The organism is Nitratireductor rhodophyticola (genome assembly GCF_019891355.1).
Lineage (GTDB): Bacteria > Pseudomonadota > Alphaproteobacteria > Rhizobiales > Rhizobiaceae > Nitratireductor > Nitratireductor rhodophyticola.
The window spans coordinates 447,171-624,366 of record NZ_JAHSSF010000004.1 but is presented as its reverse complement, the minus strand read 5'-3'; the positions used below and the strand labels follow the sequence as shown (position 1 = coordinate 624,366).

General features: G+C 61.5%; 160 protein-coding genes, 1 pseudogene and 1 riboswitch (1 of these 162 running past the window's edge). Of the genes and pseudogenes, 96 read left to right on the top strand and 65 right to left on the bottom strand.

Features of this window, described 5'->3' with window-relative positions:
• The first annotated feature begins 178 nt into the window (after positions 1-178).
• From KUG85_RS18385 to KUG85_RS18375, 3 genes are all read left to right on the top strand, one after another.
• The gene (locus KUG85_RS18385; protein ID WP_223006353.1) at positions 179-2,452 is read left to right on the top strand and encodes a hypothetical protein; all 2,274 of its coding nucleotides are present in this window, start codon (positions 179-181) and stop codon (positions 2,450-2,452) included.
• A 282-nt stretch (positions 2,453-2,734) separates the two neighbouring features.
• Positions 2,735-3,223, top strand: coding sequence for a TIR domain-containing protein (locus tag KUG85_RS18380; protein WP_223006352.1), 489 nt, complete (start codon positions 2,735-2,737; stop codon positions 3,221-3,223).
• Complete coding sequence (locus KUG85_RS18375; RefSeq protein WP_223006351.1) at positions 3,223-3,912, top strand: Nmad2 family putative nucleotide modification protein; 690 nt, start codon at positions 3,223-3,225, stop codon at positions 3,910-3,912. Before KUG85_RS18380 ends, KUG85_RS18375 begins: the two co-directional genes overlap by 1 nt.
• A gap of 110 nt (positions 3,913-4,022) precedes the next feature.
• Here KUG85_RS18375 and KUG85_RS18370 read toward each other — a convergent pair whose 3' ends face one another.
• The 6 genes from KUG85_RS18370 to KUG85_RS18345 form a co-directional block, all read right to left on the bottom strand.
• Positions 4,023-4,628, bottom strand: a complete 606-nt coding sequence (locus tag KUG85_RS18370; RefSeq protein ID WP_223006350.1) for an SLOG domain-containing protein — start codon at positions 4,626-4,628, stop codon at positions 4,023-4,025.
• Complete coding sequence (locus tag KUG85_RS18365) at positions 4,625-5,788, bottom strand: toll/interleukin-1 receptor domain-containing protein (protein WP_223006349.1); 1,164 nt, start codon at positions 5,786-5,788, stop codon at positions 4,625-4,627. The genes KUG85_RS18370 and KUG85_RS18365 overlap by 4 nt, the downstream gene beginning before the upstream one ends.
• A gap of 135 nt (positions 5,789-5,923) precedes the next feature.
• Positions 5,924-6,601, bottom strand: coding sequence for a uracil-DNA glycosylase (locus KUG85_RS18360; RefSeq protein ID WP_255606477.1), 678 nt, complete (start codon positions 6,599-6,601; stop codon positions 5,924-5,926).
• The gene (locus KUG85_RS18355) at positions 6,598-7,758 is read right to left on the bottom strand and encodes a nucleoside triphosphate pyrophosphohydrolase family protein (RefSeq protein WP_223006348.1); all 1,161 of its coding nucleotides are present in this window, start codon (positions 7,756-7,758) and stop codon (positions 6,598-6,600) included. The genes KUG85_RS18360 and KUG85_RS18355 overlap by 4 nt, the downstream gene beginning before the upstream one ends.
• 54 nt (positions 7,759-7,812) lie before the next feature.
• Complete coding sequence (locus KUG85_RS18350; protein WP_223006347.1) at positions 7,813-8,328, bottom strand: toll/interleukin-1 receptor domain-containing protein; 516 nt, start codon at positions 8,326-8,328, stop codon at positions 7,813-7,815.
• A 2-nt stretch (positions 8,329-8,330) separates the two neighbouring features.
• Positions 8,331-8,969, bottom strand: coding sequence for a TIR domain-containing protein (locus tag KUG85_RS18345; protein ID WP_223006346.1), 639 nt, complete (start codon positions 8,967-8,969; stop codon positions 8,331-8,333).
• 910 nt (positions 8,970-9,879) lie between these two features.
• Here KUG85_RS18345 and KUG85_RS18340 point away from each other — a divergent pair.
• Together KUG85_RS18340 and KUG85_RS18335 are read left to right on the top strand one after the other, a co-directional pair.
• Positions 9,880-10,701 (top strand): type IV toxin-antitoxin system AbiEi family antitoxin domain-containing protein, encoded by an 822-nt coding sequence (locus KUG85_RS18340; protein WP_223006345.1) that lies wholly within the window; start codon positions 9,880-9,882, stop codon positions 10,699-10,701.
• Complete coding sequence (locus KUG85_RS18335; protein WP_223006344.1) at positions 10,691-11,608, top strand: nucleotidyl transferase AbiEii/AbiGii toxin family protein; 918 nt, start codon at positions 10,691-10,693, stop codon at positions 11,606-11,608. Before KUG85_RS18340 ends, KUG85_RS18335 begins: the two co-directional genes overlap by 11 nt.
• A gap of 283 nt (positions 11,609-11,891) precedes the next feature.
• Here KUG85_RS18335 and KUG85_RS18330 read toward each other — a convergent pair whose 3' ends face one another.
• The gene (locus tag KUG85_RS18330; protein ID WP_065815963.1) at positions 11,892-12,851 is read right to left on the bottom strand and encodes a LysR family transcriptional regulator; all 960 of its coding nucleotides are present in this window, start codon (positions 12,849-12,851) and stop codon (positions 11,892-11,894) included.
• A gap of 156 nt (positions 12,852-13,007) precedes the next feature.
• On the opposite strand from KUG85_RS18330, the gene KUG85_RS18325 reads away from it, so the two are divergent.
• From KUG85_RS18325 to KUG85_RS18305, 5 genes are read left to right on the top strand one after another with little or no spacing between them, the layout of a single operon-like run.
• Entirely contained in the window at positions 13,008-13,787 is a 780-nt protein-coding gene (locus KUG85_RS18325) for a 5-oxoprolinase subunit PxpA (RefSeq protein WP_065815962.1), read from the top strand.
• A gap of 27 nt (positions 13,788-13,814) precedes the next feature.
• On the top strand, positions 13,815-14,057 hold the full coding sequence (locus tag KUG85_RS18320; protein WP_065816020.1) for an acetyl-CoA carboxylase: 243 nt from the start codon (positions 13,815-13,817) through the stop codon (positions 14,055-14,057).
• A gap of 4 nt (positions 14,058-14,061) precedes the next feature.
• On the top strand, positions 14,062-15,471 hold the full coding sequence (locus KUG85_RS18315) for an acetyl-CoA carboxylase biotin carboxylase subunit (RefSeq protein WP_223006343.1): 1,410 nt from the start codon (positions 14,062-14,064) through the stop codon (positions 15,469-15,471).
• Positions 15,471-16,346 (top strand): 5-oxoprolinase subunit B family protein, encoded by an 876-nt coding sequence (locus KUG85_RS18310; RefSeq protein ID WP_223006342.1) that lies wholly within the window; start codon positions 15,471-15,473, stop codon positions 16,344-16,346. Before KUG85_RS18315 ends, KUG85_RS18310 begins: the two co-directional genes overlap by 1 nt.
• A complete protein-coding gene (locus KUG85_RS18305) occupies positions 16,336-17,310 on the top strand; it encodes a 5-oxoprolinase subunit C family protein (protein ID WP_065815959.1) in 975 nt (324 codons plus the stop codon). Before KUG85_RS18310 ends, KUG85_RS18305 begins: the two co-directional genes overlap by 11 nt.
• A 98-nt stretch (positions 17,311-17,408) precedes the next feature.
• On the opposite strand, the gene KUG85_RS18300 is transcribed toward KUG85_RS18305, so the two are convergent.
• The gene (locus KUG85_RS18300) at positions 17,409-18,422 is read right to left on the bottom strand and encodes a GntR family transcriptional regulator (protein WP_255606476.1); all 1,014 of its coding nucleotides are present in this window, start codon (positions 18,420-18,422) and stop codon (positions 17,409-17,411) included.
• Positions 18,423-18,887: 465 nt separating this feature from the next.
• On the opposite strand from KUG85_RS18300, the gene KUG85_RS18295 reads away from it, so the two are divergent.
• The 12 genes from KUG85_RS18295 (at position 18,888) to KUG85_RS18240 (ending at position 30,371) form a co-directional block, all read left to right on the top strand.
• Positions 18,888-19,976: an ABC transporter ATP-binding protein gene (locus KUG85_RS18295; RefSeq protein ID WP_223006341.1), complete on the top strand. Its 1,089-nt coding sequence runs from the start codon at positions 18,888-18,890 to the stop codon at positions 19,974-19,976.
• Positions 19,976-20,908, top strand: a complete 933-nt coding sequence (locus KUG85_RS18290; protein WP_223006340.1) for an ABC transporter permease — start codon at positions 19,976-19,978, stop codon at positions 20,906-20,908. The genes KUG85_RS18295 and KUG85_RS18290 overlap by 1 nt, the downstream gene beginning before the upstream one ends.
• A 2-nt stretch (positions 20,909-20,910) precedes the next feature.
• A complete protein-coding gene (locus tag KUG85_RS18285; RefSeq protein ID WP_065815956.1) occupies positions 20,911-21,756 on the top strand; it encodes an ABC transporter permease in 846 nt (281 codons plus the stop codon).
• Positions 21,753-22,499 (top strand): SDR family NAD(P)-dependent oxidoreductase, encoded by a 747-nt coding sequence (locus KUG85_RS18280; RefSeq protein ID WP_223006339.1) that lies wholly within the window; start codon positions 21,753-21,755, stop codon positions 22,497-22,499. The genes KUG85_RS18285 and KUG85_RS18280 overlap by 4 nt, the downstream gene beginning before the upstream one ends.
• Positions 22,500-22,519: 20 nt before the next feature.
• Positions 22,520-23,293 carry an SDR family NAD(P)-dependent oxidoreductase gene (locus tag KUG85_RS18275; RefSeq protein ID WP_223006338.1) on the top strand — a complete coding sequence of 258 codons (774 nt, stop codon included), beginning with the start codon at positions 22,520-22,522 and terminating at the stop codon, positions 23,291-23,293.
• 48 nt (positions 23,294-23,341) lie between these two features.
• Positions 23,342-24,556 carry an ABC transporter substrate-binding protein gene (locus KUG85_RS18270; RefSeq protein WP_374730098.1) on the top strand — a complete coding sequence of 405 codons (1,215 nt, stop codon included), beginning with the start codon at positions 23,342-23,344 and terminating at the stop codon, positions 24,554-24,556.
• A gap of 77 nt (positions 24,557-24,633) precedes the next feature.
• Entirely contained in the window at positions 24,634-25,722 is a 1,089-nt protein-coding gene (locus KUG85_RS18265; protein WP_223006337.1) for an ABC transporter ATP-binding protein, read from the top strand.
• Between the two features lie 52 nt (positions 25,723-25,774).
• Positions 25,775-26,656: a polysaccharide deacetylase family protein gene (locus KUG85_RS18260; RefSeq protein ID WP_065815952.1), complete on the top strand. Its 882-nt coding sequence runs from the start codon at positions 25,775-25,777 to the stop codon at positions 26,654-26,656.
• Positions 26,657-26,702: 46 nt separating this feature from the next.
• Positions 26,703-27,041 carry a hypothetical protein gene (locus KUG85_RS18255; protein WP_025029273.1) on the top strand — a complete coding sequence of 113 codons (339 nt, stop codon included), beginning with the start codon at positions 26,703-26,705 and terminating at the stop codon, positions 27,039-27,041.
• Positions 27,038-28,123, top strand: coding sequence for a CobW family GTP-binding protein (locus tag KUG85_RS18250; RefSeq protein ID WP_223006336.1), 1,086 nt, complete (start codon positions 27,038-27,040; stop codon positions 28,121-28,123). Before KUG85_RS18255 ends, KUG85_RS18250 begins: the two co-directional genes overlap by 4 nt.
• A 9-nt stretch (positions 28,124-28,132) precedes the next feature.
• Positions 28,133-29,374: an ABC transporter substrate-binding protein gene (locus KUG85_RS18245; RefSeq protein ID WP_223006335.1), complete on the top strand. Its 1,242-nt coding sequence runs from the start codon at positions 28,133-28,135 to the stop codon at positions 29,372-29,374.
• Between the two features lies 1 nt (position 29,375).
• The gene (locus KUG85_RS18240; RefSeq protein WP_223006334.1) at positions 29,376-30,371 is read left to right on the top strand and encodes an asparaginase; all 996 of its coding nucleotides are present in this window, start codon (positions 29,376-29,378) and stop codon (positions 30,369-30,371) included.
• 261 nt (positions 30,372-30,632) lie between these two features.
• Here KUG85_RS18240 and capA read toward each other — a convergent pair whose 3' ends face one another.
• A complete protein-coding gene (gene capA / locus KUG85_RS18235) occupies positions 30,633-32,711 on the bottom strand; it encodes a caprolactamase subunit alpha (RefSeq protein WP_223006333.1) in 2,079 nt (692 codons plus the stop codon).
• Between the two features lie 27 nt (positions 32,712-32,738).
• Positions 32,739-34,523 (bottom strand): caprolactamase subunit beta, encoded by a 1,785-nt coding sequence (capB, locus tag KUG85_RS18230; RefSeq protein WP_255606475.1) that lies wholly within the window; start codon positions 34,521-34,523, stop codon positions 32,739-32,741.
• Positions 34,524-34,736: 213 nt separating this feature from the next.
• Here capB and KUG85_RS18225 point away from each other — a divergent pair, with 213 nt between their 5' ends.
• The 30 genes from KUG85_RS18225 (at position 34,737) to KUG85_RS18080 (ending at position 70,305) form a co-directional block, all read left to right on the top strand.
• Positions 34,737-35,690 (top strand): AraC-like ligand-binding domain-containing protein, encoded by a 954-nt coding sequence (locus KUG85_RS18225; protein WP_223006332.1) that lies wholly within the window; start codon positions 34,737-34,739, stop codon positions 35,688-35,690.
• Between the two features lie 407 nt (positions 35,691-36,097).
• Positions 36,098-37,186, top strand: a complete 1,089-nt coding sequence (locus tag KUG85_RS18220) for a substrate-binding domain-containing protein (protein WP_223006331.1) — start codon at positions 36,098-36,100, stop codon at positions 37,184-37,186.
• Positions 37,187-37,258: 72 nt separating this feature from the next.
• Positions 37,259-38,521, top strand: a complete 1,263-nt coding sequence (locus KUG85_RS18215) for a Gfo/Idh/MocA family protein (RefSeq protein ID WP_223006330.1) — start codon at positions 37,259-37,261, stop codon at positions 38,519-38,521.
• Positions 38,518-40,080, top strand: coding sequence for a hypothetical protein (locus KUG85_RS18210; protein ID WP_255606474.1), 1,563 nt, complete (start codon positions 38,518-38,520; stop codon positions 40,078-40,080). Before KUG85_RS18215 ends, KUG85_RS18210 begins: the two co-directional genes overlap by 4 nt.
• A 77-nt stretch (positions 40,081-40,157) precedes the next feature.
• On the top strand, positions 40,158-41,423 hold the full coding sequence (locus KUG85_RS18205) for an ABC transporter substrate-binding protein (protein ID WP_065815941.1): 1,266 nt from the start codon (positions 40,158-40,160) through the stop codon (positions 41,421-41,423).
• Between the two features lie 143 nt (positions 41,424-41,566).
• Positions 41,567-42,442 (top strand): carbohydrate ABC transporter permease, encoded by an 876-nt coding sequence (locus KUG85_RS18200; RefSeq protein ID WP_223006376.1) that lies wholly within the window; start codon positions 41,567-41,569, stop codon positions 42,440-42,442.
• Complete coding sequence (locus KUG85_RS18195; RefSeq protein ID WP_223006329.1) at positions 42,439-43,272, top strand: carbohydrate ABC transporter permease; 834 nt, start codon at positions 42,439-42,441, stop codon at positions 43,270-43,272. Before KUG85_RS18200 ends, KUG85_RS18195 begins: the two co-directional genes overlap by 4 nt.
• Positions 43,273-43,275: 3 nt before the next feature.
• A complete protein-coding gene (locus tag KUG85_RS18190) occupies positions 43,276-44,307 on the top strand; it encodes an ABC transporter ATP-binding protein (protein WP_223006328.1) in 1,032 nt (343 codons plus the stop codon).
• Positions 44,304-45,224: a carbohydrate kinase family protein gene (locus KUG85_RS18185; protein ID WP_223006327.1), complete on the top strand. Its 921-nt coding sequence runs from the start codon at positions 44,304-44,306 to the stop codon at positions 45,222-45,224. The genes KUG85_RS18190 and KUG85_RS18185 overlap by 4 nt, the downstream gene beginning before the upstream one ends.
• A 2-nt stretch (positions 45,225-45,226) precedes the next feature.
• Positions 45,227-46,678 (top strand): sulfatase family protein, encoded by a 1,452-nt coding sequence (locus KUG85_RS18180; protein WP_223006326.1) that lies wholly within the window; start codon positions 45,227-45,229, stop codon positions 46,676-46,678.
• A gap of 141 nt (positions 46,679-46,819) precedes the next feature.
• Positions 46,820-47,413, top strand: a complete 594-nt coding sequence (locus KUG85_RS18175) for an ANTAR domain-containing response regulator (RefSeq protein ID WP_223006325.1) — start codon at positions 46,820-46,822, stop codon at positions 47,411-47,413.
• A gap of 3 nt (positions 47,414-47,416) precedes the next feature.
• Positions 47,417-48,646 carry a CmpA/NrtA family ABC transporter substrate-binding protein gene (locus tag KUG85_RS18170; protein WP_223006324.1) on the top strand — a complete coding sequence of 410 codons (1,230 nt, stop codon included), beginning with the start codon at positions 47,417-47,419 and terminating at the stop codon, positions 48,644-48,646.
• Positions 48,647-49,028: 382 nt separating this feature from the next.
• Positions 49,029-50,306, top strand: coding sequence for an MFS transporter (locus tag KUG85_RS18165; RefSeq protein WP_223006323.1), 1,278 nt, complete (start codon positions 49,029-49,031; stop codon positions 50,304-50,306).
• A 31-nt stretch (positions 50,307-50,337) separates the two neighbouring features.
• On the top strand, positions 50,338-52,782 hold the full coding sequence (gene nirB / locus KUG85_RS18160) for a nitrite reductase large subunit NirB (RefSeq protein WP_223006322.1): 2,445 nt from the start codon (positions 50,338-50,340) through the stop codon (positions 52,780-52,782).
• Positions 52,779-53,147 carry a nitrite reductase small subunit NirD gene (nirD, locus tag KUG85_RS18155; protein ID WP_223006321.1) on the top strand — a complete coding sequence of 123 codons (369 nt, stop codon included), beginning with the start codon at positions 52,779-52,781 and terminating at the stop codon, positions 53,145-53,147. Before nirB ends, nirD begins: the two co-directional genes overlap by 4 nt.
• Complete coding sequence (locus KUG85_RS18150; protein ID WP_223006320.1) at positions 53,140-55,815, top strand: nitrate reductase; 2,676 nt, start codon at positions 53,140-53,142, stop codon at positions 55,813-55,815. Before nirD ends, KUG85_RS18150 begins: the two co-directional genes overlap by 8 nt.
• Complete coding sequence (gene cysG, locus KUG85_RS18145; RefSeq protein ID WP_223006319.1) at positions 55,787-57,238, top strand: siroheme synthase CysG; 1,452 nt, start codon at positions 55,787-55,789, stop codon at positions 57,236-57,238. The genes KUG85_RS18150 and cysG overlap by 29 nt, the downstream gene beginning before the upstream one ends.
• Positions 57,239-57,564: 326 nt before the next feature.
• The gene (locus KUG85_RS18140) at positions 57,565-58,314 is read left to right on the top strand and encodes an SDR family NAD(P)-dependent oxidoreductase (RefSeq protein ID WP_065815929.1); all 750 of its coding nucleotides are present in this window, start codon (positions 57,565-57,567) and stop codon (positions 58,312-58,314) included.
• A 13-nt stretch (positions 58,315-58,327) separates the two neighbouring features.
• Positions 58,328-59,563 (top strand): enolase C-terminal domain-like protein, encoded by a 1,236-nt coding sequence (locus KUG85_RS18135; protein ID WP_223006318.1) that lies wholly within the window; start codon positions 58,328-58,330, stop codon positions 59,561-59,563.
• A complete protein-coding gene (locus KUG85_RS18130) occupies positions 59,563-60,669 on the top strand; it encodes an ABC transporter ATP-binding protein (RefSeq protein ID WP_065815927.1) in 1,107 nt (368 codons plus the stop codon). Before KUG85_RS18135 ends, KUG85_RS18130 begins: the two co-directional genes overlap by 1 nt.
• Before the next feature lie 26 nt (positions 60,670-60,695).
• Positions 60,696-61,922: an ABC transporter substrate-binding protein gene (locus KUG85_RS18125; protein WP_223006317.1), complete on the top strand. Its 1,227-nt coding sequence runs from the start codon at positions 60,696-60,698 to the stop codon at positions 61,920-61,922.
• Positions 61,923-61,934: 12 nt separating this feature from the next.
• Complete coding sequence (locus KUG85_RS18120) at positions 61,935-62,885, top strand: carbohydrate ABC transporter permease (protein WP_065815925.1); 951 nt, start codon at positions 61,935-61,937, stop codon at positions 62,883-62,885.
• Complete coding sequence (locus tag KUG85_RS18115) at positions 62,885-63,766, top strand: carbohydrate ABC transporter permease (protein WP_083212906.1); 882 nt, start codon at positions 62,885-62,887, stop codon at positions 63,764-63,766. Before KUG85_RS18120 ends, KUG85_RS18115 begins: the two co-directional genes overlap by 1 nt.
• Positions 63,767-63,781: 15 nt before the next feature.
• Positions 63,782-64,504: a GntR family transcriptional regulator gene (locus KUG85_RS18110; protein WP_065815924.1), complete on the top strand. Its 723-nt coding sequence runs from the start codon at positions 63,782-63,784 to the stop codon at positions 64,502-64,504.
• Positions 64,501-65,367, top strand: a complete 867-nt coding sequence (locus tag KUG85_RS18105) for an SMP-30/gluconolactonase/LRE family protein (protein ID WP_223006316.1) — start codon at positions 64,501-64,503, stop codon at positions 65,365-65,367. Before KUG85_RS18110 ends, KUG85_RS18105 begins: the two co-directional genes overlap by 4 nt.
• 41 nt (positions 65,368-65,408) lie before the next feature.
• Positions 65,409-66,395 carry a phosphotransferase gene (locus KUG85_RS18100; protein ID WP_223006315.1) on the top strand — a complete coding sequence of 329 codons (987 nt, stop codon included), beginning with the start codon at positions 65,409-65,411 and terminating at the stop codon, positions 66,393-66,395.
• A complete protein-coding gene (gene eno, locus KUG85_RS18095) occupies positions 66,382-67,695 on the top strand; it encodes a phosphopyruvate hydratase (RefSeq protein WP_255606473.1) in 1,314 nt (437 codons plus the stop codon). The genes KUG85_RS18100 and eno overlap by 14 nt, the downstream gene beginning before the upstream one ends.
• Positions 67,692-68,552, top strand: coding sequence for a fumarylacetoacetate hydrolase family protein (locus KUG85_RS18090; protein WP_223006313.1), 861 nt, complete (start codon positions 67,692-67,694; stop codon positions 68,550-68,552). The genes eno and KUG85_RS18090 overlap by 4 nt, the downstream gene beginning before the upstream one ends.
• Positions 68,543-69,289 carry an SDR family oxidoreductase gene (locus KUG85_RS18085; RefSeq protein WP_065815919.1) on the top strand — a complete coding sequence of 249 codons (747 nt, stop codon included), beginning with the start codon at positions 68,543-68,545 and terminating at the stop codon, positions 69,287-69,289. Before KUG85_RS18090 ends, KUG85_RS18085 begins: the two co-directional genes overlap by 10 nt.
• The gene (locus KUG85_RS18080) at positions 69,286-70,305 is read left to right on the top strand and encodes a hypothetical protein (protein WP_223006312.1); all 1,020 of its coding nucleotides are present in this window, start codon (positions 69,286-69,288) and stop codon (positions 70,303-70,305) included. The genes KUG85_RS18085 and KUG85_RS18080 overlap by 4 nt, the downstream gene beginning before the upstream one ends.
• A 67-nt stretch (positions 70,306-70,372) precedes the next feature.
• Here KUG85_RS18080 and xylB read toward each other — a convergent pair whose 3' ends face one another.
• The 8 genes from xylB to KUG85_RS18040 all read right to left on the bottom strand — a co-directional run bounded on the left by xylB (position 70,373) and on the right by KUG85_RS18040 (position 80,137).
• Positions 70,373-71,815, bottom strand: a complete 1,443-nt coding sequence (gene xylB, locus KUG85_RS18075; protein WP_223006311.1) for a xylulokinase — start codon at positions 71,813-71,815, stop codon at positions 70,373-70,375.
• Between the two features lie 171 nt (positions 71,816-71,986).
• A complete protein-coding gene (locus KUG85_RS18070; RefSeq protein WP_065815916.1) occupies positions 71,987-72,940 on the bottom strand; it encodes an ABC transporter substrate-binding protein in 954 nt (317 codons plus the stop codon).
• A gap of 30 nt (positions 72,941-72,970) precedes the next feature.
• Positions 72,971-73,966 carry an ABC transporter permease gene (locus KUG85_RS18065; RefSeq protein ID WP_223006310.1) on the bottom strand — a complete coding sequence of 332 codons (996 nt, stop codon included), beginning with the start codon at positions 73,964-73,966 and terminating at the stop codon, positions 72,971-72,973.
• Between the two features lies 1 nt (position 73,967).
• Positions 73,968-75,494: a sugar ABC transporter ATP-binding protein gene (locus tag KUG85_RS18060; protein WP_065815914.1), complete on the bottom strand. Its 1,527-nt coding sequence runs from the start codon at positions 75,492-75,494 to the stop codon at positions 73,968-73,970.
• Entirely contained in the window at positions 75,494-76,630 is a 1,137-nt protein-coding gene (locus KUG85_RS18055; protein ID WP_255606472.1) for a Gfo/Idh/MocA family protein, read from the bottom strand. The genes KUG85_RS18060 and KUG85_RS18055 overlap by 1 nt, the downstream gene beginning before the upstream one ends.
• Positions 76,630-77,685, bottom strand: a complete 1,056-nt coding sequence (locus tag KUG85_RS18050) for a sugar phosphate isomerase/epimerase family protein (RefSeq protein ID WP_223006309.1) — start codon at positions 77,683-77,685, stop codon at positions 76,630-76,632. The genes KUG85_RS18055 and KUG85_RS18050 overlap by 1 nt, the downstream gene beginning before the upstream one ends.
• Before the next feature lie 23 nt (positions 77,686-77,708).
• A complete protein-coding gene (gene xylA / locus KUG85_RS18045) occupies positions 77,709-79,004 on the bottom strand; it encodes a xylose isomerase (protein WP_065815911.1) in 1,296 nt (431 codons plus the stop codon).
• A gap of 20 nt (positions 79,005-79,024) precedes the next feature.
• Positions 79,025-80,137, bottom strand: coding sequence for a LacI family DNA-binding transcriptional regulator (locus tag KUG85_RS18040; protein WP_223006308.1), 1,113 nt, complete (start codon positions 80,135-80,137; stop codon positions 79,025-79,027).
• 507 nt (positions 80,138-80,644) lie between these two features.
• On the opposite strand from KUG85_RS18040, the gene KUG85_RS18035 reads away from it, so the two are divergent.
• Positions 80,645-80,947: a hypothetical protein gene (locus tag KUG85_RS18035; protein WP_223006307.1), complete on the top strand. Its 303-nt coding sequence runs from the start codon at positions 80,645-80,647 to the stop codon at positions 80,945-80,947.
• 65 nt (positions 80,948-81,012) lie between these two features.
• On the opposite strand, the gene msrA is transcribed toward KUG85_RS18035, so the two are convergent.
• The 11 genes from msrA to KUG85_RS17980 all read right to left on the bottom strand — a co-directional run bounded on the left by msrA (position 81,013) and on the right by KUG85_RS17980 (position 90,673).
• Entirely contained in the window at positions 81,013-81,519 is a 507-nt protein-coding gene (msrA, locus tag KUG85_RS18030; protein ID WP_223006306.1) for a peptide-methionine (S)-S-oxide reductase MsrA, read from the bottom strand.
• Positions 81,516-81,962 carry a peptide-methionine (R)-S-oxide reductase MsrB gene (gene msrB, locus KUG85_RS18025; protein ID WP_065815908.1) on the bottom strand — a complete coding sequence of 149 codons (447 nt, stop codon included), beginning with the start codon at positions 81,960-81,962 and terminating at the stop codon, positions 81,516-81,518. The genes msrA and msrB overlap by 4 nt, the downstream gene beginning before the upstream one ends.
• 179 nt (positions 81,963-82,141) lie before the next feature.
• Entirely contained in the window at positions 82,142-83,164 is a 1,023-nt protein-coding gene (locus tag KUG85_RS18020) for a histone deacetylase family protein (protein WP_223006305.1), read from the bottom strand.
• Positions 83,165-83,166: 2 nt separating this feature from the next.
• Positions 83,167-83,685, bottom strand: coding sequence for a GNAT family N-acetyltransferase (locus KUG85_RS18015; RefSeq protein ID WP_223006304.1), 519 nt, complete (start codon positions 83,683-83,685; stop codon positions 83,167-83,169).
• A gap of 70 nt (positions 83,686-83,755) precedes the next feature.
• A complete protein-coding gene (locus tag KUG85_RS18010; protein WP_223006303.1) occupies positions 83,756-84,724 on the bottom strand; it encodes a BKACE family enzyme in 969 nt (322 codons plus the stop codon).
• An 8-nt stretch (positions 84,725-84,732) separates the two neighbouring features.
• Positions 84,733-86,097, bottom strand: a complete 1,365-nt coding sequence (locus KUG85_RS18005) for an aminotransferase family protein (RefSeq protein ID WP_223006302.1) — start codon at positions 86,095-86,097, stop codon at positions 84,733-84,735.
• A gap of 12 nt (positions 86,098-86,109) precedes the next feature.
• Positions 86,110-87,747: a N,N-dimethylformamidase beta subunit family domain-containing protein gene (locus tag KUG85_RS18000; protein WP_065816016.1), complete on the bottom strand. Its 1,638-nt coding sequence runs from the start codon at positions 87,745-87,747 to the stop codon at positions 86,110-86,112.
• Positions 87,748-87,751: 4 nt separating this feature from the next.
• Entirely contained in the window at positions 87,752-88,516 is a 765-nt protein-coding gene (locus tag KUG85_RS17995; RefSeq protein WP_272491837.1) for an amino acid ABC transporter ATP-binding protein, read from the bottom strand.
• On the bottom strand, positions 88,513-89,172 hold the full coding sequence (locus KUG85_RS17990; protein WP_065815904.1) for an amino acid ABC transporter permease: 660 nt from the start codon (positions 89,170-89,172) through the stop codon (positions 88,513-88,515). Before KUG85_RS17990 ends, KUG85_RS17995 begins: the two co-directional genes overlap by 4 nt.
• 11 nt (positions 89,173-89,183) lie before the next feature.
• Complete coding sequence (locus tag KUG85_RS17985) at positions 89,184-89,831, bottom strand: amino acid ABC transporter permease (protein WP_223006301.1); 648 nt, start codon at positions 89,829-89,831, stop codon at positions 89,184-89,186.
• 71 nt (positions 89,832-89,902) lie between these two features.
• Positions 89,903-90,673 (bottom strand): ABC transporter substrate-binding protein, encoded by a 771-nt coding sequence (locus KUG85_RS17980; protein ID WP_255606480.1) that lies wholly within the window; start codon positions 90,671-90,673, stop codon positions 89,903-89,905.
• A gap of 139 nt (positions 90,674-90,812) precedes the next feature.
• Here KUG85_RS17980 and KUG85_RS17975 point away from each other — a divergent pair, with 139 nt between their 5' ends.
• Positions 90,813-91,772, top strand: a complete 960-nt coding sequence (locus KUG85_RS17975; protein WP_223006299.1) for a LysR family transcriptional regulator — start codon at positions 90,813-90,815, stop codon at positions 91,770-91,772.
• A 4-nt stretch (positions 91,773-91,776) separates the two neighbouring features.
• Here KUG85_RS17975 and KUG85_RS17970 read toward each other — a convergent pair whose 3' ends face one another.
• On the bottom strand, positions 91,777-92,202 hold the full coding sequence (locus tag KUG85_RS17970) for an acyl-CoA thioesterase (RefSeq protein ID WP_255606471.1): 426 nt from the start codon (positions 92,200-92,202) through the stop codon (positions 91,777-91,779).
• A gap of 300 nt (positions 92,203-92,502) precedes the next feature.
• Between KUG85_RS17970 and KUG85_RS17965 the strand changes: the two genes are divergently transcribed.
• From KUG85_RS17965 to KUG85_RS17950, 4 genes are all read left to right on the top strand, one after another.
• Positions 92,503-93,348, top strand: coding sequence for a transporter substrate-binding domain-containing protein (locus tag KUG85_RS17965; RefSeq protein WP_007008951.1), 846 nt, complete (start codon positions 92,503-92,505; stop codon positions 93,346-93,348).
• A 75-nt stretch (positions 93,349-93,423) separates the two neighbouring features.
• Positions 93,424-94,086, top strand: coding sequence for an amino acid ABC transporter permease (locus KUG85_RS17960; RefSeq protein WP_025031477.1), 663 nt, complete (start codon positions 93,424-93,426; stop codon positions 94,084-94,086).
• Between the two features lie 4 nt (positions 94,087-94,090).
• Complete coding sequence (locus KUG85_RS17955; RefSeq protein WP_223006298.1) at positions 94,091-94,756, top strand: amino acid ABC transporter permease; 666 nt, start codon at positions 94,091-94,093, stop codon at positions 94,754-94,756.
• 11 nt (positions 94,757-94,767) lie between these two features.
• A complete protein-coding gene (locus KUG85_RS17950) occupies positions 94,768-95,538 on the top strand; it encodes an amino acid ABC transporter ATP-binding protein (protein WP_113153077.1) in 771 nt (256 codons plus the stop codon).
• Here the strand turns inward: KUG85_RS17950 and KUG85_RS17945 are convergent.
• Positions 95,516-96,460, bottom strand: a complete 945-nt coding sequence (locus KUG85_RS17945) for a DMT family transporter (RefSeq protein WP_223006297.1) — start codon at positions 96,458-96,460, stop codon at positions 95,516-95,518. The genes KUG85_RS17950 and KUG85_RS17945 overlap by 23 nt on opposite strands.
• A 106-nt stretch (positions 96,461-96,566) precedes the next feature.
• Between KUG85_RS17945 and KUG85_RS17940 the strand changes: the two genes are divergently transcribed.
• The 11 genes and pseudogenes from KUG85_RS17940 to KUG85_RS17890 all read left to right on the top strand — a co-directional run bounded on the left by KUG85_RS17940 (position 96,567) and on the right by KUG85_RS17890 (position 109,152).
• Positions 96,567-97,967, top strand: a complete 1,401-nt coding sequence (locus tag KUG85_RS17940; protein WP_223006296.1) for an aminotransferase-like domain-containing protein — start codon at positions 96,567-96,569, stop codon at positions 97,965-97,967.
• Positions 97,968-98,057: 90 nt separating this feature from the next.
• Positions 98,058-98,272: riboswitch (cobalamin riboswitch) on the top strand.
• 180 nt (positions 98,273-98,452) lie between these two features.
• A pseudogene (locus tag KUG85_RS17935) lies at positions 98,453-98,664 on the top strand (ribonucleotide-diphosphate reductase subunit beta); the annotation flags it as partial.
• A gap of 3 nt (positions 98,665-98,667) precedes the next feature.
• Positions 98,668-98,892 (top strand): hypothetical protein, encoded by a 225-nt coding sequence (locus KUG85_RS17930; RefSeq protein ID WP_223006295.1) that lies wholly within the window; start codon positions 98,668-98,670, stop codon positions 98,890-98,892.
• A 76-nt stretch (positions 98,893-98,968) separates the two neighbouring features.
• The gene (locus KUG85_RS17925; RefSeq protein WP_223006294.1) at positions 98,969-101,512 is read left to right on the top strand and encodes a heavy metal translocating P-type ATPase; all 2,544 of its coding nucleotides are present in this window, start codon (positions 98,969-98,971) and stop codon (positions 101,510-101,512) included.
• Between the two features lie 95 nt (positions 101,513-101,607).
• Positions 101,608-102,723: a LacI family DNA-binding transcriptional regulator gene (locus KUG85_RS17920; protein WP_065815895.1), complete on the top strand. Its 1,116-nt coding sequence runs from the start codon at positions 101,608-101,610 to the stop codon at positions 102,721-102,723.
• A gap of 2 nt (positions 102,724-102,725) precedes the next feature.
• Positions 102,726-103,748, top strand: coding sequence for a polyamine ABC transporter substrate-binding protein (locus KUG85_RS17915; RefSeq protein ID WP_065815894.1), 1,023 nt, complete (start codon positions 102,726-102,728; stop codon positions 103,746-103,748).
• A gap of 73 nt (positions 103,749-103,821) precedes the next feature.
• The gene (locus tag KUG85_RS17910) at positions 103,822-104,649 is read left to right on the top strand and encodes an ABC transporter permease (protein WP_090328023.1); all 828 of its coding nucleotides are present in this window, start codon (positions 103,822-103,824) and stop codon (positions 104,647-104,649) included.
• Positions 104,646-105,425, top strand: coding sequence for an ABC transporter permease (locus KUG85_RS17905; RefSeq protein WP_007008938.1), 780 nt, complete (start codon positions 104,646-104,648; stop codon positions 105,423-105,425). Before KUG85_RS17910 ends, KUG85_RS17905 begins: the two co-directional genes overlap by 4 nt.
• A complete protein-coding gene (locus tag KUG85_RS17900; RefSeq protein WP_223006293.1) occupies positions 105,418-106,443 on the top strand; it encodes an ABC transporter ATP-binding protein in 1,026 nt (341 codons plus the stop codon). The genes KUG85_RS17905 and KUG85_RS17900 overlap by 8 nt, the downstream gene beginning before the upstream one ends.
• Positions 106,444-106,459: 16 nt before the next feature.
• Positions 106,460-107,377, top strand: coding sequence for a nucleoside hydrolase (locus tag KUG85_RS17895; protein WP_223006292.1), 918 nt, complete (start codon positions 106,460-106,462; stop codon positions 107,375-107,377).
• Positions 107,374-109,152 carry an adenine deaminase gene (locus KUG85_RS17890; RefSeq protein ID WP_223006291.1) on the top strand — a complete coding sequence of 593 codons (1,779 nt, stop codon included), beginning with the start codon at positions 107,374-107,376 and terminating at the stop codon, positions 109,150-109,152. Before KUG85_RS17895 ends, KUG85_RS17890 begins: the two co-directional genes overlap by 4 nt.
• Positions 109,153-109,328: 176 nt before the next feature.
• On the opposite strand, the gene KUG85_RS17885 is transcribed toward KUG85_RS17890, so the two are convergent.
• Positions 109,329-110,498, bottom strand: a complete 1,170-nt coding sequence (locus KUG85_RS17885) for a M20 aminoacylase family protein (protein ID WP_223006290.1) — start codon at positions 110,496-110,498, stop codon at positions 109,329-109,331.
• A 146-nt stretch (positions 110,499-110,644) separates the two neighbouring features.
• Between KUG85_RS17885 and KUG85_RS17880 the strand changes: the two genes are divergently transcribed.
• The gene (locus KUG85_RS17880) at positions 110,645-111,355 is read left to right on the top strand and encodes a phosphoribosyltransferase (RefSeq protein WP_223006289.1); all 711 of its coding nucleotides are present in this window, start codon (positions 110,645-110,647) and stop codon (positions 111,353-111,355) included.
• A gap of 32 nt (positions 111,356-111,387) precedes the next feature.
• Here the strand turns inward: KUG85_RS17880 and KUG85_RS21135 are convergent, their stop codons facing one another.
• The gene (locus KUG85_RS21135) at positions 111,388-111,567 is read right to left on the bottom strand and encodes a hypothetical protein (protein ID WP_255606470.1); all 180 of its coding nucleotides are present in this window, start codon (positions 111,565-111,567) and stop codon (positions 111,388-111,390) included.
• 27 nt (positions 111,568-111,594) lie between these two features.
• Here KUG85_RS21135 and KUG85_RS17875 point away from each other — a divergent pair, with 27 nt between their 5' ends.
• From KUG85_RS17875 to KUG85_RS17850, 6 genes are all read left to right on the top strand, one after another.
• Positions 111,595-113,202: a sugar phosphorylase gene (locus tag KUG85_RS17875; protein ID WP_255606469.1), complete on the top strand. Its 1,608-nt coding sequence runs from the start codon at positions 111,595-111,597 to the stop codon at positions 113,200-113,202.
• Positions 113,199-113,993: an HAD-IIB family hydrolase gene (locus KUG85_RS17870; protein WP_223006287.1), complete on the top strand. Its 795-nt coding sequence runs from the start codon at positions 113,199-113,201 to the stop codon at positions 113,991-113,993. The genes KUG85_RS17875 and KUG85_RS17870 overlap by 4 nt, the downstream gene beginning before the upstream one ends.
• Before the next feature lie 14 nt (positions 113,994-114,007).
• Complete coding sequence (locus KUG85_RS17865; protein ID WP_223006286.1) at positions 114,008-115,231, top strand: glycosyltransferase family protein; 1,224 nt, start codon at positions 114,008-114,010, stop codon at positions 115,229-115,231.
• A gap of 174 nt (positions 115,232-115,405) precedes the next feature.
• Entirely contained in the window at positions 115,406-116,419 is a 1,014-nt protein-coding gene (gene ftsZ / locus KUG85_RS17860) for a cell division protein FtsZ (protein ID WP_065815887.1), read from the top strand.
• Positions 116,420-116,647: 228 nt separating this feature from the next.
• Positions 116,648-117,898: a glycoside hydrolase family 5 protein gene (locus tag KUG85_RS17855; RefSeq protein ID WP_223006285.1), complete on the top strand. Its 1,251-nt coding sequence runs from the start codon at positions 116,648-116,650 to the stop codon at positions 117,896-117,898.
• Positions 117,899-117,923: 25 nt separating this feature from the next.
• Entirely contained in the window at positions 117,924-119,087 is a 1,164-nt protein-coding gene (locus tag KUG85_RS17850) for a Gfo/Idh/MocA family protein (protein ID WP_223006284.1), read from the top strand.
• Between the two features lie 4 nt (positions 119,088-119,091).
• On the opposite strand, the gene KUG85_RS17845 is transcribed toward KUG85_RS17850, so the two are convergent.
• Both KUG85_RS17845 and KUG85_RS17840 read right to left on the bottom strand, forming a co-directional pair.
• The gene (locus tag KUG85_RS17845; RefSeq protein WP_223006283.1) at positions 119,092-120,162 is read right to left on the bottom strand and encodes a Gfo/Idh/MocA family protein; all 1,071 of its coding nucleotides are present in this window, start codon (positions 120,160-120,162) and stop codon (positions 119,092-119,094) included.
• A 77-nt stretch (positions 120,163-120,239) separates the two neighbouring features.
• Positions 120,240-120,677, bottom strand: coding sequence for an Lrp/AsnC family transcriptional regulator (locus KUG85_RS17840; RefSeq protein ID WP_223006282.1), 438 nt, complete (start codon positions 120,675-120,677; stop codon positions 120,240-120,242).
• Between the two features lie 130 nt (positions 120,678-120,807).
• On the opposite strand from KUG85_RS17840, the gene rocF reads away from it, so the two are divergent.
• Both rocF and KUG85_RS17830 read left to right on the top strand, forming a co-directional pair.
• Positions 120,808-121,728, top strand: coding sequence for an arginase (gene rocF, locus KUG85_RS17835; protein ID WP_223006281.1), 921 nt, complete (start codon positions 120,808-120,810; stop codon positions 121,726-121,728).
• 2 nt (positions 121,729-121,730) lie between these two features.
• Positions 121,731-122,816: an ornithine cyclodeaminase gene (locus tag KUG85_RS17830; RefSeq protein WP_223006280.1), complete on the top strand. Its 1,086-nt coding sequence runs from the start codon at positions 121,731-121,733 to the stop codon at positions 122,814-122,816.
• On the opposite strand, the gene nadE is transcribed toward KUG85_RS17830, so the two are convergent.
• The 5 genes from nadE to KUG85_RS17805 all read right to left on the bottom strand — a co-directional run bounded on the left by nadE (position 122,817) and on the right by KUG85_RS17805 (position 128,782).
• A complete protein-coding gene (nadE, locus tag KUG85_RS17825; RefSeq protein WP_223006279.1) occupies positions 122,817-123,809 on the bottom strand; it encodes an NAD(+) synthase in 993 nt (330 codons plus the stop codon).
• Positions 123,806-125,347, bottom strand: coding sequence for a class I adenylate-forming enzyme family protein (locus tag KUG85_RS17820; protein WP_223006278.1), 1,542 nt, complete (start codon positions 125,345-125,347; stop codon positions 123,806-123,808). The genes nadE and KUG85_RS17820 overlap by 4 nt, the downstream gene beginning before the upstream one ends.
• A gap of 10 nt (positions 125,348-125,357) precedes the next feature.
• Complete coding sequence (locus tag KUG85_RS17815; RefSeq protein WP_065815880.1) at positions 125,358-125,636, bottom strand: acyl carrier protein; 279 nt, start codon at positions 125,634-125,636, stop codon at positions 125,358-125,360.
• 17 nt (positions 125,637-125,653) lie between these two features.
• The gene (gene asnB, locus KUG85_RS17810) at positions 125,654-127,600 is read right to left on the bottom strand and encodes an asparagine synthase (glutamine-hydrolyzing) (RefSeq protein WP_223006277.1); all 1,947 of its coding nucleotides are present in this window, start codon (positions 127,598-127,600) and stop codon (positions 125,654-125,656) included.
• Between the two features lie 72 nt (positions 127,601-127,672).
• Entirely contained in the window at positions 127,673-128,782 is a 1,110-nt protein-coding gene (locus tag KUG85_RS17805; protein WP_255606468.1) for a hypothetical protein, read from the bottom strand.
• A gap of 182 nt (positions 128,783-128,964) precedes the next feature.
• Here KUG85_RS17805 and KUG85_RS17800 point away from each other — a divergent pair, with 182 nt between their 5' ends.
• A complete protein-coding gene (locus KUG85_RS17800) occupies positions 128,965-129,858 on the top strand; it encodes a LysR family transcriptional regulator (protein WP_065815878.1) in 894 nt (297 codons plus the stop codon).
• A gap of 15 nt (positions 129,859-129,873) precedes the next feature.
• On the opposite strand, the gene KUG85_RS17795 is transcribed toward KUG85_RS17800, so the two are convergent.
• From KUG85_RS17795 to KUG85_RS17760, 8 genes are all read right to left on the bottom strand, one after another.
• Entirely contained in the window at positions 129,874-131,322 is a 1,449-nt protein-coding gene (locus tag KUG85_RS17795) for an N-acyl-D-amino-acid deacylase family protein (protein ID WP_223006276.1), read from the bottom strand.
• A 27-nt stretch (positions 131,323-131,349) separates the two neighbouring features.
• The gene (locus KUG85_RS17790; RefSeq protein WP_223006275.1) at positions 131,350-132,750 is read right to left on the bottom strand and encodes an amidase; all 1,401 of its coding nucleotides are present in this window, start codon (positions 132,748-132,750) and stop codon (positions 131,350-131,352) included.
• Positions 132,751-132,819: 69 nt separating this feature from the next.
• Positions 132,820-134,037 carry an amino acid ABC transporter substrate-binding protein gene (locus tag KUG85_RS17785; RefSeq protein WP_255606467.1) on the bottom strand — a complete coding sequence of 406 codons (1,218 nt, stop codon included), beginning with the start codon at positions 134,035-134,037 and terminating at the stop codon, positions 132,820-132,822.
• Between the two features lie 47 nt (positions 134,038-134,084).
• Positions 134,085-134,828: an ABC transporter ATP-binding protein gene (locus KUG85_RS17780; RefSeq protein ID WP_223006273.1), complete on the bottom strand. Its 744-nt coding sequence runs from the start codon at positions 134,826-134,828 to the stop codon at positions 134,085-134,087.
• 2 nt (positions 134,829-134,830) lie between these two features.
• The gene (locus KUG85_RS17775) at positions 134,831-135,538 is read right to left on the bottom strand and encodes an ABC transporter ATP-binding protein (RefSeq protein WP_223006272.1); all 708 of its coding nucleotides are present in this window, start codon (positions 135,536-135,538) and stop codon (positions 134,831-134,833) included.
• Between the two features lie 4 nt (positions 135,539-135,542).
• Positions 135,543-136,424 carry a branched-chain amino acid ABC transporter permease gene (locus KUG85_RS17770; RefSeq protein WP_007008912.1) on the bottom strand — a complete coding sequence of 294 codons (882 nt, stop codon included), beginning with the start codon at positions 136,422-136,424 and terminating at the stop codon, positions 135,543-135,545.
• 22 nt (positions 136,425-136,446) lie between these two features.
• The gene (locus KUG85_RS17765) at positions 136,447-137,409 is read right to left on the bottom strand and encodes a branched-chain amino acid ABC transporter permease (protein WP_223006271.1); all 963 of its coding nucleotides are present in this window, start codon (positions 137,407-137,409) and stop codon (positions 136,447-136,449) included.
• Between the two features lie 245 nt (positions 137,410-137,654).
• Complete coding sequence (locus KUG85_RS17760) at positions 137,655-139,040, bottom strand: aspartate aminotransferase family protein (protein ID WP_223006371.1); 1,386 nt, start codon at positions 139,038-139,040, stop codon at positions 137,655-137,657.
• 240 nt (positions 139,041-139,280) lie between these two features.
• Here KUG85_RS17760 and KUG85_RS17755 point away from each other — a divergent pair, with 240 nt between their 5' ends.
• The 7 genes from KUG85_RS17755 to KUG85_RS17725 all read left to right on the top strand — a co-directional run bounded on the left by KUG85_RS17755 (position 139,281) and on the right by KUG85_RS17725 (position 147,798).
• Positions 139,281-139,892 (top strand): cupin domain-containing protein, encoded by a 612-nt coding sequence (locus KUG85_RS17755; protein WP_407673699.1) that lies wholly within the window; start codon positions 139,281-139,283, stop codon positions 139,890-139,892.
• Positions 139,893-139,997: 105 nt separating this feature from the next.
• A complete protein-coding gene (locus KUG85_RS17750) occupies positions 139,998-141,608 on the top strand; it encodes an ABC transporter substrate-binding protein (protein ID WP_223006270.1) in 1,611 nt (536 codons plus the stop codon).
• A 23-nt stretch (positions 141,609-141,631) separates the two neighbouring features.
• Positions 141,632-142,621: an ABC transporter permease gene (locus KUG85_RS17745; protein WP_223006269.1), complete on the top strand. Its 990-nt coding sequence runs from the start codon at positions 141,632-141,634 to the stop codon at positions 142,619-142,621.
• A complete protein-coding gene (locus KUG85_RS17740) occupies positions 142,618-143,451 on the top strand; it encodes an ABC transporter permease (protein ID WP_223006268.1) in 834 nt (277 codons plus the stop codon). Before KUG85_RS17745 ends, KUG85_RS17740 begins: the two co-directional genes overlap by 4 nt.
• On the top strand, positions 143,448-144,245 hold the full coding sequence (locus KUG85_RS17735; protein WP_223006267.1) for an ATP-binding cassette domain-containing protein: 798 nt from the start codon (positions 143,448-143,450) through the stop codon (positions 144,243-144,245). Before KUG85_RS17740 ends, KUG85_RS17735 begins: the two co-directional genes overlap by 4 nt.
• Positions 144,238-145,023 (top strand): ABC transporter ATP-binding protein, encoded by a 786-nt coding sequence (locus tag KUG85_RS17730; RefSeq protein WP_223006266.1) that lies wholly within the window; start codon positions 144,238-144,240, stop codon positions 145,021-145,023. The genes KUG85_RS17735 and KUG85_RS17730 overlap by 8 nt, the downstream gene beginning before the upstream one ends.
• A 99-nt stretch (positions 145,024-145,122) precedes the next feature.
• Positions 145,123-147,798: a bifunctional acetate--CoA ligase family protein/GNAT family N-acetyltransferase gene (locus KUG85_RS17725; RefSeq protein ID WP_223006265.1), complete on the top strand. Its 2,676-nt coding sequence runs from the start codon at positions 145,123-145,125 to the stop codon at positions 147,796-147,798.
• 460 nt (positions 147,799-148,258) lie between these two features.
• Here KUG85_RS17725 and KUG85_RS17720 read toward each other — a convergent pair whose 3' ends face one another.
• The 7 genes from KUG85_RS17720 to KUG85_RS17690 all read right to left on the bottom strand — a co-directional run bounded on the left by KUG85_RS17720 (position 148,259) and on the right by KUG85_RS17690 (position 156,068).
• Positions 148,259-149,404 carry an iron-containing alcohol dehydrogenase gene (locus KUG85_RS17720; RefSeq protein WP_223006264.1) on the bottom strand — a complete coding sequence of 382 codons (1,146 nt, stop codon included), beginning with the start codon at positions 149,402-149,404 and terminating at the stop codon, positions 148,259-148,261.
• Complete coding sequence (locus KUG85_RS17715) at positions 149,401-150,789, bottom strand: aldehyde dehydrogenase family protein (protein ID WP_223006263.1); 1,389 nt, start codon at positions 150,787-150,789, stop codon at positions 149,401-149,403. Before KUG85_RS17715 ends, KUG85_RS17720 begins: the two co-directional genes overlap by 4 nt.
• Before the next feature lies 1 nt (position 150,790).
• Entirely contained in the window at positions 150,791-152,158 is a 1,368-nt protein-coding gene (locus tag KUG85_RS17710) for a glutamine synthetase family protein (RefSeq protein WP_223006262.1), read from the bottom strand.
• Positions 152,159-152,229: 71 nt separating this feature from the next.
• Positions 152,230-153,282, bottom strand: coding sequence for a TRAP transporter substrate-binding protein (locus KUG85_RS17705; protein ID WP_223006261.1), 1,053 nt, complete (start codon positions 153,280-153,282; stop codon positions 152,230-152,232).
• Positions 153,283-153,373: 91 nt separating this feature from the next.
• Positions 153,374-154,696, bottom strand: coding sequence for a TRAP transporter large permease (locus KUG85_RS17700; protein ID WP_065815863.1), 1,323 nt, complete (start codon positions 154,694-154,696; stop codon positions 153,374-153,376).
• On the bottom strand, positions 154,693-155,202 hold the full coding sequence (locus KUG85_RS17695) for a TRAP transporter small permease subunit (RefSeq protein WP_223006260.1): 510 nt from the start codon (positions 155,200-155,202) through the stop codon (positions 154,693-154,695). Before KUG85_RS17695 ends, KUG85_RS17700 begins: the two co-directional genes overlap by 4 nt.
• 65 nt (positions 155,203-155,267) lie before the next feature.
• Positions 155,268-156,068, bottom strand: a complete 801-nt coding sequence (locus KUG85_RS17690; RefSeq protein WP_223006259.1) for an N-formylglutamate amidohydrolase — start codon at positions 156,066-156,068, stop codon at positions 155,268-155,270.
• Positions 156,069-156,220: 152 nt separating this feature from the next.
• Here KUG85_RS17690 and KUG85_RS17685 point away from each other — a divergent pair, with 152 nt between their 5' ends.
• Positions 156,221-157,072, top strand: coding sequence for a MurR/RpiR family transcriptional regulator (locus KUG85_RS17685; protein WP_223006258.1), 852 nt, complete (start codon positions 156,221-156,223; stop codon positions 157,070-157,072).
• 57 nt (positions 157,073-157,129) lie between these two features.
• Here the strand turns inward: KUG85_RS17685 and KUG85_RS17680 are convergent, their stop codons facing one another.
• From KUG85_RS17680 to KUG85_RS17650, 7 genes are all read right to left on the bottom strand, one after another.
• Positions 157,130-157,894, bottom strand: a complete 765-nt coding sequence (locus tag KUG85_RS17680) for an isocitrate lyase/PEP mutase family protein (protein WP_223006257.1) — start codon at positions 157,892-157,894, stop codon at positions 157,130-157,132.
• Between the two features lie 109 nt (positions 157,895-158,003).
• Positions 158,004-158,684: a GntR family transcriptional regulator gene (locus KUG85_RS17675; protein WP_223006256.1), complete on the bottom strand. Its 681-nt coding sequence runs from the start codon at positions 158,682-158,684 to the stop codon at positions 158,004-158,006.
• Between the two features lie 202 nt (positions 158,685-158,886).
• On the bottom strand, positions 158,887-159,897 hold the full coding sequence (locus KUG85_RS17670) for an ABC transporter ATP-binding protein (protein WP_223006255.1): 1,011 nt from the start codon (positions 159,895-159,897) through the stop codon (positions 158,887-158,889).
• Positions 159,898-159,906: 9 nt separating this feature from the next.
• Positions 159,907-160,971 (bottom strand): Gfo/Idh/MocA family protein, encoded by a 1,065-nt coding sequence (locus KUG85_RS17665; RefSeq protein ID WP_223006254.1) that lies wholly within the window; start codon positions 160,969-160,971, stop codon positions 159,907-159,909.
• Positions 160,968-161,807, bottom strand: a complete 840-nt coding sequence (locus tag KUG85_RS17660; RefSeq protein WP_065815855.1) for a carbohydrate ABC transporter permease — start codon at positions 161,805-161,807, stop codon at positions 160,968-160,970. Before KUG85_RS17660 ends, KUG85_RS17665 begins: the two co-directional genes overlap by 4 nt.
• Positions 161,808-161,823: 16 nt before the next feature.
• Entirely contained in the window at positions 161,824-162,747 is a 924-nt protein-coding gene (locus tag KUG85_RS17655; RefSeq protein ID WP_090329922.1) for a carbohydrate ABC transporter permease, read from the bottom strand.
• A gap of 68 nt (positions 162,748-162,815) precedes the next feature.
• A complete protein-coding gene (locus tag KUG85_RS17650) occupies positions 162,816-164,072 on the bottom strand; it encodes an ABC transporter substrate-binding protein (protein ID WP_223006253.1) in 1,257 nt (418 codons plus the stop codon).
• Positions 164,073-164,474: 402 nt separating this feature from the next.
• Between KUG85_RS17650 and KUG85_RS17645 the strand changes: the two genes are divergently transcribed.
• The 6 genes from KUG85_RS17645 to KUG85_RS17620 all read left to right on the top strand — a co-directional run bounded on the left by KUG85_RS17645 (position 164,475) and on the right by KUG85_RS17620 (position 171,511).
• Positions 164,475-165,368 (top strand): N-acetylglucosamine kinase, encoded by an 894-nt coding sequence (locus KUG85_RS17645; RefSeq protein WP_223006252.1) that lies wholly within the window; start codon positions 164,475-164,477, stop codon positions 165,366-165,368.
• Positions 165,365-166,123: a GntR family transcriptional regulator gene (locus KUG85_RS17640; RefSeq protein WP_025030448.1), complete on the top strand. Its 759-nt coding sequence runs from the start codon at positions 165,365-165,367 to the stop codon at positions 166,121-166,123. The genes KUG85_RS17645 and KUG85_RS17640 overlap by 4 nt, the downstream gene beginning before the upstream one ends.
• Before the next feature lie 26 nt (positions 166,124-166,149).
• The gene (gene nagA / locus KUG85_RS17635; RefSeq protein WP_223006251.1) at positions 166,150-167,310 is read left to right on the top strand and encodes an N-acetylglucosamine-6-phosphate deacetylase; all 1,161 of its coding nucleotides are present in this window, start codon (positions 166,150-166,152) and stop codon (positions 167,308-167,310) included.
• Between the two features lie 85 nt (positions 167,311-167,395).
• A complete protein-coding gene (locus tag KUG85_RS17630; RefSeq protein ID WP_223006250.1) occupies positions 167,396-169,642 on the top strand; it encodes a heavy metal translocating P-type ATPase in 2,247 nt (748 codons plus the stop codon).
• Between the two features lie 586 nt (positions 169,643-170,228).
• A complete protein-coding gene (locus KUG85_RS17625; protein WP_255606465.1) occupies positions 170,229-171,131 on the top strand; it encodes a LysR family transcriptional regulator in 903 nt (300 codons plus the stop codon).
• A 122-nt stretch (positions 171,132-171,253) separates the two neighbouring features.
• Positions 171,254-171,511 carry a hypothetical protein gene (locus KUG85_RS17620; protein WP_223006248.1) on the top strand — a complete coding sequence of 86 codons (258 nt, stop codon included), beginning with the start codon at positions 171,254-171,256 and terminating at the stop codon, positions 171,509-171,511.
• A gap of 50 nt (positions 171,512-171,561) precedes the next feature.
• Here KUG85_RS17620 and KUG85_RS17615 read toward each other — a convergent pair whose 3' ends face one another.
• Positions 171,562-172,368 (bottom strand): IclR family transcriptional regulator domain-containing protein, encoded by an 807-nt coding sequence (locus tag KUG85_RS17615; protein WP_223006247.1) that lies wholly within the window; start codon positions 172,366-172,368, stop codon positions 171,562-171,564.
• 56 nt (positions 172,369-172,424) lie between these two features.
• On the opposite strand from KUG85_RS17615, the gene KUG85_RS17610 reads away from it, so the two are divergent.
• From KUG85_RS17610 to pcaF, 3 genes are all read left to right on the top strand, one after another.
• On the top strand, positions 172,425-173,279 hold the full coding sequence (locus KUG85_RS17610) for a CoA transferase subunit A (RefSeq protein ID WP_223006246.1): 855 nt from the start codon (positions 172,425-172,427) through the stop codon (positions 173,277-173,279).
• Positions 173,279-174,055 (top strand): CoA-transferase subunit beta, encoded by a 777-nt coding sequence (locus KUG85_RS17605; RefSeq protein ID WP_223006245.1) that lies wholly within the window; start codon positions 173,279-173,281, stop codon positions 174,053-174,055. The genes KUG85_RS17610 and KUG85_RS17605 overlap by 1 nt, the downstream gene beginning before the upstream one ends.
• Positions 174,056-174,122: 67 nt before the next feature.
• Positions 174,123-175,328, top strand: a complete 1,206-nt coding sequence (pcaF, locus tag KUG85_RS17600) for a 3-oxoadipyl-CoA thiolase (protein WP_223006244.1) — start codon at positions 174,123-174,125, stop codon at positions 175,326-175,328.
• A gap of 798 nt (positions 175,329-176,126) precedes the next feature.
• Here the strand turns inward: pcaF and KUG85_RS17595 are convergent.
• Complete coding sequence (locus KUG85_RS17595) at positions 176,127-176,726, bottom strand: nucleoside deaminase (RefSeq protein WP_223006243.1); 600 nt, start codon at positions 176,724-176,726, stop codon at positions 176,127-176,129.
• Positions 176,723-177,196 carry the 3' portion of an ureidoglycolate lyase gene (locus tag KUG85_RS17590; protein WP_223006242.1) on the bottom strand. Its footprint extends 27 nt past the window's final position, so 474 of the gene's 501 nt are visible here — the last part of the coding sequence; its start codon lies off the right edge, out of view; the stop codon is at positions 176,723-176,725. Before KUG85_RS17590 ends, KUG85_RS17595 begins: the two co-directional genes overlap by 4 nt.

The following is a 177,196-nucleotide window of genomic DNA, read 5'->3' as shown; positions in this document are numbered from 1 at the left end:
TTCCAATGCACGCCAAACCCCTACAACCTACGATCTGCTACGACAAGCTACGCCGCTGAATGTGCAGGTTCAAATCGGCTTTCCTTGGCCGTGATCGGTCATGCGGACCCTGTAGGTCCTTTTGCACTTTGCTCTCTTCCGATAGTCCCGCCGTCCCGCGACTATTGGAAGACACATAATGAAATCAACACGTTCAGCTCTCACGCCGCGCAGGATTGCAGACTATTGCGACTTGAGGCTTGCCCCGCTGCTCACTCCGGGCGAAGTGCGCACATTGCAAGAATGCCTCGCGGACCTGCTCGAGCGAAACGAATATCCGCCCTACCGAGGCAGTGGTCTGGATCTCAAAATACTGGCGGAGCGGCTGGGGATGGATGCCTCGCGTCTGGCGCATGTCCGCTCCAGTCTTCAGCCCATCTTCGATGCTGTCGCCAGGGCGGTTGCCGAGTATCGGCTGCGCTCTGAGCCGAAATCAGCGGCGAAACGAGCGCCGGCAACGGGAACTGCGGGGGCACACAGAAAGGTGCCGGCTTCCCCGTCGCCATCGTCCTCCGTGCGAAAGGGTAAACGACCCGGACGACGGCCGAAGCCCATCGTCGAGTTCCCGGAGCCGCTGGAAAGCACAAGGGACGAGCCCGACAGTTTTGGCGTCGCCTTGCGTTTGCATGCCGCCCGTCATGGCGAAACCATCTATCATCTCTACAATGCTGTGGTGCGGCCCGAAGATGGCGTGCATCGCAGCACCTTGATGACATGGGGTAGGGGGGCGAAGGCGCCACGGGCCGCGATCAGCTTGGAAATCCTTCAATGGGTCGAACGGCGCTACCGGCTGCCGGAGGGATATTTCGCGGCGAAGATGGGAGGAGCTGAACGGGCTCCGGGGGACTTCAACCTGGACGAAATAGCCCCTGCCGAGCGGCGCCGGCTCGCCTGGCACTTGCCGGATGACTTCAACCGGAGGCCCAGAAGCGAACAGACGCAGATCCTCGACTGGGTCCGGAATGTCATCGTCAGCGGCTCGACTGACTATCGACGATATCAGGCAGCAATGATGCGCCAGCGGTATGCTGTCCGCTTCGCCTGCGCCTCGGGGCCGCGCCGCAAGTCTTCGATTGCCACGGTCGAAGGCGAATCCGGCATCATCAACGCTCCGAAGCGGCTGAACGACGAGATGGCGGAAATCCTCCGCTTCAAGACCTCGACCTTTGCGGCCTTCGGTTTGCAGCGAAACGGGGTCTGGGGTGAGGAAACGGCGTCCCAGAAAGTCGAGCACTTCGGACTCTGGTTCGGCGCCTTCGCCGCTCCACAGAAAAGCGAGGTTCAGGGCTTTGGTGCCCATCCCAGGCTACTGACATTCGCCATGATGATTTTTCCGCAGGTCTGGGACTGGTATCTCCAATGGCGCGAGCGGCGTCGCGGCTTCTATACCAAATGGGAGATCGATCTGCTGTCGATTGCCGCAGCGTTCTGCCGTGAGGAGACAGGATGGTTGCGCCAGACGCCACGCTTGGCTGGCAACCTGCGGGTGATCGACGGCCTGATCTCAGAACAGGATATTGCTACGGTCCGCGCCGACTGGGACGGAGCGTGTGACCGGATGTACAAGCAAGCCCGGCGCCGTATCAAGGAGATCGACCGCGTGGCGCGCATCCATCGTGATCCGTTCGAGCCGATCTTGCCGGTGCTAGAAGCCTCCAGCCCGGTTGGTGAATATCGCAAGATCACCGAGGAGATCCTGCGCCGCATGCCGAATGAGCGGCATCACCCGCGCTCGGCCGCCGAAGCGGTTCGGGCGTTCCTATTGCTACGCATTGGCCTGCATACAGGTCTGCGTCAAAAAAACCTGCGTGAACTCCTGCTTTGCAAACGGGGCGGCCTTCCGACCGCGGAGCGTCGGCTCGAGGATATGAAGCGCGGCGAGCTGCGCTGGAGCACGCGCGATCAAGGCTGGGAAATCCTGATCCCCTCGGTGGCGTTCAAGAACGCCAACTCCTCGTTCTTCGGGGCGAAGCCATTCCGGCTGATCCTGCCGGATCTCGGCAGGCTCTACGAGATAATCGAGTCGTGGATCGAGAGGCATCGGGCGTGCCTGATTGGGCCGGCGGCTGATCCTGGCACCTTCTTCGTCAAGACCGCGAAGATGACCAGCACCAACGCAGCTTATTGTCAGAACACCTTCTACGAGGCCTGGCGCACGGCGATCCAGCGCTACGGAATCTACAACCCCTGGACCGGGAAGGGGGCGATCAAAGGCCTTCTCCCTCACGGCCCCCACAATGTCCGTGATGTGCTGGCGACGCATATCCTCAAGCAGACAGGCTCCTACGAGCAGGCCAGTTACGCCATCCAGGACACGGCAGAGATGGTCGCCCAGCATTACGGTCGGTTCCTGCCGCAGGACAAGGCAGAGATCGCCGCAAGGATTCTCAACCAGGTCTGGGAGGCAGCGTAGAGCAGATTCTGAGTCGGGGGCTGCTGCTCCGGCGGATATGAGGATCTGCCGGCCAGCAGCGCCATACGACAGCTGCGGCAATCTCTTAAGAGCAACGTTCAAGCGGCCCACAGCGAGTGCTTTGGCAGGTGTCCGTGATGTTTGGCGGATGCGGAGAGTTGGCAGTGCGGTGGCCGACTGCCGACACCACAGGAGGAGAAAACAAATGTAGAACATTCTGTCTTGAAATGATCGGCCTTCTTCATCAAACTTCACGCAGCGATCCAATTGACGGAGGCTAAGGTGTCGACGCAGAAGAATGTCTTTATTAGCCACCACCACGGCGATGACAGCCATGTGGACAGCTTCCAGCGCATGCTCGGTCGTGGTGACTATCATGTGCGCAACTCTTCGGTACGCATGAAGCCGGCCAACGAGCGACGTGTGAAAGAAGGTCGCGTGAGTGACAATACGATCAAGCGGCTCCTACGCATGAAGATGCGTTGGGCCTCGACAGTGGTTGTTTTGATTGGTCCAAAGACTCACACTCGACCTTGGGTGAATTGGGAGATCGAGCAGGCTCACAAGCTCGGAAAACGCATCGTTGGTGTATATCTTCACGGTGGAACTGAAGCAAACGTGCCGAAAGCACTCGATGATTACGGTCAAGCCATTGTTAAATGGAGTACTAGAAGTATCGTAGGTGCAATCGAGGGGAAGAATACTCGTTTCGAGGACCCCTCAGGCGATCTGCGTCAATCAGTTCACGCGATGTCGACGTCACGGTGCTAATGAAAAAGAAGCTTGCTGAGAGTGTGTTTGTTTACGTCGTTGCACGTGACTTCGGATTCGCTCCGAACCCTTTTCACGGGTTTTGTACCCTTGCGTGCTGCAAACCCAGAATTCGAGCAGTAGCGCAGACCGGAGACTGGGTGATTGGAGTGGCGGGCAGTGCACTAGCGGAGCCTGGCCGCTGCATTTTTGGTATGCGCGTCACGGAAATAATGACTTTTGATGAATATTGGTTGGATTCTCGTTTCGAGGTGAAGAAACCACTTCGGAACGGTAGTCGTGTGATGATGCTCGGTGACAATATTTATCATCGAGATAATGACAATGCGGGGTGGCAGCAGGAGGACTCGCACCATAGTCACCCGGATGGGTCCCCGGATGCATCCAATATCAAGACCGATACCCAGGCAAATCGCGTTTTGATTTCTGACCAGTTCAACTATTTTGGTGCTTCGGCACCATTAATTCCTAGCAATGTTTTATCTTCGATCGGCTACAGCAATGGGAGGAACCATCGCAGGTTTTCGATGCAAGCCGCGGAGCCCTTGTTATCTTGGTTCCAGAAAGAAGCCCACCGTGCGGGCAGCATAATAGTCAATGACCCATTCCAGTTCCGGCTGAGTTCCGCGAGGTTTTCAAGCGGATCCAATAAGATCATTGATGAAGTGGTTGAGCCATTCATGCCGTAGAAGTGGAGCTGGCTGTCGTTAGTTCGTATGGGTGTAGAAATTGCAGCCTATCCGTACCTTCGCAGGGTACCGGCCAAAACCCGTTTCGGGCCACTGTCAATGCCGCCAATTCAAATGCCCGCCATTACGCGTGGCTCAGACGGGTCGATCTCGAGGAGCCGATAGAGCCAATAAGTGAAGTCGGTCCGTGTGCGCATCTCGCTCGGCAAGCTCTCCACACGCTCAAAGAGCTCGCGCGATACTCCTCCTGGAGCGGGCAGTGGAATTAACCGAGCCTTCGGCACAACTTCCCGAAAAGCTTCGAATTCCTCGACCACACCTTCCATCCCGCCAATGAAGACTGCTGCTTCGTAGGGATGGTCGCTAAACATGCGTGCTCGCATTCGTCTGAGGCTCGCATGCATGTCCCCTTCCACAGCAGCTACTTCTACCCAGTTGTCAAACCGTAGATTCGCCTCCGGATAGCGATCCTTAAAGAACGCGCTTTGATACAGCAGGACGCTGCGCTCATATGGAACGTCGAGCCGCCGCGCAGCTTCCCAGATGATCGGCGTGATTGCCGGCTGTCCGCCCCAGACAAGAAGCCGTCGACCGAGCACGACCTCCACGAAAGCGTGAATGGCCGAGCACACGAGTACTGGATCGAAGTTCTCGAACCCGCGCCGGTTTGGCTGAGGCACGCTCGCCGACAAAAAAATTGCACCGCGATCGCTCATGGTTCGAGTTCCTTGAGCATCGGTTCCGGATTGTCGGCGCGAATCCAACGGAACCGTTCGATGCCCCCCGCGAACCATTCAAGATGATCGATCCAGCTTTGAAGTAGGCTCTGGCCATCGTAGAGGAGAGCGCACTCGGAATCCGCGTCCTTGGCGATGCGCTCCACAGCGTCCGAGGTGGGAACGCCGACCGCGGGATAGACGGTCAGTTCGGCAATGCCGCCGAGCGTCGGACGCGGGAGGTTTATCGAGACTCGTTTGAGAGGCCCAGGGTTAGTGATCGTTCCACCGCGCTTTTCGACGGCGAGTCGGAGTGTTCCGAGCATGTTGTCGAGCCGCGCCGCCACGCTTCGGGCACGAAACCGTTCCAGCGCATCTCCGATGCGATCGATGGCATCGTCACTTAGACGTCCGTTTGATCCGAGGTCGACCTCGGAGAGCGCGACCGTCGTCGTGAGCGTTGTCGCGGGTGCTGGGCTCACGCCGGGGAAGCCTACACGAAGGATACCAAGGCGCATGTTCCCAGCCCGCCCGAATTCCTCCTCTGTCCAGCGACTTACAAAGTAGCCTTTCGTGTCGAGCATCAGTAGTACGTCGCAGTCGCTGAGCTGGTGCCAAAGGGCATCCTGGAAGCGGCCTCCATATCGGATCTCGTGTGTGTCAAGGAAAACGCTAAACTGGCGAGCACGTAGCGCGTCATGGAGCTGCAAGGCCACCTCACGTGCTTCAGCGCGACGATAGCTCAGAAAGATGCGCCGCTTGGTGGGCATTAGGCCCAAGGTCTCCAGAACGGCTGAGGCGAGCGCAGCCGCTTGCGGCTCCGAGCCGCCTGCGTATTGAAGTGCGTTGAACGCGGATACCTCTGGCGGCAACTCTGAACTGCAAGCGGATAGATCGGAGACAACCGGTATCAGCAAGTCAGTTGGGGCAATTAATGGCTTGACGGTCTCCCGCACGGTGGGGCTTCCGAAAAAAAGGACAACTTTCGCGTCGCCTGGAGCAATGGCCGCGAGTGACTTCGATGCAAAATGCAAGGCGACTTCGTCACCAAGCTTCAAGCCGAACGGCTCTAACGCGTCCACGATGGCTCGTCGCAGGACGGCATCGAATCGCGACGTCTCACCTTCAAGTACAAGCCTGTATGCGGGTGCACCGCTCATCAAGAATGCCTTTCCTATTCCAGCTTAGTCCCTTTTGCGCGCGCGCCAAGCCTCGGCCTCCTAAAGATTAGGATGCGTGTAATCCCGGTGTCGGGATTTGGCGTGATCGCGATCGATGGTGCGGTGATAATCTATTCATGAGACTCGCTGCGAAAATAAACTTGGCGCCTCTTCTGACGCCAATCCGTAGGCTGCTTCGATCTGCCGAATAAAGACATTCTGTCCGCCATAGCTTGGGTGGCGGGCCTGAATGCTGTTGACACCTAAGTTCGTAACTGCACGGTGCGCGTCACCACCGATTGCGATGATCTTTTCCGGCTGCAGAAGGTTAATCATAGCGTGAAAGAACTCGCCGCAGGTATTGCGTTCCCGGGCTGTATGGCACCGATTCGACATAGGTTCGTTTGGCTCATGAGGGTGCAGCGGAAATACGTTCCAAAGGAACACCGGCTCGTTGATCCGCGCTAGCAAACGCCAGACCGTACTCGCCGTACGTTCACCCATCGCTGGACCTTTCGTGGCCTTCTCTACCGGCAGACCTCGGAACAGGGCACTGTAGGAGCCTAGATGCATCTCGTCGGTTAGTGCCAAGCCAGTACGCCGCCCGCCGCGATATCCAAGATCGCGAGCGATCCACATCGTGCGGACGTTAAGCTCTAGCGCCCTCGAGAGACTTAGTTCGAGGTTTTGGCGGCGGCGGGCCGCAGAATCTGGTCGGTCGTGCAGTTCACAGAAGTCTGCGTAAGGGTTGAACACATTCTCAAGTTGAACGCTGCTAAGCGCTTCAGTGAATGCTTTTGCGCGCACATTCATGGTGCTTCGAACCAGATGCTTCGTTCCGCCAGATTAATGCCAACACGGCCACCACGATGCCTTTGAACCTGCCGGAATATCCTATAACCTGCCAAGATCGCCTCCTCCCACAACCATAAGGGGCATCGTTCAGCTTCATATCCCGCGACAAAACTGCGCACTGATTTCAGTAGCCCGTAGTCGAGTGCATCGATGCCATCAAACAGCGCAAGTTGCTGAGCATGATTGAATATCCAAGTCGCGATCCCCTCCTCAATCAAAACCGCGCGAGCGCCGTCTTGGACTTCGTCGGTTCTCGCATCGCTCTTTCTTTTGACGCGGAGAAGTCGACGTAGCGTCGGTGACCATCCTAGGTGCGCTGCATACGCCAAGTGAAAAACGTCATGGAATCGATAGTCATCGTCACCCTCGCGATTGTCAGTTAAAGGGTCGCCCATCGGACTACCATCTCGAGTCAATCGCGCCATGGTTCGTCCAGCAACCTCAACTTCTGCAATGTCGACAATAAGTTTCCGCGGCAACTGTTCGTTCACTGGAAACGTTGCGTCGAAGAGCGCCGGATAGTGCCGCTCGGTTGGCCACCTGTCGAATATCTTCTCCAGGTTAGCTCTTGCTGCCGCCTCAAGTGTTATCCCCGCTTCGTGGGCGGCGTCACGCAATGCACGTAGAATGGCAATCAATCTACCCTTTAGAGCAGATCGGTTTCGCTCCAAACGTCCGGCATAGTGATCGGTCATCAGGAGACCAACCTCACCTGCTAAGGCGAGGAGCCTGCGCTCGAAGGCTGGAGAGGGGGAAGCTGCAATGCCGGAAGTCTGAGTTTCGAGCATGTCAAACCCCAGATCTGATGACCCGGTCGATTGCCAGTCACTTAGACTTCGGTCGATGTTCACGGCCAGTTCGTCCAGCCCCAGGTTGGCCCGAGCCGAAACAGCGGCAAGATACCAGAGCACGTCGCCAAGCTCCTCAAGGACTGACGCCTCATAACCAAGATATGCAACTGAATCTCTTTGCTTTTTCTTGACCTCGCTCAGTAGACTGCCCGTCTCGCCGAATAATCCTAAAAGCGGAAACGTAATTCCAGGGTCGCTGAGGCGGCGCTGGTCGGTAATCTGAGCCTGACGCTGGTACGCCAATAGAGTAATTGTCGATTTCATTTTCGCTCTTCGGCTGTTTAAGCTTACCTGTAGATGTGTCGTCGCCTCTCTCAGTTAGAGCGCTACACTTTCGAGGAGTACGCCTCGCTTGTCCGTTGGGCGGAACAGCCCGACGCCACCTCCTTCGGCGGTACTAACGTGCCTGTACAAGTCAATATACTCATTGCCATGATTGTTACCTGCGCTGTCGCGCGTGGGCACCACCACAATCTTGTCAATTTGCTTCACGCCATCTGCGTAGCCGATCTCCCAAGGGCACCAGCGACTGGAGGTGGAGTTTGCGGTCGCAAGGAAGATGAACCAACCCAAGAGCTTGATCCGATCTTTGATTTTCTGCGCCGTTTCGCGATTTGGTTTGGGGGGCATCGACGTATCCTCCCAATCGATGTAGACTATCCAGCCTTGCGCCTGGAGATACCCTTGCAGACCCTTGGCGAGCTCCGCATCTTTGTGACTGTGAGAGAGGAACGCAGTCTGCTTTCCAGCTCGAAGCGCCTCGTTTACAACTTGGTCCGACTTGCGAATTCCGGCCCTGTCGGCGTATGCTCGGATTGATGACTGGTTGATCAAAGCTATCTCCCGACGTCTGAAGCGGACTGTCGCACCCAAGACGAAAAATTTTCTGATCCGTTCTGCGATTTGTAGCAGTAGCAGCCGGCATAAGTTGAAAGTTGAATCACATTGGTGTCGTGTGGCCTCCGCCAGGTGGTGGGAAGTTCCAAAGCTTGTGTGTAGTCGCCATACCGGACCCACATGCTGCCGTCGTGTTCTGCCAGCAAGATTCGATCGGCCGCGCGATAGACCCCCATATAGTCCAGAGGATTTGGGCCTTCCGAAGACACCTTACCTTGACTATCGCCCATGCGGTGAACTTTGACAGCAAGAAGACCGTTTCCTTTCACAACGGACCGGGCAATTTCGTAACGCACCCAGCGACGTTGATAGGTCTGAGACCCTACAAGAACGCAGGTCACGGATGTGTTTTTTACTCCCTCTCGGATCAGTGCCTTCAAGGAATCCGGCCCAGTCCGCTTCGAGCTCTCCCAAATACTTCCGTCGAAAAACCCTTCTGTTTCGCGCGTGTTCTCGTGGTTGTATCGCCATGACTGGCGAACTTGGTTCACCCGCCAGATGTCGTTCTGATAGTGGAAGGAGAAAAAAACACGGCGCTTTGCAACTTGCGCGCCCATTGCGCTGAACAAACCGGCCATCTAGTTACCCTTAAAAATTAGAGCAGCAACGATCCCGAGTGAGATAATTATCGCAGAATAGAACCAGCTAACCGACCAAGAGATGGCCAGCTTTAAAACTGGGGCGGTATCGGCCATAAATGGTTTCGCCTCAAGGCTATAATCGTCAATCTCTTCCCCTTTTCGTACGTGCTCATATAGCCTCCGATATGCGCGCTCATATCGGAGATACTGAGCGTCCATTAGCCAGAAGATAAGTATTGGTACAGTCGCGGCGAACGCATAGTAGGGCGAAGGTTTGTCAGATGATGCCATAATAGCCACCGCCGCGCTTCCGAATGTTGCAGATAGTGCCTTCAGTGCGAACGAATTTGACCCCATGCGCAAAATGACGCTTTGGAGCATGGTAAGGTGCGCAATGCGAATGCTCTCGCGATGATTTGTGTCTGAGCTCATCAGTGCCTTCCGTGCTCTACAATATACTTGGTTACAATAATGAACATGCTTTACTGTCCTGGTTTGTGCACTAACAGGGGGCTGTCTTCATGGCCGTTCCCCAATTTCTTCCCTCAGATCGGCGAGCATTGCTACCCTTCCATCTTACGCAGTGGTTGCTGTTACAATAGGCTGAAGGTCTGCATTCTGGAAGCTGTGATGTCGCGAGTTCACAAACACGGAACGGCAGCATGGGCGACGACTGTCACTGCATCGCCGCGCACAGCGTATCTTCGGCTTTGGTCATGCGGTCGACGTTGCGGTGAGATATGTCGATCTTTTCGACCCTGCTCGACATGTTCCAGCCTGCAGGGGCTGTCGTACGCTCAGTGCTTTCCTTGAAAAATCCCTGGTTGGAGTGCTTGAAGCGCTAGATCTGAGCATTTCTTAAAGAAACACATGGAGCGCCCTTTGAAAATATGCCATTATAAGCGTCATGATGGCCGAACGAGCGCAAAACCTGAAGAAGGTCCTTGATGCAGTGCCCTCCGGGTATCTGGTCGACGCGGCGTGGCTTACGGCGCATGGCATCGCCTACGAGACCTTTCGTGACTACGTCAAGCGCGGCTGGCTCGAGCGTCTGACCCGCGGCGTATTCCGTCGCCCGTCTCCGGGCGCTTCTGCGTCGGATACGATCGACTGGAGGATCTGCCTGCTCTCGGTCCAGCACATCATGCGCTACGATGTCCATGTCGGCGGCATGACGGCGCTCACCCAGCAGGGTCACGGCCACTATTTGCGTCTGGGCGGCAACGCCCCGGTCTGGGTCTATGGTGAAGCCATACCGAACTGGCTCTCCAGACTGCCGCTGAACGCGCCGATCGAGACACGCAACAGGTCTCTCTTTGAAGATCCGCAGCTTGGTCTTCCCGATGACGGCACGGATGCAGGGCAAACCCTTCCCGGGGACTGGCAGCTCAGAATGTCGTCTCCCGAACGGGCGATTCTGGAGGCCATGGATGAGTTGCCCGACCACGAGAGCTTTCACAACCTCGACATGGTGTTCGAAAGCCTGACGACGCTGCGGCCGAAGATGCTGTCGGCGCTGCTGCACGGTTGCAGGAAGATCAAGGTGAAGCGGCTGTTCTTCGTTTTTGCCGATCGCCACAATCATCCCTGGCGCAAACGTCTTGATCCCGGGGAATTCAACCTCGGCCGTGGCGACCGCGCTCTGGTCGCGGGTGGTAGGATACACCCGCGCTACCGTATCGTGGTGCCGGAGGAGTTTGTAGCGACCGGGGCTGGCGATGGCGCGTGAGGATTATGAAGCCCAGGTCGCGCTGCTCGTGCGCCTGCTCCCGCATGTTGCCAAGGAAAAGGTGTTCGCGCTCAAAGGTGGCACGGCAATCAACCTGTTCTACCGTGATCTGCCTCGTCTGTCGGTCGACATTGATCTGACCTATCTGCCGATCAGGGATCGCGGCGAAAGCCTCGCTGAGATCAACGAGGCGATGGATCGCATCGCAGCAGCCATCGAAGGCGGCATCATCGGCGCGAAGACGCAGCGCATCCAGGGTGGAGGAGGGGGTGCAACCCGCGTTCTCGCTCGTCTGGGCGGCGCCGAGATCAAGATCGAGACCTCGCCTGTCATGCGCGGCGTCGTGCACGATCCTGAGATGCGTCCTGTGTCAGATGCGGTGGAGGATGAATTCGGTTATGCGGAGATGCAGGTCGTTTCCTTCGAAGACCTGTTCGGCGGCAAGTTGCACGCGGCTGTGGACCGTCAGCATCCGCGTGACCTCTATGACATCAGGCTGCTCTATGAGAAGGAAGGTCTGACAGAGGATCTGTTCCGGACCTTCCTGATCTACATCGCCTGCTCGTCCCGTCCGGCGCATGAACTGCTGAGCCCGAACTTCATTGACCTCGACCAGCCCTATACGAAAGAGTTCGAGGGCATGACGAAGATGCGGGTCAGCCTCGACGATCTTCTCGAAACCCGCGACCGGCTGGTCGCGGACATCCGGTCTCGTCTCGATGGAAAAGCCAGGACGTTTCTCCTGAGCCTGCATGACGGCACGCCAGACTTCGACGCTATCGAGCGGCCGCGGGCGGCCGACCTTCCTGCGGTGCGTTGGAAGTTGATCAATCTGGAGAAGCTGAAGAGGGATAACCTGGCCAAGCATGCGGAGCATAGAGCAGCGCTGGAAGCGCTGTTCAGTTAGTTACCAGTACGGCTGTCGCTCCGTTCGGGGACTGACCGGTCTCTGCTGCTAAATGCGAGGCATGAATAGTTCGAAAGCCGGGTTTCCCAAACGGCGCCAATAAGTTACACTAAGCGGCGAGTTTGGGGATCTGGCGTTCGACCAATCGCAAGTATCGTTGGTTGCACGCCCCCGCAACCAAAAATACTAAAAAAATCAGCCGATTACACAAAGCCCCGCGCATCAATGCCGGGGTTTTTGTTTTTACCTCAACGCCACCTCAACATTTTGGCTGCAGGCGAGACTATCCCGCTCCATCCGTCTTTGCCGGATGCGGGTGCGCGGCAGGTGAGGTGTCTGTGCGCATTTGCGGAATGTGGAAGGCCTGCCGAAAGTAGGCGCGGAATGCCTCCATGGCTTTGTTGAAGCGGGCATGGCGGGCCCATGCCAACCCTACATTCATGGCTGGAATCGGCTCCTGAAGGACGATGGTTTCCAGTCTCTGTCCTTCCAGCGACCAGGGACGGTAGACCATGTCGGACAGGATGGCGACACCCTGTCCGCTTGCAACCATGGAACGCACCGCCTCGACGGAAGAGGTGCGTAGCTTGACGTTCGGACTGTAGTGGGATGTGCTCCAGTAGCTCAGCGAGGTGTTGGCCGCCTCGTCTACGGTGAGCATGATGTAGGGCTCGCTGGCCACATCGGCGAGGCCGACCCTGGCCTTCTTGAGAAAGGGGTGGCGTGAGGGGACCCACAGCCGCCGTGTTGAACTCATCATGGTCTCGCTGGCGATCTGCGGATCGCGCACATTCGAGGTCAAAACCACCGCGATGTCGTATCGCTCGTCGAGCAAACCTTCCTCGATCGCTTCCCGGTTTACTTCATGCAGCTGAATGTCGAGGCCGGGAAAAGCGCGTTGCAGTCGCTGCAGATGGTCGGGCAGAAAATATCCGATCACCGTATAGGTCGCGGCGACCACGAGCCTTCCCTCCACATTGCCCGAAGGAACCGTCAGATGCGTTGCCTCATGCACTTTCTGCAGGATTTCATAGGCATGGAAGAGGAATTCCCGTCCGGCCGGCGTAAGCTCCATGCCACTGCTCGAACGCTCGAAAAGTTGCAGATTCACCGTGCGCTCCAGCTCGCGGACCGCCGTGGTGACGGCCGATTGCGAAATGGAAAGCTCCACCGCAGCCTGCGATATCTGGCCGAGTTCGGCGGTTGCCACAAAGTAGCGGATTTGCCGTAGGCTTATGGGCATGCCGGTCCCTTCGCATCCAGGTCTTCTGTTTTTTTGATATTACAGCATCTGAAAATAGAAATTCCAATCTCTCGATTGTTTTCCTAGGCTGCCTGCGAGTGGAACATCAGTCCGCAGAGAACCGAAAAGGTCGCGGGCGAAAACGGGGAGCGTCGCATGGCCGTTGAGGCAATCGACATCAATTGCGATATGGGCGAAGGCTTCGGTGCGTGGCAACTGCGCGAGACCGATGACGAAGCCCTGATCAAGCTCATCAGTTCCGCAAATATCGCGACAGGCTTTCATGCCGGCGACCCAAGCCTCATGGACCGCACTGTGCGCATGGCTGCCGAGCATGGTGTCGGTGTCGGTGCGCATCCCGGCTATCGCGATTTGCAGGGGTTTGGCCGCCGCCGCATTGATGGCAGCACCGCCGAACTGGTCAACGATATCGTCTATCAGGTCGGTGCGATCCGCGAATTCGCCAAGCGTCATGGCGCGCATCTGCAGCATGTGAAGCCGCACGGTGCGCTTTACATGGAACTCGCCGGCAATGCGGAATTCTCCGACGCTTTCGTACGTTACATGCGTGCTGTCCAGCCAGAGACCGCCATATTCTGCATGAGCGTTTCGGCGACCTACGAAATCGCGAAGGCCGCCGGACAGCCGGTGATCCGCGAATTCTATGCCGATCGCGACTATGGCGATGACGGTGCTATCGTTTTCACCCGCCGTGTTGGCAGGCTCGATCCCGAAGCCGTTGCAGAAAAGGTGGTCAAGGCCTGTCTGGACGGCACGGTGACGACCGTTTCCGGCAAGGAAGTTGATGTCGAGTTCGAATCCATCTGCTTCCATTCCGATACGCTGGGTTCGAAGGAAATTGTCGAGGCGATGCGCCGCCGGTTGAAGGAAAACGGTGTCAGGGTCGTCCCGGTGTCGAAATTGCTCGGCCGATAGCGCCGGGAAAAAGAAAGGGGAATGCCGATGAGCAAGGTCGAAATCAGGGCGCCGATGCCCGGGGTCTTCTACCGCAAGCCCTCTCCGGATAGCCCGCCTTTCAAGGTCGATGGCGACGATGTCGCAGCCGGCGATGTCGTCGGCCTGATCGAGGTTATGAAAAGCTTCCATGAGGTTTCCGCGATGGAAGGTGGAAAGTCCGTCCGCTTTCTGCTCGAGGATGCCGATGCGGTGATGGCCGGTCAGGTCATTGCCGAGATCGAGGTCTAAGGGCATGGCGATAGGCTCCCTCCTCATTGCCAACCGGGGCGAGATTGCGGTGCGCATCATCCGTGCGGCCCGCTTGCTCGGCATTCGCACGGTACAGGCACACAGCGCGGCTGATGCGGACTCTCTGGCCGTGCGCATGGCCGATGAGGCGGTCCTGATCGGGCCGCCACCAGCCGCCAAATCCTATCTGGATATCGGAGCCGTCATGAAGGCGGCGCGTGAAGCCGGCGTCGATGCGGTCCATCCTGGCTACGGGTTCCTGGCAGAGAATCCGGATTTCGCCGACGCCGTCGTTTCAGCAGGCATGATTTTCGTTGGCCCCGACGTCTCGGCAATCCGTCTCCTGGGTGACAAGGTGGCCGCGCGCAGGGTGGCGCGCGAGGCGGGCGTGCCGACCGTTCCCGGTAGCGAAGGGCGTATCGCCGGCATTGAAGAGGCGCGCGCCCTGGTCGGAGAGATCGGCTTTCCGGTCATGATCAAGGCTGCGGCGGGCGGCGGCGGGCGGGGTATCCGCATCGTGCGCGATTTCGACGAGTTCGAAAAACAGTTCCCCCAGGCCGCGTCCGAGGCGCAGGCAGCCTTCGGCGATGGCGGTCTCTACATCGAGAAGGTGATTGAGAATGCCCGCCACATCGAGGTGCAGATATTGGGCGACGGTGAGAACGTCATCCACTGCTTCGAGCGGGAATGTTCGCTCCAGCGCCGCCGCCAGAAGGTGTGGGAGGAGGCGCCGGCTTTCGGCTTGTCGCCTGCCGTGCGTGAAGCGCTCACGGCGAGCGCCGTCGCGCTCGCCCGTTCCGTCAGCTATCGCGGCGCCGGCACGGTGGAATATCTCTATGACGCGGATTCTGGCGCTTTCTATTTCATCGAGGTCAACACCCGCATCCAGGTCGAGCATCCCGTGACGGAGATGATCACGGGAATCGATCTCGTTGCCGAGATGATCCGTATTGCCGGCGGTGAAAAACTGTCGATCCCGCAGGAGGCGGTGCGCATTTCGGGCCACGCCATCGAATGCCGTATCAACGCGGAGGATCCGACGCAGAATTTCATGCCCTCGCCGGGGCAGGTCACCGCCCTCGTGGAGCCGGAAGGCGAAGGCATTCGTTTCGACACCATGCTCTATGACGGCTACTGGGTGCCGCCATTCTACGATTCCCTGCTGGGCAAGATGATCGTGCACGGTGCCGACCGCAAGGATGCAATCGCTCGCATGGAGGCGGCGTTGAAGGCGCTCACCATCGGCGGCATCAGGACGACGGTTCCCCTGCATCTGGCGATAGCCGCGAATCCGGATGTGGCCGCCGGTGCCATCCACACGAAATATCTGGAAGGGTGGCTTGCCGATACCCCCTTGAGCGCCTCCCTGAGCACCTCCTTGAGTCCCGCCGCCAGCCAAACGGAGAACGCCTGATGAAGCCGCGCTACACATTCGGCGGTGACGAGCATCTGTTCGTCGAGGTCGAGGAGGAAATGTCGCTCGATGCCTTCTTTAAGAGCCTCTCGATGACACGCATCATCGCCGGGCGCGCTATCGAAGGGGTGACCGAAATCTGCCCGGCCAATGCCTCTTTTCAGGTGAAATTCGATCCCGATGTGATCAGCCCGGAAGCGCTTCTGGAAGAAGTCCGCTCCATCGAGGCCGAGGCGGGCAATACAGATCCCGTGCTGCAGACGCGTCTCATCGAGGTACCCGTCTTCTACCAGGACCCCTGGACCCATGAGACGCTGATGCGGTTCCGCGAGCGCCACCAGGATCCGCAGGGAACGGACCTCGAATATGCGGCGCGCATCAATGGCTATTCCAGTGTGGAGGCGTTCATCGCCGCTCATTCGGGCTCGCCATGGTTCGTGTCCATGGTCGGCTTCGTGGCCGGGTTGCCGTTCATGTATCAGATGGTCGAGCGCGAACGCCAAATCCAGGTGCCCAAATATCTGCGTCCTCGCACAGATACGCCAAAGCACACCGTCGGTTACGGCGGCTGTTTTTCCTGCATCTATTCGGTGCGTGGTGCCGGCGGGTACCAGATGTTCGGCATCACGCCGATGCCGATCTTCGATCCCGATCAGAAGACCAATTATCTGGAAGACTTCATGGTCTTCTTCCGGCCGGGCGATATCGTGAAGTTCAAACCCATCGACAGGGTCGAATATGACCGCACCGTCGAAGCTGTCGCGAAGAATGCCTTCAAGCCGAAAATCCGTGAAGTGGAGTTCGACCTGCGGGCCTTCAACGCGGACATCAAGGGATACAACGCGCGGCTGGAGGGCATGATCAATGGCGATTAAGGTTCTCAATTCGGGGCTGCTGACCAGCGTGCAGGATCTCGGCCGTCCCGGCTATTTCCATCTGGGCATTCCCGTGTCGGGGGCGATGGATCGCTATGCCATGCGGGCAGCCAATCTTCTCGTCGGCAATGAAGAAAGTGCTGCCGGGCTGGAGGCCGTGTTTGTCGGGCCACAACTGGCCTTCGAAGAGGATACGGTGATTGCCGTTACCGGCGCCGACATGCCCGTCAGGATCGACGGTGAGATTCAGCCGGGCTGGACAGCCCTGCCCGTGAAGGCCGGGCAGGTTCTGAGCTTCGACTTCCTGACCGCCGGCGCCCGCATCTATATCGCCGTTGCAGGCGGTATCGACGTGCCGGTGGCGCTGGGCAGCCGGTCGACCTATCCCATCGGCGCATTGGGCGGTTTCAAGGGACGCGCCATTGCCAGAGACGATGAACTGCCGGTCGGCCGCCCTACAGTCCGTGCAACCTCCGGCCGCAGCGTTCCCGATGACCTGCGCCGGGCAAATCCGGTTCCGGTCGAGCTTCGCATCCTCCCCGGCCTTTACGACCACCGCGTCACGAAGGCTTCGCTTGACCGCTTCTTCGAAGAGGAATGGAAGGTGGCGCCCGAGGCCGACCGCATGGGCTATCGTTTCCGTGGCGGCACGCCGCTCGAATTCAATGAGCGCGAACAGCCCTTCGGGGCCGGCTCCGACCCGTCGAACATTGTCGATAGCTGCTATCCCTATGGTTCGGTGCAGGTGCCTGGCGGTACGGAGCCGATCATCCTGCACCGGGATGCGGTGTCCGGCGGGGGGTATTTCATGATCGGCACGGTGATTTCGGCGGATATGGACCTTATAGGGCAGCTGCAGCCCAACACACCAGCCCGTTTTCGCCGGGTAACGATGGAACAGGCGCTTGAGGCCCGGCACGCATGTGCCGCAATGCTCGACCGTTTGAGGAAGGCCTTGCAATAGGCAGTCAGGGCCGGTGGGCTGCAAGCGCATCGGCTTCCTGAAGGAGCTTCAGGCTCCGCAGTGCCCGGCGGGATTTGGCGCGGGTCGCGAGCCGCGCCTCAGACAGCGATGAGATAGGGCGCAAGATGTCCCGGCTGGGGCAGGACGGCGACGATCTTCAATTGCGCGATCGTGCGGTCGCGCGACTTGGAGAGGTGATTCTCGAGAAGCTCGGCCGCGCTCTGCGTCGCTCCGACGATGAGCAGTTCGCCGATCATCCGGATTTCGCGGATCGACAGGGCATCGCCCGCAAGTCCGAGACTGAAGAGCGCTTTCTGCGAGGCCTGCAGTGTCTTGCGATTGTTGGCGATCAGCCGACGCAGATCGCGATTGGGAGTGGAAAGAATGGCCAGATCGATAAAGGCATTGACGAGCCTGAACCACTTGTCGGCTTTGATGAGACCACCTGCACGCTCGGTTTCCTCCATCTGCCGGCACAGGTTCTCGAGCGCGATCTTGTCGATAAACTGGGCTGCCGAGCGCAGCGCCGCGACTTCCAGAATGATGCGAAGCTCGAACTTGTCCTTGATGGATTGCGCCGTCAGCGGCCCGACAAGCCATCGCGAAGTCGAGCTTTTGGTGACGAGACCGCGCTCTTGCAAGCGCCCTAGAACGTCGCGGATCACTGTGCGGCTGACATCGAAATATGCCGCCAGGTCGTTTTCGACGATCCGGTACTGTCCGAAGACCAGACAGGAGGAAACATCGCTCTCCACCTGATCGTAAATGCGCTTCCAGTTTGGCCTGTTGAGGGATTCGTCGTGAGCTTCTTCTACCCAAAGATCGAGTGTCTTGATGTCCTTGCGTATCGGTGCGGCATCCGTATCGCAGGTTCCGACCAGATAGCCCCGGCCATCGAAGCGGCTGACTGCGCCTTCCTCTTCCAGAAGCGCCAGGGCCCGCTTCACCGAGCTGCGCGAAATTTTCAAAACCTCCGCAATCGGGCCTTCCAGAAGCACAAGTCCGGGCTCCAGGACGCCCGACCTGATGTTGGCGCGTATGGTTTCGGCCGCAGAAAGATAGAGCGGTGTTCGGCTGTTGGCGGGGGCAGGGATCATGTCGGTCTGGCTCATTGGGGGCTGCCCCGGTTGTGGCGCGTCTTGTCCCGCGCTTCAATCGTAAAAAAGCAGGCTGCAAACAATTCGAGCATACAAAGATCAATTTTTGTGCGGTCGCGTGGCGCATCTCCAGATGTGACGGGGCGAAAACGCGCAGTTTCACGGGGTTGCGCGCTGTACCGCAATGCGCTGGGTGACAACAATTTGCGCACTGTCGCACAAAGACAGGTGCCCCTTTTCCTCCCTAGTCTTGATGTTGGGAACATAGAGAAAACGCCGAAAAGGCCTGGAGGATGCCCGTATGAAGCGCGGCACAGCGTGCATGCTTGGGCTGAAAATCCCGGAAAACAAAGACGTGCAGTCGCGCGGCAGCGCCGCTCGAAAAGAAATTTCTTGAGCCCGCTTGCGCGCTCGAGAAAAAATGTGCTTGTATACATAATCATTTTTTGATGATGACACATCCTTAGTCTGGAGGGAAGCGTGCTTTCGCTGAGTTCTATCACCAAGCGCTACGGAGACGTCACCGCTCTCGACCGTCTGAGCGTCAACGTCCCCGATGATTCCTATGTCTCGCTGCTTGGTGCGAGCGGCAGCGGCAAAACCACTCTGCTGCGCGTGATCGCGGGCTTTGAGGAGCCGGATGGTGGAAAGGTCATCTATGACGGCCATCGCCTCGATGGCGTTGCGCCGCACCGGCGCGGCATCGGTTTCGTTTTCCAGAACTTCGCACTGTTCCCGCATTTGAGCGTGGCCGACAACGTGGCTTTCGGTCTGCGTTACCGCGAGGAGGGCCCTGTAACCGATCCGTCGGAACTGAAGGCGCGGGTCGCCGACGCCATCCGGCTGGTGGGGCTTGAAGGTCTTGAGGCGCGCAAGGTCACGGCGATTTCGGGCGGCCAGCGCCAGCGTGTGGCGCTGGCGCGCACGCTCGTCACCGAACCCCGCTTCGTGCTGCTCGACGAGCCGCTTGGCGCACTCGACGCCAATCTGCGCGAACGCATGTGCGATGAGCTGCGTGCGATCCGAGAGCGCCTGAAGGTGACTTTTCTACACGTTACCGGCAGCGAGACCGAGGCGCTTCTCATGGGCGACGTCGTGGCCGTTCTTTCCGCTGGTTCCATTGCCCAGGTCGGGCCGGCATCCTCCCTCTTTGCCTTGCCGAAAAGCGCCGACGTGGCGCGTCACCTGAACGCCTACAACGTGCTTTCCGGTCGCATGGTGAAAGGCGGCTTCGAAGGCGCGGGCGCGCGGTTTGCGCTGCCGGGCAACCAGGCCGCAGACGATGGTGCGCCGATCGAAGTGGCGCTGCGTTTCGATCGCATTTCCGTGCATCCGGCCGCTGCAACTGCCGCTCAAACCGCCGGAGAGGCGGCAATCCGCGCGCGCTTTATCGCAAGCGAGTTCACGGGTGCGTCGGTTCTTTCCTTCTTCCGGTTGGAGGACGGCACCCTGCTTCAGGTCGTCGCTCACCTGAGCGGTCCCACCCCGCAGGCTTTCACGAAGGATGAACTCTATGAGCTCTCCTTCAATCCGCAAGACGTCATCCCATTCATCGAGAGGGCCGCATAATGGAAATTGCCGGCGAGCAGATACGCGGCGCGGCTTCCGCCATGGGCGAGGAGAACGGCGTGTCGCCAGCCGAACGCCGTGGCCGCCAGGAACGCCGCACGGCGCTGATGCTTATCAGCCCGGGCGTTCTCTGGATGGCCCTGTTCATGGTTCTGCCCATGATCATGGTCGTCTACGTATCGTTCTGGACGCAGACCACCTTCACGGTCGAACCCAAGCTCACAACCGACAGCTGGGTGCGCTTCCTGACCAGTTCCACCTATCTGGCATCCACCTGGACCACGGTGCGCATCTGGGGGATCGTGCTCCTGTCGACTCTTCTGATCGGGTATCCGGTGGCACTGTTCATCGGCCTAATGGTGCGCAACCAGACGCTTCAGACGGCGCTTCTCGTCATCTGCGTCATTCCCTTCTGGACCTCGTTCCTGATCCGCGTCATCGCCTGGCGCCCGATGCTGGGTACCGAGGGCGCTATCAACATGATCCTCATGAAGCTCGGCATCATAGATACGCCGCTGACCTCGCTGCTCTTCTCCGAATTCGCAGTGCTCATCGGCATGACGCAGATTTACTGCGTCTTCATGGTGGGGCCGATCACCTTCATGCTGAGCCGCATCGAGCCGAGCATCATTGAGGCTGCGCGCGATCTGGGCGCCGGTTTTGGGCGCATCTTTTTCAAGATCATTCTGCCTCTGTCACTGCCCGGCGTGATCGTCGGCGCGATCTTCGTGTCCGTCATGGTGCTGGGCGAATTCGCCACCGCCGCCTCGCTGTCCGGCCGCAAGGTCAATCTCTTAGGCAACATCATCGTGTCGCAGGTCGGCTCGCTGAAATGGGCCTTCGCGTCGGTCGCCGGCGTCATCCTCACCGTCATCATCGCCGTGGTCATCACCGCGCTCTTGCGGGTCGTCAACCTCAGGAAGGAGATGTAGCCATGGAAGCGCGCGCTCTCAAACCCGTGCTCGGCGTCTATTGCGCCGTCTTCATCCTCTTCCTCTACGGGCCGATGATCATCCTGGCGATCCTGTCCTTTCAGGGACCGGGAGGCGGCCCGCAGTTCCCGATCATCGAATGGTCGACCTATTGGTACCAGCATCTGCTCGGCATGACGCCGCCCGGGCGCATCTCGCGTCTGCCCATCGGCGACAGCCTTCTGCGCTCGCTGACACTCGCGCTGATGACGACGGTCGTCTCCACCGTGCTCGGCGTCATGACCGCACAAGGCTTCCGCGCCCGCTTCAAGGCATCCGGCGTTGTGTTCTACCTCGTGATCCTGGGCATGATCGTACCGGGGGTGCTTGTCGGCCTCGGCATGGCGTTGCTCACCAACATGCTGGGCATCGACCGCAGTTGGTGGGGCACGGCCTTCGTCCTCCATGTTGTCTACACATTCCCCTTTGCCTTCCTGGTGATGCTTGCGATCTTCAATCGCTTCGACCGCAGCGTGGAGGAGGCCTCGCTTTCGCTCGGCGTTTCGCCAGTGCAGACCTTCCGGCGGGTCACGTTCCCGATGATCTTCCCGGGCGTTCTATCGGCGATGCTGTTCTCCTTCACGCTTTCCTATGATGAGTTCTCGCGCACGCTCTTCACCTCCGGCCGCGATCTGACCCTGCCGCTGACGATTTATGGAACCTTCTCGGTCGAGATCTATCCGAATATCTTCGCCTTCGGCGTTCTCACGACACTCTTCTCCTTCACGCTCCTGCTCATCTACGCGCTGCTGATGCTTAGAGCGGTTCGCTCTGCCCAGTCCTTCAAGGGACAGGAGGAGGCCGAATGAACACCGCCCCGAAAAAGGTCGCGCTGATCACCGGCGCAGGGTCGGGTATCGGAGCGGCCATCGCCGAACGTCTGGCGCGGGAAGGCTACCGCGTCGCGGTCAACGACCTGTCGGCCGAGGCAAGTGCCCGCACGGCCGATGCGATCAACGCCGCAGGCGGCGAGGCGGCTCCCTTCGCTGCGGATGTCTCGAGTGAGGACGCCGTCCGCGAGATGATCGGCGCTGTCGTGGCTCATTTCGGGCCTGTCGATCTGCTCGTCAACAATGCCGGCCACGGCCATCAGGCAGCGTTCACGGAAATTTCGCTCGCCGAGTTCGAGCGCATGTTCGCCGTTCATGTGCGTGGCAGTTTCCTGATGATGCGTGCGGTCCTGCCTTCCATGCTCGAGCGCGGGGAGGGCGTTGTCGTCAATGTCGCCTCGCAGCTCGGGCAGGTCGGCGGGGTCGAGCTCGTTCACTATGCGGGCGCCAAGGGCGCGATCATCGCCATGACGAAGTCGCTCGCCCGCGAGGTGAGCGCACGGGGCGTACGCGTCAATGCCATCGCGCCCGGCCCCATCAACACGCCGCTGGTCGAAGCGCTCTCATCCGACTGGAAAAAGGTCAAGGCCGCCGAACTGCCGCTCGGGCGTTTCGGCGAGCCGGCGGAAGTCGCTGGTGCCGTAGCATTTCTCGCCTCGCCGGACGGCGCGCTGTTCGTCGGTCAGACGCTGGGTCCGAATTCCGGCGACGTGATGCTTTGAAGACTGGAGAACACCACGCCATGGCCACAACGAAACCCAGAAAACGCGTTGTCCTCGTCACTGGAGGCGGCATCGGCATTGGTCGTGCCACCTGCGAGGCTTTTGCCCGTGCGGGCGACCATGTGGTGGTGACGGATGTCCTGGAAAAAGAGGGCAGGGTGCTTGCCGAAAAGATTGTCGGCGACGGCTGGTCGGCAGAGTTCGCACCGCTCGATGTCTGCTCGACGCAAGCTGCCGATGCGCTGGTCGCACGTCTCAACGAGGAGCATGGTCATATCGATGTGATCGTGGCGAATGCCGGCATTGCCCATCGAGTGCCGCTTGGCGAATTGAGCGACGAGAAGTGGGACCAGACCTTCGATATCGATCTGAAGGGCATGCTGCGCGTCATTCGCCCGGCTGTGCCCGCCATGCGCGAGGCGGGCGCGGGGGCGATTGTCTGCCTCTCCTCCATCATGGGCGTCGCCTATGGCTGGGATGAGCATGTGCATTACTCTGCCGCCAAATCCGGCGTGGTGGGGCTTGTGCGCGGTCTTGCGGTGGAACTCGCCGCGCAGGGCATCCGCGTCAATGGCGTTGCGCCGGGCTATATCCGTACCGCGCAGCTTCTCTCCGAAAAGCACTCACTTGGGCCTGAAGGCGCCGAAAAGGCGTCTGCCTTCATCCCCATGGGCCGGTTGGGCGAACCGGAAGACATCGCCGACGTCATCCATTTCTTGGCTTCGCCTGCGGCACGCTACCTCACGGGGCAGGTGCTGACGGTGGATGGCGGCCTGGTCGTGGGCCGTTACTGAAAATACTGGGCAAACAAAAATGGGAACTGAAAAATGAAAAGACACCCGATGCTGAACAGACGCACAATGTTAAAGGGAGGCGCTGGCGCCGCGGCTCTGGCGATGGGCGGCCTTTCACCGTTCCTGCGCTCGCAGGCCGCTTTTGCGCAATCGCTGGCCGACCAGCAGCTCCGCACGATAGGCCTGTCGGTTACCGTGCAGGACCGCATTCTCGATATGTTCAAATCCGAGAGCGGGGTTGGGTCCGTTTCCGGAACCGCCTCCACTTTCCCAGACAGTCAAACGCGCATTCTCTCGGGCGCCGGCGACTATGATTGCTGGGAAGTGATCGCCGAGCGTTTGCCGGCCATCATTGCCACGAACAATGTGGAACCGATCCCGACGGCTGAAATCCCGAACTGGAATTCCATCCGCGATACCTTCACCAAGGAGAGCGACAAGTGGGAACGCCGCGCACAGATCGTCGGTCAGATCTGGGCCGACGACGAGCAGACCAAGCTCTACATGGTGCCGGCGGTCTATAACTACGATTCCATCGGCTACAATCCGGACGTGGTCAGCGAAGAGGAAGCCAACAGCTGGACGGCGCTCTTCGACGACAAATGGCGCGGCCGTTCGGGCCTAAACGTCGATCCGCTGATCGCTATCGGCCAGGCCATCATCGCAATGAACACGCTTGGCGAACTTGAAGCCAAGAATCCGGGCAACCCGACGGTCGAGGAGATCGACGAGGCGACCGCCTTCCTGATTTCAAAGAAGAAGGCGGGTCAGTTCCGCGCCCTGTGGGGCGATTTCGGAGAACTGGTCAACCTGATGGCCTCGGGCGAAATGGTTGTCTCCGATGCCTGGCAGCCGGCGGTCATGGCGGTGAAGGCGCAGGGCCGTCCCGCCAAATATGCGACACCGAAGGAAGGCACGCGCGGCTGGACGATCGGCCCATCGCTCATTGCCGGTTCGCAGAACCGCGAGGCGGTGATCGCCTACGCCAATTTCTGGCTCTCCGGCCCGCCGGCCATCGCGGTCACGGAGCAGGGTTACTATTCGCCGAGCACCAACATCAAGAATGTGATGGACCCGGACAAATACGCCTTCTGGTACGAGGGCAAGCCCTGGGTCGGCGCGCCCGAACGCGGCATCAACGAAGGCGATCTGCGCGATGGCGGGTCGCTGGAGGAGCGTGCGGCCAACGTGGCTTACTGGCACCAGTGGCCGGACGAATACGACCACCTGATCCAGCGCTGGGACGAATTCCTGAACGCCTGACGTGAAACCGCCGCGCCGGAACGCCCCTGGCTGTTCCGGCGCGGCAAATCCCTCCGGCAAGAGCATCGGACTGAGGCATGAACGATCTTGAACTCATAGGCGTCGGCAAGACCTATCCGGACGGCACCGTTGCCGTGTCAGACTTCGACCTGGCGGTGCAGCCGGGCGAATTTGTCGCCTTTCTTGGCCCTTCGGGCTGCGGCAAGTCCACGACGCTGCGCATGATTGCCGGCTTCGAGGATATTTCGAACGGCGATATCCTCATCAAGGGAAAGAATGTTTCGGCCATACCGCCGGAAAAGCGTCCCACCTCGATGATCTTCCAGAATTATGCGCTCTTCCCGCATATGACAGTGCGCCAGAACATCGGTTTCGGGCTGGATGTGAAAGGGCTCTCTTCGGGAGAGAAGAAGGCCAAGGTCGACCGCATCATGGAGATGTTCGGCCTGAGCGACTTCGCCGACCGCAAGGCCGACAGGCTCTCGGGTGGCCAGCGCCAGCGGATCGCGCTTGCCCGCGGCCTCGTGGTCGAGCCGGACATCCTGCTGCTCGACGAACCGCTGGGTGCGCTGGATGCAAACCTGCGCCGTGTTATCCAGAACGAATTGAAGCTGCTGCAGCGCGAACTGGGCATCACATTCGTCTTCGTCACGCATGCGCAATCCGAAGCGCTCGGCCTGTCGGACCGCATCGTCGTCATGAACAGGGGACGCGTTGAGCAGATCGGCACGCCGCATGAGGTCTACGCTTCGCCCGCCACCGAATTCGTCGCGCGCTTCATCGGCTCCAACGCCATAATCGAAGGCTCGAATCTGTCGTTCGATGGGGATGCGGCCTTTGTCGATACCGTCTTCGGCCGCATGCATGGCCGCCGTTCGCAATCGCTTGCACCTGGCGCTGCCGCACTGGTGACGATCCCCGCCGAGGCGATGCGAATACAGCCGGCTAATTCTTCTGCCGCAGAGGGCGAAAACAGGCTGTATGGCACGGTCTCCATGAAGCACGCCGTCGGCAGTGTCGGCCATTTCAAGGTCGATCTCGATGGCCAGCAGAGTGTCGACGTCCAGACCGGTACCGACAATGAGGCCCTGATGCGGCTCGCCATAGGCGATGCCGTCATCGTCGATTGTCCCTCCGACCGCGTGACGCTGGTCGCCCGGGGCTAAAACAGAAGGGGTCGTCCGGCCCCGCAGAAACCGCAACAAGGGAGATTTGAAAATGGCAAAAGAGATTCTGGTCGGCTTCGGCATCGATGTCGACGCCGTCGCGGGCTGGCTCGGTTCCTACGGCGGCGAGGATTCTCCCGACGATATTTCGCGCGGAATGTTTGCCGGCGAAGTCGGTTCGCCGCGCCTGTTGAAACTATTCGACCGCCTGGGTCTGCGCACCACCTGGTTCATCCCCGGCCACTCCGTGGAAACCTTCCCCGAACAGATGAAGGCTGTGGCCGATGCGGGCCACGAGATCGGCATCCATGGCTATAGCCATGAAAATCCGATCGCCATGACACCGGAGCAGGAAGAAGAGGTGCTCGACAAGGCAATCGACCTCATCACCAGCCTCTCGGGCAAGCGCCCGACCGGCTACGTGGCGCCCTGGTGGGAGTTCTCGAACGTCACCAACGAACTGCTCTTGAAGAAGGGAATCAAATACGACCACTCGCTGATGCACAACGATTTCACGCCCTACTATGTGCGGGTTGGCGACAAGTGGACGAAAATCGACTATTCCGCCAGGCCCTCGGACTGGATGAAGCCGCTCGAACGTGGAGCGGAGACGGACCTGATCGAGATTCCGGCCAACTGGTATCTCGATGACCTTCCGCCCATGATGTTCATCAAGAAGTCGCCGAACAGCCACGGCTTCGTGAATCCTCGCCATCTGGAGGAGATGTGGCGCGATCAGTTCGACTGGGTTTACCGCGAAATGGACTATGCGGTCTTCCCCATCACCATCCATCCGGATGTTTCGGGCCGCCCGCAGGTGCTCCTGATGCTGGAACGCCTCTACGAGCACATGAAGTCGCATGAGGGTGTCCGTTTCGTGACGATGGACGAGATGGCGGATGATTTCGCCAAGCGCAATCCGCGTAAAAAATAGGCGGGCCGGGGCGGTTCGCCGCCCCGCTCCTTCCGGGAGGAAACCCATGTGTTCTCTTTGCGGCGTTCTTGGATGCGACGATCACTGGACCAGCGCCATCGCGCGACCCGGGATCTATACACGCAATACCGACCGGCTCGCTCGCCGGCGCGAGGCCGCCAACCGCATCAGGCTTGCCAATGCGCTGCTTGAGCCCAGTCGGCTGAAGATCGCTGAATGGCAAGGCGCGTCCTATGTGCTGTCGAGCCCGACGGGCCGGACCCAGGTTTTCGAGAGCCTCGCCCATCTGTGGCCAGAGGTCGAGGCCATGACGGCGCGCGCGCTCGATCCGCTCGACCCCGATTTTCTGGAACGGCTGAAACAGCGCATTGAGGCAGCGCCATGACCGCTGAACCGCGCTCGGCCAATCTGACACCCGTCAACTTTCTCACCGGCTTTCTGGGTTCGGGCAAGACGACGCTTCTCCAGCGCCTCCTTGCCGATCCAGCCATGGCGAATGCCGCCGTGCTGATCAACGAGTTCGGCGAGGTGGGCCTCGATCATCATCTGCTTGACCGCATCGATGACAATGTCGTTCTGCTCAAATCGGGTTGCCTGTGCTGCACGGTGCGCGGCGAAGTCGCCGATGCGCTGCAAAAGCTCGATTCCCAGCGCGGCCGGGGTGAAATTCCCTGGTTCGACCGCGTGGTCATTGAGACGACGGGACTGGCCGATCCGTTTCCCGCGCTCTCCACCATCCAGTCGCACCCGGTTCTGCGCAGTCATTTCGCGATCGCAAATGTCGTGGTCACGGTGGATGCGGTGAACGGTTCCCGCCAGATCGACGAACGGCTGGAGGCCGTGCGGCAGGTGGGAGCGGCGGATGTGATCGTCATCACCAAAACCGATATGGGCGAGGCGACCGATACCGACGCATTGCTGGAAAAACTGAACCGGCTCAATCCATCCGCGCGCCGGGTGATCGCGCAGGAGGCGAGTGCCGACGATTTTCTCGTCGATGCTTCAGCCGAACGCAGCGAGGAATGGCTGAGCGAGGCGCTTTCTCTCTCCGAAGAATTCGCAGCACCCGTTCATCATCACCATCATGAGGAAGAGGGGAATCATGGCCACGCGCATTCCTCCGTGCGCTCCTTTTCCATGGTGATCGAGGAACGGATCGACTGGACCGGCTTCGGCATGTGGCTGACCATGCTGCTCAATCGCCATGGCGACCGGGTCTTCCGCGTCAAGGGCATCCTTGATATCGAAGGGGAGGAGCGTCCGGTGGCGATTCACGGCGTGCAGCGTCTGGTCCACCCGCCGGTTCATATGTCCGCCTGGCCGGATCGTCGCCGCCAGTCACGCATCGTGTTCATCGTCGACGGGCTGGACCCGGCGCGCATCGAAGAGTCGTTTCATGTATTCAATCGCCTGTCGGAAAAGGTGCTTGCTCAGGGCGGCACACTCGCCCTTCGCAGGGCGAGTTAGGGGCCGCGCGTGACTAGGCCGGCTGCTCCTTCAGTGCATGTGCGCAAGCCCCAGCCGCTCCGCGTCCTGTGCACGGAGATCACCCCCTATCGCCAGCTTCAGGAGCGTGCCGAGAGCGACCTCGGGTTCGAACTGATCTTCGAGCAGCATGATTTCGTGACCGCGCAGCGCATTGCCGCGACCGAGCCTGAGCGCTACGACGTCTACGATCAGTGCTTCCACAACCTCGATATCGTCTGGCACTGGCGCGCGGTTCAGAAGATCGATCTCGAGCGTATCGAGCTCTGGAGCGAGGTCAACGATCTTACCAAGAAGGGCTGCATCAATGCGTCGGCGCCGCTCGGCTTAGGCGATGCGCCCGTCACGCGGCTTTATGTGCAACAGGACAATTCGCTCTCTTCCACCCCGTCGCCGCATATCTCCATGCTGCCGACGGTGCACAATTTCGATTCCTTCGGTGTGAACGAGACGGCTACCGGCGTCGATGTCGATTCGGAGGTGCGCTCCTGGGCCGAGCTTCTGCATCCGCGTTGGAAAGGCCATGTCGCCATCGTCGATGAGCCGGCAATCGGCATTTTCGATATCGCGCTTGCCGCGCGCGCGGCCAACCGGATGAGCTTCAAGGACCTGGGCAATATGAGCGTCGATGAGATCGATCAACTCATCGATCTTGCCCTGTCGCTGAAGCGCAAGGGACATTTCACCTCTTTCTGGCGCACCACGCAGGAAGCCACCTTGATGATGGAGCGGGGTGATGTCTGGATCGCAAGCATGTGGTCGCCAAGCGCGGTGCAGCTCAAGAGCCGGCATCTGCGCACCCGCCAGGCGGTGCCGGTCGAGGGCTATCGCGCCTGGCACGGCGGCCTTTGTCTCGCGCGCCATCTGGAAGGTCACCGGCTCGACCAGGGGTATGCCTATCTCAACTGGTTCATTTCCGGTTGGGCAGGCGCCGTGGTCGCCCGGCAGGGCTATTATATGCCCGTGCCCGAGCGGGTTCGCGAGCATCTGAAGCCCGAGGAGTGGGATTACTGGTATGACGGCAAGGAGGCGCGCAGCTCCCTGTGCGGTCCGGACGGCAACACGGCCATCCTGCCCGGCGCTTCCCGCTCCGGCGGCTCCTACTGGAACCGCGCTTCGCATATCGCGCTCTGGAACACCACGATGGACGAACACAATTATCTGGTTCGCCGCTGGGCCGAGCTGGTGAAAGAACCGACCGAAAGAAACGGATTTCTGCGGAACGCGTCCTGACATGAGCAACATCAGACTGATCACCACGGGGGGCACCATCGCCTCCAGCCGCAAGGAAGGCTCCGACCGGGTCGTCGCAAATGTCAGCGGCGCGGAACTGAAGTCGCGCCTGCACGATCCCCTCGAAGGTATCGGCATCAATGTCGACGATTTCTGCTCGGTCGGCAGTTTTGCGTTCGACCTGCCGCTGGCGTTTGCGCTGGCCAAGCACATCGACGAGGCGCTGGCTTCGGACGATTGCGATGGTGTTGTCGTCACCCACGGAACCGATACGATGGAGGAAAGCTGCTACATGGCCGACCTCATCGTCGGCAGTGACAAGCCGGTGGTCTTCACCGGTGCACAGCGCCATGCGGGCGATCCCGATACGGATGGGCCGCGCAACATTGCTGAAGCCGTGCGCGTTGCAGCCTCTCCTGCGGCGCGCGGGATCGGCGCCATGATCGTCTTCGAGCAGGACATTCATGCCGGCCGCGATGTGACCAAGGCGCACACGTCCAGGGTCGATACCTTCCGCTCCAGTTCCTATGGCAAGCTGGGCGAGGTGGATGGTGAGAATGTCTTCATCTACCGCCGCCCCGCGCAACGTTTCCACGCGAAGGTGGAACGCATTGTGCCGGAGGTGGAGCTGATGAAGCTCGCCATGGGTTCCTCGCCGGCCTTTCTGAATTTTGCCGTCGAACAGGGCGCGCGTGCCATCGTCGTGGAGGCGTTCGGGCGCGGCAATGCGCCGAACGGTTTTGCCGAGGCGATAGCCTCCATCGTCGAGAACGGCATCCCCGTCATCATCGCCTCGCGTTGTCACGAGGGGCGCACCCGGCCCATCTATGGCGGCGGCAGCGGCGGCAAGGACCTGGCCGATGCCGGCGTGATCTTCTCCGGCGATCTCAGCGGCCTGAAAGCCCGCATACTGGCGTCGGTCCTGTTGGGGCGCGGTGCGGGGCCCGAGGACTTCCGCCGCGAATTCAAGAAGGCGGCGGGTGTGCATTCGGGCTGAGCCACACCTTTTGCCCGAGCTGCCCGGCGCCCTTCGCACCCCACGGCACCGGAGAGCAACGCCCCTCATCCTCACCTTCTCCCCGCATGCGGGGAAAATGGGGCCTCGGCGTTTGCGCACCGCTCCACCCGCCTCACCAACTAGAAGCTCGGAATTGGCGACGGCTTCCTTCTCTCCCCATGCGGGGAGAAGGTCCCGGCAGGGGGATGAGGGGCGGGCGCCCCCTATCGCTTCATCCTTTCGCGGAAGCGCTGCTCCGCCCTATCGTTGCGCCGAGATCACGTAGGAGCCGCCTTCGTGCAGCACAGCCGTCCAGCCGGGTTCGACGACGATGGTGGTCGTGACCTCCTCAATGATGGCCGGCCCCTCGATACGGTCCCCGGCGCCGAGCTTGCGCCCGTCATAAACCGGGGTGCGGGTATGCTCCCCCTCGCGCGAGAAGATTGCCATGCGTGTGCCCTTGAGTGCGCCGTCCGCTCCGCCGCCTGAGGAAAGGCGGGCGTCGCTGGGCTTGTCGACGATGCCGTAGAGCGTGCTCTCGATGTTCACCACCTCGACCGTATTCTTCGGTTCGCTGTAGGTGTAGAGCTGCTCGTGCCGGCGATGGAAGGCGTCCTTCAACCGTTCGACGGTCTGCGCGTCGATGTCGAATGTTTCCACATCCACCGTGCATTCATGCACCTGTCCCACATAGCGCATTTCAAGGCTGCGCGTGATGCGGATGCGGTCATCGGCAAAACCGTCCTTGTGGAGGTGCTCGCGGCCTTCCTGTTCGATCTGGCGGAAAAGGGCATTCACCCGCTCATAGGCCTCCTCATTGTCGAGGCGCACGGGGCAGGTGGCCATGTGATTGTATTTCACGTCGGAGATAATCTGCCCGAAGGCACACAGGCCCGAGGCGAGCTTCGGCACGATGATGCGGTCGATACCCATCTCGCGTGCAATGGCCGTGATATGGGCACCGGTCGCCCCGCCGGCGCAAACCAGGACAAAGTCACGCGGATCGTAGCCGCGTTCGATGGAGACGCGGCGGATGCCGTTGACCATGTTGGCGTTGACGATGGTGAACATGCCATAGGCGGCCTTCTCCAGGCTGAGCCCGAGAGGCTCGGCGATCCTGCTGCGGATGGCGTTCTCTGCCTTGGTCTTGTCGAGCGGCAGCCGCCCGCCGACGAGCCCGTCCGGATTGAGATAGCCGAGCACCAGGTTCACATCCGTCGTGGTCGGCTCTACCCCGCCCCGCCCGTAGCAGGCGGGTCCCGGGTCGGAACCGGCACTCTGCGGCCCCATCTGCAGGAGACCCATATCGTCGATCCAGCCGATGGAGCCGCCGCCGGCTCCCAGCGTTTCCACCTGGATCATCGGAACCCCGATCCGGTAGCGCAGGAAATCGATATTCTTGTTGAGGTTGGTAACGCCTTCATAGGTCAGCGTGATGTCGAACGAAGTGCCCCCCATGTCGACGGTGATGACGTTCTTCTCGTCGAACGGCTCTGTCACATGCAGGCCGGCGCGCGGCGCGGAGGCTGGACCCGAATTGATGGCATAGACTGAACGGTCGGCCACCACATCGCCCGTGGCGAGCCCTCCATTGGACTGGAAATAGCGCACCGGCGCCCTGGCGCCGAGCGAACGGAAATAGGCGTCGACCGCAGTCACGTAGTTTTTCAGGATCGGCGCCAGATAGGCATTGGTGATGGCCGTGGAGGTGCGGGTGTATTCGCGCACCTGCGGATAGAGTTCCGAGCCGATGGTGACGAGCGCATCGGGCATCATCTCGCGTACGATCTCCGCTGCCCGCCTTTCATGATCCGGGTGGAGCACCGACCAGACGAAGGAGATCGCGACCGTCTCGATCCCTTCTTCGATGAAGTTCCGGCAGGCCGCCCGCACATCCTCCTCTTCCATGGGCGTGCGCACAGTGCCGTTCGACAGGACGCGTTCGCGCACGCCCTTGCGCAGATTGCGCGGCACCAGCATCACCGCCGGCGGATATTCCGCGTCATAGCGATATCCGTCTTCCTTGTGGCCGTTGCGGATTTCGATGGAATCCTCGTGTCCCGCTGTGCAGATCAGCCCGGTGCGCGCGCCCTTGTGCTGGATCAGCGCGTTGAGGCCGACCGTCGTGCCGTTGATGCACAGGTCGCAATTGGGGATGATCTCCTCCAGCGCTACACCCAGATCCTCGGCGATCAGCGCCAGCCCGTTGCGGATGGCAAGCGTCGGGTCTGCGGGCGTGGAAAGCGTCTTGTAGAGCCGGCTTCCGCCAGCCTGTTCCGCCAGAACGAAATCTGTGAAGGTGCCGCCGGCGTCGATGCCGAGCCTGTATTTGCTGTTCATGGTCTTGTCCTTGAAATGGGGAAGGGATCAGGCCGCGCGCAGCTTGCGCGTCGCTTCCAGATCGACCTTCAGTGACTTTTCGTCCTCGATAACGACACCGTAGTCGCGCCGGGCGCCCTCCAGCGAGACGAGCCCCAGCCTGATGTCGGCGACCACCTTCTCGACCGGCCGCTTCCTGGGGTCTCCATAGCCGCCGCCGCCCGGGTTCATATTGGTCACGGTCTCGCCCGGCTTGATGACGCCGATCGTGTTGTTTCGGATGGTCTCGACCTTGCCGTCGCGCTTGAGTTCGAGACGCCCGACCTTGGTTTCGGTCATTTCCGATTCCGCACCGGCTGCCCCAAGTGCCGGTATGCGGCGTCCTTCGCCGAACATGATGAAGGTCATGTCGCTATCGAGCGGCTCCACCTCCCAGGCCGTTCCGGACCCGCCGCGGTAGAGTCCCGCACCGCCGCTGTCGGTCATCAGCGAATAACGATGGATGACGATAGGATAGGAATGTTCGAGCAGTTCCACGTCGCCAGAGGTCAGTGCGCCGAAACAGCATTCGGGTCCGCAGGCGTGCCAGCCGTCCTGTTGCGGCGTCGCGCCGGCACCCGAAATGATGGTGGCGAGCACCATCGTCACATACTCTTCGTCGTGGCGCCTGTCCCAGCCGGCGATATTGAGGCCGTTGGCGTGCCCCCATGAGGCGGCGACCTTCGAGGGCATGGCCTTCTCGAAGGCAAGGCGCACCGCGTCGGTCAGGGTTTCCATGGGCGTTGTCGTGCAGTTCATGTGCGGCGCCGGTTCCTTGGCGTTGCACAGCGTGCCCTTCGGTCCCATGTTCACGCTCACGCAGCGATAAAGCCCTTCATTGTAGGGGGGCGGAAGCTGGGCGAACATCATCAGGCCGAGATAGACGCCCGAATAGGAATTGCCCTCGTAGGAATTGATGAAATAGGGCACCTGCGGCGGGCTCGAAATCTCGATATGGCAATTGTCTTCCTTGATGGTGACTTTCGCCGTGATGTCGAAATCGCCGAAGCCGTGCCCGGCATCCTCGAGAACGGCGGTTCCTTCATAAGTCCCGTCGGGCACGGAGCGGATCAGCGTGCGCATCTGCCGCTCCGCCATCACCAGAAGCTCCTCGATACAGGCGTCCACCTGCTCCTTGCCGTATTTGTCGAGCATGCGGATGAGATTGCGCTCGCCCACCTGGCAGGCGCCGATCAGCGCGTTGAAATCGCCTTCCTGGTCGCGGCGCGCGCGCATATTGGTCAGAAGCAGGTTGAGCACGTCGTTGCGCGGCTTGCCCCTGTCCCAGATCTTGACCGGTGGAATGCGCAGGCATTCGGCGTAGATTTCCTTGGCATCGGGATTGTAGCCGGCCGGGACCGGTCCGCCGATATCCGTCAAATGCCCTTTGCAGACCGTCCAGTAGACAAGCTCGCCCTTGTAGAAGACGGGCTTGTACATGCATGTGTCGATGGCGTGGCTACCGCCATAGGCGGGGTCGTTGTGCAGGATCAGATCGCCCTCATGGATGTCGTCGCCGAAATAGGCCGACACGACCTTCATCGCCGGAATGAGCGACCCCAGATGGATCGGAATGTCCTGCCCCTGCAGGATCATTTCGGGCGTCGCGTTGAAGAGCGCCGTCGAATAGTCATGCGCCAGGTTGAAGACGCTGGAGCGCGCCGTCTTCTCCAGCGAAAGCGTCATCTCGCGCTGTGTGGTTTCGAGAATTCCGCGCACCACGGAAAGCGTGATCGGATCCACGCCGCTTCCCGATGCCTGCTTTTGTTTCTTGACGATCTGTTCCATCCTCATGCCTTTCGCGGACGCATGGAATCCGCCGTGCGGGCACGAGCCTCCTCCATGTCGTTCCTGTTTGTTTTTTTGTTCCTCGGCAACAGTAGGAACGGGAAGCCGCGCATGTCTTTGCGCGTCAGTGCGGGATATATTGTCGCCCAGTGCACTGGGCCGGCACCGCGTTTGTGCGCCGGCTTTTTCTATCCTATCCTGCGATGAGGAGATTGCCGGATGAGGACGCTGATATCGACAAGCGGAGTTGATCCTGCAAATCGCAGTGTGCACTGGCACAGCGCGATAGCGCAGGCCTATTTCCCTCTCGACCTGCACTTCCTTGAGCCGGACCGGTTCGGCGGTCGGCTGGAGGAGTGGTCGCTGGGCGGCGTGTCGTTGTCACGCCTGCGCTCCGAAGCGCTTTCCTATCACCGCCATCCCCACCATCTCACCTGCGACGAGCAGGAGCACCTCCTCATCACCATTCCGATGAAAACGGAGGTCTTTTTCTCCCAGTCGGGGCGCGAGGTTTATTGCAAGCCGGGCGGCTATATCATCGAGCGCAGCCATGAACCCTATGAGTTCAGCTATGGCGAGCGCGCCGACCTTTGGGTGATGAAGGTCGAGGCTTCCGCGCTTGGCGGCCGCATCCGCTCGCCCGACCGCTTCTGCGGCATGCAATTCACGGCACGTGGCGGCATCTCCGGCCTGTTCGTGGATATGCTTCATCACATCCCCCAGCGCTTTGAGGCGATGAACGAGGAAACCCGTGCTGCGGTGGGATTGCAACTGGTCGATCTTCTGGCGCTGTCGATCCATGCGGACGAACGCACGCTCACCTCGGGCGGGTCGTCCGTGCGCGCGGCGCATCTGAGCCGCGTGGAACATTTCGTCCGCGCCAACCTTCACCGGCGAGAACTCGATCCCGATCTCATTGCGCGCTGCTGCGGCATCTCCGTCCGTTATCTGCATGAGCTCTTCCGCGATACCGAGCGCACACTCGGCCAATGGGTGCGCGACCTGCGTATCGAGGCGGTGAAGGCGGACCTGCGTGCGCGGGGAACGAAGATGTCCGTTGCTGAGATCTGCTTCAGACGTGGTTTCGGCGACGTCGCCCACTTCTCGCGCCTGTTCAAGCAGCAGGTCGGTTGCTCTCCCGGCGAATATCGCCGGAAGATGATGTTTTCCTGAAATCTGGACCGCGTGCCGCCCGATGCGGCGGCAAAACAAGGTGATGGAGAGGGTCAGCGTTTCCGCGGACCGGTGAGCCGGCCCAGGTGTTTGACCCCAGAGTTTGATGTTGCGGTCTTCTCAGTGACGCTGAAAACCCGCAGTCCATCTGGCAGAGGATGAACGTCCTTGATTTCGTCTATTTCAGCGGGAGAGCCTCAGCGGTGCCACGCCTGGGCGCGCTGCTTGGTTGAGGTTGCGCCGTGGCTCCTTGCCATCCGGTGCGGACCGGACGTATGAGATCTTGTAATGCGATCTGTGTGCAGCGGAGCGTATTCCCGGGTTTGCTTGCTTAGACCGGATGACAACACGCGGATTGCACGCATTTGCACATTGATTTGAGTTTATATTAAGTTCATACTCAAGCAATGCAGAAATCCACGGCCTCCAAGCTGAAATCCCTGTCCGAATGGCTCGACATCAGGATCGCCGAGTCCGATCCGGGGGATCACCTGCCGACCGTCCGTGAGATGATGCGCCGCTTCTCGACGGCGCAGCGCACGGTGGAACGCGCCTTGCAGCCTTATCTTGAGAAGGGGTGCATCCGAGCACGCCCCGGTGCCGGCATCATTGTCTGCGACCCCCGATCCGAGGACGATCGGGAAGCATGGGAAGGGGATCTGCTTGTCCTTTACCGCGTCTCGGACAGCAGGATTGCCCGCAATGTATTGCAGGAGGTCGAGCAGCGGCTGAAGCAGCGAAATATCAGCGTTCTGCAGATCGGCTACTCGACCGAGGAACAGGCCCTCTCGGTTCTTGGCAAGATTGGAAGCTTCAAGACCTGTCTTTTGCAGGTGCATTTCGAGGTGCTCTCGATCGAGTTTCTTGCCGCACTTCGCAAGCATGTGAGAAGCATTGTCATCGACGGTGTCTCGGCAACGGGCATCGACGCGGACGCCGTCGGGACGAATTGGCGCGAGGCGCTTTCGGTGGCGTTTCATGTGCTGCGTGACAATGGGCACGAGCGCATCGCCTTTCTCACTTCAGCCCACCAGGCGCGCCAGATTGCCATGGCTCGGCGCGAATACCTGCTTTTGTGCAGATCCTTGCCGTCACCGCGGTCAGAATGGCTGATCGAAATCGACAAGCTGCCCGGCGGATACAGTGTCGCAGACATCCAGAATGCCCTTGCCCAGCAGTGCCAGGAGGATGGCAGTCTGCCTTTCACGGCGCTGATCGTCTGGGGTGTCACGGAAGGGTTCATGCTCGAGCGGGCAATTCATGAGCTGGGGGCGCCCGTGCGCGACAATCTTAGCGTCGTCATGTTGGGAAGTACCGACTTCGCCTCCGAGCACCTCAATCGCTTTGACGTCGTCGGCAATGCCAATGCCGAGAAGTTCGACCTGTTCGAGACCCTGCTCGCCGACCGTGTCGCGTTTCGAGACCGGGAGCCTGAAACCCACTATCTCGAAATCAGCTACAAGCCGCATGGCAGCATCATTCCAATTGATTTCTGAGTACAAGATATATTGTACTGATTATTGTACTCAAATAAATTCCTCTCGCAATCTGGAGGAGCGAGAGAAAGCATGGATGTGGGGAGCCCGCACAGCACGGTAGGGGTGTCGATAATCGGAGCGGGTGAGCGCGGCGTTTACTTCGTCGGAACGCGCATGGCCGAAATCGCTGCAGAGACGGGCTTCCGGATCGTGGGTGTCCATGACGCGCTGCCTGATCGCGCGCGGTTCGCCGCCGAGCATCTCGATGCGATCTATGCGAGTTGCGGCATCGATCATCGGGTCCGGGTCTTCGATGATCTGGATGAGGCCGTCGGCACCGTTGCCGTGAACCTGGTTCTGGTGACCACGCACACCGATGCGCATCGCAGACCGGTGGAGGCGGCGATCGCGGCCGGAAAGCGTGTCTATCTCGACAAGCCCATTTCCGTGACGCTGGACGACGCGCTCGCCATCCGCGAGGCGGAAGAGCGCGCCGGTTCCTCGATCATGATGGGCTTCACCCGTCGTTATGAGCGACCGTGGATTGAAGCTGCCCGTCTTGCGCACACTGGCGCGATCGGCGATCCGCAGATGGTTCTTTTGCGCTCGGTGATACCTTATACGCGATATCTGCAGCTCTGGCATCGCGACAATGCGCGCTCTGGCGGTGCGCTCAACGACAAGGGCTCCCATCACTTCGATGTGCTGAACTGGATTGCGGGCGCACCGGCGGTTTCCGTTTCCGCCGTGGGCGGTCGCAGTTCGATATTCACGCCCGATCCGGATGCGCCGGCACGGTGCAGCGAGTGCGACCGCACATGCCCCTATCGTCGGCATGAGACGCTGGTGGATCGTTTCGAGGGTGTCGGGCGGGTGGCGAACCCCAGTTGGTCCCGCGCACGCAATATCGAACATCGCAATGACAATTGCGTCTATCTGCCGGGGTCCGACATAGACGATCACGCGGTGGTCAGCGTGCGCTACGCAAATGGAATGAGCGCGTGCCTGTTCTTCGCAATCTTCGGTCCCTGGGCGGAGGATCAGGAAACACTTGAAATCGTTGGCTCCACCGGGCGTCTGCGCATGGAGCGGCACTCGGGCGAAATCGACCTGGTGGCCGATCATGGCCATCGGCGCGAAACGATCTGCTTTCAGGACCCGGACCGCGGATCGACACATTTCGGCGCCGATCTCCAACTTGTCCGCACACTTCGTCGTTTCTACGGTGGCGAAAAGCCTCCGGTCGGCGTCGCCGAGGGCGTGGCGTCTCTACGCATGGTTCTGGCCGCGCAGAAGTCGCTCCGCGAAAACGGACAGCCCATCAATCCGCAAACCCTTGAGGCTGTGCAGTGAAAAACCTGCCCGACCATATGATGCCGCTGGCCGTCTCGCTCGGTGTCGTGCCGCTTTACGGCGACATTCACAATCACTGTGCGATGTCGTATGGGCACGGACGCCTCGAAGATGCACTGGCGCGTGCCCGGCTTCAACTCGATTTCGTGTCCGTTACGGGACACGCCGCCTGGCCCGACATGCCGGTTGATGTGCCGGAAGTCGCGCATATCGTCGATTTTCACGTCAAGGGGTTCGCCCGGCTGCGCGAAATATGGCCGGATCACTTCGCCACCCTGAAACGATTTGAGGAAAACGGGGTTTTCAGCGTTTTTCCCGGTTACGAGATACACTCCTGCGCCTATGGCGATCAGACCATCGTTTATGCGGATCTGGACGTCGCCGATCTGCAGCTTGCCGACAGCCCGGCGGAGCTTCGTGAAACCCTCCACCGGGCAAAGGCCGCCCGTGCGCTGGCGTTCCCGCATCACATCGGCTACCGGCGGGGTGCGCGCGGCATCGACTGGAACGCATTCGAACCGTCGCTTTCCCCATTTGTGGAAATGTACTCGATGCATGGCTGCGCCGAGACGTCCGAAACATCCCGTGGCTATCTCCATTCGATGGGGCCGGTCGACGGGCGCTCGACAATGGAAGCCGGGCTTGCCGCCGGGCATGTCTTCGGCATTGTCGGCAACACCGATCACCACAGCGGCTTCCCCGGATCCTATGGCCATGGTCGCATGGGGCTCTATGCGCAGGGCCGCGACCGCGAGTCGATCTGGGCGGGTATGCGGGCACGCCAGACCAATGCCCTGACCGGAGACAGCATCCATTTGCTCACGGCCATCGGCAATACCATCCAGGGCGGTATCGCGGCCCCTCAGGACGATGCGCAACTTGCCATCGAAGCGGTTGGCGGCGGCGCGGTGGACACCATAGATATCGTCCGCAATGGAAGGCTCTGGCAGCGCATTACACCGTCGCTTGCGCCGGCGCCGATCGTGCCCGAGCGCGATGGCGTCATGGAGACCATTCTGCACCTCGAATTGGGCTGGGGCGCCCGCGGGACATCGCATCGCTGGCTGGGCGAAGTAGCGCTCGAGGGCGGTGATATTCTCAGGGTGGAGCCCCGTTTTCGCGGACAGGAGATCGTTTCGCCTCTGGAAGGTGAAGACGCCGCGCACCCCCTGCCGCATATTTCGTTCGAAGGTGGTGTTGTTCGCTTTGAGGTTACTGCCGAGGCGAATCCCAACAATGTCACGCCGGCCACGCAAGGGGTCGCCCTGCATATTCGCTCCGCACCCGATGCAAATATCCGCGCCCGGTTGGCGGGACAGGATATCGCGGTTCGTGTCGAGCGCCTTCTTGAGGGTGCGCTCAGCGGCAACCTCGGCGCCATCGACAGCCCGGCTTATCGCTTTCACGCCCTACCGCGGCCTCATGAATGGCAATGGGGAGGCACGGTGGAGCTTGGAAAATTCACGGATGGCGAAAATGTCTATGTGCGATTGCGTCAGGCCAACGGGCAGATGGCCTGGGCGTCGCCCGTGTTTTGCCGAATGCGCGGCAGTGCATGAGGAGGCGTTTCGTCCGACCGGTGCAGACCAGCCGGAAAGCAAGAAGACAGGTGGGAACAAATCAAGGGAGAGATACCATGAAGTCATTGAAGACATTGGCGACGGCCATCATAGGCAGTTCGCTGCTGATGTATTCGGCCAGTGCCGCAGAGCTCAATATCGTCCACGGTGCCATCGGCAAGGACAATGAGGTTTTGCGCGCGGAACTCGACCGGTTCGAGGAGCAGACTGGCCACACGGTCAACATTGTTTCAATGCCCGAATCCACCACTGATCAATTTGGCCAATACAAGCTCTGGCTTGCCGCTCAGTCGAGCGACATCGACGTTTACCGCATTGACGTGATCGGTGCGCCGCAGATTGCGGAACATTTCATCGACCTGAAAGAGCACACCAAGGACATCATCGGGGATTTCGTTCCAGCCGCGGTGGAATCGCAGACCGTGGGTGACAAGCTGGTTGCATTGCCCATGTTCCTGGGCGCTCCCGCGCTTTACTATCGCAAAGACCTTTTGGAAAAGTACAACGAACCGGTGCCAAAAACCTGGCAGCAGATGACCGAAACCGCCAGGCGCATCATGAATGCCGAGCGCGAGGCCGGGAATTCCGACATCTGGGGTTTCGTGTTTCAGGGTGCCGCCTATGAGGGGCTGACCTGCAACGCGCAAGAGTGGATCGCCAGCTTTGGCGGGGGCCGGATTGTCGAAACGGATGGTTCCGTCGGGATCAACAACCCCAAAGCGGTCCAAGCACTCGAGCTTGCCAAATCGTGGATTGGCAGCATCGCGCCTGAGGGCGTGCTGAATTACAAGGAAGAAGATGCCCGCGGCCTGTTCCAATCCGGCAATGCCGTGTTCATGCGCAACTGGAACTATGCATATGCGCTGGCTGCCGGCGATGACTCACCCGTCAAGGACAAGTTCGCGGTAACCACGCTGCCGGTCGGCGCAGAAGGTGAGAAGTCGGCTGCCACCCTGGGTGGCTGGCATCTGGGGGTCTCCAAATATTCAAAATACCCCGAAGAAGCCATCGAACTGGTGCGCTTTCTGAACAATTACGACAATCAGAAAGAGCGTGCGATCATCACCTCGCGACCGCCAACGCTTAACGCGGTCTATGCCGATACAGAAGTGGGCGAAGCACAGGAGTTCATCCCGCTGTGGAAACCGGTCGTCGACAACGCTCTGCCGCGCCCGTCTGCTGCAACCAAGCGCAAATACAACGAAGTGTCTTCGGAGTTCTGGACGGCGGTTCACAACACGTTGTCCGGCGACGGATCGGCTGAGCAGAACCTGCGCAAGCTGGAAGCCCGGCTCAACCGCCTGCGCGGTTCCGCCTGGTAAGAAGCAATCCGCGCTGCGTCATCCCGCTTGGGCAGGCGTAGCGCGGTTTCCGAAATGGAGGATCGGAACACGTGGCGAGCAATGCCGGCATATCAACGCTTTCCAGGCAACGGATTCTTTCGGCCTGGCTGTTTCTCACGCCGATGCTGCTCGTACTGGCGTCCGTTGCGGCCTATCCGCTCATCCGCACGGTCTATTTCGGTTTCACCGATGCATCGATCGACCTTATCGGGCAGGCGCAATGGGTCGGGTTCCGCAACTATCTCGAGTATCTGGACTATGGTGACGGGGAAGGTGAGTATTTCGGTCTCCTGGTGGATGCCGACTGGTGGCGCGCCGTCTGGAATACACTGCGCTTCACCGTCATTTCCGTTTTCTTCGAAACCGTTTTCGGACTGGTGATCGCACTGGTTCTCAATCGCGAATTTCGCGGACGAAGCCTCGTCCGCGCTGCGGTTCTCATCCCCTGGGCAATTCCAACCATCGTTTCGGCGAAAATGTGGGCATGGATGATGCATGATCAGTTCGGCATCCTGAACGATATGCTGCTCCGCCTGCACATCATCGCCGAGCCGATTGCCTGGACGGCATCGCCCGATACGGCCATGCTCGCCGTTCTCATCGTGGATGTGTGGAAGACCACGCCCTTCATGGCGTTGCTCATTCTGGCCGGGTTGCAGATGGTGCCTGGCGACATCTATGAGGCTGCGCGCCTGGATGGCGTCGGTCCTGTAAGGCTGTTCCGCCGCGTTACCTGGCCGCTCATCATGCCCGCCGTCCTGGTCGCCATCGTTTTCCGCGCCCTCGACGCATTGCGCGTCTTCGACATCATCTATGTGCTGACGCCAAACAATGAGCGCACGCGCACCATGTCGGTCTTTGCGCGCGATAATCTGTTCGACTTTGACAAGTTCGCTTACGGGTCGGCCGCTTCGACGCTGCTTTTTCTCATCATTGCCCTTCTGACCATCAGCTTCATCTGGGCGACGCGCATGAATGTGGAGGCTGACGAGCGATGACCTGGTCCGGATGGATAAAGACAGGTGCATTCTATGTGCTGGTGGGCGTGATCGTCCTGCAGGCGGTGTTTCCCTTCTACTACGCGATCCTCACTTCGCTGGAATCGGGACAATCGATTTTTGAGGTCAACTATCTGCCAGAGGCGGCTTCGCTGGCGAACTACTGGAGCATGATTTCAGATGGCGTCTTCGGAAAGCAGATCCTGAACTCCGTTTTCGTCGCGACGGTGGTGGTGTTTATTTCCCTCTTTCTGGCTGTCACTGCCGCTTATGCGCTGAGCCGTATCCGCTTCCGCGGTCGCGGTCTGCTGCTTTTGACCATCCTCTCGGTTTCCATGTTTCCGCAAATCGCGGTTCTTTCGGGTTTGTTCGAGGTGATCCGGGCCCTTGGTCTGTTCAACTCGCTCTGGTCGCTCGTTTTCTCCTACATGATCTTCACGCTTCCGTTCACGGTCTGGGTGCTTACCACTTTCATGCGCAAGATGCCGGTGGAGATCGAGGAGGCGGCCATCGTCGACGGAGCGTCCTCATTCACGATCATCTGGCGCATTTTCCTGCCGCTCATGTGGCCTGCCATGGTCACCACCGGCCTGCTGGCCTTCATCCACGCGTGGAACGAGTTTTTGTTCGCGCTCACATTCCTGTCGACCGATTCCCAGCGCACCGTCCCGGTCGCCATCGCACTCATCTCCGGCCTCAGTGAATTCGAAATTCCCTGGGGCAACATCATGGCGGCATCGGTCATCGTCACCCTGCCGCTTGTGGTGCTCGTTCTCATTTTCCAGCGAAAGATCGTTTCCGGCCTCACCGCCGGGGCGGTCAAGGGGTAAACCATGGCTTCTGTCGAACTCAGATCGGTTGAAAAATCCTTCGGCAGTGTCGAAGTGCTACACGATATCAATCTGTCGCTGGAAAAAGGCGAATTCATCGTATTCGTTGGCCCCTCCGGCTGTGGCAAATCCACCCTTTTGCGCCTGATCGCCGGTCTGGAAGACATCACCAGGGGCGAGCTTTTCATCGATGGGACGTGTGTGAATTCCGTGGTGCCGGCCAAGCGCGGTATCTCTATGGTCTTCCAGTCCTATGCGCTCTATCCGCACATGAACGTTTACGACAACATGGCGTTCGGTCTGGAGCAGGCGCGGCTTTCCAAACCGGAGATCGACCGCCGTGTGCGGGAAGCGGCGAGCATGCTTCAGATCGAGCAATATCTTGACCGCAAGCCCAAGCAGCTATCCGGCGGGCAACGCCAGCGCGTTGCGATCGGTCGTGCCATCACCCGTCAGCCGAAAGTGTTTTTGTTTGACGAGCCATTGTCGAATCTCGACGCCGCTCTGCGGGTCGATACGCGCATTGAAATCGCCCGTCTGCACGAACGCCTTGCAGGCACGACGATGGTTTACGTCACCCATGACCAGATCGAGGCGATGACGCTGGCGGACCGCATTGTGGTTCTCAATGCCGGGCGGGTTGAACAGGTCGGCACGCCACTCGAGCTTTATGAAAAGCCCGCCAGCCGGTTCGTCGCTGGGTTCATAGGCTCGCCCAGAATGAATTTCATAGAAGGAGATGAACCGATTGCTGCCGGCGCCCACGCGATTGGCGTTCGTCCGGAGCATCTGGATGTCTCACGCACCGAGGGTCGCTGGAAGGGGACTGTCGTTCTGGTGGAGAAGCTCGGCAGCGACACCTTCATCCACGTCGCCACTGAAAAGTCGGGCATGATCAACGCCAGAGCGGTCGGCAATCACGGCTTCCAGGCTGGCGACACGGTCTTTCTCACGCCGCGGGCAGGCAGCATCCATCTCTTCAACGAAGACGGCAAGCCAATCGACCGGCAATTGGTGCAAGGGGAACTGGAATGAGCGTGCGTACGATATTTGTCATCGGCAACGCAAATCTCGATCTCGTCACAGGCTGCATCGATGAATGGCCGGAGCCGGGGACGGAAATCTTTTTGCCTCAATCGGATTTTCGAACCGGGGGATCGGCCGCCAACACCGCGCTGGCCCTTAAGCGATTGCAACACCCTTGTGGGTTTCTCTCCGCAATCGGCAGTGATCCTGCAGGTCAGATGATCGCACAGCAGTTCGATGGTCCGCTCGACAGCGTTAGGGCACTGCCTGCGCGCACCAGCATTTCCGTGGGCATCTTGCACGCCGGCGCGGAGCGCACCTTCTTCTCCACCAACGGCCATCTGGACCATCTCGACCTGCCGTTCTTTGAGCGGGTGACAGAGAATGTGGATGTATCAACCGGTCTGGCGCTGGTCAGTGGTGCCTTCACCATGCCCGCATTGTTGCCTGACCACGACGCATTGCTTCGGTCTCTAAAGGGCCGGGGGGCGGAAACCGCGATCGATCCCGGCTGGCCCGGGGAGGGGTGGACCCCAGAGGCGCGCAACCAGGCCAAGGAATGGCTCCAACATTCCGATCATATTCTTCTCAATGAGAAAGAAACCATCGGCCTCGCCGCCGCGGAGACGCTGGCGCAGGCATTGCCCTGGTTCACAGCGCGGTTGCGACCAGCAACCCGGCTCATCGTCAAGCGTGGGGCGGAAGGCGCGCTTTGTCTGTGCGATGGGGCGGTCACAGAATGTGGAGCGCGTGACCTTTCCGTCTTCGACACGGTCGGAGCAGGGGACGCATTCAATGCAGGTTATTTGCATGCCGTCGCGGGTGGCGCTTCCATTCGCTCAGCGCTTGCCTGCGGCATTGATGTGGCCGGCCGGGTCATTTCGGAGTTTCCCCGCTCTTCTTCTCCTCTGGCGCCTGCGGCATAACCATGGCGCGGAATGTCCTCCTCCTTATCGCCGACGACCTCGGTCGCATGCTCGGCTGCTATGGCGAGAAGGCGGTCACAACGCCGCACATTGATGCGCTGGCAGCCGCCGGGACACGGTTTGACATGGCTTTCACGTCGACGGCATCCTGCAGCGCCAGCCGTTCAGTGATCTATACGGGCCTTCACACCCATGAGAACGGTCAATACGGCCTGCATCATGACAATCATCACTTCATGACCTTCGATCATGTCGAAACGGCGCCGGCTCTCTTCAACCGGCTCGGCCATCTGACGGGCATCATTGGCAAAATCCACGTGGGGCCGCCAAGCGTTTATCCCTGGTCGGTGCGCGAAGAGAGCGCGACCCGAAACATCGGATGGGTGGCCCGCCGGGCGGAGACGTTTTTCCAGCGGGCCAAGCGCGAGGACCGGCCCTTTTTCCTGACAATTGGGTTTGTTGACCCGCACCGCGACATGACCCGCGGCGGTTTTGGCAATGAGGAGGAACTCGATCCGGACGTCGAGCGGCGGCAATACGCGCCGGAGAAGGTTACAGTGCCACCTTTCCTGCCGGATATCGAAGAGGTTCGCCGGGAATTATCGGCCTATTACAGCTCGGTGCACAGGCTCGATCAGGGGGTGGGACGCGTGCTTGCCGCCCTCCGGGCGGCGGGTCTTGCCGATGACACGCTCGTTTGTTTTCTGAGCGACAATGGTGCCCCGTTTCTGAATTCCAAAACGACCTTATACGACGCGGGCGTTCATCTGCCGCTGATCATGCGCGTTCCAGGTCGCCAGGGCGGGGTGGCCAATCCAAACCTTGTGTCCTTCGCCGATGTGCTGCCGACCTTTCTGGACTGGGCGGGCTGGCAGGGTGGGGAGGGTGCGCGCCGCGGCCGCTCGGTGCTGCCCATTCTGGAAGAAACAGCGCTCCTGCCGGACTGGCAGATCGTGTTCGGTTCGCACACATTCCATGAGATCACCAATTACTGGCCGACGCGCTTCCTGCGCACTCCCCGCTACAAATATCACCGCAATGTCGCCTGGAAACTGGACTTTCCCTTTTCGGGCGATCTGTATGGATCGCTGTCCTGGGAAGGCATGCGAAACCGGTCACCGGTTATGATCGGGCAGCGTTCACTGGAGAACTATATCCATCGCCCAGCGGAAGAGCTTTACGATCTGAAGGCCGATCCCGACGAGGTTCACAATCTCGCAGACGATCCCGATCACATGGAACGCCTCTCCGACCTGCGCACGCGCATGGAACGCTGGCAGCGGGAGACGGGCGACGCATGGCTCTTCCGCGACGGCGTTTCAGTTCGTGCGGTGTCGCACCATCTGCAACAGGGGCTCCTTCTTCCCGACCGGTTCGACTTCGATGTGACGCAACCTGGCGGAGGAGATCCGAAGCGCTCTACGAGCGCACCGGTGGGTGGCCTTAAGGATTAGTCCTGCTCTGAAATTCCTACTGTCCCTCCTGCCCCCGCCATCGATCTGCCGACGGCCTGGCAGGTCGGGGCCCGAAGGCGGGTCGTGATTTCCCTCGTATCTTGCATTGCACAATTCGAACGCATACGCGAAAAATGCAGCATGACGGCCAAGCAGCTATCGATCCTGGTCATTGACGAGAACACGATCCGCGCCTCGATCATTGAGGCGGGACTGCGTGAGGCCGGTCATGAGCAGGTGACCCTGGTTCATGATGTCCACGCCATCGCCCGCCGGGTCAGTGAAGTGCAGCCGGACGTCATCGTCATCGACCTGGAAAATCCCAATCGCGACATGCTCGAAAACATGTTCAACCTCTCGCGCGCCGTGAAGCGGCCGATTGCGATGTTCGTCGACCGGTCCGACCAGGCCGCCATCGAGGCGGCGGTCGATGCCGGCGTGTCGGCCTATGTGGTCGATGGGCTAAGGCAGGAAAGGGTGAAGCCAATCCTCGACATGGCAATCAGCCGGTTCAACGCGTTCTCGCGTATGGAGCGCGAGCTGGAGGATGCCCGCAACGAGCTCGAATCCCGCAAGATCGTCGAAAAAGCCAAGGGAATCCTCATGCGCTCCAAGGGGTTCTCGGAGGACGAGGCCTACCAGCGTCTGCGGCGCGCGGCGATGGACCAGAACCGCAAGATTTCGGAGATCGCGCAGAGCCTGATCACCGCATCCGAACTGCTTGGAGGAGGATAGGACGTGAGCGCCAGCGATTCCATAACTGCCGGCTTCCTCCCGCTCCTCGACAGCGCCATTCTCGTTGCCGCGCGCGAAAAGGGATTTACGGAGGAAGAGGACATTGCACTGACGCTGGTGCGCGAGACGTCCTGGGCGAACATCCGCGACCGTGTAGCCGTCGGGCATTTCGAGATGGCACATATGCTGGCGCCGATGCCCATCGCCGCCAATCTCGGCCTGACGCCCATGCGGCTCGATCTGCTTGCGCCGATGTCGCTCGGCCTCGGCGGCAATGCGGTCACCGTCAGCGCAAAGCTGTGGGCGGCGATGGCCGGGGAAGGGGCGACAGGGCCCGACGATCCGGCAGCGGCCGGCGCCGCCCTGCGCGCGGTGATCGAACGCCGGCGCAGAAAAGGCGAAGACACGCTTCGGTTCGGTGTGGTCCATCCCCATTCAGGGCACAATTTCGAACTTCGCTACTGGCTTGCTGCCTGCGGCATCGATCCCGAGCGGGATATGGAGATCCTCATCGTTCCGCCTCCTTTGACGGCGGATGCGATGGCTGCCGGCCGCATCGATGGCTTTTGTGTGGGTGAGCCGTGGAACAGCGTGGCTGTGTCCGCCGGCCTTGCGCACATCGCCACGACGAAGGCGGCGATCTGGCGGTCGAGCCCCGAAAAGGTTCTGGGTGTGCGCCAGGACTGGGCGAGGGAGCATGGTTCGGTGCTCGCGCGGCTTCTGCGGGCGTTGCACCGCGCGTCCATCTGGTGCGGCGCAGCCGACAACCATGAAGAGCTCGCCGATCTCCTGTCGGCCCCCGCCTATCTCAATCAGCCCGCCGCGCTGCTGCGCGGGGCGCTCGATGGAGAGCTGGAAACCGGTGGCGGGACGCGGCGGTTTCCCGATTTTTTCGTGCCCTCGCAGAAGGCGGCGATCTTCCCCTGGCAGAGCCACGCGCTCTGGTTCTACTCTCAGATGGTGCGCTGGGGGCAGGTGCCGCACAGCGCTGAAAACGCTGAGACGGCGCGGCGGTCGTTCCGCCCCGACATCTACCGTGCCGCGCTCAGGCCGCTCGGCGTGCCGCTGCCCTCCGCCAGCATGAAGGTGGAAGGCGCGCTGAGCGTGCCCACCCCCGTCGGCGTTTCGGCCGGACAGCTTGTTCTTGGCCCGGATGGCTTTTTCGATGGCGCGGTCTTCGATCCCACGCGTCTCGACGCCTATATCGCCAGCCAGCGACCTGCCTTTCGATAGCCTCTCAGAGGATGGATTATAATTTAGGCACATCCCTTGTTTGCCTATTTTGAGTGCATCGCGACGCTGAATTAGACAGGATTCTGCTGCACGTGCGAAGGGGTGCTCTCTTTCTGATTTTTCCTAACTATCTAGAAATAAAGAGAAAAGATCGTTTTTAGTGAAACTGGCATGGATGATGCATTGCGGTAAGCGGGTCCAGAGGGGACACCAAAGATAAGAATGCGTCCAACGACGGGCGCTTGAGGCAAGGCTGCCAGACGGTCGGTTCGCACCCGCTTAGCGGGGCGTGACGGACAGTCGGGCAGCCTTTTTCTTTTGTGTCTTCTCTATCGAAAGCCATGCCTCTCATGAGGCTCAAGCAGTTGGATTGGAAAAGCCGATGACCGCATTGCAGCCAGCCACGCCGACGCAAGAGACGACACCGCGCCGCGCGCTCACCATGTCCACCATAGCTTTCACGGTCTGCTTTGCCGTGTGGACGATCTTTTCCATCATCGGCATCCGCCTCAAGGAGGAACTGGGACTGAGCGAAACCCAGTTCGGCCTGCTCGTCGGTACGCCGATCCTGACCGGATCGCTCGTCCGCATGATCCTCGGGATCTGGACGGATCGCTACGGCGGTCGCCTCGTTTACATGGCAACCATGCTGACGGCGGCGGCCGCGACCGTTCTCCTGTCGTTCGCGCACACCTATACGATGGTTCTGCTTGCAGCGCTGGGCGTGGGCGTGGCGGGCGGCTCCTTCGCCGTGGGCGTGGCATATGTCTCGCGTTTTTTCCCGGCTGAAAAGCAGGGTACGGCGCTTGGCATCTTCGGCGTCGGAAATGTCGGCGCGGCGCTGACGAAATTCGTCGCGCCATTCGTGATGGTGGCCTGGGGCTGGGAGACCGTCGCGCAGTTGTGGGCAGCGGTCCTCGTGGTCATGGCGCTGGTGTTCTGGTTCACCACGAGCGACGATCCGGTGACCCGGGCTCAACGCTCGGGGCAGATCAAGCGCCGCAGCTTCGCCTCCGAATTCGAGCCGCTGAAGAACGTTCAGGTCTGGCGCTTCTCGCTCTACTACTTCTTTGTCTTCGGTGCATTCGTGGCGCTCGCCCTCTGGCTGCCGCGCTACGTGATCGGAGTCTATGGCTTTGATATCAAGACCGCCGGCCTCATCGGCGCTGCCTATTCGCTGCCCGCCTCGGTATTTCGTGCCTATGGCGGCGCTCTCTCCGACAGGGCCGGCGCGCGCACGGTGATGTACTGGACCTTCGCGGTCTCCGCAGCATGCACGCTCATCCTGTCTATACCGGCGGCCGATTATGTCGTGCAGGGCATCGAAGGTCCCAAAACCTTTCAATTCGCGGTCGGCCCGTGGGCCTTTATAGCGCTGGTCTTCGTCCTTGGTTTCTTCATGAGCCTCGGCAAGGCCGCCGTCTACAAGCACATCCCGGTCTATTACCCAGAGAATGTGGGCGCGGTCGGCGGCATGGTCGGCATGATCGGCGGTCTCGGTGGCTTCATCCTGCCGTTGCTGTTCGGCTACCTGAACGATGTCACCGGCCTCTGGACAAGCTGTTTCATGGCTCTCTTCGTCATCGTCGCCTTTTCCATCGGCTGGATGCACCTCGCCATCCGCAGGATGGAACGCCGGGCCGCCCTGCAGCCGGCATGAAAGCACATCCTGAGAAACCGGAAAGAACATCATGACTGAGAAACTTGTCGTGGTTGGCGCTGGAATGGCCTCGGGCCGCATGCTCGAGCATCTGTTCGAAGCTGAACCAAACGCCTTCGACGTGACCCTCTTCGGCGCCGAGCCGCGCGGAAACTACAATCGCATCATGCTCTCGCCTGTGCTGGCCGGAGAAAAGGCGTTCGAGCAGATCGTCACCCACGATACGGACTGGTACGCGGCAAACCGCGTGACCTGCCGCTTCGGCGAGACGGTCACCAGGATCGACCGCAAGCGCAAGGTGGTTCTGACCGCCGGCGGAGAAGCGCGCTATGACAAGCTGGTGGTCGCTACCGGCTCCGCGCCCTTCATCATTCCCGTAGCGGGCAGGGACCTGCCCGGTGTGATGGCCTTCCGCGACCTCGACGACGTCAACGCCATGATTGCAGCGGCGGAAAAGCCGAACGCCAGGGCAGTGGTCATTGGCGGCGGCCTTCTTGGCCTGGAAGCCGCCGCCGCCTTGCGCGGTCGCGGCATGGAGGTGGTGGTGCTGCACCTCATGGGGCACCTCATGGAGCGCCAGCTCGATCCCGCCGCAGGATATCTCCTCAAGAAGGAGCTCGAGGACCGCGGCATCAGGATCCACACCGAAGCGCAGACCAAGGCCATCCTCGGCGATGAGCGGGCGGAAGCGGTGCTTCTGGACGACGGCACAATCTACCCGGCCGATATCGTGGTCATGGCTGTCGGCATCCGCCCGGAAACGCGCATCGCAACCGATGCCGGCCTGCATGTGGAACGGGGGATTGTCGTTGACGATCGCATGATGTCCTCGGATCCGGACATTCTAGCCATTGGCGAATGCGTGGAGCATCAGGGCATCTGCTACGGCCTTGTCGCGCCGCTCTACGATATGGCGAAGGTCGCGGCCAGGACGCTGGTCGGAGAGGAAGCGGCCTTCCGGCCGGTGGAGACAGCCACCCAGCTCAAGGTGACCGGTGTCAGCCTCTATTCCGCAGGCGATTTCGCCGAGGCCGATGACCGGGAAGAGATCGTCCTGCGCGATGCCAGCGCGGGCGTCTACAAGCGCCTCGTCCTGAAGGACAACCGCATCATGGGCGCAGTGCTCTATGGTGAGACTTCGGATGGCGGCTGGTTCTTCGACATGCTCAGGAGGGGCACGGACGTTTCCGATATGCGTGAAACGCTGATCTTCGGGCAGGCCTATCAGGGAGGAGGCCAGCTGGACCCTATGGCGGCCGTTGCAGCCTTGCCGGATGATGCGGAAATCTGCGGCTGCAACGGCGTATGCAAGGGCAAGATCACCGGCGCAATCACCGGGAAGGGACTGGCTTCGCTGGACGATGTCCGCGCTCACACCAAGGCGTCCGCCTCATGTGGAACCTGCACGGGGCTTGTGGAACAGCTTCTCTCCCTCACGCTCGGCGACACCTACAATCCCGCTGCCGTGACGCCGGTGTGCGGTTGTACGGATCTCGGGCATGACGAGGTTCGCCGGCTTATCAGGGCGAAGAGGCTGAAGACCATACCCGCCGTCATGCAGGAACTGGAGTGGAAGACCTCGTGTGGCTGCGCCAAATGCCGCCCAGCACTCAATTACTATCTCGTCAGCGACTGGCCCGACGAATATGCCGACGACTACCAGTCGCGTTTCATCAATGAACGTGTGCATGCCAATATCCAGAAGGATGGCACCTATTCGGTGGTGCCGCGCATGTGGGGCGGGGTGACGTCGTCCGCCGAATTGCGGGCGATCGCCGATGTGGTCGACAGGTTCGATATTCCGGCGGTGAAGGTCACCGGAGGGCAAAGGATCGACATGCTGGGCATCCGCAAGCAGGACCTGCCTGCGGTCTGGGCCGAGCTGGGCAAGGCGGGCTTCGTGTCCGGACATGCCTATGCAAAGGGTCTGCGCACCGTGAAGACCTGTGTCGGCTCCGACTGGTGTCGCTTCGGCACGCAGGATTCGACGGGCCTCGGCATTCGCATCGAAAAATTCATGTGGGGATCCTGGACGCCGGCCAAGGTGAAGATGGCGGTCTCGGGATGCCCGCGCAACTGCGCTGAAGCCACCTGCAAGGATGTCGGTGTCATCTGCGTGGAGTCCGGCTTCGAGATCCACTTTGCCGGGGCGGCCGGTCTGGATATCAAAGGCACCGAGAAGCTCGGCCTCGTAAGGAGCGAGGACGAGGCTCTGGAGCACATCGTTGCGCTCGTCCAGATGTATCGCGAGCAGGGCCACTATCTGGAGCGCATCTACAAGTGGGCCAAGCGCATCGGTTACGACGAGGTGCGCCGCCAGATCATGGATGATGCGGACAGGCGCAAGGCCTATTTCGACCGCTTCGTTTTCTCCCAGAGATTCGCTCAGGTCGATCCCTGGTCGGAGCGCGTATCCGGCAAGGACAAGCACGAGTTCAGGCCGATGGCGACGCTTTCTCTGGAGGCGGCTGAATGATGAGGATGACCGGACAGGAATGGGTGTCGATCGGCACGCTGCACGACATTCCGCAGCGCGGCGCACGCTGCGTCAGGAACGGGGACATGACCATCGCGGTGTTCCGCACGGCCGACGACCGGGTGTTTGCCATGGAGGACAAGTGTCCCCACAGGGCAGGGCCGCTCAGCCAGGGGATCGTGCACGATGGCTGTGTCACCTGCCCGCTGCACAATTGGATCATCTCGCTGGAAACGGGCAGGGCGCAGGGCGCAGACGAGGGTGGCACGGCGACGTTTGCGGTGCGGTTGGAAGGCCAGCGGATCCTTCTGGCGCTGCCCTGCGGCTCCGCAGCAGCGGTTGCGGAAAGCTGCGACCATGGCTGACACTGTCCGCACGACCTGCGCCTATTGCGGTGTCGGCTGCGGGGTCCTGGCGACGCCGCAGCCGGATGGCTCGGTGGCGATCGCGGGCGACCCCGGCCATCCCGCCAATTTCGGCCGGTTGTGCTCCAAGGGATCCGCGCTGGGCGAAACACTGGCGCTCGACGACAGACTCCTCCATCCCGAGATCGGCGGGCGGCGAGCCTCATGGGACGAGGCGCTCAGCACGATCGCTGATCGTTTTCGCGAGACCATTGAGCGGCACGGCCCGGACTCGGTCGCCCTCTATGTTTCCGGACAGATCCTCACCGAGGACTATTACGTCGCCAACAAGCTTATGAAAGGCTTTATCGGCGCCGCCAATATCGACACCAATTCCCGCCTGTGCATGGCCTCGTCGGTCGCAGGCCACAAAAGGGCGTTCGGGTCCGATACCGTGCCCGGCACCTATGAGGATCTGGAGCTCGCCGACCTCGTCGTGCTGGTGGGCTCCAATCTCGCCTGGTGCCACCCGGTCCTCTATCAGCGGCTGGCCGCCGCCAGGGACAAGCGGCCTTCGATGAAGGTCGTTCTGATCGATCCCCGCCGCACGGCGACCGCCGGTCTTGCCGATCTGCATCTGGCGATCGCGCCGGACGGCGATGCGGCTCTCTTCACCGGCCTGCTGCGTCACCTCGCTGAGGTCGGTGCGACGGACCGGGACTATATCGACCGGCATACGCGTGGTTTCGATGAAGCGCTTGCAGCGGCGGCAGGCTTCGATAATGCGCGGGTTGCAGCAGAAACAGGGCTTTCCCCGGAAGATTTGGAGACCTTCTATCGTTTTTTCGCCACCACGGACAAAGTCGTCACGGTCTACAGTCAGGGCGTCAATCAGTCCGTGTGTGGAACCGACAAGGTCAATGCGATCATCAATTGCCATCTGGCCACGGGACGTCTCGGGCGGCCGGGCACGGGCCCGTTCTCGGTTACCGGACAGCCCAACGCCATGGGTGGACGGGAAGTGGGCGGGCTCGCCAACATGCTGGCCGCGCACATGGCGCTCGAAGATGCCGGGCATCGTGCTCTCGTCCAACGGTTCTGGAACGCGCCGCGTATGGCGGACAAACCCGGCCTCAAGGCCGTGGAGATGTTCAGGGCCGTCGCCGACGGCCGGATCAAGGCCATCTGGATCATGGCGACCAACCCCGTGGACAGTCTTCCGGATGCCGATGCGGTGGCGCAGGCGTTGCGGGATTGTCCTTTCGTCGTCGTTTCGGACGTGGCTGCAAAGACAGATACGATCCGCTATGCCGACGTGAAGCTGCCGTCCACGGCCTGGGGTGAAAAGGACGGCACGGTCACCAATTCCGAGCGGCGCATTTCGCGCCAGCGCGCCTTCCTCCCGGCTCCCGGCGAGGCGCGTGCGGACTGGTGGCAGCTTGCGGAGGTGGCCCGGCGGATGGGGTTTGGCGAGGCATTCGCCTATGACACTGCGGCCGAGATCTTCCGGGAACACGCCGCGCTTTCTGCTTTCGAAAACGGTGGCAAGCGCGATTTCGACATCGGCGCCTATCAGGACGTGCCCGATGCGGACTATCAGGATCTGCAACCCTTCCAATGGCCCCAGGGGCCCCAGGAGCGGCGAGCGCAGCCAGCGCAAAGACGCTTCTTCGCGAATGGAGGATTCTTCACCGGTGATGGCAGGGCGCGCTTCGTGGCGCCCCGTCCGTCCCGTGCCGCCATGACCGACGAGGCGTTTCCCCTGACCCTCAACACCGGCCGCGTGCGTGATCACTGGCATACGATGACGCGCACCGGAAAGAGCGCACGCCTTTCGGCGCATATGGCCGAGCCCTTCGCCGAGATACACCCTCGGGACGCCGCCCGGTTGTCCATTGGCGACGCCGACCTGGTCCGCGTCGAGAGCCGGCATGGCGCAGCGGTGGTGCGGGCGCTCGTCACGCCAAGGCAAAGGCCGGGTTCGGTTTTCGTGCCGATGCACTGGACCGCGGAGTTCGCGGCGCTCGCCCGCGTGTGTGCGCTGGTCGCTCCGGTGACGGATCCACTTTCGGGGCAGCCGGCTTCCAAGAATGTCCCCGTACGCCTCGAACGATTTGAGGCGGGTTGCTACGGTTTCGCCATCTGCGTGCGGCGTCCGAACACTGAGGGCCTGGACTACTGGGCGCTCGCGCGGGTCGATGGCGGCTGGCGGGTCGAGCTTGCGGTCAGGAATGACACGCCGGAGCAAGAAGCCTTCTTCCGCCGCCTGCTGGTGCTGAGCGGCCACGACGATGATGTCGAGATTCTTGCCTATTGCGATGCCCGGCGGGGCGACCACCGCATGGCGGCCTTCGAAAATGCGAGGCTTCTCGGTGCGCTCTATCTTTCCCGGACACCTGTCGCCGTCGCTCGGGAATGGGTGAGCGGGCAATTTTCCGAAAGCCATGCGGACCCGCATTCCCGCTCCCGCGTGGTCGCGGGCAGGGGCGGGACGGACCGTCCGGACGCAGGTGCCATGGTCTGCTCGTGCTTCGGGATCGGCATCAATCAGATCGCCACAGCGGTGCGATCGGGCTGCACCACGGTCGAGGCCGTCGGCAGGTCGCTGTCGGCGGGAACAAACTGCGGCTCCTGCCGCGCGGAAATCAAGGGGATTATCGATGCACATCGCCTCCAGGCAGCCGAGTGAGCAATCTCCGGCGCGTATGGCGCCGCTCGCAGTTCTTCCAGTCTTCTTCGATCTTTCGGGAAAACGGGCAGTCGTGGCGGGCGGCACGGCGGCGGCCGCCTGGAAAGCGGAACTTCTGGCGGCAAGCGGCGCGGTGGTCCATGTCCATGCGGAAACCCTTTGCGATACGTTCGAGCATCTTTTGCGAGAGGGCGCTTCCGCCGGGTCCTTCATCCTTCACCGCCGGCGCTGGGTGGAGGACGACCTCCTTGATGCGGCCGTGGCTATTTGCGATGCCGAGGACGATGGAGAAGCCGCCGAATTTGCTGACGCCGCGCAAGCCGCGGGAGTGCCGGCGAACGTGATCGACCGGCCGCGTTTCTGTCAGTTCCAGTTCGGCACCATCGTTAATCGTTCGCCCGTGGTCGTCGGTGTCTCCACCGCCGGGGCGGCACCGGTTTTGGGACAGGCGATCAGGCGACGCATAGAGACCCTGCTTCCGCCTTTTCTCGCTGCGTGGGCGGAGCTTGCTGCAAGTCTGCGCGCCGTCGTGATGCAAAGGCTCGCACCCGGCACGCCGCGCCGCGCCTTCTGGGAAGCCTTCGTCGACCGTGCCTTCCACGCGCCTCCTGCGGGACACGACATCGGAGAGATTGCCGGCGAAATCGAGCGACTTGCCGGTGCCGGGCGGGCTTCGACCGGTACGGTCACCCTTGTGGGGGCGGGGCCCGGCGATGCGGAATTTCTCACGCTCAAGGCCGTGCGCGCGCTGCAAGCGGCGGATGTGATCCTGTTCGACGATCTTGTTTCGGACGATGTGCTGGAGCTGGCGCGCCGGGAGGCAAAGCGCATCCTCGTCGGCAAGCGCGGCGGAAAGGCGAGTTGCCGGCAGGATGACATAAATGCCCTGATGCTCAGCCTTGCCGGGAAAAGCAGGCGCGTGGTGCGGCTGAAATCGGGGGATCCCATGATCTTTGGCCGCGCCGGAGAAGAGATCGCCATGCTGCGGGCGCATGGAATCGCAGTCGATGTCGTGCCCGGCATCACGGCCGCCAGCGCCATGGCCGCCGCCCTGGCCGTATCCTTGACCCATCGTGACCACGCCAGGTCGGTGCGTCTTGTCACCGGGCATTCACGTCATGGCGGGCTGCCGGACGATCTGGACTGGAGGGCGCTGGCCGATCCTTCCGCCACGACGATCTTCTATATGGGCGGGCGGACTGGAGGAGAGATCGCCAGGCGTCTGATCGATCTCGGACTTGCTCCGGGGACGCCCGTGGCGATCGCCTTCGCCGTCGGCGGTCCAGAGCAGTCGCTATTGACCATCGATCTCGCTCGGCTCGCGTCGGAAGACCATAGCCCTGCAGCCGGTCGCCCGGTGCTGATCGGCATCGGCCGGGTTTTCGGCGAGCGGGCCGCTGCCGCCATGACCAGCGCAGCGTAGCGCAATCAAATCGAGCGGGAATTCTCCGGTCGGCCTGTCTTCCCGGGGTGGCAACACGGGCAGCTTAGACCGGGATGCATCCCCTTTTACAAAGAGCGCGATGGTTTGTCGCTCCGAGACCCAATGTTGGATCGACGGCGGGTGGAGTTCCGGCTGTTTCACGATGGCGGGCAGGTTGGGTTGCCGGATTTCAGCAACATGATCGGGAGGTTGTATCCAATCGCCGAATGAGGCCGAGCCTCATTGTCTGTTCCTGGAAATAGTGTTTGCATTCTACCATGGTAGTATGCAATAAGCCTGAGGAATAACCGGACGGAGGAGGGGATATGGCGATCGTTATCACTGGCGCGGCCAACGGCATCGGAGAAGCCGTAGCCCTTAGGCTCGCGCTCTCCGGAGAGCCCCTGGTTCTTGTCGATATCGATGAAGTGGCGCTCTCCAGGCTTGCCAAAAACCTGTCTCGGCAAACTGTCTCCATTGCAGGATCGGTCGCAGATGAAGAGACCGCGGAGCGCGCAGCGGCGGCGGCGAAGGATCTCGGCGGCGCCATCGGTCTTTCCCACAATGCGGGGATTCAGCGCTACGGCTCCGCCCTGGAGACATCGCCCGCGCTTTGGGACGAAGTCATGGGGGTGAATCTGCGAGGCGCCTATCTCATGGCCCGTGCCCTGCTTCCGCAACTCGTCGAGCGCCGTGGAGCCTGCGTGTTCATGGCGTCGGTTCAGGGACTGGCCACTCAACAGAACGTCGCGGCCTACACGGCCTCGAAGCATGGCCTCATCGGTCTTGCGAAATCCATCGCCGTTGATTTTGCCACAAAGGGTGTGCGGTCCAATGCGGTGGCGCCCGGTTCAGTCAAGACCCCCATGCTGGACGGCGCTGTGGGGCTCGCTGACGATCCCGCCGCTGTTTGGCGCGAAATCGATGCAATGCACCCGCTGGGCCGGCCGGCCGAGGCGCGGGAGGTCGCGGATCTTGTGGCCTTCCTGCTCTCCGACGAGGCGTCCTTCATTACCGGCGAGACGATACGGATCGACGGTGGATTGATGGCGCGCCTTGGTGGCTCTCCGAAATGAAAGGTATGAACACGTGACGATCGCCGACATCAAGGTAACCACTGTTGCGGTTCCGCTGGAGGCCCCGTTGCGGCACTCCGCGGGGGCTCACTGGGGGCGCTTCATTCGCACGATCGTCGAGGTCGTGGGCAATGACGGTCTGTCCGGGTGGGGCGAATTGGGTGGGGGAGGCGAGTCCGCCGAGAGCGCGATCCTGTCCTTGAAGCCCTATCTGATCGGGCACGATCCGCTCAACCTTGAGCAACTTCGCTGGAAGATCATGAATCCGACGGGCTCCCTTTACAATAACCGGTTGCAGATTCACGCCGCGCTCGAGATGGCATGTCTCGATCTCGCGGGCAAGCGGCTCGGTGTACCGGCGCACACCCTCCTGGGCGGCTCGATACGGGACTCCGTCGAATTCGCGTCTTACCTGTTCTACCGCTACGAGGCGAATGGTGTCGGCGGCGAAACCATGCCGGACGAGATCGTCGCGCACGCTGCAAAATTGAAAGAGGCTCACGGGTTTCGGACGCACAAGCTGAAGGGAGGGCATTTCAGCCCCGACCACGATGTGGAGGTCTTTACGGCGCTCGCCGAGGCATTTCCCGAAGATGGTGTGCGGCTCGACCCCAATGGAGTGTGGTCTGTTGAAGACGCAATCCGCGTCGGGCGCGCAATCTCGCATCTCAACAATGACTATTATGAAGACCCGACCTGGGGAATGGAGGGTATGCGCCGCGTCCGGAGCAGTCAGCCAATCCCGACGGCAACGAACATGGTTATCGTCAATTTCGAGCAGCTCGCGCAGTGCATCCTTCACGATCTGGTGGACGTGATCCTTCTGGATACGACTTTCTGGGGCGGGCTGCGTCAGGCGGTCAAGGCGGGTCAGGTTCTGGAGACGTTTCAGCGCTCCGCAGCGGTCCATTCATCAGGCGAACTGGGCATTCAACTGGCATCGATGCTGCATCTGGGAGCGGTACTGCCGAACCTGAATTTCGCTGCCGATGCGCATTATCACCACTTAACCGATGACATTCTGGTGGGGGGGAAACTGGTCTACCGCAATGGATGCATCGACGTTCCGACAGGCCCCGGGCTTGGTGTCGAGGTCTGCCGGGAAAAGCTCGCCCGGTATGCCGAGCACTTCAGTGAAACCGGCGGCTATACCTACGACCGCGATCCGGCACGCCCGGGCTGGTATTCAATCTGGCCGGAAAAGAACTACGCCGACCCGTCGGTCAAATCCGTACCGGGGGTGTTCTGATGGCTGAGGTTCGTGTCAAGGAACTGGTCAAGGTCTACGGACGGCAACTGGCCGTTCGCGGCATCGATCTCGATATTCCCGATGGCGCATTCGTCGTTCTTGTCGGCCCATCGGGGTGTGGCAAGTCGACAACCCTGCGGATGATCGCCGGACTGGAAACCATCTCGCACGGCGATCTGCTGATCGGCGGGAAACGGGCCAACGATCTGCCTTCGCGGGATCGCGGCGTCGCCATGGTGTTTCAGACCTACGCGCTCTATCCGCACCTGACGGTGCGAGACAATCTGGCGTTCTCACTGAAACTCGCCAAGGTTGATCCCGCAGATATCGAACGGCGGATCGACAGCGCGATCGCTGCGCTTGAGTTGCAGCCCTACCTCGACCGGCGCCCTTCCGAGCTGTCGGGTGGACAGCGTCAGCGTGTTGCCATGGGGCGGGCGATCGTGCGCGAACCCGATGTCTTTCTTTTTGACGAACCCCTTTCCAATCTCGACGCCAAGCTGCGCAACCAGATGCGTGTCGAGATCAAGAAACTGCAGCACCGGCTGGGTGTCACGACAATCTATGTCACCCACGACCAGATCGAAGCGATGACGCTGGCTGACATTATCGTGGTGATGAAGGACGGCGAGATCGCGCAAAAGGGTACGCCGCTGGAGCTGTTCGAGAATCCGGACAGTGTGTTTGTCGCCAGCTTCATTGGCACGCCGCAGATGAATTTCTTCGATGGCGTGATCGAACGGGACGGCGACACCTTCTTCTTCGTTGGGGCGGACATGCGAATTCCCCTGGATGAAGGCCGGTTTCAGGGGGGGCTTCAGCCGGGCCAACCCGTTGTCGGTGGCCTGCGGCCGGAAGACATCATTCCGGAAGGTCATGGCATGCAGCCATCGGATGGCATCTCTGTGACGGCCGAGATCACACTCACCGAACTTCTCGGCAATGAGAGTCTTCTGTTTGCCCGCCGCGGCGAAACGGAGTTCGTCGCCCGGATGCAGCAGCCGCGAATGGTCGCGGACGGGGAACGGATGACGTTCCACATTGCCGGAGCGCGACTGCATCTCTTCGATGCCGAAACTGAATTGTCGCTGCGGGCGGCCCGATGAACGTGAATTTGAGGAGGAGAACGCAGATGAAACTGAGAGAAAGACTGCTTGGAACGGCACTTGGCCTGATGGTGGGAATGTCGCCCGCAATGGCTGAGGAAGTGCAGTTGTTCCACGACAAGGGCTTCTGGTCACCACACTTGCAGGAAGTTGCAAAGGCGGCGGAGGAGGCCACCGGTATCAAGATTGTCGAAACGCCCTATGCCAATGCCGAACAGTACAAGGCATTTATCCAGGCTTCGATAGCTTCTGGGGAAACGCCCAACATGTTCACCTGGTGGACCGGCGCGACGTTTGACGAGCTCGTGAGCAGCGGGCAGATTGCGCCGCTGGACGGGCTCTGGGAGGAGATGCTGACCGAAGGCGGCTATGGTGCCTCGTCGCGCGAACTCTTCACGGTGGACGGCACGGCATATGGCGTTCCGCTGGTTCTGGCCCGCTGGGTGGTTCTTTACAACAAGCCGCTTTACGAGAAACTTGGCCTGTCGGAGCCCACGACCTGGGACGAACTCATGGCCAATGCCGATGCAATCAAGGCGGCCGGTGAAACGCCCTTTCTTGCGACGGTTCATGAAGGCTGGCGCGGATTTATCTGGTTTCAGGAACTGCTTCTGCGCCTGCACCCCGAAGCCTATAACGGGCTGAACGACGGTTCTGTGGCCTATGACAGCCCCGAGGTGCGAGACGTATTCAAGACCTGGGTGGATATGTACGCCAAAGGCTATTTCTCTGACCCAAGGTCGACCGAAGAATTCAACGATTTCGCTCGCGGTGCGGGTGCCATGTACCTGATCGGTGAATGGGCCTATGGCCTCGTGATCGATGCTGGCGTTCCGGCGGACGACATCGGTGTCTTCATTCTGCCAAATGCCACCGACGCGCCGAATGCGGTCATCGTGGAAGGTGCTCCGCTGGTCGTGTCCGTCGACGGTGCAGAAGACGAAGCGACGATGAAAGCGCTGCGGTTCTGGGTGTCAGCCGAAGGTGCGAATGCATGGGGGGCGGCATCGGGCAACTACATTGGAAACGACAAGGCCGAGGCACCCAACCGGATCGTAGCTGAGGTGAACGCAGACATCGCTGCGACCAGTGCAAAGGCTTACCTGCGCTGGTGGGAAGCGGTTCCGGCGGAGCTTCAGGGTGAACTGGTGGCTGAAATGAACCGCTTCATGCTGGATCCGACCATGGAAACGGCAGAACAGGTGATGGAAACCATGCAGACACTCAATGCCGCCTATTGGGACGAGCAGTAGAGGATCGCCAAAATGGACCAGATGGCCAGGGACGAGGAACTGCTGAACCGGATCGGGCTAGACCGGATCCGTCAGAATGATCGCACCAGACGTCGCCGCAGGCTTCGGCTGGGGCTGGTCTTCATGTCTCCCGCCCTGGCCCTGGTCGGTGTGTTTCTGCTTTTGCCCGTTCTCTTCAACGTTTGGCTCAGCCTGACAAAGTGGCGGAAGTTCAAGGGGTTCGGAGAATGGGCGGGGGTCTCGAACTATGAACGCATGGCAGGCAACCCGTTCTTCTCGGAAGCGTTGATCAACACGGCGATCTGGGTCGGTGCATCCATCGTTTTTCCAATCCTTCTCGGTCTGGGACTGGCGATGTACTTTCGCAATCTGCGCGGCGCCGAGACCTTCAAGAACATCATTTTCATACCACGCATTCTGGCTCCGACCGCAGTCGGTGTGCTGTGGTTTTATGTTTATGCGCCTGCCGGTCTGCTGAACCGGCTTCTGTCGGTTGTGTCGGGGCAGGAGGTTTCCGTCAGCTGGCTCTACAGCGATGCGACGGTAACGCCTGCAATCATTGCAACCTTCGTCTGGCAGACGGTCGGGCTCGTCATGGTACTGCTGCTGCTGGGACTGGCTGCGTTGCCCAGGGATCCAATCGAGGCCGCGCATATCGACGGAGCAAGCCCCTGGCAGATATTCCGGCACATCACTCTGCCGCTGCTCACCCCGACCCTGCTCATGGTAACAATCCTCTCGGTTCTGGCGGGGTTCACGGTGTTTGACCTGCTTTGGGTCATGGGGGCCAGCTATCCTGGTCAGCGCAGTCTCGCCCTTGCCGTGTTCATGTATTTCGAAGCGTTCCAGAAAGGCAACTGGGCTTTCGGCTCCGCCGTGGCGGTGGTCATCGGCATCGTCGTCCTTGGCGTAACCTGGATCCAGACATTTCTGCAGACCCGCGTGGACAGGATGACCCGATAATGGCTTTCGATATCAACACGCTCGATCTCGACCGGATTGCCCGCCGTGAGGCGGCACGACACCGTGGCAGCAGGCTGAAACTGGTCGCCGCGATCGCTTTTTCGCTCCTTTGGATCGTCCCGTTCTACTTCCTGGCCATCACGATCTTCAAATCGAGCACCGAATACTCGCTGAACCCGCCATTGTCTCTGCCCCAGGGGATCGCGCCGTTTCTCGACAACGTTGCGCAGGCCTGGGCTTTGGGGAACATGGGGCAATCGATGATGAACTCTGCCTTCTACGGGTCCGTCGGAGCCGCCCTTGCGGTCTTTTTTGCCGCCATGGCCGCATTTGCCATAGCCCGCCTCGATATTCCGTTCAAAAACGGCTGGTTCATGCTGATATTCGCTGGAACGGTTTTCCCATTCCAGATGTATCTGATCCCGCTGTTTTTCGGGTATCAGAAACTGTCATTGCTCAACACGCATCTTGGTATGCTGCTGTTCTACACGGCCATCTGCATACCCTTTCCCACGCTTGTTTTAAGGAACTTCATGTCCGGCCTCTCGCGTGAGATGGATGAGGCCGCGCGTATGGACGGTGCCAGTGAATTTACCGTCTTTTTCCGGATCGTTCTGCCCAATACGCTGGGGCCGATGACGGCTGTGTTCCTCCTTCAGTTCACATGGATCTGGAACGACATGCTGTTTTCGACTGTTCTGGGGAACCGGCTGGAAACGCGCTCGATCATGAACGCGCTTCTGGTTTTTCAGGGCAGCTACTCGTCAAGCGGGCCCAACGTTGTCCTTACGGCCGCTCTGTTGGCCAGCATACCAAGCATTCTCCTGTTTTTGCTGCTCAGGAAGCACTTCATGCAGGGTCTTCAGGTCAATCAAAGCTGAGAGAGACGCGTTTCCATGACACAGGTGCCCAATCTCAGAAATCAACGCTCGCAGCCTCTGGCCCGCCAGGTCTACACGGCATTGCATCAGAAGATCCTGACATTCGAGTTGAAGCCTTATCAGGCGCTTTCCGAAACCCTGGTCTCAGAGATGCTTGGTGTCAGCCGGACGCCCGCACGCGAAGCACTGACAAAGCTGGCCGAGGACAAGTTTGTGGACATCGTGCCGCAACGGGGAACCCGGGTCGCGCCATTGCGGGAAGAGGATCTCGACCGGTCGCAATTCATGCGAGAGGCACTGGAACTGGCACTTCTCCGCCGTGCCATGAGCTCGGGCAACCTTGACGCGCTGGTTCAGGAACTGCGCAAGCAGATCACACTGCAGCAGACCTATGTCAATTTCGAAGACACCAAGGCCTTTTATGCCGCCGATGAAGCATTCCACGCCCTGATCGCCGAGTATGCGAAGCTGCCAAGCGTTCTTCCTGAAATCCTGCGGGTAAAGGATCACATGGACCGTTTCCGCCACATGATGGTTGAAAGCGTCGAGGACCTGAACACCGTTATCAGCCAGCATCGCGACATTGTCGATACCATTGAAGCCGGGGATGCAGAAGGTGCGGAAAGAAGCATGATCGTGCATCTGCGACGCATCTTCGACTACGTTGATGAAGCGCGCGGGAAGTTTCCGGAGTACTTCGAAGCCGTTGACGGTAAGCGCGCAGGGGCGAGACGATGATCCGCATCCTCGGAGATATGCGTGACGGGGTCGGAGAAAGTCCGTTTTGGAACCCGGACGATGGCGCGGTCTGGTCCGTCGACATCACCGGAAAGCGCATTCTTCAGCGGCATCTGGGAAGTGGCGAAACGCAGGCTTTTGCAACCGAAGACCTGCCAACCGCACTTGCACTCGATGCCGAGGGCGGGGCCATCGTCTCCTTCGCCGGAGGGGTCGCTCGCTGGCGGGACGGTCGGATGGACACTTTGATCGCTGTCGAAGCCGACCCGGCGATGCGTCTCAATGAAGGCGCCTGTGACCCCTCTGGGCGGATGTGGGTGGCCAGTATGGAAAACAACCTGACACCCGATCTGCAACCCCGCAGTCAGGAGCGGGCCCGGGGGCGTCTGTTTCGGATTGATGGCGATCGTGCGACGGCAATGAGCGACGCAGAGTTCGGTATTCCCAACACAATGGTCTGGTCGCCCTCCCGGGACCGGTTCTATCTGGGCGACAGCCTGCGCAACACGATCTGGGTCTGGGACTACGACGATTCAAGCGGTGAGATTGCCAACAGGCGCGTCCATGTGTCGGGCGGGCCGGGGATCCCTGACGGGTCCTGCATCGACACGGAAGGATGCCTCTGGACCGCTAGGTTCGGGGCAGGGCGGGTTATTCGTTATGATCCGGACGGACAGCCCGAGCGTGAAGTGCTGCTGCCGGCGCGGAACCCGACCGCGACATCCTTTGCCGGGCCTGAAATGACAACGCTTGTGGTCACGTCTGCGCGCTTCGGGCTGGACAGCCCCTCTGTCGCCGACGGAGCCATGTTTGCCGTCGACACGGGCATCGTCGGTCACCCGGAAAACAGATTCAGGTCATGACGGGGGACGCGCCAACGCTTGAAACCCGATGCCGGGCCCTGATGTCCGAGCTTGGTCTCGGCCGTGATGAGGACATTCGGGATGTTGTGCCCCTGACTGGGGGCGTGGCGTCGGATATTGCCAGGGTCGTGCTCAACGACACTGTCCTGTGTGTCAAGTTCGCCCTGCCCAAACTGAGGGTCGCTGAAGACTGGCAGGCGCCTGTTCATCGCAACAGGGCGGAATATGCCTGGCTACAGGTCGCCTCCGCAGTTGCACCCGACATCGCTCCGCGGCTGTTCGGACGCTCGGCCAGCCAGAATGGTTTTGCAATGGAGTTCCTGCAGGGCTCTGATGTGTTTCTCTGGAAAGATGCCCTTCTCTCAGGCAAGTCGCAAGACGGTGAAGCCCGTCAAGTCGCCGATCTTCTCGGGCGGATTCACGCTCACTCGGCCGGCGCCGGGTTCGACCGGAGTGCTTTCCGTAACCGCGACGATTTCGATGCGCTTCGTCTTGATCCCTATCTGCGGTTTACGGCGACGCGCCACCCCGATTTCGCCGCTAGGTTGAGAAGCATGGCCGAACAGCTCTATGCCGCCGATACGGTTCTGGTTCATGGCGACGTCAGCCCGAAGAATATTCTCTTCAGGGACGGGAACCCGGTGTTGCTGGACGCTGAATGCGCGACAATGGGAGACGCCAGTTTCGACGTCGCGTTCTGCCTGAACCATCTGGTCATGAAGGCCTGCCATCGCCCGGAGATGCTCGGCATTCTGCTGGGAGAGGCCGTAGATTTCTGGCGCGCATACCGCGACCGCGTCAGTTGGGAAGATGCGGATGCGCTTGGAAGCCGTGTGGCCAGCCTTCTGCCGATGCTGATGCTTGCGCGGGTCGACGGGAAATCGCCCGTCGAATACCTCGATCAGGAAGTCGCACCCCGTGTTCGTAAAACAGCGCTTGCCTCGATTGTGACGCCCTGCGGGTCGGTGCAGGAATTGGTCGCACAGATTTCAAACAACTTTGAGGAACTCATCCGTGACGAAAATTGAGGCTGTGGAGGCGCGCAGAATCTGGGATTCCCGCGGCCGCCCCACCGTTGAGGTCGAGGTTCGCCTGACGGGCGGCCACAGAGGGCGCGGGATCGCGCCCGCGGGTGCGTCCCGCGGCTCGCGCGAGGCGTGGGATCTGCGCGATGGCGGTCCGGCGCTGCGCGGAATGGACGTGCAGATGGCACTTGCTGCGGTGCGTGATCGCATCGGTCCGGCGCTGATCGGCATCGACGCTTCGGACCCGCGCGCTGCGGACAGCGTGATCACCTCTCTGGATCCGTCGCTCCTGAAGAAAGACCTGGGCGGTAACGCGACAGTAGCCACCTCGATGGCTGTTCTGCACGCGGCTGCTGCGGCAGCCCGAAAGCCCCTCTGGCGCCTTGTTGCAGACCAGCATGACCGCCGTCCCGCCATTCCCCTGCCGGAGATCCAGATCTTCGGCGGTGGTGCCCATGCCGGGCGGCGGGTCGATATTCAGGACTTCATGATCATGGTGCCAGGCGCGGACAGCTTTGATGAGGTGATGGAGGTCACCTCCGAGGTCTATTTCGCTGCCGGCGACATCATGAAGCAGAGGGGGAAACTTGCCGGCGTGGCCGATGAAGGCGGCTGGTGGCCCAGCTTCGACAGCAATGAAGAGGCACTTGAAACCCTGACGCTGGCGATTGAGAAGGCCAGTGAGAAGCCCGGTGAACGGGTGGTCATCTCGCTGGACGTGGCTGCCTCGGAATTCTGTCGCAACGGGCGGTATCGGCTGGCCCTGGAAGATCGCGACATGGATACCGCCACCCTGATCGACCTTTTGGGTCGCTGGATCGACAGCTATCCCATTGTCTCGATCGAAGACCCGGTCAGCGAGAATGATCCCGATGGCATGGTCGAGTTTACGCGGCGGTTTGGTGGTCGCGTCCAGATCATCGGTGACGACTATCTGGTGACCAACGCCGCTCTGGTTGATCAGGCCGCCGACATTGGCGCGTGCAACGCCGTGCTGATCAAGGTCAATCAGGCCGGTACCGTTTCAGAAGCCATTGCGGCCAACGAGGCCGCCGACAGGGCCGGATACAGAAGCGTCATCTCCGCCCGCTCGGGTGAAACCGAAGATGTCACGATCAGCCACCTCGCTACGGGTCTCGGTACGGGACAGTTGAAGGTCGGATCGTTCACGCGGTCGGAACGCATGGCCAAATGGAATGAATGCCTGCGCATTCAGGATGAGCTCGGGGTCAATTCGTTTGTGGGTGGGGCACCCCTGACAGACACATGGTGGGGCAAGAAGGAAAGGGAACGGCGGACATGAAATTTCTTCGCATAGGGACCGAGGGCGCGGAAACACCCTGCGTTCTGGACAACGATGGTGTCGCGCGTGATGTTTCGGGTATCGTAGGCGACTTTACACCCGAAACGATCCCGACACTTGTCGAGCGTCTGTCGGAGGTGTCGCTGGGCACCCTGCCCGCAGTCTCCCGGGAGCAGGCGCGCATCGGAACTCCGATGACGCAGCCGCGCAATATCTATTGCATCGGACTGAACTATTCCGATCATGCCGCCGAGGCCGGAATGGCCATCCCCACAGAGCCGATCCTGTTCAACAAGTCTGCGGCAACGTATTGCGCGCCGAACGCACCCATCCTGTTTTCGCCAAGGATGACCAAACTCGACTGGGAGGTCGAACTGGGCATTGTGATCGGCAAACGCGGGCTGAACGTCTCGAAAGTCGAGGCGATGAACCACATCCTTGGCTTTACGGTCGTCAACGACGTGTCCGAACGGGCCTGGCAGCTCGATCGTGGCGGCCAATGGGCCAAGGGCAAGTGCTTTCCGAATTTTTGCCCCACCGGACCATTGATCGTCACTCCCGAAGAGGTTGGCAACGCCTCCGATCTGTCGATGTGGCTCGACGTGAATGGCGAGCGGATGCAGACCGGAAACACCCGGACGATGATCTTCGACGCGGCGACAATCGTCAGCTACCTGTCTGAATTCATGATCCTCGAACCGGGCGATCTGATCTGCACGGGGACGCCGCCCGGAGTTGGGATGGGCAAGAAACCGCCTCGATATCTTGCCGTCGGCGATGTCGTGTCGCTTGGGATCGAGGGGCTTGGCACACAAACCCAGACGGTGATCGATGTGGAGAACGCGTCATGGATCTGACACAGCGCCTGAAAGGCAAGACCGCAGTCGTCACGGCGGCCGGTCAGGGGATCGGTCGGGCGATCGCGGAACGTCTGGCGGCGGAAGGAGCCGGGGTCCATGCATCCGACCTCGATCCCGGCCTTCTGGCAGACCTCGATGTTGCCGCCACGGCCGGTCTGGACGCGACGGATCCTTCCGCCGTTTCGCGGTATTTCGACGGGTTTAGCCGTATCGATATCCTCGTCCATGCCGTAGGGTACGTTCACCAGGGCACGATCGAAGAGTGTTCGCTTGAAGACTGGCGCCGATCCTGCGCGATTACGCTTGACAGCGCCTACCTGGTAATCGGAGCAGCCATTCCGAAGATGAAGGCCAGCGGTGGCAGTATTGTTACCATCGGCTCGGTTGCCAGTTCGATCAAGGGTTTTCCGAAGCGCGCTGCCTACGGCGCGACCAAAGGAGGCGTTCTGGGGCTGACCAAAGCCGTGGCGGCAGACTATCTCTCCTACGGGATCCGGTGCAATTCCATCTGTCCCGGTACGGTAGACAGCCCCAGCCTGAGAGAGAGAATCGACGCCCTTGGGAAAAGCATGGGCAGCCCCGAGGCCGCACTGTCTTTCTTTATCGACAGGCAGCCCGCCGGCCGCTTTGGCAAACCGTCGGAAATCGCCGGCCTCTGCGCTTTTCTAGCATCTGACGACGGTGCATTTGTAACCGGTCAGGCGATCAACATCGACGGTGGGATTACCGTTTGAAACCGGAAACGTGGTTCTTTGACTGGCCTTCCATTCGCGGAGAGCTCGCAGCGCCCGGCGGTATGCTCGGACCGGTCTGGTTCACCCTGCCCGACGGGCGTGAGGTGCAGCCTTTCGCCGTTGGACCGTGGGCCGATGATACGCCGGAAATGCTCGATGAAGTTCCACCGATCCTGCGGTCGCTGCGTGGTGAATTCCCGTGCGTTCCTTTCGGTGTTCCGAAACCGCGCAGCGATTTGCCGCCGCACTGGTCCGGGGGGATCGACCCTGCTGCCCCGACGGTCGATGCATTCGTTCATGGTTACGGCGCGAACCATGACTGGTATCTGGTTGAGCAGCACGGCTCGGAGATCGCGATTGCGATCGACTATCCGGAAAACCACCCTGTGCGCCGCCTGAAGCGCCGGATATCGAGGGAATCAGACTGCAGGCTGACGATCGAACTCACAGTCGAGGCGCGGCAGAACGCGAGCCTCCCAGTCGGGGTCCACCCGATATTTGCGTTGCCCGGCCCGTCTGGGTCTTCACGGCTGGACATTCCCTCCCTCGAAGGCGTCAGGACGTTTCCGGTCCCGGTTGAAGAAGGCTCGATCCTGATGCCAGATCAGTTCTCGTCGACTCTGACCGATGTCGAAGCACTGGACGGCAGCAGGCGGGATATCTCGTCTCTTCCGCTTGATCAGGAAACCGAAGAGTTGTTGTCTGTACAACTGTCCGACGGGTTCGTGCGTCTGGCGTTTCCGGATGATGCCTATGCGGTCGATCTCACATGGGATATTCGCACGTTTCCTCATTGTCTTCTCTGGCTCTCCAATCAGGGGCGGAAGGCCTACCCATGGAACCGCAGGTTCAGGGCATTGGGGATCGAGCCCGTCTGCGCAGCCTTCGACCTGGGAACAGAGTATTCGACACGAGCTGAGACGCCGCTCACGAAAGCGGGCATGCCGACCAGCATCCGGTTGGAAGCGGACGTACCGTTCACAACTGTTTACTCAATCGGAGTGAGCATGCCGTGACAGCGGGCTGACGTCGTAGCCTGCCCGTCGGGAGCACCGTGTCGGTCGGCCGCAGAAGGCCTTCAGATCATGGTGTCTGCTGCGTTACGCTGGTCGCGGCTTCCCGAAAATATCTCTGACGGGTCCTGTAGGGCTCGATCAGATCGGGCTCCGGTTCGACCACCATGCCTGTCGTCGGGCACAGGAAAGGGTTCTCGAAGTCGGCTGCAGCCATTCCCAGGCGTGCCGCACCGAGCGCAGCTCCCTGAGTACCGGTCTGCGGAACCTTCAGCGTTAGTCCCGTAACGGTGGCGACGATCCTCAGCCAGGTCTCGGATTGGCTTCCACCGCCGGCGACCCATGCGGTGTTGAACTCCACTCCCCCCTTTTCAATGGCACGGCGGCAGTCATCGAGCGCAAAGGCGACCCCTTCAAGCACGGCCTGGGTCATCTCCTTCAGCCCTTGGTCCCGCTTCAGGCCAAGGAAACTACCGGTTGCGTCCGGATTGTTGTGAGGGGTCCGCTCTCCCGAGAGGTAGGGCAGGAACGTGATCGGAGAGGGCGCGGACAGTTCCGCGTCAACCAGGGCGATTAGGGCTGCCGGTGATTGCCCGGTGATCTCCGACAGCCAGTTGAGGCTGTCTGCCGCCGAGAGGATCACCCCCATCTGATGCCAGGTCTCCGGGACTGCATGACAAAAACTATGGACCGCGTCCCTGGTGTTGGTGGCGAAACGATCGGCAACGGTGAACAGGACCCCCGATGTTCCCAGAGAGACAAAAGCTTCTCCGGGGGCCGTGATCCCGAGACCGCAGGCTGTTGCCGCATTGTCGCCGGCGCCACCGGCGACGACAACCGGTCCAACGCCCCACTCCGAAGCAAGGTCCGTGCGCAGTATGCCGGCCTGCTCCGAGCCTTCGACCAGGTCTGGCATGTGGCTTCGGTTCAGGCCCGTTGCTTCCAGCAGGGATTCGGACCAGTCGCGCTTTGACACGTCTAGCCACAGTGTGCCTGCGGCATCCGACATGTCCGAGACATGCCGACCGGTAAGCCACAGCCCGACATAGTCTTTTGGCAGCAGCACCCTGCGGGTTCTTTTAAAATTCTCGGGTTCGTTCCGGCGGACCCATTCCAGCTTTGGCGCGGTGAACCCGGCCATCACGATATTGCCCCCAATACCCCGAAAATCCGCACGCTCCTCCAGTATACGGCATTCTTCAGCGGAGCGGCCATCATTCCACAGGATCGCCGGGCGCAGGGGTCTGTCCCGGTCATCCAGAAGTGTGGCTCCGTGCATCTGCCCCGAAACGCCGATGGATCGAAGTGCGGCGAAGGCTCTCGGGGCCGCCTTCCTGACCTCGGCGATGGCCGCCTGCACCGCATCGATCCAGCTATCCGGATTCTGCTCCGACCAGCCCGGACGGGGACGCTGAACGGTCAGGGTCCCATGCCCCACAGCCATGGTCCGTTGCGCATCGTCGACCAGCAATGCCTTGACACCCGAGGTGCCCAGATCCAGTCCAAGAAACATCTGCAGTCTCTCTGCTTGCTGCCATGTCCTGACCGGCCGGATGCCGGTCAGGAGATGAGGTCTGCCCTTTAGATCGCCGTGCGTCCATCCGGACGCACAAAGAACGGTCTAAACGATTGATGGAGCATCGGAATAAGCCGAAAACCGGATTCCACTTTTCGGTCCGATGCTCTAGAACGGGCTGTCGGGATAGTAGAAGTCCATCGCATTCTCTTCTGTCACAAGGACGGAACCGATCTTGAATGTGCCCGAAACCGGTGCACTGGAGGTGAGACCCACGGCGGTCAGCTCAATCGCCGTGGCGATCATGGACGGCGGATAGGTCACATTTGCCGGGATCATCTCGTCCCCCTTGGAGGTGCGAAGGATCATCTCTTTCATGCCCGCGCCGCCCAGAACGAACTGGATGTCGTCACGACCTGCCGCCTCGATAGCCGCCAAAACGCCGATGGCCATGTCGTCATCTGACGCCCAGACCGCATCAATTTTGGGGTGTTTGGAAAGGAAATCCTCCATCACCGTAAAACTGTCATCGCGGTTCCAGTTGCCATGCTCCATGTCGAGCACATTGATGCCGGAGCCTTCAATGGCGGCAGTGAAGGCATCCACGCGCTCATTGTCGATTGTCGTGGGAATACCGCGCAAGACCACGATGTCGCCGCCCTCGGGCATTCTGGAGACCATGTATTCACCCGACACACGGCCGAACCCGGTGTTGTCGCCCGCCACATAAAGGTCTTCGATCCCGGGCACGGAGAGACCACGGTCCACGACGGTCACCCATGCACCGCTTTCGGCGACTGCCTGGACGGGCGGCGTCAGCGGATCGGATTCGAAGGGCAGCACCACCAGCGCATCGATACCGCGCACAGCTACCATGTCTTCGATGTCGTTGACCTGTGTGCCTGGGTCGGACGCGGTGGACAGCACGAAATCGAGCTGCGGATAGACCTCTTCAAGCCGCTTTACGGCTTCCTGTGCGTGGAAATTCATGCCGCCGGCCCAGCCGTGCGTGGCGGCCGGAATTGAAACGCCGATCACCTTGGTTTCCGTGTCTTCAGCAAGAGCCGCTGTGCCAAAAGACACCACGAGCGCCGCTGCTATGAGTGATTTTATGTGTTTCATGTTGCTCCTCCCTGAGCTTGGTTAAAACGGCTATTGCGCCGCTTTGCGTTCACGCTGAAGGATCACAGCGAGAATGATGATGACGCCCTGGATCGCGCCGTTCAGATATGGCGAGACAAAGTCGGTGAGGTTCAAAATATTGTCGATCAGGCTGAGTATCAGGACACCGATCACGGTGCCCCAGACCCGGCCAAACCCGCCTTTGAGCACCGTGCCCCCGATGATCACGGCGGCAATCGCTTCCAGCTCCCATAGCACTCCTGTCGAGGCCGATGCCGAACCGAGACGCGGGACGTACATGATCGTTGCCACCCCCACGAGCATCCCCAGAGCTGCATAGGTCAACAATCGCGTCCGGTTCACGTTCACGTTGGAGTAGTGGGCCACATGCTCGTTGGACCCGGTCGCGGCGCAATGGCGGCCAAAGGCCGTGCGCGACATGATGATCTCACCGATAATCACCACGAGGGCAAAGACGATTATCGGCCAGCTGACCCCCAGAATTCCGTCGAAATAGACGGGCCTGTAGAATGTTCGCAGGTCGAAATCGAGCGACAGCGTTCCTCCATCGGCAAGCCATGTGACGAGGCTGCGATAGATGCCCATCGATCCCAGGGTTACGATAAAGGCCTCGATCCCCAGGGTGGTGATCAAAAAGCCGTTGAGCAGTCCTGCCAGCGTTCCTGCAAGGAGTGCGACGATCATTCCCAGCAAAATGATCGGGATTCCGACACCCATGGAGGGCAGCACAGCGTTCATGACGAGAATCATGAGCCCAGCGATAAAGGCCGCCATTGATCCCACCGAAAGATCAAGCCCGCCTGCCGTGATCACAAAGGTCATCCCGACAGCGATGATCCCGATAAAGGCCGAGCGGGCAAGCACGTTGGTGATGTTCGCTCCGCTCAGAAAGTTGGGATTCATCAACGCCCCGATCACGATCAGCACGATCAGTGCCAATAGCGGGCCGAGCACCGCCATGGAGGGAAACCTGCGCGTGGGCGCTGGAAGAGTCACATCAGTCATTTCAGGCGGCTCCTGCCCGGTCGACGCCGGTGGTTTGTGTCGCGCTCAGTCCCATGGACAGCCGTACGATTGCATCTTCGGTGATCTCGTTCCCGCTGAGCTCGCCCGCAAGCCGACCCGAGCGCATGACGATGATGCGGTCCGCCAGCCCCATCAGCTCCGGCATTTCCGAAGATATGAGGATGACGGCAAAGCCCCTGGTCGCCAGCTCGCGCAGGAAGATATAGATTTGCTGTTTGGTTCCGATATCGATGCCGCGCGTGGGTTCATCGACAATCAGGATGCGCGGCTCGGACAGCATGACCTTGGCCAGCAGCAGTTTTTGCTGGTTGCCGCCTGAGAGATTCCCAACCTTGACGTCGCGGCTACCCGCCCGAATGTCGAATTCGCGGATCGCGTTGTCCAATGCGGCGTTTTCTGCGCGTCGGTCGATGAAGTGCCCGCCAAATCTGTAGAGAGTCTGGAGGGTCAGGTTCTCACGCATGCCCCATCCCAGAAGCAGGCCGCGCAGTTTGCGGTCCTCGGTCAGGTAACAAAGCCCTCGCCGTTGCGCATCGCTGGGCCTTCCGATCGTCACGACCTCGCCAAAGAGCACGATCTGATCTGCCGTGGCCGGTCGTAGCCCGGCAAGACCCTCCATCAATTCCGTCCGTCCGGCCCCGATCAGTCCACCAAGGCCAAGGATTTCCCCCGCCTTCAGGTCGAAGCCAACATCTTCGGCGAAACCTGGCACGGTGAGACCGCGTACGGACAACACCGTCTCGCTCGCTGGGCCGCAGCCCTTTGCCGGGTATAGGTCGGATACATCGCGGCCGACCATGGCTGTGGCCATGCCGTCTTCATCGATCTCCGAGGTCGGGCCTGCATGGACGACATGCCCGTCGCGCATGATCGTCACGACGTCGGAAATCGCGGCCACCTCATCCAGCTTGTGTGAGGTAAACAGGATTGCCGTCCCGTGTTCCCTGAGGGCCCGCACCTGTTCCAGAAGGATGTCAGTCTCGCGGTTGGTCAGCACCGCGGTCGGTTCATCCATAATTAGCACCCGCGCATCCCGCGACAGGGCCTTGGCGATCTCCACCATCTGTTTTTCGGAGTTGGACAGGGACGACACCAGAGCACCAGGTGCAACCCTGCACTTCACACGCTCCAGGTAGCTGCGTGTGAGACTGCGCATCTTTTTCTTGTCCAGAAGCGGGCCACGCTTCAGTTCGCGCCCCAGAAAGATGTTCTGCTCGACAGTCAGTTGCTCAGCAAGGTTGAACTCCTGATGGATCATCACGATCCCTGCGGTCTCGGCCTCATACTGACTGTCAAACCGGGTTTCCTCCCCGTCCAGAAGCAACCGCCCGGTACTGGCCGGTTGGTAGCCGGCCAGTATTTTCATCGTGGTGGACTTCCCGGCCCCGTTCTCACCGATCAGGGCATGCACTTCACCGGCCCGCAATACGAGGTCGATGTCGTGCAGCACCTTGATCGGGCCGAAGCTCTTGCCAACGGCCTCGAGAGAAAGAACCGGGGCAGACATTACAGATTCACCCATATTGCATCAGCGGAGGAAGAACTGACGCAGGCGTTGATAAAGGACATGCCGCTCATACCCTCTACAATTCCGGGAAGCACGCCCATGGCCTGTGCGCGATCGGCGCCGTTCTGCACGGCACGGATCGCATCGGCGGCTTCGTTGTAAATCGTCGCGAAGCCTTCGAGATAGCCTTCGGGATGGCCGGATGGAATCCGGCTCACTGCGCTGGCGGCGTCGTTGGCCCCTGATCCGCCGCGCGTGATCAGGCGTTTGGGCTCGCCGTGAGGCGTGAACCACAGGTAGTTCGGGTCCTCCTGCCTCCATTCCAGCCCGCCCTTGTCTCCATAGACACGGAGCTTGAGCGCGTTCTCATTGCCCGGAGCCACCTGGCTGCTCCAGAGCATGCCGCGCGCGCCGCCCACGAAACGCAGCATCACGTGTGCGTTGTCGTCGAGCGTGCGCCCTGTGCCGAAAGCCTGCAGATCCGCGGCGAGTTTTTCGACCGTCAGGCCGGTGACGAAGCAGGCCAGGTTGTGGGCATGCGTGCCGATGTCTCCCACGCAGCCGCCCGCGCCGGAGCGTTTTGGATCGGTGCGCCACTCGGCTTGTTTGAGCCCTTCAGTCTCCATTGGGCTCGTGAGCCAGTCCTGCGGATACTCTGCCTGTACGATGCGGATTTCCCCCAGATCGCCGGCCTGGATCATGGCACGTGCCTGCCGGATCATTGGGTAGCCGGTGTAGTTGTGGGTCAGCACGAAAAGCGCATCACTTTCCGCCACTGCCTTTTCCAATGCCTCCGCATCGTCCATGGTGGAGGTCAGCGGCTTGTCGCAGATCACATGGATGCCTCTGGCAAGAAACGCCTTCGCGGCGGCGGCATGCACGTGGTTCGGTGTCACGATGCTGACAGCCTCGATCCCGTCCTCCCGCGCGGCCTCGGCTTCGGCCATTTCGGCAAAGCTGGCATAGCTGCGGGGGATGCCGAGTGCCTTGGCTGACGCAGCTGATTTCTCGGGTGTGGACGACAGAGCGCCCGCCACGAGCTCATATCGGTCGTCGATGCGTGCTGCGATGCGGTGTACTCCCCCTATGAAGGCGTCGTTACCGCCACCGACCATACCCAGTCGAATGCGTGCCATCAGTCGATCCCCAACATTCTACGGTTTGCCTGTTCATTAGCGCCGCCATCGGCGAAGTCGTCGAAGGCGCGTTCCGTCACACGGATGATGTGATCCCTGACGAACTGCGCCCCCTCGCGCGCTCCATCCTCCGGGTGCTTCAGCGCACATTCCCATTCGACCACGGCCCATCCATCGAAGTCGTTGGCGCTCAACCTGGAGAACACTGCCTTGAAATCGACCTGCCCGTCGCCGAGTGAACGGAAACGTCCGGCCCGGTTCACCCAGGACTGGTACCCTGAATAGACACCCTGCCGCCCGGTGGGATTGAACTCGGCATCCTTCACATGGAACATGCGGATGCGGTCCTTGTAGATGTCGATATTGTCCAGATAATCGAGACACTGCAGCACGTAGTGTGACGGGTCATAGAGCATGCGGGCGCGGTCGTGGTTGCGCGTGCGCTCAAGGAACATCTCATAGGTTACGCCGTCATGGAGATCCTCGCCGGGATGGATTTCGTAGCAGACATCCACGCCGCACTCGTCAGCATGATCGAGGATGGGCAGCCAGCGTTTCGCCAGTTCGTCGAAAGCCGTTTCCACCAATCCGGCGGGCCGCTGCGGCCAGGGGTATACGTAGGGCCATGCCAGCGCGCCCGAAAACGTCGCATGTGCCCCGATCCCCATATTCCTCGACGCTGTCAGTGCTTTCTTCACCTGGTCGACGGCCCAGGCCTGCCGCGCGGTCGGGTTGCCCCGCACCTCGGGTGCCGCAAAACCGTCGAAGACTGTATCGTAGGCTGGATGAACGGCCACCAGTTGTCCCTGCAGATGCGTCGAAAGCTCTGTAACCTCGACGCCGTTTTCCGTGGCCTTGCCCTTGAATGTGTCGCAGTAATCCTTGCTCTCCGCCGCCTTGGCGAGGTCGATCAGCCTCCCGTCCCAGGAGGGAACCTGCACGCCTTTGTAGCCACAGTCGGCAGCCCATTTGGTGATGCTGTCCCACGAATTGAAAGGCGCCTCATCGCCCGCAAACTGCGCCAGAAACAGCGCGGGTCCCTTGATGGTTTTCATGGTCTCTCCTCCCTCGGCCGCCCTTAAACGAAGCGGTTCACTATGTTTTCGAGAATTTCCTGGCGGCCCGAACGCGGCAGGGGATTGACGCCTCCGCCAGTCACCCTGGCTGCGATGCTCTCAAGGTCGCTGTTGAGGAGCGCCTGCCCCTCGGGTCTGTCCCATCCGGCGTAGCGCTCCGCACGCATCGCCTCCAGTCTGCCATCCTCCAGCATTGCTGCAGCCGCCTTGAGGCCGCGCGCGCAGACGTCCATCGCGCCGACATGGGCGGCGATCAGATCCAATGGGTCGAGGGACTGGCGGCGCAATTTCGCATCGAAATTCGTTCCACCGGTGGTGAAGCCCCCGGCCTTCAATATCTCGTAATAGGCTAGCGCGACCTCAGGCACATTGTTCGGGAACTGGTCGGTGTCCCAGCCGGACTGATAGTCGTTCCGGTTCATGTCGATCGATCCGAAAATCCCCAGCGACGCTGCCAGGGCCAGTTCGTGTTCAAAGGAGTGCCCGGCGAGGATCGCATGGCCCTGCTCGATGTTCATCTGAACCTCTTCCTCGAGCCCGAATTCCTTCAGGAACCCGTAGACCGTTGCCACATCGAAATCATACTGATGCTTTGTTGGTTCCTGCGGCTTGGGCTCCACCAGGATAGCGCCTTTGAAGCCGATCCGGTGTTTGTATTCGACCGCCATCTGCAGGAAACGCCCCGCCTGTTGGCGCTCGCGCTTCAGGTCGGTGTTGAGCAGGGTCTCATAGCCTTCACGCCCGCCCCAGAGCACATAGTTTTCCCCGCCCATCCTGTGGGTCGCATCCATGCAGCTTTTCACCGTCGCCGCCGACCAGGCAAAAACGTCTGGGTCAGGATTGGTGGCGGCACCCGCCATAAAACGGCGATGTGAAAACAGATTTGCCGTCCCCCAGAGCAGCCTGGTTCTGCTGTTCTCCATTTTGCCAATCAGATAATCGACGATCTCTTCGAGATTGCGCTGGCTTTCGGCGAAACTGCTCCCTTCGGGGCGGATATCTGCATCGTGCCAGCAAAAGAACGGAACCCCGATGATATCAAACATCTCAAAGGCGACGTCGGCCTTTAGTCTGGCGAGCTCCATGGTGTCGCCGAACCATGGCCGGTCAAAGGTCTGCCCTCCGAACGGGTCTCCACCGGGCCAGGCGAAGGAATGCCAGTAGGCCGCGGCAAACCGCAGATGGTCCTCCATCCGCTTGCCCATGACCATCTCGTCGGGATCGTAGTGGCGGAAAGCGAGGTCATCGGCTTCCGGGTCGTAACGCACCGGCGCGAGATCATGAAAAAAAGCGGTCATCAGTTGGCATCTCTCATGGGTCAGGATTGTTGATCTGGCAGGTTGTCGCGCACGTAAATTGCTGGGATCAGCTCCGGCGCGGGGGGAGGCGGGAGGTCATCCACAATGGCCTGTAACAGGGCGAGGGCGCGGTTCATCTCTATCTCTGGCCGCTGGTCAATCGCGACGTGGATCACGCCCTCTTCCAGTGCCTCGCGAATTTTCCCCGACACTTCATGAACCACGCAAAACAACTGCGCTCTCAGGTCGAGCATCCGAACCACTTCAATCAGGCCATCGTTTCCGGCACCTGCGTTGTAAATTGCGGAGGCACCGTCTTCCTTGGCGATGCGCGCCCGCAGGGCCTCTCGCATCAGTCGGTCCTGATCCTTCGTCTCGATCAGGTCCGACACGGTGATCCGTGGAAAGTCTGTCCGCAGCACTTCCTTGAAACCGCGTATGCGGTCGCTATGGTCGCGCACGGCAAGTGATCCTGCAGTCAAAATGACATGCCCGGCCCGGTCGCCATGGGTCATGCCGATCAGGCGGGCTGCTGTCCGGCCGGCTTTCACATTGTCGATGCCGATATAGTGGTCCCGGCAGCTCTCTGGCGCATCCGAAACCAGTGACACAACCTTTGTGCCCCTGGCGCGCAGGGTCGCCAGTGATGCGAGTGCTTCATTCTGTCCCTGACCGACAAAAGCGATGCCGTCGTATTCCTGACCAAGCAATCCAGACAGGGCCGCATCGAGTGCGCCGGCATCAAAGGCTTCAAACTCTACGACATCCAGTTGAACCTGCGCTGCCTTCATGTGGTGATCAGCCCTGCGAAGCTGTTCATGCATGCGCCCGAAAAATGGATGTGACTGCCGTGGCAACACGATGGCCAGACGATGCCGGCGGTTGCGGGAGAGGTTGGCAGCGGCCACATTGCGAACATAGCCAAGCTGCGCCACCGCTTCCTCGACCTTGCGGACGGATTTCTCCGCAACATTGCCGCGCCGGTTGAGCACGCGGTCAGCTGTCGCATAACTCACGCCTGCAAGCTGAGCGACGTCGTGAAGCGTCGGACTCTTCATTCTTCCTCCCCATGTACGGCAATCTTCGCGCTGCCGTCTCTTTACGCTACACAAGAAATGATATGCGTCAATCATTTTTTGATTGCTTGATTTTGATCGTAATTTATCCTAAATTACAATATGTTATGAAAACAAAGAAAAAGCTCTTGAGTATTTATGATTGCCGCCGTTCATTGGAATCCAAGGCATTGACATGGTGTGTTGCCCGCCATGGTGTGTTGCCCGCCATGGTGTGTTGCCCGCCATGGTGTGTTGCCCGCCATGGTGTGTTGCCCGCCATGGTGTGTTGCCCGCCATAGTGGGTTAGATCCTGACTCTCAGGTGGCTTGTCCCATTGTGTGATGGAATAGGTTTAGTTGATCCGGCTGGAGGGATCAGCGATGGGACCCCAGGCCGTTCAATCCACCGTGCTGAGTGCCTGGGAGGAAACTGCGGTCGCTGCGTCGGTGGCTGCAGCGGCGTGGCGCCAGCCGGATTGCCGGACGCGGCGCGTGATAAACTCAAGATGACTGTCAAGCACCACCCGATAGATGCTTTCACATCGACACTACCGAGGTCGGAACTGAGGAGGGAGAGTTCCGCATGCTGGTGGCTATCGATCAAACCACCAGCTTCGCGTTGACCCGGTTGCATCAGATCGCCAAGGTCAAGGTCGCGACCAACGTCCTACCGGCCCTGGTACATGTCGTCCGCTGTCGCATTCACACCGCACTCCCCGACAACGCATTGAGTTCGGCGATGCCATGCGGCATGTCCCCCCTGAGAGGCCATGTGCAAGGTGTGGTCTGTCGAACCAGAGCGTTCCAACGCGACCCAGAGCATCTTGTAGCGGCACTGAACCCTTGGCGCACTGCCAGCAATAAAGGTGACAATCGCTGCACATAAAAAAACTCCCCCGGCAAACACCGGAGGAGAGAGTGATTTGGCCTTGAGGGCGGGCTCTCGTAAAGCTATTCGGCCGCGTCGCGTCTGGGCAGAACCCAGCCTGGCCGCGGGAAGTGGCATGTATAGCCGTTGGGATAGCGCTCCAGATAGTCCTGATGCTCGGGCTCGGCTTCCCAGAAGTCACCGACCGGCTCAAGCTCCGTAACCACCTGGCCCGGCCAGAGGCCCGATGCATTGACATCGGCGATGGTCTCTTCCGCCACGCGCTTCTGCTCGTCGTTCTCATAGTAGATCGCCGAGCGGTACGACATGCCGACATCATTGCCCTGGCGGTTCACCGTTGTCGGGTCGTGAATCTGGAAGAAGAACTCCAGCAGGCGGCGATAGCTTGTCTTCTCGGGATCGAAAATGATCTCGATCCCTTCCGCGTGGGTTCCGTGGTTGCGATATGTGGCGTTCGGCACGTCGCCTCCGGTATAACCGACACGTGTGCTCACGATGCCGGGCAGCCTGCGGATGAGATCCTGCATGCCCCAGAAGCAGCCACCGGCCAATACAGCGCGCTCCGTCATTTTACATCCTCCACCTGGTCCAGATAGTCACCGTAGCCTTCGGCCTCCATCGCATCACGATGAACAAAGCGCAGCGCCGCTGAATTGATGCAGTAGCGCAGGCCGCCGCGGTCTCTCGGTCCGTCTTCAAAGACGTGCCCGAGATGGCTGTCGCCATGCGTGGAACGCACTTCCGTGCGGATCATACCATGGGATGTATCCCGCAGTTCGTTCACATTGGCGGGCACGATGGGCTTTGTGAAGCTCGGCCAGCCGCAGCCGGACTCATATTTGTCGCTGCTTGCAAAGAGGGGTTCACCGGAAACGATGTCGACATAGATTCCCGGTTCCTTGTTGTTCAGGTATTCGCCCGTTCCGGGGCGTTCCGTGCCGCTCTTCTGCGTCACGTGATACTGCTCCGGGGTGAGGCGGGCCAAGGCTTCGTCGGTCTTCTTGTAGTTCATTGGCAGCTCCGGCTTCCTGATCGTTCGTTCTGTGTTCATATCGGGCAATGGAAGGGAAACTCCACGCCCGCGGAGCCTGATGTAGGTATCGCTCCTGCGTGATCCCAATCATATTAGCGTGAACCGAAACGGAAGTCCGCCATGCTGCCTATGCGAAGGGTAGCTCGATGCTTTTTTCGCTATTGCGACGCGAAGCCAGTGAGGAATGCAGTCAGATTGTCTGATAGCGCATCGCAGAGATAGCCGCCTTCCTGGACGATCACGCTCGGCAGGCCGAGGCTGGAGATCGCCTCCGCTATGCGGGCGAAGCCCGGCGTGCTGACGGACAGTCCGCCGAAGGGGTCGCCCTCGAATGCATCAAGGCCGAGCGCCACGACCAGCGCGTCCGGCGCAAAGGCGCGGATGCGGCGGAAGGCGGGCTGAAGCGCTTCCAGAAAGGCTTCATCGCCCGATTTGCGGGGCAGCGGCAGGTTGAGATTGTAGCCAAGGCCCGGTCCTTCGCCGCGCTCGTCGGCGTGTCCCCAGAAGAAGGGGTAGAAGCGCACCGGGTCGGCATGGATGGAGACGGTGAGCACGTCGGGCCGGGCATAGAAAATGCCCTGCGTGCCATTGCCATGGTGCAGGTCGACATCAAGGATGGCGACGCGGGCGGCCTGTTTCCGAAGATGCTGCGCGGCGATTGCCGAATTGTTGAAGAAGCAGAAGCCGCCGGCGGCATCGGCAAAAGCGTGGTGGCCGGGCGGGCGCGAGAGCGCATACGCTGCGGGCGCGCCGCTCATCACGGTCTCGGCGGCTTCCACAGCACTCCACGCGCTCCAGCAGGCGCTGTCCCAGGTCTCGGCCGAGATGGGGCAGGCGGTGTCGGCCATGTGGTAGCCGGCCTGTCCCACGGCGGAGGCCGGGTAGCGGCCATTGCGGCCAAGCGGGTGGATGTTCGGGATCACCTCTTCGGATGCGCCCTCAATGCGCTGCCAGCGCGTGTAGATGTGCTCCAGAAAGTCCAGATATTCCGGCGTGTGGATGGCGGCGATGGGACCGCGCCCATGCTCGCGGGGACGCTCGATGGCGCAGCCGGCGGCCTTCGCGCCCAGAAGAAGACGCTCAGTCCGCTCGGGCTGCTCCGGGTTCGGCTGCGGCGCGCCGCTTGAGAGGAAGGCTTTCGGATTGTGCTGTTTCTGCTCTACGGCGTAGAAGGCTTTCATCATCACTCCTGTCTTGCCTGTCGGCTGGCCAGCGCTTCAAAGGTTGCCCCATAGGCGGCATGCGCGTGCTCGTTTTCATTCCAGCCGATGCCCAGCCGGGCATAGAATGCCTTTGCGTTGTGGTTGTCTGCGTATACCGAAAGCCGCAGATAGACCCCGCCGCGTTCGCGAGACCAGGTTGCCGTGGCGGCCAGCAGGGCCTCGCCCACGCCGCGCCCGCGCGCTTCTGGCGAGACATAGAGATCCTGCACGTAGACGCCGGGTCTGCCGAGCCAGGTGGAGAACACGGGGAAGAAGAGGCTGAGGCCTGCGAATACCCCGTCGGTCTCTGCGATCAGGCAGGAGAAGGCGGCGTCCGGCCCGAAGCCGAAGCGGCGGAAATCTTCCATCTGCGCGACCGCGTGGTCCTGTTCGCCGACATAAACGGCGAGGTCCATGATGGCCTGATGGATCGTCTCTGCGTCATCCTCCGTTGCGAGGCGGATCGAGACGCTGGTGGAGGGGGTGGTGTGATTCGGCATGGGGTACTCCTTGGAGCGTTTCTGCGCAGTTCCGGACGGAAAACCGGTTCCCACTTTTCCTGGAATTGCTCTAGAATGCGACCCGGTCGCCTCCCTTGAGGCCCAGCAGGTCGCGCGCCTCGGCAGGAGAGGCGATCTCCAGTGAAAGGGCCTCCAGAACGGTTCGGATGCGTTTTACCTGATCCGCATTGGAACGCGCCAGTTCGCCGCGTCCATTGTACAGGCTGTCCTCCAGCCCGACACGCACATTGCCGCCCATGGCCGCCGACATGGTGATCATCGGCATCTGGTGCCGGCCAGCCGCCAGAACCGAGAAGCTGTAATCGTCGCCGAAAAGCTTGTCGGCAATGCGCTTCATGTGCGTGAGGTTTTCCGGGTCCGGGCCGATGCCGCCCAGAACGCCGAAAACGAACTGGATGAAGAGGTGCCCGGAGACCAGCCCGCGATCGCGGAAATAGGCCAGCGAATAGAGGTGGCCGACATCGTAGCACTCGAACTCGAACCGCGTACCGCAGCCCTGTCCGAGCCGGGTCAGGATGTTCTCCATGTCGGCGAAGGTGTTCTGGAAGATGGAGCTGCGCGTCGCCTCCAGAAGCTGCGGCTCCCATTCGTGCTGCCAGTCGGTCTTCTTTTCCAGCGCCGGAAAGAGGCCGAAATTCATCGAGCCCATGTTGAGCGAGCACATTTCGGGCTCGGCGCGCAGGGCTGCGGCGATGCGGTCTTCCAGCTTCATCAGCGAGGAGCCGCCGGTGGAGATGTTCACCACCGCATCGGTCGACTGCTTGATGCGCGGGAGAAACTGCATGAACAGCGCCGGGTCGGCGGAGGGGCGGCCATCCTCGGGGTCGCGGGCATGCAGATGCAGGATCGACGCACCGGCCTCTGCCGCCGCGATGGCCTCGGAGGCGATCTGGTCGGGCGTGATCGGCAGATGGGGCGACATGGAGGGCGTGTGCACGGAGCCGGTGACCGCGCAGGTCACGACGACCTTGCGGCCCGGCTTTTTCTTCATGCCATCGGTCTTTGTGTCTTTGGTCATGGTGCAGCTCAGCGGTTGAAGGGGAGATCGAGTTCGGCGGCCAGCGCTTCGAGCGTGTCGCCCAGAATGGCCGTGATGGAGCCGATCTCCTCGTTTGTGACGATCATGGGCGGGCAGACGAGGAAGTGATCGCCCTCGACCCCGCCGCGCGTGCGCCTGGAATAGATGATGAGCCCACGCTCATAGGCCATGTCGACCATGCGCTGATGCGCGTTGAGCTCCTTGGGCAGGGGCTTCATCGTCTCGCGGTCGGAGACGAATTCGGCAGCGAGCAGAAGCCCTTTGCCGCGCACATCGCCAATGAAGGGGAAGCGCTCGGAAAGGCGTTCAAGCTCGCCCTTCAGCACCTCGCCCATCCGGGCCGCATTGTCGATCAGGCCGAGACGGTCGATCTCGTTGAGCACTGCGACACCGGCCGCGCAGGCGAGCGGATTGCCGGCATAGGTGAAACCGTGCTGGAAACCGCCGGCATCCAGAACGGGCTTCACGAGGCGGGAAGGGGCGGCCATCGCGCCTAGCGGACAATAGCCGGAGGCAAAGCCCTTGGACAGCGCGATCAGGTCCGGCTTGCAGTTCCAGTGGTCGCCGCCGAGGAATTTACCCGTGCGCCCCACGCCGCTCATCACTTCGTCATGGATGAGGAGAATGCCGTAGCGGTCGCAGATCTCGCGGATGCGCGGGAAATAGCTGTCGGGCGCAACCAGCGCACCGGTGGAAGCACCGCCGATGGGCTCCATGATGAAGGCGAGCACGCTTTCCGGGCCTTCGGCCAGAATCTTCTCTTCCAGCATGTCGGCATATTTGATGCCGCGCTGCTCCATCGTGAGATTGTCGCGGTCGAGATAGGCGGTGGGGGCCGGGATTTTCGGCATCTCGCGCATCATCGGCGAGAACGGGTCGCTGAGCGCCGCATAGCCGGTCACGCCAAGCGCGCCCAGCGTTCCGCCATGATAGGAGGGGAAGCGCGAGATCACCTTCCAGCGTTCGCTCTGGCCCACGGCAAGCGCCCACTGGCGGGCGAGCTTGATGCAGGATTCCACCGCTTCGGAACCACCGGAAACGAAGAAGATGCGGTCCATGCCTTCCGGCAGGCGTTCCGCCGCCATGCGGGCCAGGTCTTCCGCCGGCTCATTCTCGAAATGCAGGCGATAGGCGAAGGTCACGCGGTCCATCTGGCGCTTCATCGCGTCGAGCACGTTGCGGTTGCCGTGGCCGATATTGACGACCATCGCGCCGCTCGACCCGTCGATCATGCGGCGGCCTTCCTGATCCCACAGATAGATGCCCTCGGCGCGGTCCACCAGCGGCCGGCGCAGGCGCGACTGGTAGAAGAGGTGAGACGGGGGGCGTTGTGTCGAAGATGTGTTCTGCATGGCGTGTCTCGCTCAGCGGGAGAGGTAACGGTCGAGGACATTCGATGTGACGCGCTCGACCATCGCGTCACCGCGTTTCAGCGCGGCCACCCATTCGCAGCTTCCGGCGTGGAACACCTCGCCACGGCCGCGCGGGAAATTGACGATCATGCCCGAGCCGCGCTTGATGCGGTTCACGGCCTCGTCGGACTGGTTGCCGACCAGCGTTTCGGCGACGAATTTTGCGTCGGCGTCGGAGAGAAACTGGTCGTCGGCGGGAATGTCGGCGCTCTCCTCCTTGAGGGAGGACATGCCGAGCGCCAGAATTTCGAGCCCTTCGGGCGCACCGGAATCCTCCGTCGGCTCCGGCAGACCGCCGCGGATCACATAGTCGAGCCCGTCCACTTCGTAGCCGAAGGCGTGACCATCCGCGCCCAGCAGGTCGCCGTAATAGATGCCGGTTCCGGCGAAGGCCCAGTGCTCGGGCCGGTAGACGGGGAACCCGCGCACGCCACGCGGCGCGCAGCCGCCCCAGCCCACATAAAGGCCGCGCAGGGCGTTGAGGCCGAATGTCCGTGCGGCTGGCCGTCCGGTCTCTTCCGCTTCCCAGCAGCCGGAGGTGCGGCGTTTGTCTTCCGACTGATAGACCGGGTCTTCTGCACGCGCGCGGTATTTGTAGCAGACCTGCTTCTTGCCATCGTCTTCAAGCCGCGTCTGCCACATGAAGTTGCCGGCGAAGCGGGCCGCCCTGCCGCCGTTCTCGACATAGGCATCGACAGCGTCGCGCATCTCCCATGTCCAGTATTCGTCATGGCCGACGAAGACCACGCAGTCATAGCCGTCGAGGATTTCCGGCGTGAAGTGCAGCTCGTGCTGGCTCGCCAGATCGACCGCGTAGCCGGCGCGTTCCGCCCAGCGGAAGAAGTGGCTGTCATAGCTCGCCCAGCCGGCGGAGGCGTATTTCTTGGAATAGCCATTGGCATAGGCCCATTCCATGTGCGGATAGCGCGGGGGTGCAGCCGGCGGGGTGTAGATCTCCAGCGGCACGCGTGGCGCGTTCTCCGGCAGAACTGCGAAGCCACGGCAGAACGGGCGCTCGGTGCTGACCATGGGCGCATACTGGTTGCGTCCGGGGCCGGTGATGCCCTGATAGTGGTTGGAGCCGCCCCAGGTGTTGTAGGCCGTCCAGGTGCCGGTGGCGGCGACCTGCAGGACGCGGCCGGGCTTGCGACCGGCAAGCGGGCGCACGATGAACACGTGGTGGCAGGTGACGGGGTTGCCGTCGCGGCCCTCTGCCGTCAGCGTGATGCGATAAGCGCCCGACGGCCAGTCCTCACTGATGCGGAACGCATGCGAGACCGACCAGCCGCAACCGATGACGGAGCACTGGTCGGGTGTGTCCTGCCAGGCGGCGGCAAGGCCGTCCTGCGACAGGACCGGGGTTTCGGTCGCGCCGTCGCGCACGATCTCCAGCCGGTATCGGGAAGCGGTCGCGCTGACATGCAGGTTGACCGTCGCGCCTGGCGGATAGGCATAGGCGTCGGTGTAGCACCAGATTTCGCCGCGTGCGCCGTCCATGCCGGGAATTTCGTAATAATGGCCCAGAACCGCCTCGCGGCGTTGCTCCGGCGTCAGCCCGAAATCGGGGAACTCGGTTTCGATGATATGCATGGTCTCAGGCGGCAAGATACTTCTTGAGGAAGGAGCGGGTGCGCTCTTGCTTGGGGGCGGTGAAGATCTCGCCGGGCGGGCCTTCCTCCACCACGACGCCGCCATCCATGAACAGGACGCGGTCGGCGACCTCGCCGGCAAAGCGCATTTCATGGGTGACGATCAGCATGGTCATGTGCTCGGCGGCGAGCTGCTTCATCACCATGTTCACCTCGTCGACCAGCTCGGGATCGAGCGCGGAGGTTGCCTCATCGAACAGCATCACTTTGGGCTGCATGGCCAGCGCGCGGGCGATGGCCACGCGCTGTTTCTGGCCGCCCGACAGGCGGGAGGGATAGGCGTCGATCTTGTCGGCGAGGCCGACCTTGGAGAGAAGCTCCAGCGTGAGTTCGCGCGCTGCGACCTTGCTCATCCCCTTGAGGATGATCGGCCCCATGGCGATGTTGTCGTGCACGGTGAGGTGCGGGAACAGGTTGAAGTGCTGGAACACCATGCCCATCTGCTGGCGCACCGCATTGATGTGCCGCTCGAAGGCGCGGCCGGTGAGCGGCTGGTTGACCTGAACGCCATCGAGCCAGACCTCGCCGCCATTGAGCGTTTCAAGGTGGTTGATGGAGCGCAGGAGCGTGCTCTTGCCGGAGCCGCTGGGGCCTATGATGGCGACGATCTGGCCGCGCTCGACGGAAAGGTCGATGCCTTTCAGAACCTCGAAGGAGCCATAGGCCTTGCGGGCGTCCTTGACCTCGACCATGGGGTTGCGGGTGCTCATCGAGAGACCTCCACTTTCTTTTCGACCTGCCGCAGGCCCGCTTCCAGAACGAGGTTCAGGATGTAGTAGAGCGCGGCGGCCGTGATATAGAATTCGAACGGACGGAAGGTTTCGCTGATGGCGAGCTGGGCGGCGTGGACCAGTTCGGCGATGCCGATGACCGAGACCAGCGAGGATTCCTTCAAGAGGGCGATCATGTTGTTGCCGATGGGCGGTGCGGTGTTGCGCACCGCCTGCGGGATGACGACATAGCGCAGCGTCTGCCAGCGGCCGAAGCCGATGCTGCGCGCGCCCTCGGACTGCCCCGGATCGACGGCGGTGATGCCGGCGCGCAGAATGTCCGCATTGTAGACCGCGAAGTGCAGGCCAAGGCCGATGATGCCGGCGCCAAGCGCGGGAATGTCGATGCCGATCTGCACGAGGCCGAAATAGATCAGGAAGAGCTGCAGAAGCAGCGGTGTGCCCATGAACAGCCACATGAAGAAGCGCACGGGATAGGCGATCACCGCCGGAGCGTAGAGCACGGCGACGGCAAACAGAATGCCGCTGAAGAAGCTCAGGATGGACGATGTGACGGTGAGAACGATGGTCCACCAGACACCCATCCACAGGAGGCCGAGATAGGGAGTGACGACGCTGAAATCCAAACCTTGCATGGGTCGCTCCCTCAGCTCAGCGCGTAGCGGCGGTCGAGCAGGTCGACGACACGCGCAACGGCATAAACGATGATCATGTAGAGAAGGGCGGCGACGCCGAAGATCTCGAACGGCTTGTAGGTGGAGCCGATGAAGCGCTGCGCGGTGTAGGTGAGTTCCACCACGGAGATGGTCGAGACCAGGGCGGAGCCCTTCACCAGCGCGACCGTGTTGACGCCGAGCGGGCGGATCATCAGGCGGGCGGCCTGCGGCAGCACCACTTTGCGCATGGTCTGCGCCCGGCCGAAGCCGATGGTGCGCGCGGCTTCCGTCTGGCCCTTGTCCACGGAGAGGATCGCGCCACGGATCGATTCAGCCATGTAGGCGCCGATGTTGAGGCCGAGACCGATGACGCCGGCGGCGAAGGCGTCGAGATGAATACCGATCTGCGGCCCGCCGAAATAGAGAATGAAGAGCTGGATCAGGCAGGGTGTGCCGCGAAAGACACTCACATAGACCGTGCCGATCATGCGAACGGTGCGAGAGCGGGACAGTTTGGCGGCGGCGCCAAGCGAACCGGCGGCAAGGCCCAGAACGAGCGCCAGCGCTGAAATCTGAACGGTGACCAGTGCGGCTTCCAGAAAGAACGGGAAGACGCGCACCATCAGGGAGAAATCCATACGGAAGCTCCGGAAAGGGGCAGGCGAGGCGACCGGCGCTGGAACGCGCCGGTCGGATGGTCACTGCGGGATCAGCGTATGTCGCTGCCGATCCATTCCATCGAGATCTTCTCGTAGGTGCCGTCTTCCATCATCGCGTCGAGCGTTTCCTGCATGGCGGCTTTCAGCTCGGGGCTGTTCTTGCGGATGGCGATGCCGATGGCCACTGCCCCACCTTCGATGTCCGGCGTGTCGAGCATGCGCAGCTTGTCGCCGGTTTCTTTGATGGCGACACGCACGGGGATGTTATCGACGACGATGGCGTCGAGGCGGCCGGACTTCAGCTCAAGCAGAAGCTCGGGCAGGCCCTTGTAGGTGCGGATGTCCCAGCCACCCTGTTCGCGTGCCCACTTCTCGTGGGTTTCTCCCAGCGTCACGCCGAGCGTCTTTCCTTTGAGATCATCGAGCGCCTGCACCTCGGAATCTTCCATCACGAACACGGCGCGGCCGGCGTGGTAGTACGGGCCGACAAAGTCCACGACCTTTTCGCGCTCCGGCGTGATCGTCATGGAGCCGACGATGGTGTCGTACTTGCTGGCCAGAAGACCGGCGATGATGCCGTCCCAGGCGGTGGTGACGATCTCACCCTCGACGCCCAGACGCTTTGCGATTTCCATGCCGATGGACGCATCGAAGCCAACCACCTGGTTCTGGTCGTTGACGAAGTTGAAGGGCGGATACTGGCCCGACATGGCGATCTTCATCTCGCCGGCTTCCTTGATCGCCTCCAGGTCGCCGGCGTTTGCTGGAAGCGCGCAGAAGCAGGCGGCGAAACCGAGCGAGGCTGCAAAAGACGCGACAATGGCTTGGACATGAGAATGGGTCCTCCGTTCCTCTGGACGAATGCTGTTCTGTTTTTTGGCGTGTTGTTCCGATTCATGATTGCTTTTGCCGAAACATTACGCAAATAGATAATGGAAATGGTAATCATAGATATTGAGAATGGTTGATCAGCGCGCCGAAAGGCTGGTTTGGGAACTCGACTGGAACCTCCTGCGCACCTTCGTGGTGATTGCGGAGTTGAAGAGCATCACGCGCGCCGCCGAGCAGCTCAAACTCAAGCAGCCCAGTATCAGCAATGCGCTGAAACGGCTCGAGGATCGTGTCGGCCGGCGGCTTGTCGAACGCGATGCTGCACGTTTTGAGCTGACGGAGGTAGGAGAACTCCTCTATGAGCAGAGCATTGAGGCCTTTGGCGCTATCTCGCAATTGCCGCTCTTGATGCGCGGGATCAACGACGAGGTAACGGGGCATGTGAATATCGCCCTTGCAAGCCATGTGGTGTCGCCCCTTTTCGACCGTGCGCTTGCCGAGTTTCACAAAAACTATCCGCGCGCCAGCATCACACTCACGGTTTCGACGAGTATCGACGTGGCCAAACAGGTACGCGAGCGGCGTGCCTCATTCGGTGTGTGCCTTGTGAGCCAGCGCGATCCGGCGCTTGACTACACGATGGTCTATCGGGAGTTCTTCGGCTTCTTCTGCGGCCCCGGGCACCGTCTTTATGGGCGCGGTGAACTCACCCTTGCCGACCTGAAAGGCGAATCGTCCGTTTCGTTCCAGACGGACCATATATCCGATGCGCTGCGTCCCGTGGCGCTTCTGCGCAGTGAAGCAAAGCTGGACAATAGCGTGGTCGGCGTGTCCTCCAGTCTTGAAGAGGTGCGGCGCATGATTCTGGCTGGCCTAGGCATTGGCCCGCTGCCGCTGCATGTGGCGCGGCGCGACGTCAATGACGGGCTGTTGTGGCGTCTGCCGCCCTATGACCGGCCACCACAGATCGACATTTTCATGCTGACCAATCCGGAAAAGGTTCTGAACCGGGCGGAGAAGGCGTTGATCTCCGGGCTCCAGACGCTGATTGCCGAAACCCCGTTCGAGGAACGCGTCTACGACCGCTAAGGCCTCATTCTGATGCGACGAGCAGCGCTTCGCCGCGGGCGCGCAGGCCGGCTTCGAGTTCCGCAGAGCGGCGCGCATTGAGATCGAAGCGCACCGTGGTGGTGCGATTCACGGCGCGCACGACGCCATCGATGCTGCCGGTCATGATCTGCTCGAAACTCACGGAAGAACGCCCAAGGCGGGTCACATGGGAGTGGATCGTCAAAAGCGCGCCGGCTTCGGTCTCGTGCTTGTATTCTGTCTCGCTGCGCACATCGGCCCAGCCAAGGTCGTGGTTGTCGATGGCCTCGGGGCCGACCAGATGGCCGAGCAACTGAAAGCTGGCGTCATCGAACATCGCCGCATAGTGGCGCACATTCATGTGCCCCATCGTGTCGCACATCCAGGGATGGGCAACACCGACAAAGGTTGTGAGTGTGGTGGAGGTCACAGGCAGTTTTTCCGCATCTGGATTTTGGGAAGGGCACGCCGGCAGGCATCGTCGCATCGAGCAAACGACAGAAGCGGTGATTTTTCAAGGCCTGGCCCAACGCCGTCTGCATGGCCTCTGGTCGAGCGGTCGCCCCGGCGCCTCAAAAACGCTCTGCATGTCCCGCAGCTTGCCGTGCGATTGGACCCGGGCGGCCGGTGACTTGACAAGGTGCCGGCGATGCGGCTTGATACGGAAGTCCATTAATATGGATATTGCTACATAATAATGGACTAACGGCAATCAGCAGGGGAGCACACTATGTCTATTTCATCGCATGCGAAATCACTGTTACTCACCGTGGCAGTGGTGGCTGCCGCTGCACCGGCGGTCGCTCAGGATCAAGGCAAGCTTAATGAGGTTCTGGAGCGCGGTCACCTCATTCTGGGCACCGGCAGCACCAACGCGCCCTGGCATTTCAAGAGCGTGGACGACAAGCTCCAGGGGTTCGACGTCGACATGGGGCGGATCATCGCCAAGGCACTGTTCGGCGATCCGGACAAGATCGAGTATGTGACGCAGTCGTCGGACGCGCGTATTCCAAACATCACCACCGGCAAGGTGGATGTGACCTGCCAGTTCATGACGGTAACGGGTGAGCGCGCCCAGCAGGTTGCCTTCACCATTCCCTATTATCGTGAGGGTGTGGGCCTTATGCTGAAGGCCGATGGCGACTATGCGGATTATGATGCGCTGAAGGAAGCCGGCTCGTCCGTCACGGTCTCCGTGCTTCAGAATGTCTATGCAGAAGACATGGTTCACGCGGCCCTGCCGGAGGCCTCGGTCGATCAGTACGAATCCGTCGACCTGATCTATCAGGCGCTGGAATCCGGCCGGGCCGATGCGGTTGCCACAGACCAGTCTTCGCTGGCGTGGTACATGACGCAGAATCCGGGCCGCTATACGGATGCCGGCTATGGCTGGAATCCGCAGTCCTATTCCTGTGCCGTGGCGCAGGGCGATTCTGACTGGCTCCACTTCGTCAACACGGCGCTTCACGAAGCGATGACCGGGGTCGAGTTCAATTTTTACGCTGAATCGTTCAAGACATGGTTCGGCAAGGAGCTTCAGCCGCCGCAGATCGGTTTCCCCGTAGAATACAAATAACCATCGCGTCTGGGCGAAAGCAGGCGGCGGCACATCGCCGCCTGCTTCGTTCCTGTTGCATGGCTGGGAACCAATATGGGCTATACACTCAATTTTTCCGCCGTCTGGCGCAGCTTCGATCAGCTTCTCTGGGGGCTTCTGCTCAGCCTTGAACTGGCGATTGGCGCGATCCTGATCGGCGCCGTCATCGGCCTGGTAACGGCCTTTGGCCTCATCTCCAAAAGCGGCTGGGCGCGCCGTCCGGCAGCGCTTTACGTCACGGTGATCCGCAATCTGCCGATCCTCGTTCTGATCCTGTTTTCCTATTTCGCGCTGCCGCAGATGGGTGTCCGTCTGGGCAAGATCGAAAGTTTTGTGGCAACGCTCGCCATCTATTCCGGCGCCTATCTGGCGGAGGTGTTTCGCGCGGGCCTTCTGTCCATCCCCAACGGTCTGAAGGAGGCGGGCCTCGCCATCGGTCTGACGCCGATGCAGATCCGCACCTCCATCGTCATACCGCTGATGTTCAGAAACGTGCTTCCGTCGCTGTCGTCCACGCTGATCTCGCTTTTCAAGGACACGTCTCTGGCCGCTGCCATCGCCGTGCCGGAACTCACCTTTGAGGCGCGCAAGATCAATGTCGAAACCTTCCGTGTGGTCGAGACCTGGATCGTCGCTTCCTGTCTCTATGTCGCCACCTGCACGGTGCTGGCCGCGCTCATGCGCATGGTCGAGCGTCGTCTCGTGATTTCGAGGTGAGCCGATGAACGAGTTTTCCGCATTTCTCGATCAGGTCTGGCTTGCCCGTTTCGTGCTCCTGCGCGGGCTTGGCCTGACCGTTTCAATCTCGCTTCTCGCCATCGCGCTTGGCTCCGTGCTGGGCGTTCTGGTCGGGCTTGCGCTGACCTATGGAAACAGGCCGCTGCGTTTTGTCGTCCGCGCCTACACGGATTTCATCCGTGGCACGCCCGTGCTCGTTCTGGTGCTCGCCAGCTTCTACATCCTGTCCACCATCGGCATTGAGCTGAACGCGTTTCAGGCGGGTGTGTTTGCGCTGGCGGTCTTCTGCTCCTCGCATGTGGGGGAAATCGTGCGCGGCGCGCTGCAGGCCATTCCGCCCGGGCAGACAGAAGCGGCCAAGGCCATCGGCCTCACCTTCAGCCAGACCTTCACTTCGGTTCTGTGGCCGCAGGCGCTGCGCCAGATGCTGCCCACCTGGGTGAACACGGCTGCGGAGATGGTCAAGGCGTCCACGCTTCTGTCCGTCATCGGCGTGGCCGAGCTTCTCTTGCGCACGCAGGAGATCATCTCCCGCAATTTCATGAGCCTGGAGTTCTATTTCCTGGCCGGCCTTCTCTACTTCGCCATTAATTACGCCGTCGAGCGCTTCGGCAAATATGTCGAGCGCAAGGTGTCCGTTCCATCCTGAGAGTACCCGACATGACGAAGAACCTTCTTGAAATTCAGGCCCTGCGCAAGCGCTACGGTTCGGTGGAGGTGCTCAAGGGCGTCGACTGCACCATGCAGCAGGGTGAGGTGATCTCGATCATCGGTTCGTCGGGCTCCGGCAAGACAACCATGCTGCGCTGCATCAACATGCTGGAGGATTTTCAGGGCGGCCGCATCCTCATCGATGGGGAACCCATCGGCTATGAAGAGCGCAACGGCGTACGCGTCCGCAAGAGCGAGAAGGAAATCGCCCGCCAGCGCGCGCTGACGGGCATGGCCTTCCAGCAGTTCAACCTGTTCCCGCACATGACCGCCGCCTCCAATGTCATGCTTGGCCTGATCAAGGTGAAGAAGATGGCGCGCGACGAGGCGCGCAGCGTCGCGGAAAAATGGCTCGAACGCGTCGGTCTCGGGCAGCGTGCGGATCACTATCCCGGCCAGCTGTCCGGCGGTCAGCAGCAGCGTGTGGCCATCGCCCGCGCCATCGCCATGAACCCGCGCCTCATGCTCTTCGACGAGGTCACGTCTGCGCTTGATCCCGAACTGGTGGGCGAAGTGCTGCAGGTGATCAAGGATCTGGCCGCCGATGGCATGAGCATGCTTCTGGTCACCCACGAAATGCGCTTTGCCTTCGAGGTTTCCTCCCGCGTCATCTTCATGAACCAGGGTGTGATCGGCGAAGAGGGAGACCCGAAGGTGATGTTCCTGAAGCCGCAGACCGAACGCCTTGCCGAATTCCTCAAGACGTCGAGCTTCGCCTGAGCTCTTGAGCCGCCGCCGGTGCGCCCGAGCGCCCGGCGGAAAATGAGCGCCCGGCGGAAAATCTGGCCCCGGCCACGCACATAATGATGGCGGCGGTGACCGCCATCATGCCGGTCGTTACGGGTTCGTGCAGCAGCATTGCCGCCAGCGCGAAGCCGAAGAAGGGCTGCAAAAGCTGCAACTGGCCAACCGTCGCCGTGCCGCCCAGCGCCAGCCCGCGATACCAGAAGACGAAGCCGATCAGCATGCTGAAGACGGACACATAGCCAAATCCGAGCCATGCCCCTGCATCCACGGTCTCAAACCCTGCCGGCACGGTGTAGAGCGCCAGTGGCAGCATGAGCGGGAGCGATAGAACCAGCGCCCACGAGATGACCTGCCAGCCGCCCATTCGCCGTGAAAGCGATGCGCCTTCCGCATAGCCGAGCCCGCACACGATGATGGCCGCAAGCATCAAGAGATCACCCTTGGGAGAGGCGGTCATGCCCTGGCTTGCCGCATAGCCCACGACAAGCGCGCTCCCCATCACCGAGAACAGCCAGAATGCCGGGCGCGGGCGCTCGCCGCCGCGCACAACGCCGAAAATGGCTGTCGCAAGCGGCAGAAGACCGATGAACACGATGGAATGCGCCGAGGTGATGTGCTCGAGCGCCAGCGCGGTTAGCAGGGGAAAACCCACCACCACGCCGATGGCGACGATGAACAGCCCTTTCAGCTCGCTCCGTTTGGGCAGGTTTTCCCGAAACGCCAGCAGAAGAAACCCGCCCAAAAGCCCGGCAATCGACGCGCGCGCCACGGTCAGAAACACCGGATCGAAGCCCAGCACCGCCACCCGTGTCGCCGGCAGCGATCCGCTGAAGATGATCACACCCAGTAGGCCGCTTGCCCAGCCGCTCGCCCATCCGATCGTTGTCTTGTTCATGCCGCGCTCCTTTTCTCCTTCCTGTGTGGGGCAGGGGGCATGGCGTTGCCAGAGACGATGCAGTACAATTTCAACAAACTGTAATGGTCGAACGGACAGTACAGCGATGCTGATATCCACGCGCAATGCCGATGAAACACGCCTTGAAGGCGTCATGTCCGCCATTCGCGGGCGCATCGCCAATCGCACGCTCACGCCGGGGGCGAAGCTGCCGTCGATCCGCAGCTGCGCGCGCGCCATGGGAGTTTCGAAATCCACCGTTGTCGAGGCCTATGACCGGCTTGCCGCCGAAGGCGTGATCCGCTCGCGGCCGGGGGCCGGCTTCTTCGTCACCGCGCCGCTTGCGCCGCTGGCGCTGGCCGAAATCGGCCCGGCGCTCGACCGCGAGGTCGACCCCTTATGGATATCGCGTCAGGCGCTTGCCTCCGGTTCGCGCATGGCGATGCCCGGTTGCGGCTGGCTGCCCGCCTCATGGATGCCGGAAGACGCCTTGCGCCGGGCGCTGCGCCGCCTCTCCCGCGCCACCCCGCAGACGCTTGCCGATTACGGAGCGCCGCTCGGCTCGCTGGCGCTGCGCGCCCTGCTTGCACGCCGCATGGCCAGCCATGGCGTCGAGGCGGCTCCGGGTCAGATCATGCTCACCGATTCCGGCACGCAGGCCATCGACCTCCTCTGCCGCTTTCTTCTGAAACCGGGCGACACGGTGCTGGTGGACGATCCCTGCTATTTCAACTTCCATGCGCTCCTGCGGGCACATCAGGTCAGGATCGTCGGCGTTCCCTACACGCCTTCGGGGCCGGACACGGAGCGCTTTGCCGAGGCGCTCACACAGCATGCCCCGCGCCTCTACATCACCAATTCGGCGCTTCACAATCCCACAAGCGCGGTGCTCTCGCCTTCGGTGGCGCACCGCATCCTGATGCTCGCCGAACAGTCCGGCCTCACCATCATCGAAGACGATATTTTTGCCGACTTCGAGGTCGAACCAGCGCCCCGGCTTGCCGCCTTCGACGGGCTGTCGCGCGTCGTCTATATCGGCAGTTTCTCCAAGTCGCTTTCCGCCTCGATGCGTTGCGGGTTTGTTGCAGCACCTGCCGACTGGATCGAGGGCCTCACCGATCTGCGCATCGCCACCTGTTTCGGCGGACCCGCCATGGCGGCGGAGCTTGTGCTCGGTCTCCTGAGCGATGGCAGCTACCGCAAGCATATGGAGACCGTTCGCCAGCGTCTGTCCCGCTCCCGCGAAACGGTGGGCGCGCGCCTGCGCAATCTCGGCATCGAACCGTGGATCGAGCCGCGCGCGGGCATGTTCCTGTGGTGTCGTCTGCCCGACGGGCTGGATGCGGCCACGCTTGCCCGCCATGCGCTTGAAAGGGACGTGGTGCTCGCGCCCGGAAACGCCTTCAGCCTGTCAGGCTCGGCCAGCGGGTTCCTGCGTTTCAATGTCGCTCAATGCGATGATGAACGGATTTTCTCCGTTCTGGAGGAGATCACGCGCGCGCCGTAGAGCCATGCCCAAAGCGGCTTTGCGGATTATCCATGCGTTTGTTTCGGTTTTCCGCTGAAACAATATGTTGACTTCTAGGGTCCGGTGGATACCAACTATAGGGGTTATGGTTCTTCCGATTCCTCCCGGGGTCGGAAGTGAAAAGGGAAGCCGGTGCGCCTTTTTGGGCAAGTCCGGCGCTGCCCCCGCAACTGTAAGCAGCGAGCCGCTTTCACTTTGAGTCACTGATGCCCCAGCGCATCGGGAAGGCCGGAAAGCGGTGACGACCTGCGAGCCAGGAGACCTGCCATGACGAAATAAACGTCCACGGGCGGGGTGTCCCGGTGGTGCGTGTGTCGCCCGGGTCTGCCGTCGCGCCGCATGTCTCCGCGCCCCTGTCCAACCGCCACGGGGGTCTATATGCCGGCGACTGAAGCAAAACACACCAATGGAACCGCCACGGTTCCGCATTCCACTGGAAACACCGAAACCGCATGGTATGAACGGGCTTTCTCGGTCTCAACGCGGCGCTGTGCGAGCAGTCCATGCATTGCATCGCAAACCGCCGTTGCGCCCAACTCGGTCTGGCCCCGGTCTTCGCCGAACCGAAAACCCGTTTCCGTGGATGAGCGAGGCGATGGGTCTGAAGAAGGAGAAGAACTTCTTCGAGACCCGCGTCATCGAGTATCAGAGCGGAGGCGCGTTGAGCTGGGACTGATCCATGGCGTATGACGCAACCAGAATGAAGCTGTTGCGGGCGGGTTCGATCCCCGCGCAGCAACGCGCTTTCATGGAGTGGCTTTTGAGCCTGCCGGGCGATGCCGATATCGAATATGCGGCGCGCCGCCAGCTTGCCGAGATCGACAGGCGGCTGCCGAACCACCCGGAAGTGCAGTATCTGCGCCTGCTGCTCAGCGCCTTTTCCGACTCGGAAACGATGCAGTGATTTTCTCGCTTGACCTTCCATTGACTGGAAGGTTTAGAAGCGCAATCCTGAACAATAGTCATTCAGGGTGAAAGCGATGAATACCCTTCCTGCCGATATGTCTTCGGCCAATGTAAAACGCTTCCGCATCGAGGGGCTCAGCTGCGCTTCCTGCGTCAAACGCGCGGAAAAGGCGATTGCCGCCGTCGATGGCGTTGAGAGCGTCTCGGTCAATCTGGCGACCGAGACGGCCGATGTGGCGGTGCGGCCCGGCGTTAATTTTTCCAGCATTGTCAGCGCGGTGGAACGTGCCGGCTATGGCGTGCCGGAGAGCCATCTCGATATCGGCATCGAGGGCATGACCTGCGCGTCCTGCGTGCGGCGTGTGGAGCAGGCGATTGCCGCCGTGCCCGGCGTCTCCAAGGTCGCGGTCAACCTCGCAACCGAAAGCGCGTCCGTCGAGCTCCTGAACGATGAAGCGCGCAGCGGCGTGGAAGCGGCGATCCGCAAATCCGGTTACACGCCGGTTGCCCGTTCCGATGGCGCTGCCGCGCGCGATGCGCATGAGGAGGCCAAGGCCGCCGAGTTTCGTTCGCTCAAGCGCGATTTCACGCTGGCTGCAATCTTCACCCTTCCGATCTTCATTCTCGAGATGGGCAGCCATTTCATACCGGGCATGCATGCATGGCTGATGGGGATCGCCGACCGCAAGACGCTTTACCTCCTCTATTTCGTGCTGGCGACCATCGTGCAGTTCGGGCCGGGCCTGCGCTTTTATCGCAAGGGCTTCCCCGCGCTGATGCGCTTTGCGCCGGACATGAACTCGCTTGTCATGCTCGGTTCCACCGCCGCCTGGGCCTATTCGGTCGTGGCCACTTTCGCGCCCGGCGTTCTCCCGTCCGGCACGGTCAACGTCTATTTCGAGGCGTCCGCCGTCATCGTCACGCTCATCCTGCTCGGCCGGCTTCTGGAGGCGCGCGCCAAGGGCCGCACCGGCGAGGCCATCAAGCGGCTGATGGGCCTGCGCGCCAAGAGCGCGCGTGTTCTCCGCGACGATGCCTTTGTCGAGCTTCCGCTTGAGGACGTGGTTGTGGGCGACCGGCTTCAGGTGCGCCCCGGCGACAAGGTGCCGGTCGACGGTCTGGTCGAAAGCGGTTCTTCCTATGTCGATGAAGCCATGATCTCCGGCGAGCCGGTGCCTGTCTCCAAGGCCGAAGGCGACGAGGTGATCGGCGGAACGATCAACAAGACCGGCAACTTCGTCTACCGCGCCACCAAGGTCGGCTCCGACACGGTGCTGGCGCAGATCATCCGCATGGTCGAAAACGCGCAAGGGGCCAAGCTGCCCATTCAGGCGGTGGTCGACCGGGTCACGGCCTGGTTTGTGCCGGCCGTGATGCTTGCCGCAGCACTCACCTTTGTCGTGTGGATGGTGTTCGGACCCGATCCCGCATTCGCCTTTGCGCTGGTCAACGCGGTCGCGGTGCTCATCATCGCCTGCCCGTGCGCCATGGGGCTTGCCACGCCCACCTCCATCATGGTCGGCACCGGCCGCGCAGCACAGCTCGGCGTTCTGTTCCGCAATGGCGAGGCGCTGCAGAGCCTGCGCAACACAAGCGTCGTCGCGTTCGACAAGACCGGCACGCTGACGCTCGGTCGCCCCGCACTCACCGATTTCGTGGTGCAGGACGGTTTCGAGCGCGCCGAAATCCTTTCGCTCGTCGCATCGGCGGAAGCCATGTCCGAACATCCGGTGGCCGAAGCCATCGTCGAGGCCGCGCGCGCCGAGGGGCTCACCTTCAAGCCAGTCGTCGCGTTCGATGCGGTCCCGGGCTTCGGCATTGCCGCCACCGTTGGCGGTCGCAGGCTCCACATCGGTGCGGACCGCTACATGCGCCAGCAGGGCGTCGAGATCGGCAGTGCATCCACCGCCGCCGACAGGCTGGCCGCCGATGCCAAGACGCCGCTTTACGCTGCGGTGGACGGACGGCTTGCGGCCGTCATCGCGGTCGCCGACCCCATCAAGGAATCGACACCGCGCGCCATTGCAGCGCTCCACGCGCTGGGGCTCGAAGTGGCCATGATCACCGGCGACAACCGCCACACCGCCGAAGCCATTGCCGCAAAGCTGGGCATCGACCGGGTCGAGGCGGAAGTTCTGCCGGAGGGCAAGGTCGAGGCGCTCAAGCGTCTGCGCACTCTGGCTGGCCCGGTCTCCTTCGTCGGCGACGGCATTAACGATGCTCCTGCACTGGCGGAATCCGATGTCGGCATCGCCATCGGCACCGGCACGGATGTCGCCATCGAGAGCGCCGACGTGGTTCTTATGGCGGGCGATGTGACTGGCGTTGCCAACGCCATCGGGCTTTCACAGGCAACCATGAAGAACATCAGACAGAACCTGTTCTGGGCCTTCGCCTACAATGTCAGTCTCATTCCCGTTGCGGCGGGTGTTCTTTATCCCGCCACAGGCACCCTCCTGTCACCCATGCTCGCTGCCGGTGCGATGGCGCTCTCCAGTGTCTTCGTGCTGGGCAACGCCCTGCGGCTCAAGCGCTTTCAGGCGCCTCTTCCTGCCCGGTCTGCCGGGCAGGAGGGAGCACAGCTCGGTGAGGCGAGGGCGGTCACGGCGTCCGCCTGACTCCAATTCTGGGGATTTTCAAAAACCGATTCGACATGATGGTTCTTGCCGGGCATAATGCTTAAACGCTTAACCTTCATGTGAATCGGGCTTTGATGGCTTCTCGTGCCAATCTATCCGATATTGCCAAAGCGCTTGGCGTATCGGTTGCGACCGTTTCAAACGCGATGTCCGGAAAGGGCCGCGTGTCGAAGGAGCTCGGCCGGGCGATCCGCGAAAAGGCAAAAGAGCTGGGCTATGTGCCCAGCCTCGCAGGCCGGGCGCTGAGCACCGGGCGCAGCCATGTGCTTGGCCTCGTTCTTGCTGACATCGGTCACCCGCTCTTTCCGCAATTCGCGCAGGCCATCGAGCATGCGGCTTCCGAGGCGGGCTATGGCGTTCTCATCGGCGACAGTCGCGGCGATATCGAAGCCCAGTCCCGCGCCATCAACCGGCTGATCGAGCGTGGCGCGGATGGCATCGTCGTCGTTCCACGCCATGGCACGCGCATCGGCGATATCGGCCGTCCCGTTGCGGTCATCGATTCCCCCTCCACGCCGGGCAACACGGTGGCCGCCGATCACCGCAATGGCGGCCTGGAAATTGGCCGGCATCTTCTGGAGCTCGGCCACCGCTCCGTGGCGATCATCGGCCTCCATTCCGATTCCAGCGTCCAGAACGACCGCATCGCCGGCATTCGCGAAGCCTTCGCAGGCAAGGGCGAAATCCGCCTGATCTGGATTGGTGAGATGGAGCGCAGCCATGGTTCGGGCTGCCCGCTCGGTCTCGTGCGTCTGGTGGAGGAGGGCGTTACGGCCTTCGCCGCCGTGTCGGATCTCCATGCCCTGCGCGCCATCACCGAGCTGCAACAGGGCGGTATTTCCATTCCGGGCGATGTCAGCGTCACCGGTTTTGACGATCTCATCTGGGCCGGCGTCATCGCGCCGAGCCTCACGACAATGCGCATGGATATGGAGCGCATTGCCGAGATCGCGATAGCCGAACTCATTTCCCAGATCGAGCAAGGCGGTGCGCGTGATGCGTCGTCCGATCTGCCGGCCTCTAAGGGCCAGAGCTCCATTCCGATGGAGCTTATCGTTCGCCAGTCAAGCGGGCCGGCGTTGGGGCTCCCCGCTTCTGGCGAGACGGCGCCGGCCCTCACCGGGCCGGCGTCATCCAACATGAGCCAGGTCCTGCCCCTAAGAAGCACCACCAGAGAAGGAAGCGATTAGACATGTTCAAGAAACTTATGGCCTCCGGCGTCGCGCTGGCCGCACTCAGCGGCGCAGCACAGGCCGCCGACAAGACCCTCGTCATCTCCGTCTATGGCTTCGCCCAGGACGCCTTCAAGGAGATCGTCTACGACCCGTTCGAGGCCCAGTGTGGCTGCGAGCTGGTGGTGGAGACCGGCAATTCCGTCGAGCGTCTGGCAAAGCTGGAAGCCCGCAAGGACGATCCGGAAATCGACATGGCCGTCATGTCCACGCACGACGCGCTTTCGGCATCGCGCAAGGGCATCACCCAGCCCATCGACGTCAGCCGCCTGTCGAACTACGACAAGCTCTATGACATCGCCAAGGACCCGCTCGGCGACAATCTGGCTGTCGGCTACACCTTCTACGCCACCTCCATCGCCTACCGCGCCGACGAAGTGAAGATTGAGAGCTGGGCCGACCTGTTCCAGGACAAGCTGAAGGGCCGCGTTGCGTTCCCGAATGTCAGCACCAATCAGGGTCCGCCCGCGCTCTACATGGTCGGCAAGGCCATCGGTGACGATTCCGCAGACCTGAAGGCCGCCATTGCCGAAGTCGCCAAGAACAAGGACGACATCGTCACCTTCTACGAGCGTTCCTCGCAGGTCGCGCAGCTCATGCAGCAGGAAGAGATCCTGGCCGCGCCCATTGGCCGTTTTGCCTGGGGCGCATACTCCAAGATGGGCTTCGACATGGCCTGGGCCACGCCGAAGGAAGGTCAGACCGGCGGCATGAACGTCATGATCCTGACCAAGGGCGCGAAGAACGAAGATCTCGCCTATGACTTCATGGATTTCTGGCTCTCCACCGAGATTCAGACCAAGCTCGCCGAGGCGCTGGTGGACAGCCCCGCCAATTCCGAGGTGAAGGTCTCCGACGAGATCGCCGAAAACCTCACCTATGGCGCCGAGACCGTCGAGAGCCTCCAGCTTCTCGACCCGGCCGTCATTCTCGACAACCGCGAGACCTGGCTCTCGGAGTGGAATGCTCAGATCGGCCAGTAAGCCGTTAAGCTGATGCGATGGTCCGGGGGCGGGCGGAGGGCCTGCCCCCGAACCCAACACAAGGTTCCAACACATGTTTCAGAATCGGATGGAAGGACTGGCGCTGGCGTTGCCTGCGGCGGTCTTCGCGGCGATCGTTTTTCTCGTTCCCGTGGGCATCCTGCTTTCCGAGGGCTTTCGCGCCGAAGGAAGCTGGACCCTGGCATCCTATGCCGGCTTCTTTGAAAGCGAGCTCAACCGCACCGTCTTCTGGCGCACGCTGAAGCTCGGCGCGATCGTCACTGCCGTGTCGGCGGTCATCGGCTATGCCACGGCCTATTCCATCGTCACGCTGCCGCCCACCGCGCGCGGCCGCATGATCGGCCTCGTCGTCATGCCGCTGATGATTTCGCCTGTCGCCCGCACCTATGCCTGGATCGTCATTCTGGGCCGCACCGGCTTCGTCAACGAGACCATTGTCTGGCTCGGTCTTTCCGACACGCCCATCCGGTTCCTGTTCACCGAGACGGCCGTCTTCATCGGTCTCCTGCAGCTCTTCCTGCCGCTCATGATCCTGTCGCTCATCAGCGCGCTGGAAAACATGCCCAAGGATGCCGTGCCCGCCGCGCGTGTTCTGGGGGCAAACTGGCTGCAGGTCTTCGTCAAGGTCATCCTTCCGCTGACGAAGGAAGGGCTCGTCATCGGCGGCACGCTGGTCTTCACTGGCTCGCTCACGGCCTACATCACCCCCGCCATTCTCGGCGGCTCCAAGGTCTTGATGTTGGAAACGCTGCTCTATCAGCGCGTCACCGTCGCCAATGATTTCGCCTCGGCAAGCATCATCGCCATGATCCTCATGGTCATGAGCTTCTCCGCCAACCTGCTTCTGAAACGCCTGGCCACCGCGAGGAACAAGCGATGACCTCCCGCCTTCTGTCCTACGTCACGCTGACGCTCGTCCTCATCTTCCTGCTCGGGCCGTTCGTCATCATCGTCGCGGCGGCCCTTTCGGGCGGGGAAACACTCGCCTTCCCGCCGCAGGGCCTGTCGCTCAAATGGGTGATGAAAGTGTTCGAGGTGGAGAGTTTCAGGGCAAGCTTCGCGCTTTCCATGTTCCTCGCCATCTTCGGCACGCTCGCCGCACTCGTGCTTGGCGTGCCGGTGGCCTATGCCGCCTCGCGCTATCGTCTGCCTTTTGGCGAGACCATCCGCACCATCGTCTCCGCGCCGATCATCGTGCCGGGCATCATCGTCGGTCTGGCGCTTCTGCGCTATCTGGTGATCCCGCTTGATGTGAGTGTCGGTCTGGCGCTGTTCATCGCCCACACGGCGCTGATCCTGCCCTATGCGGTGCGCGTGGTTTCGGCCTCGCTCGACAATCTGCGCAGCGACATCGAGGAGGCTGCGGTCATCCTCGGCTCTTCGCGGGTGGCCACCTTCTTCCGGATCGTGCTGCCCAACATTCAGAGCGGCATTCTGGCGGCCTTCATTCTGGGCTTCGTCACCAGCTTCAATCAGGTGCCGGTGTCGCTCTTCCTTTCAGGACCGGGCGTGCGCACGCTGCCCATCGACATGATCTGGTACATGGAAATCACCTATGATCCGTCGGTGGCCGCTCTCGCCGCGCTGCTCGCCTTCCTTTCCATTTCCATCGTTTTCCTCGCGGAACGTTTCCTGGGGTTCTCCCGCTATGTCTGATGAAACCTATCTCGATCTGAGCGATCTGACGCTCGCCTATGGCAAGACCGTCGCGGTCGAAAGCCTCAACCTGTCCATCCGCAAGGGCGAGCTGATTGCGCTGCTCGGCCCCTCCGGTTGCGGCAAGACCACCACCATGCGCGCCATCACCGGCCTTCTGCGTCCGGCGTCCGGCAAGATCACGCTGGATGGCGCGGACATCACCTATGTGCCGGCCAACAAGCGTCATGTCGGTCTGGTGTTCCAGTCCTACGCGCTGTTCCCGCACCTGACCGTGTTCGAGAACGTCGCCTTCGGCCTGCGCCTGAAGAAGCTGCCCACGGTGGAGATCAATCAGCGGGTCGAGGCCGGCCTCGCCATGGTCGGCCTTGGCAAGTTTCACAGCCGCAAGCCGGCGGAACTCTCCGGCGGTCAGCAGCAGCGCGTTGCGCTTGCCCGCTCGCTGGTCATGGAGCCCAAGGTTCTGCTGCTCGATGAGCCGCTGTCCAATCTCGATGCGCGTCTGCGTCTGGAAATGCGCACCGAGCTGCAGCGCGTCCAGCGCGAGAGCGGCGTTACCATGGTCTTCGTCACGCATGACCAGAACGAAGCGCTGGCGCTGGCCGACCGCATCGTCGTCATGAAGGAAGGTGCAATCGAGCAGGTCGGTTCGCCCGAGGATGTCTACAACCGCCCGCAGTCCCGCTTCGTCGCGGACTTCGTCGGCTTCGAGAACATCTTCCCGGTGGAAGGCGACAGCATTCGCACTGAAGCCGGCGCGATGCAGCTCTCCGCAAAGCCCGCCGCCGGTGCGTCCGGTCTTGCCTGGCGTCCAAACATGGTGACCCTCGGTGAGGGGCGCTTTGAGGGCGAGGTGCTTGGCGCCGCCTTTGCCGGCGGCTCGCGCGAATATCTCTTGAAGAGCCCGCTCGGCCCTATCAAGGCCGAGATGGATGCATCCGCCCCCGCCTTTGAGCCGGGCAGCACAGTTGCCTTCGACTTGCCGCCGGAGCGCGCCGCCGTGCTCGAACGCATGTAGAAAGGGAGTGTCCGCCTTGGTCTGGATCGACACGGATATGGGCTTCGACGACATTTTGGCGGTGATGATGGTTACTGCCTCGTCGAAGCCGGTCGCCGGCGTCTCGCTGGTGTTCGGCAACGCGCCGATGGACGCGGTGCGCGCCAACGCAGCCGGAGCCGCATCGCTGCTGGGCTGGCGGTTCCCGATCCACACGGGCGCGGAACGTGCGATCCTGGGCGGGGTGGAAACCCCCGCCCACGTTCTTGGGCCCACCGGCATTCCCACCCGTGGGCGCAGCCTTCCTCAAGCCGAGGCGTTGCCGCGCACCGATGCGCTTGCGGCTCTGACCGCATGGCTTGAAGGGCTCGATGCGCCGGGCGAAATCCTGGCGCTCGGGCCGCTCACCAACATCGCGATCCTGTCGCTCGCCCGCCCGGACCTGCTTTCAAAGATCGACAGCGTGACCTGGATGGGCGGCGGCGCAACCCGCGGCAACCACACGGCGTCCGCCGAGTTTAACGCCTTCGCTGATCCGGAGGCCGTCGCCATCGTTCTGGCAAGCGGCATTTCGCTTCGCGTCGCCGATCTCGATCTGTGCCGTCAGGTGCTTGTCGGTCCCGAAGATGTCGATGTCGTGCGCGCCGCCGGCACGCCGCGCGGCGAAATTCTGGCCGATCTTCTTGGCGCTTATGTCGACATCGCGCTCACGCGGGGCCGTCCCGCCATGGCGCTTTACGATCCCACCGCCGCCGCCGCCTTCGTCGCGCCCGACGCCTTCGTGTTCGAAGACGTGGAGGTGACGATGGAGCTTGCCGGCGCGCACACGCGTGGCCGCACCATTGTCGACCAGCGCCCGCATGTGAAACCCAACGCCCTGTGGGGCATGCGCGCCGATGCCGTCCGCGTTCGCGCGCTGGCGCTCGACGCCCTCGTGGAGGCTGCCCGCTCATGACCGCTGAACCCCACGATCTGAACGATCCTACCCTGCGCGACCGCGCCGTTGCAGCAGCACGCGGCGATGCGCCGTTTGACCTTCTCATTCGCGGTGGCACGCTGCTCGATGCGGTGACCGGCGAACTGCGCCCCGCCGATATCGGCATTGTCGGCGCGCTCATCGCCAGCGTACACGAGCGGGGCGCGCGCGACGACGCAGCCGAGATCATCGAGGCGGAAGGGCTCACCATCACGCCCGGCCTGATCGACATGCACATGCATGTGGAAAGCTCCATGATCACGCCGGCCGCTTATGCAGAGGCCGTGCTGCCGCGCGGCGTCACCACCGTTCAGTGGGACCCACATGAATTCGCCAATGTGCACGGGCTCGATGGCGTCACCTGGGCGCTGGAGGCGGCGGCCGATCTGCCGCTGCGCATGATCGTGCTCGCGCCGTCCTGCGTTCCTGCAGCCCCCGGTCTTGAAATGTCCGCTGCCGATTTCGGCGGAGCCGAGCTGGCCGACATGCTGGCGCGTCCCGGCATTGGCGGCGTTGCCGAGGTCATGAACATGCGCGGCGTCATCGACCGCACCGCGCCCATGCGCGATGTGGTGCAGGCCGGCCTTGAAAGCGGCAAGCCCGTCTTCGGCCATGCCCGCAGCCTCGCAGGCGCAGACCTCAATGCCTTCATGGCCGCTGGCGTCAGCTCCGATCACGAACTCGTCTCCGGCGATGATCTGATGGCCAAGCTGCGCGCCGGCCTCGCCATCGAGATGCGCGGCTCGCACGATCATCTCCTGCCGGAATTCGTCGAAGCGCTGAACGCGCTCGGGCGGCTGCCTTCCACGGTCACGCTGTGCACCGACGACGTGTTTCCCGATTCTCTTCTCAACGAAGGCGGGCTTGACGATGTGGTGCGCCGTCTGGTGCGCTATGGCATGCCGGCGACCTGGGCCATTCAGGCCGCAACGCTCAATGCCGCGCACCGGCTCGCGCGCCCCGATCTCGGCCTTGTCGCCGCCGGTCGCCGCGCCGACATCGCGCTGTTTGACGATCTGGAGAATTTCCGCGCCGCCGCCGTCATCGCCAATGGCGTCGTGGTCGCGCGCGATGGCGCTTTGACCGCCCCGGTGAAGGCGCATTCCACCGCGCCGCTCAAAGGCTCGATCAAATGCCCCACCTTCACGCCCGATGATTTTCGCGTCCGGGCAGATGGAGAGCGTGTGCGCGTCGCCACCATTCACCGCCCCCGCTTCACCGAATGGGGCGAGGCGGAAGCGACGGTGCGTAACGGCTTCGTCGTGCCGCCTGAGGGCGCGACGCTGATCAGCGTCATTCACCGTCATGGCCGCGCGCCGGCCATTCCGCGTGTGGGCTATCTCACCGGCTGGGGGGCGTGGCGCGGCGCGTTCTGCACCACGGTTTCCCACGACAGCCACAACGTCACGGTCTTCGGCGGCAATGAAGAAGATGTGGCGGCAGCGGCCAACTGGGTGATCGAGGCTGGCGGCGGCATGGCCGTTGCGCAGGGCGGTCGCATCGTCGCCTCTCTGGCGCTGCCCCTGTCGGGCCTCGTTTCCGATGAACCGCTGGCCGATGTGGCGGCGGGCTTCGCGACCCTGCGCTCCGCCATGGACGACATTGTCGACTGGGAGCCGCCCTATCTGGTGTTCAAGGCCTGTTTCGGCGCGACGCTCGCCTGCAATGCCGGCCCGCACCAGACCGATCTCGGCATTGCCGACAATGCCCGCCCGGCCGTTCTGGAAACGCCGGTTTTCGAAATTCTGGGATAGGTTTCAGAAGCCGGCGCTCGCCCCTCATCCTCACCTTCTCCCGGTGAACGGGGAGAAGGGGGCATGGACGCAGCATTCAAATTATTGAGCGAGAGAAAATCCGCGCTTTCCTTCTCCCCGCAGGCGGGGAGAAGGTGCCGGCAGGCGGATGAGGGGCGAGCGCCCCACGTCCAAAATCAGGCAGCCAGTTCCTGCTCCACCAGCGTCGTCCAGAATTTCACGCCGGTGCCAATCGCCCCGTCATTGAAGTCATAAGCCGTGTTGTGGTGCAGCGCGCCGTCCACCGCCGGGCCATTGCCGAGCCAGACATAGGCCCCCGGCACATCTTGCGAGAAGAACGCGAAGTCGTCGCCCGCCGTCGAAGGCGGAAAGTCGGTGCGCACCTTGTCGCCGCACACAGCCTGTGCTGCCGCCAGCGCACGCGCCGTCGCATCCGCATCGTTCACCACGGGGGGGATGCGGCGGATGAAGCGGTATTCCGCCTCGATGCCGAACATCGCAGCAACACCATTCGCCAGCCGGCCGATCTCTTCTTCCAGCTGGTCGCGCACACGCAGCGTGTAGGCGCGGGCGGTTCCTGCAATGTCGATGAAATCGGGGATCACGTTCAGCGCCTTGGGGTCGCCCGCCTGCACCGAGCAGGCGCTCACCACGGCTGGCTGCAACGGGTCCACCACGCGGCCGACAATCGTCTGCAGGCTTGCAAGAAAATGCCCGCCGGCCGTCACCGGGTCTTTGCCCAGATGCGGCTTTGCGCCATGGGTGCCGACGCCGCGAAAACGCACCTGCCAGCTATCGGAAGAGGCAAGCTGCGGGCCGGCCACAACGGCCATCTCGTCGGTGTCGAGGCCGGGCATGTTGTGCAAGCCATAGACCGCATCGCAGGGGAAAAGCTCGAAAAGACCGTCTTCCACCATGCGCTTTGCGCCGCCACGGCCTTCTTCCGCCGGCTGGAAGATGAAGTGCACCGTGCCGGAGAAATTGCGCGTCCGCGCCAACTCGCGCGCCGCGCCCAGAAGCAGCGTCGTGTGTCCGTCATGTCCGCAGGCATGCATCTTGCCGGGCACGGTGGATTTGTAGGGCCGGTCGGCGGTTTCAGGCATGGCGAGCGCGTCCATGTCGGCGCGCAGGCCGATGGTGCGCGGGCCATTGCCCACCGTCAGCGTGCCCACCACGCCGGTGCCGCCAAGGCCGCGATGCACCTTCATGCCGGTCTCTGTCAGATGTTCGGCGACGATCTGGCTGGTGCGCTCTTCCTCGAAGCCCAGTTCGGGATGTGCGTGCAGGTCGCGTCGCAATGCGACGAGAAAATCGAGCTCCGCACGAACATCCTCGTTAACAGCCATCAATACGCCCTTTCCATTTATGCGTCTGCCCGGATAAAAGATGCCTTCCGCAACAAGGCGGCCGGCGTGGAGATATACGCTCTGTCCGGAAACAGAAATCCAAGGTGAAAACAGCTCATTCTTAACGCGGGGCCTTTCGGCAGACAATGACGCATTCCGATTTCCAGATCGATCCCCAGGCATTCTGGCAGGTGCTCGAACCGGCAGGAACCTTTGAGCGCGCCCCGCGCGGCGGCCACAAGGGGTTCTTCCCCGCGGAGCTGCCCGACGGGCGTCAGCTCGGCCTCCCGATCCGCGTTCTTTCGGGCGGCGAGCGGGCGCTTGCCTCGCTCATAGTCAACCAGGCAAGCTTCGCCGTTTCCGACGCGCTGGCCAAGGCGCTCGCTGAAAAGGCGTCTGCCTTCAGGCCGGATGTCGTTATCGGCCTGCCCACTCTCGGCCTGACGCTTGCCTCTCAGGTCGCGCGTGCGCTCGGTCACAGCCGCTATGTGCCGCTCAGCACGTCGCGCAAGTTCTGGTATGAGGAAGAGCGTTCGGTTCCGCTTCGCTCCGTCACCAGCCCCGATCAGCAGAAACGCCTTTACGTGGACCCGCGCATGCTGCCCCTCATCGAAGGGCGCCGCGTGCTCCTGGTGGATGATGTCATCAGCACCGGCAGCTCTATTCTCGCCGGTCTGAAGCTCCTCAAGCTTTGCGACATCGAGCCTGTCGCCATCGGTGCGGCCATGTTGCAGACGAGCCGCTGGCGCGAGGCGCTTTCTGCCGAGGTCGAAGGCATTGCAGACCGTGTGGTCGGTGTGTTTGAAACACCCGCACTTGTGCCGACCCCTGAGGGCGGCTGGTTGCCGGAAGTCTGACTGCCTCTTGCCATCACCGGTTTCCCGCGCCATCATGTTGCGATGCAGCATAACCGGTTCAGCACATGAGAGACACGGGAGCAGAAGCGAGCGCGCCGGCAATGGCGCCCGCCAGATTGCAAAACGGTCTCGGCCAGCTCCTTGGCTCCATATACCCACAGCATGATCGAGCCTTGCTTGCCGAACAGGCGCTGGCGGCTTTTTTCGGTCAAGATGGCAGGCCGCGCCGGCGTGGCCGGGTGCCGGCAAATTCTTTATGGAGCGAAAAGGACAACTACGTCATCACCTATGGCAACACGCTGGTGGATGGCGAACACAAGCCCCTCGATCTGTTGCACGATTTTTCCGAGCGCTATCTGGCGGGCGTCTTCACAGGCATTCACATCCTGCCCTTCTTTCCGTTCACTTCAGACGATGGGTTCGCCGTTACCGACTATCGCGAGGTGAACAGCCAGTTGGGCGACTGGGCCGATATTTCGCGCATCGCCGGCCATTTCCGTCTCATGTCCGATCTGGTGATGAACCATTGCTCCAGCCAGAGCCGCATGTTCTCGGATTTCCTGCAGGGCCACGAACCCTGGGACCGGTTCTTCAAGGTGGCAAACCCTGATGATGATCTGAGTGCGGTGGTGCGGCCCCGCACCCACCCGCTCTTGCGCGCCTTCGAGACGGAAAGCGGCATCAAGCATGTCTGGTGCACTTTCAGCCACGATCAGGTTGATTTCGATTTTTCCAATCCGCGTGTCTTGTTCGAGTTTCTGGATATTATCCGCGAGCATATCGAGCGTGGCGTGCGCACCATTCGCCTCGATGCGGTGGCCTTCCTCTGGAAGGAGATCGGCACACGCTGCATCCATTTGCGCCAGACGCACGAGATCATCCGCCTTATCCGTCTTCTGTGCGATTATCGTGAAGAGCCGATCGTTCTCATTACCGAGACCAATGTCCCGAATGTCGAGAACCTCAGCTATTTCGGCAATCGCAACGAAGCGCACATGATCTACAATTTCGCGCTGCCGCCGCTTCTTCTCCATGCATTGCTGGGCGGCACGTCGAAATATCTCAATGCCTGGCAGATGGCGATGCCGCCGGCGCAGCTCGGCTGTGCCTATTTCAATTTTTCCGCCTCGCATGATGGCATTGGCCTGCGACCCGCCGAAGGTCTCATTTCTGAAGAAGAGATTCTGCAGGTCATCGACACGGTGCAGGGATTTGGCGGACGGGTTTCCTATTATGCCCGCCCGGATGGCGACAGGCCCTATGAGCTGAATGTGGCGCTCTTCGACGCCTTTGCCGGAACCCATGAAGGGACCGACGATCTGCAGGTCGAGCGCTTTCTTTGCAGCCAGGCCATTGTCATGGGGTTGGAGGGCATTCCCGCATTTTACATCCACTCCCTGCTCGCAACGCGCAACGATTATGACGGTGTCGAAAAGCTGGGCTACAATCGCGCCATCAACCGGAAGCGACTGGACTACGCGATGCTGCGCAAGGAGCTTGATGATCCAAACACGCTCTCCGCCCGTGTGCTTTCGCGGCTGAAGGAGATGGTGCGCGTGCGCTCGGCGCAACCTGCCTTCCATCCCAACGCCACGCAATTCACGCTTCAGCTCGGCGAGGCCTTTTTCGGTTTCTGGCGTCAGAGCCTTGATCGGGCGCAAAGCATCTTTGCCGTTTCCAATCTCACGGCAGAGCCGCGCTCCATTCCCTCCATGGCCCTCAATCTGATCGAGGGCGATGCATGGTGCGATCTCCTGTCGGGTGAGCCGGTGGCGCAGCTTTCCGGTGAGATAGCCTTTGCTCCGTATCAGACTCGCTGGATCTCTAACCGGCAAACGGTTTCATGATCATCAGGCCGCGCCTCGTCGTGTTCAGCGACCTGGATGGTACGCTGCTGGATCACGAGACCTATGATTTCACGCCCGCTCTGCCTGCGATAAAGGCGTTGCGCGCGCGCTTTGGCGCGCTCATTCTTGCTTCCAGCAAAACGGCTGCTGAAATCGCGCCGCTGCGTCGCGCTCTGGATTTTTCCCACTGTCCGGCCATTGTGGAAAATGGGGCTGGCATTCTTGCTTCCGAGCGGGGCAGTCAACATGAGAGCGGTGGCCGCTACGAGGAGCTCATCGGCCATCTCGATGCTCTGCCTGCAGAGCTGCGGCGATGCTATTCCGGCTTTTCGGACTGGGATGAGCAGGAGGTGGCCGCGCGGACGGGCTTGAGCCTGGAGGTCGCACAACTGGCCAAGCAGCGCGAATATTCCGAACCGGGCATCTGGAGCGGAACGGAAGAGGCGTTTGCCGCGTTCTGTCAGGCACTGAGCAGGAAGGGCATTCACATTCAAAAGGGCGGTCGGTTCGTCACGCTCTCGTTTGGTGGCACAAAGGGACAAAGGGTCAGGGAGCTTCTGGCTCGGCTTGAAGACAAGCGTGTGCCAGCCATCAGCATCGCCCTTGGTGATGCGCCGAATGACAGGGACATGTTGGAAAGCGTCGACATCGCGATTGAAATTCCCAACCCTGCCCATGCGGGGGTCGGCAAGATTGCCCGTGGTGGGAATCAGGTGCTGAGAAGAGCGCGTCTTGCGGGGCCGGCAGGCTGGAACGAAGAGATGCTCGCAGTGCTGGAAGAGATCGAATAGCGGGGAGGAACATCATGTCGGATTTTCAGCAGAGCGGAAGCGTCGCCACGCTGCACAATCTGGGCACCATTGCACCCGAAGAGATGGAGCGACAGCTCAACCTCTTCGCCGGCCGCCGCAAGATCACGCTCATCCTGCCCTCGCTGTTTTCGGAGCTTGAAGCCCCGGCGCTTGGCAAGATCGTCGATGAGCTTTGCCAGGTGGATTACATCAATCACATCGTCATAGGTCTGGACCGCGCAGACGAAGAGCAATTTCGCTTCGCCCGGGATTATTTCTCCCGTTTGCCGCAAAAGCACTCGATCCTGTGGAATGACGGTCCGCGCCTCAAAGCTGTTCAGGAGCGCCTCGCCTCTCTTGGGCTCGCGCCGGAAGAGCCCGGCAAGGGGCGCAATGTCTGGTATTGCATGGGCTACACGATTGCCTGCCAGGATAGCGACGTGGTCGCCCTGCATGATTGCGACATCACCACCTATTCGCGCGAAATGCTCATGCGGCTTGTCTACCCGCTGGCAAATCCCTCCTTTCCCTATCAGTTCTGCAAGGGATATTATCCCCGTATCGCCGATGGGAAACTGAACGGCCGGGTTAGCCGGCTGTTGATAGCGCCGCTTTTGCAGGCGTTGCAGCGCACCTTCGGCCACAGCGATTATGTCGAATATCTGCAGGCTTTCCGCTATCCGCTGGCGGGCGAGTTCGCCATGCGCACGTCCATCCTCCCGGACATCCGCATTCCCTCCGACTGGGGGCTGGAGATCGGCGTTCTTTCAGAAGTCTGGCGCAATCTCGGTCGCCACTCGGTCTGCCAGGTGGATATCTGCGACCGCTACGACCACAAGCACCAGCCGCTGTCGGCAGAAGATGCCGCACGCGGGCTTTCGCGCATGTCGATTGACATTTCCAAGGCGATTTTCCGCAAGCTGGCAACCGACGGCATGGTGTTCAGCCAGGAGCATTTCAGGACCCTCAAGGCCACCTACTACCGGCTCGCTCTCGATCTTATCGAGCGTTATTACAACGACGCCATCATGAACGGCCTGCATGTGGATCGCCACAAGGAAGAGAAGGCTGTGGAACTCTTTGCCGCGAATATCGTGGAGGCGGGGCACACCTTTCTGGAGCACCCGATGGAAACGCCTTTCATCGCCAATTGGAGCCGTGTGCAGTCGGCTGATCCGGATGTTTTGAGGCTCCTGCGCGAAAGCGTCATTGCCGACAATGCGGGCAGCCCGTCATGACTCCGCTTGCCGGGGATTACAAAGCGTCATCAGATTTGTAGTCGAGCCGTATTGTGGCGGCATTCGAGATGTAGCGCGCACTTGAACAAGCGTGCGCACTCTGATTCCCTGATGCGGACGCGCGGGCGGAGCGATTCGTTTTCGCCGCCTGCCCCCAGGAAGGACCAAGGCCCAATGACGGACGAAAAGAAGCCCGAAATCTCTGAAATGCGCCCCAAGATCACCATCGTTGGTGTCGGTGGCGGTGGCGGCAACGCCGTCAACAACATGATCGCGCAAAATTTGCAGGGCGTGGACTTCATCGCCGCCAACACCGATGCGCAGGCACTCACCATGTCGAAGGCCGAGCGCCTCATTCAGCTTGGCGCGAACTCGACCGAGGGGCTCGGTGCCGGTTCGCTACCGGAGATCGGTCAGGCCGCCGCCGAAGAGACCATCGACGAGATCATGGATCACCTTTCGGGCACGCATATGTGCTTCGTCACGGCCGGCATGGGCGGAGGCACGGGCACGGGTGCCGCGCCGATCATTGCCGCCGCGGCCCGCAATGCCGGCATCCTGACCGTCGCCGTGGTGACCAAGCCGTTCACCTTCGAGGGCAATCGCCGCATGGCCATTGCCGAGCAGGGGATAGAACTTCTGCGGCAGGCGGCCGATACGGTCATTGTCATTCCCAACCAGAATCTTTTCCGCATCGCCGACGCCAAGACCACCTTTGCCGAAGCGTTCGAACTGGCCGACAAGGTTCTTTATTCGGGTGTTCGCTGCATCACCGATCTGATCGTCAAGGAAGGCCTGATCAATCTCGACTTCGCCGATGTGCGTTCGGTCATGCGCGACATGGGTCGCGCCATGATGGGCACGGGCGAGGCGACGGGCGATGCCCGCGCGATGAAGGCGGCTGAAGCCGCCATCGCCAACCCGCTTCTGGACGAAGCCAACATGAAGGGCGCACGCGGCGTGCTGGTCTCGATTTCCGGCGGCCGCGACATGACGCTGTTCGAGGTGGACGAAGCCGCCACCCGCATCCGCGAGGAAGTCGGCGACGATGCCGAGATCATCGTCGGCGCCATTTTCGATGACAAGCTGGAGGGTGTCTTCCGCGTCTCCGTCGTCGCGGCGGGGCTGGCAAGCGAGACGGATGCGCAGGCTGGAGAGAGCGGTCACGCCGAGGCACTGCGCGCCTAGATGACGCGACGATTTTCCGGGCGGCGCAGAGCCGCCCGAATTTCGGAATTTGACCGGTTTTCCGTCATTCCAGAGCGAATTTCAGAATTTCAAACCGGAATTTCCCAAATTTATAAAGGCGCCCTGAAACACGGGTTGCCGGCGTCCATCACCATGTTTCGTTAATCCGCGGCTGGTATCCGAAAGGTGCGGTATTTGCCGCTCGGATGAAGAAACGGGGGCCGCTGAATGGCGAGCAGAACGGCATGGCTGAAGCGCGCACTGGCAGCGGCCAGTCTTCTGGCGCTGGCCTGCGGACCGCTCGAGGCAGCGACATTCGCACCTGAGCGCGGTCTCAATCTCGATCTGTGGGATACCTGGCCGAACGAGGCGGAGTGGTCGCGCGACGGCGTGCTCCTGCCATATCCAGAATGGCGTCGCAGGCTGGATGCGGAAGATCTGGCACTTCTGAAAAATGTTGGATTCGATTTCCTGCGCATGCCGGTCGATCCCATTCCATTTCTCTCTCCGAAGGCAGACCATTTGCGCGAGCGCCTTCTGACGTCGGTTCTGGAGGGCGTGCGCACCATCAACGCCGCCGGGCTGAAGGCGATCGTCGATCTTCACCCCATCCCGCGCGGTGCCGACCGGTTTGCAGGGGTGGAAGAGCTTCTGCGCGACGGTGCGCTGTTCGAGCGCTATCTGGATCTCGTGCGTGACATGGGCCGTACGCTGGCCGCAGAGGACCCCGAGCGCGTTGCCTTCGAACTGATGAATGAGCCCGTGACGGGCTGCGAAGGCGCGGAGGGTGCAGCCTGGGACGATCAGCTTGGCCAGCTTTTCGCAGCGGCCCGATCTTCTGCGCCGCGCACCACGCTCATTCTGTCCGGTGCGTGCTGGGGATCGGCCAGCGGGCTTGCCGCACTCAACCCCAACACCATTCCGGACGAGAACATTCTGTGGGGGTTTCATTCCTATGATCCCTTCATCCTGACCACGCAGGGCGCCCTCTGGGCGGGCGACTTCATTCGCTATGTGACGGGCATTCCTTATCCTCCCTACGAGCACAAGGCCGAGCTGGAAGCCGCGGTTTCAAAGGCGCGCGCGCGTATTCGCGCTGACGCACCCTTTATGCGTCGCTCGGGCATGCTTGATTATCTGGATGAGCAGATCGCGGGCATCGACACGGAGGAGGAACTGGATGCGCAGATGGACGCGCCCTTCAAGACGGTGGCGGACTGGGCTGCGCGATATGGCGTCGATCCGCAGAACATCCTGCTCGGCGAGTTCGGCATGATCCGCCAGGAATACGGGAATCCCGACGTGATCCCCGGCGCGTGGCGCGCAGCCTATATTCGAGACATGATCGAAAAGGCAGAGCAACGCGGTTTTGCCTGGTCCATCTGGGGCTATGGCGGGGCTTTCGGCATTGTCGAGGAATTTGGCGGCAATCCTGCCGAGAACGATGTGCTGCGCATGATCCGCTCACTGAAGAAGTAAGGTCAGGACCTGTTTGAGGCTTCCAATGACGAAAATCGCTTTTGTCGGCACGGGCTTTGTTGCCGACTATTACATGACGACGCTCCAGAACCACCCCGGTCTCCAACTGGCGGGTGTGTGGGACCGTGACGCTGCAAGGCTCAGCCAGTTCTGCGATTTTCATGGTGCGCGTCCCTATGCGGACATGCAGTCCCTTCTCGATGACGGGGATGCCCGGATCGTCGTCAATCTGACAAACCCGGAGAGCCATTACGCGGTCAACAGGGCGTCTCTCGAAGCCGGCAAGCATGTTTATTGCGAGAAGCCGCTGGCCATGAATGTCGATGAAGCGGAAGCGCTGACGAAGCTTGCCGCCGAACGCAGCCTGACCGTCTGCTGCGCCCCCGCCAATGCGCTCAGCGCCGCGCACGAGGCTTTTGTCCGCCTCATGGCCAAAGGTGAGATCGGCCGCCCTCGCCTCGTCTATGCCGAGATGGAGGACGGCCCCGTCTTCCGTGCCGACTGGCAGAACTGGCGAAGCCGTTCGGGCGCGCGCTGGCCCGGTGCGGAAGAGTTCAAGATCGGCTGCACGCTGGAGCATGCAGGCTATGCACTGAGCTGGCTGGTCGATCTCTTTGGCCCGGTTGTGCATCTTTCAGCGTCCTCTGCGCTGTGCTTTCCGGACAAGGGTGTCGGGGGGGACGAGGTGCTCGCACCCGATTTTTCCGTAGGTCTCCTGACCTTCGAGAGCGGCGTCAGGGCGCGGCTGACCTGCGGGCTCGCCGCACCGCGCGATCGCTCGCTCACCGTGCTCGGAGACAGGGGCAGTCTGATCCTGCGCGATCTCTGGGATGACAATTCGCCTATTCATCTGTCCGCGCCGGGACGTGAAAGGTCTTTTCTGGAACGGGCGCTGAACGCAATCGAACATCGAATCGGCCGAACCCTGCCGGTAAGCGTTTTTCCGGGAAAGCGGGTGTCCAGCCATAGGACAGGCAGGAAGAAGACGCTGCCGTCCTATCCTTCGCAGATCGACTTCATGCGCGGTATTGCAGAGCAGGCTAGCGCGCTCGAGGATGGAACCACACCCTTCTTTTCGGGAGATGTGGCGTTGCACCTGACCGAGCTGGTTCTCGCGCTCAATGCCGGAGAACACGACTACACGCCGAAGACCCGTTTCGATTTCAGCCCGCGCTGGGGCGAAGGCTGACAGGTCAGGTCAGACGATTGGCCTCGTCGAGAACGGTTTCCACGATCTCCAGAGTGCGCGCACTGTCCAGCGGGGACATGAGGCGATGATGGGTGTTGCCCAAACGCATGGCTTCTGAAGCAGCTTCAATTTCAAAGCCCAGACCATACCCTGCATAGGGAAAAACATGTTGCCGGATTCCCGGTAATGGCAGGCGGGTGGCGAGTTTGCGGATCGTACGCGACAGGGCGGAACGACCCGGAAACGCCGCGAGCCTTGCGGCAAGTCCGTTTGAGCATTGCAGAACGGCCCGTGCCGCGATGAACGGGGCGGGAAGCAACAGAGTGCCTCTGCTGCCTTCGATGATGAAGCAGTTTTCGCCCTCGTGATCGAACGCGCAGGAGAGATGCGCCTTCACGTCGCCAGAGAAGTTGAGGGTCAGGGATGCCGACATATCGACACCTGTCGGCGCTGCGCGCCATTCTCCCGCAACTTCAATGGGTTCACCCATCAGAAGCCGGGCAAGCGAGATGCCATACACCCCTAGATCCAGCATCGCGCCGCCGCCATGCTCTTTCGCGTAGAAGCGGCTTTCGGGATCATAGGGGTGGTGGAAGGCGAGGCTTCCGCGCAGGCGTGTGATTTCTCCGATTGCGCCTTCTTCGATCAGGGACCTGGTTTTGGCGATGGCCGGCAGGAAGCGTGTCCACATCGCCTCCATCAGAAAAACACCCTGTTCCGCAGCGAGCGTGGCCAGGCGGACGGCCTGCGCGCTCGTGGTGACAAGCGGTTTTTCCATCAAAACACCCTTGCCACTCTCGATGGCCGCGCCGGCGAGGGGGAAGTGCGTGTCATTGGGCGTGGCGATATAGACGGCGTCCACCGCACTGTCACTCAGCAGGTCCGTGTGCGTGGTGTGGGCCGTCACGTGGTCGCCGTAGCGTGCAGCGAAGGCCTTTGCCTTGTCTGCGTTTCTCGAAGAAACGGCGGCAAGCTCGGCGCCCTCCGACAGGCGCAGGTCTTCGGCGAACTGCCCGGCCATGGTTCCCGTGCCGACAATTCCCCAGCGAATGGGTTCGGAGCTTCTGTCTGGCATCGTGGTTCGCTCGTCGGTTTGCGGTGGGGCAGGGCCTCAGGCTAGGGGCTTCAGGTTAACGCAGCCATAAATGGCGCTCACAGTCTGGCGCGGGTGCTGTGGGGGGTGGCCAGAAGCAGGCTTGTTTCGCTGTTCATGATGCCGGGAATGAGGCGGATGCGGCGCAGCACCGCGTCGAGATCGGTCAGCGTCGTCGCGCCGAGCTCCACCACGATGTCCCAGCGGCCATTCGTGGTGTGGACGGCGGAAACTTCCGGAAAACCCTCAAGCGCGTGGATCACCCGGTCGGCGGAACGCCCTTCGATCTCCACCATGGTGATGCCGCGCACGGGCGCTTCCACCGTGTCTGCCCGCAGGATGACCGTGTATCCGACAATGTGCCCGGCGTTCTCCAGCCGCTCCATGCGCGCGCGCACCGTGGCGCGCGACACGCCCAGATCCATCGCCAGATCCGAGATGCTGCGGCGCGCATCATGGCGCAGAAGGGTGATCAGACGTTCGTCGAGTTCATCCATGATTGTTCAAAATGAAATCCATAATTAGCAAAATGATAAATGCTTATGGAATTTTTGGCAATTTGGTTTGTTCATTCTGCCGGTGATCCGGGGTCGAATAATGGGAACTGTTCGATGGGTCGGTGGCGCTATGCATTGCAAGATCTTGGGTATTCCGGTGCAGGATGGCGCCGGGCGCATGGGATGCGAAATGGGACCGAGCGCCTTGCGCACGGCCGGTCTCGTGGCGGCGCTTGGCGAGCTTGGCCATCAGGTTTCCGATCTCGGAACCGTTGTTCCAAAGCCGCAGGATGTGAAGCCGCATGACAACCCCGCGCTGAAGGCGCTGCCGGAGATCGTCGCCTGGACGGATGCGATCAGCGAGGCGGCTTATGCCGCGGGCGAAGACGGCATGCCAATCTTTCTTGGCGGCGACCACAGCATGGCGGCGGGCACCCTTGCCGGGATGGCGCGCCGGGCGGCGGAAGCCGACAGGCCGCTTTTCGTTCTGTGGCTTGATGCGCATCCGGATTTTCACACGCTCGACACCACCGCCAGCGGCAATCTGCATGGCGTGCCGCTCGCCTATGCCAGCGGGCAGGCGGGTTTCGACGGCTTCTTTCCGCGCCTTCACACACCGATCGATCCCACGCGCATCTGCGCGCTTGGCCTGCGCAGTGTGGACCCGGCAGAGCACACGGCGCTGCGCGGGGCGGGCGTAACCGTTCATGACATGCGCGCCATCGATGAGCATGGGATAGCGCCGCTGCTGCGCGCTTTTCTCGAGCGGGTGGCCGCCGAGGGCGGACGCCTGCATGTGAGCCTCGACGTGGACTTTCTCGATCCCGCCATTGCGCCGGCGGTGGGCACCACCGTGCCCGGCGGCGCAACCTTCCGCGAGGCGCATCTGGCGATGGAGATGCTGCATGACAGCGGCCTCGTCACCAGCCTTGACCTCGTGGAACTCAACCCTTTTCTCGATGAGCGCGGTCGCACGGCGACCCTGCTTGTTGACCTCACAGCCAGTCTGCTTGGCCGGCGCATCATGGATCGGCCTACCAGGAGCCATTGACGATGACCTACACCCCTTCGATCGACAAGCTGAACCTCGTTCCCTTCGTCAGTGTGCATCACATGATGGAGCTGGTGCTGGAAATCGGCGTGGAGCGCTTTCTGGCGGAGCTGACGGATTACATCGAGGAAGATTTCCTCCGCTGGGAGGATTTCGACAAGACGCCGCGTGTGGCCGCGCACAGCCGCGAAGGCGTGATCGAGCTGATGCCGACGAGCGATGGCAAGCATTACGGCTTCAAATATGTGAACGGTCATCCCAAGAATACCCGCGAGGGTCGGCAGACGGTGACGGCATTCGGAGTCTATGCCGATGTGGGCAATGGCTATCCGCTGCTGATCACGGAAATGACGATCCTGACGGCGCTGCGCACGGCGGCGACATCTGCTCTGGCGGCGAAATATCTTGCGCCAGAGGGCTCGCGCACCATGGCGCTCATTGGCAATGGCGCGCAGTCCGAGTTTCAGGCGATGGCCTTCAAGGCGGCACTCGGCGTCGACCGGCTGCGGCTCTATGACATCGATGGCGGCGCGACGGAAAAGTGCCTGCGCAATCTCTCAGGGCTGGGCTTCGAGCTGACCGCCTGCAAGACGCCGGAAGAGGCGGTGGAGGGCGCGGACATCATCACCACCGCAACCGCCGACAAGCAATATGCGACGATCCTGACGGACAACATGGTCGGCTCCGGCGTGCACATCAACGCGGTGGGCGGCGATTGCCCCGGCAAGACCGAGCTGCATCGCGACATTCTCACCCGCTCCGACATTTTCGTGGAATATCCGCCGCAGACGCGCATCGAGGGCGAGATCCAGCAGCTTGCGGAAGATCATCCGGTGGAAGAGCTGTGGCAGGTGATCGCCGGAAAGGTGAAGGGGCGTCGCGATGCGCGCCAGATCACGCTGTTCGATTCCGTCGGCTTCGCGACGGAGGATTTCTCGGCGCTGCGCTATGTCTATGACCGCGTGCGCGAGACCGATCACTTCATCGAGCTCGACCTTCTGGCCGACCCCGATGAGCCGCGCGATCTCTTCGGCATGCTTCTGCGTTTCCCCGGCTCTTCGCTGCTCGCGGCCAAGAAGGCTGGCTGATCAGGGGGCGGTGATCTCCTCGACCGTCTGCGGCGGCAGGTGCAGATAGTGGGCGACCTTGCGTTTTGCGGCAATGTCGCGCCACACAAGCCCCACCTGCCGCTCGCTGAGGCCGGTGGCGCAGGCGACCTTCTTGGCGGGAATGGCGTGGTCGAGCCCGTAGAGGCACAGATCCATCTCGCGATAGGGGAGCGCGAAATAGAACTCCTCCTGTGACTGGGCGAGCGAATAGGTGTCTGTCGTGGGCATGCGGCGGCGGATTTCGGCGGGCACGCCGAGATATTTCGCGAGCTGGTAGACCTGCGACTTGTAGAGGTGGGCGATGGGCTTCACATCGGCTGCGCCATCGCCATTTTTCACGAAGAAACCCTGATCATATTCCAGCCGGTTGGGCGTGCCGATGACCGCATAGTTCAGCCGGTCGGCATGGTAATATTCGAGCTGTTTGCGGGTGCGCTGCTTCATGTTGGTGGCGGCGACGATGCCGAGATAGACTTCTGGCGGGAGCCGGTGCTTCTCGACGGTGCCGTCGGGCCGCCGCACCACCAGATAGGAGATGTTGTAGGCTTTTGTGGTGAGCGCATTGGCGATGGCGATCTTCATCGACCAGCCTGCGCCATAGTCCGGCACGACCTGGCGAATGAAGGCGTCGCGGCGCTCATAGCAGCCCATGGCGGCGAGCGACGGGCCGATATCCTCGATCACGCTGGAGAGACCGAAAGTGGTTGCGACTTCCTGGCCGAGCCGCAGGCTCTCCGGGTCGGAATCATATTCCGGCATGAACAGGCAGAAGACGCGGTCTGGCCCGAGCGCACGGGCGGCAAGCGCCGCGCAGACGCTGGAATCGATGCCGCCGGACAGGCCGAGCACTAATCCCCGCTTGCGCAGTCTGCTGCGCAGCTGCGTGCGCAGCGCGGTGACGATGCGCTGGCTCTCGGCGGCGGGATCGATCTTCAGATCGTCGATGGAAAAGCTGATGTTCATGTCGTTCATGATGCTTTCAGGGCCTCCATGGCGGCGAGGCGGCGGCTGGGTTTTCCGTTTGCCGTTTTCGGCAGTTCCGCCCGGAAAATGAATGACTTCGGGACCATCGTGTCCGGTAAGCGGTGCTTGCAGTGCCGGGCGAGCATGCGCTCGGTGAGGCCGGGATCGTCGGCAACGACGAGCGCGTCGAGCCGGTGGCCGAAGAGCGGGTCGGGCGTGGTGAAAGAAAGCGCCTCGCGCACGCCGGGACAGGCGGCCAGAACGGCGTCCACCTGTCGGGGCGAGACCTTTTCACCGCGGATCTTCACCACTTCGTCCCGGCGGCCGACGAAATGGAGGAAGCCTTCCGCATCGCGTTTGAAGAGGTCGCCCGTGTGGAGCCTCCTGCCGCTGCCATCGGGCGCATCGCGCAGCGCAAGCGCGGTTGCCTCCGGACTGTTCCAGTAGCCCTGCATGACATGTGGTCCGCGGATGACGAGTTCGCCCGTGATGCCCGCCTCGGCTTCGTTGCCGTCTTCATCGACGACAAGGGCCTCTGTGCCCGGCAGGGCCTTGCCGACGGAGGCGGGATGCCGGTCGAGATATTCCGGCGCGAGAAAGGTTGCCCGCGCGCATTCGGTGAGACCGTACATGGAGTAGATGCGCGCTGCCGGGAAAAGCGCACGCAGCGCCTGAATGTGGGTGGGTGGCAGATGGGCTGCGGCATTGGTGATGTAGCGCAGCGGCGGTAGCCGGTCGGGCTTGAACCCTTCAAGTGCGGCGAGCATGGCCGCCATGGTGGGCACGAGGGGAAACCCGGTGACGCCTTCGGCATGCGCCTTTTCCAGAACCGCATGGGGGAAGGCGAAGCTCTTTTCCAGAACGAGCGTCGCGCCGCTGCGCACGGCCACGAGGAGCTGATACAGCCCGTAGGTGAAGGAAAGCGGCAGTGCGGACAGCACCACGTCCCTGTCGTCGTTTTCCAGATAATCGGCGATCATCGCCGCTGCCGCATCGACATTGCGGTGGCTCATCATCACGCCCTTCGGCCTGCCGGATGAGCCGGAGGTATAGATCAGAAAGGCGAGATCCCGGTCGTTTTCCTGCCGGGCGGGTAAGGGCGCCTCTAAATCGAGGCAGGCGTCGAAGGCGATGGCGTCGCTGAGCGTGGCCCCCTCCGCCCGGGCGACGATGGAAAGGGGCGTGTGGCCCGCCGCAGCAATCGCCTCGTTGCACAAGCCGCCATGCCTGGCCTCGTGAATGAGGGCTTTGGGCGTGCAGTCCATTAACACGTGGGCGAGGCCCTCGGCCCTGACGCCGGGGTTGACCGGAACCACCGTCGCGCCGGCCCTGAGACCTGCAAAGATGGCGATGGCCATCTCCCGGCAGTTGTCCATGCAAAGCGCAACCCGGTCGCCGGGCTCGACCCCGTGGGCGCATAAGGCCCCGGCCAGACGGTCGGCCAGACGGTCGAAATCGGCGTAGCTTAACCGGTCCGGCCCCGTGATAAGCGCGGTGGCGGAGGGGGCAAGCCCTGCACGGTCTTTCAGTAAGGTCTCAACGCGCATTGCGTCGCTCCTATGCGCCGGCTGGCGCGGTCTCCCTGGCCTTCTTCTTGCCCGCGACAAAGGCGCTTAAGCGGGCAATCGTGTCGAAGTTTTCCGGCACGATCTCCGGGTCGGCGACATCGATGGCGAAGTGCTCCTCGAGAAACGAGACCATCTCCAGAATGCCGGTGGAATCGACAATGTCGTTCTCGATCAGAGATGCATCGTCTTCCGGGGCGTCCGCTGCATCGCCGAACAGGAAGTTCTCGATAATGAAGGCGCGGATATCGGCATTGATGGACTGGGGCATGGTGCTTCCTTTCACGGTCAGGCACGAACCGCCAGAGGTTGATCCGTTATCCGAACCGGCCTGGCGAACTGCTGGGACCAAAGCTGTGTCGACAGAATGCCGACGAATGCTGCGTTGTCTCGAAAACCGGTGAAACTATTTAGCCGGCTTTTATTATACAATCTGGCTGTTTTTTCAACGTGGAAGTTTCCGTTTTCTTCCAGCGCCGTTTTCGCGAATGCTTCTTCCACATAGGCCTGCGCGTGATCGGTGAAGGCGCTTGCCTCTGGCGCGCGATAGGGCTGTTTGGGCCGGTCGGCGATCTGTGGCGGCACGACATCGCGCATCGCTTCGCGCAGAAGATGCTTCTCCCGGAGCCCTTTGAGCTTGATGTTTGCCGGTGTCTGCGCGGCATGCATGACCAGCCGGTGGTCGAGGAAGGGAAAGCGTGTTTCGATCCCGTGCGCCATCGCCATGCGGTCGCCCTGGCTTGAGAGAATGTAGCCGGGCAGGAGAAAGCGGGTTTCCAGATACTGCGCCTGATGCAGTGGGTGCCATTCGCTGAAGGCGTCGGGCAGTGTGGCGGCGAGTTCGTCTGCCGCATCATAATCGCCGAGCGTTGCCTTGAGCGCATCGGAGAAGAAGAGCTTCGTGCCGGAAGTGCTGCGCATGCGCGGACGATGCGAGAACAGCGGATCGTTCAGATCGTCGCTGGCAACGCCGAAAAAGGCGGCGAGATAATCCGGTGTCTGGCGCTTCAGATTGGAGAGATAGGGATAGATGCGGCGGAACAGGTGCGGCCGCAATTGCGAGCCCGGCTGGCGCGCGCAGAAGCGCCGGATGCGCGCCTCCTTGAAAATGTCGTAACCGGCAAAGACCTCGTCTGCCCCTTCGCCGGAAAGGACCGCCTTGATGCCTTTCGAGCGCACCAGACCGGACAGCCGGTAGAGTGGTGCGGGACCGGTGCGCAGGATCGGCTGCTCCGTGTGGCGGATGACCTCCGGAAACACGGTGGCGATCTCATCCATGTCGCAGTCGACCGTGTGGTGCTCCGTGTCGAGCGCGCGCACCATCTCGTTCTGAAACGCGCTTTCGTCGAAGGCGGGGTCGGAAAAGGTGACGGCGAAACTGGTCAGGCCAGCGGGCGCCATGCGCTTGGCGAGTGCTGCGATGATGGAGGAATCGAGCCCGCCCGACAGGTAGGTTCCCACCTCCACATCGGCGCGCAGGCGAATGCGCGTCGCGTCTTCCAGAAGCGCACGGGTCTCCTCCGCCAGCTCTGCCTCGGTACGGTCGTGCCGGACATCGGAGAAATTCAGATCCCAGTAGCGCTGCGTGCGGGTTGCGCCATTCTCGACGATCATCCAGTGCGCCGGCGGCAGTTCGCTGACGCCCTCAAAAGCCGTGCGCGGTGGAATGGGAGCCCAGAGCGTAAAAATCTGGTCGAGCGCGAAGGGGTCGAGCCGCGCCTCCATGCCGGGAACGGTCAGGAGTGCCTTGATCTCGGACGCGAAATGGAACCGGCCCTGACGCCATGTGTGGTAAAGCGGGCGTACGCCCATGCGGTCGCGGGCGAGGAAAAGGCGCTTACGGCGCGCATCATGGATCGCGAAGGCGAAGTCGCCATTGAGCTGCGCAACGCAATCCGGCCCAAGCTCGTCATAGAGGTGCAGAATGACCTCGGTGTCGCTCGATGTGCGAAAGCGATGACCGCGGCTTTCAAGATCCCGGCGCAGTTCGACGTGATTGAAGATCTCGCCATTATAGGTGATGTGGAGCTGTCCGTCGGCGCTCGTCATGGGCTGCTGGCCGTCCGCCAGATCGACAATGGAAAGACGGCGATGGGCAAGGCCCACGTCGTCCGTCACGTGGATGCCGGCTTCGTCCGGGCCGCGATGGGCGATTGTGGCGGACATGGCCGCAAGAAGCGCTTCAGCTTCCTGCCGGTGAAGACCCGCTCCGCAATAGCCCGCTATTCCGCACATTTATAAACCACCCCTGAAGGCCATTCGGCCCTGTCTCGCTCTGGCTGCGCGTCCGCTTTTCCTGGAATTGCTCTAGTCGAAACGGTCGCCGAGAAGCCGCGTCCACGATTCTCCTGCAAAACCGTTGAAAAAAGCCTGTCCCGTGATGAACGGTTCGAGCAGCGTCTTGTCTTTCGCATGAACAATGCTGGAGGACGCATGGACGAATGCGAAGCGGCGACCGAGCATGGCGTTGATGAGGGGCGGCTGCCCGCGCCCGCGCAGAGCCACCAGCCCGCGTTCGGTCGCGTCCGCCAGCATCGCATCAATGATCGTGCCTTCCTGGCCGGGGAGCGACAGGATCTGGATCACGCGCCCGATGCCGCCCTGATTGCCGTAGTAGAGGAAGAGGCCAACCGGCTTGCCGCCGCGCGAGAGCACTATGCGGCGCACCATCGCGCCGTAATCCGCCTTGCGCTGCGATTCATCCACCATGCGTTGAAGCTCGCTCTCCGTCCATTGAGGATGCAGGGCGAAGGCGGAGACGAATTGCTGGAACAGCGACACCGTTTCAGCCGCGTCGGCGTCCTCGGTGGTGAGTGTCTTGCCCGCAAATTCCGCATCCGACACGTGGGTCCACTGGGGCGGTGCGCCCCGGCGGCGTAGAAGGGCATCGAAGGGGCGCATAAGGGGTTTTGCGATGGCGGCAGGCGCGAAAGCGGAGGCGGCCATGGCGGCGATGAAGCCGGCCGGGCGCAGGATGCGCAGCCATTCAAGACTGTAGTCGGGCAGGATCGTGCCGCGGAGCTTGCGCCACATGGTTGTGGAAACGTCGTTGGCTGTTTCGGTCAGCGAGAGATCCTGCGGGCCGGACTGGAAGGCGCGCAGGAGACGCGCGCCGGCATAGGGATCCTGTTCGTGACCATCTACCATGAAGCTGCCGCCGATGGCGCTTCTGAGGGTCTTGCCCTGATAGACGAAGGGCATGGGAAGCACGCCCATGAAACCGTTGACCGTGCCGTCTTCGCGCAGATGGACAAGTGACTGAATGTCGTCGTCGCGGTGGGGTGGGTCGAGAAAAAGCGTCTCAAGATATTCGCGCGTGCCACGCGGCGCAGGGCCGTGCCCCTTGCGCAATATGCGCTGGAACATCTCCGCAATGGCGGAAATGTCATCACGCTCCAATGGACGGATTTCACTCACGGACAATTACGCGCCCCGGTTGAATACGAATACTCTCGGGGCCAATGTGTGACCTAAAGTTGTTTATGAATTCTTTTGCGCCGGAAAGTTTTTGTGCATGGCATTCCGGTGAGCGTGTATGATTGCCGACAAGCGCAGCCACAAGACTGCGGATGGGAACATGCGAAAGCATTATCGGCTTAATGAATCTACGGCACATAGAGGTTTTTCACGCGATCCGTCTGGCCGGGTCGATCAATGCTGCGGCTGAAAGGCTGAATGTCTCGCAGCCGGCGCTCAGCCGGACGCTGAAGCACGCGGAATCGCTTCTCGGCTTCAAGCTGTTCGACCGCGTGAAGCAGCGCCTTGTGCCGACGCGCGAGGCGGAGCTTCTGTTTGCCGAAGCGGTGGATGTGCATGGCGCGCTGGAGCGTTTCCGCACGCTCGCCCGCAATCTGGGACGCAATCCCGACGATGTGCTGCGGGTGGGCTTTCTGCCGAGCCTCGGCGTGGGGCTTGCGCCGAAAGTGGTGTCGAACCTGCCCCGACACTGGGAAGGCTTCAAGATCGAACTCTTCACGCATCACTACGATGTGCTTTTGAAGCGCCTTCATGCGCTCGATCTCGATCTGGCGGTGGCGTTCAACCTTGTGGAGACGCCGGGCATCAGCTCCACCACGGTGGGTACGATGAGCCTGACCTATCTGGAGACGGACGATCCCGCCAGGCCGTTCGATCCTTCGCCGGTGCATCTGAGCGAAATCGACATGCAGTCCTTCGTTGGGCTTGAGAAGGAATCGCCCGTAGGCGTGTTCCTGAAGGCGGCATTTGACGAGCAGGGCCTGCCCTATGAGCCACGGATTTCGGTGCACACCTATTCGGTGGCGGCAGCCTGTGTCAGCCAGGGGGTGGGCTGTGCCATCGTAGACGAGTTTTCCGCACGGTTCACGCGCGGTGTGCGACTGCGCCCGCTGGTGCCCGACCTGAAATTCTCGATCACGGCGCTGACATCGGAGAATCGTGCGATCTCCAACGCCGAGGAAATGTTCATCAGGATTCTGAAATCGGCCTGTCAGGAACTGCACCGGGAAGGGTGACGCTCTTCCTGCCGGTCAGGCTTCGCCACGCGCCACGAAACGCCCGCCACGCGCGCCGGTGACCGCGCCATTGGCGAGCACTGCGACGCCATTGACGAACACATGCTCGATGCCGGCCGAAGGGCGGTCTGGCGTGTCGTAGTCGGCAAGATCCAGAACCGTGTCGGCATCGAAGGCGACGAGATCGGCATGGAAGCCTTCCTGCAGCCTTCCGCGCCGGGCGAAGCCGAAGATCTGCGCGGGCAGGGAGGTCATCTTGCGGATGGCTTCTTCCAGCGGCAGGACGCCATCTTCGCGTACATAGCGGCCAAGCACGCGGGGGAAGGTGCCCCAGAGGCGCGGATGGGCCTGCGGGCCGGGGATGCCGTCTGAGCCGATCATGGTGCGCGGATGCTGCATGATGCGGTTGATGTCTTCCGGCGACATCTGGAAATAGATGCCGCGCGCGGGCGAAAGCCTGCGGGCCGCTTCTTCCTGATCACAGCCCATTTTCTCCGCGACTTTGGAAAGCTCCAGCCCGTTGAACTCGGGATGGGCGGCGGAATCGATGACCAGAATGCGCTCCGCATGACGGGTCAGCTCCGGCAGGAGCACGGTCGAGCTTGCCTCATAGGGATAGACATCCATGGCGATGTCCTGATGGCGAAGCGCGCTGTCGATCATTGACAGTGTTTTCGCCGAGCGCCCGTAATTGTGGCGGCCGATGCATTTGTGATGCGAGATCACCACCGGGACGCCGGCGCGCCGACCGATGGCGATGGTCTCGCCGACGGATTCTTCCACCCGGTCGCGTTCATCGCGCATATGGGTGACGTAGAGCGCGCCGGGGAAGGCGGCGAGTGTCTGCGAGAGCGCCACCACCTCATCGGTCGGCGCGTGGCGGGCGACCGGGTAGGCAAGGCCGGTGCTGAGGCCCAGAACGCCTGCCTCCAGCGCTTCCTCGAGCAGAACGCGCATGGCCACGATCTGGCCTTCGGAGGCGGGCGCATCCGTGTCTTCGAGCGTCATGGCGCGCAGCGTGCCATGGCCGGCAAGCGCGGCCACATTGACGGCGACGCCGGCTGCATCCACCGCCTTGCGGTAGGCGGCAAAGGAACCGAAACGATAGTCTTCCGCCGTGCCGAGAAGGCCGAGCGGCGGCACCAGTTCCACGGGCTTTTCGTATGGTGCGAGGCTGATGCCGCAATTGCCGACGATTACGCTGGTCACGCCCTGCGTGATCTTGGGCTCCATCGCGCTGTCGTTCAGGACGGCGAGATCGTCATGGGTGTGAACGTCGATGAAGCCGGGCGCGAGGCTGAGACCGTCGAGGTCGATCGTCTCTTTTGCCTGCCAGCCGGAAACATCACCGACCGCGGCGATGCGGCCATTGCAGAGTGCCACGCCGCCGCGGATCGGTTGCCCCCCCAGGCCATCGAACAGCAAAGCGTTTGTCAAAAGCGTGTCGCAGGTGGATTGCGTCATCGGAAACTCCTTGCTGTCCGTATTGATTCAGACCGTCGTGAGGTCCGGTTGCCGGTCCGTTTTCGAGATGCGCTGTTCAAGCGCTGCGCCGAGCGCAAGCAGCGGCTCCTCGGCGAAGGCTGCGCCCATGAGCTGCACCGAGAGCGGAAGGCCCGTTTCGGTGAAGCCTGCCGGCAGCGCCAGGCCGCAGGCGCCGACATAGTTTGCCGGGCGGCCATAGGCGGCCATCGGAACCGCACTTTCGTCCACCTCCGAGACGGGGATGGCGGGGAAGGGCACCGTCGGCGTGAGCAGCGCGTCGAACGGCTTCATGAAATCGGCATAGACCGCCTTCATGCGCCTGTGGTCGGCGAGCGTCTCGATATAGTCGTTGGCGCTGACATTGGCTCCGGCGAGCACGCGCTGGCGCACATAGGGGCCGATGGGAACGCTCTCGTCGTGGATGTAATCGCGGTGAACTGCATAGGCTTCGGCGGCGATGATGCGGCCATTGCTCTCCGTCAGCTCGTTGAAGGCGAAGGGCAGGTCGGCAGGAACCAGCGTCACGCCGAGGCTGATGAGCGCTTCCTTTGCCTGATCGTAGGCGGCCTGGCTCTCGGCATCTAGCGGGATCGGGAAATCCTCTTCGCGCATCACCGCGACCCGCATGCCCTGCATGCGCAGGCCCTGCCATGCGCCGGGTTTCAGCGCCGGTGCAAGACGGGTGGCCGGATCGCTGGCGTCAGGTCCGGAAAGCGCGTCGAGCAGGAGGGCCGCGTCGGCGACGGTGCGCGTCATCGGGCCGATGGAATCGAGCGTGCTGGAAAGCGGGAAGCAGCCCTTCAGGCTGATCCGTCCATAGGTGGGTTTCAGGCCCACAATGCCGTTGAGTGCGGCGGGAATGCGCACGGAACCGCCCGTGTCGCTGCCGATGGCCGCCGGCGCAAGGCCGGCGGCAACGGCCACGCCTGAGCCGCTGGAGGAGCCTCCGGGAATGCGGTGTGTCTGCATGTCCCAGGGATTGCGCGGTGTTCCGCATATCGGATTCGTGCCCCAGCCTCCGAATGCGAATTCGACCATTGCTGCGCGGCCGATTGGAATCATGCCGGCGGCCAGCAGTTTGCGCATGACGGTGGCGTCGCTGGTTGAGCGCCGGTCTTTCCAGGCAGCGCTGCCCACCGTACAGGTTTCGTCCTGCCAGTCGACCAGGTCCTTCACGGCAATTGGCAGGCCGTGAAGCGGGCCGTAGACCACGCCAGACGCGCGCAGCTTGTCGAGCCCCTCCGCCATGGACATTGCCCGCTCGGCATCGACATGCACGAAGGCGCCGAGGGCCTTGTCATGCCTGGCGATGCGCTCCAGGAAATGTCGGGTGATGGTGCTGGACGTGAGCGAGCCTTCGCTCAGCGCTTTCGAGAGGTCCGCGAGGGACGCGAATGACGGATCCATGATGTTCTTTTCTTGAGAAAAATGCGCCCGGCCCCGAGGGAGACGTTTCGGAAGCCGGGCGCAAGGTCGCTAGTCTCGTTGATCCCAACCGGGGATCGGGTACACAGGCTCGGCAACGGCGACTTCTTCAGGCCACACGGTCACGAGCCCCTTGCCCGGCTGCAACTGCACGACCGGGAAAGGCATTTTCAGCTGCTTGCCGGTTTCGTCGATCGCGTAGGGACCGGCGAGAACCGTCAGGTTGTCGCTGAGTTCCATTGCCGCCTTCTTCATGTCGGCGGCATCAAGGCTTTCTGCGTTCTCGATGATTTCGCCGGCGATGACGGCGGCGCCATAGGCGAGAACGGTCTGGAAGTCCGGCTCGTAGGAGACGGCCGGGAAGAGCTTTTCATAAGCTGCCAGGAAGCCTTCACGGTCGAGGCCGGCATTGACCTCCCAGTTGATGGTCGGGTGGAAGTTGGTGTGGCTGTAGATGTACTGCGCATCGTCGCCGATCTCGATGAACTGCGGCGTCGAGGCGTAGACCATGAACGAGAACGGGAAGTTCACGTTCATCTGGTGCATCTGCCGCACCATGGAGATCAGGTCGCCCTCATAGCTGGTGGGGAAGAACACGTCGGCGCCAGCCGCGCGTGCCTTCTGCAGGAGCAGGCTGAAATCCTTCGTGCCCTTCGGATAGTCTTCCTTCAGGACCACTTCCATGCCGAGCTTTTCGGCGATGGCTTCGGCACCGTCGGCAAGGCCGGCCGGGAAGGGCTCGTCCACATTGACGATGGCGACCTTCTTGTTGCCGAGCGCTGCAGCGGCTTCGAGGCCGGCCGACGGCATGCGCGACACCGGCATCTGGGTTGCCGAGACGATGTTCTTGAAGCCCTGGTCGTAAAGCGCGTCGGAAGCCGCGGACCAGATGACCATGAACTTGCCGAGACGCTCGGTCACCGTGGCGGCGGCTGCCGTCAGGGTGGAGCCGAACGGAGCCATCAGCACGTCGACATTCTCATTGGCGATCAGGTCTTCATAGACGCGCGCCACCATCTGTTTGTCGGAGCGGTCATCGCGCTTGACGAGCTCGACGAGGCGCTTCTCGCCATTCACTTCCAGGCCGCCATTGGCGTTGACTTCATCGACCCAGATTTCCACGCCGCGCACACCCGACTGCGAGGCAAGCGCGAAGTTGCCGGACGACGAAACCGTCATGCCGATCCGGATCTTTTCCTGCGCCTGGCCGGCGACCGGCAGCGCAAAGCAGGCAAGCAGCGTGCCTGCCATGAAGCTTCGTTTGGTCATATTCCACATGGGCATTCCCCTTTTGTTGATCTTGGATAAACGACGCCTCACACGTCGATCTTGTAGTTCATCCACTCGGCGACCATCTCCTTGAGCTGGCCATCGGTGGCGAAGTCCTCCTTGGTGCCTTCCGCCTTGTTGCGGCCAAGCTCCAGAATGTAGAGGCGGTCCGAAATCGTGGCGCACTGGCGCACGTTCTGGTCCACCAGAATGATGGTGGCGCCCTGATCTGCGAGATCGCGGGTGAGCGCGTAGATGTCCTTGGAAATCTTCGGCGCGATCATGGCCGTGGGCTCATCAAGCAGGATCACCTTCGGCTCGGTGACGAGCGCGCGGGCGATTTCCAGAAAGCGCTGCTGGCCGCCGCTCATGGAGCCGGCGAGCGTCGAGCGCTTCTCCTTGAGGATCGGGAACCGCTCGAAAATGCCGTCGATGGCGCGTTCGATACGGGCCTTGTCCTTGCGGAAGGGCCAGCAGCCCAGAAGCAAATTGTCGTAGACCGACAGGCCGGCAAAGGCGCTACGGTTCTGCGGCACGAAGGACACGCCTTCGAGTGCGCGCTGGAACGCCTTGAGATTGGTGATGTCGCGGCCGCCCATGGTGATGGTGCCGGTCTTGGTGGAGAGAAGGCCGAAGATGGTTTTCAAGACAGTCGACTTGCCCGCGCCGTTCGGCCCGATAATGCCGGTCACCTCGCCGGGCTTTGCCCGCAGCGCCACTTCCTTGAGAACCGTGATGTCTCCGTTATAGGCGACGGAGATGTTCTCCATGCTCAGTTCAACGCCATGCATGGTCAGGCTCCCAGATAGGCTTCGATGACGTCCGGATTCTTCTGGATCGCTTCGGCGTCGCCCTCTGCGAGGACACGGCCTTCATGCATGACCAGAATGTTGTCGGACAGTTCGTAGACGGAGGTGAGGTCGTGGCTGACGAGAAGCACCGAGCAGCCCAGCTCCTTCGGCATGTCGCGGATGATGTTGATGAGCAGCAGCGCGAGGCTCGGATTGACGCCGGCGAACGGCTCGTCGAGCAGCACCAGCTTCGGATTGGCCACCATGATGCGGGCGAGTTCCAGAAGCTTCTGCTGGCCGCCCGAAAGCTCCTCCGCATAATTGTGGCGCAGCCGGTAGAGCTCCACCTTTTTGAGCCAGTAGGCGCTGACCTTCGCGATCTCGGCGTTGCTCATCCCCTTGTTGAGGAGCGCGACCGAGAGATTTTCCAGGAGCGACATCTGCGGGAAGATGCGCGGCACCTGGAAGGTGCGTCCCACGCCTTCGGAGAACACCGCATGCGGGGCCTTGCCGATGAGGCTGACGCCGTCGAGCGTGATTTCACCGGCGGTCGCGTCATAAAGACCGTTGATGCAGTTCAGCATCGTCGTCTTGCCGGAGCCGTTCATACCCAGAACGCCGAGGATCGACCGGTCGGGGAGGGTGAGGCTGATGCCGTCGAGCGCTGTGACGCCACCGAATTTCTTTACGAGGTTTTCGACTTTCAGCATGACGTCACCGCGAGTTCTGCACGCCGAACAGGCCGGCGGGGCGAATGAGAATGACGGCGATCAGGAGCACGAAGCCGAGTAGCATCGCCACGGTTCCGCTGAAGAACACCATGGCGGTCTGCTCGGCGAGGCCGAACAGGATGCCGCCGGCGACTGCGCCGATCGGATGGCCGAGGCCGCCCAGAACGATCACGATGAAGCCGATCAGGGTGTAGTCCTGGCCGATGAAGGGGGAGAAGGAGGGGAAGATCATCGACACGAGGATGCCGGTGATGCCCGCCAGGCCAAGCCCCAGACCGAAGGTCAGGGCCGAAAGGTGGTTCAGGTCCACGCCGACGATCTGGATCGCGTCACGGTTCATGATGATGGCGCGCAGCGCCTTGCCCGGCAGCGTGCGGTAGAGGAAGAACGCCAGCGCACCGGTGACCACGACCGCAACCGCAAGACCAAGCAGCTTGGTTGTCGGCAGGATGATGTTGCCGAACATCAGGAAGGGCGGGTCGAGCGTGAAGTTGAGCGAGCGTGCATCCGCCTCGAAGGCGAGCAGCATGAGTGCGCCCAGCACGAGAGACAGGCCGAACATGACCAGAAGCGAGGCGTGCTCGGGATCGTTGGAGCGCGCAAGACGCTTCACCAGCACGAAATAGAGGCCGTAACCCATCATGCCGAAGACGACAAAGATCAGCGGCATTGCGAGCAGCGGGGACAGGCCGAGCCAGGCCTGGGCGAAATAGGCGCCATAGGCACCCAGCACGATGAATTCGCCATGGGCGAAGTTGACGACGCGCAGGACGCCGAAGATTACGTTGAGGCTGACGCCGATCAGCGCATAGATCAGCCCGACGACGATGCCGTTGACGAGGCCTTGAAGCAGAAGTTCGTTCATCTTTGTTTCAATCCTGTACGTCTTACGGAATGAAGCGCCGGAAGCGCGAGAAGCGCTGGGCGAAGGCCCCGACGATGCCACGCGGCAGGAGCAGCATCAGTGCGATGATGACCACGCCGAGAATGAGCAGGTTGAGGGTCGGGAAATGCCGCCAGATCAGCTGGTCGATGCCGTAGAGCGTGGACGCGCCGATGATCGGGCCGACCAGGAAGCCGAGGCCGCCGGCCATGGCGTAGACGATGCTCTTTGCCGTCACCAGCAGGTTGAAGGAGGAATCGAGGTCGATGGCATTCGTGTACCAGGCCTCGACGCCGCCCACGAGGGCAGGGAACATGGTGGCCATGATCCAGGCCTTGAGGCGGGTTCCCACCACGTTGACGCCGACCACTTCTGCGGCCTCGCTGTCATCGCGGATGGCGCGCAGCGCCGTGCCGAGGCGCGACATGGTGAGCCAGGTGCCGGCTGCCAGAGCGCCCATCAGCACCACGAACATGGCGTAGTAGGCGGCCACGGGATCGTTTGCCGCCGAAAGGATCAAGCCAAGGCTGCCGCCGGTGATGTCGCTCGGCATGAGCGAGATCACGAGCTTCATGGCCATGGCGAGCGCGAGGCTGACAATGCCGAAATAAACGCCCTTGAGCCGCAGCGTGGGCGCGACCAGAAGACCAATGGTGACGCCGGCGAGCGCCGCACCGGCAAGCGCCACGGGAATGGGCAGGCCGAAGGTCTTGTAGAGAACGCCTGTGGCGTAAGCGCCGATGCCGTAGAACGCCACATAACCAAAAGGCATATATCCGGCCAGACCAGCGACGAAGTTGAACGACGTCGCCATGGTGATCCACAGCATCATGTAGAAGAGGAAGGAGAGATTGCTGGCAAACAATGGAGCCGGCAAAAAGACGGCGACGATGGCCGCGACCACAATGCCCCATATCAAGAATTTGATATGGCTTGATTTTTCAGTATTTTCCTGGGGCGCGGACATCGGCACACCTGTACCCTCCCGCGTCTCCTGAATTTGATCTGTCACTGTTGGACCTCAATAGGGAACGCTTTCCGCGACCCTATAGCGCAGGAGGTGCGCTGTCCTATCGCAAATACAGACTCTGTTATAACGACATGGCATAACCGTGTTTCGGCGCAAAAAGCATCGCGTCCAGAAGCTGGACGCGATGCTTTTCATGGTGGTTCGGTTATCGGCCGGGGCTGGATGCCCCGGGAAAGCCGTGCCTATGCCGGCAATGCCTCTCTGGGCAGTTCGGCGAGCGCCTTGTCGAGGCCGGTTTTGAAACGCGCGAGCAGGTCGTCGACCTCGCCCTCGGTGATGATGAGCGGCGGGCAGAAGGCGACGGCATCGGCCATGGCGCGGCTGATGAGGCCGGCTTCCTGAAGATGCGCGTTGACCAGTGCGCCAAGCGCGCCGGGCGTCTCGAGCGCCGTCTTGTTTGCCTTGTCGGTGACGAGCTCGACGGCGGCGATGAGGCCGACGCCGCGCACTTCGCCAACCAGCGGATGATCGGCCAGCGCGGCAAGTCCGTTGCGCAGGCGTTCGCCCATGCGTGCGGCATTGCCCACCAGATCGCGCTCCTCGATGATCTTGAGGTTTTCAAGCGCAACGGCTGCGACAACCGGATGGCCGCTGGCCGTGTAGCCATGGCCGAGCGTGCCGATGCGGCCGCTTTCTTCCATGATCGGCTCGAACACCCGGTCGTTGATCATCAGGGCCGAGGCCGGCAGGTAGGACGACGAAAGCTGCTTGGACATGACCATGATGTCCGGCTTGATGTCGTAGGTGGTGGAGCCGAACATGGTGCCCGTGCGGCCGAAGCCACAGATCACTTCGTCGGCGACCAGCAGGATGTCGTACTTGTTCAGAACGGCCTGCACCTTTTCCCAGTAGGTGGCCGGCGGAACGACCACGCCGCCGGCGCCCTGCACCGGCTCGCCGAAGAAGGCGGCAATCGTTTCCGGACCTTCAGCCAGGATCGTGTCTTCCAGTTCCTTTGCAAGGCGGGTTGCGAATTCTTCCTCGCTCTCGCCCGGCATTGCCTCGCGCCAGTGATGCGGCGCGGTCATGCGCAGCACGTTCGGCACGATCAGGTCGAAGGATTTGTGGTTTGCCGGCAGGCTGGTGAGGCATGCGCCGGCGATGGTCACGCCGTGATAGGCGCGGTTGCGGACGATGATCTTCTTCTTTTCCGGCTTTCCAAGCGCGTTGGAGCGGTACCAGATCAGCTTCAGCGCCGTGTCGATGGCTTCCGAGCCGGAATTGGTGAAGAACGCCTTGCTCATCGGCACCGGGGCCATGCCGATCAGCTTTTCGGAAAGCTCGATCACCGGCCCGTGCGATTTGTGCGTGAAGGTGTGGTAATAGGGCAGCTTTTCCATCTGCTCGGTCGCGGCCTTCACAAGGCGCTTCTCGTTGAAGCCGAGCGCGACGCTCCACAGGCCGGCCATAGCCTCGATATACTGCTTGCCATTGTTGTCGTAGACATGGACACCTTCACCCCGATCGATGATCAGCGGGCCGGCTTCAAGATGTTTTTTCGCATTCGTGTAGGGATGCAGGTGATAGGCGATATCGCGCGCTTCGGGTGAATTGGGCTTGTCGGTCATCGGCTTGTCCTGCGTGTGAATGCGGTTATCGTTGTTGGACGATCCGGTTTCCGGATCTCTTCCCATGTCCTCTAGCGGTAGCACTCATTTTTCGACGAGGCAATTATGCGTTCAATATTTTGAGCGTCATTTAAAAGTCCGGGCTCCAAATTCCAGGAATTTCCGATGTTTTTGCGTTGTATATTGATTTCAAGGGCAATATCTTGAGCGATATATCGCGCTGCGCAAAACATGAGCACGTTGGCGCAAGACGAAACGAGCGAAGGACATATGGACGATTTCGACATCGGATCGCGCCTCAGGGCCATGCGCACCGCAGGCAATCTTTCGCAGCGACAGCTTGCCGAACAGGCCGGTGTTCCTCATGCACAGATTTCCAACATTGAGAAGAACAAGATCAGCCCCTCCATCTCAACCCTGCGCAAGGTGCTTGGAGGGATGGGCGTCAGCATGGCGGATTTCTTCGAGCCAGAGCGGGAGGACAATCCCGGTCCGTTTTTTGGCAGGGACGAGCTGATTGACCTGACGTCGCGTGTGGCGATCAATGCCGGCGCGCCGGAGAGCGGGCTTCTGGTCCTGCGGCAGATCGGCGATGCGCGGCTGCACAATCTCCAGATCCTGCACGAGGTCTATGAGCCTGGGGCGGACACGGGCGAGACCATGCTCCAGCACGCCTCAAGCGAGGGCGGCTATGTGGTGGAGGGTGAGCTGGCGCTGACCGTGGGTGACGAAATGCGCATTCTGAAGGCCGGCGAAGCCTATCTGTTCGACAGCCGCCAGCCGCATCGTTTCCAGAATCTCTCCGACACGCGCACCATTGTCGTTTCCGCCTGCACGCCGCCTTATCTCTAAGGAAGACGTCTTCAACAGGCTGGACCAACGCAACACCGTTATGGCCCTGTTCCTCCCGGCGGCGGATCTTACACTTTCTTTGGCTTTAAGGCGCGAGGATTTCCAATGGCCGGTCTTTTGATCTCGAGACGCAATCTCCTTCTTGGCGCGGGCGCGCTGGCGGCGGTCGGCCTGCCGCTGCGCATGGCATGGCCCGAGGAAGCGCCGCGCGGCGGGCGGTTGGTGGTGGCGGCTGATTCCGAGCCGCGCACGCTGAACCCGGCAATCGTCGCGTCGAACGGTGTGTTTTTCATCGCCAGCAAGGTGATTGAGCCGCTGGCTGAAGCCATGATGGATGGCGAGGGCGGGCTTGCGCCACGCCTTGCCACAAGCTGGGAAGGCTCCGAAGACGGGCTTTCCATCACCTTCAGACTGCGCGAGGGCGTGACCTGGCACGATGGCGAGCCGTTCTCCTCAGCGGATGTGGCCTTCTCCGCGATGGAGGTCTGGAAGCCGCTGCAAAATCTCGGCCGCGTGGTGTTCGCCAATCTCGACACGGTCGAAACGCCCGATGCGCATACCGCCATTTTCCGCTTTTCCGCGCCCACGCCGATCCAGCTCATTCGCAATGCGCTGCCGGTGGTGACGAGCGTTTTGCCAAAGCATCTCTATGAGGGCACGGACATTGCCGCCAACCCGGCCAACAAGGCGCCGGTGGGAACGGGGCCGTTCAAATTCGCCGAGCACAGGCCCGGCGAATATTACCGCCTTACCCGCAATGACGCCTATTGGGGCGAGGGCCTGCCGAAGCTGGACGAGATCATCTTCCGCGTTCTGCCCGACCGGGCGGCGGCGGCTTCCGCGCTGGAGGCAGGCGAAATCCAGCTTGCAGCCTTCTCGCAGGTGCCGCTGGTGGATCTGGAACGCATCGCCAGCGTGCCGGGGCTGAAAGTGGTGACGGAAGGCTATGAGGCGCTCACCTATCAGCTTGTGGTGGAGATCAACCACCGCAACGAAATCCTCGCCAACCGGAAGGTGCGGCAGGCCCTGTCGCACGCCATCGACCGGGATTTCGTGGTCGATACGGTGTTTCTTGGCTATGCGCAGGCGGCCACCGGCCCGGTGCCGCAGAACGCGCCGCAATTCTACAATCCCGATGTGAAACCCTATTCCTTCGACATCGAGCGGGCGGACAGGCTGCTTGACGAGGCTGGCTATCTGCGTGGCGAGGATGGCAAGCGCTTTTCGCTGCGCCTCCTGCCCGCGCCCTTCTTCAGCGAAACACGCCAGTTCGGCGATTATCTGCGGCAGGCGCTCGGCAAGGTGGGCATCGACGTGACGCTGGTGAACAACGACACGCCGGCGCATCTGAAGGCGGTCTACACGGATCATGATTTCGACATTTCTGTTGGCTCGCCGGTGTTCCGCGGCGATCCGGCCATCTCGACCACGATCCTCGTGCAGTCGGGCATTCCTGATGGCGTGCCGTTTTCCAACCAGGGCGGCTATGCCAATGCCGAGCTCGACACGATCATCGATCAGGCGGCCGAGACCATCGATACGGAGGCGCGCACCGCGCTCTACAACGACTTCCAGCGCATCGTGGTGGAAGACCTGCCGTTGATCAATGTGGCCGAGTGGGGCTTTACCACGGTTGCCAGTGACACCGTTCTCAATGTGGGCAACAATCCGCGCTGGCCCGTTTCCAATTGGGCGGATACGGCGCTCGCTTCCTGAGAACGCAAGGAACACGCAATCGCATGCACCGGGCCCTGACTTTGACGCGGCGGCGTATCGTCAGCAGCATTCCGGTGCTGCTCATCGTCATTATTGGCACGTTTCTGCTTCTGGAAGCAGCGCCTGGCGATGCGGTGGACGCCTATCTGCTTTCGCTGGGCGGGGGCGATGCGGGCCTCGTTGCGGAGCTTCGCCAGAGCTATGGGCTCGACCAGTCGCTTGTGAAACGGCTGACGCTTTATGTGGGCGCGCTTCTGCGGTTCGATCTCGGCTGGTCGGTGGCCTTCGACCGGCCGGTTCTCGACCTGATCGCGGAGCGACTGCCCAACACGCTCTGGCTCATGGGGGCGGCGACGGCGCTTGCCTTCTCGCTTGGTTCGCTTCTGGGCATCGTGGCGGGCGCGCGGCCAGGCAGTCTGACCGACCGGGCGCTTTCCATCGGGTCGCTGGCGCTCTATGCGGTTCCGAGCTTCTGGCTTGGCCTTGTGCTGGTTCTGGTGTTCGCGGTCGATCTGCGCTGGTTTCCCACGGCAGGCATCGAAACCATCGCTTCCGGCAATACCGGGCTGGCGCGCGTGGCCGACATTGCCTGGCACCTGGTGCTGCCGGTCTCCGCGCTCGGTTTCATTTACCTGGCTCTTTTTCTGCGCATGATGCGAACGGGCATGGCGGAAGCCTGGCGGCAGGATTTCGTGCTTTCTGCGCGCGCCAAGGGGCTGGCGCGGCGGCGCATCGTGCTGCGCCACGTGGCGCGCAATGCGCTTCTGCCGCTGGTCACCATGCTTGGCCTGCAGGCGGCGGCCATGCTGGGCGGCAGTGTGGTGGTGGAAAGCGTGTTCGCCATTCCGGGGTTCGGGCGGCTCGCGCATGAAGCGGTTTCAGGCCGCGATGCGCCGCTTCTGACCGGCATCATTATCGTCAGCGCGGTGCTTGTGATCGTCGTCAATCTTCTGGTGGACATTGCCTATGCGGCTCTCGACCCGCGCGTGGGCAGCGGGGAGGCGTCGTCATGAACCGCGTTGCAGCGCGTCTCTTGCGATCGCCGGAAGGGGTGGCGGGGCTTTGTCTTCTGGTGCTGCTTGCCGCCATGGCGCTTGCTGCGCCGCTTCTCTTTCCGGGCGATCCGCTGGCGATTGTCGGGCGACCGATGACTGTACCCTTCACCGATCCGGCGCTTCCGCTTGGCACGGACCGGCTGGGGCGGGATGTGGCTGCGGGCCTGATGCACGGTGCGCGCACGTCGCTTCTGGTCGGGCTTGCCACGGCGCTGGTCGCACTTGCCGCCGGGGCGCTGGTTGGCACGGTTGCCGGGCTTGCCGGAGGGCTGGTGGACGAGGCGCTGATGCGTGTGGTCGACGCGTTTCAGATCGTGCCGGGCTTTCTTCTGGCGCTGGCTTTTGTCAGCGTCACCGGGGCGTCGCTTCCGGTGATCATTCTCGCCATTGCCCTTGGCGCGTGGACCGGGCCGGCGCGACTGGTGCGGGCGGAAGTCCTGTCGATCCGCGAGCGCGACTATGTGGCGGCGGCGCGGGTGATCGGCATGCACCCGGCCGAGATTGCGCTGCGTGAAGTTCTGCCCAATGCGCTGCCGCCGGTTCTGGCGCTGACGGCAGTGATTGTCGCCACGGCGGTTCTGGTGGAGGCGGCGCTGTCTTTTCTCGGGCTTGGCGATCCCAATGTGGTGACCTGGGGCTCGATGATCGCCGAGGGGCGCAATGTGCTGCGCACCGCGCCGCATCTTTCCATCGTGCCGGGGCTGGGGCTCGTGGCCACGGTGCTTGGCGTTTATCTGCTGGGCGAGGGGCTGGCCGACGCGATGGCGGGCCGTGAGGCGCGCGGATGAGCGCGCTGCTGGCCGAAATCCGGGGGCTCTCGGTTTCCTACGGGCGTGACGATGCGCGAAGCTTCGCGCTTCAGGACGTCGATCTCGACATTGCGAAAGGCCGCAGGCTGGCGGTGATCGGCGAAAGCGGATCGGGCAAGAGCACGCTGGCGCTGGCGCTCGCCGGCTTGCTCGCGCCGCAGGCGCGGATCGCGGGGGAAATCGGCTGGCCGGGCCTTGCGCATGTGCCAATGGCAGGGCGCGATATCGGCATGGTGTTTCAGGATCCCGGCGGCAGCCTCAACCCCGTTCTGACCATCGGCGAACAGGTGGCGGAAGGCGCGGTTCGTCATCTGGGGCTCGATTGGCGCGCGGCGCGGTCGCATGCGCTGGCCCTGCTTGAGCGGGTGCGCATTCCAGATCCCCAGGCAGCACTTGGGGCCTATCCGCATCAGTTTTCCGGCGGGCAGCGCCAGCGCATCGCCATCGCTGCCGCCATTGCGGCAAAGCCGGGGCTGCTGATCGCCGACGAGCCCACAAGCGCGCTCGACATGGTGGTGCAGGCCGAGATCGTGGCGCTGCTCGACGATCTGGTGCGCGAGGCGGGCATGACACTGGTGTTCATCACCCACGACATTGCGCTCGCCTCCGGATTGGCTGACGACATTGCCGTTTTTCAGCGGGCGCAGCTGGTGGAGAAAGGCGCGGCGCAGGCGGTTCTGACCAAGCCCGCGCATGCCTATACGAAGCAGCTTCTTGCCGCGCAGATCGACTTTTCAACACCGCGCCTGATCGACGGGGTGGCCGATGCCTGAGCCGCTTCTCGTTGCGCAGAACCTCTGCAAGACCTTCACCAGCCGGGGGCGCAGGGTGACCGCGCTTGACGATGTGAGCCTGACGCTCGCTTCCGGCGAGACGCTGGGGCTGGTGGGCGCGTCCGGCAGCGGCAAGTCGACGCTCGCGCGGGTGCTGCTCAGGCTTTTGCCAGCGGATGCGGGGGCGGTGCGGCTTCAGGGGGAAGACTGGCTTCAGCTTCGCGGGCGGGCGTTGCGAAGGCAGCGCCGGGCGATCCAGATGGTGTTTCAGGATCCGCTTGCGGCCTTCAATCCGCGCGCGACCATCGGCGGAGTGCTGGCGGATCCGCTGCGCATCCATGGCCTTGCGGATCGTGCCGCACAACCCACGCAGGTGGGTGCACTTCTGGAGAGGGTCGGCCTTCCCACAAGCTATGCCGCGCGCGGCGTTCACGAAGTGTCGGGCGGCGAGCGCCAGCGGGTCGCCATCGCGCGTGCCTTGGCTGCGCGCCCCTCGCTGATCGTGTTCGACGAGCCGGTTTCCGCGCTCGACCAGTCGATACGTGGAGAGATACTGAAACTCATCACTGATTTGCAGAAAAGTGAAGGCCTCTCCTACCTCTTCATCGCGCATGATCTCGCTGTCGTGCGTCTTGTTTCCCATCGGGTGGCGATCATGGAGAGCGGCCGTGTTGTCGAGACGGGTCCGACTTCGCAAATCATCGACAGCCCGCAATCGCCGGCGGGGAGGTCGCTCGTGGCCGCTGTACCACGTCTGGAGTTTCCTGGCGCTCAATAGGCTGAGGGCAACCGCATATCGCGGGTTGCGCAGTTGTTGCGCCATGCCGCTATAGTGATGCCGAAACGCACAATTCGCGCGAACCCGGAGTCATTGTTCATGACGATCCGCAATCTTGAATTCGCCGCCCGTCCACGCTCCGTTGCCGTCATCGGTGCTTCAAGCAGGCCTGGCGCTGTCGGCCATATCGTGATGCAGAATTTGCAGGATGGCGGGTTTGACGGCGAGATCTGGCCCGTCAATCCGAAATACAGGGAAGTGGCGGGCCGGCGCTGCTACAAGCGCGCTGCCGATATTCCAGGCATCCCGGACATTGCCGTCATCGTCACGCCTCCCAAAACGGTGCCGGGCATCATCTCCGAGCTTGGCGAGAAGGGAACACGCACCGCTGTCGTCATCACCGCCGGGCTGACACGGGAAAACGGGCTGCGTCAGGCCATGCTCGATGCGGCAAAGCCCTATCTCTTCCGCATCATCGGGCCGAACACGGTCGGGCTGATCGTCCCACCGATGAATTTCAACGCCAGTTTCGCGCATATGCAGGCGAGGCCCGGCGGGCTCGCTCTGCTTTCGCAATCCGGTGCGATTGCCACATCGCTTGTGGATTGGGCGGCGGCGGAAGGCGTTGGCTTCTCCCACATCGTTTCTTTGGGCGACATGGCCGACGTGGATGTGGGCGACTATCTGGAAATGCTTGCCGGCGACGGGCGCACGCGCGGCATTCTCATGTATCTCGAAACAATCCCCAATCCGCGCAAATTCATGACCGCCGCTCGGGCGGCGGCGCGGCTGAAACCGGTGATCGCCATCAAGGCTGGCCGCCATGCGCAGGCCGCACAGGCGGCCGCGACGCACACCGGCGCGCTTTCGGGCGCGGACCGGGTGGTGGAGGCGGCGCTGCGCCGTGCCGGCATTTTGCGGGTGCTCGATCTTGGCGAACTGTTCGATGCGGCGGAAGTGCTAGCCCGGTTCCGGCCTTTGCAGCGCGCCCATGTGGGCATTGTCAGCAATGGCGGCGGGGCCGGTGTTCTGGCGGTGGACCGGCTCAACGATCTCGGCGGCACCATGGCCGAGTTTTCGCCCGAAACCATTGCTCGTCTCGACCGGGCGCTGCCGCCCAACTGGTCGCATTCCAACCCCGCCGACATTATCGGCGATGCGCCGCCGGAGCGGTATAGCGAGGCGCTTCTCGCAGTGGCCGATGACACGGACACTGATGCCGTTCTCGTGTTCAACTGCCCGACCGGGCTTGCCTCGCCCTCCGATGCGGCCCGCGCCGTTGCCGCCCATGCCGACAAGGGGCGGGTGAACGGCAAGCCGCTCATCACCTGCTGGCTGGGAGAGGAGACCGCGCGCGAAGGGCGTCGCATCCTGCAGGAGGCGGGCATTGCAAACTTCAGCACCCCGTCGAGCGCCACTGCGGCGCTTTCCTATCTGGGTGAATGGTCACGTGCCCAGAAGGCGTTGACCCGTGTGCCTTCGAGCCGCAGCGAGGATGTGCAGGGAGACCGTGAAAGCCTGCGCGCCATCCTTGAAAAAGTGGCTGCTGAAGGCCGTCGCATGCTGACGGAACCCGAAGCCAAGGCGGCCATTGCTGCCTACGGGATTCCCGTGCCTGAAACCGTGATTGTCGAGACACCAGAAGCGGTGAGTGAGGCCACTGCACGCTTGCTCGAAAGTTCGGAAAAGGTTGTCGTCAAACTTCTTTCCAGAACCATCACGCACAAGTCCGATGTCGGCGGCGTGGTGCTTGGCCTCAAGACGCCGGAAGCGGCGCAGAAGGCCGCCGAGAACATCATGAAGCGGCTGGACGACGCGGGCATGGCCGACGGGCTTGAAGGCTTTGCCGTGCAGCCCATGGTGGTGCGCAAACACGCCCATGAGCTGATCCTCGGTGTCAGTCAGGATCCGATTTTCGGGCCGGTGGTGATGTTTGGTGCGGGCGGCACGGCGGTGGAGGTGATGGAGGATACGGCCATTGCGCTGCCGCCGCTCGATGACGTTCTGGCCGGCGACCTGATGGCGTCGACCCGCATCGGAAAACTGCTGGCGGGATACCGCGATCGCGCGCCCGCCGACAGGGATGCGATTGCAGGCGCCCTCAACGCTGTGTCGCAGATGATCGTCGATTTCCCCTGCATCAAGGGCATGGACATCAACCCGTTGCTGGCCGATGCCGACGGCGTGGTGGCGCTTGATGCACGCATAGAGATCGAGCCCACGGAAATCGACCGCAAGGGTCCGAACCCGGACCTTGCCATCCGCCCTTATCCGGATGGCTGGGAAAAGGATGTAAACCTCGAGGGGCACCGCTATCATCTGCGCCCGATCAAGCCGGCGGATGTGGCGCTGTTTCCAGATTTTTTGGCGCGCGTTTCGCCGGAGGATATACGGTTTCGCTTCCTCGCCCCGCGCAAACACTTTCCAGACGAAATGCTGGAACGGCTGACCCAGCTCGACTACGAGCGCGACATGGCGTTCATCGCGCTCAGGGAAGAGGATGGGGAAATGGCGGGCATTGGCCGTCTTTCCGCCGATCCCGACAAGGAGATCGCCGAGTATGGCCTGCTTGTGCGCACCGATCTTCAGGGGCACGGGCTTGGTTTTGCGCTGCTGAAGCAGCTCATCGACTATGGCCGGGAAGAGGGCATTGGCGCGATTGAGGGCATCGTTCTGAGCGACAACACCAAAATGCTCGCCATGTGCCGCGATTTCGGTTTCGTGGTGAAGGATAGCGGCGAGGCCGGCGTGACCACGGTGGTGCTGGAGCTCTAAGGGGGGCGGTGATGGTGCGTGCCCTTTCCCTCGCCCTTCGACAAGCTCAGGATGAGGGAAAGGCATGGAGAGGTAGGGTAGTAGGTAAGGTAAGGGTAAGTAGGAGAGGTTCCTGGCAGGCGCGGATGACGGCGGGCGGCCTCGCTCTCTTGTTTGGGAGCGTGTCAGGAAAACATCGCGCTTCAGCACTGATCTACTGATCTCTTGCGCAACTACAGCCCTCATCCTGAGCTTGTCGAAGGGCGAGGGCGGGACGGAGTGCGCTATCTTGTAACATCGGCGCAGGCCCCTCATCCGCCTGCCGGCACCTTCTCCCCGCAAGCGGGGAGAAGGAGGAAGTTTCGGTACTTGCGCCCTTCACTGCATCGGTGAAATTGTTCAGCCGTCATCGCCGCGCTGCTCTTCTCCCCGCAAGCGGGGAGAAGGTGCCGGCAGGCGGATGAGGGGCTTGCGCCACGCCTCAGATGCAGGCTTCGAACAGCGCCTTCGTGTTGGCTGCGGTCAGCTTGACCGGGTTGCCTCCACCACTCGGATCTACCAATGCCATCTCCACCATCTCGTCAATGCGATCTGATCCGACGCCCATGTCGCCGAGGCGGTCGGGAATTCCGAGTTCTTCGCGGAGCTGCATCACGAAATCGAAGAATCCGTCAAACCCGCCCGCAATGCCCAGATAGGCGGCTGCGGCAGCGATGCGTTCCTCGATCTCCGGTCGGTTGAGTTTCAGCACAGCCGGCATTACCACCGCATTGGTGGTTCCATGGTGTGTGTTGTAGATAGCGCCGACCGGGTGCGAGACCGCGTGGATGGCGCCGAGCCCCTTCTGAAAGGCGACCGCGCCCATGGCGGCAGCGCTCATCATCTGCGCGCGGGCCTCGAGGTCGCTTCCATCGCGGTAGGCACGGGGGAGATATTCCTTCACGAGCCGAAGCCCTTCAAGAGCGATGCCCTGGCTCATCGGGTGGTAGAAGGCCGAGGAATAGGCTTCCAGACAATGCGCAAAGGCGTCCATCCCCGTGCCCGCGGTGATCGCCTTGGGCATGCCGACGGTCAGTTCAGGATCGCAGATCACCACCGAGGGCAGAATCTTCGGGTGGAAGATGATCTTCTTCACATGGGTTTCTGAATTGGTGAGGACGCCGGCGCGGCCCACTTCCGAGCCGGTGCCGGCAGTTGTGGGGACGGCCACGTTCGGTGCGATTTTCGATGCATCCGCGCGGGTCCACCAGTCGCCAATGTCTTCGAAATCCCACACCGGTCTAGTCTGGCCCGCCATGAAGGCGATCAGCTTGCCGAGATCGAGGCCGGAGCCGCCGCCAAAGGCGACGACGCCATCATGACCGCCATCCCTGAAAACCTTCACGCCGGCTTCGAGGTTCTTGTCGTTGGGGTTGGGATCGACTTCCGAGAACATGGCGCGCCCAAGGCCCGCAGCCTCCAGAATGTCGAGCGCGTTCTTCGTGATGTCCATGCCGGCAAGGCCGCGGTCGGTTACCAGAAGCGGCTTTGAAATGCCGGCTGCCTTGCAGGCCTCGGCGAGTTCCCTGATGCGCCCTGCGCCAAACCGTACAGCGGTAGGATAGGACCAGTTTCCTTCGAGCTTCATGCCTGTTTCTTTCTCATGTGGTAGGATTTCGGGCGGGTCAGATTGTGGTAGCCGATTTCGGAAAGCGCGCCGCCGCGCCCGGTATTCTTGCAGCCGGTCCAGCAAAGGGCCGGGTCGAGATAGTCGGCACGGTTCAGGAACACGGTTCCTGTTTCGATGTCTGAGCCGATAGCCGCCGCGCGCTCGGGATCGGCGGTCCACAGCGAGGCGGTCAGGCCGAACTCGCAATCGTTCATGAGGTCGAGCGCTTCGGCGTCGTTCTTCACCGGCATGATGCCCACGACAGGGCCAAAACTTTCCTCGCGCATCACGCGCATCTGGTGGTTCACGTCGATCAGGATCTGCGGCATGAGATAGGTGCCGCCATCATCCTTGGGGAAGGCTTTCGGATCGACCAGCGCCTTTGCGCCCTGCGCCAGCGCATCTTCGGTCTGGCTGCGCACTTCGGCCGCAAACCGCTTGTTGGCCATCGGACCGATGGTGGTGTCCTCGTCCAGCGGATTGCCGAGTTTCAGCTTGCCCACCCAGTCCACGGACTTCTCGACAAAACTGTCGAAATGCTTCTCCGCGACATAGATGCGTTCGATGCCGCAGCAGCACTGGCCGGCATTGAACATCGCGCCGTCCATCAGAACATCGACCGCCCAGTCGATGTCGGCATCCTCCATCACATAGGCGGGATCCTTGCCGCCGAGTTCGAGCCCGAGCCCGGTGAAGGTGCCGGCAGCCGCCCGCTCGATGGCGCGCCCGCCGCCGACGGAGCCGGTGAAATTGATGAAGTCGAAGGAGCGCGCGCCGATCAGCTTTTCCGTGCCGGCATGGTCGAGGAACAGGTTGACGAACAGCTCTTCGGGAATGCCCGCTTCATGGAAGGCGCGCACGATGCGCTCACCCACGAGCAGCGTCTGCGTTGCGTGCTTGATGGCGACGGCATTGCCCGCGATGAGGGCGGGAACGATGGTGTTCATGGCCGTCATGTAGGGATAGTTCCACGGCGCGATGACGCCGACCAGCCCGTGGGGCACGCGTTCGATGCGGCGCGCGAAGCTTTCCGAGTCTTCCAGAACGATGGGTGCGAGGGCACGCTCGGCAATCTCCGCCATATAGGCGGAGCGCTCGTTCATGCCGCCGAACTCGCCGCCATAGCGCACCGGGCGGCCCATCATGTGGGCAAGCTCCGGCACCACTTCGTCTTTCATCTCGTTGAGGCGGGCAACGCCGGCATTCACCAGCTTGATGCGCTCATCGAGCGGACGTGCGGCCCAGGCCTTTTGAGCATGGCGGGCGGTGGCGAGAAGCCTGGCCGCTTTGTCGGGGTCCATCACGGGTCGCTCGGCAAAGACCGATCCGTCGATGGGGGAAATGCATTGCAGGGTTTTCGTCATGTCATGCTCTCTCAAAACCGCGCCTGACCTCCCAGTCGGTGACGCGGCGGTCATATTCGGATTGTTCCCAGCGGGCTGCATGGACATAGTGATCGACAACGTCGTCACCAAAGGCCGAGCGCAGCATTTTTGAACCGTCGAGCGCGGTGGCGGCATCGCGCAGGGTTTTGGGGATCTCGCGGATCCCTTCGCCCTCATACGCGTCGCCGACAAAGGCCGGCTCCAGCTCTCTCTTGTTTTCGATGCCATCAATGCCTGCCGCGATCAGGGCCGCGAAGGCAAGATAGGGGTTCAGGTCGGCGCCGCCGACCCGGCATTCCACACGCACCGCTTTCGTGTCCTCACCGCAGACGCGGTAGCCCGCCGTGCGGTTGTCGAATGACCAGATCGCCTTGGTGGGGGCGAAGGTGCCGGCCGCGAAACGCTTGTAGGAATTGATATAGGGCGCGAGGAAGTAGGTGATTTCGCCAGCATGGGCAAGAAGGCCCGCCATATAGTGTTTCATCATGTCCGACATGCCGTGCTCGCCCGATGGGTCGAAGAAGAGCGGCTTGCCGTCAAGTGTCCAGAGCGATTGATGGACGTGCGAGGAATTGCCGGCTGCCCTGTCGTCCCATTTGGCCATGAAGCTGATGGCGCGGCCGGCCTTCCAGGCGATTTCCTTGCAACCGTTTTTCACGATGGCGTGGCGGTCGGCCATGGTGAGCGCGTCGGTGTATCGGACGTTGATCTCCTCCTGACCGGCATCGGCCTCGCCCTTGGAGTTCTCCACCGGCACATCCGCGCCGTTGAGGCCGTTGCGGATCGCCCGCATCACATCTTCTTCCTTGGTTGTCTGGAAGATGTGGTAATCCTCATTGTAGGTGCTGATGCGCTCCAGTCCGCGATAGCCCTTGGCGGCGGCTTCCTCGAATGTGTCGCGGAACAGGAAGAACTCCAGCTCCGAGGCCATCATCGCCTTCATGCCCATGGCTTCCAGCCGCGCGACCTGCTTTTTCAGAATGGCGCGTGGCGAATGGGGCACGTCGTCATGCGTGTGGTGGTCGAGCACGTCGCACAGAACCAGCGCGGTACCTTCCAGCCAGGGAATGCGCCGCATGGTCGAGAGGTCCGGCTTCATCGTGTAGTCGCCATAGCCCGCCGACCAGCTCGTCGCGCGATAGCCCTCGACCGTGAACATCTCCATGTCGGTGGCGAGCAGGTAGTTGCAGCTGTGGGTTTCCTCGAATGCGCTTTCGAGGAAGAAATCCACATGGAAACGCTTGCCCATCAGGCGCCCCTGCATGTCGACCAGTGCCACGAGCACCGTGTCGATCTCGCCGGCCTCCGCTGCCGCCTTGAGGCTTTCCAAAGTCAGTTTGCCCGCCATTCAATTCGTCCTGTCGGTGGTTTCTGGGTTTGGCCCCGGAGAAAGGTCCGGGGCCATGCGCTTCTTCCGGATCAGCCGTAGCGATAGGGCGGACCGGCTTTCTGCATGAGGGAACGGTAGTTGCGCAGGATCTGAACCACGCGCTCCTTGCGGCCGCCTTCGGCAGCAATCTCATCCCAGAATTTTTCTGCCTCGGCTTCCACGGTCGCCCATTCGGCGTCGGGGATGGTGGTGAGTTCCATCTTGCCGCCATTGACGCGCAGGTCCGCTTCGCCGGCCCAGTACCAGTGCAGGCGGTAGTAGTGCGAGGAGTCCATCGTCAGCCGGAAGAGCTGTTTGAGATGATCCGGCACCTCGTTCCAGCGGTCGGAGTTGGCAAAGAAGGAGCCAACCCAGGCGCCACAGATATTGTTTGTTAGCAGATAGGGCGTCACGTCAGCCCAGCCCACCGTGTAGTCCTCGGTGATGCCCGACCAGGCGATGCCATCGAGCTCGCCCGTCTGCACCGCCACTTCCACGTCTTCCCAGGGCAGGGTGACGGGCACGACACCGAAACGGGAAAGGAACTTGCCGGCTGTCGGGAAGGTGAAGACACGCTTGCCCTTGAGATCTTCAAGGCTCTTGATGGGTTCCTTGGTGTTGAAGTGGCAGGGGTCCCATGAACCCGCCGAAAGCCATGTCACACCTTCGACCTCGCCATAGGCCTCTTCCCATATCTCGGCCAGGCCATGCTTGTAGAAGAGCGCCTGCACATCGAGCGAATAGCGCGTGGCAAAGGGGAAATAGCCGCCGAAGACCGACACATCGACCGGCGCTGCCATGGAATCGTCGTCCGACTGCACGGCGTCGATCGTGCCGTTCTGCATGGCGCGGAAAAGCTCACCCGTCGGTACGAGCTGGTCGGCATAGTAGAGCTCGATTTCCATCTCGCCATTGGCCGCCTTGTTGAAGGCGTCGATGGCCGGTTTGACGACATGTTCGGCAAGGGCGGCGCCGGCATAGGTCTGCAGCCGCCAGCGGATCGGGCTTTGCGCATGAACATAGGGCGTTGCAAGGGCCGTGGTTCCGGCTGCTGCCGCCGATGCCATGCCCGCTTTCTTGAGAAAGTCGCGTCTGTTTTGCATCTTCGTTCACTCCTCTGGTTGTTGTCCCGGTCGTTGTTGCCGGGCATTGCCGCAGGCTTGTTCTGGTCGTCACCTCCTTGGTTGTGCGGTTTCAGCGCGCATAGACATGCTCCGGGAGCCATAGCGCGATCTGCGGGAAAGCCATGACAATGATCAGCGCGAACACCATCACAGCCACGAAGGGCACAATGGAGCGGTATATGTCTCCGAGCTTGATCTCCGGCGGCGCCATGGCCCGCATCAGGAACAGATTGTAGCCGAAGGGCGGGGTCATGTAGGCGATCTGGCAGGTGATCGTGTAGAGCACGCCGTACCAGATGAGGTCGAAGCCAAGGAGCTTGACCAGCGGCACATAGAGCGGCGCGACGATGACCAGCATCGCCGTGTCGTCCAGGAACATGCCCATGATAAGATAGGAAAGCTGCATCAGGATCAGCACTTCCCAGGGGGAAAGTCCGAGCTGATCGAGGAAGAATCCCTCGATGGCCCTGACGGCACCCAGTCCGTCAAACACCGCGCCGAAGCACAGTGCTGCCAGGATGATCCACATGAACATGCACGAGACCGAAAGTGTCTTGCGCACCGTGTCGTGGATCACCTTCAATGTGAGCCGGCCGCGAATGGCGGCGGCGGCGGTTGCCGAGACGGCGCCGATGGCAGAGCTCTCGACAAGGCTGGTAACGCCCATGACGAAAAGCCCGGTCATCAGGAAGAAGATCATGAAGGGCAGAATGCCGGCCGACAGGAGCTTGAGCTTTTCCGACATCGGGATGCGGCGCTCTTCGGCAGGAAGCACAGGCCCGAGATTGGGCTGCAGCCAGCACCGCACCGCGATGTAGAGAATGAAAAGCCCGGCCATGAGCAGGCCGGGAAACACACCTGCAAGCCAGAGCTGGCCGACCGGTTGGCGCGCGATCATGGCGTAAAGCACCAGCACCACGCTGGGCGGCACGAGAATGCCGAGCGATGAGCCGGCCTGAATGACGCCGGTCACCATGATCTTGTCGTAGCCGCGTCTGAGCAGTTCCGGCAGCGCGATTGTCGCGCCGATGGCCATGCCGGCGACGGAGAGGCCGTTCATGGCGGAAATAACCACCATGAGCGCGATCGTGCCGATGGCAAGCCCGCCGCGCACCGGGCCGAACCAGACATGGAACATCTTGTAGAGATCGTCGGCAATGCCCGATTCCGACAGCATGTAACCCATGTAGATGAAGAGCGGCAGCGTCAGCAGCGCGTACCATTTCATCAGCTTCATGGCGGCGGAAAAGGCGATCTCGGAGCCACCCGTGCCCCAAAGCAGCAGCGCGAAGGCCACCGCAATGAAGCCGATGGCGCCAAACACGCGCTGGCCCGTCAGAAGCAGGCCCATCATGCCGCTGAACATGAGGATCGCTGTCAATTCGTAGCTCATGACAGCTCCTCCCCGCGCACCCGCGCAATGTCCCTGAAGAGCTGGGCAACGGCCTGAAGCAGCGTCAGTGCGATGCCGATGCACATGATGATCTTGATGGGTGCCATGTAGGGTGACCAGGCCGAATAGCTCGTCTCGCTATACTGGAGTGCATAGGAGGTGGAGGAAAAACCGCCATAGAGCAGAAGCGAGAGATAGAAGATCAGGAACAGAACGGTGATGGAATCGACAAGCGCCTTCGTGCGGGGCGACCAGCGTGCATAGATCAGGTCCATGCGCACGTGCGCGTCGTTCTGCAATGCCCAGCCGCCGCCGACCATATAGTAGGCAACCATGGCAAACTGCGCCATTTCCAGTGTCCACAGCGGTGGAATGGCCACGGTCTTCATGATCGACGAATAGAGCAATATGCCGATCATCAGGAAGATCATGTACATGACCGCCAGGCCGACATAATGGTTTGTTCGATCGATCAGACGCACATAGCGCCTTATGGCGTTCGGCATCGCTTCCCGTCTCCCATTTTGTTCCCCCTGTTTTCCCGCTCTGGTTCTGCGCCGGCCTTTTCTTGTCAGGCTTGTTGTGGTCCGGCTGCGCGTATGTCGATGTGAAAGCGCTGCAGCGCTGCTTCAAGCAGTCTTGCCGTGCGCCCGGCCCATTCGTCCTGCCCCGGTTCGGTGTCTATCAGGTCGCTGCAGTATTCGATCATGACGTTGAGCAGACCGTGCTGAACGGCATGAAGGCGCAGCGTGTGCGTGACGCCGTCATCGGGCCCATAGGGATAATTGCGCATCGCGTTGGTGATGCCCTCATTCTCGGCAAGCTGCAGCATGGCATCCGCCAGCCGTCGGTCGCGATCGTGCAGAAGGCCGATTGCGCGATGGCGGGCAATGCCGAAATAGACCCGCGTGAAAGAGTGAATCGTGACGATAACCGGCTGATTCAGCGGACCGGTGCGCGCTGCGACAAGGTCCGCGAGCGCCTGGCGAAAGGGTTCGTAGATTTCCGCGATACGCTGTTGCCGCGCTTCATCCGGCAGATTGCGATTGCCGGGAATTGCATGGACTTCGCTCATCTCCGGAATGGCATCCGGCGCCTCTGGCGGTCGATTGCAATCGTAGACAAGGCGCGAGAAACGCTGGTGGATGAGCGGAGCGTCGAGTAGGGCCGAGAGTTTTTGTGCCGTCGCCAGCGCGCCGATGTCCCAGGCGGCATGACTTGTCAGCGTGTCCGGCTTCGCACCGAGTGTCGAAAGCGAACGGGGAATGGTGCGCGATGCGTGTTCGCATACCAGAATGACGGGCGATTGCCCGTCGATGCGTTCGATCTGGAATGGCTCTCCATCGGATGGAACAAGCAGCGCGCTGGCCATCAAACCTCCCTGTGGATCTGCTTGCCCCTGTGATTTTCCGGGTGAAACGTCACTGTGCAGCAGGTTTGTAATAATGATTAGCATTGCCGCGATTTTGTCAATCGTGTAATTTTTATTACGGACCAAAATCCGGAGTGGTTGGAGAGACGCGTTTGGGCACGAAAGAGCAGGTTCACGGGGCACTCGGTCAGATGACCGATGCCGAGCGCAAGGTGGCACATACGTTTCTTGCCAATTATCCAAGCAGTGGCCTGTCGACCGTTGCCGAATTTGCCGGCCGTGCCGGCACCAGTGCCCCAACCGTTCTGCGTTTCGTGTCGCGGCTGGGCTTTTCCGGGTATCCGGAATTTCAGCGGGCGCTGCGCGCCGAAATCCAGGCAGAACTGCTTTCTCCGCTTGAGAAGGGGGATAGCTCGGCGGCGCGCAGCCTGGATGGTTCTGCGCTCGGCGCTTATTTTTCGCGCGCAACCGCCAACATTCAGGCGACGCTTGAGGCCATACCCGAAAGCGAGTTCGAGGCGGCCTGCGCGCTGCTCTCCGATCCGAAGGCCTCCTGCTACACGCTCGGAGGGCGTTTCAGCGATGCCATCGCGCGCTACATGGCGGCGCATCTGCGGATTGTGCGGCCCAATGTGCGCCGATTTCAGGACCAGACCTCCACATGGGACGATCAGTTGCTGGACGTGAAGGCGGGCGATGTGGTGGTGCTCTTCGATATTCGCCGCTACCAGCGCGACCTTGTCCATCTGAGCGAGCTTCTGTGCGAGCGCAAGGCACGTATCGTATTGATCACCGACAGCTGGCTGTCACCGATCTCACGCTACGCCAAGGTGGTTCTGCCTTGCGCCATCGATTCGGGACGCACCTGGGATTCCGGTGTGGTGCTGATGGCGCTGGTGGAGGCGATTGTTGATCGTGTAACGCACAGGGACTGGGATTCCGCGCGTGGCCGTATCCAGGCGCTGGAGCACATCCACTGGAACAAGCCGCCTGCCGCCGACTGACCGGTCTGGACCTTCTGGAGCCGCCAGGCGCCAGGGCGCCCGGTGCAAACCCGTCCGCTATCCGTAAATCCCGCTCGCCGCCTCTTTGAGCCACGCCATGGCGGCGCGGTAGGGGCCGGGACCGTGGCTGATACGGGCAACGCCCAGCCGCCCGAGTGTCGCGACATCCGGCGCAGTCTTCATCGCCATGATGTTGACGGGCAGGCTGGAAGCGCCGCAAAGGTCTTCGATGAGGGCTTCATCCACCAGTGCAGGGGCAAAGAAGCCGCTGGCACCGGCATCGGCAAAGGCCCTGGCGCGCTCCTTCGCCTCGGCGAGCAACGCAGGATGCCGGCCACGGTCGCTTTCCTTGAGGAACAGATCGGTGCGGGCATTGATGAAGAGCGGTATCCCCCGCTTCTCCGCCATGGCGCGGATGGCAGAGATGCGTTTCGCCTGATCGGCAATCTCATGCAGACCGTCGCCACCGACGATCTGATCTTCGAAATTGATGCCCACCGCGCCCGCGTCGAGAATGCGTGAGACATTGTCAGCCGCCCCCTGTGGGTCCGTGGCATAGGCGCCTTCGAAATCCACAGAGAGGGGCAGGTTCACGGTTTCCACGATGCGCCCGGCCACCTGGGCGAGATACGCAAGCGGGATTTTCTCGCCGTCGCCATAGCCATGGGCTGCAGCGACCGACCAGCTTCCCGTGGCCAGAGCCTGTGCGCCCGCGCCCGCCACCGCTGCTGCCGAACCTGCATCCCAGATATTATAGAGAACGAGGGGCTCTCCCTTCACATGCAGGGTGTGGAAAGTGCGGGCCTTGTCATTCTGGTTCATGGCAAATCTCCGGGTAGCGGAATGGATTTGGCGTCAGTTTTTCACGTTCCAGCCCCCGGCGCTTGCTCCAAAGCGCCTTCCGGCGCGGGCCAGTCAAAAAAATGCGACTTCAGTCGCAAAGAGGGCGAAGCAGGGTCTGTGTGGATTTGATGTCCTCGCTGATTGCCTGGCGCACACCGGCTCCGTCGCGTCGGCGTAACGCTGCGATCGCATCGTGATGATGGCGGGTGTATGTTTCGCCCTCGCGCGAGCGCAGCGTAGGCTCCAGATGGCGCGTCAGCATGCGCATGTAGGGGCCGAAGCGCAGCCAGAGCGACTCGGCCAGTTGCAACAGCACTTCAGAACCGGAGCCCTGATAAAGGGTGAAGTGAAACTCCTGGTTCTTCACCAGCATGGTATAGATGCTCTCTTCGCGACTGGAGGTCTCGTGCGCCTTCACAAGGTCTTCAAGCGCGTTGACATCCGCGTCGCCGGTGTTGGGAACGGCAAGCTCTGCAGCGAGACCTTCGATGGCGATGCGTACGCGACACAGGTCGTCGAGCCGCACCTTGCTGATGGCGGGAACGCGGGCAGACCCATTCGGCGCGATTTCGAGCGCGTTTTCAGCCGCCAGCCGACGCAGAGCTTCGCGCACCGGCATGTGACTGGTGCCGAAGGAGTCAGCGAGCGAAGCTATGGTCAGCGTCTGGCCCGGTTCGAAGCGACCGACCATGAGTGCGTGGCGAAGCTGCTGGTACACACCATCCTGTATGGTGACGCGCCTGGATACCGGAACGAATTCACTTTCCATCGCCGAGCCACCCCTGGTCCATCTGGTCGTCCCCGGTACAGCTTCCGTGCGTACCGTTAACGATCGACTAAGCGCGCTTTTCTTGCGATGCAAGGTTTTCAGGCGAGGAGAAGCTTTATGTCACATGATTCCGTTACAAAATGGCACAGTGTTGCATAGAGGCAGCGGTCCGGGCCGCTGGCTGAAATCTCATTCCGGTGTGTCAGGCTGTCCGGCGGATAGCCTTGCCCTGATCATCGAACCGGAACACCCGGGTTTCATCGAACTTTGCGTATAGCTCACTGTCGATCTCAAACTGGTGTTCGCCGAACAGGCGTGCGCACAGAAGGCCCGCATCGCCGCAGTCGAGATAGAGGTTCGTGTCCGCGCCCAGATGCTCGATGTGGGATACGCGCCCCTTGATGTCGCCGTTGGCGGGAACGATCGAGATGTGCTCCGGGCGGATGCCAATGGTCTTTGCGTCTTCGCGGCCGAGCAGCCCGGCGTCGATGAAGTTCATTTGCGGAGAGCCGATGAAGCCGGCGACGAAAAGATTGGCCGGGTCGTTGTAGAGCTCCATCGGTGTGCCGACCTGCTCGATCCTGCCGCCATTCAAAACGACGATGCGGTCAGCAAGCGTCATGGCTTCGGTCTGGTCATGGGTGACATAGACCATGGTCGCCCCCAGCTCGCGGTGGAGGCGCGCAATCTCCAGCCGGGTGTTGACGCGGAGCGCAGCATCCAGATTGGAGAGCGGTTCGTCGAACAGGAAGAGCTTGGGCTTGCGCACCACCGCGCGGCCAATGGCGACGCGCTGGCGCTGGCCGCCTGAAAGTTCGGCCGGCCGGCGGTCGAGATAGGGCTCGAGCGACAGCATTTTCGAGGCAAAATCCACCCGCTCGGCAATGTGCGCGGCAGGATGCTTTGCCTGTTTCAGGCCGAGGCTCATATTGTCGCGTACGGTGAGGTGCGGATAGAGCGCATAGGTCTGGAACACCATGGCGATGCCGCGCTTGGAGGGGGGCGTTGAGCTCACATCGGCGCTGTCGATGGCAATGCTGCCGCCACTGGCGTCTTCCAGGCCGGCGATGATGCGCAGAAGGGTGGATTTGCCGCAGCCCGATGGGCCGACAAAGATGACGAGTTCGCCGTCTTCAACTTCGAGATCCACGCCTTTGATGACGTCGACCTGGCCGAACGACTTGGTGATGTTCTTGAGTGCGAGTGAGCCCACGGTTTCGTCCTACAGTTCTATTTCCTTGCCGCTTCGCACACTTTCGTCGGCGGCGAGGCAGATGTTGAGGGATTGCACGGCATCGTTCATGTGCCGTGAAAGATCGAGATCTTCGCGGATGGCTTTCAGAACGAAGGCCTGTTCGCGGTCGCATAGTTCCTGATGCCCCGGCTCGCCTTCCATTGAAAGAAGCGTGTCCTCTTGGGCAAAACGGCCCTCGGTGTCGGTCTCGGCCCTGTGGATGCGAATGCGCGAGGTCTGGGTGTGCGCGTCGATGTCATCCGACTTCGCGCCCTCGTCCATCACGATGGAGACGGAACCCTTCGGTGAAACGATGTCTTTCACGAAGAAGGCGGTCTCCGACATCATCGGTCCCCAGCCGGCTTCATACCAGCCGACCGAGCCATCTTCGAACATCACCTGGAAATGCCCGTAATTATACATGTCCGGGGCGATTTCGTCTGAGAGCCGAACGCCCATGCCGCGAACCTTCACCGGTCTGGCGTCGGTGATCTGGCACATCACGTCCACATAGTGGACACCGCAGTCCACGATAGGGGGCGTCGTCTGCATCAATTGCCTGTGCGTAAGCCAGGTGGGGCCGGAGGACTGCTGGTTGAGATTTAGCCGGAAGACATAGGGTCCGCCGAGCTGGCGCGCTTCCTCGATCAGCTTCACCCAGGAGGGGTGGTGGCGCAGGATGTAGCCCACTACGAGCTTGCGATTGTGCGTTTTCGCCGTCTCCACCACGCGCCGTGCATCGGCGACGGTCGTCGCCAGAGGCTTTTCAACGAAGACATGTGCGCCCGCTTCCATCGCTGCGATGGAATAGGGGGCATGGCTGTCCGAATAGGTGTTGATCGAGGCCAGATCCGGTCTGGTCTTGGTCAACGCCTCTTCGAAGCTCGTGTGGTGCGGATAGTCTCTCAGCGCATCTGGCAGATCCGGCTTCGAGCGAGAGACGAGGCCGACAATCTCGAAGCCGGGATTGGCGTGATAGGCGAGGGCGTGGCTCATGCCCATATTGCCGAGCCCTGCTACCAGCACCCGCACCGGGGTCTCCTGCGCACTCATTTCACGGCTCCCGAGGTGATGCCGCGGATCAACTGGCGCGAGAAGATCAGATAGAGGATAAGCACCGGCAGGATGGCGAGCGACAGGGCCGCCAGAACCGCATTCCAGTTGGTGACGAACTGGCCGATGAAGACCTGTGCGCCGAGCGTGATGGTCTTCGTTGCTTCGGCTGGCGCCAGGATCAGCGGGAACCACAGATCGTTCCAGATCGGGATCATTGTGAAGACCGCAACGGTGGCCATGGCCGGCCGCACCAGCGGCAGGACGAGGCGGAAGAAGATGCGGTATTCGCTGAGCCCGTCGATGCGACCGGCGTTCTTCAGGTCATCGGAGACCTGCCGCATGAACTCCGACAGGATGAAGATGGCCAGCGGCAGCCCCTGCGCCGTATAGACAAGGATCAGCGAGGTGAGCGTGTTGACGAGGCCGGAGGCGGCCATCATCTGGAGGATCGCCACCGTGCCGAGCCGGATCGGGATCATGATGCCGAGCGCCAGATAAAGGCCCATCAGCGAATTGCCCTTGAAGCGATATTCGGCAAGCGCGAAGGCGGCCATTGCGCCGAACAGAAGCACCATGAACAGCGACACGACGGTGACCACGAAGCTGTTCTGGAAATAGAGCAGAAAGTCGCCCTGTTTCAGAACCGTCTCGAACCCGATGAGGCTGAAGGTTTCCGGCGTGGGAAGCTCCAGTGGCGTGCGGAAGATCGCCTTGCGCGACTTGAAGGCGTTGACGACGATCACGAACACCGGAAAGAGCGCGATGATCGTGTAGGTCGCCAGCACCGCGTGGGCGGCGATGGAGCGGGCAGGGGAGTGTCTGGCTGTGCTCATGGTTTCTGCCTCCGGCTCAGAACTGGTAGCGGCGCAGCCGCCGCTGGATGCCGAAGAGGTAGATCGACACGCCGATGAGGATGATGGCGAACATGGCTGTTGCGATGGCCGCGCCCAGGTTCGGATCGCCGAGCTGAAGCTGGAAGCCGAAGAAGGTGCGGAACATGAAGGTGCCCAGGATGTCGGTCGAGAAATCCGGTCCCGCCAGTGCGCCCTGCGTGGCGTAGATCAGGTCGAAGGCGTTGAAATTGCCGACGAAGGTGAGGATCGAGATAATGCCGATGGCGGGCAGGATCAGCGGCAGCTTGACCTTCCAGAACTGCGACATGCCGGTGATGCCATCGCACTCGGCGGCTTCGAGAAGCTCGTCGGGAATGGAAAGAAGCGCAGCATAGATCAGCATCATAGGAATGCCGACGAACTGCCAGACCGAGATGAGCGCCAGCGTGGTCAATGCATAGGCTTCCTTGCCAAGCCAGGGCTGAAACAGGCTTTTGAGGCCAACGAGATCAAGCAGGTTCGGTGCCACACCCCAAAGCGGGCTCAGAATAAGCTTCCAGGCAAAGCCCGCAATCACGAAGGAGAGGATCGTCGGAATGAAGATGGCGGTGCGATAGAAGGAGCGCATTCGCAGGCGCGGGCTCGACAGAAGGGCCGCAAGCAGAATGCCGATCGGGTTCTGCACGATCATGTGCACGATGAAGAACCAGGTGTTGTTCTTAAGCGCGTTCCAGAACTGGTCCGACCATTGCGGATCGCCGAACAGGGCCCGGAAATTCTGAAGGCCGACAAAGACCTGGCTGTTCTCAACCTCGCTATAGAGGGCGAGCTGGAGCGTGCTGAAAAGCGGAATGATCATGATCGCCGTATAGATCAGCACGGCGGGCGCCAGAAACACGGCAATATGCCAGCGTCGGGGCTTCTTTGTCGCTTGGGCCATGGAGCGTCTCTCTATGGTGCCGGGCCCGCATATGGGGCGGACCCGGCTTCCTGTTCAGGGATCAGGATTTACTGCTGGGGCTCGTACCAGCCGGCCAGACCGTCCTGAAGCTGCTTTGCACCGTCTTCCGGCGTCTGTGCGCCGCGCAGGACATTGGCCGAGACATTCCACATCTCGTTCCAGAGGTTCGGCGTGCCGCGCGAGAGGATCTGGTGCGCGGGGCGGATGGTCGACTTGCAGTTTTCACGCCAGGAGACGAATTCCCTAGCAAGCGGGTCTTCCATCTCGACGGTCTCGTTGGAAAGCGAGAAGAAGCCCGGCAGCGAGTTGGCGTAGAGCGAAGCGAATTCGGCCGATCCGACCCAGTTCAGGAAGGTGCGGGCGGCTTCCGCATTCTCCGTCTTGGCGTTCATGCCGATGCCGATATCTGTGTGATCGGAAATGTAGCATTCGTCGCCTGCATTCTGCACCGGCGGGGGGAACGCGCCCAGCTTGAAGTCCGCCTGGTCATTGAAGATGGCGATTTCCCAGGAGCCGGCCGGGAAGATCGCGGCGCGGCCGAGCGTGAAAAGGTTCTGGCTGTCGGGATAGGCCTGTGCCTCAAAGCCGTCGCCCAGATACGGAGCCCATTTGGCGATCTCGCCGAGCGGCTTGACCCACTGCTCGTCCGTGAGCTTCTGCTCGCCGCTGATCAGCGCCAGACGGCCTTCTTCGCCTTTCCAGTAGTTCGGGCCGATATTGGTGTAGCCCATTGTGGCGGCTTCCCACTGGTCCTTGGCGCCCATGGCCATGGGAATGTAGGTGCCGTCTTCCTTGATCTTTTCGAGGGCCGCGTAGAACTCCTCGTTGGTCTTCGGCGGCTCGATGCCGAGCTCTTCGAAGGCGTCGGCATTGTAGATGAAGCCGTGGATCACGGATGCCATGGGCACGCAGAACGTCGCAGAACCGTCGTCCGTGCTCCACGCGGCCTTTGCCACGTCGGAGAAGTTCGACATGTTCTCGAGATCCTTGAGATCCGTCAGATGGCCCTTTTCATAAAGGCTGAGCGAGGCGTCGAACGGGCGGCAGGTGATGAGGTCGCCGGCCGTGCCTGCATCGAGCTTGGAGTTGAGAACAGCATTGTACTCGGTCGGAGCGCTTGGCGCGAAGGTCACCTTGATGCCCGGATGCTTGGCTTCGAAGGCCGGGATGAGCTTTTCCTGCCAGATTGTCAGGTCGTCATTGCGCCAGCTTTCGATGGTGAGTTCGGCATCCTGTGCCATCGCCGTGCCGGTCGCACCCAGCATGGTCGCGGCAAGCAATGCCAGTCTGGTGGATTTCATCATGATCTTCTCCCTGTTGTGCCCGGGAGGTGTCTCCATGGCCTGACGCGCAAGCCTGGAGCGCGCCCCGGGGCGCTGCTGAATTTCCCATGGAGGTAATTCGGTGTGTTTCGTGAGCCCCACGAAGCGTTGTCAGCGTTTCCGGATTGCCATGCGCGGCTGGGAACGTTCTTCCGTGTCCCTTGTACGCGCGGCTTTCCGAACCCCTCTGCCTCCTCCAATGCGGAAATTAAAGGCCAAAAAGATACCATTTGTCCAGCCTGATTTCACCACTTTCGGGGGGAATTCCTGAAGTCTGTGATAATTATGTTTTTCAATCAGGTATTTATGCTGATTTCTGGGGCTTGTGATTTTTTGTTGTTTCCTGGAGGTATCTTTTTGGTATTATTGATTGGAGGAGAAATCATGAGCGCATACGTCATAGCCATAGATGGTGGAGGAACCAGTTGCAGGGCGGCATTGGCTGACCGTCACGGCCGGGTTGTCGGGCGCGGCAAGCGCGGCTCCGCCAACATCTTCACTACATCGGATGCAATCGGCAAAAACATTGTTGCAGCCGCTGGCGAAGCCCTGAAGGATGCGGGGCTTGATGTCGCCAGGCTGTCGGAAATTCCCGCCTTTCTCGGCCTTGCGGGGATCAATGTTGGCGAGCGCCAGCAGGAACTCGCAAAAGCACTCCCCTTCGCAGATACCCGGTTCGTTCATGACGGTCTGATCGCTCTTCAGGGTGCGCTGGGCGACGAGGATGGCGTGATGGCCATACTCGGCACCGGCTCGGTGTATGTGTCGCGTTCAAACGGTGCGCTGCGCAATGTGGGTGGCTGGGGATTTGCCATTGGCGATCAGGCGAGCGGCGCCGTAATTGGCCGGACATTGCTGCAGCAGACCCTGCTCGCCCATGACGGTATTCGTGAGCACACGCCGCTAAGCCGTGCGGTCATGGCGCGGTTTGACGATGATCCCGAGGCGATGGTGGAATTTGCCCAGCAGAGCGCACGGCCCGCCGACTATGGCGCCCTCGCGCCGTTGATCTTCGAACACGATGGCAAGGGCGATCTCATCGCCAGGGATATCCTGCTCGATGCCGTGCGTGACATCACCATGGCGCTGGACACTGTGGTTTTTAAGGGATGTGACAGGCTTTGCCTTCTTGGTGGGCTGGCGCAGGAATATGCCAGACGGCTTGCGCCGCGACACCGGGCGATTCTTAAAGAGCCGCAGGGAGATGCCCTTTCGGGCGCGGTTCAGCTCGCGCTGCGCGCGTTTGCGCATGAAATGGCGGGGGAGGAGCGACGATGACCGCACCGGGCCTCTTTACCGCAGATCGGGTCGCGGCCATGGGGTCGGGGCCGCTCTATCTGCGCTTGCGCCGTCTGCTGGAAGACGCGATTGCCGGCGGTGTTCTGGGTGAAGGGGAGGCCCTTCCGACTGAGCGCGACATTGCAGAACTGACGGAACTAAGCCGTGTCACCGTGCGCCGTGCGGTGGACGATCTTGTAAAGCAGGGGCGGCTTATCCGCCGTCACGGTTCGGGAACGTTCGTGGCGCCTTCGGTTTCGCGCGTTGAACAATCGCTGTCACTTCTGACCTCGTTCACCGAGGATATGGCCCGACGGGGTCTCACGTCGCGTTCGGAATGGCTGGAGCGCATTGTCGCTGCCCCGTCACCGGACGAGATGATGGTGCTGGGCCTTTCGGTGGGGGATACGGTTTCGAGGCTTGAGCGCCTTCGCATTGCTGACGATGTGCCCATGGCCATCGAACGGGCTTCAATCATCGGCAGCTTCCTGCCCGACCCGGCCTCGGTGACGGATTCTCTCTATGATGCCCTCGACAGGCGTTCGGCCCGGCCCTGCCGTGCCACGCAGCGCATCTCGGCCCGCAATGTGGACGAGCGTGAAGCTTCGCTCCTCAAGGTCGCCACCGGGGAGGCTGCTCTCTACATCGAACGTGTTTCCTATCTGCCCAATGGGCGGGTGATCGAATTCACCCGCTCGGTCTATCGCGGTGATGCCTATGATTTCGTTGCCGAGCTGAAAATTCCCGAACGCTGAAAGACTCTCAAACACCGGAACGCACCATGTCTTCTTTTGCACTCGCCGGCGCGCGTATTTTTGACGGTCAGACCTGGCTGGACGACCATGTACTGACTGTCGAGAACGGTAAGATCTTCGGGCTCGAAGTGCGCGGAAAAATGGCTCGCGATCTTCCGGTGCGCGAAGCGGGCGGCGCCATGATCGTGCCGGGCTTCATAGACCTTCAGGTGAATGGCGGCGGCGGGGTGATGTTCGACGGTGACTGTGGCGTCGAGGGTCTTGAGAAAATCTGCCGGGCGCACGCTATGTTCGGCACCACCGGTCTTTTGCCCACTCTCATTACCGACACGCGCGAATCGACTGAGACTTCGGTTGCCGCCGGGCACGAAGCTGCGCGTGCGGGGATGCCTGGCTTTCTCGGCCTGCATCTTGAGGGCCCGCATCTTTCCATTGAGCGCAAGGGCGCACACGATCCGGCTCTGATCCGCCCGATGGAGGACGCGGACCTTGCCGCCCTGATCGAAGCGCGAGACGGTCTCCCGGCGTTGATGGTGACGCTTGCCCCGGAAAACGTAACGGTCGATCAGGTGCGCGCGCTCGTTGATGGTGGGGTGAAGGTCAGCCTTGGTCATACGAACACGACCTGCCGTACCGCGCTCGCCTATGCGCAGGCAGGCGCGTCGCTTGTTACGCACCTTTTTAATGCGATGAGCCCGCTGGGACATCGTGAGCCGGGTGCCGTGGGGGCGGCGCTTGATAGCGGACAGCTCTGGGTGGGTATTATCGCCGACGGTGTTCATGTCGATCCGGTGGCGATTGGCGTTGCATTGCGGGCCAAGAACGGCCCGGCGCGCATTTTTGCCGTGACAGATGCCATGTCGACCATCGGAACGGACATAAAGTCGTTCGAGTTAAACGGGCGGACCATCAGGCGGGAGAACGGACGCCTGACGCTGGAGGATGGAACTCTGGCCGGTGCGGATATCGATATGATCTCCACCGTGGCTTACCTCTACCGTACTGTTGGCCTGTCACTGGACGAAGCGTTTCGCATGGTGAGCCTCTATCCTGCGCAGGCCATCGGGCTGGATCACGCCAAGGGGCGTCTGGAGGCGCGTATGGACGCCGACTTTGTCGTGCTCGATGACGATCTGGGGGTCGTTTCGACGTGGATTGGCGGTGAAGCGGTGTATTCGTCCGTCTAATCAAGAAACATCTTTTTCACTCTTGAAGCTCTAGTGACTAGAGGTCCTATCTTGCGGTCGTTGATAGACTGCAAGGAGAATCATCGTGTCCTTGAAACAGGATGATCGCGCCGCAAACACCCATTCCTGGACCGTGGGCGGCATGGATTGCGCAAGTTGCGCGAACAAGATCCGGACAGCGCTTGAGCGTCTGCCTGGTGTGAGCGACGTGAGGGTTTCGGTTATGTCCGAAACGCTGGCGCTGGCGCTCGATGAGGGCAGGACCGAACGCGGAAAGGTTGAGCGGACGGTCGAGAAGCTCGGCTATACGGTTTCCACGCGGCAGAACCCCAGCGCGCTCGACAGCGGCGGCCCCGCGGCCGGCGCGTGCTGTGGCGGTCATGGGAGCCGGCAGGATCAGGAACCCGGATCGTCCGATCCGGGGCACGGTGCAGCCGGTCACACTCATGGTGCGGACGATGGTGGCAAGAGCTGGTACCGGACCGGAAAGGGACGTCTCGTCATCTTCACCGGCCTTTTGCTGGCGGCTGCGTGGGGAGCGGAGTTTGCGCTGCCGGGTGATCTGGGCATGTGGGCATTCGTGGCGGCCTGTCTGATCGGCGTCGCGCCGGTCGCACGCCGGGCTTTTGCCGCTCTGCGTGCCGGCATGCCCTTTACAATCGAAATGCTGATGACGGTGGCGGCGGCCGGCGCGCTCTTTATCGGTGCGGCCGAGGAAGCCGCGCTGGTGGTCTTCCTCTTTGCCGTCGGCGAGCTTCTGGAGGGTGTGGCTGCAAACCGTGCGCGGGCGGGTATCCGGGCACTGGGGGATCTGGTTCCCAAGACGGCGCTGCTCGAGGAAAACGGTAAGACCCGGAAGGTGCAGGCGTCGGAACTCGTCATCGGACAGATCGTCGTTGTGCGGCCGGGCGACCGGATACCCGCTGACGGCGCGATCGTCGACGGGATGGCCGGTATTGATGAGGCCCCCGTGACGGGCGAATCCGTGCCGAAATCGAAGGGCGAAGGCGACGAGGTCTTTGCCGGATCGATCAGCACCGACGCGGCGATCAAGGTGCGTGTAACGCGCGCGCCCGAAGACAACACCATCGCGCGCATCATTCGCCTTGTCGAAGAGGCGCAGGAGGCGCGTGCACCCACCGAGCGCTTCATCGACCGGTTCAGCCGCTATTATATGCCGGCAATCGTGGCCCTCGCCATTCTGGTTGCAATCGTGCCGCCGCTGGCTGCAGGTGCGGCCTGGGATGTCTGGGTATACCGCGCGCTGGCGCTGCTCTTGATCGGGTGTCCGTGTGCGCTGGTGATCTCCGTGCCGGCTTCCATCGCTTCCTCGCTCTCAGCGGGGGCGCGTCGCGGACTGCTGTTGAAGGGCGGTGCGGTGATCGAGGCTGCCGCGCGGGTCAACCTGGTGACGTTCGACAAGACTGGCACGCTCACGGTCGGCCGCCCCGTGGTTACCGATGTGTGGTCGCCTGACGGCGATGAGAAGGCTGTGCTGGCGCTTGCTGCCGGTGTCGAAGCCGGTTCAAGTCATCCCCTGGCGGAGGCGGTGCTCGCCCATGCCGAAGGGCAGGGCATAGCTTTCGAGGCAGGGCGCGATGCGCGCGCCATCCCCGGCCGGGGTGTGGAGGCGCAGCTTGGCGGGGAGACCGTATTTGTCGGCTCGCCACGGCATGCCGAAGAGCGGGGAGCGATGACCCCGGACGCGAAAGCGCGTATTGAAGCGCTCGAAGCAGAGGGGAAGACTGTCGCGGCTGTCTTTCGGGCCAGTGCGCTTTCCGGCGTGATCGCCCTGCGGGACGAGCCCCGCGAGGATGCCGCTGCTGCAATGTATGACCTGAAGGAACTCGGCGTGCGCTCGGTGATGCTCACCGGAGACAATGCCCGTACAGCCGAAGCCATCGCAGGGAGCCTGTCGATGGAATACCGTGCCGAACTTCTGCCTGACGACAAGGTCTCTGCGATCCGTGAACTGACTGCCGGAAATACGGTGATGATGATCGGCGACGGGATCAACGATGCACCGGCGCTGGCCACGGCAGATGTGGGAGTGGCCATGGGATCAGGCACCGACGTGGCGCTGGAGTCGGCAGACGGGGCGCTGTTGCGCAACCGCGTGGGTGATGTCGCCGGACTGCTGCGTCTGGCGCGGGCGACGATGGCCAACATCCGCCAGAACATCACGATCGCCCTCGGTCTAAAGGCCGTGTTCCTGGTCACAACGGTGCTCGGTATCACGGGGTTGTGGATCGCTATCCTCGCCGACACCGGCGCTACGGTGCTTGTGACGCTGAACGCGCTGCGACTTCTCGGCTTTCGCTCGGAGCGCTGACCCGCGCGATACATTTATACCTTCGGAGCGCATGGACGCCGGCCCTTCGGGTCGGCGTTTTACATGGTTGTATACGTATATAGATACGCTGGTTTTATCGGAAGTCTTGCCTTTCCGATCTGCTCGGGCGTCGGCTCATTTTTGTCTTATCCATCTGAAAAGAATGAATAATTTTTAAATCTCCTGCGGTCGCGTGCGCGTAAATCGAGAAGATATCCACATAATCTACTATAGGTTGTATATGTAATCAGAATCCGCTATCGTTCATGCATTGTATGGATCAGAGGGGGCGCGAGGGTTGTGGGGGAGCGTGTGTTTCAGCGGACAGGTTTTTAGCGCCGCAAAGATCGCGATCCGACGTCATTAAGGCTTCGGAAGCGATGCGTTGGCGTCGCATCGGCAGCGTTCTGCGCGGCTGATGCATGGCGGTGCCGAAAGTGCCGCAGAGCTGCATGGCGCGCATGAAACGTGTTGTGCGGGCAGGCGGTTATTGCCGTCTTTCAAGAGTGTTGCGTGCCGCGTTCGCGGCGGCGTCCTTCGGGTCAGATTTCCACCTTTCATCAAGCGAGGCGTAGGGCATATGGGCATGCACAAACAGGATGGACTTTCATTTGCAACTTTGCGGGCCGCAGAAGCGGTCATTGACACACGCAGCCTGACTGGCGCGGCGCAGAAGCTGGGCATCAGCCAGCCGGCGGTCAGCATGCATCTGGGGCGTCTGGAGCGGGCAATCGGGACGCCACTCATCAAGAAACTCGGCAACCGGATTATCGTCAAGGAAGAGATCTCGGGGCTGATACGGCAGATGCTCGACCTTGAACGCCGACTTCGTACGGTCGGTTACGAGAAAAACGTTTCCAAGCTCAAAGTCGGGATATGCACCTATACGGCCCCGCTCCTTCTGGGCGGTCTTGGGCGTCTGGGCAAGATCAAGGAGACTGTAAGCTGGCGCATCTCGGATTCCAAACGGCTTGAAGAGATGTACGACCTTGGACAGGTGGATGCAGCGTTCCGCGCGCTTTATCCCAATGAAATGGGGCCCGATCTGGTCTGCGATTACTCCATGCGGTGGATGGGGTCGCGCGAGCTGAGCGATGTGATCAAGCGAAACTCGGCCACAATCCCCGTGGTTCTTGCCAATCCGCAGTCCCCGCTCGGGATCGTGGCTCGGGATTGGCTTCGCCAGCGCAATGTGTCCTACGAGGTGATTGGCGAAGTGGACGATATCACCAGCGCCATGAAGCTCGTGGTCAGCGGCGTTGCCGCGTCTCCGCTGCCCGGTTTCGTCTTTGAAGGCAATTCGTCATCGCTGGAAGATTGCGGCGAGGTCATCCCTGGCGGTCTCGATATCCGCTATGGCATGTTCTTCGATGACAAGCGTTTCAATCTGCGGCTGGCGATGGATATTTTCGAGCTTCTGCAGGGCGAGCTTCATCGTCTCACGCCGCCGCAGGCTGCCTATCAGGGGCATAGCCTGGCCCGTCAATAAACCCCCGCTCAGACCTGACGCCGCGCAGCCTGCTGCGCGGCGTGGTTATGCCTAGAAACTGTCGTCAAAATTTCACCCAGCCGCCGCTTTGCCGTCAGGTTCGGCGCGCAAGATTCCAGACCATGAGCAGATCGATTCACAACGCCCGTTCGGACGCGCAGACCGATGCGCAAATCGAGGCTCTCCTGTCGCCACAGGATGAGGTTTCCATCGTCGATTCACTTTTTGCAATGTCGAAAGGGCATGCGGCCCCGGGGACACGCGACGTGCTTGAACGCGTTCTCGAAGCGCGGCTTGAAGCCCGCCTTGCGCGCCGCATGCGCCAGACCATCGAAAAATCTCCCGATCATCCAACCGGATCATCAAGGAGTGCGGCATGACACGCCACATTTCTCCTTTGAAAGACGTCTCTGCTGTTGACGGCAAGGGGCTATTGCAGAGCGAGAAAATCCTCGATTTCCCGCGCACCCGCCTGCAGAAGAGGCAGGATTGTCTGCTCCATCTCGGCGCAGGTGAAGCGCGCCGACTGGGTGGAGACATTGAGCGCGGCAGCGATACGCCCCGTCTTGTCGCGAATGGGCACCGCAATCGACCGCAGGCCGAGTTCCAGTTCCTGGTCGACAATGGCGTAGCCGCGCGCGCCGGCCAGCACAACGGCTTCGGTGAGTGCGGCCCGGTCCGTCATCGTTCTTTCGGTCTTGGCGCTGATCGCCGCCTGCGCGAGAAAACGGGTGAGTTCGGGCGCATCCAGGTCTGACAGAAGTATTCGCCCCATCGAGGTGCAATAGGCTGGCAGGCGTGTGCCGACATTGAGCGCCACCGAAACGATGCGCCGGCCGGCCACCCGCGCCACATAGACCACTTCTTCTCCCTCAAGGACGGCTGCGGAGCACGATTCGCCGAGAGTTTCTGAGATGCGGCGCATGATTGGCTCGGCATAATGCCAGAGCGCGGCGCCGCCCATCCAGGTCCGTGCCAGCCCAAGCAGTCTGGCGGACAACAAAAAACGGCGTTCTTCCTGGCGCGCATAGCCGCTCGCCACCAGGGTGAGCAGCAGACGTCGTGCGCCTGCGCGCGTCAACCCGGCTTCGTTTGCCACTTCCGTCAGCGTCATGCCGTCCGGCGCATTTGCCAGAATCTCCAGAACGCCAAGCCCCTTCTGCAGCGATCCCACGAGATCGCGCGAAGCCTGGGCGTCAGGCGCGGCGGGGGCATTTGACTCGGTTTCATTCTCCATCTAATGAATATCGCATATAAAACTTATGTTCGCAATACGAACTTTTGAGGAATGCCATGGCGCGTTTTGTTCCGCTGTCGCAGGCGGTCGCGGAGAATCTCGGCAATGGCGACAGTGTCGCTTTCGAAGGCTTCACCCATCTCATCCCCACGGCGGCTGCCCATGAGTCGATCCGCCAGGGTTTCCGTGATCTCACGCTGATCCGCATGACCCCCGATGTGGTCTACGACCAGATGATCGGCATGGGCCTCGCCCGCAAACTGATCTTTTCCTATGCCGGCAATCCTGGGGTGGGGCTTCTGCGCCGCCTGCGCGATGCGGTGGAAAACGGCTTTCCGCACAAGCTCGAGATCGAGGAGCACTCCCACGCCGCCATGGCCAATGCCTATGAGGCGGGCGCGGCCGGGCTTCCCTGCGCGATTTTCCGCGGCTATCGCGGCGCGGAGCTTGCCCGTGTGAACCCGAACATCAAGTTCATCGAGTGCCCCTTTACGGGCGAGAGCCTGGCCGCCGTCCCGGCGCTCCGGCCCGACGTCACCTTCATCCACGCCCAGAAGGCGGACCGGAAGGGCAATGTTCTGGTCGAGGGCATTGTCGGCATTCAGAAAGAGGCGGCGCTGGCGGCGAAACGCGCTGTCGTTACCGTGGAAGAGGTTGTCGACGATTTCTCCGACCTGCATCCCAATCTGACCATACTGCCCCACTGGACGGTGACCGATATCGCCGTGGTGCCGGGTGGCGCGCATCCCTCCTACACGCATGGCTATTACGCGCGTGACAACGCCGAATATCTGAAATGGGACAAGATCGCCGCAGACCGCGACCTGTTCCGCGACTGGATGCAGAAGAATGTTCTCGATGCGACGCCCGAGGATTTCGCAGGCCGCGTCGAGAAGCTGAGGGACGCATGATGAGCAAGCCCGAATTCACCCCCAATGAAATGATGACGATTGCCGCCTCGCGCGCGCTGAAGAATGACGATGTGTGCTTCGTCGGTATCGGCGCGCCCTCGGCTGCGTGCAACATTGCGCGCCTGACGCATGCGCCCGACATCACGCTGATCTATGAATCCGGCACCATCGGCACCGCGCCGGACGTGCTGCCGCTCTCGATTGGCGATGGCGAGCTGTGCGACACCGCGCTGACCACGGTACCGGTGCCGGAAATGTTCCGCTACTGGCTGCAGGGCGGGCGCATCACCATCGGTTTTCTGGGCGCGGCCCAGATCGACAAATACGGCAACATCAACACCACCGTGATCGGTGACTATGACTGCCCGAAGACGCGGCTTCCCGGCGGCGGTGGCGCTCCGGAAATCGCCACCTCCTCGCAGGAGGTCTACATCACGCTCGCCCAGTCGAAGCGGGGCATGGTGGAGAAGATCGACTTCTACACCTCCTTTGGACATGGCGATGGCGGCGACCACCGCGAGAGACTTGGCATCGACACCAAGGGCCCCACGCTGCTCATCACCGATCTGGCGATCTGGAAGCCCGACCCGGTGACGAAGGAGTTCACTGTCGTGTCGCTGCATCCGGGTGTGACGCGCGATCAGGTGCAGGAAACCTGCGGGTGGAGCGTAGAGTTTGCAGACGGTGTCGAGGAGACGCCGCCGCCCACCGAACTGGAGCTTGCGACACTGCGCGACTTGAAAGCCCGCACCGAAGCGGCCCATAAGGGCGCATGATCTATCTGCCGTGCGCGGCGCGGCAACCCGGGGGTATCCCGGCAATGTTGGTTAGGAGAACCCGTTCATGGCTGAAGCTTTCATCTGCGATTACATCCGCACGCCGATCGGCCGTTTTGGCGGCACGCTTTCCTCCGTTCGCGCCGACGATCTGGCAGCCCTGCCGATCAAGGCGCTGATGGAGCGCAATCCGAAGGTCGACTGGGCGGCAATCGACGATGTGTTCTATGGCTGCGCCAACCAGGCCGGTGAGGATAACCGCAACGTGGCGCGCATGGCCGTGCTTCTTGCGGGCCTGCCCATCGAGGTGCCGGGTTCGACGGTGAACCGTCTTTGCGGTTCGGGTATGGATGCGATCACCATTGCCGCCCGTGCCATCAAGGCGGGCGAGGCGGAGATCATGATCGCCGGCGGTGTGGAATCCATGAGCCGTGCCCCCTTCGTCATGCCGAAGGCCGAAACGGCGTTTTCCCGCAATGCCGAGATCTACGACACCACGATTGGCTGGCGCTTCGTCAACAAGGTGCTCAAGAAACAGTATGGCATCGATTCCATGCCGGAAACGGGCGAGAACGTGGCGGCGGACTTCTCCGTCAGCCGCGCCGATCAGGACGCCTTTGCCGTGCGCAGCCAGGACAAGGCTGTCGCCGCGCAGGAAAACGGGCGTCTCGCAAAGGAAATCATCCCCGTCACCATTCCCCAGCGAAAGGGCGATCCGGTGGTGGTCGACAGGGATGAGCATCCGCGCCCTGGCACCACGGTTGAAAAGCTCGGCAAGCTGCCGACGCCTTTCCGCGAGGGCGGCAGCGTGACCGCCGGCAACGCCTCCGGCGTCAATGACGGTGCGGCGGCCCTCATCATCGCTTCGGAAGAAGCGGCGAAGAAATACGGTCTGACGCCGATTGCCCGCATTCTCGGCGGCGCGACGGCTGGCGTTCCGCCGCGCATCATGGGCATCGGCCCGGCTCCGGCGACGCAGCGCCTTTGTGCGCGGCTTGGCCTGAAACCCTCGGATTTCGATGTCATCGAGCTCAACGAGGCCTTCGCCTCGCAGGGCATCGCCGTGCTGCGTGAACTGGGTCTTGCCGAGGATGCGCCGCAGGTGAACCCGAATGGCGGCGCAATCGCGCTTGGCCATCCGCTCGGCATGTCGGGCGCGCGCATTTCCGGCACGGCAGCACTTGAGCTGCAGGCCACCGGCGGCAAACTGGCACTCGCCACCATGTGCATCGGTGTCGGTCAGGGCATCGCACTGGCGATGGAACGGGTCTAAGCGTCGGCAAATCACAGCCCTCATCCTGAGCTTGTCGAAGGGCGAGGGCGGCATGACGGGCTCAGGCGGTGACGTTGGCGCGTGCCTTCACCCCGCCCTTCGACAAGCTCAGGGTGAGGTGAAGGCAGGGAGATGTGGGGCGCTTGTCTTGCCTTGCCCTGCCTTGCCCCGCCTTGAGGTTGCGTTGCAGCGCTTTGCGATGCCGTGAGGTGCTTGTTTATCTCTCCCAGATCATCAGCGCTTCCGCATTGTCTTGGGTTTTGAAGCGCTCAGAGCATCGTCTTTCTCAGCGGTTCAGACACAGCCCTCATCCTGAGCTTGTCGAAGGGCGAGGGCGACATGACGCGCTCAGGTGGTGACGTTGGCGCGTGCCTTCACCCCGCCCTTCGACAAGCTCAGGATGAGGTGAAGGCAGGGAGACGTGAGGCGCTTGCCTTGCCTTGCCTTGCCTTGCCTCGTCTCGCCTCGCCTTGGGTTGCCTCGCCGCGCCTTGCCTTGGTTGCATCGCCTCGTCTTGCGTTACAGTGCTTTCCGATGCCTTGAGGTGCTTGTTCACCTCTCCCATGTCACCAGCGCTTCCGCATCGTCTTGGGCTTTGAAGTGTTCAGAGCATCGTTTCTCATGGCGGTTCAGACACAGCCCTCATCCTGAGCTTGTCGAAGGGCGAGGGCGGCATGACGCGCTCAGGCGGTGATGTTGTGCGTGCCTTCACCTCGCCCTTCGACAGGCTCAGGATGAGGTGAAGGCAGACAAAGGTAAGGCGCGCTCCGGTGGGGCTGCCCAGCCCAGCCATCCCCGTCAGTTCAGCGGAATGTCGTTCTCCGCCTTGCTGTCCTGATAGCGCTCGGAAAGGGCGGCATAGGCTGCGGCGAGCGTTGCTATCCGCGCTTTCACAGCTCCCGCATCAGCCGCTGGCAGCGCTGCTGCCAGAGCGGGCAGGGCGTAGCTTTTCCAGAAAGCGTTTTCGGCATTGTAACCGCCGGGCTCCAGCGTGAAGACCTCCTTGAGGATCTTCAAATCGTGCGGGATCGCGAAGGCGTCGCGCGAATCTTCGTGGCTGAACAGATAGTAGAAATTGTCGAAGCCGGTCCAGGTGATCGCCGAAAGACACAGCGAGCAGGGCTCGTGCGTGGACAGGAAGATGCAGTCTTTCGTGTCCGGGCGCGCATCCTTCGGCAGTTCGTAGAACCGCTTCAGCGTATGAACCTCGCCATGCCAGAGCGGGTTTTCCAGCTCATTGTTGGTTTCGGCAAGCACAAGCGACAGATCACTTTTCTTCAGGATGGCCGCGCCGAAGAGCTTGTTGCCATGGGCGACGCCTTCTGCGGTTTTCGGCAGGATGTCCTGTTCGATCACGTCGAGCAGCCGGTTGATGAGGTGAAGGTCGGGAGCGGTCATGTGAAGGATGGCACCGTGATTTCATAGGGGTCGGAGAAGTGGAATTCTTCGAGATTGTTGCCGTCTCCGCCACGGTCGACCACCACGAAATCCTGGGGTGCGTCGATGGGCGTCAGGACGCCATGCCAGGTGCCGCGCGCATAGTTCACGCCCTGTCCGGGATGCGTGATGAAGGCGCGGGGGGCGCCGGGGCGCCCGTCTTCATCCGGGCACACGATCACCAGAAAGGGGGCTGGCGAAAGCGGCATGAAGGCCTGGCTTCCAAGCGGGTGCCGCTCGACCATGGAAAGCTTGAGCGGCAGTGCATAGGGCGTGCCGCGAAAGATGTTGATCAGAATGCGGGCGTTTTCGCCCGCCGTTTCGACCGTCGCCAGATCGTGAAAGCGGCGGCACTTGCCGGCATTGATGAGGAAGCTTTCCGCACCCTCGGTCTCGATCACGTCGCCGAAGGGCGCGAAGGCCGCGCGTGT

Bases quoted from the DNA above. Each gene is read 5' to 3' on its own strand.
- KUG85_RS18165 (WP_223006323.1), top strand. From the start codon at position 49,029: ATGACCGCATTGCAGCCAGCCACGCCGACGCAAGAGACGACACCGCGC.
- KUG85_RS17800 (WP_065815878.1), top strand. From the start codon at position 128,965: ATGAATCTACGGCACATAGAGGTTTTTCACGCGATCCGTCTGGCCGGG.
- KUG85_RS17930 (WP_223006295.1), top strand. From the start codon at position 98,668: ATGGCGTATGACGCAACCAGAATGAAGCTGTTGCGGGCGGGTTCGATC.
- rocF (WP_223006281.1), top strand. From the start codon at position 120,808: ATGCATTGCAAGATCTTGGGTATTCCGGTGCAGGATGGCGCCGGGCGC.
- KUG85_RS18260 (WP_065815952.1), top strand. From the start codon at position 25,775: ATGGCAAAAGAGATTCTGGTCGGCTTCGGCATCGATGTCGACGCCGTC.
- KUG85_RS18275 (WP_223006338.1), top strand. From the start codon at position 22,520: ATGGCCACAACGAAACCCAGAAAACGCGTTGTCCTCGTCACTGGAGGC.
- KUG85_RS17675 (WP_223006256.1), bottom strand. From the start codon at position 158,684: ATGGAAAGTGAATTCGTTCCGGTATCCAGGCGCGTCACCATACAGGAT.
- KUG85_RS17960 (WP_025031477.1), top strand. From the start codon at position 93,424: ATGGGCTATACACTCAATTTTTCCGCCGTCTGGCGCAGCTTCGATCAG.
- KUG85_RS17650 (WP_223006253.1), bottom strand. From the start codon at position 164,072: ATGATGAAATCCACCAGACTGGCATTGCTTGCCGCGACCATGCTGGGT.
- KUG85_RS17655 (WP_090329922.1), bottom strand. From the start codon at position 162,747: ATGGCCCAAGCGACAAAGAAGCCCCGACGCTGGCATATTGCCGTGTTT.
- KUG85_RS17880 (WP_223006289.1), top strand. From the start codon at position 110,645: ATGACGCATTCCGATTTCCAGATCGATCCCCAGGCATTCTGGCAGGTG.
- KUG85_RS17790 (WP_223006275.1), bottom strand. From the start codon at position 132,750: ATGGATCCGTCATTCGCGTCCCTCGCGGACCTCTCGAAAGCGCTGAGC.
- ftsZ (WP_065815887.1), top strand. From the start codon at position 115,406: ATGACGGACGAAAAGAAGCCCGAAATCTCTGAAATGCGCCCCAAGATC.
- KUG85_RS18250 (WP_223006336.1), top strand. From the start codon at position 27,038: ATGACCGCTGAACCGCGCTCGGCCAATCTGACACCCGTCAACTTTCTC.
- KUG85_RS18115 (WP_083212906.1), top strand. From the start codon at position 62,885: ATGGCTTTCGATATCAACACGCTCGATCTCGACCGGATTGCCCGCCGT.
- capA (WP_223006333.1), bottom strand. From the start codon at position 32,711: ATGAACAGCAAATACAGGCTCGGCATCGACGCCGGCGGCACCTTCACA.
- KUG85_RS18365 (WP_223006349.1), bottom strand. From the start codon at position 5,788: ATGAGCGGTGCACCCGCATACAGGCTTGTACTTGAAGGTGAGACGTCG.
- KUG85_RS17730 (WP_223006266.1), top strand. From the start codon at position 144,238: ATGCCTGAGCCGCTTCTCGTTGCGCAGAACCTCTGCAAGACCTTCACC.
- KUG85_RS18360 (WP_255606477.1), bottom strand. From the start codon at position 6,601: ATGAATGTGCGCGCAAAAGCATTCACTGAAGCGCTTAGCAGCGTTCAA.
- KUG85_RS17865 (WP_223006286.1), top strand. From the start codon at position 114,008: ATGTCGGATTTTCAGCAGAGCGGAAGCGTCGCCACGCTGCACAATCTG.
- KUG85_RS18385 (WP_223006353.1), top strand. From the start codon at position 179: ATGAAATCAACACGTTCAGCTCTCACGCCGCGCAGGATTGCAGACTAT.
- KUG85_RS18175 (WP_223006325.1), top strand. From the start codon at position 46,820: ATGACGGCCAAGCAGCTATCGATCCTGGTCATTGACGAGAACACGATC.
- KUG85_RS17995 (WP_272491837.1), bottom strand. From the start codon at position 88,516: ATGAGCACCCGCAACCCCATGGTCGAGGTCAAGGACGCCCGCAAGGCC.
- KUG85_RS18220 (WP_223006331.1), top strand. From the start codon at position 36,098: ATGCAGAAATCCACGGCCTCCAAGCTGAAATCCCTGTCCGAATGGCTC.
- KUG85_RS17710 (WP_223006262.1), bottom strand. From the start codon at position 152,158: ATGGCGGGCAAACTGACTTTGGAAAGCCTCAAGGCGGCAGCGGAGGCC.
- KUG85_RS17595 (WP_223006243.1), bottom strand. From the start codon at position 176,726: ATGACCGCTCCCGACCTTCACCTCATCAACCGGCTGCTCGACGTGATC.
- KUG85_RS18105 (WP_223006316.1), top strand. From the start codon at position 64,501: ATGATCCGCATCCTCGGAGATATGCGTGACGGGGTCGGAGAAAGTCCG.
- KUG85_RS17830 (WP_223006280.1), top strand. From the start codon at position 121,731: ATGACCTACACCCCTTCGATCGACAAGCTGAACCTCGTTCCCTTCGTC.
- KUG85_RS17910 (WP_090328023.1), top strand. From the start codon at position 103,822: ATGTTTCAGAATCGGATGGAAGGACTGGCGCTGGCGTTGCCTGCGGCG.
- KUG85_RS18285 (WP_065815956.1), top strand. From the start codon at position 20,911: ATGGAAGCGCGCGCTCTCAAACCCGTGCTCGGCGTCTATTGCGCCGTC.
- KUG85_RS18010 (WP_223006303.1), bottom strand. From the start codon at position 84,724: ATGACCAAAGACACAAAGACCGATGGCATGAAGAAAAAGCCGGGCCGC.
- KUG85_RS18370 (WP_223006350.1), bottom strand. From the start codon at position 4,628: ATGAGCGATCGCGGTGCAATTTTTTTGTCGGCGAGCGTGCCTCAGCCA.
- xylB (WP_223006311.1), bottom strand. From the start codon at position 71,815: ATGTTTCTTGGACTGGATCTGGGCACCTCGGGTGTCAAGGCATTGCTG.
- nirD (WP_223006321.1), top strand. From the start codon at position 52,779: ATGATGAGGATGACCGGACAGGAATGGGTGTCGATCGGCACGCTGCAC.
- nirB (WP_223006322.1), top strand. From the start codon at position 50,338: ATGACTGAGAAACTTGTCGTGGTTGGCGCTGGAATGGCCTCGGGCCGC.
- KUG85_RS18265 (WP_223006337.1), top strand. From the start codon at position 24,634: ATGAACGATCTTGAACTCATAGGCGTCGGCAAGACCTATCCGGACGGC.
- KUG85_RS18320 (WP_065816020.1), top strand. From the start codon at position 13,815: ATGAGCAAGGTCGAAATCAGGGCGCCGATGCCCGGGGTCTTCTACCGC.
- KUG85_RS17690 (WP_223006259.1), bottom strand. From the start codon at position 156,068: ATGGCCAGCGCGCTGCTTGTTCCATCCGATGGAGAGCCATTCCAGATC.
- KUG85_RS17795 (WP_223006276.1), bottom strand. From the start codon at position 131,322: ATGACGCAATCCACCTGCGACACGCTTTTGACAAACGCTTTGCTGTTC.
- KUG85_RS18085 (WP_065815919.1), top strand. From the start codon at position 68,543: ATGGATCTGACACAGCGCCTGAAAGGCAAGACCGCAGTCGTCACGGCG.
- msrB (WP_065815908.1), bottom strand. From the start codon at position 81,962: ATGAACTACAAGAAGACCGACGAAGCCTTGGCCCGCCTCACCCCGGAG.
- KUG85_RS17940 (WP_223006296.1), top strand. From the start codon at position 96,567: ATGCTGATATCCACGCGCAATGCCGATGAAACACGCCTTGAAGGCGTC.
- KUG85_RS17950 (WP_113153077.1), top strand. From the start codon at position 94,768: ATGACGAAGAACCTTCTTGAAATTCAGGCCCTGCGCAAGCGCTACGGT.
- KUG85_RS17840 (WP_223006282.1), bottom strand. From the start codon at position 120,677: ATGGATGAACTCGACGAACGTCTGATCACCCTTCTGCGCCATGATGCG.
- KUG85_RS18345 (WP_223006346.1), bottom strand. From the start codon at position 8,969: ATGGCCGGTTTGTTCAGCGCAATGGGCGCGCAAGTTGCAAAGCGCCGT.
- KUG85_RS17695 (WP_223006260.1), bottom strand. From the start codon at position 155,202: ATGCCGAACGCCATAAGGCGCTATGTGCGTCTGATCGATCGAACAAAC.
- KUG85_RS17725 (WP_223006265.1), top strand. From the start codon at position 145,123: ATGACGATCCGCAATCTTGAATTCGCCGCCCGTCCACGCTCCGTTGCC.
- KUG85_RS18015 (WP_223006304.1), bottom strand. From the start codon at position 83,685: ATGCCGAATCACACCACCCCCTCCACCAGCGTCTCGATCCGCCTCGCA.
- KUG85_RS18340 (WP_223006345.1), top strand. From the start codon at position 9,880: ATGATGGCCGAACGAGCGCAAAACCTGAAGAAGGTCCTTGATGCAGTG.
- KUG85_RS17820 (WP_223006278.1), bottom strand. From the start codon at position 125,347: ATGCGCGTTGAGACCTTACTGAAAGACCGTGCAGGGCTTGCCCCCTCC.
- KUG85_RS18035 (WP_223006307.1), top strand. From the start codon at position 80,645: ATGCTGGTGGCTATCGATCAAACCACCAGCTTCGCGTTGACCCGGTTG.
- KUG85_RS18355 (WP_223006348.1), bottom strand. From the start codon at position 7,758: ATGAAATCGACAATTACTCTATTGGCGTACCAGCGTCAGGCTCAGATT.
- KUG85_RS17735 (WP_223006267.1), top strand. From the start codon at position 143,448: ATGAGCGCGCTGCTGGCCGAAATCCGGGGGCTCTCGGTTTCCTACGGG.
- KUG85_RS17975 (WP_223006299.1), top strand. From the start codon at position 90,813: ATGGTTGATCAGCGCGCCGAAAGGCTGGTTTGGGAACTCGACTGGAAC.
- KUG85_RS17610 (WP_223006246.1), top strand. From the start codon at position 172,425: ATGGCGCGTTTTGTTCCGCTGTCGCAGGCGGTCGCGGAGAATCTCGGC.
- nadE (WP_223006279.1), bottom strand. From the start codon at position 123,809: ATGAACGACATGAACATCAGCTTTTCCATCGACGATCTGAAGATCGAT.
- KUG85_RS17705 (WP_223006261.1), bottom strand. From the start codon at position 153,282: ATGCAAAACAGACGCGACTTTCTCAAGAAAGCGGGCATGGCATCGGCG.
- KUG85_RS17760 (WP_223006371.1), bottom strand. From the start codon at position 139,040: ATGACCGACAAGCCCAATTCACCCGAAGCGCGCGATATCGCCTATCAC.
- KUG85_RS17745 (WP_223006269.1), top strand. From the start codon at position 141,632: ATGCACCGGGCCCTGACTTTGACGCGGCGGCGTATCGTCAGCAGCATT.
- KUG85_RS17665 (WP_223006254.1), bottom strand. From the start codon at position 160,971: ATGAGTGCGCAGGAGACCCCGGTGCGGGTGCTGGTAGCAGGGCTCGGC.
- xylA (WP_065815911.1), bottom strand. From the start codon at position 79,004: ATGACCGCTTTTTTTCATGATCTCGCGCCGGTGCGTTACGACCCGGAA.
- capB (WP_255606475.1), bottom strand. From the start codon at position 34,523: ATGAGGATGGAACAGATCGTCAAGAAACAAAAGCAGGCATCGGGAAGC.
- KUG85_RS18325 (WP_065815962.1), top strand. From the start codon at position 13,008: ATGGCCGTTGAGGCAATCGACATCAATTGCGATATGGGCGAAGGCTTC.
- KUG85_RS17645 (WP_223006252.1), top strand. From the start codon at position 164,475: ATGAGCGCATACGTCATAGCCATAGATGGTGGAGGAACCAGTTGCAGG.
- KUG85_RS17640 (WP_025030448.1), top strand. From the start codon at position 165,365: ATGACCGCACCGGGCCTCTTTACCGCAGATCGGGTCGCGGCCATGGGG.
- KUG85_RS18190 (WP_223006328.1), top strand. From the start codon at position 43,276: ATGGCTTCTGTCGAACTCAGATCGGTTGAAAAATCCTTCGGCAGTGTC.
- KUG85_RS18100 (WP_223006315.1), top strand. From the start codon at position 65,409: ATGTCCGAGCTTGGTCTCGGCCGTGATGAGGACATTCGGGATGTTGTG.
- KUG85_RS18195 (WP_223006329.1), top strand. From the start codon at position 42,439: ATGACCTGGTCCGGATGGATAAAGACAGGTGCATTCTATGTGCTGGTG.
- KUG85_RS18205 (WP_065815941.1), top strand. From the start codon at position 40,158: ATGAAGTCATTGAAGACATTGGCGACGGCCATCATAGGCAGTTCGCTG.
- KUG85_RS18305 (WP_065815959.1), top strand. From the start codon at position 16,336: ATGGCGATTAAGGTTCTCAATTCGGGGCTGCTGACCAGCGTGCAGGAT.
- KUG85_RS18060 (WP_065815914.1), bottom strand. From the start codon at position 75,494: ATGTCTGCCCCGGTTCTTTCTCTCGAGGCCGTTGGCAAGAGCTTCGGC.
- KUG85_RS18055 (WP_255606472.1), bottom strand. From the start codon at position 76,630: ATGGCACGCATTCGACTGGGTATGGTCGGTGGCGGTAACGACGCCTTC.
- KUG85_RS17905 (WP_007008938.1), top strand. From the start codon at position 104,646: ATGACCTCCCGCCTTCTGTCCTACGTCACGCTGACGCTCGTCCTCATC.
- KUG85_RS17845 (WP_223006283.1), bottom strand. From the start codon at position 120,162: ATGCCAGACAGAAGCTCCGAACCCATTCGCTGGGGAATTGTCGGCACG.
- KUG85_RS17750 (WP_223006270.1), top strand. From the start codon at position 139,998: ATGGCCGGTCTTTTGATCTCGAGACGCAATCTCCTTCTTGGCGCGGGC.
- KUG85_RS18110 (WP_065815924.1), top strand. From the start codon at position 63,782: ATGACACAGGTGCCCAATCTCAGAAATCAACGCTCGCAGCCTCTGGCC.
- KUG85_RS17965 (WP_007008951.1), top strand. From the start codon at position 92,503: ATGTCTATTTCATCGCATGCGAAATCACTGTTACTCACCGTGGCAGTG.
- KUG85_RS18200 (WP_223006376.1), top strand. From the start codon at position 41,567: ATGCTGCTCGTACTGGCGTCCGTTGCGGCCTATCCGCTCATCCGCACG.
- KUG85_RS17605 (WP_223006245.1), top strand. From the start codon at position 173,279: ATGAGCAAGCCCGAATTCACCCCCAATGAAATGATGACGATTGCCGCC.
- KUG85_RS18375 (WP_223006351.1), top strand. From the start codon at position 3,223: ATGAAAAAGAAGCTTGCTGAGAGTGTGTTTGTTTACGTCGTTGCACGT.
- KUG85_RS18225 (WP_223006332.1), top strand. From the start codon at position 34,737: ATGAGGACGCTGATATCGACAAGCGGAGTTGATCCTGCAAATCGCAGT.
- KUG85_RS18240 (WP_223006334.1), top strand. From the start codon at position 29,376: ATGAGCAACATCAGACTGATCACCACGGGGGGCACCATCGCCTCCAGC.
- KUG85_RS18150 (WP_223006320.1), top strand. From the start codon at position 53,140: ATGGCTGACACTGTCCGCACGACCTGCGCCTATTGCGGTGTCGGCTGC.
- KUG85_RS18290 (WP_223006340.1), top strand. From the start codon at position 19,976: ATGGAAATTGCCGGCGAGCAGATACGCGGCGCGGCTTCCGCCATGGGC.
- KUG85_RS17945 (WP_223006297.1), bottom strand. From the start codon at position 96,460: ATGAACAAGACAACGATCGGATGGGCGAGCGGCTGGGCAAGCGGCCTA.
- KUG85_RS18180 (WP_223006326.1), top strand. From the start codon at position 45,227: ATGGCGCGGAATGTCCTCCTCCTTATCGCCGACGACCTCGGTCGCATG.
- KUG85_RS17955 (WP_223006298.1), top strand. From the start codon at position 94,091: ATGAACGAGTTTTCCGCATTTCTCGATCAGGTCTGGCTTGCCCGTTTC.
- KUG85_RS17780 (WP_223006273.1), bottom strand. From the start codon at position 134,828: ATGCATGGCGTTGAACTGAGCATGGAGAACATCTCCGTCGCCTATAAC.
- KUG85_RS17915 (WP_065815894.1), top strand. From the start codon at position 102,726: ATGTTCAAGAAACTTATGGCCTCCGGCGTCGCGCTGGCCGCACTCAGC.
- KUG85_RS17680 (WP_223006257.1), bottom strand. From the start codon at position 157,894: ATGAACCAGAATGACAAGGCCCGCACTTTCCACACCCTGCATGTGAAG.
- KUG85_RS17870 (WP_223006287.1), top strand. From the start codon at position 113,199: ATGATCATCAGGCCGCGCCTCGTCGTGTTCAGCGACCTGGATGGTACG.
- KUG85_RS17990 (WP_065815904.1), bottom strand. From the start codon at position 89,172: ATGCAAGGTTTGGATTTCAGCGTCGTCACTCCCTATCTCGGCCTCCTG.
- KUG85_RS17890 (WP_223006291.1), top strand. From the start codon at position 107,374: ATGACCGCTGAACCCCACGATCTGAACGATCCTACCCTGCGCGACCGC.
- KUG85_RS17625 (WP_255606465.1), top strand. From the start codon at position 170,229: ATGCACAAACAGGATGGACTTTCATTTGCAACTTTGCGGGCCGCAGAA.
- asnB (WP_223006277.1), bottom strand. From the start codon at position 127,600: ATGTGCGGAATAGCGGGCTATTGCGGAGCGGGTCTTCACCGGCAGGAA.
- KUG85_RS17620 (WP_223006248.1), top strand. From the start codon at position 171,254: ATGAGCAGATCGATTCACAACGCCCGTTCGGACGCGCAGACCGATGCG.
- KUG85_RS17775 (WP_223006272.1), bottom strand. From the start codon at position 135,538: ATGCTGAAAGTCGAAAACCTCGTAAAGAAATTCGGTGGCGTCACAGCG.
- KUG85_RS18330 (WP_065815963.1), bottom strand. From the start codon at position 12,851: ATGCCCATAAGCCTACGGCAAATCCGCTACTTTGTGGCAACCGCCGAA.
- KUG85_RS17765 (WP_223006271.1), bottom strand. From the start codon at position 137,409: ATGTCCGCGCCCCAGGAAAATACTGAAAAATCAAGCCATATCAAATTC.
- KUG85_RS17770 (WP_007008912.1), bottom strand. From the start codon at position 136,424: ATGAACGAACTTCTGCTTCAAGGCCTCGTCAACGGCATCGTCGTCGGG.
- KUG85_RS18335 (WP_223006344.1), top strand. From the start codon at position 10,691: ATGGCGCGTGAGGATTATGAAGCCCAGGTCGCGCTGCTCGTGCGCCTG.
- KUG85_RS18140 (WP_065815929.1), top strand. From the start codon at position 57,565: ATGGCGATCGTTATCACTGGCGCGGCCAACGGCATCGGAGAAGCCGTA.
- KUG85_RS17660 (WP_065815855.1), bottom strand. From the start codon at position 161,807: ATGAGCACAGCCAGACACTCCCCTGCCCGCTCCATCGCCGCCCACGCG.
- KUG85_RS18125 (WP_223006317.1), top strand. From the start codon at position 60,696: ATGAAACTGAGAGAAAGACTGCTTGGAACGGCACTTGGCCTGATGGTG.
- KUG85_RS17900 (WP_223006293.1), top strand. From the start codon at position 105,418: ATGTCTGATGAAACCTATCTCGATCTGAGCGATCTGACGCTCGCCTAT.
- KUG85_RS18255 (WP_025029273.1), top strand. From the start codon at position 26,703: ATGTGTTCTCTTTGCGGCGTTCTTGGATGCGACGATCACTGGACCAGC.
- KUG85_RS18185 (WP_223006327.1), top strand. From the start codon at position 44,304: ATGAGCGTGCGTACGATATTTGTCATCGGCAACGCAAATCTCGATCTC.
- KUG85_RS18280 (WP_223006339.1), top strand. From the start codon at position 21,753: ATGAACACCGCCCCGAAAAAGGTCGCGCTGATCACCGGCGCAGGGTCG.
- KUG85_RS18000 (WP_065816016.1), bottom strand. From the start codon at position 87,747: ATGCATATCATCGAAACCGAGTTCCCCGATTTCGGGCTGACGCCGGAG.
- KUG85_RS17740 (WP_223006268.1), top strand. From the start codon at position 142,618: ATGAACCGCGTTGCAGCGCGTCTCTTGCGATCGCCGGAAGGGGTGGCG.
- KUG85_RS18120 (WP_065815925.1), top strand. From the start codon at position 61,935: ATGGACCAGATGGCCAGGGACGAGGAACTGCTGAACCGGATCGGGCTA.
- KUG85_RS18300 (WP_255606476.1), bottom strand. From the start codon at position 18,422: ATGAGCCAGACCGACATGATCCCTGCCCCCGCCAACAGCCGAACACCG.
- KUG85_RS18065 (WP_223006310.1), bottom strand. From the start codon at position 73,966: ATGACTGATGTGACTCTTCCAGCGCCCACGCGCAGGTTTCCCTCCATG.
- KUG85_RS17850 (WP_223006284.1), top strand. From the start codon at position 117,924: ATGACGAAAATCGCTTTTGTCGGCACGGGCTTTGTTGCCGACTATTAC.
- KUG85_RS17885 (WP_223006290.1), bottom strand. From the start codon at position 110,498: ATGGCTGTTAACGAGGATGTTCGTGCGGAGCTCGATTTTCTCGTCGCA.
- pcaF (WP_223006244.1), top strand. From the start codon at position 174,123: ATGGCTGAAGCTTTCATCTGCGATTACATCCGCACGCCGATCGGCCGT.
- KUG85_RS17615 (WP_223006247.1), bottom strand. From the start codon at position 172,368: ATGGAGAATGAAACCGAGTCAAATGCCCCCGCCGCGCCTGACGCCCAG.
- KUG85_RS18070 (WP_065815916.1), bottom strand. From the start codon at position 72,940: ATGAAACACATAAAATCACTCATAGCAGCGGCGCTCGTGGTGTCTTTT.
- KUG85_RS17700 (WP_065815863.1), bottom strand. From the start codon at position 154,696: ATGAGCTACGAATTGACAGCGATCCTCATGTTCAGCGGCATGATGGGC.
- KUG85_RS18005 (WP_223006302.1), bottom strand. From the start codon at position 86,097: ATGCAGAACACATCTTCGACACAACGCCCCCCGTCTCACCTCTTCTAC.
- KUG85_RS17985 (WP_223006301.1), bottom strand. From the start codon at position 89,831: ATGGATTTCTCCCTGATGGTGCGCGTCTTCCCGTTCTTTCTGGAAGCC.
- KUG85_RS17855 (WP_223006285.1), top strand. From the start codon at position 116,648: ATGGCGAGCAGAACGGCATGGCTGAAGCGCGCACTGGCAGCGGCCAGT.
- KUG85_RS17715 (WP_223006263.1), bottom strand. From the start codon at position 150,789: ATGACGAAAACCCTGCAATGCATTTCCCCCATCGACGGATCGGTCTTT.
- msrA (WP_223006306.1), bottom strand. From the start codon at position 81,519: ATGACGGAGCGCGCTGTATTGGCCGGTGGCTGCTTCTGGGGCATGCAG.
- KUG85_RS18270 (WP_374730098.1), top strand. From the start codon at position 23,342: ATGCTGAACAGACGCACAATGTTAAAGGGAGGCGCTGGCGCCGCGGCT.
- nagA (WP_223006251.1), top strand. From the start codon at position 166,150: ATGTCTTCTTTTGCACTCGCCGGCGCGCGTATTTTTGACGGTCAGACC.
- KUG85_RS17920 (WP_065815895.1), top strand. From the start codon at position 101,608: ATGGCTTCTCGTGCCAATCTATCCGATATTGCCAAAGCGCTTGGCGTA.
- KUG85_RS17785 (WP_255606467.1), bottom strand. From the start codon at position 134,037: ATGACCAAACGAAGCTTCATGGCAGGCACGCTGCTTGCCTGCTTTGCG.
- KUG85_RS17925 (WP_223006294.1), top strand. From the start codon at position 98,969: ATGAATACCCTTCCTGCCGATATGTCTTCGGCCAATGTAAAACGCTTC.
- KUG85_RS18020 (WP_223006305.1), bottom strand. From the start codon at position 83,164: ATGAAAGCCTTCTACGCCGTAGAGCAGAAACAGCACAATCCGAAAGCC.
- KUG85_RS18215 (WP_223006330.1), top strand. From the start codon at position 37,259: ATGGATGTGGGGAGCCCGCACAGCACGGTAGGGGTGTCGATAATCGGA.
- KUG85_RS18090 (WP_223006313.1), top strand. From the start codon at position 67,692: ATGAAATTTCTTCGCATAGGGACCGAGGGCGCGGAAACACCCTGCGTT.
- KUG85_RS18050 (WP_223006309.1), bottom strand. From the start codon at position 77,685: ATGAAAACCATCAAGGGACCCGCGCTGTTTCTGGCGCAGTTTGCGGGC.
- KUG85_RS18315 (WP_223006343.1), top strand. From the start codon at position 14,062: ATGGCGATAGGCTCCCTCCTCATTGCCAACCGGGGCGAGATTGCGGTG.
- KUG85_RS18040 (WP_223006308.1), bottom strand. From the start codon at position 80,137: ATGATTGACGCATATCATTTCTTGTGTAGCGTAAAGAGACGGCAGCGC.
- KUG85_RS17815 (WP_065815880.1), bottom strand. From the start codon at position 125,636: ATGCCCCAGTCCATCAATGCCGATATCCGCGCCTTCATTATCGAGAAC.
- cysG (WP_223006319.1), top strand. From the start codon at position 55,787: ATGCACATCGCCTCCAGGCAGCCGAGTGAGCAATCTCCGGCGCGTATG.
- KUG85_RS18310 (WP_223006342.1), top strand. From the start codon at position 15,471: ATGAAGCCGCGCTACACATTCGGCGGTGACGAGCATCTGTTCGTCGAG.
- KUG85_RS18130 (WP_065815927.1), top strand. From the start codon at position 59,563: ATGGCTGAGGTTCGTGTCAAGGAACTGGTCAAGGTCTACGGACGGCAA.
- KUG85_RS17720 (WP_223006264.1), bottom strand. From the start codon at position 149,404: ATGAAGCTCGAAGGAAACTGGTCCTATCCTACCGCTGTACGGTTTGGC.